Genomic DNA, 225,888 nt, shown 5'->3' on the forward strand with positions numbered 1-225,888 from the left:
CCGCCCAGCGCCACCGCGGCGCGCAGCGGGGTCGTCGCGGTCTCCGCCCAGGCCGGCACGGCGAGCACCCACAGCCAGCTGCCCGCCAGCACGTCGCCGCCAATGGTCACGGACAACACGGTCCACACCAGCGTCGCCGCGAGCGTCCACGCGACGCCGAACCGCACAGTAATATACAGCGCGGTCAGCGCGAGCGTACTCGTCGTGAGCAGTGCGATAGCGCTTCCAACCACACCAAAACCGCTGGTCAGTTCCCCGAACACCACCACGAGCGCGACCACTCCGCACGTCCACACCCGCAGCGCGGCGCCCACGTCCGGGTGCTCGACGCGCATGAGCTGCCACGCGGGCCGCAGCCTCGGCCACACCAGGGCAGGCAGCACCCCCGCGCCGACCGGCAGGATGAGGTAAGTCTCGAGCGCGCGTCGCACATCGACGGGGTAGCGCATCGCCACCAGCATCACCAGCGCGGTGAGCAGGAGCAGCACGCTTAGCGACGCCACCCGCCCCGCCCCGTACACACCCCGCAGCGCCGCAACGAATCCCACCCGCGCCGGGGGCGGCACCGCAGCCCCCGCCGCCCGCGGAGCGGCCACGACGTGTGCGGTCGTGCGACGCCGGCGCTCCCGGCGCGGCTCCGTCCACACCGCGCACGCCGCACCGAAGGCGGCAAGCAGGAGGCACAGCGCGAGTGGCGCCCAGGGCGACTGCCGGTCCAGGGCCGATCCGGGTTCCAACGGCAGCAGGTTGAATTGCAGCCCCATGAGCGGAAGCTCGAGACGCAGCGGCCAGGCGGCGGGGTTGGCCCACCACCAGACGCGGTCGCAGAAGTAGCCGAGCTCGACCTGGTACGCCATCGCCGCCACCAATGTGGGTAGCATCCCGCCCCGGCGCACCAACGCGGCGGCCACGCCCGCCACGCCGCACATGCCGACCCAGACGGCAGCGCCGGCAGCGAGCACCGCCCCCGCGCCGGAAAGCCCGACGGCGGAGGCCACCAGCCAGTTCACCCCGAAGTCCGCGAGGCAGAACACACCGAGTGCGGCCCACACCACGGCGAGGCGGGCAGCGCGCACGCGGCGGGGGTCCACCGGCCGCCAGTCGGTCCCGCCCGAACGTGACGAACGCTCGCGGGTCTCCGCCACGCCGGCGAACAGGGTCGCGACCGGCGCGGCGAGTGCGGTGACCAGGAGGCCTTGCCAGTTCATCAGGTCGCGTGCCGTCTCTACCCGGCCGACGAGCGAGAACGCCGCGAACACGCAGCCGAACAGCAGGCCCGCCCCGGCGAGCCACCACAGGGTCGAGCCGCGCGAGCGGATCCATTCAGCGTGCAGGTAATTCACTGCGCTCCCCCGTTCCCGCCGGTGGTGAGCCGGAAGAAGGACTCCTCCAGGTTCGGCCCCAGCTGCGCGAGCTGGCCGGCAAAGCGCACGCTACCGCCGGCGATGACGGTGGCGTCGTCAGCTATGTGCACGACCTCGCCGAGTTGGTGGGAGCTGACCAGCACGGTGCGCCCCGCGGCGGCGTATTCGCGCAGGTAGGCGCGCAGGTGGGCGATGCCCTCGGGGTCAAGTCCGTTCTGGGGTTCGTCGAGAATGAGCACCTCTGGCTCGCCGAGCAGGGCCTGCGCGAGCGCCAACCGGCCCTTCATGCCGGTGGAAAACGCGCCCGCTTTCTTCTTGCCCGCGTCCTGGAGCCCCACGAGTTGGAGGACACGATCCGCCTCCGAATCTGGCAGGCCGAGCAGCGTGGTGTGCACGCGCAGGTTGTTGCGGGCGCTTAGGTGGCTATAGAAGGCGGGGTCGTTGATAGAGGCGCCTACGTGGCGCAGATTCGCCCGCGCAAAGGGCTGACCCATGAGCGTGACCTCGCCGGCCTCTGGAACAAGGAGCCCGAGCAGGACCTTCATGAGTGTGGACTTGCCAGCCCCGTTGGGTCCGAGCAGCGCGTGGACGCGGCCGGGAGTGGTGTGCAGGGAGACGTCGGTAAGCACGCGGTGGGCGCCGTAGGACACGGTCACGCCCTCGCACGCTAGCTGTGGTGAAGTCATACCCCAATCCTCGCCATCTGCCTAGCGCACCACATCGCCCCGCGGGCGGAACTTCACTCCTCCCGTGGGAGGAGATCAGGAGATCCCGGCGCGCTGCGCGATGAGCACGAGCGCGATCCGGTCGCGCGCGCCCAGCTTGGACAGCAGGCTGGACACGTGCGTTTTCACGGTGGTTTCGGCGATGAAGAGCCGCTGCGCGATCTCGGCGTTGGTGGCCCCGCGGCCGACCTCGGCGAGCACGTCCAGCTCGCGCGCCGTGAGCCCCTCGAGCACCGACCGGTCCTGCGGGGTGCCGCCACGCACCCACTCCATGACGCGCCCCGTCACCCCGCTGGCCAGGACGGACTCGCCGCGCGCGACGGTGCGCACCGCGTCCGCGAGCACGTCCGGGTCCGCGTCTTTGAGCAGGAAGCCGTGGACGCCGGCGTCGATGGCGGACTGGATTAAGGCGTCGTCGTCAAACGTGGTGAGCATGATCACCCGCGCGCCGAGCGGGAGGATCTGCGCGGCGGCGGCGATGCCGTCGAGCACCGGCATGCGGATGTCCAGCACCGCCACGTCGATGCGGTGCGCCCGCGCCCGCTCCACCGCCTGCGCCCCGTCCTTCGCGGTGGCCACGACCTCCAAGTCCGGCTGCGCCGCGAGGATGGTGGACAGGGCGGAAAGGAGGAGCGGTTGGTCGTCGGCAAGCAAAATGCGAATCATCGGCCCAGCTCCGCGCGCACGATAAAGGTGTCCCCGCGCTGCTCGGTCGACAGCGTGCCGCCCGCGCTGGCGGCGCGCTCGCGACAGCCCTCCAGTCCGGTGCCCGCGCCGGGGCGGGGGCGGATCGGCCCGGTCGACGCGACGGTCACGGCGAGCCGGTCTGCCGCCTCCACCCGCACGCGCACGTCCGGGTCCTCCTGGTGGCGCGCGGCGTTGGCCACGGCCTCGGCGACGATGCGGTGGGCGGCCAGGCTGCTCACGGCGGGCACCTGCGGCAGCGCGCCGCCCTCGTAGCTGACGCGCACCCCCGCGTCCCGGAAGCGTTGCACCAGCTCAGGCAGCTCCTCCACACCGGCGGTTGGCTCCACCCCGCTGCCACCGTCGCGCAGGCCGCGCACAAGCCGGCGGATGTCCGTGAGCGCCTCGCCCGCCTCCGCGCTGATCTGTTTCAGCGCTGCGCGCTCGTCGCCGGCCGCGAGCCCCGCGTTCGCCTGCACCCGGATCAGCGTGAGCGTGTGCCCGAGGAGGTCGTGGATGTCGCCGGCGATGGCCAGCCGCTCCTGCTCGCGCGCCACGCGCAGCCGCTCGCGCCGCCCCGCTTCCTCCCGCGCCAGGTTCGCGCCCAGCAGGTACGCCACGGCGAGCACCGCCCAGTGCGCAGCGAGCGCGAGTACCGCGTCCACCCCTGAGCGGTAGAACAGAACGAAGCGCTCGTCCCACGCCCACATAAACGGCGAGGCCAGCGCCCACACCATCGCCGCGGCAAGCACGCCCGCGCCGAAGCGCCCGCCCACGAACCTGCGCGCCACGAACACCGCCACGGGCACCGCCAGCACCCAGAGGGTGTAGCCCAGGTTGATCGGCGCAAGGATCCACACCGCAGACCAGGCCACATTCAGGGCAATCATGCTTATCGACGCCCACTTCGCCCGCAAAGTCACCACCCCGAACGCCGCCACGAACCCCCAGGACAACAGGGCCTGCACCCACCCGAACGCGTCACTCGGGTCCGCGCACGCGCCGGCGGTGTACACCAGCGCCAGCACCGCAGCAAGGCCGGCGAGGACTAGGTCGACCGTACGCATCCTCACCGCCTACAGCCCCCGGACGAACTCGGCGAAGCCCGGCGCGGTGAACTCCAGGTAGCCGTGGCTGGAGGTGTCGATGAGCCCCTTGTCCAGCAGGGATCGCCGCGCCATGCTCAAGTCGTTGGAGTCGCGTCCCATGGCCTCGGCGATGGCGCTGCGCTTCACCGGGGCGTCGCCCTCGGGCTCGCCCGCTGCCGCCATCGCGCGCAGCATCCGTGCCTCCGCGGGCGTGGCTTTCTTCCACCGGGCGCGGAAGAAGGTCTGGCGCATCTGGTTGAAGCCCTCCCCGGCGGCCTCAACCTGCGGCACCTCCAGCACCGTGCCCGGTCCCGGGAAGCCAGCGGCACGCCACGTCTCGTCGCCGATCACCTGCATGAAGTAGGGGTAGCCGCCCGCGAACCCGAGCGCGGCCTCGAGCGCGTCGTCGGACCAGCGCACCCCCTTGGCGGCGGCGAGGCTGCGCAGCGCGTCCGCGGCCTGCGGGCGGGTGAGGTTGTGCAGGTGCTGGTAGGCGAAGCGCTCGGCGAAGCTCACCGCGTCCGTGACCACGTCCTGAGTGTGGCTGAGTCCTGCGGTGTAGGCGGCCATGGGCAGGTCGCGCTGCTCGGATTGCATGTGCTGCCAGGCGTAGGCGAGCGCCTTGATGCCGTCGGCGTCGGCGCTCTGGATCTCATCGATGAACAGGACGAGCCCTCGCGAGCGCTCCCGCGCCGCGCGCCCCGCTGCGGCGAGCAGCCGTTGGAGCCGGCGGCCCTGACTGCCCGCTTCTGTCCCCTTGCGTGGTGCCGCCCCGCTGACCGAGATGCCCGCGACCTCAACTTTTGCGGTGGAGATGAGGGAGCGGAGGGCGTCGACAAGCGAGCCCTGCCAGGTGCTGGAGACCTCCTCGAGCGCTTCGACGAGCGAGGCGAGCAGCGGACCGTCGCCCGCAGTGACCCAGAGGGTGTCGAATCCCTTGGCCGCGGCGTCGGTTTGCGCGGCGCGCAGCAGGCTCGTTTTGCCCACGCCGCGCGGGCCGGCGAAGACCTGGATGCGGCCGACAAAGCGCGGCTCGACGATGATGAAGGCGAGGTCGCGGCGGATGTCCTCGAGGATCTGCTCGCGGCCGAAGACTTCCGGCGCAATTTCGCCTGGGGTGTACGGGCTTGGCTGCATGCCCCCTTTATACCTGTTTATGAATCGCCGAATCATAAAGACTCATACGGCTTGCTAGGCTAGCTCCGTGAACAACCGCCTTGAGATCCTCCCCGTCGACCCCGCGAACCCGCTAGCCATCATGCCCGCGCTCGAGGAGGCGCTCACCGGCCAACGCGCCCTCCTGCCGGTGCCCACCAACGACCCGACCCGCGCCAACCTGCTCCGCAATACGCAGGGCGTCGGGCAGCTTATCGACACCAACGTCGCCCTCGTCGTCGCCACCTCCGGCTCCACGGGCCGCCCCAAGGGTGCGATGCTCACCGCCGCCAACCTCATCTCCAGCGCGGACGCGACCCACCAGGCGCTCGGCGGCCAGGGCCAGTGGCTGCTCGCCATGCCGGCCGCCTACATCGCGGGCATCCAGGTGCTGGTGCGCAGCATGGTCGCCGGCGTCGAGCCCGCCGCCCTGGACCTCTCCCACGGCTTCAGTATCAACGAGTTCGCCGAGCGCACCGAGGAACTCGCGGCCACCGGCGAGCGCTGCTACACCGCGCTCTCGCCCCACCAGCTGGCCAAGGCCACCTCCACGATGCAGGGCATCGATGCTTTACGACGCTTCACCGCCGTCCTCGTCGGCGGCGCCGCCACCAACCCCCGCCTCCTCGACTCAGCGAAGAAGCTGCGCATCAACGTCGTAACCACCTACGGTTCCTCCGAAACCTCCGGCGGCTGCGTCTACGACGGCGTACCCATCGCCGGCGCGCGCGTGCGCCTCGACGGCGGCCGCATCGTCCTCGGCGGCCCCATGGTGGCCGAAGGCTACCGCGGTGACGTGCAGCCCGACCCGTTCACCACCGACGCCGACGGCCAGCGCTGGTTCACCACCTCCGATGCCGGCCACATCACCGACGGCGTACTCACCGTCGAGGGCCGCCTGGACAACGTGATCTCCACCGGCGGCTTCAAGCTGCAGCCGGAAGTGCTCGAGCGCTTCCTACTCACCCAACCGGGCGTAACCGCCGCCTGCGTTGTCGGCGTTGCCGACGAGCGCTTCGGCCAGCGCATCTGCGCCGCCTACACCGGCTCCGCCGAGGTCGCCGAGCTGATGGACGCGCTCCAAGACCTGCCCCGCTGGCAGATCCCGAAGGAGTTGCGCCCCGTGCCCGCCCTCCCGCAGCTCGGCCCCGGCAAAGTCGACCGGGCTGCGGTGGCGGAAATGTTTGGCGGGAACTAGCCTTCAACGTTTACGCTCTCGCAACACGGTGTCCTTCACACTTTGGGTTGTACATACCCATCCCTCAAACAAGGAGGACACCATGCATCGTCTCACCGCTTGCGTCGCCGCAACCGCGATCGCGCTTTCCGCACTCGCCGCACCCGCCCACGCCGCAACCGTCGCCCAGAAGGACAAGGAAGGCACCTGTGCGGTCAGCCTCACTGCCGGCGAGAAGCAGTTCATCTCCACGCTTTTCGACGAGTCCAAGGCCATCGGTGAGCACGAGCAAGCCCGCGATTTCATCGCCGCAGTTGAGTCGGTCTACCCCGGCGTCATCGCGGAAAACGAGAAGACGCTCAAGGGCGAGGAGGCAGACCTGACCAAGGTGCTGCCCGCCCAGCTCGCCGGGCAGTACGCGAGCGCGCAGAAGACGCTGAAGGAGACCCACCCGACGACAGAGCGCACGCTCGAGGACATCAACACGGACTCCTGGCACGTCGGCTCCGACACGAAGCCCGTCGAGCTGCCATTCGCAGTCGCAAAGAGCGACGCCGCACTGTACGACGCCTGGTCCACCACGCCTGCCGGGAAGGTCGCTGTGAAGCAGGTGCAGCTTAGCGACGCCGACGTGGCCGCTGCCGCAGCCTGCGCCAAGGGCCCCCAGGCGAATGTGGATTACCCCACCGCGAAGCCAGATCTGAACGTTCCAGCCATCATCGGTGGGGTCGTCGCAGCGCTGTTGGCGCTGCTCGGGCTGCTTGCCCTGCCACAGCTCGGACTGAAGCTGCCGAAGCTGCCGATGGTGGGCAAGTAAGTAGCGCTTAGAGCTTGGCGATCGGGCCGAGCGCCTTATCTACCTGCTGCGGCAGCAGCAGGGCGATCAGGGACAGCAGGCCCGCCAGGCCCGCGATGGTCAGCACGGCGATCAGCCACGGAGACTCTGCAGAGGAGCCAGTGGTGGTACCCGGCTGCTCGTCGACCTGCTTCATCTTGTTCTCGAAGGTGAGGTCGTGGTTGATCGGGTCGATGCCGAGCGCGTTAAGGCTGGCGAAGAAGAGGTCAGTCTGGTCGATCTGGCCGGTCAGGTTGGCCGCACCCGGGCCGGAAGCTGCGACGCGCAGCTGGGCACCGGTGTGCTGCTGGCCGCCGAGGGCGTCCTCGTCCTCGTTGGTCTTAGAGGTGGCGAAGTTGACCGCCATGGTGGAGCCTTCGACCGTGGTCAGCTGGGTCACGCGGCCAGCGGTGTTGCTGTCCTCGTAGGTGATCTGCGCGGTGTGCGCGTGGTCCGCAGTAGCGACGATGAGGGTTTCCTCACCGGTCTTGTCCGCCCACTGCTGCACGGCCTGGACGGCCTCGTCGAGCTGGCCGACCTCGCCGATCAGGCCGCAGGCGTCTGCGTCGTGGTCGGCCTTATCCGGGGAGGCGGACTCCACCTGGAGAAGGAAGCCCTTGTCGTTTTGCAGCAGCTCAAGCGCCTTGGTGGTCATGTCCGCCAGACGCGGGGTCTCCGCGGTGAACTCCGGGTTAGCTACACACGTCGCCGGATCCATGTCGCCGCCGTCGATGGTGGGGATGGACTGGTTCAGCGTACGCGGCATGTTGCCCTCGGAGAACAGGCCCAGCACCGGCTTTTCTGCGTCCGCCTTGTCAACGGCGTTGAGCTCGGAAAGATTGGTCGCGACCTGGTAGCCGTTGTCCTTCGCGTTCTCCAGCACCGTCTTGCCTGCGGTCCAGGTATTGCCGTTCTCGCCCCACTGACCGCCCTGAACGACCTCGGTGTTGAAGTACTTCATGCCGCCGCCGAGGGTGACGTCGGCGCGCAGGTCGACGATCTGCTCCGAGATGGAGCCGAGGCCGCCGTTCTCGCGTAGCTGCTCGCCCTGCGCCGCCTTCTTATCGCCGGAAGGCGCGTAGTAGGAGCGGTCAAGCGCGTGTGCGGCAAAGGCCGCCGGGGTGGCGTCCTGGATCTCCGCAGTGGAGACGTTACCGATCTTCATGCCCTTCGCCTTGGCCAGCTCGCCGAGGGTGGCAACCGGCTTGCCCTTGCTATCGACGCCAATCGCGCCGTTGTAGGCCTTCACGCCAGAGTTCCAGGCGGTGCCGGTCGCGGCGGAATCCGGGACGTAGTTCGGCAGGCCGGTCTCCTTGTCCAGGGAGAAGGTGGTCAGGTAGCCGGTGTAGTCCAGGTTGTCCAGGCCGTCGAAGCGGCCCGCGGAGCCCTTCAGGTAGTTGCGGGCAGCGGTGATTTCGGAGTCGCCCGTGCCGTCGCCAATCAGCAGCACGACGTTCTTCGCCTTCGCGTTATCAATGCCCTGGCCGGCGGTGCCGAACTGGGCGCAGTCGCCGACCTTCGGAGCGGCACCTTCAGAGACGAGGTAGCACAGTTGGTCGCCCGGCTTCGCCTTGGAGCGGGTAGCCAGCGACATGACCTTGTTGCCCTTGTTGATCTCCCACGGATCCTGACCGCCCTCGGTGCCGCCGTTGAGGCCGAGCGCGTTCGCCATGACGTAGAAAGCGTCAGTCTGGTCGAGCTGACCGTTGACGTTCTCGGAGCCCGGGCCGAAGCCAGCGATGCGCACCTGGGTGCCGGTGTGCATCATCGACTTGGTTTCCAGCTCGCCACTTTCATTGATGGACCACGGCTGGGTGCCGAAGCCGACGGACATCACCGCGCCGCCGTCCTTCTGCGACTTCAGACGGGTCACTGCGGATACCGACGGACGGCCGTCCGGCACGATCTCTGCGGTGTGTGCGTGGTCAGCCGTGACCACGATGAGGGTGTCCTTGTCCTTCTTAGCAAAGTCGAGGGCTTCCTTGATGACCTCGTCGATCTGCTCGGTCTCACCGATCATGCCGCAGGCGTCAGCGGCGTGGTCCGCCTTGTCGATAGAGGCGGACTCCACCTGGAGGAAGAAGCCCTTGTCGGACGAGGGGTCGTCGAGAAGCTCGATTGCCTTCTTCGTCATCTCCGCCGCGGTCGGCTCGTTGCCGGTGTCCTGCGGGGTGCAGGTCTCCGGCTCCTTGTCGGTGGCGTTGCCCGGGACGGTCTGCTCGTAGCGGCGGGTCATGTTGCCGTCGTTGAACAGGCCGAGGACCGGCGCGTCCTGGTTAGCCACGGTGACCGCGTCGAGGCCAGCCTCGTCATCGACGATGGTGTAGCCCTTAGCCTCTGCGTTCTCGCGCACAGTCTTGCCGGCTTCCCACTCCGCGCCGCCGTCGTGCTTCTCGGTGAGGAATGGGTTACGGTTCTCGCCGCCCGCCTGCACCTCGGTGTCGAAGTACTTGCGGCCGCCACCAAGGGTGAGGTCCGCGCGGGTGTCGATGATCTGCTCGGAGATCGAGCCCAGGCCGCCGTTCTCACGCGCCTCCTTGCCCTGCACGACCTTCTTGTCGCCCGACGGCGCGTAGTAGCCGCGCTGAGAAATGTGCGAGTGCAGCGCGCCCGGGGTGGCGTCCTGGATCTCGGCGGTGGAGACGTTGCCGGTGCGCATGCCGGCGTTCTTCGCCATCTCGATCAGGTTCTCGTGCGGTGTGCCCGCCACGTCGACAGAGAGCGCACCGTTGTAGGTCTTCGTGCCGGTGGACCAGCCGGTGGCAGAAGCCGCCGAGTCGGTCACGTACTGGCGCTTGCCCTCCTGGGAGACGGCGAAGGTGGTGTAAGCACCTGAGGCCGTCAGCTCGTCCAGGCCCTCGAAGCGACCGTTCGCGCCCTTGAGGTAGTTACGCGCTGCGGTGATCTCCTGGTGGCCCATTCCATCGCCCAGGATGAAGATCACGTTGCGGGCCTGGGCGTCGGTGTTGCCCTGCCCGCCCTTGCCAAACTGGGTGCAATCCCCCGGCTGTGGGACGTTCACCAAGTTGCCTTCGGCGTCAAGGGTCACACAGGACTCTTTGCCGTTAAAGTTCTGCTCCGCCGGTGCGGCAGAGGCTGTGGGGAGACTCGCCAGGGCCAGCGCGGAAGCGCTGACCACGGCGGTCAGTGTTCTAAACGGAATACGCATGTGGGGTTCCTTCACATGAAAAGCCAAAAAAAGTGGATGGTTGTTCAACCGCCACACATCATAAATCCAGCAAATTTCCAATTCGGAAAACCCAAATGAACTTTAGGTGACTACAAAAATGCAGTTAAGGGCGCTGCCCGAGCACTTTAAGGAAGCTTAAAACACACGTTTAGATTGATGCTTCCTGCGGCGCATGTCAAACACCCCTGCTCACACCCGGGTTTCAGCTTCAACCAGATCTGCAGGTAGTTACGGTTGCGCACCGCTTCCGATACGCCGGGGATTACCGTGCTGGTTCGTTGAGGGACAGCGCGGCGTCGATAAGCATGCCCAGCTCTTCTTGCGCATAGGTGGCGCGCAGCTGGGCATCATTGCCCCCGCGGAGATTGCCGCGCACGAGCGCCACGCTTTGCGACGCCGGCACCATCGAGAACTCGCGCGGGTGCGGGAAGACCTGGCGCACGAAGTGGCCCGTGCGAAGTGCGCAACGGTTCAGCCAGATGTCGTCGGCGTGTGGGGCGCAGTCCTGGAACGCCTTGCCCTGCGCGGCAACTGCATCGACCATCGCCGGCGGGTACGCAACACCGGAGACGCCGGTGGCGAAGTGGCGCGGGTCCGGATCCGTATCCTGCACAGACTTCCACTGCTTGTACGGCGCCAACTTGCCGTCCTGGAGCACGATCTCGTGAGCGCGGTACGCCACCACGTTGTTCGGATCGGCGTCCGAGGCGTTGAGGAGCTTTTTGGCGAACCACTTGGGGTACATCATGTCGTCATCAACGGTGATGACGCGGGTGCCAGTACCGGCAAACCGTTGAAACGTGCCGTAATACTTGGTGTGCGGACCATAGTGGCCGTCCGAACAGCACACCTGCAGGCCGCGCTCCACAAGGGTGTGCAGACCTTTCGGCCACTCACCCTCGTAGTCCTCCTTATCCAGCCACAGATACACCGGCAGGCGTGTCGTGCCGACGAGCAGCGAGGAAATCGCCACCACCGCCGACTTTAGCCGGGGCCCATGGGAGGTCAGCGAAATAACGGTGTCGCCCTCCTGTGGGAACCTAGCCGGAGATTTCCGCGCCACCACCCGCAGCTGAGGCGCGCGCAAAAGTGCACCAGCCCCACCGAGTGCTTGCCGAAGCGCGTAGTCAATCCACATGAGCCAAAACTTTAGCCGACTTGACCAAATCGGGGCATGATGGGAGACATGACTGACACGAGCGGTAATGGAACTGACAACCAGCAGACAGCGAACACTACAGAACGGGCCGACACTGGCAGTTCGGCAACGTTCCACGACTGGTGGCAGGCGGCGCGACCGCACACGTGGCCGAACGCGTTCGCCCCAGTGATCGCCGGCACCGGCCTGGCTGCACACATTGGTGGCATGCACCTCGGCAAGGCGCTGCTCGCACTCGGCGTTGCGTGGGCACTGATTATCGGCGTGAATTTCGCCAACGACTACTCCGACGGTGTGCGCGGCACTGACGACGAACGGACAGGCCCTAGCCGCATCACCGCGTCCGGGCTGGCGCGGCCGCAGGATGTAAAGCTCGCAGCATTCGCGTCCTTCTTCGTCGCTGCCGTTCTTGGCGTGATCCTGGCGGTCACGAGTGCGTGGTGGCTCATCCTGGTCGGTGCGGCTTGCATCGCGGCAGCGTGGTTTTACACCGGCGGGACGAAGCCGTACGGCTACTACGGATTCGGCGAGCTGGCCGTGTTCATCTTCTTCGGGCTGGTCGCTGTGCTAGGTACGCAGTTCACACAGTCAGGATGGCTGACTGCCGAGGGGTGGTTGGTGGCCATCGGTGTGGGCGCGATTTCCGCGTCCGTGAACCTGGCAAACAACATCCGCGATATTGACACCGACGCCGCGGCCGGCAAACACACCCTTGCTGTGCGCATCGGCGAGGTGAGGGCCCGTCGCCTGTTTACTGTGCTGACGTTGACGCCATTTGTCGTCTCCCTGCTGCTTGGAAACTCGCTCACGCTCGTCGGTTTCGCTGCTTTGCCGTTTGCCGTTTCCTCCATTCTGAAAGTGCAGCGCGACCAGGCAAAGGGCAAAGACCTTATCCCCGTGCTGGCTATCAATGGTCGCGCCATGCTGATCTGGTCCGTGCTCACCGCCGTTGCGTTTACCGCCCTCGGGTTCCCAATTTGGGGTGGAGGTGAGGCGGTACCGTACACGGCAGTGCGGTAGTCGCGTGCTGAGTGAGCTGCACAGTGTTTGCCAGTTCCTTGTCTCGACCTGCCCCGAAACTCCTTGCTGCACAGGGACGCCGGGGCGGTTTTTCGTGTCTGCGCTATTGCGTGCCGCGCCCTGGTGGTGCTGAATCGGGTGCGGATCCGGCGTTCACGAACGAACGGTTCGCCCACAGATAGTTGTAAATGGGGCACTCAGTACACGGGTCATCATCAACGCGGGAAGCGCAGTCTGTGCAGCGCTCCGAGCATTCGCATGCGCACGAATCAGCGCTGTCGGTGTGATAAGTGAGTGGGTCCGGCTCGCGCACGGAGTGAGCGCGATTGTAGGCGGTATAGTGGGAACCGTCGGCAAAACGGTAGTGGATATGCCCGTTGCGTTCCCAGATCTTCGCAGAGCCATGGCTGACAAGGGAGTGGCAGGACGAGCACAGTGGCAAAAGGTTATCCACGTTCGTTTCCCCTCCTCGAGCCCAGTCTCTGAGATGGTGCATCTACAGAAAACGTGAATGCGTACGGCCAGGCATCGCACATTGGTGGCCCCAGGCGGGGAGCAGTGCAGCAACCTGCCCGTCCGTGGCAAGCCGCTGCTGCCGGCCCACATTCAACATCAGCCCCTTGGCGTCCGTCTCGTGCAGGCGCATCATCGCGTTTGCCACGCACTGCTCCACTTCCTCCGACTTCGCCTGCAAGTTGTTCGACATCCAGGCGCGACCGTCGTCGGTAACCATGATGCTCACCTGCGCACCCGAAGACCGTGCTACCGCCCTCCATCGCCTCAGCCGTGTCCTTGATCGCGTCCCGCATCGAGGCGCGTCTCGGCTTCGGCTCCGCGGTCTGGGTGGCGGGGCATGCCTCGTCGACGCCTGCGGCCTCCTCGAGCAGCGCATCGACCTTGTCGGGGTCGCGCAACTCCTCCTCGTCCACGCCGTCGAAGCCGTACTGCGACAACTGCGCGAGCTTCAGGGCCGCCATCAGCTCCTGGCCCGTCACCGCGGGGAGCAGCGCCTCGAAGCACATCATCCCGCCGTCCCTGGTGGTGATCTTCACGTACGGCTCGTTGTCCTCGGTGATGTAGCGGAGGAGAAAGCGAACCGTCGTATAGCTCACCGCCCCGCACTCGAATGCACCGTAGAGGGACCGATACTTACGAATTACCTTGGAAACAAATACATACTCGAATGCGGTCGCCTCGCTCACCCGCAACTCCCGTGCCAACCAGCTCGCCGTATGCTTCGCGCCAAGCCACTCGGCGCAGCCCCCCCTCATCAAACTCGCCGACCGCGTCGAGTATGCGCGCCCGAATCCTCGTGGACTGCCTATGGTGGTCGCGGATATTTCCGGCGAGGTCCGTCGCGCGCTTGCCCTGGCTCAAGTTCGGGTTCATCCCACCCCAGACGAAGCCGGGGCGGAGCTAGTGAGCAGTAAAGTAGTTCATTGCCATCAGCTATACCCACACTATTGTTCGACCGTAAGGAATGTGTCTATTTTGTTTGCACTGAGGCAAAACAGTACTCCTGTGACAGCGAGCGAAGCGATTTCTACTTTGCGGCCGCAGAGTAGACGGCAGCTACTCCCCGCACGCGGCGTCGAAATCCGCGGGGCTCCACGTGTCTGTCGAGCCGTCGTAGGGGTTCACGGACACAATCGTGCCGGCGGGCTGTTCCAGGATCTGCTGCTTGGCGGCGCTGGCGGGAGTGAAGGACCTCTCCTTGCTGAAGGGCCCCTGCCCGCCCCTGTCGTCCGGCGCCGGGTTAAGCAAGAGGGTGCGATCCTCGGGATAGGAGGCGTCGAGCGGTGCTTCCGCGGCCCACGTGCCAGAGCTCGGTCCATCAAGCGGCACCTGCACGTGGCCGGTCTGTGGTTCGGCGGCGGTGAACTTGGCCAGCACCCGGTTTTCCTCGTCTTCGGCGAGACCGATGCGGTCGGAGGCGACCTCGAGCTCGCTCATCTCCTCGCCGCAGGTGTTCACGTGCGCGATGATGTGGCCCTCCTCGTCGTGGGAAAACCCGGCGGCGCCGATGACGTCCACGTTGACGTAGTTGCCGCAGGCAGTCAGCGCCGCTGCGGAAGCGCACACCATTGCGATGACGGATGCGGTCCTGCTCACGTTGGGCCTTTCGTCGATAGGCTGCAATTGCCCGAACCAACGTAGGCGGCAACTATTACGTAGCGCTGGCCGCCCGCCTGGGAAAGTCCGTCAATTCCGCGCGCGGCCACCCAGGGTGCCGATGCCCGCGCCAACCAGCAGGAGCGCGACGAACGGGAGCGCGGATGCGTTCATGAGGACGAGCGCCTGCAGGGCTCCCGCCAGAGCGGGGACGGCGAACCACCACCAGGTCGCGCCGCGGCGGGCGGTGTCGCGCCACGCCAGCACCGCGACGAGCAGCGGGTTGAGCACCACGAGCGGAACAGCCCAGCCCATCGGCCCGAAGATCGACGAGACGAGGAGCAAGCCTGTCGACGCCACCACGTAGCCAACCAACATCCGCCACCGCAGTCCCATCACGATTCCTCCCAGGTGTCATACTTGGTGCCACTACCTGGATCAAGATTACAGAAGGAGGGAACCGCTGATGCTCGACGTCCTGACTGGTTTCGCCATCATCTTCACCGTCATCGCGGTGGGGTTCCTGCTGGCGCACAGAGGCGTGATCGGGCAGGGCGAGGCGCGCCTGCAGCTCAACCGCATCGCGTTCTGGGCGTGCACCCCGGCGCTCATCTTCTCCAGCGTGTCCACCTCGGACACGTCCGCGTTCCTGTCGCCGGTGGTGGGGGTGATCGCAGCGGCGTCGGTAGCCACCATGCTCCTGTACTGGCTGCTCAGCGCCCTGCTGTTCCGCCGCAGCTTCGCCGAGACGATGGCGGGCGCGGCCGCGTCAAGCTACTACAACTCGGTCAATATCGGGCTGCCCATCGCCACCTACGTGATCGGCGACGCCACCTACGTCGTGCCCGCGCTCGTGCTGCAAATGGCGGTGCTCTCCCCCGTCATCATCGCCGGCCTCAACGCGGGCGGGGCGAGCCTGCGCTCGATCGGCGGCTCCATCGTCGCGGGCATAACGGCGCCGGTCGTGCTCGCCGCCTTCGCTGGTTTCGCCGTCTCCGCTTCCGGCTGGGAAGTCCCCGAGCCCGTGCTCGCGCCGCTGGAGATCCTCGGCGGCGCTTCCATCCCGCTCATCCTTATGAGCTTCGGCGCCTCGCTGAAAGGGGATTCCGTGCTCACGCATGATCGCTTACCGACGCTCACCGCCACCCTCCTCAAGCTCGTCGGCATGCCCGCCATCGCCCTCGGCGTCGGGTACGCCCTGGGCCTCGACGGCACCGAGCTCTACGCGGCGCTCATCCTCGCGGCGCTGCCCACCGCGCAAAACGTGTACAACTACGCCGCCACCTACCAGGTCGGCCAGACGGTCTCGCGCGACACCGTCTTCCTCACCACGTTCCTCTCGCTGCCCGCTATGCTCGCCATCGCCGCCCTGTTCGGGTAGGCGCTAGCGCTCGCTCAGCTCGCTGGAGATCCACTCCTTGCGCAGCTTGCGCTGCTCGCGCCAGTGCGCAACGGCCTCGGTGGCCTCAATCCGCTGGCGCTTGAACACCAGCATGGACAGCGGGAACGCCACGATCAGGGCAAGGAGCGCGGAGATGATCAGCGGCACTGGGGCGCCGATGAGCATGGCCGCGCCCTGGATCACCACGGTGAGTGCGATGAACAGCACGAGCCTGCACAGCCCGTAGATCGCGGCGGCCTTATTGGCGCGCGAGCGGGCGGCGGGATCAACTTCCGGCGGTTGTTGTTGCATATGCCTAACCCTAGACGGCCACCAAGTATGTTGGAAGTCATGGGAAGGCTACTACTCCTCGTACTCATCGTCCTCGCCGTGTACCTGATGTGGCGCGCCTTCGGGCCCGGCTCGAACAAGCAGGTCGAGCAGGCGCCAGAGCGGCCGCAGATCAAGGGGCCCGACGATGATGAGGAGTTCCTCTGGAACATTGAGAAGAACCGCTTCAAGGAGCGGCGCGCCCGCGAGGAGGCGGAGCGAAAGCGGCGCGAAGAGGAGGAGCGCCGCAAGCGCCGCGACGGGGAGGGCAGCTAGCCGGAACTAGCGCTGTTCCAGCACCTCGGGCAGCTTCTCCGCCCAGGCCAGCGAGTGGCGCACGCCGTCCGCCACGGTGTACTCCGCGCGCCAGCCGAGCAACTGCTCGGCCTTCTCGGTGCGGGTGGCGCAGCCGACCACATCGCCATCGCGCGGCGGGGCGGTGCGCACCTCGAGGGGCTTGCCGGTGGCCTCGCCGACGGCGTCGGCCAGCTCGAAGACGGTGGTGCCCTGGCCGGTGCCCAGGTTGATCACCTCGTAGTCCGCCAGCGCTGACGCCTCGGCCTTCAGCGCGGCGACGTGCGCGCGGGCCAGGTCCCACACGTGGACGTAGTCGCGCAGGCCCGAGCCGTCGCGGGTGGGCCAGTCCACGCCGGTGACGGTGAACGGCTCGTCGGCCTGGTAGGCGGAGATCATCTTGCCCAGCGCGTGGGACGGGGCCGGGTTCTGCAGACCGGTGCGCAGCTGCGGGTCCGCCCCGATGGGGTTGAAGTAGCGCAGTGAGATGGCGCGGATGAGGCCGGCCGAGGCGGCGTCGGCAAGCACTCGCTCCAGCATCCACTTCGAGGCGGCGTAGGGGCTCGACGGGTCTGCCGTGCTCTGCTCGGTGACCATCAGGTCCTCACCGGGGACGTACATGGCGGCGGTGGAGCTGAGCAGGACGCGCTTCACACCACGCTCGGACAGGGTGCGCACGCAGGTCGTGGCCTTGCCCACGTTGTTCTCGTAGTAGTACAGCGGGCGCGAGACTGACTCCGGCACGACGATCTTCGCGGCGCAGTGGACGACCGCCTCGATGTCCGGGTGCTCGTCCAGGATGCGGTGCAGCAGCGCCACGTCGGCGATGTCGCCCTCGTAGTGGTCGAAACGCTCGGCGAAGGCGCGCAGGCCGGTAGAGTAATCGTCCAGAATCACCGGGGTAATTCCGTTGTCGGCGCAGCAGGAAGCGATCGTAGAGCCGATAAAGCCGGCCCCGCCAGTGATAAGAACCTTCATAACCTGTGAGTCTAACGCAGCTAGTTCAGGCCCGCGTACGAGTGCAGACCCGCAATCACCGTGTTCACGTACGTCATGTTGAAGATCGTCATCGCCAGGGCAAACACGTTAATCCAGGCCGCCTTGGAGTTCTTCCAGCCGGCGGTGGCGCGGGCGTGCAGGTAGGCGGCGTACAGGATCCAGGTGATCATGGACACGGTTTCCTTCGCGTCCCAGTTCCACGGGCGGCCCCACGCAACCTCGGCCCAGATCGCGCCGAACACGATGCCGATACCAAACAGCGGCAGCGTAATGATCGCCGTCTTGTAGGTGATCTGGTCCAGCGTCTTTGCCGACGGCAACGGGTGCACAATCTTGCCAATGAAGCCGTGCTCCTCACCCTTCGGCTGCCACATGCGCAGTAGGTACAGCATCGCGAACACACCGGAGACGATACCGACCGAGGCACCGATCGACACCGTGGAAACGTGCACCGGCATCCAGTAGGACTGCAGCGCCGGCACCACCGGGGCGGCTTGCATGTGGAACACCGTGGAGTTGAGGAACATCGCGATGACCATGGGGAACAGCAGCCACGGCCACACCGTGTGCCAGCCCTTCCGCCCGATCACGATCGCGGCGGCCACCATGATCACCGCGGTCATGAACAGGATGTACTCGTACAGGTTGCCCAGCGGGAAGCGCCGCGCCGCGATGCCGCGCGTGACAAACGCGACGATGTGCAGCGCCACGCCGACCCACACCAGGGCCTGCGTCATGCCCGCCCACTTGCGGGCGGCGGCCACCCGCTTCTCGTAGACGCCGTCAAGCTCGGGCTCCGGGGGCAGTTGCTTTTCGACGACCACCGGCCCCCCAGCCCCAACCGCCACCTTCTCCGCGGCGCGCTCTTGCTGCGCCGCGCGGCGCTCGCGCCGCACGTCCACGACCGCGAGGACGCGGCCGTAGTACACGCACGCCATGAGCAGCGCCACGATGTAGATGATGAACGCGGTGCGGAAGGTCAGATCGGACAACTCCGCCATGGTGGTGTTGACAAGCATGGTGCTCAATCTACTCCATCAGCGGGCCATTATCCAAGGTCATCCAGCTCGTCATCGTCCCCGTCATCATCCGGGTGCTCCCCCAGGATCTCCTCGACGAGCTCGGAAAACTCCGGGCCCCACCCGGCGCGGTCCGTGCGCGCCAGGCCCGCGATCTCCACCGCGGTCCCGCCGCCGACAACCGGGGCGAGGCGGACCCAGACGCGGCGGCGCTTGATGGTCAGCGAGCCGGCGAGCGCGGCGAGCATGATCACTGTGGTCACCAGTGCCCACACCTGCGTCGGGTCGCGGGAGATCTGGTAGTTGGCGTACTCGGCCGCGCCGTCGAAGCGCACCTTGATCCCGCCGTCCACGGTGATCTCCTCGCCCGGGGTGAGGTTGACGCGCTCCAGCTTCTGCAGCTGGCCTTCCGCGATGAGCATCTGGTCCAGCACGAAGATGTTCTGCGGACGGCCCGAGTCCAATCCAGCGTCGCCGCGGTAGATGTCCATGGACAGCGCCGGGTCATCCATCGACGGGAACGACGACTGCAGCGTCTCCCCGTCCTGGCCGCCCCACTGGGCCGTCGGCGCGAAGTTGCCCTCCAAGGCGATCTGGTTCTGGCGGCGGTCCGCCAGGTCCGGGAACATGCCGGCGGGCGGGTCGAAGCGCATCACGCCCGAGGACAGGAACGTCTGCGTGTCCGTGGGGCGGAACTGCATCATCTGGGTGCGGGTCTCGCCGTTGGGCCACGTCACCGTGACCTGCGGGGCGAACCCGTGGCCTTGCAGGTAGACGCGGTCGCCGTGGATGCGCAGCGGGTGGTTGACCGCCAGGGTGGTCTCCTGCCAGCTGTCCTTCGGCGCGGTCAGGTCGTCGGTGTAGGACACGTCGGACCAGAAGCCGTTCGCCTGGCCGCTGTTTAAGTATTCGGCGCGGAAGTTGTGTGCATCGATGCAGAAGGGGGTGAGCCCGGTGCCGTCGAAAAGCGGCCCCGCGCGGAACACGTCAAAGTTGGCGGGGGACGTATTGCAGAACTCGGTGGACTGCTCCACCGGCACGGCGTACTGGGACTCGGAGTTGGTCACTACGATGACCTGGCCCTCGTAGAAGACCATGCGGCCGGCGGCGAAGGCGACGATCATGCCGACGATGCCCACGTGGAAGAGCAGGTTCATCAGCTCGCGGGTGTAGCCGCGCTCGGCGGCCAGGGAGAATGTCCCGGCGCGGTCCTCCTCCGGCGAGTAGGCGGCCACGTGCCAGCGCTTGAGCAGGCGGCGGACCTTCGCCTCCACCTCGTCCTGACCGGTGTCCACCGTGGCTTGCGCGTGCATGGGCATGCGCGAGAGGTAGCGCGGCGCGCGCGTCGGGGTGGCACGGTAGGCGCGCCAGTGGTCCATGGAACGCGGGATGATGCAGCCGACCAGGGAGATCATCAGCAGGGTGACGATGGCGACGAACCAGGAGGAGCTGAAGACGTCGAAAAGCTGCAACCTGTCATAAATCGGACCCATCGTCGGGTTGGCGTCCAGGTAGTCCTGCACGAGCGACTCGCTCACGTTGCGCTGCGGGAGCAGGGCGCCCGGGATGGAGGCGAGCGAGAGGAGGAAGAGCAGGACGAGCGCGGTGCGCATGCTGGTCAGCCAGTGCCACGTCTTGCGCAGCCAGGTCGTTGCCGCCGATACGAGTTGCATCTCAGATCACCGTCGCTCCATATTGCAAGGTCCACTGTCGGATCCAGCCGACGAACACGTTCCACGCGCCGGTGACAAGGAGCACGCCGACGAGGATCATCAGCACGCCGCCGATCACCTTGATGGTGTGGGAGTGGCGGCGCAGGAACTCGACGCTGCGCACCGCCTGCGCGGACCCCAGCGCCACCACCACAAACGGCAGGCCGAGGCCCAGGCAGTACGCCACTACCAGCAGGACGCCGCGCGCCGCGGTCATCCCTTCGGTGCCGACGGAGACCGACATGATCGCCGCCAGCGTCGGCCCGAGGCAGGGCGTCCACCCCAGCGCGAACACGCCGCCGAGCAGCGGGGCGCCGAGCACGTTGGCCCAGCGCCGCGGCTGCAAGCGCCGGTCCTGCTGCAGCGCAGGCACCGCGCCCAGGAACACCACGCCCATCGCGATGGTGATCACGCCGCCGACGCGCATGAGCACCTCGGCGTTGAGGGTGATCAGGCTGATCGCGCCGAACACGGAGACGGTGGCCAGCAGGAACACCACGGTGAAGCCGGCCACGAACAGGCCGGCGGCACCGGCGACGGCCCAGCGGCGCGACTTCACGCGCACGCCGTCCTGGTCCACGGTCATCTCGCCGCCGACCACGCTGGTCAGGTACGACATGTAGCCGGGCACGAGCGGGACCACACAGGGGGAGGCGAAGGACACCAGGCCGGCCAGCGCGGCGGCCAACATGCCGAGCAGGAGCGGCCCGGTGGCCACGACCTCTGAGAACGCTTCGCCCACGCTAGCTCTGCCCCTCCTGCGCCAGCTTGTCGGTCACCTCGAGCACGTCCTGGGCGGTCACCTCGCGCAGGAACACCGCGGCCGGGCGGTGCTGCTTATCCAGCACGATCGTCGTGGGGATCACGGAGCTGGGCACGCCGCCGAGGAAGGAAGCGGTCTTGAACGGCGGGTCGTACAGCGACGGGTAGGTCACGCCGTTGTCGGCGACGAAGTCGCGGGCGATCTCCGGCTGCGGGTCGCGCACGTTGATGCCCAGGACCGTGCCGGTGCCGTCCGCGTCCAGGTGCTCCTGCACCTCCTGCAGGTCATCCACCTCCGCGCGGCAGGGCGCGCACCACTGGCCCCAGGCGTTGAGGACGACGATCTTGCCGTCAAAGTCGTGCAGGTCCACCGTGGTACCCGGCTCGGTGAGCGATTCTCCGCTGAAGTGCTCCACCGGCTTGCGCTCGGATTCCTCGTAGAAGATCTCGGTCTGCCCGCCCGGGGAATGGAACGAAAAGTTGTCTCCCCCACCAGAGCTGGCGCAGCCGGTGAGCAGGAGCAACGCGGCCATCGGCGCTGCAATCGCGCTCAGCGCGGTCCGTCGGGACATTGGCACCTCTCAAATCATCTGTTCAAAAACTCCGGCACGCTGGCCCAGCACAGCGGGCTAGATGCGTTCGGCCGGAGTGTCGTAGGACCAGTCAACAACAACGTCGCCGTCAAACACAAGTGACGTCACGCTGGCCAGGTCGCACTCGCGGCTCGCGTGCGCGAGGCGTTTGCCCTGCACGTAGCGCTGCACCATGACGATGGGCAGCTGGTGGCTCACCAGCACCGCCTCGTGGCCTTCCGCCTCGGCGCGGGCGCTGTCCACGGCGTCGCACATCCGCGCGCGGATCGCCTCGTAGGACTCGCCCCAGCTCGGCTCCAGCGGGTTCGTCATGTGCCGCCACCGGATCGGGTTGACCAGCTGGCTGCGCCAGCCCTTGGTGCGCAGCCCCTCAAAGGTGTTGCCGGCCTCGATGATGTCGGTGCGGGTGTGCACCTCGCAGCCGGTCACCTCCGCGATCGGCTCCGCCGTTTCCTGCGCGCGCTCGAGCGGGCTCGCCGCCAGGTACGTCACGTCGCGCCCCTCGAAGAACTGCGAGGTCACCGCCGCCATCGACCGGCCGCGGGAGCTCAGGTGGTAGCCGGGCATGCGCCCGTAGAGCACCTTCTTCGGGTTGTAGACCTCGCCGTGCCGCACGAGGTGCACCGTCGTGCGCGTCACTCGGGCGCCACCGCCTGCGCCGCAGCCTTCGCCGCGGGCACCAGGGCCTCCTCGATCCGGCCGAAGTCCTCGTCGGTGAGCGCGGTGGAGACGAACCAGGTCTCGAACGGGCTCGGCGGGGCGAACACGCCGTTATCCAGCAGCGCGTGGAAGAACGGCGCGTAGCGGAAGGTGTCCGCCGCCTTCATGTCAGCAAAGTTGTGGCCCTCGCCTTCGGCGAAGCGGAACGACAGCATCGTCGCGGCGCGCTGCACGTTGTGCGCCACGCCCTCGCGCTTCAGCGCGTCGGACACCAGTTTGGCCAGGGTGCTGGCGTTGCGCTCCAGCACCGGGTAGATGTCCTCTGAGGCCAAGCTTAACGACGCCATGCCCGCCGCCATCGCGACCGGATTGCCCGAAAGGGTACCCGCCTGGTACACCGGCCCAGTCGGCGCGAGACGCTCCATAATCTCCTTGCGTCCGCCGAAGGCCGCGGCCGGGAGGCCGCCGGAGATGACCTTGCCAAAAGTGGTCAGGTCTCCCGCCACGTGGTCCACGCCGTACCAGCCCGCATACGAGGTGCGGAAGCCCGTCATCACCTCGTCCAGGATCAGCAGCGCGCCGTTGGCGTGCGCGACCTCCTTGAGCTTGGCGTTGAAGTTGTCCTGCGGCGCGACCGTGCCCATGTTGCCGGCGGCTGCCTCGGCGATCACGGCGGCGATCTCGCCCTCGTTTTCCGCGAACGCGGCCTTCACGGCCTCGATGTCGTTATAGGGCACCACGATGGTGTCCGCCGCCTGCGCGCCCGTCACACCCGGCGAGTCCGGCAAGGAGAACGTGGCCAGCCCGGAGCCTGCTGCGGCGAGGAGCGCGTCGACGTGGCCGTGGTAGCAGCCGTCGAACTTGATGATCTTGGGGCGGCCGGTGTAGCCGCGCGCCAGGCGGACCGCGGACATCGTCGCCTCGGTGCCGGAGTTGACCATGCGCACCTCCTCCACCGAGGTACGGCCCACGATCATCTCCGCGATCTGCACCTCCGCCTCGGTGGGCGCGCCGAAGCTCAGGCCGTCACGCATCGCCTTCTGCACTGCCTCGAGGATCTCCGGGTGTGCGTTGCCGTGGATCATCGGGCCCCAGGAATTGATGAGGTCGACGTAGGCGTTCCCGTCGACGTCGATAAGCGTGCTCCCGTGCGCGCTCTCGATGAAGCGCGTCTGGCCGCCGACCGAGCCGAAGGCGCGCACCGGCGAGTTCACGCCGCCGGGCGTGGCCTGCTGCGCGCGCTGCCACAGCTCGGCGGAGCGGGACGTGTGTGCGGACGTTGGGTACTTGGCCGAAGTTGTCATAGTTGCCCATCCTAGGTGATGAGAAAACGCGGCCCTAGCTTTCCTGCTTCCCCTTCTTGCGAAATGCCCCGATGAAGATTACAACGAGCAGGCCGATCGCGATCCAGTTGGCCACGCGCGCGTACTGCTCCAGCACGTACACCACGGGCTCGCCGATCCACCAGCCGAGCGCGACGTAGCCCAGCGACCAGAGCGTCTTGGACACGAAGTCCAGGAGCATGAACTTCCACAGCGGCATCTCAGTCATGCCCATGAGCACGAAGACCACGAACGCGATCGGCAGCGGGATGGGCACGTACGCCAGGAAAATGCCCAGCCAGCCCAGCTTCATCCCCCACCGCTCCACGCGCGCGATGTTCTTCGCCGCGCGCTTGGAATTCTGCGCCTGCACGTCCAGGATGCCGCGCCCCCACAGCTTGCCGGCCCACCAGTACACCCAGTCGAACTTGATCGCCACGATCGAGCCGATGAGCAGGTACAGCAGCCAGTGCTGCGCCTCGCCCACCGAGGCCAGGGCGCCTGTCGACGCCGCGCCAATCCTCGAGCCCGTCAACGCCAGCATGATCGGCGGGTCCAGGCCCAGCAGCCAGGCGCGGAACGGAATGAGCGCGAGGCCGAAAATACCGATGAAGCCGAACCAGCCCAGGCACCAGTAGTCCGCCTTGGTGGGCTTTTCGTTCCAGGGCATGCCTGGCTGATCCCACCACTCCGGTTCCGATTCCGGGGTGTGCTGTTGGACCTGGCCTTCGTCCTCGCTCGACATAGACGTAAAGTCTACCGAGTTAGAACATATTCAGCAGCGCAGGGTTCGACGCCACCGCAATTCCCACAACCGCCAGCAGGCCGAGCACCACGGCGGCGATGATGCCGCCCGTCGACGAGCCTTCCTTCGGCTCACCGGCCACCGGCGCGCACTCCCCCTTCACGGGCTCGTACTCGGCCGTGGCCTCCGCGGCGTTCGCCCGGGCCTCCTTCACGGCCACCTGTGCAGCCTCGGCTGCCTGTGTCGCCTCGCCCAGCGAGCGCTTCGCAGCCGCCAGGGCCTCGTCGGCCGCAGCCTGGCGCGCCGACTGCTCCTGCTTCGCTGCCTCGAGTTCCTGCGCGCGCTTCGCCACGGCCTGTTCGGCGGCACGCAGCGCCCGCGCCGCCGTAAGCGTATCCTCCACTTGGGCCACGGCAGCCTCGCGCTGCTCGAGTGCTTCCTGCTTCTGCGCATCGCCCTCGTTCACGGCGCGGACGAGCTCGTCGTAGTAGGTGTTGAAGCGCTCGGTGTACTCCTCTACCGAATACGTCGGCCCCTCCACTGTGAGGTGAGCGAACGTCTGCGCGTGCGCGACGCGCCACGTAAAGCCGTGGTAGAGGAACTCCTCCGTGTTCACCGCGAAGCCGGTCGCGCGCATCTGCGGGTTCACCAAGGCCATGTAGTGGCCGGCGCCTGCGGCGAAGGGGTCGCGCCCCTGCTCCTTCGCCTCGAAGTACTTAGGGCGCTCCTCGCGGAACCACCCGTCGAACGGGTTCTCCGCGTTCCACGACAAGTTATCCCACCCGTTGCCGGAGTGCCCGCGCGGCAGCTGCTGCGACCAGTTGATGTTCACCTGCGCCTGCGCCATCAACGCATCCGTGACGGGCAGCGCGTCACGGCCCTCGCTTTCGCGGAGCTCGTTCGCCTCCGGCAACCATTCGATTGCCGCCTTCATGTTGTCCAGGTGCGTCGCGTCACCTTTGGCGCCGATGCGCGTGTCGTCCGCGATGCGGTACCCGGTCTGCCCGGTGACCTCATCTTCCTCGTCGTAGCGGTAGTCCGTGTTTAGCTCCGCGACGGCGTCGTCGGCCCCCATCGCTTCGAAGAATCCGAGCGAGCCCCGGTCGAACTGGGCCCGCGCCTCGGCCTTGCTCGCCTCCAGCGCAGCGCGGGCCTCCTCGGCGCGCGCCTTTGCCTGCGTGAGTGCCGCCTCGGCGGAGTCGACCGTCACGCCTCCCGGCACCGCGGTCTGCGCGGCGTCGCGGTCCTGGGTCGCGCTGTCGAGGGCACGCTGCGCATCCTTGACCAGGTTCGCGCTCGCCGTGCGCTCCTGCTCCGCAGCGTCGACATCGCGCTGCGCCGCGTCCAGCGCCTGCTGCGCCTCGCGGTCGCGCGCCTCGGCGGAGCGCAGCGCGTCGGTCGCGTCGTGTACAGCGGTGCGCAGCGCGACACAGCGCTCCTGCGACACCGACGCCGCGTCCTCAGCCAGCGCCGGAGGCGCAACAACCAACGCCGCCGAACAGCTCGCGGCCAGCACAAGTCCAAGAGTTTTCTGCATACCCAGCAGGTTAGCAGTCTTTCCCCAGACCTCGCGCAGTTTCGCGCGCGTTCGCGATCACGGCGGGCACGCCCACGCCGCCGACCCACGCGCCGGTGACGGCAATGCCGGAGCCGGATTCGTCGAGCTGCGCCAGCGCTTTCTCCACGGTGGCGAGGTGGTGCTCATCAAAGCGCGGCAGCCCGCCGAACCAGCGCTGGACAAAGATCTCCTCCAGGCCGGCCTCGCGGCCGTCGAAGCCGGTGACAGTCTGCAGGTCATCGAGCGCCCAGTCCACCAAGTCATCCTCGGAGGCCCGGATCGCCACATCGTCGCCGAAGCGGCCAAAGCTGGCACGCACGAGCGCCCCGCCGCGCTCGGCCAGGTGCGGCCATTTGCGCGAGGAGAGCGTGAACGCCTTCGCGTGCACATCCTCCGCGCCCGCGGCAACCAGGACGCCCGAATTTTGGGGCAGGCCGTCGTCGGTAGCAAAGCGCATGCCCACCACCGCCGAGTTGGCCAGCTTGATCGGCGCGAGCGTGGCCGCCACCTCAGGCTCGACCTGCTTCAGCAGCATCGCGGCCGTCGGCGCGGGCACGGCGAGCACCACGCGGTCGTACACCGCGTCCTCGCCGCCCTTGAGGCGGTAGCCCTCGCCCTCGCGCGTGATCGCGGAGATGAACGCGTCGATGTAGATCTTCGCGCCGGACTGCTCCGCCAGCGCCTCGTACGCCTCCTGGTAGCCCTCGCGGAACGCGCTGAAGACGGGACCCTGGCCGGTCGGCAGCTCCTTGCGCGCCTCCTCCAGGTTGCGCACGGCCTCCGACAGGTGCACCGGCCCCCGCTCCGCCAGGCGGTCCAGTTCCTCGGCCAGCTGCGGGATGGTCGCGCGCACGCCCAGGTCGTCGGCGCTGCACGAGTACACCCCGCCGAGCAGCGACGTCACGATGTGGTCCACCACCTCGTCGCCGTAGCGCTCGCGCACCAGCGCGCCCACGCTCACGTCGCCGCCGATCTCCCAGTCGAAGCCGGGGGCGTCGCCTTCGGCGTCGATACGCGCGGCGGTCTCCTCGCTCACAAGATGAGCAACGCTTGCCGACGCCGCCGGGATCCCCATCACACCGCCCCGCGGCAGCGGGCGCGCCTCGCCGTCCACGTACACCAGCGAACCGAGGCCGGACGGCGCGACGAGTGAGTCCCCCACCCCCAGCTCGGTGAAGAACTCGACCGCGTCGACCCGGCGCGACAGGAACGCCTCAGCGCCCATGTCGGTGGGGCCGCCCTCGAACGCGACGGTGTAGAGCTTGCCGCCGATGCGGTCGGTGGCCTCGTAGACGTCCACCTCGTACCCGCTGCCGCGCAGTTCGTAGGCGCAGGTCAGGCCGGCGAGTCCGGCGCCGATGATGGCGATGTGCATTTAAGCCTCCGTGCTGTGAGTGTCGTGAATAAGCCGTACGGCGTTGGTGATGGCGTCCGGGTCCGTGGTGGGCAGGACGCCGTGGCCGAGGTTGAAGATGTGGCCGGTAGCGTGGCCGTCGATAAGCGCCTGCTCCGCCTCGCCCTTAATGCGGGCGACCTCGCGGGCGACGACCTCCTCGCCGGCGAAGAGCATCGCCGGGTCCAAATTGCCCTGCAGGACGCGGGGGGAGGCGAAGCGCGTGGCGGCGCGGTCGAGGGGGACGCGCCAATCCACGCCCATAACCTCGCTGCCGGCCTCGCTCATCGCGCCGAGGAGCTCGCCGGTGGAGACGCCGAAGTGGATGCGCGGGATCTCCCCCGCGACTGATTCCAGGATCTCCGTGGAGTACGGCAGGACGAACTCGCGGTAGTCGCGCTCCGTGAGGAAGCCGGCCCACGAGTCGAACAGCTGCATGGCGTCGATCCCCGCCTCGACCTGGGTGCGCAGGAACGTGATGATGGTGGGCACCAGGCGGCGCATGAGCGCGTGCCACGTCTCCGGCTCGGCGTGCATCATCGCCTTCGTGGTCTCGTGGTTCTTGCTCGGTCCGCCCTCGATGAGGTAGCTGGCCAGGGTGAACGGTGCGCCGACGAAGCCAATGAGCGCCTGGGTATCGGTGAGCTCGTCCAGGATGATGCGGATGCCCTCGGCGACCTCGTCCACCGTGTGGTCAAGGATCGGCAGGTGCTGCACGTCCGCCAGCGAGCGCACCGGCGCGTCCATCACCGGGCCGCGGCCCGGGACGATCTCCACACCCACGCCCGCCGCCTTGAGCGGGACAACGATGTCGGAAAAGAGGATGGCCGCGTCCACGTCGTGGCGGCGCACCGGCTGGAGCGTGATCTCCGCGAGCAGCTCCGGCATAAAGCAGGAGTCCAGCATCGGGATACCCTCGCGCACCTTCCGGTACTCGGGCAGTGAACGGCCCGCCTGGCGCATAAACCACACCGGGGTGCGCGACGGGGTGCGGCCATTGGCGGCCTCGATGAGCGGAGCGGAGGAAAGGTCGCGTCTGGTCATGGTTTCCCAGCCTACGCGGTAGAAATCAGGCCGGGAAATGGCGCACGCGCACCGAGCGCAACTCGATGACCAGGGAGCTGCCCAGCATGAGCAGCGTGGCCCCGACCGGGGGCAGCACACCGGCGATGGCCAGCAGGATCGCGGCCGCGTTATAGGTCCAGGCGATCACCATGTTCGAGTCGATGGTGCGGCACACCCGGCGCGCAAGCTCCACCAGCTGCGGCACCGCCGTGACGTCCCGACGCAGGAGGAGCACGTTGCACTTCTCCTCCACCTTGCCCGTGTTCGCGCCCAGCAGGGCGTCGTCGGCGTACAGGATGCTCACGTCCGCGACGCGCAGGGTGCGCACCGCACTGTGGTCGCCCACCATGGCGACGGTCGCGCCCTTGGTGTGCAGCGCGCGCACCGCGTGCGGCTTGTCTGGGGCGGTGATGCCCGCGAGCACGCGGGACATGCCGAGGAAGTCGGCGAAGCGGCGCGCCACCGGGTACGTATCGCGCGTGAGCATGATGGTCTCCACGCCGATGGATTCCAGCCGGTCAATCGCGCTGGTAGCGTCCGCCTTCGGTGGGTCGTACAGGGTGATGACGCCGCGGTCGCGGCCCTTCCAGCGCACGACGACGGGGGTGCCGCCGGCCGTGGCGGCCAGGGAGAGTCGGCCTTGCAGCTGCGACAGGTTCGTGGGCCGCCACAAGATGGCGTCCAGGTTTTCTGTCCGCTGGTCCTCGTAGGTCAGCGTGACGCGGCCGCGCACCGAGCCGTCCGGGGTCGTGTCCTCGTTGGCCAGCTCGAACCAGGTCGGCCCGCCCGCGTCCTTGTCGCGCTTGTCGCGGGCCTCGCGCGCCGCCTTCACAATCGCACGCGACGCCGGGTGATCCGACTCCACCGACAGCGCGCCCGCGATCCCCAGCACCAAAGCCGGGTCCTCGCCGATCTCCGCGGTGACCGTCTCCACCTTCATCTTCGGCTCCACCAGGGTGCCCACCCGGTTGAACACGGCCACGTCGGTGGCCTCCAGGGTGCGGAAGGTGGAGCCGTCGCGGACCAGGATGCCGTTGCGCGCTGCTGACTCGATGCCCAGGCGGATGGCCAGCGCGGTCGAGATCGCCAGCGCCACCGGTGCGACCACCGCCAGGATCGCCAGCGCTGTGGAAAACGCCGCGTTGAGGTTCCCCGTGAACAGCAGCCACAGGCCGAAATCCAGCACCGCCAGCACGTACGCCACCGGGATGAGCATGCCCGCGGCGCGGGTGGACACCATCGTCGTCGCGTTCTGGTGCTCCGAGGCGCGCTCCAGCCAGCGGTTGACCGAGGCCAGCCGGGTCGCGTGGCCGACCCGGGAGACGCGGATCTTCACCTTCCCCTTGCGCAGCACCGACCCCGCGTAGACGTGGCTGCCCACTTTGAGGGTGGGGGACTCGTGGGCGTCGATAAGCTCCTGCTCGAGCGTGCCGCAACCGCCGACCACCTCGCCGTCGGCGGGGATGATCGCGCCCGGGAGGATGACAATGTCGTCGCCCCGGTTGATCTCGGCGGCGGGCAGCGGTTCCTCGATGACCTTGCCCGTGCGCGAGCGGCGGCGGACCATGTAGGTCGACTCCGCGTCGGGGACACGGCCGGAGAGGTCCTCCTGCAGGTGCGGGCGCACGCGCATGCTGAAGAAGCGGCCGACGAGGAGGAGCGAGGTGATGGTGCAGGCGACCTCGAAAAACAGGCCGGGCTCCTCCACCATGGTGAGCGGGACCCAGCTGCCGTAGTTGCGCCAGTTGAGCTCCCCCGCCGGCGTGAACAGCAGCACGGCGGCGGACCAGAAGTAGGCGGCGAGGATGGCGATGGAACTTGCTCCGTCCAGCGCCGAGATGCCGCGGCGCACGCCGCCCGCCATCGCGCGGTGGAAGGGGAACGCGCACCACAGTGCGACCGGGGTGGTCAGCGCGAAGCACGCCCACTGCCAGCCGTCAAACTGCAGGTCGGAGACGTACGTGAGGAGCAGCACCGGGAGCGTCAGCACGATTGCTAACCACATCCGCACCGGTGTGACTAGGTCGCGGGCGGTGAACAGGACGTCCTCGTTCTCCCGGGCGCGCGCGGCGCGCGACGCCGAGTCCACGAACCCCTGCGCGCGGGCGCGGCGCAGGCTGACCAGCTCGTCGTGGCGCAACTTTCGACGCCTCCCGCTCAGCCCCCGCACGCCCCGCCGCGGCACCGGACGCGCGGCCGCCGCCCGGCCGAGCACCCTGCGGCGCAGCGTGGAATCCGTAAGCCGGGCGCTCACACCGAAGCGCGCGAACACGGCCTCGAGGTCCGCGATCGGCGTGGTGCTCGGCGCGGTGATCCACGCCGTCTTGGAGGAGTACACCAGGCGCGCGGCGACGCCGTCCAGCTCCTCCAGCGCCGCCTCGATGTCTTTGAGCTGTGGTCCGTCCTCGAGCCCGTCGAGCTCGAAGGCGTAGGAGGTGTTCGGGTAGCGCGGGTTACCGTCCGCCCCGATCCGGGGCGAGTCCAGGTCCACGCCGCATTCCTTCGCCGCCTCGCGGGCGGCCACAATGGTCTGCTCGAGCGCAGCCGTCTGTTGCTGAGTCTGCTCTGACATGCTGAATCCCTCGCGCTAGTCCACGCACCGCCAGGGGGAGCCGCTGCGCTCGTCCACAAACGCGTTCGCGGCGGGGCGGAACGCGAAGAATAGGGCGGCGACCAGCAGGATCACTACCGCGAACACGCCCCAACCCGCCACGTTGAGGAAGAACCCGGCCAGGTTGAGGAAGATCGCCACGGCGGCGGCGATGGCAAACACGCGCCGCGCTGTCTTGGAGCCGCGCGCAAAGTAGGAGGCGCACCCCGCGATCACCAGGGCGAGGACGATGTTGCACCAGGCGACGATGCGCATGTTGCGCGCAAACGCGTCCGCGAACTCGGCGTCCGCGTCCTTCGGCGCGCCGCTGGCCAGCATGAGCATGCCGAACAACAGCAGCAGCACGGCGCCGGCCAGCGCTGCGTAGTACCCGGCGCGCAACTGGCCGGGCCAGGCCTCGCCGACCTTGCCGGTGTAGCGGCGGTTGGGGTCGTTCGGGTCTGCAACGAAGGTGGGAAACATTCCGGCCATCGGTTGCTCCTTTACTGTTTACCCGCGGGATCGTCGTGCTGTGGCTGTTGCGGAGATTGGTGCGCCGGCGGCTCTACCCAGTCCCCCGAGTCCTTCTGCGAAGCGTAGAACAGTCCCATCGCGCCCGCCACGCCGAGGATGATTTGCACGACGCCGTCCGCCCCGTACAGCGCGATCGGCACCGCCGTGGACCCCGGCGACATCATGTACAGCGTGACCATGCGCAGCGCGAAGAAGGTGGCAAAGATCTGCAGGAGGCGTCGCGCCGCCGCCGCGCGCTTCCCCCGGTTGGCCACCATGCGCAGCGCGACGGCAAACCCGGCCAGGATGAGTAGCTGGATCAGCGCCATGAGCACAACCGAGCCGTAGATGCCGAGGTTGAGCATGGCGTCGCTGAGATCCTGGCCCTTCGCCGCCTCCTTGGCGCTCTCGCGCAGCGGGGCGGGGTCCAGCACGGTCATGACGACGGTGAGGATCTGGTGGATCAGCTCGCCGCCGATCATCACCGCCCAGCACGCGAGCATGAGGCGCACGGCCTCGGGCATCGAAGTGCTTGACGACGCTCCTCCGCCCGGCATCGGGCGCTGCTCCGGTGCCCGCTGGGGCGTCGGGGGAAGGCTAACCATAAACGCTACTTCAGTTCCTTTGCTGCCTCGATGGCGTAGTAGGTCAGAATCTGGTCCGCGCCGGCGCGCTTGATGGACATTAGCGACTCCATCATCGTTTCCTCGAAGTCGATCCAGCCGTTGCGGCCGGCGGCGACCATCATCGCGTACTCGCCGGAGACCTGGTAGGCGGCCACCGGCACCGGGGAAATCTCGGCGACCTGGCTCAGTACGTCCAGGTACGGCAGGGCCGGCTTCACCATGACAAAGTCCGCGCCCTCGTCGAGGTCCAGCTCCGTCTCCAGCAGCGACTCGCGGATGTTGGCCGGGTCCTGCTGGTAGGTGCGGCGGTCGCCCTGGAGGGAGGAGCCGACGGCGTCGCGGAACGGGCCGAAGAACTTCGACGCGTATTTGGCGGAGTACGCCATGATGGCCACGTCCTGGTGGCCGGCCTGGTCGAGGGCCTCGCGGATAACGGCGATCTGGCCGTCCATCATGCCGGACGGGCTCACGATGTGCGCGCCCGCCTCCGCCTGGGAGACAGCCATCTGGGCGTAGAGCGGCAGCGTGGCGTCATTGTCCACGAACTGGTTGCCGTAGCGGTCAGTGCTCAGGGCGCCGCAGTGGCCGTGGTCGGTGAACTCGTCCAGGCAGGTATCCGCCATGATGAGCAGGTCGTTGCCAAACTCCTCGCGCAGCGCGCGAAGGTTGCGGTTGAGCACGCCCTCGGGGTCCCAGGCGACGGAGCCGGTGGCGTCCTTGTCCTCGTCCAGGGGAACGCCGAACAGGTCGATGCACTTCACGCCGGCCTCGAGCGCCTCGTGGCACAGTGCCTTGAGGGAGTCCGTGGTGTGCTGGTACACGCCCGGCATGGACGTGATCTCGCGCTTTTCCTCGATGCCGTCGGCCACAAACATCGGGAGAATGAAGTCCGCTGGGTGCAAGCGCGTCTCCGCAGTCAACGCGCGCATCGCGGCGTTTTGGCGGAGGCGGCGGGGACGGCGGGGCAAATCGTAGGTAGACATGGCCACCATCATAGGCCCCGTGGCCGTGCGTACCTACTCGCCGGACGCTTTGGCCACGGGCTTGCGGCGGGTGCGGCGCTTCTTCCGCGGGGGCGGGAGCTGGCCGGCGGCACGCAGGTTGGCAACGTGGTTCGCGAGGGCGTCGATAAGCGAAGGCACGTCCGCCACCTCGGGCACTACGTCCACGCGCAGCCCCTGCTCTTTCGCTTCGGCCGCGGTGCTCGGGCCGATGCAGGCGATGATGGTGCGCTGGTGCGGCTTGCCCGCAATGCCCACGAGGTTCTTCACCGTGGACGCGGAGGTGAAGCAGACGGCGTCGAAGCCGCCCGTCTTAATCATGTCGCGGGTCTCGGGCGCCGGCGGGGCGGCGCGCACCGTGCGGTACGCCACCACGTCGTCGACCTCCCAGCCCTTCTCCTTCAGGCCGTCGACGAGCAGGTCGGAGCCGAGGTCGGCGCGCGGCAGCAGCACGCGGCTGACGGGGTCGATGTCCTCGACGTACTCGGGGAAGATCTCCACCATCCCGGCCGCGTTCTGCTTCGTGCGGTGCGGCACCAGCTCGGGGAACATACCGCGGGCGCGCAGCGCGTCCGCCGTCTTCTGCCCCACCGCGCCCAGGTGGACGCCGGCGAAGGAGCGGGCGTCCAGGCCCAGCTGCGCAAACTTCTTCCACACCGCGTTCACAGCGTTGACGGAGGTGAAGAGGACCCACTGGTAGCGGCCCTCCACGATGCCCTTGATCGCGCGGTCCATCTGCGCCGGGTTGCGCGGCGGCTCCATAGAAATGGTGGGGACGGACTGCGGAATCGCGCCGTAGGAGCTCAGGCGGGCGTTCATCGGCCCGGCCTGCTCCTTCGCACGCGGCACGAGGACGCGCCAGCCGTAGAGGGGGCGGTTCTCCCACCACGAGTACTTCGAGCGGTCATCCGCCACCGCGCCGAGCGTGACCACGAGGGATCCCGGCAGGTCGGCGTCCAGCTTGCCCAGGGTTTCCAGGGTGGCGTCGACGGTGCGCTGCAGGCGCGTCGTGCCGTGGGTCGTCACCGCGACCGGCGTGGACGGTCCGAAGCCGCGTTCCATGAGCGCGTCGGCGATCTCGCCCAGCTGCTCCTGCTCCGCCTGCAGCACCAGCGGCTGCGGCGCGGACGCCAGCTGGTCAAAATCGATGCCTTCGATACCGGAGGTCAGGTCCGCCTCGGTGTAGGTGGAGCCGAGCGCGATGCCCGCAAACGACGGCACCGTGGACGGCAGGCTCATGCCCGGCACGACCTGGAACTCGATGCCCGCGGCGGCGACGGCGGAGATCTCCTCCATCACCGCGTCGCGGGTCAGCGGGTTGCCGCGGACCAGGCGGACCACGTCGCCGTCGCCGGCCTCGCCGCGCTCGATGGACGCTGCGGCCTCACCCAGGGCGCGCTGCACGGCCTCCACGATGGTGTCGGCGGACAGCGCGAGCTCCTCTACCTCGGCCGCGGTCGGATCGTCCGGGCGCGGCGGCTTTCGGCGCGCACCCGCTTCCTTCGCTTCCGCGACCATGCGCGCGTACGCCTCGTCGGCGGCCTGCATTTTAGCCTTGGGAACAGGCAGTTTAGCGGCGACGACGTCTCGGGCACCCTGAGCGACGTCCGGATCAACGAGGGCGATAGAATTAGCTTCCATCACCTCGCGTGCGCGGACGGTAAGCAGATCAGGGTTGCCCGGGCCTGCACCGACGAAGATGACCTTCCCCAGTGGGGGCGTAAGCGAGGGCAATGTCATAGAACGATCTTTTCTAAGGCGCAAAACAGTAGCCTCGGCACAACAGGACGCTCAGTGCGGGTTGCGCGCAGCAAGGCGCGCCCTCCCCACGGGACCCAGTTGCGCCGGGGCAATCCGACGTATGGTAGTTACACCTTAAGATGGAAGCGGCCCGAAAACCAAACCCGCGTCTTACTTGATGATGTCCGCGGCCCCGCGCTCGAGCAGCTTCTCGGCGGCCTCGCGCCCCAGCGCCGCGGCATCGGTGCCGGTCAACGTCTCCACCAGCTGCGCGGAGCCGTCCACGGCGAAGACGCCAGCGTGGAGCGTCAGCGCGCCGCGCTCCCCCAGTTCCGCGTACGCCGCGACCGGGGCGGTGCAGCCCGCCTCGAGCGTGGCCAGCACCTGGCGCTCGGCGGCGGCGCACGCGGTCGCCTCCGCGCTGACAAGCGCGTCGAGCGCCGCGCGCGTCGCCGCGTCGTCCGCCCGGCACTCCACGGCCAGCGCGCCCTGCGCCGGGGCGGGCATGAGCGTGGCCGGGTCGAACACCTCGGTGGCGCGCTCGGCGTACCCGCCGCGGCACAGCCCCGCGTAGGCGAGGATGATCGCGTCCAGCTCGCCGCGCTCGACGTAGCTCATGCGGGTCTCAATATTGCCGCGGAGCGGGCGAATGTCCAGGTCGGGGCGCAGCGCCCGCAGCTGCGAGACGCGCCGCGGCGCCGAAGTGCCCACCTTAGCGCCCTGCGGCAGCTGCGTAAGCGTCAGCCCATCGCGCGCGATGAGCGCTTCGCGGTTGTCCTCGCGCTCCGGGGTGACGAGGTGGAGGCGGGCGTCGCCAGCCGTGGGGAGGTCCTTGAACGAGTGGACGGCCACGTCGACTTCGCCGGACGCGAGGGCGTCGCGAAGCGCGGTGGTGAACACGCCGACGCCGATGCGCTCGACGGGCGACATATTCAGGTCGCCGGCGGTGGTCACGATGCGCAGTTCCGCCTCAGCGCCGCCCGCGATCAGCGCGTCGCGCACGTGGCCTGCCTGCGTGGTGGCCAGGTGGGACCCGCGTGTACCAATCTTGAGCATCAGTTCTCCTTCGCCTGCAGTTCGTCCGGCCGCGGCAGGCGCTGCGCGTCCACCGCCACCGAGGATCGCCCGAGCCCGAACAGCTCCTCGATCGCCATTTCCACACTCACCGTCTCCGAGGATGCGGCGAGCTCCTTAATCTTCACCGTCGGCGTGTGCAGAAGCTTATCGACGACACGCTTCACCGCCCTACCAACCTGGTCAAACTCCTCCTCGGAGAGGTTGGGCAGGCGCGTGCGCAGCCGTTCGAGCTCCTGCGCCTGCACCTCCGCGGCCGTCCTGCGCAGCCGCGTCACCGCCGGCGTGACGTCGCGGACGCGCTGCTCCGAGCTGAACTCCTCGACCTCCTCGCGCACGATGGCCTCCGCCTGCTGCAGCGCGCGGGAATCCTCGCTGTCGTTGTCGCGTAACGTCGCGTGCAGCGACTCGATGTTGATCAGGCGCACGCCATCGCGCTCGGTGACGGCGTCATCGATGTCGCGCGGCAGGGAAAGGTCCACCAGCACGGTCGGGCCGGACAGGTCCTCGGGGGTGATGGTGAAGTCGTCCGACGCCGTGGCGGAGACGGTGATGTCCGCCCGGCCGATCGCGCCGGCGCGGGCGTTGAAGTCCACGACCTCCGCGGCAACGCCCGCCTCCCGGGCGTGCTCGGCCACGCGCTCGGCGCGCGAGCGCGTCCGGTTCGCAATGATCAGCTTGTCCACGCCGCGCTTGCCCAGGTGGGTGGCGGCCAGCGAGCTCATCGCGCCCGCCCCCAGGACCAGCGCGGTGGTGCCGGAGAAGTCCTCTCTTTCCATCTCGCGCATGGCCTGGTCCAGGCCGAGCGTGACCATGGACGCGCCGGAATCATCAATCGCGGTCTCGCTGTGCACGCGCTTGCCGGTGTGCAGCGCGGTCTGCGCCAGCGAGTGCAGGGCCGGGCCGACGGTGCCGCGCTCGGCGGCGTCCGAGTAGGCGGAGCGCACCTGGCCGATGATCTGCTGCTCCCCCACCACCATGGAGTCCAGCCCCGCAGCCACGGTAAACATGTGCTCCGCGGCGGCGTCGGCGTAGCGCACATAGAGGTAGCCGCGCAGCTCCGCCTCGGGCACGCCTGAGACGTCCGCGAGCACGTGCAGCACGTCCTCGACCCCGGCGTGGAAGGCGGTCGCCACGGTGTAGACCTCGAGACGGTTGCAGGTGGAGATGATCATCGCTTCCGTCAGCGCGGGCCGGGACACCAGCGCCGTCGCCGTGTCGTGCTGCACCGTCTCGTCCATACTCAGCCGCTCCAGCAGCGCCACCGGCGCAGAACGGTGCGACATCCCTACGACGAGCACACTCACACAATCACTCCAGCAATCCAGCCAAATCCAGAAAAAATCAAACTAAAGGATACCCCGCTACGACCTGAGTTCCGCGACGAGGTCGTCCGAGTCTACCTCCCAGCAGGCGAACTCCTCGCCGTCGATCACCACGACGGGGACGCGGTCACCGTACTCGGCGGCGTTGTCGGGGTTGGCGTCGACGTCGATAAGCGAAAGCTCCGCGCCGCACTCTGCCACGAGCGGGCGGATTTGCGCGGCGACGCGGTCGCACGACCCGCAGCCCTCGCGCACCATGAGCTCGACCCTCTTCACGTTTGGTCACTCCCTCTCCACGGAAACCCAAGCGGTACGATATTCCAAAGTTCCAAGCTATCTCACGCGCACCCCCGACCGCGAAAGGCAGGACATGACCGAACACCGCGATCTGCTCGCGTACTGGTCCGTCTCCCACGGAAACTTCCGGCGCTTCCTGGAGGAACTCGCCCTGCCCCCGCTCGATGACTCCGCCCAACGCACTGCCGGCGAAGCCGCCGCGGCGGCCGCCATCGAGGAAACGTTCGGGCTGACTATCGACGATTTCTCGCTCGGCATCGACTCCGTCGGCGGCGCCTTCAACACCGCCGGCACCCCCACCATCACCCCGCCGGACCCGGACGTGCCGCAGGACACCGAGGCCGCCGCGTTCTTTGACGTGGACAACACCCTCATCCAGGGCTCTTCGCTCATCCTGCTCGCCGAGGGGCTGGCGAGACGGCGCTTCATCACCGCCGGCGAGCTGTTCCCGGCCCTGCTCAAGCAGATCCGGTACCGGCTGCGCGGTGCGGAGAGTCACTCGGACATCGCCGCGGGGCGCGAGCAGGCGCTGGGGATTGTGCAGGGCAAGCGTGTCGACGAGCTCAAGGCACTGTGCCAGGAGATCGTGGAGCGCCAGATGCTGGACAAGGCGTACCAGGACACGATCGAGCTGGCCAGCATGCACATCGCCGCGGGCCAGCAGGTGTGGCTGGTCTCCGCCACGCCCGTGCAAGTCGGCCAGGCGCTGGCGAAGCGGCTCGGCTTCACCGGCGCGCTGGGCACCGTCGCGGAGGAGCAGGACGGGGTGTTCACGGGGCGGCTGGTCGGCGACATCCTGCACGGCCCCGGCAAGAAGCACGCAGTGGCGGCGCTTGCCGCGATCCAGCGCCTTGACCTGGACAAATGCACGGCCTATTCGGACAGCATCAATGACCTGCCCATGCTCGGCATGGTCGGGGTGCCGGTGGCGGTGAACCCGGACCGGGCGCTGCGCCGCCACGCCCGCGCAGCCGGGTGGGCGGTGCGCGAGTACCGGCCGCTGCGCAAGCTGGCGCGCAGCCGCGTGGCGCTGGGCGTTGCGGGTGCGGTCGCGGTTGCCGGTGTGGCGGGTGTGGCCGCGGCGAGGCGGGGCGCCAACCATGCTGCCGCGGCTCCTGAAGGATGACGAGACGGCCATGACGAAGATGCGACTAACCTCTCGCATCTTCGTCATCCGGTCTTCGTCAGTTAGGCCGCACCCCACCCGGCACAGGTGCGCGGGCACGAAAAAGCACCCGCCCCAACGGGAACGGGTGCGGGCCGGCAGGGCCTACTTGCCCAGCTTACGACGCTGAACGCGGGTGCGGCGCAGCATCTTGCGGTGCTTCTTCTTGGACATGCGCTTGCGGCGCTTCTTGATCACAGAACCCATGGGGCTTCCTCGTTTCCTTGGTGTACGTACAGTGCCTGTCAGCGCGACCGCCACCCCGCCAAGCGGGGCGAACGGGCCGGCGTGAGGTGCACACTCCGCAGGGCGTGCGCCGACATCAATGGTTGACAGCATACAGCCCGCCGCGTGTCCAACCAAAAATCCGGCGCCGCCCGCCTTGACTGGAAGCGAGCGGCGCCGGTTGCAGCGCAAGGGCGTTATCCCACGTCGTAGACGGAGGACTCCAGGTACTCATTCACCGCGCCCTCGTTCACACGGAACGACCGGCCCACGCGCACGGCCGGCAGCTCGCCGGAGTGCACGAGGCGGTACACCGTCATCTTGGAGACGCGCATGATCTCTGCGACCTCTGCGACTGTCAGGAACTTACCTTTGTCTTCGTTTGCCATAAAATACTTAACCCTTCAGCACGGTCGCGCTGTAGGCTTCCCCTCCCACAGGACGAACACGCACGTGCCTGAACCAGACTATCGTGAAACCAGGGCCGAATGCGACCTGAGTGCCAAAATTTTTCTGTGAGTCCCCAGAGACGCCGCGTCATTGGTGTGAAGAGTGGGACGCAGGGTGCCTATCGACGCCACACCCACCCCCCCACACACCATCACCCGATCTCCGCGGAACGGTTCGCGCAGGCCTCCGTCGCCCGGTAGAACGCGCCGCGCAGCCCGGACTCCTCGAGCTCCCGGATGGCCGCCACCGTCGTCCCGGCCGGCGAGGACACCCCGGCCCGCAGCTCGGTCGGCGTCTGCTCCCCCTCCAGCATCGCGCCGGCGCCGGCGGCCGTGGCGGAGGCGAGCTCGGTGGCGAGGTCGCGGGGCAGGCCGAGGGACACGCCGGCGTCGACAAGCGCCTCTGCGACCAGGAAGAAATAGGCGGGGCCGGAGCCCGAGAGCGCGGTGACCGCATCCATCTGCTTCTCCTTGACCTCGACGAGCTTGCCGGCCGCGGAGAGCAGCTGGCTGATCGCGGCGTGCTGCTCGTCATCAACAAAGCGGCCGAACGCCGCGGCGAGCACGCCCTTGCCCACCAGCATCGGGGTGTTGGGCATCACGCGCACGATCGGGGTGCCCGCGGCCGAGACGGCCTCCTCCATCGCCTGCAGCGAGATGCCCGCGGCCATGGAGACCAGCACCGTAGCGGAGTCGGAATCGGCGATGTCGGTGCTGATGTCCTCGATGAGGCCGAGGATCTGGCCCGGCTTCACGCACAGGAACGCCACCTGCGATTCGGAGACGGCGCCGTTGTTGTCGTCGGTGACGTTGACGCCGTAGCGGTCGGCGAGCTCGTCGCGGCGCGCCGCCGTGCGGTTCGTGGCCGTGATCTGTTTGGGGTCGATGCCGCTGGCCACCAGGCCGGACAGCAGGGCCTCGCCGATGCTGCCGGCGCCGAGGATGGCAATCTTACCCTGGAACGTGGGTGCAGTCGTGGATTCCATGGTGGACAGACTAAACCCTCCACCGGCAATTGCGCTCAGTGGAGGGCTCAGTGGAGGGTTTGTACTGCGGGGGCGTCTAGATCAGCGCCGGGCCAAACGCCATGACCACGGCGGCGATGCCCGCCATCGTGACGGTCAGCGCGTCCTTGCCGGTGCGCATCGCGCGCACGCCGAAGATGACGGCGAGGACGGCGACCACACCCAGGATCGCGGCGACGATGGTGGACATGTGCGCCCAGACCCACTGGAAGGCGAGGAAGCCGAGCACGCCGAGCAGGACGCCGACGAACACCAGCAGGACCAGGACGATGGGGTTGACGCCCTCGTCAACCGGCTCGTCCACCTCCGCTGCCTCCGCTGCTTCCGGCGACTGGACAGGCGCTGCCGGCTCGACGGGGCGCTCCTCGCGCGGCTCGACGGGCGCGGTTGCCGACGGCTCCGGCGCGACGACCGGGATCTGCGACGTGTCTTCGGTACGCACCGGACGCGACGCGCCAGCAGTCTGAGACTCAGTTTTCGGCTCAGCCTTGGGCGCAGCCTTCGGGGCGGACGTGTCGGGGACCTTCCGCAGGACGGCGGTGTCGCCCGCGGACGGCGCCTTCGGCTCCGCGGGCTGCTTCGGCTGCGCAGGCTGATTCGGCTCCGCCGGCTCCGGCGAAACTTTCACCACCTCGACGGGAGCGGAAGCGCCGGTTGGCTTCGCGTCCTTGGGGGGCTGCGGGGGTGCGTCGATAGGCACGTTCGAGTGCTTCGACTCCGGCGGGCGCGCCTCGACCTTCTTCAGGGACCCGGTGAGCTCCGCGACAGACACGCCGCCGTCTTCCAAGCTGCGGCGACGCCGACGGCGCTTGCCTGCCTCGGGGTTGTCCTGCTGGGCCCGGGCAAGAAGCTCCGCAACGGTCAGCTGCCGTTCCTCAGACATTAGGCGTTGTCTCCTTCGTCATCTCCTGGGGCAAGTCCCTGGTCAATCCGCTTCAGAATGACGCCTTCGCGCAACGCCCAAGGACAGATCTCTAACTTATCAAGATTAAGTGCACGCATCGCGGCTTCGGCCACCAGGGCACCCGCGACAATCTGGTGGGAGCGGTCCGAGTTGATGCCCTCGAGCTCCGCGCGGTCCGCCGCGGTCATGCGGGAAATAAAGGCAATGAGCTGGCGCAGACCCGGGGCGGTGAGTGTGCGCTGCACGTACGGTCCGGCCGAGGAGGGCGCGGCGCCCGTGAGGCGGGCCAGGGAGCGGAACGTCTTGGAGGTGCCGACGGCGAGGCCGGCCTCGCCAAGCGCGCGGAACTCATCGGCCGGGCCGGCGAGCTCGGCGTCGATAAAATCGCGCAGCGCATTAATCTTCTTGCGCTCCGGCGGGTCGGTGTCGAACCACTCGTGGGTCAGGCGGCCGGCACCCAGGTTGAGCGACACGGCCAAGTCCGGCACCTCTTCGGTGCCGGTGGACAGTTCGAGGGAGCCGCCGCCGATGTCCAGGTTGGTGATGCGACCGGCGGACCAGCCGTACCAGCGGCGGACCGCTTGGAAGGTGGAGCGGGCTTCTTCCTCGCCGGAGATGACCCGCAGCTGCACGCCGGTCTTCTTCTCTACCTTCTTCAGCACCGCATCCGAGTTTGTCGCCGAACGCACCGCCGAGGTGGCAAACGCGAGCAACTCATCGCACTTGAGCTTGTCGGAGAGGTCCTTGGCCTCTTGCACGGCGTCGATAAGCTTGCTCACGCCCTTGTCCTCGATATTGCCGTCCGCGTCCAGCTGCTCCACAAGTCGCAGGGGCTGCTTCCAATCGCTCATCGGGGTCGGGCGGCCGCCGGAGTGGGCATCTACCGCCACGAGGTGGACGGTATTGCTGCCAACATCTAATACACCTAATCGCACACCACTAGGGTAATGGGTCTACCGTGTTGAGGTGTGAATCAGCCAGCTTCGAACCAAGTTTTTCTCGGTTTCCCCGCAGACTCGCCGGCCGGAAAGTCCATCCTGGCCGGGCGCGAAACCCGCCCAGACTTCCCGCACGAATGGTTCGAGTTCGTCCACCCCGATGACCCCACCCACTACTTCAGCCTCGACCTGACCTGGCTGGAATCCACCTGGTCGTGCCGGTTTGGCACGCCCGAGTGCCTGGGCATTGATGAGAGCTTCCCCGTGGTCGGCTGCTGCATCCACGGCGCGTACCTCTCGGACGAGTCGGACCGCGACGACCTCTACAACGCCGTTGCGGAAATGCCGGCGAAGTACTGGCAGCTGCGGCCCGCCGAGACCGACTCCTACATCGCCAACGCCGACCCGACCATCCTGGAGCCGTGGCTGGAGTGGGACGACACCGAGGAAGAGGACGACGGGCCGCACATTAAGACCCGCGTGGTCGACGGCGCGTGCATCTTTGCCAACCGTTCAAAGGAGGGGACGGGGCCGGGGTGCGCCCTGCACCAGTGGGCCATGGCGGAGGGCCGCAACATCATCGGCTCCAAGCCGGAAGTGTGCTGGCAGGTGCCGTTTTCGCGCGAGGACGAGTACGAAGAGCGCTCCGACGGCGAGGAGATTCTGCGCACCACCATCGGCGAGTACGACCGGCGCCAGTGGGGCGGGGGCGGCGAGGACTTCGACTGGTGGTGCACCAGCGCCCCCAGCTGCCACACCCCCACCGGCAGCGGCTCGGCGACGCCGGTGTGGCAGTCCATGAAGGACGAGCTCACCGCGCTGATCGGCGAGAAGCCCTACGAGATCGTGGCGGCGCACTGCGCGGCGCGCGCGGCGCTACCCGCCGAGGCGAAAGCGGTTCACCCGGCGGCCCGGAAGCAGGCTTAGCCCTCGAACTTGTAGCCCAGGCCGCGGACCGTGACCAGCAGCTTCGGCTTGGACGGCTCCGCCTCGATCTTGGTGCGCAGGCGTTTGACGTGGACGTCGAGCGTCTTCGTGTCGCCGACGTAGTCCGCGCCCCAGATCCGGTCGATGAGCTGGCCGCGGGTGAGGACGCGGCCAGCGTTGCGCATCAGGTACTCCAGGAGGTCGAACTCTTTGAGTGGCATGGGGACGGGCGTGCCGTCGATAAGCACTGTGTGCCGCTCAATGTCCATCTTGACGCGGCCGCCAACGAGGACCTCCTGCTCGGCCGGCTTCGCCTCCTCCGTCTCGCCACCGCGGCGCAGCACGGCGCGGATGCGGGCGATGAGCTCGCGGGTTGAGTACGGCTTGGTCACGTAGTCGTCGGCGCCGAGCTCCAGGCCCACGACCTTGTCAATCTCCGTGTCGCGGGCGGTGACCATGATGATCGGGACCGAGGAGACGGAGCGCAGCGACTTGCACACCTCGGTGCCGGACATGCCCGGCAGCATGAGGTCCAGGAGGACCAGGTCCACGTCGTTGTCGCCGAACTGGTCGAGTGCGCTGGGCCCGTCCTGTGCCACGAGCGTGTCAAAGCCTTCCTTTTGCAGGAGGTAGGCCAGGGGATCAGCCAAAGATTCTTCGTCTTCAACGATCAGGATGGTTGTCACAGGTCTTCCCTTTCCTACTTATTGGCTTTCACTCGACGCATGACGTTACGCACCGGGGTGTTCGTGCCCGACTTCGGCTGCCCCTTGGCCGTCACTGCTGGCTCGCCCGCCGCTTCCGATTCGGCGGCCGCGCGCTCGAGCTCCGCGCGCTCCGCGGCCTGCTCCGGGTCGAAGATCGGCAGCTCAATGGTGAACGTCGACCCCGTTCCGGGCCGGGACCATAGTTTGATGTTACCCCCGTGGTTTGCCACCACGTGCTTCACAATGGCCAAGCCCAGGCCGGTCCCGCCCGTGGAGCGCGAACGGGCCTTGTCCACCCGGTAAAAGCGCTCGAAGACGCGTTTCTGGTCCTCGGGGGCGATGCCGATACCGCGGTCGGTCACGCGCAGGTACAGGACGTTGCCGCGCACCACCTTCTGGGTGATGCTCACCGGCTTGCCGTCGGGCGAGTAGTTCACCGCGTTGGAAACGAGGTTGGACACGGCCGCGGTGAGCAGGGGGCGGTCCCCCATCACGCGCAGCCCGGTGCGTTCCCCGCGGATGAGCTCGATCGAGCGGTTTTCCGCGCCGACGTGGTTGCGCTCGATTGCGTCGTCAATAATCTCGTCCACCCGCACCGGGCTCATGTCCGGGAGCGCCTCCGCGCCCTGCAGCTTGGACAGGGAGATCAGGTCTGTGATCATCTCCCCCATCCGGTGGGCTTCCTTTTGCAGCTTCGCGCCAAAGTAGGTGACCATGTCCGCGTCCGTGGGGTCTTCCATGAGCGCCTCGGCAAGCAGCGCCATGCCGCCGACCGGCGTTTTCAGCTCGTGGGAGACGTTGGCCACGAAGTCGCGGCGCGCGTTTTCCATCCGCACGTTCTCGGATTCGTCGGTGACGTAGACCACGGCGTACGAGTTCTGGGTGAGCGTGAGCGGCTTAATCACGGCGCGCACGTTCCGAATCCGGCTGCCCGTTGCGCGCTGCGGGAGGGCGAGGGCGAGGATGTGCTCCTCTTGGTCGTCGAAGACCTCCTCGGCCACCGCCCACACCTCGGGGTTCACGGTACCGTCGTGCACGACGGACATGTCGTGGGCGCGAGCGTTGGAAAGCGTGACGCGCCCCGAGCGCTCCATGACGGCGATACCCGTGGGGGAGCCCTGAATAGCCAGGTGATACATCTGGCTGATCGAGCTTGCCTGCGGCTCCGACTCCGCCGTGTACTCCCGGTTGCGCTCGCGCCAACGCAGCGCCCGCCGCAGGAGTGGAGCGGCGAGCGCGGCGACTGCGATGCCCAGGAAAAAGGCGATAAGTGGGGTCATGCAGACAACTTTAGGGTCTTACTTCTGCCCCTGGTTTGCCACGGCAGCGGCGCCGGCAGCGGCGGCCTCCGGGTCCAGGTAGGTGCCGCCCGGGTTGAGGACCTTGCCGTCCGCGTCAATCTCGTAGACCAGTGGCATGCCGGTCGGGATGTTCAGCCCGGCAATGTCTTCGTCCGAAATGTTGTCCAGGTACTTGACCAGCGCGCGCAGGGAGTTGCCGTGCGCGGCGATCATCACGGTCTTGCCTTCGAGCACCTGCGGCAGGATGACGTCGACGTAGTACGGCAGGAAACGCTCGACAACATCCTTGAGGCACTCGGTGCGCGGCACCTCCGGGAGGAAGGCGTAGCGCGGGTCGTGGGTCTGGGAGTACTCGTTCTCCGGATCGATCTCCGGCGGCGGGGTGCCGTAGGAGCGGCGCCAGGTCATGAACTGCTCCTCGCCGTACTCGTCGCGGATCTCAGCCTTGTTCAGGCCCTGCAGCTTGCCGTAGTGGCGCTCGTTGAGGCGCCAGTTGCGCTCCACCGGGATCCAGTGACGGTCAGCCGCGTTGAGCGCCAGGTTTGCGGTGCGGATCGCGCGGCGCAACAGAGAGGTGAACACCATGTCGGGCAGCACGTTCTGCTCGGCCATGAGCTTGCCTGCGTTGATTGCTTCCTGCTCACCCTGCTCGGTCAAGTTCACGTCGACCCAGCCGGTGAATTGATTGGACTTGTTCCACTCGCTTTGCCCGTGACGGACAAGAATTAGCTTTCCGTTGCTCATGGTTCCCAGCATGCCACGATTCCGTTCAGCATGCGTTCACGTACTCTCATAGACAGACCTTTTAAACCACCATTCGAGGAGGACTTGTGAAGCTCGCCCGCACCCGTAAAGTCGTGGCCGTAGCGCTTTCCACCGCAGCACTCGCCGCAACTTTCGCCGCCCCCGCCACGGCGCAGGAGCCCGCACTGGTAGCCCCCGGCGGCGCGTTCCGCGTCTTCCCGCAGGAGCCGCAGACCGAGATGCCACTCGAGGGTGCGGCCAACGGGCACATCACCATCCCACCTGAGGCCAGCGTGGCGTCCTGCTCCCAGGGCCCGAGCGGCACGATCCGCGGCGAGCGCGTCCTCCTTATCGCCGGCCACTGCGTGCTCCAGGACAACGAAACCCCGACGTTTAGCACCGAGGCCACCGTCCCCGTCGCCGGCAAATACCCGCGCATCGGCGAGCGCAAAGCCGCCCACAAGCCCACCGAGTACGAGCACACCTTCTGGCCGCACGAGTTCTTCTGGGACACCGTCAACACCGACGACTGGGGCGTCGTGCTTATCGACGATTCCGTGCCCGCCACCAGCATCTCCCAGTCCAGCAACGCGGCCGGCGCCCCGGTGAGTGCCCCCGTGCAGCTGCGCAGCATCCGCGACTACCCCACCCTGCCGGTGAACCAGTTCAGCACGGACAACTTCGGCCAGCCCATCTGTAAGGACGGCGCGACGTCCGGCCGCTCCTGCGGAACGCAGATCGGCCGCAGCCGCAACGGCGTCTACTCCTGGGGCCTGAACTACCAGGGCGGCGACTCCGGCGGCATCAATTACGACCCGAACGACGGCGCCGTCATCGGCGTCACCTCCATGGGCATCGGCCCGCTGGGCAAGGCCCAGCCGGCGGACCGCATCATCGAGGACGCCTACGGCGTGCCCGACGGACACGTCAACGAGGAGTTCACGCTGGAGCAGTCGACGGCCCCGCACGCGGAGTACACCTCGCTGAACCAGGAGTTCGACCAGGTCATGAACACAATCCAGGAGGAGAACCCGGAGGTGGAGATCTCCACGCCGAAGGAGGCCTGGGACAAGTCGGTCGCCGTCGCGCAGCAGGACGCCAACACCCTGGCGCAGCGCGCGAGCCAGGTCAACTCCGTGGAGGGCGCGCAGGAAGTGGCAAACATGGCCGGCGCGGCGGCTGACCACCACTCCCAGCAGCTCGCGGTCACTGGGGCGAACTACCTGCTCAACGACGTCCTCGGGCAGGGCCGCCCGCACTAGCCCGCACTAGCCGCCGATGGCGCGGCGGTCGTCCAGCCCGGGCTCAAACTCGGCGATCGTCCGCTCGTAGACGCCGACCAGCGCCTTCGCGCTCTCCTGCCAGCTAAAAGTGGCGGCGTGCGCGACGGCGGCTTCGCCCATGGGGATGCGCAGGGGGTCGTCGTCAAGCAATGCCCCGAGCGCCTCGGCCCAGCTGGCGGGCTCGTGACCATCCACGAGCACCCCGGTCTCCCCCTCCGCCACCGCGAGCGGCAGCCCGCCCACGCGCGCGGCGACGACGGGGGTGCCGGTGGCCTGCGCCTCGACCGCGACCAGGCCGAACGACTCGTTGTAGCTGGGCACGGCGACGACGTCCGCCGCCTGGTAGATGGACACCAGCTCCTCCGGCGGGCGGGGGCCGAGGAAACGTACGAGGTGGCCGAGACCCTCCTCGCGCGCGAGTTCGCGGTAGCGCTCCACGCTCGTGCCGCTTCCCGACGCCCCGCCGCAGATAATCGCCCGCAGCGGCACCTCCGGGTGCGCCCGGTGCAGCTCGCCAAGCGCCCGAATGAGCACCTGCGGCCCCTTGAAATCCTGCAGACGCCCCACAAACGCGACGACCTTGGCGTGCAGCGGAATGCCCAGCTGGCGGCGCGCCAGCTCCGTGTTGCGGTTCGTGCCCGGCGTGAACAGCTCAGTGTCCGCGCCCGGGGTGACCACGCTGATCTTGCAGGGGTCCACGTCGTAGTGACGCGAGAGCTGGTCGATTTCGTCGCGGGTGTTCACCACGAGGGTGTCCGCGTTGTCCACAAGCTGCTGCTCGCAGATGCGCCGGGCCTCGCCTTCGGAGCTGCTACTCGACGCCGCGTTCTTCACCGCCGCCCACGTGTGCCCCGTGTGCACGAGCGGGATGCCCGCCAGGTCCGCGAGCAGCCAGCCAACCTGACCCGAGAGCCAGTAATGGGAATGAATGAGGTCGTAGCGCAGGTCGTGGGCGCGCGTGAACTGGACGACACCGCCCGCGAACGCGGCGAGCTGCGTGGGCAGTTCCTCCTTGTGCAACCCCTCGTAGGGGCCGGCGACGATGTTGATCACCCGGAAGTTCTCGCACACCTGCACCACCTCCCCCTGGCTGGGGCGGGTCGCGCGGGTGTACACGTCCACCTGGACTCTCTGGCGCGCGAGCCCCTTTGCCACGTTAAAGGTGTACACGTTCATGCCGCCGGCATCGCCCACGCCGGGCTGTTCCAGGGGCGAGGTGTGCATGGAGATCATTCCCACGCGCAGTGCATCTGCATCCATAGCGCCCCAGGGTAATGCAGCGCGACCTAGTAGGCGGCGTGCTTGTGCCAGGCGCTGAAGTCGCTGGCCACGTCGGCCGCGAGGTACTGGTAGGCGCGCTTGGTGAGCGCCGCCAGGCGGTCCAGGTCCACCACTGCCCCCTCGGCGAGGTGTCGGTCGTACGGGATTGCATGCACGGCGCGGGTGCGCGACGCGAAGTGCGCAGCGAGCTTGTCCGTGTCAATGGTGGGCTTGCCCGGCGCGGCCGCCGAGATGACCACGGTGGAGTTGGCCGCGAGTTGGTCGTAGCCGTGGAGGTTGAGCCAGTCGAGCGTGGCGGCGGCGGACTGGGCGCCGTCGAGCGCTGGCGAGGTCACCAGCACGAGCGAGTTGGCCAGGTCCAGCACGCCCGCCATGGCGGAGTGCATCAGTCCGGTGCCGCAGTCGGTGAGGATGACGTTGTAGTGGTGCTGCAGGATGTCGATGGAGCGGCGGTAGTCCAGCTCGGAGAACGCCTCGGAGACGGCGGGGTCGCGCTCGGAGCCGATCACCTCGAGCCGGGAGCTGGACTGGTTGGTGTAGGCGCGCACCTGCGGGTAGCGCGAGGTGTCCGGCGCGGCGAGCAGGTCGCGGATGGTCGCCGGGGTAGTCGCCGCGGCGCGCTGGGCGAGCGTGCCCAGGTCCGGGTTGGCGTCGATGGCAATGACGCGGTCGCCGCGGGTCTCGGCGAAGATGCCGCCAAGGGCCACGGTCGTCGTGGTCTTGCCCACGCCGCCCTTGAGGCTCATCACGGCGATGCGGTAGTCGCCGCGGAGGGGTGCGCGGATGGCGTCGATAAGCTGCTCGTGCTCGAGCTCCTTGCGCGAGCCGCCGGGGTTGATCCGGCCGCGCGTGGCGGTGTGGACGAGTTTGCGCCAGCCGCGTTTTGGCGGCGCTTTGACGGGATCGACCAGGTTGGAGTGGTCGAGCGCTTGTGGCGGGACGAGCTCGATTGGGCCGTCACTGAGCGTGGTCACAGAAATCCCCCTTGAATTGTTCCCCCTGAACGTGTGGGCACCAAGCCTAAGGCAGCTGGGGGAAGCGTGCAACGCGAATGCGTTTCGGAGGATGTTCCAAGCGCAAAACTTTCCAAAGTTACGGTTGCGTAGGTTATACTCACATCTACTTATTTCACTATAACTAAGGAGTGACGGTGAGCGCATCCGACGAGAAGGCCTGGATCCAGCAGTACGCGGAGTGGACGGACCCGCACCCTAGGCTGGGCAGCGACACCCTGGTCAGCATGTTCAATGCCAACGTGGCCGCCACCCCGCAGCGCGACGCCACGTGGTTCATGGGCAAGGCACTGACGTACGCGCAGCTCAACGAGAAGGTCACCCGGCTGGCCAACGCGCTTGCCGGGCTCGGCGTGCGCCGCGGCGACCGCGTCGCGCTCGCGCTGCCGAACTGCCCGCAGCACGTCGTGGCGCTGACCGCCGTACTACGGCTGGGCGCAACCGTGGTGGAACACAACCCGCTCTACACCGCCTACGAGCTGCGCGACCAGTTCATTGACCACGGGGCGAAGGTGGCCATCGTCTTTGACAAGCAGGCGGACACCTTCACCACACTCACCGAAGACACCCCGCTTGAGACCGTCGTCTCCGTGAACATGATCGACGAGATGCCCTGGGCCACGCGCGCCGCGCTCTCCGTGCCAGTCGGCCCAATCCGAGACAAGCGCGCGCAGCTCACCGGCCCGGCGCCCGGCACGATCGATATGAAGGACCTCCTGGAGGGGCGCGGCGGCGCGCACGTTGCCAGCCGCGGCGGGGTACCGGCCGGCGAGCCGCCGATCAGCGCCGACGACCCGGCGGTGATCCTGTACACCTCGGGCACGACCGGCGCGCCGAAGGGCGTGCCGCTCACCCACCGCAACATCACTTCCGTGCTCACCGCGGGCGTGTCCTGGCTGGAAAACTGGGGCGCGGTAGAGGAAAAAGTGCTGGGCATCCTGCCCATGTTCCACGTCTACGGCCTTACGCTGAATTACGCGCTGCCGCTCACCTGCGGCGCGCAGATGGTGCTGCTGCCGGCGCCCAAGCCGGAGCTGTACCAGAAGGCCATCCTGAAGACGCGGCCCACCGTCCTGCCGGGCGTGCCCACCCTGTACGACCGGATCATTGACTGGGCCGTCGAATCCCACGCGGACCTCTCCTCTATCCACACCTCCATCTCCGGCGCGTCCACCCTCCCGGCCCACACCATCGAACGGTGGGAGCAGGCCACCGGCGGCCGGCTCATCGAGGGCTACGGACTCACGGAGACCTCGCCAATCCTGGCGGGCAACACGCTCGACGGCACCCGTCGCCCCGGCTACATCGGCCTCCCCTTCCCCAACACGGAGATCCGCATTGCCAACCCGGATAACCCGGCGGAGACCGTGCCGGACGGCGAGCCCGGCGAGCTCCTCGCGCGCGGCCCCCAGGTGTTCTCCGGCTACCTCAACAACCCCGAGGCCACCGAGAAGACCTTCTACCTGGACTGGTTCCGCACCGGCGACATGGCCGTGATGGAGCCGGACGGGTGGATCAAGCTGGTCGCGCGCATCAAGGAGCTCATTATCACCGGCGGCTTCAACGTCTACCCCGACGAGGTCGAACAGGCGATCCGGCAGCACCCGGACGTCACCGACATCGCCGCGGTGGGCCGGCCCCGCGCGGACGGATCCGAGGACGTCGTCGCCTGCGTCACCCTTCGCGACGGCGCGGCGCTCGACCCGGAGGGGCTGAAAAAGTTCGCGCGCGAGCGCCTCACCCGGTACAAGGTGCCGCGCACCTTCTACCACTTCGAAGAGTTGGACCGAGACCAGACCGGCAAGATCCGGCGCCGGGACGTGCAGCGCACGCTCATCCGGATGTTGGAAGAGGACGGCGCATATCGGGCAGCAACGAGGCAGCAACGAGGCGCAGAAGTTCACAGAAGCCCCACATCGCCCGCTACGGTAGAGAAAGCTACGGAAGCGTAAGGTGTGGGGCATGTCTTCCACAGTGCATACCTCCGCCGCCGGCAACTCCGGTTCCGCCTTTGACCCGAACCAGGAAAAGCCCTGGCTGCAGTACTACCCGGAGTGGACCGACCACTCCCTGGAATACGGCACCACGACCCTGCCGGAGATGTACCTGCAGAACCTGGAGAAAAACGCGAACAAGCCGGCGGCCACCTTCTTCGGCCGCACGCTCACCTTCGCGGAGCTGGACCGCGACGTCCGCCGCGCCGCCGCCGGGCTCAAAGCCTTCGGCGTGCGCGAGGGCGACCGCGTGGCCATCATGCTGCCCAACTGCCCGCAGCACATCGTCGCCTTCTACGCGGTGCAGCTGCTTGGCGCGGTCGTCGTTGAGCACAACCCGCTCTACACCGCCAACGAGCTGCGCCCGCAGTTCGCCGACCACGGCGCGCGCATCGCCATCGTGTGGGACAAGACCGCGGACACGCTGGAGAAGCTTCGCCCGGACACGCCGCTGGAGACGGTGATCAGCGTGGACATGACGCGCGCGATGCCGCGCAAGACGCGCCTGGCGCTGCGCATCCCACTGCCCAAGGTGCGCGAGGCGCGCGCACAGCTCACCGGTCCGTGCACCAACACCGTCCCCTTCGAGGCGCTCACCGGCTCCGCCATCGGCGGCGAGGGCGCGGACATTGACATCCCGGAGGCACTCACCCCGGACTCGCCGGCCGTGATCCTCTACACCTCCGGCACCACCGGCGCGCCGAAGGGCGCGGTGCTCTCGCACGCCAACCTGCACGCCAACACGGTGCAGGGCCGCGCCTGGGTCAAGGAGCTGCAAGAGCCGGGCCAGCGCATGCTGGCCACCCTCCCCTTCTTCCACGCCTACGGCCTCACCTTCTCCCTCACCCTCATGATGCTGGTGGGCAGCGAGCTCAACCTGCTGCCGGCGCCGAAGATGAACCTGATCATGAACGCCCTGAAGAAGCGCCCGCCGACATTCATTCCGGGCGTGCCCACCGTCTTCGAGCGCATTGTGAAGACGGCCCGCGAAAAGCACGTCGACATGTCCAAGGTGCAGGTCGGCTTCTCTGGCGCATCCTCGCTGCCCGTCGAGGTCATCGAGGAGTGGGAGTCGCTCACCGGCGGCTACCTCGTCGAGGGGTACGGCCTGACCGAGACCTCCCCGATCATCGTGGGCAACCCCCAGTCCGCGGACCGCCGCCCTGGCTACATCGGCTTCCCCTTCCCGGATACGCAGATTCGCATCGCCAACGAGGACAACCTGGACGAGGACATGCCCTTCGGCGAGCCGGGCGAGATCCTGGTGAAGGGCCCGCAGGTCTTCGGCGGCTACTTCAACAACGAGGAAGCCACCGAGAAGGCCTTCCACAACGGTTGGTTCCGCACCGGCGACATGGGCGTGATGGAGGAAGACGGCTTTATCAAGCTCGTCTCCCGCATCAAGGAGCTCATCATCACCGGCGGCTTTAACGTCTACCCGGCCGAGGTCGAGGAGGTCATGCGCAAGCACCGCGACGTGATCGACGTGGCAGTGGTGGGCCGCCCCCGCGAGGACGGCTCCGAGGACGTCGTCGCTTGCGTCACGCTGCGCGACGGCGCCGCGCTCGACCCGGAGGGGCTCAAGGACTTCGCCCGCGAGAACCTCACCCGCTACAAGGTGCCGCGCACCTTCTACCACTTTGAGGAGCTCGCGCGCGATCAGATGGGCAAGATCCGCCGCCGCGAGGTACGCGACGACCTGCTCAACATGCTCAGCTAAGCGGTGGGAGCCCGACCCACACAGGCTCGGGCACCAGCGCCACGCCAAAGCGCTTCTCGACGCCACGCTGCACCCGCCGTGCCAACTCCGCAATATCGTCCGCGGTCGCCTGGCCGCGGTTTGTGAGGGCGAGCGTGTGCTTCGTGGACAAGCGGGCCGGCGCCTCCTCGCCCGGGAATCCGCGCGGGAACCCGGCGCGCTCGATGAGCCAGGCCGCCGACAGCTTCTCCTTGCCGTCCGGCTGCGGGAAGCGCGGCATGCCCTCCTCACCGACCTCGCGCTCGATCGTGTCCGCAACCGACGGGTCCACGACGGGGTTGGTGAAGAAGGAGCCGGCCGACCACGTGTCATGGTCCGCCGGGTCCAGCACCATGCCCTTCTTCCGGCGCGTGGCCAGCACCGAGGCGCGCGCCTGCGCCAGCGGGACCTGCTCGCCGCCCAGGTGGCGCAGCGGGGCGGAGAGCTCGCGGCGCTCCAGCTCGATCTCCAGCTCGAGCACGACCGCGCGATGCGTGAACTTCAGGTTGGAGTACCGGTACGCCAGGTCCAGGTCGCTTGCGGGCACCCACTCGTCGGTGTTGGTCTCACGGTTCCACAGGCGCACGCGGGTGAGCACCTCGGCAATCTCCGCGCCGTACGCACCAACGTTTTGCACCGGGGTGGCGCCCGCGGAGCCCGGGATCCCGGAAAGCGCCTCGATACCGCCCAGGCCGCGCTCAACCGCGTAGGCGACCACGTCGTCCCACACCGTGCCCGCGCCGATGCGCAGGGTGGTGCGGGAGGAGGGGGACGAGGGGGCGTCGACAAGCGTGATGCCCTCGTTTGCCGCGACGACCGCAACGAGGTCCAACTTCCCCTCGGCGACGAGCAGGTTCGAGCCGCCACCCACGACCAGCAGTGGCGTGCCCGCGGCGTCCAGGCGCGCGACGGTGGCCGCGAGCTCCTCGGCAGTGGTGCAACGGATCAGGTCAGCGGGGGTGCCGCCGACGCGCAGCGTGGTCAGGGAGGCGAAAGATGAATCAGACACCCCACCAACGGTAGTCTGTTGGGCATGACTGCACGTAGTGAAACCACCGTCACCATCAACCAGCCGGCCGAGAAGGTCGCCGAAGCCTACGCCACCCAGGCGTACTGGGAGTTCATCGCGGAGAAGCTCTCCCCGGAGCCGGGCCAGCTGCACGAGTTCACCGGTGAGACCGCCACCCTGTTTGAGGTGCTGCCCAAGTCCATCCTGCCCGAGGCGGCGCAGGCCATGATCAGCCAGGACCTCAAGCTCAAGCGCGTGGTCAACATCGGCAAGCTCGACGGCACCACCGCCAAGCACACCTTCACCGGCGACGTGAAGGGCACCCCGGTCGACTTCTCCGGCGAGATCACCATGACCGGCGAGGGCGACACCACTACCCTGGCCTACGACAACGAGGCGAAGGTTGACATCCCGTTCATGGGCGCCGCGCTCGAGCCGAAGGTGGCCGAGGCGCTCGAGGAGATCGTGGAGAACGAAGCCAAGCTCACCGAGCAGTGGATCGCGGAGAACCTGTAAATCTCCCCGCACCATCACAACCTCAGGGCGCAGGCCGGCCCCGGCAAACCGTACGGTGTGATCACCCGCGGTACCACCGGGTATAACCGCCTGCGCCGTTGTGATCGCTGGGCCTTTTACAACCCCGCGATCCGCTCCCTGTTACGCGGCGCCGCGGAACCGCTCGCGCTGGACGTGGGCTATGGCGCCTCGCACACCACCACCGTCGAGTGGTCCCGCTGGCTGCGGCGCGTCAACCCCTCCACCCAGGTCGTGGGCCTGGAAATCCACCCCGACCGGGTGCTGCCGCCGCGCGACGGCGTGCGCTTCGAGCTCGGCGGATTCGAGCTCGCCGGCTACCGCCCCCACCTCGTGCGCGCCTTCAACGTGCTGCGCCAATACGACGTCGCCGAGGTTGCTGAAGCCTGGCGCACCGTCTGCGAGCGCCTCGCCCCCGGCGGCATGTTCATCGAAGGTACCTGCGACGAGATCGGTCGCCGCGCCACCTGGGTGCTGCTCGACGCCACCGGCCCCCGCTCCCTCACCCTCGCCTGGGACCCTTTCGACGTCGCCGAACCGGGTGCCGTGGCCGAGCGCCTGCCCAAGGCCCTCATCCACCGCAATGTGCCGGGCGAGAAGATCCACGCGCTGCTTACCGACGCCAACGCGGCCTACGCCCACGCCGCACCCTTCGACCCCTACGGGCCCCGCGTGCGCTGGCGCGAGGCCCGCAAGGAGCTCGTTGTCAAGGGGTGGCCCATCCACCCGGTGCGGCGCCCCCTGCGCGACAACGTCCTCACCGTGGACTGGGCGGCAGTGGCCCCTGCCGTAGACTAGGCCGCATGAAAACCGCATGGAAAGTCATCGTTGGCATCCTTGCCGTGCTGCTTGTCCTGCTCCTTATCGCCGAGGGCGGGATCCGCATGTTCATGGCAAACCAGATCACCTCGGAGTTCAACAAGAACGCCGAGACCTCGTCCGCCCAGGGCGGCGGTGACGACGCGGAGCCCGATGTCTCTTTCGGCCCGCAACCGGTGATCTTCGGCCTGGTGTCTGGCAAGCTCCCCCACATCGACCTGGACACCCCGTCCACCTTGGTGGTCAACGGCGACCAGGTGACCGGCGACCCCGCCTCGCACATCGTCATGGACAACATCCGCTACGACTCCGGCGACCCCGTCGCTGAGTCCTTCCGCGTGGACACCGAGCTCACCAATGACCTCATCCGCGCGATGCTCAACCAGCAGCTGCAGCAGCAGATGGGCGAGGACTCCTTCCTCAGCGGCGTGATCAACGTCTCCGACGTGAGCACCGACCCCGACGCCGGCACCGTCCACATCGAGTTCACCGGCGGGGTGGCCGCGCTGGACCTCAAGCCCATCACCGAGCAGGGCCAGATGCGCTTCGAGGCCACCGGCACCCAGCTGTTCGGCATGGACCTGCCCGAGGAGGCCGCGAGCGCGCTGAGCGACGCCATGAGCCAGGGCATGGAGGAACAGAGCGCCGGCGGCATGAACATCCAGGAGTTCAGCGTCGTGCCCGGCGGCGTGCGCGTCACCATGACCGGTGAGAACGTGAACTTTGCGGAGATGCAGAACGCGCAGGGCCAGTACGGCGCCGCAGCCTAGTCCGACTGTGCTCCGGAGCGGGCGAAGACCCGGGTCGCGCCGGCTTCCAGCCACGTGATCGCGGCCTCCTCGCCCGGATCGGCGCCGTAGACGGCGACGTCGACAGGCGTGTCGGTCACCCCGGCGGAGGCCGGGACAGCCAGGCAGGACGCGCCGAGCTGCTCCGCGACCCGCAGCGCGGTATCCGTTGCGCCTGCGGGGCAGACGATGCCCACTGGGACGGTGAGTGACTGGTGGACCGCGATGGCGTCGGCAAGCGCGGCGCCCTGCTCGGCATCGGGGTCGAGCGCGAGCCAGATCTCGTCGGCGCCCGACTCGGCGGCCAGGCGCGCCTCCGCCGCCTTGATCACGCTGTGGTGGCGGCCGGTGGGCCAGCCCACGACGGCGATGGCGGGAAGACTGCGGCGGAGCACCTGCGGAATCTGGGTCGGCTCGACGACAAGGCCCGCGCTCCCCCGGTCATCCGGGGCAGCAAACGGGCCACCGGCCAGGAACGTGCCCCGGCGGGTGGCCAGCCACTCGTAGTCGTTCATGCGCCGCTAGTACCCGTAGTTGCCGCGCAGAATGTTATCCAGCTGGGGCTTCACGTCCAGCCAGTACACGCCGATCGCCACCGCGCCGAACCACATGATGAACGGCAGGTGGAGCAGGCAGACCAGGGCGGAGCCACCCAGGATGAGCGCCCACGTGTTCTTGTTCTGCCGGTCCGCCGCATCAAACGCATCCGCGCGGGTGGACAGCGCAAAGTACACCCCAGCGAAGCCCGCGATCGCCACCGCGAAGAAGAAGAGGGCGCTGAGCATCGTCGGGATGCTCATGATGATCGTGACGGTGCTCAGGTTCGCAAGAGTCGGGGTCATACGTTACTTATCCTCGTCGGCGACAATTTCGCCATCGATAATATCGGGGCGCTGGCTCGCGCCGCCAAACTGCTCCTGCACACGGGCAAACAGGGACTCGAGGCGCTCGCGCACATCATCGAGCACGCTGTCCGCGCCTTGGCCCGTGGCGGTGCCGGCACCGCCACCGCGCAGCTCACCGATCTTCTCGTTGAACAGGCCGCGCGCGTCATCCACGGCCTTCTGCAGCGCCCCCTTCACGTCGTCGGAGAACTCCAGGTCGCGCTGCTGAAACGCCTTAAACTGCTTCTCTGCCTCAGCGACGAAGTTGGAGGCCGCCGCGCGGATCTCGCCCTCGCTATCGGCCTGCTCCAGCCGCTCGCGGGCGCTGGCGGTAGCGGACTTCAGCTTCTCCGGCAGGTCCTCCGTGTACTTGCCGGCGTGCTTGCTGATCATCGCGCCGAGGGAGGAGCCGGCGGCAACGATTGCCTGGCCCGCGTCGCGCAGGCTGGCGCTCAGGTCGCCGGACTCGGAGGAGGTGGATGCGGAGTCGAAGGATTTGTCAGCCATGTCAGAAAACCTTTCAGTGTCTTGCTGGATGGTGGTTGCGTGAGCTAGTAGAAGAGCAGTTGAGACACAGTGTAAATAACCAGCCCGGCGAGTGCACCCACGATCGTGCCGTTGAGACGGATGAACTGCAGATCCTTGCCCACCATGAGCTCGATCTTGTCCGAGGCCTCCGCCCCGTCCCAGCGCTGGATGGTCTCCGCGATGATGCCCACGATCTGGTCGGCGCCGTTCTCGGCGGCGAAGTGCACCACCTTTTCCAGCTTCTGCTCCGCCGACGCTCGCACCTCCGGGTCGTTCGCCAGCTTCCCGCCCCACTCCGCGGCGGCGTCCGCCACCTTGCGGCGCAGCATGCTCTCCGGGTCGGTGGCGTTGGCTACGATCGTGTCCGCGAGCTGTGCCCACATGCTGCCGGCCGCGGAGGTGACGGCAGTGGAGCCCATCACGTCGCCCTTGAGCGCCTCGACGCGAGTAATCATCTGGCTATCAAACTGCAGGTCCTGCGCGAACTGGGACAGCTGCCGGCGGATGGCGCGGCGCGCCTCGTGGTTCGGGTCGCGGTCCACCTCCGCCATGAATTTCACCAGCTCGGTGTACACCTTCTCCCCCACCAGGTCCTTGGCAAATTTCGGTGCCCAGCGGGGCATGCGGTCGTCGATAAGCGTGACGATGCTCTGCTCCATCCCGTCCAGCTTCGCGCGCGACCAGGCGAGGATGTCCTCCACAATGGGCTCCGCTTTGCCGTCGGCGATGAAGCCTTCGAGCGCGCGGCCGACGGGCGGGCCCCACGTGGGCTCGGCGAGGCGGTCGATGAGCTGGGTGTTGATGAATGCCTCTGCGTCGGCAGGATCGATGCCGCGCACGACGCGGACCGTAAAGTCGCCGACTTCCTGGCTGACCCGTTCGGCGCTGGCGGGGCGGGTGAGCCACGTGCCGACGCGCTGCGGCAGGTTCGCCTCCATTACTTTCTGAGTAATGGTGCGGGCGTTGAGGAAGTTTTCGCTGACGAACTCGCTGAGCGCGTCGGCGACCTGGTCTTTCTTGTTGGGGATGATCGCCGTGTGCGGGATCGGCAGGCCCATGGGATAGCGGAACAGCGCGGTGACGGCGAACCAGTCCGCCAGCCCGCCCACCATGCCGGCTTCCGCCGCGGCGCGCACATAGCCCACCCAGGCGGGCGCGCCGTGCGACTGCCACCACGAGCAGGACAGGAAGATCACCGCCATGAGCCCGAGCAGGCTCGTGACAAAGATCTTGTAATTCCGGAGGATCCGCCGCCGCTCTGCCTCGTTCGAGGGCGCGGGCATCATCGCGTGCTGAGACATACCTTGATTATGGCAGCCCGGACCCGCGCAGTTCGAGTTGCTTAGCGACGCCCCCGTGCACCAAAAATCCCCCGCCCGCGGGAAAATTCCGCAGTCGGGGGAAGTGGCGCAGGGCGTGCGGCGCTAGTTCACGCGGCCGGTGGCCTTGCTGTACGCCTTGTAGTCCTTGCGGCCTACGGCGATCAGGATCGCGCCGAGGATCAGGGTGGCGGCGACGACGATCAGGCCGAGGATGAGCAGGATCTGGCTGTGGTCAGTCTCCTGTGCGCCGAAGCCGGCAATCATGGCGGAGCCGCCCCAGACGGCGAAGCCGAAGCCGGAGAGGGACGCCAGGATCAGGGCCATCGCGATCCAGGTGGAGAATCGGTTCAGCGAGGAGTGCGGAGCGCCCAGGGAAACCGGGTCGTAGCCCTCGATGTAGGTGTCCGCGAGTGCCGACTTGTACGCCGGGAAAGACTCGCTGCTGATGTCTGCAACTGCGTGCTCGGAAGCCATGATGACTCTTTTCTCTCGTCCTGCTTCAAATACTCGGTAGATAGTATACGGCGGCCTAGTCGTCGCCACCACGGAAGGCTGCACGTGCGCGCTCGGCGTTGATCGCACCGACCGCGTCCAGCGGGATACCCGCCGGGCAGACGTCCGCGCACTCGCCGTAGAGCGAGCAGTGGCCAAAGTTGGTCTCCAGCTCGTCGACCATGTTGCGGGCGCGGCGGCTGCGCTCCTGCTTGCCCAGCGGCAGCAGCTTCAAGTGCTTGAGCTTCGCGCCGGTGAACAGGTGCGCAGCACCGTTCGGGCAAGCGGCGACGCAGGCGCCGCAGCCGATGCAGGCCGCGTAGTCCAGCGCGGTCTCCGCGTCATGGTGGTTCACGGCGAGGGTGTCGGCGTCCGGTGCGGTACCGGCGTTGATGGAGACGTAGCCACCCTGCTGCATCACGCGGTCCAGCGCGGAGCGGTCCACGGCGAGGTCCTTGATCACCGGGAACGCGCCGGAGCGGAACGGCTCAATCTTCAGGGTGTCGCCGTCCTTGTAGTTGTACAGGCGCTGCAGGCAGGCGGTGGTGTTGGTGTCCGCGCCGTGCGGGCGGCCGTTCACGTTCAGACCACAGGTGCCGCAGATGCCCTCGCGGCAGTCGGAGGCGAAGACGAACGGCTCCTTGCCTTCCTCGACCAGGTTGTTGTTCACGTGGTCGAGGAGCTCCAGGATGGACATCTGCTCGACGGCGTCGTCCACCTGGATGGTCTCGAAGTGCCCTTCAGTGTCGGGTCCGGCCTGACGCCAGATCTCAAGTGTCAGTTTCATTACTTGTAGTTCCTTGTCATCAGCGGGATCGAATCAAAGTACAGGGGTTCTGCGTGGCGGATGAACTCGCCCTCGCCGGCCGGCTCCCACGCGGAGACGAAGCACCAGTTCTCGTCGTCTCGCTCTGCCTCGCCGTCCTCGGTGAGGTGGTCCATGCGGTAGTGCGCACCGCAGGACTCGTCGCGGTCCAGGGCGTCGATGCACATGAGCTCGCCGAGGTTGATGTAGTCGGCCAGGCGCAGTGCGGCCTCGAGGGTCTGGTTCATCTCGTTCGGGGAACCCGGGATGGAGATGTTGGCACGGAAATCGTCGCGAAGCGCGCGGATCTTCTGGATGCCTTCCGTCAAGCCCTCGACCGTGCGGGACACGCCGCAGTGCTCGTAGAGGATGTCGCCGAGCTGCTCGTGGTAGAACTCCGGGCCGTGCGGTTCGGTGCCGTTAACGGACATGATCTGCTCGATGGTGTCCTTGGCGCGGTTGACAGCCTCGGTGACCTCCGGCGCGTCCTCCGGCAGCACCTCCTCGCCGAGGTGGTTGGCCAGGTAGTTCGGCACGGTGAACGGGAGGGTGAACCAGCCGTCCACGGACGCGGAGAGCAGCGAGTTCGCACCCAGGCGGTTCGCGCCGTGGTAGGTCCAGGAGCACTCGCCGGCGGCGAAGAGGCCGTCGATGGAGGTCATCTCGTTGAAGTCGGTCCACAGGCCACCCATGGTGAAGTGGACGGTCGGGGCGATGCGCATCGGGACCTTGTACGGGTCATCGCCGATGGAATCCTCGTACATCTCGAACAGGTTGGAGTAGCGCTCGCGGATGGTGTCCTCGCCGAGGCGCTCGATGGCGTCGGTGAAGTCCAGGTACGCGGAGTTGTGCAGCGGGCCAACGCCGTAGCCGGCGTTGAGCTGCTGAGAGATGGCGCGGGAGGCCACGTCGCGCGGCACCAGGTTGCCAAACGCGGGGTAGCGGCGCTCGAGGAAGTAGTCGCGCTCCTCCTCCGGGATGTCCTTCGGGTCGCGGTCGTCGCCCTTTTCCTTCGGGGTCCAGATGCGGCCGTCGTTACGCAGCGACTCGGACATCAGCGTCGTTTTCGCCTGCCACTTCGCGTTGACCGGAAGGCCCGTCGGGTGGAACTGGATGAATGCAGGGGAGGCGAGGTACGCGCCGCGCTCGTACGCGCGCATCATGGCGGAGGAGTTGGAGTTCTTGGCCAGCGTCGTCTTGTGGTAGACGTTGCCGTAACCGCCGGTGGCCAGGATCACGGCGTGGCCGGTGAACGGCACGATCTCGCCGGTGATCAGGTTGCGGGTGACAATGCCCTCGCAGTGCTTCTTGCCATCCTTTTCCGTGATGACCAGGTCCATCAGGTCGTTGTGGGTGAAGATCTCCACGTTGCCCAGGTGGATCTGGCGCTGCAGCGCCGACGCGGTGGACAGCTGCAGCTGCTGGCCTGTTTGGCCACGGGTGTAGTAGGTGCGGGAGACCTGCACGCCACCGAAGGAGCGGGTGGCCAGGGTGCCGCCGTACTCGCGGGCGAACGGGGCGCCGATGGCGTTCATGTGGTCGATGACGCGGACGGACTCGATGGCCAGGCGCCAGCAGTCGGACTCGCGGCAGCGGTAGTCGCCGCCCTTGACGGTGTCCTTGGTGTGGCGGTACGCGCTGTCGTTGTCCACCTTCTTGCCGCGGGCGGAGTTCACGCCACCCTGCGCGGCGATGGAGTGCGCACGACGCGGTGCGTCGTGGTAGGTGAAGGCCTTCACGTTGTAGCCCAGCTCGCCCAGCGCCGCGGCGGCAGCGCCGCCGGACAGGCCGGTGCCCACCACGAGGACGGTGAACTTGCGGCGGTTCAGCGGGGAGACCAGGTTCATGTGGTCCTTCTGGTAGCCCCACATGTCCTTCATGCGGACCTCGTCGCGGTTGGGCTCCGCGGCGTCCAGAATGTGTCCCGGGGTCACGCCGGGAGCGGCGGACTCGGGCTGGCGGAAGCCGCCGGACGTCTCCTGGCCGGCGGCACCCTGGGCGCCCACTGCGCCGGTAGCGGTGGTGTCGGCTGCGCCGCCCTGAGCACCCTTATTGGGGTTGTATGCGGTAGTCATAGTGTGTTTCTCCTCTATCAGCCGTTACCGGGAAAAGTCGGGGACGAAGCCGCACGCGATGGCAATCGGCATCACGACGTTGCCGATGACCACGATGAACGGGAGGACGTACGCCAGCAGGACCATCAGGCCACGGCCGCGCTCGCCGAGCCAACCGAGGTCGGAAACAGCGAGGTAGATGCCGTGGGTCAGGTGCATCAGCAGCGCGAGGTTGGCCACAACGTAGATCAGGGTGACCCACCAGCGGCCCGGTGCGAAGGTGGCGAGCATGTTGTTGCGCACCTCGCCGTGGACGAATTGGTCCGAGGCGACGACCTGGCCCGTGGTCAGATCCAACAGGTGGAAGATGACGAAGAGCAGCAAGATCACGCCGGTGATGAGCATCCAGCGGGTCGCGGTGGACTGCCAGCCGCCCATCAGGCCCGTGCGCTTGAACTTGCCGCGCGACTGGGACGAGCGCGCCCTCAGCGTGAACGCGCCCCAGACGTGCAGCACCAGGCAGACGAGCAGCACGATGCGGGCGATCCAGAGGAAGCCCTCGTGCGGGAGCAGCGGCTCGCCGATCTCGCGCAGGAAGCGGCCGTATTCATCAATCGGCGCTTGCCCGTTGGCGTGGAGCGGCATAAAGATCTTCAGGTTGCCCACCATGTGGCCGAGCACAAAAAGACCGAAAATGAGGCCGGTGACGGCCATGGTCAGCTTCAAAGCCCACGTTGGGTAGGACGGCCGCTCGCGCAGCGGCTTTTCAGTGATTTTACCGTGACGAATGGCTTCACGGTCTGCGTTTTGTACAGTCATGGCACCTCCAGTGTCGCTACTACTGTAGGCAACCTTTAGGCACCCCACCTATTTATTCGCGCCACTTTCGCGCCCCCACACCCCCTCCCACCTCGAATAATGGGAGTACCTTTCTCGCCCGACCCCCGGAGCGCGCCCGCTCCCAGCAACTTTCAACGTTCCCAGCCCACCCTACGGTAATTTGTGACCTTGCACACTCTCTCCGCATTTTGTTCATAATCCCCCTGCCCGCACCCCTTAATGTGTCAACCTTTCGTTGGTAAGTTCGCCCTTTGTTTCAACTCCAGGTTGAGCCTTCGCTTTTCGACGCCCCCATGGCACGCAAAAAGCGCCCCGGCGATAACCGGGGCGCTTGGGGTGGGTCGACGGTGGCGTCGACAAGCAACTGCCTACAGGTTGATCATGTGCCCTTCGACGCCGTGGGCAACTTCCTTGAGCACCTCGGACAGCGTCGGGTGGATGTGGATGCTGCGGGCGATCTCACCGGCGGTGAGGTCGAAGCGCTGGGCCAGGGTGATCTCCGGCAGAAGCTCGGAGACGTGCGGGCCGACCAGGTGCGCGCCGAGGATCTCGCCGAACTCGGCATCGGCGATGAGCTTGCCAAAGCCGGCGGTCTCGGCCAGGCCGACAGCCTTGCCGTTTGCGGAGAACGGGAAGGTCGCAACCTTGATGTCGCGGTCCGGCCACTTCTCCTTCGCCTGTTCCTCGGTGTAACCCATGGACGCAACCTGCGGGTTACAGAAGGTCGCGCGCGGGGTCATCATGTAGTCCTCGATCTCGAGGGTCTCCGCGTCCGCGATCGTCTCCGCGGCGATGATGCCCTGAGCCTCCGCGACGTGGGCAAGCTGCAGCTTCGCGGTGACGTCGCCGATGGCGTAGATGTGCTCGACGTTGGTGCGCATGCGGTCGTCGATAGCAATGGCGCCACGCTCGGTCAGCTCGACACCCGTGTTCTCCAGGCCGTAGCCCTCGGTGCGCGGGGCAAAGCCGACGGAGATCATCACGCGATCCACGGTGAGCGTCTCAGTCTTGTCGGTGCCATTCTTCTGAATGTCCACCTCCACCTCGGAGCCGTTGTCGCGCACAGCGGTGGTGGCGTGGCCGGTCAGCAGCTTCACGCCGAGCTTCTTGTACTTCTTCGCAATCTCCTTGGACACGTCCTTGTCCTCGTTGGGCAGGACGCGGTCCATGTACTCCACAACCGTCACGTCGACGCCGTAGTTGGACAGCACGTAGGCGAACTCCATGCCGATCGCGCCGGCGCCCACGATGACCATCTTCTTCGGGGCCTCGGGGTTGAGGATCTGCTCCTCGTAGGAGACGACGTTCTCGGACAGCTCGATGCCCGGGAGCGTGCGCACGACGGAGCCGGTGGCGATAATGCAGTCGTCGAAGGTGACGGTCTTACCCTTGTCGTCACCCTCGGTGATCTCGATCGTGTTCGCGTCGGTGAAGGAACCGAGGCCGTTAATCTCGGCGATCTTGTTCTTCTTCATCAGGTAGTGCACGCCACCAACGATCTTCTTCGAGACCTGGCGGGAGCGCTTGTGGGCGTCCGAGTAATCGAACTCCACGTCACCCTTAATGCCGAACGTCTTGGCATCGTGGTTGAAAATCTCTGCAACCTCGGCGTTCTTAATCAACGCCTTGGACGGGATGCAGCCCACGTTGAGGCAGACACCGCCCCAGTACTGCTTCTCTACAACTGCAACCTTCTTACCCAGCTGAGCTGCACGGATGGCGGCAACGTACCCACCGGGGCCCGCGCCGAGGACAACAACGTCAAAATGTTCTTTACTCACGCCACACAGGATACGTGCATTCCCCAACTTTGGGTATGCATTCCCCCACATCGCGCTTCCGCGAGTGCCGTACAGCGCCCGAATGTGGGTACCGAGCACCCCGAAACAGCCTGTACTCCGGTTTCACTCCTGTAACGTGACGGCCGTCTGGCAATATATACGGAAGCAACGACGAGCCCTCCCGTTTGTTCACACCGTTTACACAGCTAACTAGGAAAGCGAGCCACCGTGAAGTTCACGCGCCCTGCACTCGCCGCCGTCGCCGCAGTTGCCGTCGCCGCAGCCGCAGTCCCGGCAGGTATCCATCTCAGCGCCGACAGCGAGGAGGGCACCCAGCCCGCGCAGATCGCCGCCGCACAGTCCACCACCTCCGCGACCGTGCCGGAGACGACGGAATCTACCGAATCTACTGCGCCGACAGAGACCACTGATTCCTCTGAATCTTCTGCGTCTTCTGCGTCTTCTGCGCCGAGCGAGCCGACTTCGGACGCCGAGCCGGACGCTAAGGAATCCGACAGCGAGCTCACCGACGCCAACGGCGGCGGCGCTTCCAACCCGACCGGGGACGAGGGCGAGGTCGGCGCGCTTATCGACGATGTCCTGTCCGGCCCCGAAACCGACCCCGACAAGTTGAACAACATGCAGGAGGAACGCGCCACCTCCGCGGGTACCGTCAAGCCGCTCACCCGCTCCCTGCCCGCCGCCACCGGCGGCACGCAGGAGTGGGTGGACAAGATCAAGCTTTTCGACGGCGGCGAGGCCGTCGAGGTCTACTCCCCCTCCATGGAGCGCGACATCCCGGTCGCGATCATCCGCGCGACCGACGACCAGGGCAACTACATCAAAGACGCGCCGACCTACTACCTGCTCAACGGCGCCGGCGGCTCCGAGCAGGACACGGACTGGATCGCCCAAGCCGGCGGCACCCTCGACCGCACCCTGGGCCACGAGCCCGTCAACGTGGTCATCCCGATGGAGGGCGCCTTCTCCTACTACGTGGACTGGCTCACCGAGCCGGACAAGAACCGCTACATGAACGGCAAGCAGCTGTGGTCCACCTTCCTGGCCAAGGAGCTGCCACAGTCCATCGAGCCGTACATGGACACCACCAACGACCGCCGCGCGGTCTCCGGTTTCTCTATGTCCGCCACCTCCTCGCTCCTGCTCGCGGAGCACAACCCGGGCTTCTACAAGGCGGTGGGCTCCTTCTCCGGCTGCGCCGCGACCTCCCGCCCGCTCCCCTGGTTCTTCGTCGGCCTGACGGTGAATCGCGGCGGCGGCCTGACCCCGGATCAGCTGTGGGGCCCGATGGGCTCCGAGTACAACCGCTACAACGACGCGCTCGTCATGGCGGAATACCTCAAGGGAACTGACCTGTACATTTCCAGCGGCACCGGCCTGGTCAGCGAGACCGACACCATCGGCTACCTGAAGAACCAGCGCAACCTGGAATCCAGCCGCGCCTTTTCTAACCACCTCACCCTCCTGGTCGAGGGCGGCGTGATCGAGGGCGCGATGAACGCCTGCACCCACGACCTGCGCGCCAAGCTGGACGCCAAGGGCATCCCGGCGCACTACAACTTCCGCGCGACCGGCACCCACTCCTGGCCGTCCTGGCTGGAGGACATGCGCGAGTCTTGGGCAACCGTAATCCGCCCGGCGCTGCTCCCGGACGAGCCGGAGACCACGACCGAGAAGGACACCCCGGCGGCCCCCGAGAAGCCGACCGAGCTGACCGCACCGACCTCAACTGAGCCGACTGAAACGACCACTGCCGCTGAGTCTTCCGAGTCCGCCGACGCCACCGCGACGGATGAGGCAACGGAAACCGCAGCACCGACGGAGACCACCACGGCCGACGCCACCTAGTTGTACTGACCGGACACGTTGATCAATCGTGAGAAAGGTGGCTGGTTCCCGCAGGCCGTGTGGGGCCGATGCTGGTTGTAGTAGTGCAGCCAGCCCTCGAGTTCGCCGCGACGCTCGGCTTCGGAGGAGTAGCAGCGGGCATAGGCCCAACCATCAGCCAGGGTCCGGTGGAATCTCTCGATCTTGCCGTTGGTCTGCGGCCGGTAGGGCCGCGTGCGCTTGTGCGTGATCCCGAGCTCGGCGCAGGTGTCTCGCCACAGGTGTGAGCGGTAGGTGCCGCCGTTGTCGGACAGGACCCTTTCAACGGTGACGCCGCGGGCGTTGAACCATTCGACGGCTCGGACCAGGACCGCCGTAGCGGTGCTTGCGGTTTCGTCGTCGTGGATCTCGGCATAGGCGACGCGGGAGTGGTCGTCGATGACGGTGTGGACGTAGGCCTTGCCCATCAACGGGTCCCGGTACTTGTTCCTGGGTTTGTCGGGGGTGGCGGCTCGGTTCTTCTCGCCTTGGCGACGGCCGACGTAGCGCCAGCCTCCGCCGTCGGGGGATGTTGCCGAGCTTCTTCACGTCGACGTGGAGCATGATGCCGGGGTGGTCGTGTTCGTAGCGGCGGACGGGGTCGCCGGTGGCACGATCGACATGCGTCAGGCGGTTGAGGTGCGAGTCGGACAGGATGCGGTGAACCGTTGACGGCGCGATCCCGAGCAGACAGGCCAACTGGATTGGGCCTTCTCGGAGGCGCAGGCGTAGTTGGATGCAGCGCTTCGTCGTCGCTTGGATCGTCTTGTTCGGTGAGTGGTGCGGGCGTGAGGAGCGGTCCTGCATGGGCTGGCCTGCGCGGTAGCGGTCGGCCCAGCGCTTCACGGTGGGCCAGGAGACCTGGAATCGGGCGGCGACCTCGCTGACAGGCCAGCTCTCGTCAACCACGAGCTGGGCAACCTTGAGGCGGTGACGTGGAGTAAGTGCTGCATTCGCATGAGTCATGGCGGCATTCCCTTCGGGTGCAGCGACCATCCCGAAGGGTTCTTGTCAGTAGCTCTGGGCGTAGTGGCGCAGCGCTTGGGCGGCGAAGCCGGCGGCTTTGGCACCACCGAAAGCGGGATGGAAGTCTAGGTTGGTGGCATAGACGTTGGCCATGCCGATGAGCATGGCGCGGGTCTTGTCCAGGTCGCCGGCATGCCCGGGCGTCCCGGGGATCTGGGGCGAACCAGGCGGCGTGGGCGGCTGCGTACTGTTGGGCCGGGTCGCCGAATGGGGAGACACCCGACTGGTGAAGTTCGCCCCACCGCGCCAAGAGTCGCTCGGCATCGGCTTGGAACTGGCGCTGCTGGGTGAGGCTCTTGGCATGCCACCACCGGTTAGACTGCTCGAAGACCACGCGTTTCCATCGTTGGGTCACCTCAGCCTCGTAGCGGTCGTTGAAGCCTTCGAGCATCATGTCCATCCGCGGCTGGCGCCCCTCGCGTCTCATCGCCACTGTGTGCTCGACGGACGCGATACGACGTCCCAGTGCTTCCCGCTCGTGCTCGAGGTATGTCAGGTGCGCCTCGAGGGCGGTGATCTCGTCTCCTGGGTTCGCGTCACTTGCCAGTGCTTCGCTGATCGCACTCAAAGCCAGGCCAGCTTCACGCAGGAGCAGGCTGCGTTGCAGTCGTGCCACGGCGACGGGTCCGTAGTAGCGGTAGCCGTTCGCGCCGATACGGTCCGGGACGAGCAGGCCGATCTGATGATAGTGACGCAATGTCCTGGCGCTGATGCCGGCGCGGTCAGCGAGTTCTTGGACGGTCGACTCCACCATCTCGGCCTCTCTCGTCAGCGGGCAGGCATTGTCAGACCCAACTGTGGCAGTGCCACGGCCAGGATCTCGGAGGCGGGCGTGGCCACAGCCCTGGCGGGTGACTGTCCTGTGGCCTCCAGAAAGGCGGACACGATGCGAGCCCCAGCAGCGTAACCAGCGCCGGTGGGCAGCCCGACCGGTGTCGCGCCGAACAGGCGAGCGCTCGGATCGCCCAACACCCAAGCCGCGAAATCCTGCATGCCAGTCACGTCCAAGCCCTCCACAACGCGGCGCAGCACCTCGTCACTGGTACGGGTCTGGTCGCTGACGAAGTGCGTGAATCCCTGCTCGCCCACCATGTCGGCGGCGAACAGGTCCGCGAGACCCTCAGCCACCACGTGCTCACCAACCGTCACCGTCTGCGGGTTCCACACCACATGTCCTGGCGAATACCGCACATTGTGGTGGAGCTCGTGCAGGGCGATGCCCTCCAATCGCGCCAGAACCTCGTAGGTGGGCCAGATCGTGATGGCGATGTACCCGCTGATCCCACCGAAGGCCGACAGGCCGCGGATCTCATCCATGAAGTGCTTGTTGGTGGGATCCCCGAGCATGAGCAACACCTTCAGGTCAGGCATCGCCACAGTCGGATCGGCGGCACTCAGCTCCCGCAGCCCCGTTTCGAGCGCTCGCTCGACACGGCCCCAAGCATCGGCGCGTTCCAAAGCGTCGACCGCGCCGAGGATCTTGTCTGCCGCTACGGAGGGTCCGAAACCGAAGTTCTGGCTGTGAACCGCGGCCAGATCAGGTCCACCGGGAATGAAGAAGTACATCCCCGCCATCGGCTCCCACAGTCTGCGAGCTGCGTCCTTCCACTGCTCCGGAGAACTGCTCACCATCGCCCGCATCCCAGCGGCACTATCAATCATCGTCACTGTCATGCTCGCGACACTAAACATTGACGCTGCGTCAAGGTCAAGCTCCTGACCGTCGATCAACGTGTCCGGTCAGTACAACTAGTCGCCCGCCGGAAACGATTTGAGGGCTGGCTTGCACCGAGTGCAAGCCAGCCCTCAAGCTATTGGGCCACAACCGTGCGGCTTAGAACAGCCCCAGGCCGTAGGCGATGGTGGAGGAGGTCGACGAGCCAAAGTTGAGGATCTGGCCAAGCGCCTCGTTGATCTGGACCTGGATGGTTTCCAATCCGTTCATGTGAAAAACCTCGTTTTCTGTCACCGCTGTTACAAACTGTGCGGCCTATTGTCGCACACTGTAACCTCAATTGCCCCATGAGTAACGTAAGATGAGCACTCGGCAATATCTGAAACAGTGGGCACTCCCGCTTCTCTCTGTTACTCCCAAGACAACCTGGAAAAGGAATGCTGGACTGATGAACTTGAAGGGAGCCGTGGTTGCCGCGGCGTCGACAATCGCTCTGGCCTGCGGAATGACTCCGGCGGCGGACGCTGCCACCGACACCGCCGCCCAGGTCGCGGGGCAGACCCCGGTGGGCACCGTGAAGGCGTGGGACGCGCGGTCCAACCCGCCGCTGGCGCTGAACACGAACCGCCCGCAGTCGTGGACTCAGCAGGTAGACCACAAGAACGTGCTGTCGTACCAGGTGTACTCGCCTTCCATGCGGCGTGACATCCCGGTCGCGGTGATCCCGGCAACCAATGCCGCCGGGCAGCGCGTGCCCAACGCACCGATCATTTACCTGCTCAACGGCGCAGGCGGCGCGGAGCAGGACCAGGATTGGTTGAAATCCTTTACCACCCGCGAGTTCTTTGCGGGCAAGGGCGTCAACGTGGTCATCCCGCAGGCGGGCGCGTTCTCGTACTACACCGACTGGGTAGACCAAAACCCGCAGGGGCGCTACGTCCGCGGGCCGCAGAAGTGGGAGACGTTCCTCACCCAGGAGCTGCCCGGCCCGATGGAGCGCACGCTCAACGCGGACAACCGCCGCGCCATCGTCGGCTTTTCCATGTCCGGCACGAGCGCGCTCGTGCTGCCGGAGCACCGCCCGGGCTTTTACGACGCCGCCGCCTCGTTCTCCGGCTGCGCCGCCACCGCCTCCCCGCACGGCTACAACTACGGGCGTGTGACCATCAACCGCGCGGCGAACATCCCGAACTACCAGGAGATTACCCCGGAGCAGATGTGGGGCCCGATGGGCAGCCCGAACAACGTGTGGAACGACGGGCTGGCCAACGCCGAGCGCCTGCGCGGCACGAAGCTCTACATCTCCTCCTCCACCGGCCTGGCTGGCCGGAAGGACCAGGTCAGCTACCTGGTGGGCGAGGCCGGCGTGCCGGAGATCGCGGCGGGCGTCGCCGCCACCACGCTGCAGGTCGAGGGTGGCGCGATCGAGGCCGCCATCAACCAGTGCAACCACGACCTGCGCGCAAAGCTCGACGGGCTGAACATCCCGGCGCACTACGAGTTCCGCAACGCGGGCACGCACTCCTGGGGGTACTGGCAGGACGACATCCAGCAGGCATGGTTCACCACCATCGCCCCTGCGTTTGGGATGTAGATGCATCCGCAGAGCAAACAGAGCAACCAGCCCCGCAGCAGAGCGATCGACCCGGCGCTGCTCAACCAGATCACCGGCGATGAGGCGCTGGCGTGGGCCAACGCGTGGTCCGCGGACACCGAGGCCTCACTGACCGGGCCTGATAGCCCGCGAGCGGAGGCGGCGGCGCAACTGCGCGGCGACATCCGCGCCGCCCTGGACACCGACGCCCGCATCCCCTACGTGCTGCGCCGCGGCGATTTCCTCTACAACTTCTGGCGCGACGCCTCGCGCCCCCGCGGCGTGTGGCGCCGCACCACCTTGCCAGAGTTCCTGGCTCCGGTCACGGAGTGGGAGGAACTGGTGAGTGTGGATACGCTTGCCCGCGCAGAGGGCGAGGACTGGGTGTGGAAGGGTGCGACCGTGCTGCCGCTGACGCAGGACCGGGCGCTGCTGCGCTTGTCACGCGGCGGCGCCGATGCGGTGACCATCCGCGAGTTTGACCTGCACACCCGCGCCTTTGTCGCCGACGGTTTCCGCATTGACGAGGCCAAGACCGATGTGAGCTGGGTCGACCGCAACACGCTCCTGGTGGGCACGGACCTGGGCGAGGACTCGCTCACCCACTCCGGCTACCCCGCGCAGGTTCGCCGCTGGCACCGCGGTACACCGCTCACGCAGGCGGAGGAGATCTTCCGCGGCGAGGCGAGCGACGTCGCCGTCGGCGCCTCCTACGACCCCACTCCCGACTACGAGCGCACCGTGATCACCCGCGCCCTGGATTTCTACACGTCCCGGACCTGGGTCGACGGCCACGAACTGGGCCTACCGCTGGACTGCAGCGCGGTGCCCTACAAGCAGTGGCTGTTCATCATCCCACGCACCGACTACCAGCCAGCAAGCGAAACAATCCCGGCCGGCGCGCTCGCCGTCACCGACCTGGAGCGCTTCCTCGCGGGCGAGCGCGACTTCCGCGTCCTGTCCGGCTCGGGCGCGGTTGAAGACCTCTCGCTGACCGCCAACTACGTCTTCGTCACCACGCTCGACAACGTGTCCACCCGCATCGAGCGCATCGCCCTCGGCACCTGGGAGCGCACGGACGTCCCGCTCCCGCCGGCCTCGGCTGCGCACATCGTGGCCACCAGCCCGCTCGACGGCGATGAGGTATGGCTCAACACCTCCAGCTTCACCACGCCGAGCACGCTTTCGCTTCTCGACGCCACCGCGCCCGATCACCCCAACGCGGCCAAACACGCCCCCGCCCTCTTTGACACCGCGGGGCTGGAAACCCGCCAGCACTGGGCGACCTCCGCCGACGGCACCCGGATCCCCTACTACATCACCGGCGACTTCTCGCGTGGCCCGCGCCCGACGCTGGTGGGCGGCTACGGCGGCTTTGAGGTCTCGCTCACGCCGTCGTTTTCCAACGTGCGCGGCATCGCCTGGCTGTCCAAGGGCTACTTCTCCGTGCAGCCCAACCTGCGCGGCGGCGGCGAGTTCGGCCCCCGCTGGCACTCGCAGGCCGTGAAGGCAAACCGCCACAAGGTGTGGGAGGACCACCGCGCCGTGCTGGAAGACATCGTCGCGCGCGGCTACGCCACGCCCGAGCGCATTGCCATCCGCGGCGGCTCCAATGGCGGGTTGCTCACCTCCGGTGCGCTCACCCAGTACCCGGACCGCTTCGGCGCCGCCGTGATACAGGTCCCGCTCACGGATATGCTGCGCTACCACACGCTGTCCGCCGGCGCGTCGTGGATGGCGGAGTACGGGGATCCGGACGACCCGGCCGAGCGCACCTTCATTGAGACGTGGTCGCCGCTGCACAACGTGGCCAGCGCCCCCGCCTACCCGCCGGCCCTGGTGACCACGTCCACCCGTGATGACCGCGTCCACCCCGCCCACGCGCGCACCTTCGCGCTCGCGCTGTGGGAAGCCGGCCAGCCGGTCGACTACTTTGAAAACACCGTCGGCGGGCACGCGGGCGCAGCCGACAACGAGCAGGTAGCGCGCGTGGAGGCCATGATTTATACCTGGCTCTACACCCAGCTCGAGCGCCAGATCGGCGACGCAACCACGGTGGAGCGCACGCAGTGAAGAACCTGACGCTGGCCACCATCTTCGCGGCCATCAGCGGCTTCGTCGTGCTCTGGGTCGCCGCCCGCGCCCTGGACCCGGAGACGGGCTACCGCTACTTCGCCGCGTTCTGGAGCGTCTTCTTCGCGGGTGCCGGGCTTGTCGACGGCATCACGCACGAAACCACCCGCGCCGTCGCCTCCGCCGCCGAGACCGGCAAGCGGGGCGCGGCCAACCCGTGGCGCATCGGTGCCCGGCTCGCGGCGGTGGTCCTCGTTGTCGTGGCGGTCGGCGGTGCCCTGCTCATGGGCACCGTCGTACCGCAGTCCCCGGGCACCGCTACCGCCCTGCTCACCATCGGCCTGATCAGCTACGTGTTCCAGGCGGTACTGGCGGGCGTCCTGTCCGGCTCGCACCTGTGGGACCGCTACGCCGCCCTCTTCGCCCTGGACTCGGGCGTGCGCCTGGCCCTCGCCGTAGTGGCGTGGGCCGCCGGGTGGGACCTGCCGGTCTTCCTGCTCATCACCGTGATCGGCGCGGCGAGCTGGCTCACCCTGCTGCGCCGGGAGCACCTGCAGGTGCCGGTGGACGTGGACCGCGGCCTGTTCGTGCGCCGCATGGTCACCGCTATGGTGGCCTCCGGGGCGTCGGCGGCATTGATCACCGGCTTCCCCGCCGTGATCAACGCGGCGTTTCCCGGCGCGCCGGTTGCGGCGGTGATCAACGCCGTGATCCTCACCAGGGCGCCCGTGCTCGTGCCGCTGCAGCGCTTCCAGTCGGCCCTGGTGGTCCGGTTTGTGGAGCACCGCGACCGGATCTACGCGGCGCTGGCCATGCCGATTGGCGCGGTCTTGGGGCTCGGCGCGGTGGGGTTCGTCGCCGCGTGGGCAGTCGGCCCGCTCATCCTGCGCGTCGCGTTCTCGCCGGAGTACGCGATGGGCGGGGTGTCGCTGGGCGTGCTCACCTTCGCGTCCGCGTTCATGGGCGCGCTCATGATCACCGGTGTTGCGGTGCTCGCCCTGGAGCGTCACGGCTGGTACGTCGCCGGGTGGCTCACGGCCACGGCGGTGGCGTTTGGGATTTTGTTCGCGGCGCCGGTGGGTGCTGAGGGTGGGGGCACAGTGGCGTCGATAAGCATTGCCCTCTTCGCAGGCCCCCTGGCTGGCGCGCTGGTGCATGTGGCGGGGCTGCGGCGCGCGCTAAGGTAGTTCCCTATGGGAACAATGCTGGTCACCGGCGGTGCCGGGTTCATCGGGTCCAACTTCGTGCGCATGGCGCTCAGCAGGGTGGACAAGATTGTGGTACTGGACAAGCTCACCTACGCGGGCAATCGGGACAGCCTCGCCGGGTGCGACGTGGAGCTCGTGCGTGGCGACGTCGCCGACGCCCCACTGGTCAACCGCCTCGTCGCTCGCGCCGACACCGTGGTGCACTTCGCGGCGGAATCGCACAACGACAACTCGCTGCGCGACCCCTCGGCGTTCATCCAGACCAACCTGGTGGGCACGTACACGCTGCTCGAGGCGGTGCGCGAGCACGGCGCGCGGCTGCACCACATTTCCACCGACGAGGTCTTCGGCGACCTCGCCCTCGGCGGCACGGACGCCTTCACTGAGACAACGCCGTACAACCCGTCCTCGCCCTACTCGGCGACGAAGGCGGGATCGGACCACCTGGTGCGCGCGTGGGTCCGCTCCTTTGGCATCCCGGCGACCATCTCCAACTGCTCTAACAATTACGGCCCCTACCAGCACGTGGAGAAGTTCATCCCCCGGCAAATCACCAACCTGCTGCGCGGCGAGCCCGCGAAACTGTACGGAACGGGCGCGCAGGTGCGCGACTGGATCCACGTGGACGACCACAACGACGCGGTGCTCACCATCCTGGAGCGCGGCGAGCTGGGCCAGACCTACAACATCGGGGCCGGCGGCGCGCACGTGACCAACAAGCAGGTCATCGAGGACATCTGCGAGCTGATGGGCGGCACCTACGAGCACGTCGCGGACCGCCCCGGCCACGACCAGCGCTACACCATGGACGCGACGAAGCTGCGCCGGGAGCTGGGCTGGCAGCCGCGCTACACGGATCTGCGCGCGGGCCTGGAGCAGACGATTGCCTGGTACCGCGACCACGAGTCCTGGTGGGCCGCGGGCAAGGACGCTGTCGAGGCGGGCTACGCGGCACGCGGCCAGTAGGCGGGCTCTAGACTGGCGAGCATGTGTGAGACCCCGATTCAAGGCCTGCAGGTTGAACGGCTGACCGTCCACAAGGACAATCGCGGCTGGTTCAAGGAGAACTGGGCCGGCCAGGCGCTCGTGCCCGCGCAGCAGAACGTGAGCTTCAACACCCGGCGCGGCGCCACCCGCGGGATGCACGCCGAGCCGTGGGACAAGTGGATCTCGGTGGCCACGGGCCGCGTCTACGCCGCGTGGGTGGACATGCGCGAGGGCTCGCCCACGTTTGGAGCGCGCTTTGGACTGGAGGTCACCCCGGACATCGCGGTGTTTGTGCCGCGGGGCGTAGCCAACGGCTTCCAGGCACTCGAGGACGCCACGACCTACATCTACCTGGTCAATCAGCGCTACAACCCGGACGGAGCATACGCGTTTTGCTCGTACAAGGAGGTCGAGTGGCCGCTCGAGCCCACCGAGCTTTCGGAGGCAGACACGAAGCACCCAATGCTTGCCGACGCCACGCCGGTCCCGCCCCGCAAAATCCTCGTCACCGGCGCGAACGGCCAGCTGGGCCGGGCACTCAGGCAGGTATACGGCGAGGATGAGGCCGACTTTTTCACCCACGACGAGTTCGACCTCACCGACATGCCCGACCTGGACTTCTCCCAGTACTGGGCCGTGATCAACTGCGCCGCGTACAACAACGTCAACGGTGCCGAGGACGACCGCGCCACCGCCTGGGCGGTCAACGCTGAGGCGCCGGCACAGTTGGCGCGGATAAGCAATGCCCACGATCTGACGCTGGTGCACGTGTCCAGCGACTACATCTTCGACGGCACCCGCGAGGTCCACGACGAGGCGGAGACCCCCTCTCCGCTGTCGGCCTACGGGGCGTCGAAGGCCGCGGGCGATACCGCGGCGCAGGTGGCGCGCAAGCACTACGTGGTGCGCACCGCCTGGGTCTTCGGCGACGGCAACAACTTCATGTCCACGATGGCCGGGCTGGCCGCGCGCGGGGTGGAGCCGAAGGTGATCATGGACCAGCGCGGCCGCCCCACGTACGCCGAGGACCTGGCCAAGGGCATCGCGCACCTGCTTCGCACCCGAGCTGAGTACGGGGTATACAACCTGACCTCGGACGGGGACGCGGTGGGCCGCGACGAGATCGCCATGGCCGTGTTCATCGGCGTCGGCCACGACCCCTCCGAGGTACACCCGGTGACCACGGCGCAGTACGCCGAGCTCAACGGACCGGAGGCACTGCGCCCGGCGGAGTCCACCCTGAGCTTGGACAAGATCAAGGCGACCGGATTCACGCCAACCAATTGGCGAGCAGCACTCGCCCTGTACCTTGCGATGCAGTAGGTTTAGACGCTGAACTTGCTTTGCCTGAGGAAACCGTAAAAGGAGCTCCACCATGTCTCGCACGCAGATGCCTCGCACGCAGATGTCTCGCACGCAGTCCGTCGCGTTGGCCACCGTCGCCGTCCTAGGCGCCGCGGGCCTTGTGGTCCCGGCGAATGCTGCGCAGACAGGGCAGACGGGGACGACGTCCGCCACTCCGACGGCCACGGCAACTGGGACCACCACCGCAACCGCAACGCCGACCGCCACCCCGAGTCCCACCACCGTGACCACCCCGACGGTCACGGTCACCACCACCCCCACGATCACGCCGGCCACCACCACGTCATCGGCCGCGCCCTCCGCCCCGGACATCCTGCAGGCGATGTCCAGCGGCGATTTCTCCAAGATCAGCAAGCCGCAGATCGCGCTGCTCGTGCTGGGCGTGCTCACCACGGTGCTGGGCCTGGCAGTGAAATTTGATGTGCGAGAGATCGCCGCCGGCCGCTACACCTTCGAAGACTTCATGAAGGAAATGACACAGGAGTAAGCGCGGGCGGACTTCGCGTGACCGGCTAGTCTGGGACGCATGCGAGGCATCATTCTGGCCGGCGGGTCCGGCACGCGCCTGTACCCGATCACGCAGGGCATTTCGAAGCAGCTCATGCCCATTTATGACAAGCCGATGATCTACTACCCGCTGACCACGCTGATCAGCGCAGGTATCCGCGACATCCTCATCATCACCACCCCGGAGGACGCGGGCGCGTTCAAGCGTTTGCTTGGCGACGGCTCACGCTTCGGAGTCATGCTCAACTACGCAGTCCAGCCCTCCCCGGATGGGCTCGCGCAGGCCTTCATCATCGGGGAGGATTTCATCGGCGACGACTCGGTCGCACTCGTGTTGGGGGACAACATCTTCGAGGGCACGCAGCTCACCCGGATTCTTGGCGAGACCCGCGACGTGGACGGCGGTGCCATCTTCGCCTACGAGGTCTCGGACCCGCAGCGCTACGGTGTCGTCGAGTTCGATGCGGCAGGCACCGCCCTGTCCATCGAGGAAAAGCCGGAAACACCCAAGTCCAACTTCGCCGTCGTGGGCCTGTACTTCTACGACAGCAAGGTGGTGGAGATTGCCAAACAGATCACCCCGAGCGCGCGCGGCGAGTTGGAAATCACCAGCGTGAACGAGGCCTACCTGCGCGAGGGCGCGCTGAAGGTCCACCGGCTGCACCGCGGGGACGTGTGGCTGGACACCGGCACGATCGATTCCATGAGCGAGGCCAGCGCGTATGTGGAGGTCATGCAGAAGCGCACCGGCACCATCATCGGCTCACCCGAGGTGGCCGCCTACCGTGAGGGCTTTATCTCCCGCGACGCGCTCGAAGCCCTCGGCCGCGCCACGCTGAAATCGGGTTACGGGCGTTACTTGTTGGACGCGGCGCGGGACTAGAAAAAGTTCTGACAAAGCACTTTTCCTCATCTACTTTTTGATACAATACTTTTACCCGGAAAACCACCGCGGTCCCCCCCTTCCCCCAACACCAAGGAGATGCCATGTTGGCAAAAATCACCGCAGCAGCAATGCTCGCACTTACCCTAGGCTTAACACCTCTCGCCCACGCGGATACCCAGGAGCTTGATACCGAAGGTTTTAGCAGCGTTGACCGAAGCCGAATCACTCCGACAGCAGAAGCTGATGCGAAAGCCTTCATCGAACAAAATCGCACTCTTTCCGAAGAGGAATTTTGGCAGGAATTCGACAACCTCAGTCTGGAAACCAAACTCGCAGTCACAGCGGAGCTTGAAGATGCAGCCGCCCTTGCGCACCCAAACGCACAAACGCGATCAGCCTACAGCCGAACCGTTTTAAGTGCTGCTGAGATTGCTCAATGCGGCATCACGCTAGGCGCGTCCAAATGCTACAAAGCAAAGCAACTCGCCGATCACGCTTCCGACGAAGCTATTCGCTTCTATCCGACTTCCTCACACAACGGAAGAGGAGACGCCTGGCGTCACTGCTGGTGGAGCGCATCAATGACAATCGATCTTGGAGAACCAGCAGCGAAGCTGATTGGGACTAATCACGAGAAGTTCACAACCGGTCCGCAAGCTGAGAAGGAAATGGACCTATACAACAATGCTCAAGGAAGGTGGGCAGCTGTCGCCGCAGGAAATGACTGGAGAAAAGCAGTCAACTTCTGCCACACATGGTCGGGGAATGGTATTTTAAAAACCTTGAACTAGCCAGATGCGAAATCTCAGGGCTTCAGAGAAATTTGCCCCGAGATCACACGTTCACAATTCGAAGAAAAGCAGGTCAAGTCATTGCGCGTAGGCGAAGTCACAGTACTCATGTCCGTATACGCAAATACGAAAGCTGAAGATCTCGCCTTCGCCCTGAAGAGCCTACAAGCACAGACTCGGCCGCCCGAACGCATTCTCGTAGTTCTCGACGGCCCAATCGCCCAGGACGTCCATTCGCTTCTCAACAACGTCGATACGCTACCGTTGGAAGAAAATGTTGGCCTCGGGAAAGCTCTGGCAGCTGGACTTCGTGCAGTCGACACCGAATTTGTCGCACGCCTTGACTCGGACGATGCCGCTTTCCCACACCGCATCGAGACTCAGCTCAGTTTCCTCAATAAGCACCCTGACATCTCGGTAGTCGGCTCCTCGATGAGGGAGTTCAACGAAGCGGGTCACGGCAATATTAGAAAACTGCCGGAATCTCCCTCGGCGATTGCAAAATACGTCCGACTCAACTCCCCAATGAACCACCCTTCGGTAATGTTTCGCACCGCCGACGTACTTGCCGTAGGAGGTTACCGCGATCTACGTGGCATGGAGGACTACGATTTATGGGCACGCATGATCTCGCAGGGGAAGAAACTTTATAATCTCCCAGAACCTCTAACATATTTTCGAGTGGATCAAGACCAGTTCAGACGCCGTTCCGCGAACAACGTACGCGAGGCTGAAAGAGAACTTCAAACCGCGCTGGTTCAGTATGGCCTAGTCTCGCCGGTGCGCGCGCGCCTCAACTTCGTCCTCCGAAACCTCTACCGCGCGCTCCCACTACACCTCATGCAGCGCGCATATGGCGTGCTGTTCCATCGAAGTAAGTGAACACCGTTTTCGCTGACTATTCCTCACAGACTGCTCACGCGCGTGTACGCCCTACTTTTCCATCGAGACCGGTAACGTATTGAGCGCTATGAACCAATCTCGCGGCGTCGATAAGCATTCGGCGCAATACCCAGGGCGCGAACAGGGCGCGCACGAGTCTTTCACCGACACCTGGCTCATCGTCCCCTGCTACAACGAGGGTCAGGTCATCCAAGACGTGTTGGAGCACGCGCGGGAAACGTTTCCCAACATCGTGGCGGTCAATGACGGCTCGCACGACAACTCCGCCGAGTCGATCCACGCCGCGGGCGCGCACCTGGTCAACCACCCCGTGAACCTTGGCCAGGGCGCCGCGATCCAGACGGGTGTTGAGTACGCGCGTACTCAGCCTGGCGCGAAGTACTTTGTTACCTTCGACGCCGACGGCCAGCACCAGGTCAAAGACGTGAAGCGCATGATCCAGCGACTGCGCACCGAGCCGATTGACATCGTCGTGGGCACCCGCTTCGCAGGCCAGGAGGAGACGCAGGTGCCGTGGATCAAGCGCCTCGTGCTGAGAACGGTGGTGCTCCTCTCTCCTCGCACCCGCAGACTTGGGCTGACCGACGCGCACAACGGCCTGCGCGCCTTCAATGCCAAAGTGGCACACGAGATGAACATCCGCATGAATGGGATGTCGCACGCCTCCGAAATTGTCAGCATGATTGATGCGCAGGGGTGGCGCGTGGCTGAGGAGCCGGTGGACATCCTGTACACCGAGTACTCCATGAGCAAGGGCCAGTCCCTGATCAACGGTGTGAACATCCTCGCCGACGGCATTGTGGCAAGGAGGCTCCCATGATCCAGCTGTTCCTCATCCTGGCGACCCTGGTGCTGGTCATCTACTTCTTCACGCACCGCAAGAAGGCGAACGCGAAGGCGTGGGTCAAGCTCGGTTTCGTGGTGCTCGTCTTCGCGGCAATCTGGGCGATCCTGCGCCCCGACGACGTCACGGTGCTGGCCAACTGGCTCGGGGTGTCTCGCGGCACAGATCTCATGCTGTACGCGCTCATCTTCGCGTTCTTCTTCACCACCATCTCCACGTGGACCCGGTTCCGCGAACAGGAGCTGCGTTATGCCCGCTTGGCCCGCGCGGTAGCCTTACAGAATGCGGTGCGCCCGGAAGATCCGTACGGCGCAGCGACTGAAGCATCGCAACCTGAATAGGAGCATTTTTACCGTGAGCGATACGAAGATCCCACCCCTGATGTGGGCCTTTACGGCCGTGCTCGCCATCGGCACCGGCGTGGGCGGATATCTCATTGGCAACCAGACCGCGACGCCGCCCGCCGCGACGGAGACCGCTCAGCAGTCTACCCAGGCAGAGGCCCCGAAGGTGGATGTTGCTCGCCGCGAGGCCGACGACGCCATGGCGCTTGGCGACGTCGACGCCCCCGTCGTCATCTCCGAGTTCTCCGACTGGGCCTGCCCCTACTGCATGCGCTTCGCCGCGCAAACGATGCCGGAGATTGTGAAGCAGTACGTGGACACCGGCAAGGTCCGCTTCGAGATGAACGACTTTGTCATCAACGGACAAGGCGCCCTCAACGGGGCGCGCGCCGGCCGCGCCGCTGCGGACCAGGGCAAGTTCTTCGAGTTCCAGGAAGCCTACGTCGCGGCCGCCTCCAAGGTAGAGGGCCACCCGGACTTCTCCCTCGACGAGCTCGCCGGCTTTGCCAAGGAGGCCGGCGTGCCGGACCTTGAGCAGTTCCGCTCGGACGCGGAAAGTGACAAGTACGACCAGGCGCTTTCGGAGGCGAACACGCTCGCCCAGCAGTCCGAGGTCACCGCCACCCCGACCTTTATCATCAACGGCCAGGTGCTCGAGGGCGCGCTACCTTTTGAGAAGTTCGCCGAGGTCATCGACGCCGAGCTGGAGAAGGCCGACGCCTAACCCGGGCTCGCCGGGCTAGAAGCCGCGGCGGATCCACTCCTCCAGGTGCGGGGCCTCCGCACCGATGGTGGTGTGGTCGCCGTGGCCGGTGCGCACCACCGTCTCCGCGGGCAGGTCCAGTACGGACGTCTGCAGGGAGTGGATGATGGTGTCAAAGGACGAGAACGAGCGACCTGTAGCGCCCGGGCCGCCCTGGAACAGGGTGTCGCCCGAGAACAGCTCGCCGGCCTCCTGCGCGTAGACGACCACGGAGCCGGGCGAGTGGCCCGGGGTGGACAGCACCTTGAGGTCGGTGCCGGCGATCTGGAACGTGGTGCCGTCGACAAGCTGCTCATACTGCGCGTTGGGGTTCTCGCGCTGCCACAGGAAACCGTCGGTGGGGTGCAGGTACACCGGCGCGTTGACCAGGCGAGAGAGCTCTGGTGCGGCGTCGATGTGGTCCGAGTGCCCGTGGGTGGCGATGATGCCCTTGACGCGGCGGTCGCCCACCGCGGCGGCGATGGCGTTGGCGTCGTGGGCGGCGTCGATGATGTAGACCTCGCTGTCGTCGCCGACGATCCAGACGTTGTTGTCCACCTCCCACTCGCCGCCGTCCAGCTTGAACAGGCCGGAGGTGACAACGTTTTCTACGCGGAATGTCATGGTGGTCCTTTCGGGCTCGGTCTGACTAGAACTCGACGACGCTGCGCAGCACGTCGCCACGCTTCATCTTGGCAAAGGCGTCCTCCACGTCGCCGACGCCGATGCGCTCGGAGACAAACTCGCCGAGCGGGAAGCGGCCCTGCAGGTGCAGGTCGACGTAGGTGGGGAAGTCGCGCTCCGGCAGGCAGTCGCCGTACCAGGCCGGCTTGATGGAGCCGCCGCGTCCGTAGACGTCGATAGCCGGTACGTCGATGTGGTCGGTCTGGTTAGGCACGCCCACCATGACCATGCGGCCGGCCAGGTCGCGCGAGTAGAAGGCCTGGCGCCAGGTGGGCTGGATACCCACGGCGTCGATGGCAACGTCGGTGCCGAAGCCGTCGGTGAGCTCGCGGACCTTATCAATGACCTCCTGCTCGCTGAGGTCCTTCGCGCACACGGCGTGGGTGGCGCCAAAAGTCTCGGTGGCGGCGTCGCACTTGCGCTGGTCAATGTCCACCGCGATGATCTTCGATGCGCCCGCGAGTGCAGCACCCGCCACTGCGGCCAGGCCAACGCCGCCCAGGCCAAAGACGGCGACGGAATCGCCGCGCTGGATGTCGCCGGTGTTCACGGCCGCACCGAGGCCGGCCATGATGCCGCAGCCGAGCAGGCCCGCGGCTGCCGGGTCCTCGTCCGGGTTTACCTTGGTGCACTGCAGCTCGTGGACCAGGGTCTTCTCCGCGAACGAGCCGATGCCCAGCGCCGGGGTGAGCTCGGTGCCGTCCTCCAAGGTCATGCCCTTGGAGGCGTTGTGGGTGTTAAAGCAGTTCTTCGTGTCGCCCTTGCGGCAGGCGCGGCACTCGCCGCAGACTGCGCGCCAGTTCAGCACGACAAAATCGCCGGGCGCCACGTGGGTGACGTCCTCGCCGACAGTGTCGACCACGCCAGCGGTCTCGTGGCCGAGGAGGAACGGGTAGGCGTCCTCGATGTCGCCGTCACGGTATGCCAGGTCGGTGTGGCACACACCGGTGGCCTGGACTTTCACCACGACATCGTTGGGGCCCGGCTCCGGGATGACGATGGTGGTGACTTCAACGTCTGCACCTTTTTCGCGGGCGATGACACCTTGGACCTTTTGAATACTCATAGGGCCCTACCGTACCGGATTTTGGAGATCTGTCACTTATCCGAGCATTACCCCCTCACACCAACCAAAATCTTGACACATACCTAGATACGTTTCATACTTAGGTACATGACATTCCCCCAACCTTGGATACGCGCGTTCATGCCGGCTGCGGTCCTCCGATGCCTCGCCGACGGGCCCGCGCACGGCTACGCCATCGCGCAATCGCTCGAGCCCCTCGGCTTCGGCAGACCAAAGGGCGGCTCCCTCTACCCCGTCCTGGGCAAGCTCGAGGACGCCGACCTCATCGAAGCCCACTGGGCCCCCAGCGAAAGCGGGCCCGGCCGCAAGACCTACTCCATCACCACCAAGGGGAAGGCCGAGCTCTTTGACTACGGCACCCAGCTCGATCAGCTCAGGGCGGCGCTTCGCGACGGCCCGCCGCGCACCGACCCCACCAATTCCGCGAACCCCACTACCACCCGAAAGGACACGAAATGAGCTTCTGGACCGACCGCGCAACCCTCGTCCTCACCCTCAACCACGGCTTTTCCCGCGACGCGGCCGAGCAAGCCGCCGCCGATGCCGCAGCGCACGCAGACGCCGACGGGCTCACGCCCGAGGCCGCTTTCGGCAAGGCCGACGAGTGGGCAGAATCCCACGCAGCCGAGGTCCGCGACGACCTGGCACACGGCGGCACAGACCCATTCATGAGTCAGGGACCGGCGCGCCCACCGCGCCTGGCCTGGATCTTCTTCGTCGCCACGGCAGGCTTCGCCATCGGGATTACCATCGCCACCTGGAACGAGGACGTCACCCTCGGCATGGCGATCACCCCGGCGGTCCTCGCGCTCGGGCTGAGCTTCACGCTCGCCACCTACTGGAGGCTCTACACCCGCATGGCGAAGTGGAAAGCTGCTGCCATCGCGACCGTCCCGCTCGTGGCGCTCAGCCTCCTCGGCGCGTGGGCCATCATGGCGCTGGACGCGATCTCGCTGCCGTTTGGCAACGGGTGGAGCCTGATCCTCGCGCTTATCATGTCGGCCGCGGCGTTCTTCTTGCCGTGGAAGAAGCAGACGCCCGACGACACCACATACACCACTCCTGCCGCCGGCGATTGGGACAGCACGGTCGCCGGGGAGTTACGCGCCCGTGGTGAGTACCGCGAGCGCGAGATCCGCGAAGTGCTTGCGGAGGCCCACGCGTTCGCCGAGGAAAACGGCACGACGGTGGAGGAAGAATTCGGTGACGCGAAGCGCTACGCGCACAGCCTCCCGTCGCGCCCGAAGCGCAAGCTGCAGCGCGCGGCCAACATCAACGCCGGCGCATTCTTGCTCACGCTCGCCAACATGGCACTCAACTACTTCAGCGAGGACGGGCCAAACATGGTCGGCGTCAGTTTGTTCGGATTTGCCGCGTTATGCTCCGGCGCCGCGGCGATCCAATTGTGGTTTAAGATGCGGCGATCCTAGCCGCGACGTGGGCGTGGCCGCGCTGGTTCACGTGGATGGGCAGGTTGCCCGGCCCGCCGTAGAAGTCCACCAGGCCGGCCCACATGCGCTGGTTATCCGGCGAGCACATGTTGTTGTTCCAGGTGGACGGCTTCATGTCCAGGAACTCCACACCGGTCGCGCGCGCAAGGTCAACCTGGGCCCACTGCGCGGAGTCCTCCCACTCCTGCACCGCCGCGAACGGGGTGTAGTCCGACACGTTCGGCGCGACATGGAAGAGGCAGACGCGGTCACCCTGCGTGATCTTGGGGTAGCCGACGATCTGGATGCGCGCGTTGGGGGCGGCGGCGCGAATGCGATTGATCTGCGGCACCATGGCGGCGACAAAGTCGCGTCGAAAAGCGGCTCGATCGCGCCCGTCGTTGTGGTAGGTGTCGTTGAAACCAGTGGAGATGATCACGCGGGCCGTGCTGGGGGTCAGGCCGCCCTCGTTGACGGCGCGGGTGACCTGGGAGGCGAACTGCGGCCCCTTCTGGATGGAAACCGTGCCCGTGCAGGAGTAGTCCCAGGCGGGCAGTCCGAGTCGGCCGGCCGCCTGCTTGCCCCAGCTGGTGGGAGAGGTCGGGCACCACGTGGTCACGGAAGAGGAGCCGCGCGGGTCCAGCCCGAGCTTGCCCGCCGCCCACTGCGGGCCGCTCGGGTCCGCGATAACGGAGTCGCCGAGGATGACCAGGTTTCGCTCCTGCGCCTGCGCGGCCGGTGCGACGGCCGTGCCGGCAACCCCGACGGAGCCGATGGTGGCCAGGACCGCTGCGCAGGTGGCGGCAACCTTGGTACGAAGTGAAGTGCGCGTCATGTTCCGTATGCTCCTTGTGGCGGCATTATGTACAGGATCTATATCCCCAAGTCGTAGACAAACGTTACCCGTGCCATACTTTCCCCACAACATAAGTCACATACGTTTACTGAATTAACACCCCAAATCATTTTTTACAACTAAGCAGATACACTGTGTCTGCCAGTTTTTCAGGGAAAGAAGGACCTCGCGTCATGCCGCACCCCGCACTCTCTCCCGTGGGCCGCGCCGCGTTCACCGCGCGCTCCGCGGTCCGCTTCCTCCGCGCTGCCACCCGCGCCGGCTTCATCAGCGCCGAAGGCGGGCCGAAAGCCCTGCTCACCCTCGCGCCCGCGCTCGCGCGCTACCACTTCACCACCGCACGCGAGGTCGAGCAGGGCGCCGCGGCAGTGCCCGAGCGCACCGCGCTTATCGACGACGACGGCCTCCTCACCTACCGCCAGCTCCGCGACCAATCGTGCACCCTCGGCCGCTGGATGCTTGACGTCCAGCGCACGCAGGCCCTCGACGCGCTGCGCATCGGCGTGATGGCGCGCAACGGCCGCGGTATCATCCTGCCCCTCGCGGCGAAGGGCTATACCGGCGGCACGATCTTCCTGCTCAACATCGGTTCCTCCCCCGAACAGCTCGCCGGCATCATCGCGGAAAACGACATCAACATCCTGTTCATCGACGACGAGTTCGCCGACCGCATCCCCGAGGGGATCGACCACGTCACCACGGTGTGGGCGCACACCTCCCGCGACCACGGCGCCGAGCTGACCCAGGCCGGCATCATCGCCCGCGGCACCCGCGACCTCCCCGCGCTGCCCGCCTTCCCCGCGCACGGCGACATGGTGCTCATGTCATCGGGCACCTCCGGCATCCCCAAAGGCATCCTCCGCCCCGAGCCGAAGCTGCCGATCGTAGTAGCCGGCTACCTCGAAGCCATGCCGTTCCGCTCCGGCCACACCATCCAGATGACGGCGTCCATCTTCCACACCTGGGGGTGGTCCGCGCTCAACATCACGCTCGGCGTGCGCGGCACCGTAGTGACCCAGCGCGTCTTCGATCCCGAGAACGTGTTCCGCCAGATCCAGAACTTCCGCTGCGACGGGCTCGTCTCCTCCCCCGTCTTCTTCAAACAGATGCTGGACGTCCCCGGCAACGAGCACTACGACACCTCGCACCTGAAGTTCATCGGCTCGGCCGGCAACGCGCTCACCCCCGCCATCATTGAGCGCATGCACGACCGCTTCGGCCCCATCCTGGCCAACATCTACGGCTCCACCGAACTCGCCCTCGCCGCGGCCGCCGACCCGGAACTGCTGGCCAGCGACTTCTCCGTCGCCGGCCGCGTCCCGCCGGGCACGGTGCTCAAGCTTTACGACGCCAACGACCAGGAAGTCCCCCAAGGCGAAGTCGGCCGCATCTTCCTCAACAACGAAACGGCCCTGCGCGGCTACACCAACCCGGACACCCCGCTGGTCACCATCGACGGCCTCGTCGAGATGGGCGACCTCGGCTACTTCGACGAGCACGGCTACCTCCACGTCTTAAGCCGCAACGACGACATGATCATCGTCGGCGGCGAGAACGTGCACCCGCAGTCCGTCACCGAGGTCCTGGAGAAGATGCCGGGGGTGGACGAGCTCCACTCCGGCGGCGTCGATGACCCCGACACCTTCAAGCGCATCGCCGTGTGGGTGGTGCGCGAACGCTCCGACGCCGGCGCTCGCCTAACTCCCCAGGCAATTCGCGACTGGGTCCGAGCCCATTTGGCTGACCACTCCATCCCCCGCGACGTAAACTTCGTGGACAAGCTTCCGCGCAACGCGACGGGCAAGGTTGTCCCCCGCCTGCTGCCGGAAAGCCACCGCGACACATAAGTCCCGAGGACCAGGGCGTCAGCTCTTATCCCCGGGAGGAAGGAGCCCCATGGAAGCCGCTGCACCGGGCCCGCGCGACAACGCCCGCGCGCCATTCCTACTCGCCCTCGCGTCCCTCATCACGGCCGGGTGGTCAGCGAACCACTTCGCCTCGGTGCTGGTACTGCTGCGCCGCGACCACGACATCTCCGAGGTCTTGGTCAACAGCGCCTACAGCATCTACGCGGTCGGGCTCTTCCCCAGCCTGCTCATCGGCGGGTGGGCCGCCGACCGGTTCGGGTCACGATCCGTGGTCATCATCGGCACTGCCATCGCGACCGCCGGCAACGTCTACCTCATGCTGGGCATCCCCGGCCACGGGTTGCTCGTCGGGCGATGCGTCGTCGGCCTCGGGGTGGGCCTGGTGGTCAGCGCCGGTACTACCTGGGCGGGTAGGCTCCGCGGCGCGGGCGGGTCCATGCTCGCGGGCATCGCGCTGACCACCGGGTTCATGCTCGGCCCGGTCTCTTCCGGGGTGGTCGCCCACCTGGCTGCGGACGCGGTGAAGGTGCCGTTCGTGGTGCCGATTGTGATGTCGGTGGGGGTGGTGGTGGCGTCGATAAGCATGCCCGAGCACGGTGTGACTGCAGTGACGCGAGAGGCGGCGGAGGCGCGCGCGGGCCACAGCGAGGTGAAGGCGCTGACTACGGCGGTGCCGATGGGGCTGTGGGTGTTTGCGTCGATGACGATGGCGATGATCGTGCTTGCCGGGCGGATCGACTTTGCCATCGGCGCGGCGTTCATGCCCGGTGTGGCCGCCGTTCTGGGGTTTACCGTGGCGCTGACGGCGCAGGCGCTCGCACGGCGCGGGCGGTGGGGGCCGCGCGCAGGTGTCGTGGGGGCGGTGAGCTCGGCTGGCGGGATGCTGCTCATCGCGCTCGGCGGGGCGCGGCCGTCCGCCTGGGCGTTTGTGGCGGCGACCGCGCTGCTCGGGCTCGCCTACGGGCTGTGCCTGCGCGAGGGGCTTCTCGACGTCGACGAGTACACCCCGCCCGACAAACGCGGCCGCGTCATCGGGCTGTACTACGTGGCCACCTACCTGGGGTTCGGGATCTCGCCGCTGATCGCGTGGGTGACACCGCGCTTCGGCCCCAGCCTGCCGTTCGTGGTGCTCGCCGCGCTGGCCGGGTGCTCCGCGCTCATCCGCGCCGCGCAGATTCGCCGCGGGTACCTGGTGCGCGGGGTTGTTGGGAGTTGAGGTTTCGTCGGTGTGGCGTCCTGGGCGTGACGTCCTAGATGGAGCTAGCTCCGTTTGGCCGATGTGGGCGACGGCGACCTGGGGTTTTGCGCCCGGTCCTGATGCAAATGGAGCTAGCTCCGTTCGGACAATGTAGTCCCAAGGGTTCGAGTGTGATGAATCGCGTCGCTGGTGCCGAGAATCATTACCCCTACTCATATCCGGATAGCTGAGCTGCGATAGATTAATCGCCGCATCCGGTTTTCAAAAACTCATTGCACTCGCTTGCGCATACCGAGAGTCGTATTGGGTAGTGGCCTACTGCGGATGCTCCTCGCTGTAACGCAGCAAGGTATCCGCAACAATCAGGACTCCAAGCTCAGCTTCGTCACGCAGCTGTGCTTCGGAGTACTCAACGCCCTTGATGATTCGATGCTCAGCGTGGATAACACTCGCAGTCTCCTGGTCTACGCGGAAGACAACCGGCCACAGCGCACGATTATTAAAGTCGCTGATCCAATTGAGGTCCTCCGCTTTAGACTGACGCGCCTGGATCATCCCACCAATACCAATGTTCGTGTCCTGATCAACGATGTAGATAGGAACCCCATTGACTTTAGTAAGCAACCCACCAGTCGACAGCTGCGAGCAGCTAAGCCCCTGAGAGGAGAGTGCCTCCCCAATAGATTCGACGGATGCTTCACGCAACGCCGGCTTCTTCTTTCCAAACAATCCCATGGCCTTACTCCGTTCCTTCAAAAAGAGCTTCGATCTTTCCCAGCGCGTCGAACCCGACCTGCAAGCTGGCGTCGATAAGCATGTCCAGCTGGAATTGGGACACGCCTTGGGTGAAGTTGAAGTGATTGCGAAAGACAACCGCCCTGCTTCCCTCGATGACATTAGGAACCACTTTGCCGAAAGCGAGGTTGTCGTTCGTCGCATTGATAGCGTTCATTGCCACGAGCTGCGCGTCTGACGGGATTGTTCCAAAAGACTCAATGCGGACACTGAAATATTCACCCTCGGGAACAAAGATGGCAACACCTTGCGGAAATTGGGCACCCCACTCGCCGTTCTCCTCTCCCGCAGAAATCTGCAACGTATTCAGAGACTTGACGAGCATGGGGGCAGAGAAGGTCGTGATGTCTTTATATGAACTCATTTTGCTCCTGCCGAGTTAGGCGTTGATGAGACGTTTGGGGTCAGGTGAGTCCACGACGCATTCAACCGAGACTGCCATGGCCGCATCGTAGCTCCGTGTATCCGGTACTGCAGGCGGTCTCTTGACATTGTTGAAGCTGGAAAAGAGGAAACGATCTCTTGCCCAGGAGTCGCTCCTATTCCCGCGCTTCACTGGAGCCATCCGCGATGATGCGCCCTAGAGATCCGATAACGACTGCGGTAACTAAGTAACCGCTGACCGCATAATTGGATAGGCCGCTACACATCTCATCGCTGAGTATGTCGTAGATCAGAAAAACCGGGGCTAGTAAAACCATCACGACTAAGAAACGGAATGGAGAAAGCACCTTTCGCTTCACTGAAAGGTGGACGAGGCACCCCATTGCCATGATGCATAAGGAGATGAATAGCGCGACCGCTGCGCCAAAGACCACATAGATCATATTTCTCCCTGAATTCATCTCGGGGGTGTCCATCATAACCTGGGACAACTCGGCGCGCCAGACCCACGCCGAAACCCCAGCTAAAACAGTGTTCTAGCTGGGGTTTTGGTGGAGCCGCCTGCGAGAATCGAACTCGCGACCTTTTCATTACGAGTGAAACGCTCTGCCGACTGAGCTAAGGCGGCCGGACAACGCACAAAGTGACGCTGTACCGGAAAGTGATTGTAATGCAGAAACCAGCAAATAATAAACCAGCAGGTCAGCGCACGCCGCAAGCGATGCGCAGGTGACCGATCATGCCGTTGAACGCCACGGTCGGCGTCACCGACTGGTGCAGGCGGGCGCGACACTGCGCGATCGCGTCCTGGCAGGCGACCAGGCCGGCGGCGGGTACGCGGTCCGCCACCTCGCGGGCGAGTGGCTCGAAGTCGGGGTGCGTCAGCGGGACGTCGGCACCCGACTGCACCACCAGCGCATCCCGGTACACGCCGGCGAGGTCCACCAGGACCAGGTCGAAGACGTCGCGCTTACGCCGGGTGCCACGCGCTTTCTGCCGCGACTCAAGTTCCTTGATAGAGCTGGCCGCCCCGCGCAGCGCCTTCGCCGCGCCCTTCCCCTTCGCGCCCATGCCCAGAGCCTGCTCGAGTTTGGCACGCTCGGCGGCATCTTCCTCTGCGTAGGCGTCGACGGCTTCCTTCTCAGTCGCCTTGACCAGCGAACCCACTGCTTGGAACGCCTGCGCGCCGTGGAAAATCAGCTCGGCCAGGTTGATCGCGCGGGCGCGGCGCTGCTGGATGTCCGGGTTGCGCACCAGCAGGCGCGCGCGGCCCACGTGGCGCAGCGAGGTCGCCGCGGCCAGGTGCGCGTCGTGCTCGCTCGCGCCCTCCTCGTCCATGAGGATGCGCACGAGCTCCGACTCGGACGGCGACGGGATATAGAGGTGCCTGCAGCGAGAGCGCAGAGTTTGCGAGAAGTCCTCGGGGTCCGTCGACGGCGCGAGCATGATGATCACGGTGCGCTCCGGCGGCTCCTCCACCGTCTTGAGCAGGGCGTCCGCGGCGGCCGGGTGGAGGCGATCCGCGTTCTCGATGATCAGGACGCGGTGCGCGGCCACCGTGGGCATCCGGGCCGCCTGCGCGACGATGTCCCGGATGTACTCGGTTTTGATGATCAGTTCCTTGGGCACCACGTGCACCACGTCGGCGTGCTGGTCCGCCAGCGCGTCGCGGCACCCGGCGCAGCGGCCGCAGCCTACCTCGTGCGGGTCCGTGCACACCAGCGCCGCGGCGAACGCCATCGCAGCCTGCGAGCGCCCTGAGCCCGGCGGGCCCGTGAACAGCCAGGAGTGGGTCATTGCGTATTGGTCCGCGGGGGCGTCGATAAGCAACTGCTCGCGCGCAGACGCCGCGGCGGACAAGATGACGTCGCGCACGTGGGGTGCGTCGGCGAGGCGCTCTGCGACACTGCGTGGATTGGCTGGCTGAGTCACGCTGCTCTAGCCTACTAGTTCGCCCCCACAACCACGATGAACGCTAAGGTGATAGGTCATGGAGAGATTCTGGCACGGACTGCGTTGGGTGTGGGGCACCTCATGGCCCCTGTACGCCGCAACCGTGCTTGGCACCAACGTGCTCGGCGCCGCCGCAATCATGCTGTTCATCAGGTACTTCATTCCCATGCCGGAGACCGATGAACTGGCGCTGCACAGCTCCAGGCTCGGCCTGATCGGGCTGGTGTACGTGGTGTTCGCCGTGATCGTGGGCATGGTGGTCACGTTCTTCCTCTTCCGGCCCGTGCTGGAGTGGCAGCGAAGCCCCGAGGACCACGACCCCAACATGGTGCGCCACCTGGTGCTTCGTCTGCCGGTGTTGCAGACGATGATCGTGGTGGTGGTGTGGCTCATCGGTATCGCCATCCTCGCCGTGATCACCGCGCGCACGAGTGGCCCGTTTGCGCTGGTCATTTTCATCGCGACCTCCATGGCCTGCTTCGTTACCGCCGTGCTCACCTACCTGCAGGCTGAGCGCCTCGTGCGGCCGATCGCCGCCACCGCGCTCGCGCGCCGCTTCGAGGACTCCACGCTGGAGCCGCCGATCAAGCAGCGCCTGTACATGACGTGGTTCACCACCTCCGCGGTGCCAATCCTGGGCATCGTGCTGCTCTTTGTCGCGCAGGCGCGCGGCTTCTTCACCGATACCCCGGGCGAGCTCGGGCCATCCGTCTTCGCGCTCGCCATCTCCGCCCTGGTCACGGGCGCGTTCGGCACCGCGTTTGTGATCATGAGCGTGGTCGACCCGATCAAGGAGCTGCAGGACGCCATCAACCGCGTGCGCCGCGGCGAGACGAATACGCAGGTGGACATTTACGACGGCTCCGAAATCGGCGTCCTCCAGGCCGGGTTCAACGAGATGATGCGCGGGCTGCGCGAACGCCAGCGCGTCCGCGACATCTTCGGCCGCTACGTGGGCAGCGAGGTCGCCCAGAAGGCGCTCGAGGAAAAGCCGGAACTGGGCGGCGAGGACCGCAAGGTTGCCGTCGTGTTTGTCGACGTCGTCGGCTCCACCACCTTCGCCGTCGACCACACCCCGGAGGAGGTCGTCGCGGCGCTGAACAAGTTCTTCGAAATCGTCGTCGAGGTCGTCCACCGCAACAAGGGCGTGATCAACAAGTTCCAGGGCGATGCGGCGCTCGCCGTCTTCGGGGCCCCAGTTTCGCTTCACGACGCCACCTCGCACGCCCTCCAAGCGGCCCGGGAACTCCGCCAGGAGCTCGGCGGGCTGGAGCTCGAAGCCGGCGTGGGCGTCGCCTCCGGGCACGTCGTGGCGGGCCACATCGGCGGCCACGACCGCTTCGAGTACACCGTGATCGGCGATGCCGTCAACGCCGCCGCCCGCCTCACCGAGCTGGCCAAGGGCGTCCAGGGCCGGGTGCTCACCAACGCATCGACCCTGCGCGCCGCCAACGAGGTCGAGCAGCAGCGCTGGACCCTCATGAAGTCGGTCGAGCTACGCGGCCGTAACAAGATGACGCAGCTGGCGCGCCCAGTGCGCTCCACCATGGCGGACCGGTACTAGGCAGGTTGTTGTTTGGGGCCTCCGTGGCTTCCTCAATGACGAGAGTGCGTGAGATTTCCCGCGCCCAACCTTATTCCCCCAGGTCGCGCCCTCCCGGCACCCCCGCGCCAAGGAATTCTGTCACTGTCGGTCCGGCGCAGTGAGCCCGTGGACGAGCAGCAGCTGGCCGATCGACCCCGCCCAGGAGACCGCGGCGCGCGTGCCGCGCTCGCCAAGCCACGCCGGGAGGCCCGCGGCGCGGCACACCCGGGCCGCCAGGCCGGAATTGGTGAGCAGGCGCAGCCCTTCGGCAGCAACGAGCAGGTTCGCGCCGTGGCTTAACCCCTCGCGGGCGGGGTCGATGGCGGTCGCGTTCGCATCGGCGCGGAAGGCGGGGTCGTTCGCCAGCGCGGCAGTCGCAGCCACCGCCGCGCCGCCGATCAGCGTGGCGGGCAGCAGGCGGCGGTCCGCCCGGGCCGCGACCACACCACCAGCGGCGACGACGCCAACGGCCGCCACGGCGCCGCGCTTCCCCACCGTCGCGCCGCGCTGCGCGAGCCGCGCGATATAGCCGGCCTGCGCGCCGACCAGGGCCGCAACGCCGAGCACCGACGGGCGCGTCGGGGTGCGGTGCTGCTCGAAAGCGTCGACGGCGGAGGCCAGGACGGCGCAGGTCACGACAGCGTCGGCGCCGGAGGCGGCGCCGTGTGCACCCTCCCGGCGCAGCGGGACCGCGGCGAGGACCACGCGAGAAGCTGGCTCGGCGACCAGTGCGGCCCTGCGCGAATCGGCGAGGTGGGCGATGCCGGCGGCGTCCGCGCACCCGGCCCACACGAGGCGGGCTGGGGTGGGGTTGGTGTGGGGCAAGAGGGCGTCGATAAGCGCCTCGGCGCCTCGGAGCGTGCGGGTGAGCATCTACTTCTTCCTGGAGCCGGCCTTGACCACGCGCTTGGTGGTCTGCGTGGGTTTCTTCACCGTCTTCTTCGCGCGCTTAGTCGCCTTCTTCTTGGTCGCCTTTTTCTTCGTGGCCTTCTTCTTGGTCGCCTTCTTCGGGCCCTCTTCCGCCTCGCGGGCGCGACGGGCGGAGAGCAGCTCGTTCGCGCGCTGGTCGGTGACCGTCTCCGGGGTGTCGCCGCGCTGCAGCGACGCGTTGGTCTCACCGTCGGTGACGTACGGGCCGAAGCGACCGTCCTTGATGGTCATCGGCTTGCCGGAGACATCGTTGTCGCCCAGCATCTTCAGCGGCGGCTTCGCGGCGGCGCGACCGCGGCGCTTCGGCTCCGCGTAGATGCGGCGGGCCTCGTCGAGCGTGATGTTGAAGATCTGTTCCTCGCTGGCCAGAGAGCGCGAGTCCGTGCCCTTCTTCAGGTACGGGCCGTAGCGGCCGTTCTGCGCGGTAATGACCTCGCCGTCTGCCGGGTCGGTGCCCACCTCGCGCGGGAGGCTGAGCAGGCGCAGCGCGTCCTCGAGCGTGACCGAGGCCGGCTCCATGTCCTGGAATAGGGACGCCGTGGCGGGCTTGAGCTGCTCGTCCACCAACTCGGCCAGGCGCTTTTCCTTCTGCTTCGCCGCCGTCTTGGTCTCCCAGTTCTTCTTGCGCTTGCCCTCCTCGGCGCGCTGGGCATCCTCCTCAGCGCGCTCGGCCGCGATGACCTCCTCGGCGTGGGCCTCGGCGGTGGCGCGTTCGTCATCACGCACGAGCTCGGTGACGTACGGGCCGTAGCGGCCCTCCTTGGCCACGACGGTGCGGCCGTTCGCCGGGTTCTCCCCCAGCTCGCGGCCGGACTGCGGGGTGGCGAAGAGCTTCTCCGCCATCTCCAAGGTGATGCCATCCGGGGTGGAGGCCTCTGGCAGGTTGGCGCGCTGGTAGTCCGGCTCGCCGTCGGCGGTCACGCCCACCTGGCGCTCAATGTAGGGGCCGTAGCGGCCGACGCGCACGTTGATGTCGCGGCCCTCGGCGTCCTCGAAGAGCTTGAGCGAGTTCACCTGGCGTGCGTCGATGCTTTCCAGATTGGCCTCGATGATGTGCTTAAGCCCGCCGCGACGCGCGACTGCCTCGGCCATATTCTCGTCCGCCTCGGCGTCGCCGAAGTAGAAGCCGGTGAGCCACTCGGTGCGGTCCTCGTTGCCGTGCGCGATCTCATCCAGCTCGTCCTCCATGGAGGAGGTGAAGTCGTAGTCCACCAGCGCGTCGAAGTTGTTCTCCATGAGCCCGATGACGGAGAACGCCACCCAGGTGGGCACGAGCGCGTTGCCGCGGGTAACCACGTAGCCGCGGTCCTGGATGGTCTTGATGATGCTGGCGTAGGTGGAGGGGCGGCCGATGCCCAGGTCCTCCATCTTTTTGACCAGGCTGGCCTCGTTGTAGCGCGACGGCGGGTTGGTGGTGTGCTCATCGGCGCTGAGCTTCGTCGCGTCCAGCGCGTCACCCTTGGCCAGCTGCGGCAGGTGCGTCTCCTTGTCGTTCGTATCGGAGTACGCGCGCAGCCAGCCCGGGAAGGTGATGGTGCGACCGGTGGCGGTGAACTCGGCGCGCTCGCCGCTTTCCGCCTCGCCGGCGACGGTGACCTTGGTGGAGTTGCCGCGCGCGTCCGCCATCTGCGAGGCCACGGTGCGCTGCCAGATCAGCTCGTAGAGCTTGAACTCCTCCGCGTCCAGCGACCCGCCGAGCTGGCCGGGGGTGGCGAAGCGCTCACCGGCGGGGCGGATCGCCTCGTGCGCCTCCTGCGAGTTCTTCACCTTGCGGTCGTAGGTGCGCGGGGACTTGGACACGAAGCTGTCGCCGTACAGTTCGGTGGCCGCGGAGCGCGCGGCCTGCAGGCCCTGCTTGGACAGGGAGGTCGAGTCCGTACGCATATACGTAATGTGGCCGTTTTCGTACAGGCGCTGCGCGATGCGCATCGTGCGCGCGGACGTGAAGTGCAGCTTGCGCCCCGCCTCTTGCTGCAGGGTCGAGGTCATAAACGGCGCGTGCGGGCGGCGGGTGTACGGCTTTTCCTCCACTGCGGTGACGCGCATGGGGCGGTCACGGAGGCCGTCGGCTAGCGAATTGGCCTTTTGCTTATCGACGACCACCGCCTCCCCCTTCAGCCGCCCCCGATCATCAAAGTCGCGGCCCTGCGCCACGCGCTGCCCGTCGAGCGTGGCCAGCTTCGCGTCGAACTCGGTCTTCTCGCCCTGCTGCGGCAGGAGCGACGCGGTGATGTCCCAGTACTCGGCGGCGATGAACGCCATGCGCTCGCGCTCCCGCTCCACGATGACGCGGGTGGCCACGGACTGGACTCGGCCGGCGGACAGGCGCGGCATGACCTTCTTCCACAGCACCGGCGAGACCTCGTAGCCGTACAGGCGGTCGAGGATGCGGCGGGTCTCCTGCGCCTCCACCAGGTCCATGTCCAGCTCGCGGGTGTTTTCGGCGGCCTCGCGGATCGCGGACTCGGTGATCTCGTTGAACACCATGCGCTCCACCGGGACCTTCGGCTTCAGCGTCTCCAGCAGGTGCCAGGCGATCGCTTCGCCCTCGCGGTCGGGGTCTGTGGCGAGCAGCAGCTTGTCCGACTCCTTGAGCTTGGCGCGCAGGTCAGCGACCTTCTTCTTCTTGTCCGGGCTGACCACGTAGATCGGCGAGAATCCCGCCTCCGGGTTCACGCCCAGCTTCGCCCACGGCTCCTTCTTGTACTTCGCGGGGATGTCGGCGGCGCGGCCCGGCAGGTCGCGGATGTGGCCGACGGACGCCTCGACGATGTAGTCGTTGCCCAGGTACTTCTGGATCTTCTTCGCCTTCGTCGCCGACTCCACGATGACCAGGGTTTTGCCGTTTCCCGCCACGCTTTGTGACACCTCGCTCTATTTACTCGATTCGCACCTATATATATGTACTGATGCGATACATGCGCTTTCTCGCAGTATATGCATACACCCGGCGGGCGCGCCTAAACGCCGAATCTCAAACACCAACATTTGTAGCAGACCCGAGATCTCGCAGTCCCCGGCGCATGCGCGTATCGTGGCGGGGAGCATACGGCAGCGCCGCGCCCATCGCACCGCTGCGGCAAGCCCGTGACCAGGCGTTTTGAGAGGAGGAACCCCATGGAGATGTTCGACCCGTTCATCAACTTCCTCCACATGCTCATGGGCACCCCATTGTTCTACCCCCTCGTCACGGTGCTCATCGTCGCCGACGCCCTCGCGCCGATCGTCCCGTCCGAGTCCGTGCTCAACCTGTCGGGCGCGTTCGCCGGCTCGCAAGGAGTGCCGGATGTAACGGCCGTGATCGTCGCCGCGATCATTGGCGGCATTATCGGCGACAACATCTGCTTCGCCCTCGGCGGCCGCCTCATCGGTTATGTCGAGCGGCTCGACGCGGAGTCCAAGGCCGGCCAGGCGATCCTCTGGGTGCGCCGCAACATGAACCGCGGCGCGGGCGCCACCATCATCGTCGCCCGCTTCATCCCCTGGGCCCGCTGGGTAGCCACGATCGTGCTCGGCTCGGTGCGCTTTAACTGGTTCGCCTTCGTCATCTACGACACGATCGGCGTCATCGTCTGGGCTATCCTCTCCGTGGGCATCGGCTACGCCGGCGGCGCGCTGTTCTCGGATGTCCCGCTGCTCGGCATGGTTGTGGGCGTGCTGCTCGGCTCGCTCGTCGGCTTTGGCATCCAGAAGCTGCAGGGCAAGCTGTTCGACTGGCGCGACGAGCGCCGCGGCGAGTCCTCGCTGTAGGGGTGTAGGGCTGTAGGGAGGGGCGCCCGCGCTCGCTCTCGTCGGGAAACAGGGCGGCCAGCCCGCGGCGACGGCGGCAACAGCGCTCTCGACGCCCAGATGACGAGACCTGGATGACGAGGATACGACGAAAATTCCGCGTCTTCGTCACCCTGCCCTCGTCAAACAGGCCAAACCCCACCCCACCCCACACATTTTGCCGTTTCACCCGCGCACCCCGCCCGCACACCCCACCAGACCGGGCAGCGGGCCCAAAAATACCCCGCTTCCGGGGTCACCGGCAGCGGGGTCTCTTTGGAATGCTGGCTTACAGCGCGCGCACCTGCTGGGCCTGCGGGCCCTTGGCGCCCTCGCCCACCTCGAACTCGACCTGCTGGTTCTCCTCCAGGGTGCGGAAGCCGGAGCCCTGGATCTCGGAGTAGTGCACGAAGACGTCGGAGGAGCCGTCGTCCGGTGCGATGAAGCCGAAGCCCTTTTCTGCGTTGAACCACTTAACAGTTCCGGTAGCCATGGTGAAACCTTTCACGTAAAACTTGAGTGAGATATGTTTGGTCGTCCACCAGGACCATCTCGGGGTTCCTGGCGCCCGCGTCAACGATCCTCGCGAGCACCTTTGGAGGGCGCACACAAAATCTGTGACCGTGCTCTAGTGTGCCACGAATCGCATACTTTGGCATAGCGAGTGGCATACTTCATATGGAATGACTCATACCCCCGCACCCCCACCGTCACTCGGCGCAGAACTCATCGAGCTCCTGCGTCGCCGTTTCGGCAGCTCCACCATCACGCACGTGGAAGACGTCCCCGCTTCGTCCGCGCAGTTCGCTCCGTGGCCAGCGTGGGTGCTCCCCGAGCTGAAGCAAGTGCTTATCGACGCCTCCGTCACCGCCCCCTACACCCACCAGGCCCAGTGCGCGCAGTCGGTGCGCGACGGCAACGACACCGTTATCGCCACGGGCACCTCCTCCGGAAAGTCGCTCGGTTACCAGCTGCCCATCCTCACCGCGCTTGCAGAGGACCCCAAGGCGTGCGCCCTCTACCTCACCCCCACCAAGGCGCTGGGATCGGACCAGCTCCAGGCAACGCTGCGGATGACGTCGCAGATTCCCCAGCTCTCCGGCGTCCACCCGGCCCCGTACGACGGCGACACCCCCACCGAGGCCCGGGCCGGAATCCGCGAGGCGTCCCGCTTCGTCTTCTCCAACCCCGACATGCTGCACGCTGGGCTGCTCGGCGCGCACCCCCGGTGGGCGCGCTTCCTGCGCCAGCTCCGCTTCGTGGTGGTGGACGAGTGCCACACCTACCGCGGCGTCTTCGGCGCCAACGTATCCCTCGTCCTGCGCCGCCTGTTGCGTATCGCCGCCGCGTACGGGTCGCACCCGGTCGTGGTGTTCGCCTCTGCAACCGCCGCGGACCCGGCCGGGCAGGCTTCTCGGCTCTGCGGCCGCAGCGTCACCGCCATCACCGAGGACACCGCGCCGACCGGTTCCCGCACGATCACGCTGTGGGAGCCCGGATTCATCGAGGGCGCGGAGGGCGAAAACGGTGCGCCCGTGCGCTACGCCGCCTCCACCGAAGCAGCGTCCATCATGTCGACGCTGATGCAGGAGGGCGCGCGCACGCTTACCTTCGTGCGCTCGCGCCGCGCCGCGGAGACGGTCGCGCTGCGTGCGCAGGAGGACCTGGTCGTGGCGGGCCGCGCCGACATGGCGGGCCGGGTGGCGTCCTACCGCGCTGGCTACCTGGCGGAGGATCGTCGCAAGCTGGAGCGTGCGCTGGACGAGGGCGACCTCCTCGGCCTCGCCACCACGAACGCGCTTGAGCTGGGCATTGACGTCGGGGGCCTCGACGCGGTGGTCATGGCCGGTTTCCCGGGCACGGTCGCCTCGTTCCGCCAGCAGGCGGGGCGCGCCGGCCGCCGCGGCCAGGCTTCCGTGGTGGTCATGGTCGCCCGCGACGAGCCGATGGACACCTACCTGGTCCACCATCCGGACGCGCTGCTGGGCCGCCCGGTGGAGTCTTCGGTGTTCAACCCACAGAACCCGTACATCCTGCGCGGACACGTCTATTGCGCCGCCGTCGAACGGCCGCTTTCGCACGCGGACGTGGACGCGTTTGGCGCGCACGAAGTCGTCGAGGAGCTCGAGCGGGAGGGCTATTTACGACGCCGCCCCCGCGGCTGGTTCGCCACCCCGCAACTGGAGGGTGAGCTCACCCCGGAGACCGCGCACTCCGTCGTGTCCCTGCGCGGCGGCACCGGGGAGGAGGTCCTCATCGTGGACGCGACGGACGGCCGGCTACTGGGCACCGTGGACGCCGCGCGGGCCGCCACGCAGGTCCACGACGGCGCCGTCTACCTGCACCAGGGCGAGTCCTTCGTGGTCCAGGAGTTGGACCTTGACGGCTACGTGGCGCTGGTGGCACCCGAGACGCCCGACTACTCCACGCAGGCGCGTTCCACCACGGACATCGCGATCCTGGGCGACGCCTCCGCGGGCGTCCACCCCTCCCCGGGCCTGTGGGTGGCCAACGTCGACGTCGAGGTCACCGACCGGGTCACCGGTTACGTCGTGCGGCTTGCCGACGGCACCGTGTCCGAGCACATCCCGCTCGACCTCCCCGAGCAGACGCTGATCACCCGGGCGGTGGCCTACACCATCGATCCGTTGGTCCTCGACGAGCTCGGGATCTCGGCGGGCGACGTCCCCGGCGCGCTGCACGCCGCAGAGCACGCAGCCATCGGGCTGTTGCCGCTGCTGGCCACCTGCGACAGGTGGGACATCGGCGGCGTGTCCACGGCGCTGCACCCGGACACCATGCTGCCCACGGTGTTTGTCTACGACGGCCACCCGGGCGGCGCGGGCTTCGCCGACGAGGGCTTCGCCCGCTTCCACGAGTGGATCACCGCGACGTTCGAGGCGGTGCGCGCCTGCCCCTGCGAGTCCGGGTGCCCGTCCTGCGTGCAGTCCCCGAAGTGCGGCAACGGGAACCAGCCGCTGAACAAGCACGCTGCGCTGAAGCTGCTGGGCGCGCTGGTCACCATGACCGCCGGGGACGTTCCTCCTCAGCCGGGCCAGCCCGGGCAGTAGCTTCCGCGCGCCCGATCCGGGCACGGACGGTGACGTCGCCGGTGTCCACCTCGCACAACTCTGCGGCCGCAGAGTTGAGCGTCGCGGTGCGCTCGGCGGCCTCGCAGGCGGGCGCACCCGTGTAGAGCGCCGTCGCCCCGGAAACGGCAGCGAGGTCGGCGGCAACCTGCGCGCGGTGGTGGTCCACGACGCGCGCGCCGACCGCAGCTACGGCGAGCGCCAGCGCGATCACAGCGGTGATGATGCCCGCCGAGGTGACCGTCGCCGAGCCTTCCTCGCTGCGAAGCCTCCGGAGCCAGCCCATCAGCGTTCCCCCGCGGTGTGCTCGACGGGGAACAGCGCGGTTGCCTGCAGCTGCCCCACCGCCGCCGGGACCCGCGCAGTCACCGTCACGACCCCGCCGGACTCGGCGACATCGACGCTGCCGCGCGGCGGGGCGAACTCCACCCCGATTGCGTGGGCGCGCGCCGCCGCGCCGGCCGTATCCACCGCCGTGATGTAGGCGGCGATGGTGGCGATGCCGGCAACGATTGCAGCCGCGACGGTGACGAGTGCGGACAGCGAGAGCGCTGTCTCGATCGTGGTCATTAGCCCGGGGTGTTCGTGAGTGCGTCGGTAATCACGCCCTCAATCGCAGAGGTCACACCGTCGCCGTTCACCACGAGGTAGAGCACTCCAGCGAGCGCGGCCGCCGCGAGTGACCCAAACGCATATTCGATGGTCGACATCCCCCGGTCGTCTTGCATCTTTGCAGCGAGTTTCCCAGCGTAACCACATAGCTTCTGGGCGCCCATGACAGTAGCAGTGTTGATCGTATTCATAGTAATTGTGTTCCCTTCATTGGTTGAGAATGATTGTTGATTTTCGGAGTGGACAGTTAGTGCAAGATCGCCGCCCCCAAGCTGAGCACCGCCGGTGCAAGCCCGAGGACGAAGAACGCCGGGAGGAAGCAGGCGGTAAGCGGGATCGCGATGAGGACGCCCGCCCGTTCCGCTTTGGCACTCGCCTCGTCGGCAGCTTCAGCCCGGAGTTTGGTGACGATGCGCTCGCAGCCCGCCACGATGGCGGACCCCGAGGAGTTGGAGAGGGCAACAAGCCCGGCGAGCTCCGCGCCACCCGGGACGCTATGGAGCTCCGACCAGGCGCGCTCGGGGCTCACCCCGAGCGCCGTCAGCGCAGCGACGGTATGCCAAGGACTCGCGCGTGCATTGCCTCCGCCGGTGTCGCCGTAAGTTTCAGCAACAGCGGCGGCGGCGCCGGCGAGCGGGAGTCCGGCCTCGCAGCATGCCGCGAAGAGCGTGATGTCGGCTGCGCTGCGGTGGGCGTCGATACCCGGTGCTTCCCCGCGGGGACCATCCCGCGGGGTCTTCGAACCCGCGCTAGGAGTAACGCGCAGCCGCTGCGCGGGCTGGCCCCGGGGCAGGGCGAGCGCGGCCGCGAGGAACAGTGATGCGAGAAGCAGGATCATTGCGCCGCCCTTTCTATAATCGCCCGGGACACGACCGTGCCCGCGCACACCAGGGCGGTGCCGACGACGAGGAGCACCCCGCCTATGCCTCCGGAGGTCAACAGCCCGACGGGGTTCGCCCCCATCGCGGCACCCATGAGCATCCCGGCGAGCGGCAGCGCGGCGAGCACCATGGCCGTGGTGCGCGGCCCGGCCAGCGCCGCATTGGTCGCGGCCCGGTGCCGCTCGGCGTGGTCGAGCTCGTCGCGCGCGGCGCGCAGCAGCTGGGCGACGGGGATCCCGCGCCCGGTTGCCAGCCGCCACAGCGTAACCATGCGCGCAAGCTCCGGCTGCGCCGTAGGTACCTCGATCTGCGCTGCGGAGTGCCCGAGCCGAATATGGTGGGCCAGCCGGTGGATGTCGCGCGCAAGTGGGGCCGGCGCGTTGTCGGGCAGGCGCTCGGCGGCGGTGACGCAGGCGCGCGGCAGCGGGGCCCCGGCGTCCAGGTTGGCCACCACGTGGCCGAGAAAGTCGGCGGTCACGGCCGCGCCTTTGGCGCGTTGCTGCTGCTCCCGGCGTCGGACGATGAGGTCGACGACGGTCGCCCCGGCCATAACTGCCGCGAGGACCACGCTGACCCGTTTGGCGGCAACGAGGCCGAGCACGAGCGCGATGCCGGCGATGCAGAGTGTGGAGTGGAAGCGTGGCGTCGAGAAGCGTTGCACGTTGCGCGTGAGTGCGCCGAGGCGGGCAGAGGGAGCGGGGGCGGTGAGCGCAGTGGCCGCGGCGGCGATGAGCAATGGGTTCATGATGCCAGCTCCTTGTAGCCCGCGGCGGGACCACGCTCGCTGTCCCACACCACGCGTGCGGTGACCGGCTGGCCTTCCAGCACGCCGATCTGGTGCACGTAGCGGGTGCCATCGGTGCCGCGGCGGACCACCACCACGGCGTCCACGGCGGCGGCGAGCTGCGAGTGCAGCCCGGCGCGGTCCAGACCACCGAGGGCAGCGAGCGCCTCCAGCCGGGCGGGGACCTCGTGGATGGAATTGGCGTGGAGGGTGCCCGCGCCGCCGTCGTGGCCTGTGTTGAGCGCGGCGAGGAGATCGACGACCTCGGCACCGCGGATCTCGCCAACCACGATGCGGTCCGGCCGCATGCGCAGAGCCTGGCGGACCAGGTCCGCGATGGTGATCGCACCGGCGCCCTCGGCGTTGGCGGCGCGCGTGGTCAGGTTAAGCACGTGCGGGTGGTGCGGGGTCAGCTCGAGCGTGTCCTCGATGGCGATGATGCGCTCGGTGGGGGCGGCCTCTGCAAGCAAGGCAGACAGGAGCGTCGTTTTGCCGGAGCCGGTGCCGCCCACCACCAGGATCGCCTTGCGCTGCGCTACCAGCGCGCGCAGCAGGTCGGCGCGCTCCTGATCGAGGGAGCCGCCCGCCACCAGGTCCGCGAGCGAGGCGGTGGCGGTGCGCAGCACGCGCAGCGACAAGCAGGTGCCCACCTGGGCCGTTGGGGCGAGGATCGCGTGGAAGCGCAAGAGCGTGCCGTCGTCGCGGGTGAGGTGCCCGTCGCAGTATGGCTGTGCGTCGTCGAGCCTGCGCCCGCAGCTCAGCGCGAGGCGCGTGGCCAGGGCGCGCACGTCCGCCTCCGAGTCGAAGGTGGTCTCCGCCAGCTCGAGGCCGCGGCCGCGGTCGATGTAGACCTCGGACGGGCCGTTGACGCAAATGTCCGTCACATCGCCGGCCGCCAGCAGCGGTTCGAGCGGGCCGGCGCCGGTGGTGTCGTCGCGGAGCTTGCGCATGAGCGCGAGCACGTCGAGGTCGCTAATCACCACCGCCTCGTCGCGGATGATGTCCACCAGCCGTGCTGGCGACGGGGGCGCAGGCTCGTCCGCAAGGCGGCGCTGCACGCGCGCGAGTACGTCGTTGGCATCCATCACGCCACCTCCGCGAGCACCGCGTCGGCCGCCTTGCGCAGGGGCTTGGGCAGGCGCGCCGGGAGCCCAGCGCTCTCGATCGAGCGCGGCAGCCGGTGCAGCGTGGGCAGGCGGTGGCAGATCCGCGAGCGGGTCACTGCGACAACGCCGTCGTCGTCGATGCCCTGCCAGGGGGAGTCGCGGAGGACCAGCACGTGCTCGACGCCGGCGGCGTTGCACTCCAGCGCGATCGTCTGCGCCGCGCAGACGGAGCGCACCGTCGGCGTCACGACGATGACGGCCAAGTCGCACGCCGCCGGGAGCAGGTCGATGGGAACGTCGAGGACGGTCAGGCCCTCGCCGCCCACAGCGCGGCAGAGCCTCTCCAGCTCCGCCGTGGTGACCCGGAACGGGTCCGCGACGGTGCTGCGCGCAAACGTGAGGACCGCGGTGCCGGAAGTGGTGGAGGGCAGAGCGCGACGCACGTCGGTGCGCGCTACGGCGCCATCGCCCAGCACGATCTCGCCCCAGCGCGCGCCGGGGCGCTCCTCGACGCCGAGGAGGAGGTCGAGTCCGCCGGAGAGCCGGTGTGCGTCGATGAGCGTGGCGTTCCCGCCCACCTCGGCGAGCGCACAGGCGAGGACGGATGCGCCGACGCCGCCGCCCGCGCCGAGCACGGCGACCGTGCGCCCGCCGCCGCTGTGCTGGCTCGCCTGTGCGCAACGGCCGAGCGCGACGAGGAGGTCGCCGGCCTGCGCCGGCAGGACGAAGGCGTCCGGGGACGCGGAGGCGTCGGCAAGGCTGCCGCTGACAATGAACACGTTGTCGGCTCGGGGTGGAGGGAGGTGTGAGGCCCAGGTGGCGTCGACAAGCACTGCGAACGCACGCGCCACGTATTGCGGCAGCGCGGTGGGGTCGGCAACGTCCACGATGGCGTGGCCAGCGGCTGCGGCGAGGTGGGTTACCTCCGGGTGGAGGAGCGGGTCGTCCACCGCGACGATGATGGGGCGGCCGGCGCGAGAATTCGGTACTTTTGTTTGCGTCATGCCGTAAGCATTTCAGGCGCAATATCAACGCGCAAGGGGTTGGATACATCTGTGGATAACCCAGGCCGCGATCGCATCCAAAACAAACAATCTGTGGATAACCCAGTCCCATCCCTCACACGCGCCTCAGCATTTACACGCCGGGCGCTGAGGTTAGCTCGTTAGAATGAAGCACATGGCAACTCGCGCGCCGGTGGCGGCATTCTTCGACCTGGACAAGACGATCATCGCGACCTCGTCTGCCTACGCCTTTGGCAAAGAGTTCCTCAACAACGGCCTGATCACCCGCCAAGAGGCGCTCGACCTCTACCTGTCCAAGGCCTCCTACATGCTCGTCGGCCACTCCAGCGAGCAGATGGACGCCTCCCGCGACCAACTCGCGCAGCTGGTCAAGGGCTGGGATGTGGACGAAGTGCGGCGCATCACCACCGAAACGATGCACAACGTGGTCACGCCTGCGATCTACCGCGAGGCGCGCGAGCTGATCGAGCAGCACCGCGCGGCGGGCCACGACGTCATCATCATCTCCGCCTCCGCGGACATCCTCGTCGAGCCGATCGCCGCCGAGCTCGGCGTGGACACCGTCGTGGCCACCGAGGTGGAGGTGGAAGACGGCAAGCTCACCGGCACAATCACCCAGTACCTCAAGGGCGAGGCCAAGGCGGCGGCCGTGGAAACATTCGCCCGCGAGCACGGCTACAAACTCGCGCACTGCTACGCCTACTCCGATTCCGCCACGGACATCCCGATGCTCGCGGCCGTGGGCAACCCCGTGGCCGTCAACCCGGACCGCGCCCTGCGCAAACACGCCATGTCCTCTGGCTGGGAGATCCGCACCTTCAAGAACCCGGAGCCGCTCATCCAGATGCCCAACGCGCGCGAGGTGGGCATCGGCGCGGGCGTCATCGCCGGAATCACGGCGCTCGCCGTCGTCGGCACGCTGGTCACCCGCGCGATCATGCGCGACGGCCGCTCCGCCTAGCCCCCGCCCGAGGAGCTCGAGTAGCTACTGCCTCCCGTGCCACTGGTCGAGGCGCTCCAGCAACACGGCCCGCGAGTCCTCGTACGCGGCGCGGTTGCCCTCCGGGGTACCCCCGAGCATGATCTGCCAGCCGTTCGGCAGCTCCTCCGCGTGCGCAAAGAAGACGTGCCCGGCGTCCGGGTACACGTGAGTCTCCACCTGCTCACCCTGCGTCTCGAGCTCGCGCGCCGCGTCCGCGGACTGCCACATCTGGTCGTCCTCACCGGCGAAGAGCAGCACGTTCCCGCCGAAGTGCGAGAGGTCAATGCGCGCCTCCTCCGGTGCCGCTTCCGCCGCCGACTCGTAGGTCGCGCGGTACGACACCGGGTAGCCGGTCACCATGTCCCACATCTGCTTCGCCCCGGCCGCCATGGACCCCGCGCGGAACGACGCGAACGGCACCGCCTCACCCTTGTAGGTAAACGACGGCAACTCCTCCGCCTGCTGGAACACCAGCCCCGGGTAGGAATAGCTCGCGGGCACGAACGCGACCACGTTGTCCACCCGGAAGCCCTTTGCCGCCAGCAACTCGACAAACTCCGCGCCCTTCGACGTCCCTACCACCGTCACTGGCCCGTCGCCGTCTACGGTGGCGTCGATAAGCGTGCTGACCTCATCAAACTGCTCCAGCGGCACCTCCGCGAGCCCCTGCTGCTGCCCCTCCTGCCCGAAGAAGTACATGCTGAGCACCTCGTAGCCCTCGCCCGCGAGCCACTCGGCACGAGTGCGGTCCGCACCGCCCTCGGAGCCGCCGTACACGACCACCACGCCCGGGTGCGTCTTCCGCTCGGGCGTGATGTGGAACCCTTCGATCTGGTCCCCATGGATCGGGGCAACGCTTAACGACGCCCCACCATCCCCCTCCCCCGCAACAGAAGACGACCCCACGCTCCCGAACGGGTAGGTGTGCCGGTTGTAAGCGCGCAACCCAACAATCACCACCGCGAGGAGCACGAGCACAACCAGGAGCGCGACCAGCGCCTTGCCAAGGACCTTAAGGACCTTAAGGACCTTAAGGACGTTGAGGGCCTTCACCGCATTCCTTCCCACGCAGCGCTCACACCCGTGAGAGAATCTGCGCATTTTGGACCATTTGCAGGATGTTTTAGGCTTAAATCCTAACTTGCGCGGCAGCGGTTTCGCCGACCTTCCGGCCCCAATACAGGCACGAAGGCTGGACTATAGCTAAAGTCGTGGAGGACAATGCATCACACGTGTACGTATACGCGCGAGAGCAGCAGTAGCCACACGCCTTGTAGGCGACTCGCAGGAAGGTTTGAAAAACAGTGAGCAAAGACGGTCTGTACACCAGCGGTTCCACGGCAGTGTCTGCCAAGGTGGACTCCATCCCGCTGCGCGACGCCGACACCACCCAGCCGGGTAAGGATTCCATTGGCACGCTGGTCTCCAACGCGACGGAGCAGATTTCCACCCTGGTCCGCGGCGAGATCGAGCTGGCCAAGACCGAGGTCATCGGCGAGGTCAAGAAGGGCGCCATGGGCGGCGGCCTCTTCGCCGTGGCCGGCGTCATCGCACTGTACTCCAGCTTCTTCGCTTTCTTCGCCCTGGCGGAGATGCTCGCGTCCTGGATGCACCGCGGCTGGGCCTTCCTCATCGTCTTCCTCATCATGATCGCCCTCGCCGGCATCCTGGCCTTCATGGGCCTGCAGAAGGTGAAGAAGATCAAGGCGCCGGAGAAGACCATTGAGTCCGTCGGCGAGCTGAAGCACCTGCGCCCGGGCCAGGCCCAGCAGAACCTGACCAAGGATTCCAGCGGCCTGTACTCTTCCGCCGCGCACACCACCGGCTCCACGGCAGTGACCAAGTAGTCGCTTTCACCTCCAGGGCCGCTCCGGGCATGCCCCGCCTGACCCCGACGTCACCCTCGGTCGTTGACCTGCCGGGGGAGTTTGCGCACCGCATGCTGCACACCCGCGGCGTGCGCCTGCACGCCGCCGTGGCCGGCGACCCCGCCGACCCCCTGGTCCTGCTCATCCACGGCGCGTACGGCGGCTGGTTCGACTTCCGCTACGCCCTCGCCCCGCTGGCCAGCCGCGGCTACCACGTTGCCGCGCTGGACCAGCGGGGCTTCGGCATGTCTGACAAGCCCGCCCACCGCGGCGGCAACCTGCTGCGCATCCTGCGCGGCGACCTCGGCGGGGTGATCCATACCCTGGGGCATGCGAACGCCGCCCTCGTCGCCGCCGATACCGGCGCCGTGATCGCCCGCGCCCTCGAGCAGGCCCAGCCCCAGCTCGTCCGCAGCGTGCTCACGCTCCCCAACGAGCCGCATCTCCCCGCTTGGCTCAGCCGCCTCCCCGTCCCCGTCGCGGCCGCCACCGCCACACGCCTGCCCGGCGCGCTGGACCGCGCGTGGCGCAGCGCGTTTCACGCCACCCTCGCGCGAGCAGCGGCCGACAGCGCCGCCAAGCACCCCGAACACCCAGCGGAAACGCTCGCGACCCGGCTTGCGGCGCTGCGCATCGATAACGCGCTGCCCCACATCCTCGCCACGCATCGCCTGCGGCGGCACGCGCCAGCAGACGGCGCCAACCACGTCCTCCACGCCCTGCCCTTCGCGGGGGATCCGGGGGCGTTTGTGCGGGGCGTCGAGAAGCACTTGGCGTCATAGCACTCCTGGTGCTTTAGACCGCGCAGGTTTGCGTGTCCACAGGGTCGGTGAGGCGCTCGACGTCGCCGATCACCTCGCGGAGCTGTGTGCCGGTCAGGGCGTAGCCAGTGTCCGCGACGTCCACGTCCGTGCCGAAAATCATGCCCGCGACCTGCCCCTCCGGGGTAAACATGGGCCCGCCGGAGTTGCCCTGGCGGATGTCGCCGCGGATCGTGTACGCGCCGCGCTCCACCCGGCCAGTGGCGTAAATGTCCGGGCCGCTGAGCTCCAACTGGGTCCGCACACGTACCGCGTCGGCCTCAAAGGGGCCGGACTCGGGGAAGCCCATCACCACGGCATCATCGCCGGACTTCAGCTCGCGCGGCGCCCACGTCAGCTCCGGCAGGCCCAGCTCGGGGGCGTGAAGGACGGCGATGTCCACCTCCGGGTCGTAGAGCACGACGTCCGCGTGCTTCACGCCCAGCACGGTGTCCAGGTTGACCAGCTGGGTGCCCGCCACCACGTGGGCGTTGGTCAGCACGTAGCCGTCCGCGATGACGAAGCCGCTGCCCATCAGGCGGTGGTGGCAGGTCTCCGAGTCGCCCACGACGTGGACGACGCTCGGGCGGACGCGGTCCACCAGCTCGCCGGTCACCACCGACTCGTCCGGCGCGTCCACCTCACGCTTCGCATCGGCGCTCAACGGCGAAACCAGCGGCGGCAGGCCGGTGTCGTGCAGCAACGCGGCCGCCTTGGCGGGCAGCTGCGCCCACGCGTCCGGTGTTGCGGTGTCGATCCCGCGCAGCACCCGCGAGTCCCGCAGCGCGGCGCCCTGCTGCTCCGGAAGCGCGCTGACCAGCGGGATCGACACCAGCCACAGCGCCAGGGACATGGCTAGCGCCTGCAGCAGCGCGCCCACGACGGAATCCAGCACGCGCATCGGGCGCCACCGCTGGGCGCCGCGCAGGGCGTCGCCAATCGCAGAGCCCGCCAAGTTCCCCAGCCCGACGAAGAACACCACGACCGCCAGGAAAATGATGACGCGCAGCCCGCGGCCGGAGAAGAAGTCGAGCGTGTACGCGGCAGCCAGCAGCCCCACAATCAGGCCGGCCACGCTGCCCACAGCGATGAACACGGATGCCAGCACGCCCCGTCGCCACCCCGCCGCGAAACTGCCCACCACCAGAATCGCCGCGACGAGGTCCACGATGGCTGATCCGGTCACTGTTTTGCTGTCTCCTGGTTCGTGTTGTGGGGCGTCATCGGGGCCGGTCCGCGGGGGTTACCGCGTGTACCGCGGCTCCCCATTGGCGGAGTTGGCGAGCACCTCGTCCAAATCGCGCAAAGTGCGGTCCCAGTCGCGGGCCCACGCGGCTTGCTCCAAAAGTATTGAGAGCAGAATAGCCGTAAAGCCCCACACAACGTAGCACCCGGCGCGGAAGGCGGGTCCGGCAAAATTGGCCAGCCCCACCTGCAGCCGGTTCGCGGGATCCACCAGGTCGCGCACGGCGATGAAGAAGACGTCGTCCGTTTCAAACGGGCTGGCCACGTAGGTCTCGCCCGGCTGCTCCGCGTACGCAATCACCGGCCGCACCCGGAGTCCGCTGCCGCCCGTGGTCACTGTGCGCAGCGTGGCCAGCGGCGTCACGCGCGAACGCTCCAGGCCGGTCTCCTCCCAGGCCTCGCGCAGCGCCGCGTCGACGGGCCCGCGGTCCCCGGCGTCGATATGCCCGCCGGGAAACGCCATCTGCCCCGAGTGGCTCCGCATCCGCGGCGTGCGGTGGGTGATGAGCACGTGCGCGTCGTCCGGGATGGTCGCCGACGCCGCGTTCCCGGTAAACAGGATCAGCACCGCGGCCTCGTCCGCCGCGTCCTCCGGCGCGGTGCGCCCGTGCAGGAGGGGGCGCACCGCCTCGCGGTAGGTGCCGCGTTGAATCCGGTCGATCAGCGGCGCGAGCCAGCGGGGTGCCTTGTGGGGCTGCAGTGGGACGTCGAGAAGCTGCCCTTCCTTGCGCTCGCTCATCGTCCGAGCACCCCGTCGATGGCGCTGGCCAGCGCTTCTTCCGACTCGAAGGCCTGCGCGAGCGTGCCCACCTGCTCGCCGTCGCGGAACACCACCGTGATGGGCACGACGCCGGGCAGACCCAGCTGCCCCGCGAAACTGTTGTCGGAGTCCTGGTAGCTGGACAGTTCCACGCCGAGCTCGTTGAGCAGGCCGGCCCCGGCCGCCGCCTGGCGGTCCGCGTGCACGCCCACGACCTCCACGTCCGGGTGGTCCGCGGCGTAGCGCTCGAGCACGGGCAGCTCAGTGCGGCACGGCTCGCACCACCAGGCCCACACGTTAACTACCGTCACGCCCGCGCGCTCCCCGGGCACATCGGCGCCGCCCAGGCACGGCAGCTCCACGCCACCGACCCCACCGGCCACACAGTCGGGCCGCTGGGCCACGGGCGCTTCCTTGCTTATCGACGCCCCCGTCTCCCCCTCCCCACGCACTTCATCACCCGATCCGCCGCCGCGCAGCAGCGCCACGGCGCCGGCGACGACGAAACAGGTGACCACCAGCGCGCCCACCACGCTGGCCACGACCGCGGTCTTGCCCGACCTCACTGCGCATCACCCAGCATGCCCAGGATGTGCTCGCGCTCTTCCCCGGTGACCAGGGCTGCCGCCTCCTCCGGGTCGGTTGGCCCCGCACCGAAGCCGGGGCAGTCGAACGCAATGGGGCACGCGCCGCACGCCGGCTTCTTCGCGTGGCAGACGCGCCGGCCGTGGAAGATGAGTCGGTGCGAGAACATCGTCCACTCGCTCGCGGGGATGATCTGGGCGATCTCCCGCTCGATCTTCACCGGGTCGCGCTGCGCACTCAGCGCTAGGCGCGCGACAAGCCGCTGGAAGTGCGTGTCCACGGTGAGCCCCGGCTTACCAAAGGCGTTGCCCCGCACCACGTGCGCGGTCTTGCGCCCCACTCCGGGGAGCGTGACCAGGTCTTCGAGCGCGACCGGGACCTCGCCGCCGAAGTCCGTGACCAGTTTCTGCCCCAGCCCGATCAAGTTGGCGGCCTTCGCGCGGTAGAACCCGGTGGGGCGGATCAGCGCCTCTACCTCCGCCTGGTTTGCCGCCGCGTAATCCTGCGCCGTGCGGTAGGTGGCAAACAGGGCCGGGGTGACCTGGTTGACGCGGACGTCGGTCGTCTGCGCCGACAGCACCGTGGCGACGAGCAGCTCGAGCGGGTTGGAAAAGTCCAGCTCAGCGTGGGCGTCCGGGAACGCCGCCGCCAAGGTGCGATTGATCCGCCGGGCGCGGCGGGTGCGGCCCAGCTCCGTCTCCTTCCCCTTCGCCGCCGGGTGGGATCCCGGTGCGCGGCGCCGCGGCGGCGTAAGCTTGCCGGCCAGCGGTTTCCCGGCGTCCGGTGCGGGGGGAAGCGAGACGTTGGACATGCTGCAATGCTATCGCACACGTACCATGGCCCCTATGACGGTAATTTTAGTTGCGATCCTGCCCCTCTTCCTCGGCCTGTTCACCCTGGGTATGGAACGCCTCGAAGCCGCATCGGTTGAGGCCCACTAACACGCACTAGTGCTGCAGACTGAACGTTTGCTAAACCTAAAATTGCCGGTAGGGAAACTTTTCCGGGATATGGCACCCATCACAACATGAACTGGTAGCATCTGCCATTGTGACCACGCCGTAAAAACAAAACTTAGGTGACCCAAACCACGCAGAGGATAACAGTCACCGCCGTTCCGAGGAGGTTCAATGGAAGGTATTCAGGACACGCTGGCCAAGGCCGGCATTTTCCAGGGCGTCGACGCCGACGCGGTGACCGCTCTGATCAAAGAGATGGAGACGCTGACGTTCTCCCGCGGTACCACCATTTTTGATGAGGGCGAACCGGGCGACCGGCTCTACATCATCGTAGACGGCAAGGTAAAGCTGGCTCGCCACGCCCCCGACGGACGCGAGAACCTGCTCTCCGTGATGGGACCGTCCGACATGTTCGGCGAGCTGTCCATCTTTGACCCGGGCCCGCGCACCTCCTCCGCCGTCTGCGTCACCGAGGTGACCGCGGCGATGATGGACTCGCAGATGCTCAAGCAGTGGATCACGGACCACCCGGAAATCTCCCAGCAGCTGCTGCGCGTGTTGGCCCGCCGCTTGCGCCGCACCAATGCGTCGCTGGCAGACCTCATCTTCACCGACGTGCCTGGACGCGTGGCCAAGACGCTGCTGCAGCTGGCCAACCGCTTCGGCACCCAAGAGGGCGGCGCGCTGCGTGTCAACCACGACCTCACGCAGGAAGAGATCGCCCAGCTGGTCGGCGCTTCCCGCGAGACCGTGAATAAGGCGCTCGCTACGTTTATGCACCGCGGCTGGATCAAGCTGGAGGGCAAGTCCGTCCTCATCGTGGACACCGAGCACCTGGCTCGCCGCGCCCGCTAGCCCGCGAGCACCCAAATACGAACACTGCCCCGGCACCTTGCCGGGGCAGTCGCTGTTGTACGGGGCGTTACTTCTGGTTGCGCAGGTAGCGCAGGCCCACGCGGGTGGACTGCTCGGCAGCGCCGCGGAGGACCGGATCGACATCGTCATAAATCGCGTCGACGAGGGTGTTGATGTCCGCGTCCTCGCCGTGCTCCTTGAGCGCCTGCTGGATCTGCTCGAGGCGCTGGTTGCGGCGGTCAATGTACTTGCGCGCGTACTTGGACAGGTCCTCGCCCTCGGGGCCGTGGCCCGGCAGCAGCATGATGTTTTCGCCGCGAGTCTCCAGCATCTCCAGGCTGTCCAGGTACTCGCCCACATCCCCATCGGTCTCGGAGATCATGGTGGTGTGGCGCCCCGCAATGGTGTCGCCGGTGATGATGCCCTCCAGCTGATCGTCCTCCACCTCGTGGGTGTAGACGAAGAAGCAGACGGAGTCCCGGGTGTGGCCGGGGGTGTGCGCAACCTGCAGCTTCGGCGTCACGCCGTCGAGGGAAATGATCTCGCCGTCCTGCAGCGCTTCCGCGTTGTGGCAGTACTGCGGGTCAAACGAACGAATCGGCGCGCCGGTGAGCTGGCGGAACCGCTCTGCACCGTCCGCGTGGTCGTGGTGGCGGTGGGTGATGAGGATGAGGGCGACCTTGCCTGCCTTGGCCTGCAGCACGTTGAGGTGGCCTTCATCCGCCGGGCCCGGGTCCACGACGATGCTGTACTCATCTTCCGGGTCGCGGATGACCCACGAGTTCGTGCCTTCCAGCGCCGCGTAGCTCGGGTTGGGCGCCAATACGACAGCGGCGGAGGTCGTCACAGGGCGCAACTGACTGTAAGCGGGGTGCTTCATGCCTCCAACCCTACCGCGTCCTGCACCATCAGCGCAGCACGGGGCATGCGCTTATCGACGCCCCTCCGCACCCTCCGCAACCTCAACCACGAGCTCGACTTCGACGGGTGCGTCCAGCGGCAGGACAGCAACGCCAACCGCGGAACGGGCGTGCTCACCGGCCTCGCCGAAGACCTCCTTCATCAGGTCGGAGGCGCCGTTGATCACGGCCGGCTGGCCGGTGAAGGCCGGGTCCGAGGCGACGAAGCCGACGACCTTGGAGATGCGGGTGACATTGTCCAGGCCCACGAGCGCGTCCACGGCGGCGAGCGCGTTCAGCGCGGCCTGGCGGGCGTACGTGTAGGCATCCTCCGCGTTGACCTCTGAGCCGACTTTGCCGGTGGCCGGCAGTGTGCCGTCGATAAGCGGCAACTGCCCCGACGTCCAGACCTGGTCGCCGACGCGCTTCGCGGGGACGTACGCCGCGACGGGCGCGGCGACCTGCGGGAGCTCAATGCCGAGCTCGGCGAGTGCTGCGGTCCACGATCCTGCCATGGCCTACTCCACCTCTCGCTTGAGGTACGCGACAACGTTATCCGGGTTGGGGCCCGGGGTGACGGAGACGAGCTCCCACCCGTCCTCGCCCCAGGTATCCAGGATCTGCTTCGTGGCGTGAGTAAGTAGCGGCACAGTGGCGTATTCCCATTTCTTCATGGCGACCACCCTACCGTGCCGCGCCACGCGACAGCGGGGCTTCTATTCTCGTGTCGGCTCAGGCACGACGAAGCGGTACCCCAGCCCCGGCTCAGTGAGGAGAAACTGCGGGTTCGTCGGGTCATCTTCCAGCTTGCGCCGCAGCTGGGAGGCATACACACGCAGGTAGTGACCCTGCCCTTCAAAACCCGGACCCCAGATCTCCTCTAGCAAATCCTCCTTGCGCACGAGTCCGCCGTGCGCGCGGAGCAGCGTGGTGAGCACACCCCACTCCGTCGGGGTCAGGTGGAGGACCTCACCGGCTTTGGTCACGCTGTGCTGCGGAATATCAATGCGCAGATCCCCCGCGCGAATGACCCCGGTGTTCTGGTGCACCGGGGACTGCTGCGGCGCACCGTGCCGCAACGCGACGCGGACACGGGCAAGCAACTCTTCCATGGAAAAGGGCTTGGTCACGTAATCATCGGCACCTTGGTCCAGCGCCGCGGCGCTTAAGAAGGGATCAGCGCGGGCCGTCAGGATCACCACGGGTACCGCGGACCAGCCGCGGATCCCGTCCAGCACCACGGAGCCGTCCATGTCGGGCAAGCCCATATCCAAGATGACCACGTCGGGCTCGTTGCGCGAGACGACCTGCAGCCCCTTTGCGCCAGTGCCCGCGACAAAGACCTCGTAGCCGCGCGCTTTAAAGTTGATCCGCAGCGCGTTGAGCAGACGCGGGTCATCGTCCACGATCGCAATACGCACTTTCCTATTCGTCATCGCTTTCTCCTTCCCGCTGCGGGAAACTTAGGGTAAACGTTGCCCCCGGGGTGGCTTCGACGGTGACCGTACCGCGCATTGCCTCGACAAACCCGCGAACTACTGACAAACCAAGACCTACGCCACTGTCGTTGTTGGTATCGCCGAGACGCTGGAACGCCGCGAACATGTCCTTTTGTTTCTCGGGCGGAATCCCCGGCCCCTCGTCCGACAAAGTCAGCTCTACTCGATCGTCCACAACTGCCGCGCTCAGGAGAATCTCCCCTGTTGGCGCGTAGCGCAGCGCGTTATCGAACAGGTTCGCCAGCACCCGCTCGAGCAGGGCGGCATCGGCGCAGCAGGTCATGCCCCGCAAGCTTTCATCGAGCACAAAGCGCTGCGTCTGCGCGCGCGAATGTCCAAACGCGCAAGAAGCAATCGCGCGGTGCGCCACCTCGTAGAGCTCCACCGCTTCACGACGAGCCGTCACCGCACCAGCACTCAGACGCGAGTGGTCCAACAGGTTCGTCACCAGAAGCGTGAGCTGGTCAATACTCGCAGCGGTTTCCGCCAACAGCTCCTCCCTATCCTCCGGGCTGAATTCCACCTCCGAGTTACGCAGCGAAGAGACCGCGAGCTTCGCCGTAGCCAGTGGGGTGCGTAGATCGTGGCTCACGCTCGACAACAGCGCGCGGCGCAGCTCATCTGCCGCCGCCACCGCGTTCACGCGCGCCGCCTCCTGGCTCAGCTGTTCCTCGCGCACCACACCCGCGAGATACCCAGCGACGACTGCGACCAGGGTCCGGTCGCGCGCCGACAACGCCGGGCCTTCCAGAGCCAGCTCGACAGTCTGGTCCTCACTGTGAACGACCGTCTCGATGTTTTTACCCGGGGCCGAACGCGGAATAGGGAGACGAGTGTGTTTTCGCTCCCCGCTGCCAGTGCTCTGAGATCCCCGTGCCGCAGACGAGGAGTACCACACAGCGAGGCTGTCGCCTGAGGCGTCAACAAGTTCGGCGCGGTGGCATCCAAACGCTTCGCCGACTTTCCGCACCACCGCGTCGATTGGTGCCACGTCGGCGTTGCGGTTGAGCACTGCGCGGGAGAAGACGGTGAGGAGCTCCGCGTCGCGGGCAGCTACGAGCGCATTGTGGCGCTCCCCCTTGGTCCTCCGAACCAAGATCCCCACGGCCACCGCGGTGGCAACCATGACAGCGGCGATCACCGCGTTCGCCGGATCTGCAATGTCAAAAGTATGTATGGGAGGGGTGAAGTACCAGTTCACCGCCAGTCCCGACGCCACCGCCACCAGCACTGCGGAGAGCAAGTCTGCAGCGAGGCTGACCAGGAGGATGAGTGCAAAATAGAACGCGGCGCAGGTGCCGGTGCCCAACGCCTGGCCATCTGCCGCGACAAGAAGCGCGGTCAACGCGACGAAGGCAAGAGCCGCCACCACCAACGACACCGCGCGGCGCGGAACCGAGCGCAGTGGGCGAAAGAGCTGAGTGACCCTGCGCGTTCGTTTGGGAGGCAGGTTCACAATGTGGCAGTCAATCTTGCCGGACTGGCGCACCACCGCATCCACCACAGAGCTGGGGCCGTGCAGCTCAAACCGTCCCCTGGAGGAGACCCCCAGCACCAGCTGCGTTGCATTGACACTCCGTGCAAAATTCAGCAAGGCTTCTGGCACCGAGTCGCCGGTGACCTGGTGCAATCGCGCGCCGACGTCCTGGGCCAGCGTTTGCAGCTTTGCCAGTTGCTGCGCCGACCCCGCTACGGACGAGGTACCGGATGCGAAAGAGTCCCCAAAGACCACGTGCACCACGTGTAGCTCCGCGGAAGACTTCGTGGCAATGCGACGCCCGCGCCGGATGAGCAGCTCGGCGTGCGCAACATTCTGCACAGCCACGACAACCCGCTCCCGCGCCTCCCACGTCTCCGTGATCTCCTGCTCGGCACGGTAGGCCGCCAGGGCTTCGTCGACCTGATCTGCCAGCCAAAGCAGGGCGAGCTCGCGGAGCGCGGTGAGGTTACCGACGCGAAAGTAGTTATTTAGCGCCGGTGCGATGCGCGCCTCGTGGTAGACCTGGCCGTCGCTCAAGCGCGTGCGCAACAGTTGCGGGGAGACGTCAATCAGCTCGATCTCGTCGGCGGCGCGAACCACCTCATCGGGCACCGTTTCCTGCGGCGCGATGCCTGTGATCTGCGTGATGACGTCGTTGAGGCTTTCTACGTGCTGGATGTTCAAGGTGGAAATAACGTCGATTCCCGCATCCAAGATCTCCTCTACATCCTCCCAGCGCTTCGCGTGCGTTTCGCCGCGAGGATTGGAGTGCGCGAACTCGTCGATAAGCACGATGCTCGGTCGCCTCCTAAGCACTGCCTCGGTATCCAACTCACCGGCGGCGATCGCGCCAACGTGCCGCCGCGGAATGACCTCGAGGCCCTCGCACAGCGACTTCGTGTAGGCACGGCCGTGATCTTCAACAATGCCGACGACTACATCAGTGCCGCCCCGCAGCAGTGTGTGCGCCTCACTCAGCATTGCGCAGGTCTTGCCCGAGCCGGGCGCAGCGCCAAGATAGATTTTGAGCCGACCCCGCTTAGAAGTCTGGGGTGTGGAGTGCGTGGACATAAGTCAATTCTCTTATGCGCAGGGCGGTGGCGTGGGCAACGCCATGTTCAGCGTGGTCACATTGACAGCGTCCTGGCCAAGAATCCCCAGGCTAGCGAGGTCAGTGTGGGTGGCAATCAGCTCCTCGACCTCCGCGACACTCATACCCTGCTCCCGCGCGACTCGAGGTGCTTGGAGTGCGGCGTACGCGGGGCTGATCCCAGGGTCGACGCCGGAACCAGAGCCGGTCACCGCGTCGCTCGGTACCTCGCCCTCCGCGACCCCTTCCCGCTGAGCAATTGCTTGCCGACGCTTGCCTATCTCCTCCTGCAGCACCGCACTACTCGCACCGTAGTTGCTCATGCCCTCGGCGCGAGGGAAGAAGTACGGGCCTTCGCTCATGCCATCTTGAATTTTGGCTGAGCCCGCCAGACATTCACCCTGGTAGAGCAGGCTCCCCTCCGCCGAATCCACCTTGATGCGGGAAATTCCCCACACCGCCGCCGGGTACGCCAAACCGAGGGCGAAGGTACACAGCAGTACTGCCACAAAACCGGCGATGAGGTTACGCATATAGATACGCATGACTATTCCTTTCCTACTGCAATCCCGGGAGGAGTGCGACGACCTGGTCAATGAGCCAGATCCCGATGAATGGTGTGAGCACGCCGCCCAGCCCCCAGATTCCGAGGTTGCGGCGAAGTAACGAGGACGCTGAAGCGGGGGTGTACGACACACCCTTCAAGGCGAGCGGGATCAGCGCGACGATAATCAGCGCGTTAAACACCACTGCAGAAACGATGGCCGACTGCGGTGAATGCAGGTGCATCACGTTGAGCTGTTCGAGGTGCGGCAGCTGCGCGGAGAACAACGCAGGCAGAATGGCGAAGTACTTCGCCAGGTCGTTGGCCAGAGAGAAGGTGGTCAGCGCGCCGCGGGTGATAAGCAGCTGCTTGCCGATACGCACGACGTCGATGAGCTTTGTCGGGTCCGAATCCAGATCGACCATGTTCGCGGCCTCCTTGGCCGCGGAGGTGCCAGTATTCATCGCCACGCCGACATCGGCCTGCGCGAGCGCCGGTGCGTCGTTCGTGCCATCGCCGGTCATCGCGACCATGCGCCCTTGTGCCTGCTCTTCCCGAATGCGGGCGAGTTTATCCTCTGGGGTAGCCTCGGCAATGTAGTCGTCCACGCCGGCCTCTTGTGCGATCGCGGCAGCCGTGAGCGGGTTATCGCCGGTGACCATCACCGTTTTAATGCCCATTGCGCGCAGTTCCGCGAAGCGCTCCGCCATGCCCGGCTTCACGACGTCGCTCAAGCGCACCACTGCCAGCACCCGCCGAGTCTCGTCCGCCTCTTCCACGGCAACAGGCAGCGGGGTCCCGCCTTCCTGCGCGATCTGGGTGATTGCCGCCTCAATCTCTTGCGGCCACTGGCCACCGGCCTCGGTGACCCAGCGGCGCACCGCGTCTCCTGCGCCCTTGCGCAGTTTGCGCCCGGCAAGGTCCAGGCCGGACATGCGAGTCGAAGCACTGAACGGGATGACCTCGGCGGTGCGTTCTTCCTCGCCTGCCCCGGAGGGCAGGTCGTAGTGCTCGGTCAGCCATGCGACAATCGAGCGCCCCTCGGGCGTTTCATCTGCGACCGAAGCCACGCGCGCGACGTTCGCTGCCTCGAGTTCATCGACGCCTTGCGCCACGATCAGGTCCGTTGCCTGACGGTTTCCGTAGGTGATGGTGCCCGTCTTATCTAGCAGCAGGGTCGCCACGTCACCGGCAGCTTCCACCGCGCGGCCAGAGGTGGCGAGCACGTTGTGGCGAACCAGGCGGTTCATCCCTGCGATGCCCACCGCAGAAAGCAGTGCCGCAATCGTCGTGGGGATCAGGCACACCAGCAGCGCGATCAGTGAGAGTGGGGACAGTTCAGCGCCAGTAAAAACACCCATTGGGGCAAGGGCGGTGACGGCGATGAGGAAAAGGATCGTCAGCGTAGACAACAGGATGCTCAACGCGATCTCGTTGGGTGTTTTCCTGCGCTCAGCCCCCTCCACCAGCGCGATCATGGTATCCACGAAGGTCGAGCCGGGCTCGGAGGTGATCGTGACAACGATGGAGTCGGACAACACGACGGTGCCGCCCGTCACTGCACAGCGATCGCCGCCCGCCTCGCGCACAACCGGGGCAGACTCACCAGTGATCGCAGATTCATCGACAGTGGCCGCGCCCTCGATCACATCACCGTCGCCGGGGATGGTCTCCCCCGCTTCAACCCGGACAATCGCGCCTCTTGTTAGCTCTGACGCCGGGACGACTTCGATGCCGTTGTCGGTCACGAGGTTCGCGGTGGCGTCGTCACGCACCGAGCGCAAACTGTCAGCCTGGGCCTTGCCGCGCCCCTCAGCGTAGGCTTCCGCAAACGCCGCGAACGCGATGGTAAACCACAGCCAAATCGTGATCACCCAGCCGTAGACACTCGGCGCAGCGATGGACCACATCGTGGTCAGCGCAGCGCCGACCCAGACGACGAACATCACAGGGTTCCGGGACTGCTCCAGCGGCGACATCTTCCGGGGCAGCGCCTGCAGCGCCGGGCCCACGAGACTGCTGCTGTCGTTGCGCTGCTTCTTTTGGGGTGTCAAAGTTTGGGTAGTCATGAGAGTGCCTCCGAAATGGGACCCAGGGTAAGAACGGGGAAGAACGTCAGTGCTGCGACCAGCACGATGACGCCAACCGTGAGCAAGGCGAAGGTGATGCCAGCCGTGGGCAAGCTCCCCGCGGTGGTTGCTTGGGCACGCTGCCCCGCAAGGCTGCCGGCCAGCGACAGCGCGAACACGATGGGCAAGAACCGGCCAAGCAGCATGACCACGCCAAGCGAGATCTGCCACCACGGTTCGGTCACCGTCAGCCCTGCGAAGGCGGAGCCGTTGTTGTTTGCCGCCGAGGTGAAGGCGTACAGCACTTCAGAGAGCGCGTGGGCGTTGTCAGGCGTGCCCGGCGCGCCAAAGTTCGTCGCGGACGCTTCAACCAGCGCACGCTGCGCAACCGACGCACCGACGCCGACCAGCACCAGTACCGGCATCGTCAGGATGTACAAGCTCACCGCGGAAATCTCCTGGCGGCCAATCTTGTTGCCCATGAACTCTGGAGTGCGACCGACCAGTAGCCCGCCGATGAACACTGCGAGCACAGCGACAATCACCAGGCCGTATAGACCGGTACCGACGCCACCCGGCGCGATTTCTCCCAACAGCATGTTGAGGATGAGCAGGCCGCCGCCGAGCGGCGAGTAACTGTCATGCATCGAGTCGACTGCACCCGTGGACGTCCCTGTCGTCGAGACCGCAAAGAGCGCGGACGCATCGATGCCGAGGCGCTGCTCAATGCCCTCCATGTTGCTTCCGGCCGCAGTGGCGGCACCTCCCACCACGGTGTGCTGCGCCCACGCCACCAGCATGACCATCACTGCCCACAGACCACCGGCCACCCCAAGGAGGGTATAGGCGTGCTTGTGGGATTTGAGCATGACACCGTAGGCGCGGATGAAGCTGAAGGAGATCACGAGCAGTGCGAAGATCTCCACCATGTTGGTAAAGCCCGTGGGGTTTTCAAACGGGTGCGCAGAGTTCGCACCAAAGATACCGCCGCCGTTAGTGCCGAGAAGCTTGATTGCTTCCTGGCTTGCCACCGGCGCACGCGAAATATCGACGCCGGACGCGCTCACCAGATTGGACCCGAAGGTTTGCATCGTGCCGCCCAGGATGAGCACAGTGGAAATGACCAGTGATAGCGGCAGCAGGATGCGGACAAGGCTGCGCGTTAAATCCACCCAGAAGTTTCCGATCAGCTGCTGGCCGGACTGCTCAGCCACCGTGTCGCGGCTATACCCGAGGTGGCCAATGCCGCGGATGAGCGCGGCAGCCACAGACATGCCAACGGCTGCGGAGGCGAAGTTCTGTACCGTCAGGCCAAGCATCTGCGTTGCGTTGGTCAGCGTGTCTTCGCCGGAGTAGGACTGCCAGTTCGTGTTTGACACAAACGACGCCGCGGTGTTGAAGGCCATCCACGGCTCGACCGCCGTGTCGCGAGCGTTGCCGAAACTCGGCAGCACCGTTTGCAACCGCTGGACTAAGTAGAGCGCGAGCACGGAAGCGAGGCTGAATCCGAGGAGTGCACGCGCATAGTTTTTACTGCTGTGCCCCCGGCTGGGGTCGACGCGCAGGATTGCGTAAATACCGCGCTCTACCGCCCAATCCCGCTCGGATGTGTAGCTGCGCGCCATCCAACTGCCCAGGGGAACGTACGCGAGCACCAGCAGCGCTATAAGGACGAGGAATTGCGGCAGTACCGCCGCTATTGCGTGCATCATGCGAATCGCTCCGGATCAATGAGCGAAATGACAAGGTAGACCACGAGGAGTGCGACAACGATGAGCCCGACTGTCGCGGTTACGGTACTCATCATTTTCCTCTCCTGATCTCATTAACCAGGGAGGGGCAGCCGAGCGTAAGGAACACGACCACAATGACGAAAAGGTCCAGCATCAGGAAGAGTCCTCCATGTGAACATGTGTTGAAGCGATTGCCCGATACGTGCTGCGAATCAGGCGCCGGTGCGATTGCACCTGCCACAACTCACGTTATGGCTAGTCAGCGTCGCTTCCGCATGTTCTTTGCGCGATATTTACACCCCACCTGCCAAACTTTTACGTTTTCTTTACGCGCCCACTTCCACCCGTCGGGAGAAGCCGTGAAAAGAGTGCGGCCCCGCTCAGAAAGTTGAGCGGGGCCGCAAGACGTACGTGTGTTAGAGCCCTTCGATTTCCTTTCCGGAGGACAGGTACTCGGCCCAGTCGGTCACATCGGGGTTCTTGCGCAGCACGGCGCGACGCTGGCGCTCGGTAAGGCCGCCCCAGACGCCGAACTCCACCTTGTTGTCCAGCGCATCCGCGCAGCATTCCATCTGCACCGGGCAGCGGCGGCAGATGGCCGCAGCCTTGCGCTGTTCCGCACCGCGGACAAACAGCGCGTCCGGATCGCCGTTGCGGCAATGCGCCCTGGTCACCCATTCCCCGCGATCAAACATGAGGTTGCCGTCTGCGTCACACTTTCGCGCGGTGGTAGAGGCTGCGCGCAGTCCGGCGTGCAGTTCGTTGCGTCCGAGTGTTGTGGTCATGGCGGGCTCCTTTCGGGAGGGCGTTCGTGCATAATTCACACCTTGACGCAATTTATACTACGTCAAGCCTGTGCGGCACCCACATCGGCCTACCGTTACCTTGCTGCAGGTTCCCAATCGCGGCCCCGCAACCTGGCAAATAAGCTTCAGGAATGCTGTATGCATTTTGCACCTGTAAGTGTATTCACATACCCCAACCCCTGTCGAATGGGTCACATTTTTGGGGGGAGATATGTATTCACCCGCGGCACGCCGATCATTTAAGGTAAAGGCGTGTCTGCACTGAGTTCCTTAGGAAAACTTCTCGCCGCGCTCCTCGCCGCCGGCGTCGCAATCGCGCTCTGCCTGGCCCCCGTCGCGGGCATCGGCGGCATGGCTATTGCCCGCACCGACGAGACGATGCAGTCAAACCTCTCCGACATGTCGGGCGGCGAGGTGCCCGGCGTGACCACGGTGACGGACGTCAACGGCACCCCCATCGCCTGGATCTACAACCAGCGCCGCTACGAGGTGCCCAGCGAGAAGATCTCGCAGTATGCAAAGGACGCCCTGGTCTCTACCGAGGATCGCCGCTTCTACCAGCACGAGGGCGTCGACATGCAGGGCTTTGCCCGCGCGATGGTCACCAACGTGCTTGCCGGCGGCGTGGAGCAGGGTGCCTCCACGATTAACCAGCAGTACGTGAAGAACTACCTCTGGCTCGTGGACGCAAAGGACGACGAGGAAGCGCAGGCCGCGACTGAGCAGTCGATCCCCCGCAAACTGCGCGAGATGCGCATGGCCTCGGACCTAGACAAGACGCTGAGCAAGGACGAGATCCTCACGCGCTACCTCAACCTCGTCTCCTTTGGTAACCACGCGTTTGGCATCGAGGCCGCCGCGCGCACCTACTTCGACACCTCGGCGAAGGAACTCACCCCGGACCAGGCCGCGCTGCTCATCGGCCTGCTCCAGTCCGTGGAATACCTCAACCCCTACACCAACCCAGACGGGGCGACCGAGCGCCGCAACGTGGTGCTGAACAACATGGCCGCGCAGGGCTTCCTGGACCAGCACGAGGCCGACGTGCTGGCGGGCAAGCCGCTGGGCATCGTGGATACGCCGCGCACCCTCCCCCAGGGCTGCCTCACCGCGGGCGACAGCGGCTTCATGTGCGACTACGCGCTGCGCTACCTCGCCGACAAGGGCCTGCCCCTGGAGCAGCTTGAGCGCGGTTCCTACACCATCACCACTACCCTGGACCCGCAGGTGCAGGAGTCCACGGTGCAGGCGGCGCGCAACAACGTCAGCCCGTACACCAACGGCGTGGCCGAGGTGGTCAACGTGATCAAGCCGGGCGCGGATTCCCGTGACATCCTGGCCATGGCCTCGTCGCGCTACTACGGCCTGGACCTGGAGCAGAGCCAGACCATCATGCCGCAGCCGACCTCCCTGGTAGGCAACGGCGCCGGCTCCGTGTTCAAGATCTTCACCGCCGCTGCCGCGCTGGAGCAGGGCTACGGTCTGGACACCATGCTGGAGACGCCCACCCGCGCCGTCGTCTACGGCATGGGCAAGGGCGGCGCCGCCAACTGCCCGCCCGACGCGTACTGCGTGGAGAACGCGGGCACGTACAAGCCGCGCCTTTCGCTTCGCGACGCCCTCGCGCAGTCCCCCAACACCACCTTCATCCAGCTCGTGCAGCAGGTCGGTGTGGCGCGCACCGTGGACATTGCCGTGCGCCTGGGGCTCCGCTCCTACCTGGACGAGGGCTCATTTGGCGACGACCGCTCCGTCGCCCAGGCCGCCAAGGACGAGAACATGGGCGCCTTCGTCCTCGGCCCCACCGCCGTGAACGCGCTGGAGCTGTCCAACGTGGGCGCGTCGCTAGCCTCCAACGGCCGCTGGTGCGAGCCAAACCCAATCAGGTCCGTGCGCGACAAGCACGGCCAGGAGGTCTTCATCGACCGCCCCGCCTGCGAGCAGGCGATCGAGCCCGACATCGCGAATGCGCTGGCGCAGGGCATGTCGGGCGACGCCGTGAACGGCACCGCGAAGGACGCCGCCGCCGCGTCCGGGTGGAACGCCCCGGTCGCCGCCAAGACCGGCACGACCGAGTCCCACCAGTCCTCCGCATTCCTCGGGTTCACCCGCGGGATGGCGGCGGCGACCTACATCTTCAACGACGGCACCCAGACCACCCCGCTGTGCACCGGCCCGGTCCGCCAGTGCTCCTACGGCGACCTGTACGGCGGCAATGAAGCCGCCCGCACCTGGTTCCAAACCGCCTACGGCGTGCCCGGCGCGGCAGCGGCCGGCATCCCGGCCGCCAGCGGCGCCTTTGACAAGGGCACGAGGCGCGGGCCGATTGATCAGGTCGTCGGCTTGGACGCGAACACCGCGCGCGCCCAGCTCCAGGGCCTGGGCTACACGGTGACCGTCAACATGGTCGCCGGAGGCGGCGCGCCGTTCAACAGCGTCGTCTCCGCCGTCCCCGCGGATCCGAACCTTGCCCCCGGCAGCCTGGTCACCATCAACGCCTCCGACGGCTCGGGCGGCTCCGGCGCGGGCGCGGTCGGCGCCGGAGGCGCAGGCGGTGCGGGCGCAGCGGCCCCGGCGAACCCGTCGCCGGCCGCCCCCTCCGCCCCCGCACCGTCGGGCCCGGCGGCGCCCCAGGCGCCGGAGGCACCGGTCAACCTGGATGATATTGGCCGCCAGCTTGGCGACGCCGCCGACAACATCGGCAACATCCTCGGCGGAAACGGCCAGCAGTAGGCGCGGTCGGCGCTTACTGGGAGAGGCGCGCCTTGACTGCCTCAGAGATGCGCTTGCCGTCGGCGCGGCCAGCGGCCTTGGCGGTCGCCTCCTTCATCACCTGGCCCATCTGGGCCATGGAGGTGGCGCCGGTGGCGGACACGGCGGCGTCGACAAGCTCCTTGAGCTCCGCATCATCCAGCTGCTTCGGCTGGTAGCCCTGCAGAATCTCCGCCTCGGCGAGCTCGGAATCCGCGAGATCCTCGCGGCCGTTCTGCGAGTAGATCTCCGCCGACTCGCGGCGCTTCTTCACCTCGCGGGCGATGATCTTCTGGATGTCCTCGTCGGTGACCTCGTGCTTGGAGCCCTCGGTCTCCGCGGCCTGAATGGAGGCCAGCAGCATGCGGATCGTGCCGGTGCGCTCCTTCTCCTTCGCCTTCATGGCTTCCTTGAGGTCTGCGCGGATCTGATCTTTCAATGCACTCATAGGGCAAACGATACGCGACGCACCCCCACGACGGCGGGGGCACACTAAGGTTGGGCGGGTGAGCAAGCTGAAAACTATCGCAACGACCATCGGCGGCCTCGGCGCGGCCGGCATGGGCGCGCTGGCGTACGGCGCGAGCCAGACCACCAACTTCCAGCTCAAGGAATACGAGCTGCCGCTGCTCGCGCCCGGCACGCTGCGCGGGCAGGACTCCTTCGACGTCCTCCACATCGCGGACCTGCACATGATCCCGGGGGCGAAGCGCAAAGTGGAGTTCGTCTCCTCCCTCGACGCGCTCGAGCCCGACCTGGTGATCAACACCGGCGACAACCTGTCGGACCTGCGCGGCGTGCCATGGGTCCTCGACGCGCTCGGGCCGCTGCTCGACCGCCCCGGTGCGTTCGTCTTTGGCACCAACGACTACTGGGCGCCCAAGCCCGTGAACCCGTTCAAGTACCTGCTGAACCAGAAGCGCGAGCCGTCGTACGTGGACCTGCCGTGGGAGGGGATGCGCGCCGCGTTCATCGAGCGCGGCTGGTGCGACGCCACCCACCACCGCCTCGAATTCAAGGTCGGCGACGTCCGACTCGCGCTCGCCGGTGTGGACGACCCGCACCACGACCTGGACCGTTACGAGGAGATCGCGGGAGCACCCAATGCGGACGCGGACCTGTCGATCGGCCTGTTGCACGCGCCTTATCGACGCGTCCTCGACCAATTCGAAACAGACGGCTACGACCTCGCGCTCGCCGGACACACGCACGGCGGGCAGATCTGCTTGCCGGGCGAGCGCGCCATCGTCACGAATGCGGACATCGACCGCGAGCGCGCCTCCGGCCTGCACCGCTACGGGAAGATGTGGATGGAGGTCTCCAACGGGCTCGGCACCTCCAAGTACGCGCCGGTGCGACTGTTCTGCCCGCCGTCGGCCGCGCTACTGCGCATCACCGAACGAGCCGAGTAGGCGCTTGACCTGCCGTTTTGGCCAAACAGCGACGCTAGACTAAAGTATCCCAAGTACCGCTCAGCAGAGCAGTTACAACCGGGATATGGCGCAGCTTGGTAGCGCGCCTCGTTCGGGACGAGGAGGTCGCAGGTTCAAATCCTGTTATCCCGACAGTTACTGAAACCCCGCCCAGCAGGGCGGGGTTTTTGCTTTGCCTTGTTGGCGGGGTTGCGGTGTATGGGGGGCTGGGGCCGGCCTGGGCTCCGCTGGGGCTCGGCCGGGGCGTGTTTGACGAGAACACGATGACGAACACGCAGACTTTACTCGCATCCTCGTCATCCTGTGCTCGTCATCTAGCCGCATAGCATCAGACCCCCACACCCCGGCAGGCAACAGCCCCGTCCGGCCAAGCCCCATCGCTAGCGCTCGCCGTACAAAAAGAGGACCCCGCCGGCCGCGCGAAGCGTCCTGGCGGGGTCCATCCCATCCCTAACCCATTTCACCCCAGTGGGGCGAAAGGAGACCACTCATTTCCAAGCCCCTATTACTTGGAATGAGCCAGCAAAGCGTAACACACGGTATGCACCTTTGCTTATCCGCGCCCCTTTGCGCCGGCGAACGACACCACAGCAAGGACGAGACCAGCGCACGTGCCGGCCCAGAGCGCTGTGGTAGAGCCCCCGTTGCCGGCGGCAGACAGGCTCGCCGTCGTCCAGTGCATCGGGGTTGCGCCGGCGGCGTACTCCCAGACCTTGCCAACCGGTGCGGTGGATGCGGTCCTCCACAGCCAGCCGACCAGGCCGACTTGCGCCACGGCGAGGACGCCCGCGATGGGCAGGCCGACACGGGTACCGAGGGCAGCGCTCAGCACGTCGGTAAGCCCGGCGCTCGCGGCCACACCGACGACCAGGCCAAGCGCGAGCAGCCCGGCGGTCGCGGCGGTGAGCCCGCTGCCCAGGACTGCGACGAGGGCGCCGCCGGCCGCGGCGACGAACAGGCCGCCGAACCCGAGGATCCACCAGCGGCGGGCTGGGGCGAGGCGCGCGGCCGCGCCCGTGGCGGTGCCACCGAGCATGACCAGCGCCGCGATCAGCATCGCCGCGACCGGTGCGAGCGTGGACCGCGGCGCCGGAGCCTCGGAGGCACCAGCACCAGCACTAGAGCCAGCACCAGCACCAGCACCAGCCGCAGCCGGCATCGCCTTGCGGACGGCGGCGATCTGGTCTGAGGTCTTGTTGGCCATGTCGTCGATCTTGGCCGCGCCCTCCTGCAGCTGCGTCACGCCGTCGGTGGCGCCGGAGGCTTGGTCGTTGAGCGTGGTCAGGCCGTTGGCAAGCTCGGCGGCTCCGTTGGTGGCCGAGTAGATGCCGTCGTGGTAGGCGTACCCGGGCACGGAGAGCTGGTTGGCCACGTCGCGCGATCCCTTGCGCAACTCCTCGAGCTGGCCCAGCATCTCGGGCGGCAGCTGGGCGGTCTCCGCCTGTCCCCGCAGCCCCTCGAGCGCTGTCCGGGCCTCCTTCACGTCCGGGTCCTTCGCGTCCTTGGTGGACTCCAGGGTGCGGTCGATGGTGGCCACGACCTGGCCGCGTACCGCGTCGAAGCCGGCGACCTGGTCGGCCACTCCCCCGATGGCGTCGGCGACCTGGGTGGCGCCGCCCGCCAGTTGGCCGGTGCCCGCCTGCAGTTGGACCATGCCGTTGGACAGCTCCTGCGAGCCGGTTTGGGCGGCGGCGATCGCGTTGATCAATTCCTGCGAGGAGGTGTCGAGTTGGGACACTCCGTCGACAAGCTGCCCGGTGCCCTGCGTGAGGAAACCGGCCTGCGCGCTGGCCTCGCCGGCCGCCTTGCGAGCCTCCACCAACCCGTCCTGCCCGGGCGCCACGGCCGGGGCACCGGTGGTGTCGTCGCCGGAGCGGGTCCACGTGCTCGCGGGGCTTAAGGGCAGGAACACGCCGACGATGAGGACAAGGACGGCACAACAGAATCGCCATTTCATGCAACTCAATGTAACCCGAGTTGCTGGCGTGACTGGGTGCGGCGCACCGAAACGCGCTTATCGACGCCAACGCGCAGCAGCACCATTAATAAGGTGCGATTCAGCGCTGTTGCAGGTTCATCAAAACTGCCTGGTACCGTTTCAGGTGTTGTCGCCACGGCTGGGTGGCTCTGTGCGCGTGTGCGCTGCCCGGATCGGCTCACCGTGGCAGGCGCACACGAATTGGCCACCTATGTTTTGGAGAGGGTTCACCATGACACTCCCTGTCGTGCTCGCATTAGTTGCGGCGACAGTGATCCTGTCACCCATTCTCGTGCGCGCGATGGACCGCAAAGCCGGTTACCCGATCGCGCTGATCCTCGCGGCCGCCGCCGTCGTCCTTGGGCGAGAGTTCCCGGGCGTCGCCGACGGCCAGCCCCTTGAGTGGGAGGTGACTTGGGCCCGCGACATCCTCGGGGAAGGCAGCGCCGTATCGTTTGCGCTGCGCGCCGACGGGTTGAGCATCTTCTTCGCGCTGCTCGCCCTGGTCATCGGCACGGTCGTGATGACGTACTCGGCCGCCTACCTGCCAAAGCGGGACGGCAACACGAGCTTCTACACCATCATGACGGCGTTTACGCTTTCGGTCCTGCTGCTCGTGCTGGCCAATGACACGGTGGTGCTCTTCATCGGCTGGGAGCTGGTGTCCATCGCCTCCTTCCTGCTCATCGCGCGCTCCGGGTCCGGCGGCGAGGCCGGGTCCTACCGCACGCTGATGCTCACGTTCTTTGGTGGGTTGACGCTGCTGGCGGCGTTGGCGGTGGCGTCGATAAGCACTGGCACCACGCGCCTGACGGAGGTGCTCGCGTCGGATGTGTGGCGCGAGAACCCGGGCCTGACCACCACCGTTGCCATCCTGGTGGCGGTGTCCGGCTTTACCAAGGCCGCGCAGTTCCCCTTCCACTTCTGGCTGCCGGAGGCGATGGCCGCAGCCACGCCGGTCTCCGCGTTCCTGCACGCCGCGGCCGTGGTGAAGGCCGGCATCTACCTGCTGCTGCGCTTCTCCACCATCTTTTCCGACGTCGCCGCGTGGAACTGGCTGCTGCTCGTAGTCGGCCTGGGCACCGCGATCATGAGCGCGCTGTTTGCCATCACCAAGACGGACCTCAAGCACCTGACCGCCTACTCGACCGTGTCCCACCTGGGCTGGATCGTCGCCGCCATCGGCGTGGGCACCCCGATCGCGCTGGCCGCGGCGCTCACGCACACGCTCGCGCACGCGCTGTTTAAGTCCTCCCTCTTCATGCTCATCGGCGTGGTGGACCACGAGGCGGGCTCGCGCGACATGCGCCGCCTGGGCAAGCTGTGGGACAAGATGCCGTTCACCTTCGCCTCCACCGTCATCGCGGCCGCCTCCATGGCCGCGATCCCGCCGCTGTTCGGCTTCATCTCCAAGGAGTCCATCCTCGCCGCGTTCGAGGACACCGAGTACGGCATGGCGCTGCTGCTCATCGCCGGTTTCGCCGCGCTGCTCACCTTCATCTACTCCGCCAAGATCGTGTTCGGGGCGTTTTTCGACGGCCCGAAGGACATGAGCGGCGTCCACGAAGCGCCCGTCAGCCTCTGGCTGCCCGCCGCGCTGCCCGGCGCGATGTCGCTGGTCGTTCCCTTCCTGCTCGGTTGGGTCGACGGCCCGCTCGACGCCGCGGTCCACACGATTACGGGCAACACCGAGTACCACTCCCACCTGGCGCTGTGGCACGGCGTGAACGCCCCGTTCATCGTCTCCATGGCCGTGCTGGTCATCGGCGTCGCGCTCGTCGCGTTCGCCCGCCGCAGCATGTTCGCCTCGGTGGAGAACAAGCAGCTGCTGCCCACCAGCGGCAACGACCTCCTCGCCGCCACCGTCTCCGGACTGGGCGCCGTGGGCAGGGGCCTGGGGCAGATGGCCAACGGCTTCAACCCGTCGCGCCACCTGCTGCCCATCCTCATCCTGGTGGTCCTGCTGGGGCTTACTACCCTCCTGGGCACCGACGGCGTCGACGGCATGCCGCTCGCACCGCGCGCCGAGGGCATCGACGTGTGGTGGGACCTCATCCCGTTCTCCATCATCGCCCTGTCCGTGGTGGGCATGGTACTCACCCGCTCCCGTCTCGCGTCCGCGGTCCTGCTGGGCACTGCGGGCGTGGGCATGTCGCTGCAGATGCTCATGCTGGGGGCGCCCGACGTGGCGCTCACCCAGTTCCTGGTGGAGTCGCTCACCGTCATCGTCATCATGGTGGTGCTGCGCTACCAGCCGCGCATGTTCCCGCAGACCAACAACCGGCGCAAGCTGTTCGCCGCCATCTTCGCGGTCATCGCCGGCGTGGTCGCCTTCTTCGGCGTCTACGGGCTGCTCGGCCGCCACGACCGCTCGGACCTGGCGCTCTGGTACCTCACCGAGGGCGGCGAGGTCACCGGGGCGGACAACATCGTCGCGGTGATCATCGTGGAGTTCCGTGGCTTTGATACCCTCGGCGAGCTTTCCGTGCTGGGCATGGCCGCCGTGGTCATCGCCGCGGTAACCCAGTCCATGCCGCGCCACATGTTCGAGGCGGGCACCCGCCCGCGCCCGTTCGGCCAGTCGCAGTTCAACTCGCTGCCCGTGCGCAAGGGCGCGGCGCTGGTCGTGCCGATCCTCGTCGTCCTGTCCGTGCTCATCTTCTTCCGCGGCCACACCGCGCCCGGCGGCGGCTTCGTCGCCGCCCTGGTACTGGCCACGGCGTTCGGCCTGAACTACCTGTCGCGCGGCGCGGACACCGAGGTGGTCAAGCCGTTCACCCCGATCGCGCTGACCGGCTGGGGCATCATCATCGCCATCAGCTCCGGCTTCCTCGGCTTCCTCGAGGGCGGCTTCATGTACGCCATCCACGGCGAGATCGCCGGGGAGCACATGACGACGTCGCTGATCTTCGACTTCGGCATCTACCTCGCCGTGCTCGGCATGGTCACCCAGGCCATCAACGCGCTGGGCGGCTACCTCCGCCCGGGCACCGAGCGCGACAACCTGGACTACACGCGAGACGAGCCAGAAAACCCGCTCCCGGACGTGCCAGCGCCGGAGGAGCCGGAGGACGCGGTGGACGCACACCCGGCCCCGCTCAACCCCGCCGACAACCCCAAACCTATGCAGACAAAGGAGCTATAAACCATGGTCATGGCACTTTCTGTCGCAGTCCTCGTGGCCGGCGCCGTCTACCTCGTGATGCAGCGCGGCATGGTCCGCGTCGTCTTCGGGATGTCGCTGCTGGGCCACGCCTCCAACCTCACCCTGCTGGCCACGGGGGTCGGCGCCTGGCGCGGCGAGGCGTTCCCGTCGCGCACCGCGTTCGACGACCTTTCTGACCCGTTGCCGCAGGCGTTCGTCCTCACCGCCATCGTCATCGCGATGGCCACCACGACGATCATGCTCATGCTCGCGTCGCTGGGCAAGAACGATGACACCTTCGACGTGCCCAAGACGGTGGGCAAGTCCCGCGAGGGCGAGCAGTTCGACCCGAACCAGCTCTCCCCGTCCGCCCTGTCCACCGCCGGCCGCAACTCGCGCCTCAACCCGAAGAAGCTGGAGGCAAACAACTGATGTCAGTCGACGCGATCCTCCCCGTCTTTGTCGCCCTGCCCCTCATCGTCGCGGCCGTCACCGCGCTGAGCCCGAGCAAGACGCTTAACGACGCCCTCTCGCTCCTCATCCCAGCCATCAACCTGGGACTCGGCGTGTGGCTCTACACCTACACCGCCTCCCACGGCACGATCTCCCACGTCATCGGCCTCTACCAAGGCGGCGTGGGTATCTCCTTCGCCGCCGACCAGTTCTCGGCCGTGATGATCGTGACCACCATGATCGTGGCGCTGACCGCCAACTGGTTCGCCATCGCCGCGGGCGAGACGCAGGCCCGGTTCTACACGCCGCTCACCCTCGTGCTGGTCACCGGCGTCTCCGGCGCGCTGCTCACCGCTGACCTGTTCAACTTCTTCGTCATGATCGAGGTCATGCTGCTGCCCTCCTACGGCCTGATCGCCATGACGGGTACGCGCAGCCGCCTGCTCTCCGCGCGCGCCTTCGTGCTGGTCAACCTGGCCGCATCCACGATGCTCGTGATGGGCGTTGGCTACCTCTACGGCGTCGCGGGCGCGGTGAACATCGCCGCCCTGCGCGGCGCCGCGGCCGGCAACGGCCCGGTCACCGTGGCGATGGGCCTGGTGGTCATCGCCATCGCCGCCAAGGCGGGTGTCTTCCCGGTCCACACGTGGCTGCCCAGGACGTATCCGTCGTCAAGCGCTGCGGTGATGGGCCTCTTCTCGGGGCTGCACACCAAGGTGGCCGTGTACATGCTCTTCCGCATCTGGGTCGTCATCTTTGACATGGACCCGCGCTGGAACACCCTGATCATCGTGGTCATGGTGATCTCCATGCTCATCGGCGGCTTCGCGGGCCTGGGCGAGCACACGATCCGCCGCGTGCTGGCCTACCAGATGGTCAACGGTATGCCGTTCATCCTCATCATGCTGGCGTTTACCAGCGCGGGTGCGGACGCACGCTACGCTCTGGCCGCCGGCCTGATCTACACGCTGCACCACATGATCACCGTCGCCTCGCTCGTGCTCAACTCGGGCGCGATCGAGGAGACCTACGGCACCGGCGCTATCGGCAAGCTCTCCGGCCTGGCCCGGCGCGACCCCTTCACCGCGACCGTCTTCGCGGCCGGCGCTTTCTCCATCGTCGGCTTCCCACCGTTCTCGGGCCTGTTTGGCAAGGTGACCATCACCATGGCCGCCGCCAGCGCGCACGACTGGCGCACCTGGGTGGTCATCGCCGCCATCATCATCGCCTCCTTCGGCGCGCTGCTGTCCATGATGCGCGTGTGGAAGGAAGTGTTCTGGGGCCGCCCGATGCAGCAGTACCCGGACGCGCTCAACGTGCGCTGGAAGTTCCTGCTTCCGTCGCTCGCGCTGATCGTGCTCTCGCTGGTGATGTTCATCGGCGCGGGCCAGCTGTGGGGCGTCACCACCTCGGCTGTCGACGACCTCCTGGACGTCGACGCCTACTCCACCGCCGTTCTGGGCACCGACCCGATCGGCATCCCCGACCTCGACTCGCTGCAGGGAGGCCAGCACTAACATGGCACAGCAATCTGCACTGAAACGCGTCGGCCACGCGATCGGATACGGCGCCTGGCTGATCAAGGAAATCTACGCCGCGGGCATCGACGCCACCGTCGCCGCCTTCAAACCAGACTCCGGCCTGCGCCCCTGCGTGATCTTCTACCCCATGCGGGTGCGCACCGACTGGGAGCGCTTCTGGTTCTCCACGTCCATCACCGCCACCCCGGGCACGCTCTCGCTGGGGTTCCGCCACGCGGCGTCTGAGGGCGGGAGCGACCTGCTCATCGTGCAGGCCGCGTTTGGCGACGACCCCCTCGGCGTCATCGAGGACCTCGCCGACATGGAGGAACACCTCAAACCCTCGCTCAAGGACACGCCTCTCGACGCCTCCAAGGTCCTCTGGAAGCCCTACAAGCACTTGGGGCCCGACCTGGACCACGAGCACGCAGAGAACCTGCCCGCCGCAGAAAGGATGGACTAACCCATGTTCCAGACCATCATGACCGTCTGCATCGTCATCATGGCGCTGAGCCTCCTCGCGGGCCTGGCCAAGATCATCGTCACCACGGACGAGCTCTCCCGCTCGGTGCTGGCGGACCTTGTGTTCTACGCTATGGTCGCCATCTACCTGGTGTGGACCCTGTTCAACCAGAGCATGATCACCTACGAGATCGCCGTCTTGGCCGCCCTGGTCTGCGGCGTGATCCCCACCATCTCCATGGCCCGCATCATCTCGAGAGGACGCCGCTAGTGAGCATCATCGAAATCATCGTCGCTGTCCTGGTCATCATCTCCACCATCTTCGTGGTGGCCACCGCCTCCCTGCAGCTGCGCGCCCCCGACGCGCTCACCCGCGCGAACTTGCTCGGCCCCCTCGTCTGCCTCGCCTTCCCGCTGCTGATCGTGGCGAACCTGCTGATGAGCTGGTCCACCGAGGGCTTCAGCATCAACGCCTTCATCCGCGCGATCCTGGCCATCGCCGGCGTGTGGATCATCGGCTCCGTCGGCTCCTTCGTCATCGGCCGCGCCATCCACGGCGTCACCGTAGTGGACCCGAAGGACAAGACCTCGCGCAACGTGCCGCAGTAGGCGCTACAGCCAGCCGCGTTCGCGGGCGATGGTGTACGCCTCGAAGCGGTTTTCCGCCCCGGTTTTCGCAATCGCGGAGGAGATATAGTTCCGCGTTGTGCCGGTGGCCAGGTGCGCTGCGCTGGCGATCGCCTCGATAGCCCCGCCCTGGCCCGCCAGTTCGAGTACCTCGGCTTCCCGCGCAGTCAGCGGCGATTCCCCGGCAGCAATCGTGGCGGCTGCCAGCTCCGGGTCAATGTAGCGTTTGCCTGCGTGCGCCGCACGGACCGCCGCAGCGAGCTCGCCGGCCGCGGCCGTTTTGGGCAAGATGCCGAGCACTTTCGAGTCCAGAGCCCGCCGGACAACGCTTGGCCGCGCGTGGCTGGTGACGACGACCACGTGGGCGTCGATAAGCGAGGCGACCTCAATGCCATCCGCCCCACCTTGCCCAAGCTGCAGGTCGGTGACCACAACATCCGGGCGCGCGGCGGCGGGCAGCGACCGCCACCACTCGAGGAATCCCGCGCCCGAGTAAGCGACATGCAGCACGTCAATGTCCTCCTCCAAGCCGATGAGCATGGCGAGGGAATCGGCCACCAGCGTCTCATCATCAATCAGCGCGACCCTGATCATGCGCCCACCTCCAGTCGCACGCGGAAGCATTCAGCTGTTCGCTCCACGCTTATCGACGCCCCATGCGCCGCCGCCCGCCGACGCAGCCCCTCCAAGCCCGTACCGCTCCCCTCTCCAGGGCGCGGATGGTTGTTCACCACAGTGATCGCGTCCGGCTGCAACTCAATCGACACCGCCGTGGCCTGGGAATGGCGCAAGATGTTGGTCGTGGTCTCGCGCACGAACCACGCGGCGGTCACCCGCAGGTCCGGACGCACGTCGTCGCTGGTTCCGGCCATGGAAACCTCGGCGCCGGCGCCGCCGAGCACCTGCTTCGCGCTTTCGAGCTCGGTGGCGAGGTCCGGGGTCCGATAGTTGTTCACCACGCTGCGCATATCGGCGGCTGCGCGCTGCGTGAGCTGGTGCAGCTCACGCAGTTCCTGGGGCACGCGCGGATCATCGCGCTCGGCGAGCGCGAGCGCAAGCTGCGACTTGATCGTCAGCGCCGCAAGATGTTGCCCCATGGTGTCGTGGAGATCCTGCGACATGCGCAGACGCTCCTCCGCGGCGGCGAGTTGCGACTCCAGACGGCGGGCTCGCTCCGTTTCAATGATCGCGCGGGAAAACCACGTGGTGAAGGGGACCGTGACCACGCACGCGATGCTGTACACCAATACGATCGCGGCGATCTCCACCGAGCCGAACAGGAATACGCTCGCGAGCGCGCACGCGAGGGGAAGCGTCGTCCACATCCGCTGCTTGGCCATGAAGGGCAGAAAGGCAAGCTGGATGCTAAAGAACGCCGCCCCGACCGCGATCGCTGAGGCCGCCTTCCACTCCGCCGGGCCGAAGAGGAGCACCACCGCGCACACCGCCAAGACAATAAGGTGGGCGAGCATCCCCCACCGCAGCCAGCCGCTGCTGTGCTCGCGCGTCTCCAGACGCAACTCTGGCCTGGTTTCCAGCACCACCGTCCCGACAAGACTCGCCAGCACCGCAATGCCCACGCCAACGAACGTCTCGGCGTGGGTTGCCCCCGAGCGCTTCACAATGACCGAGGAAAAGGTCCCGACGAACAGCCACAGCGTCCCAATGAGCGACCAGCGGTTGAGCGTGAGGAACCGCGACGAGTGCTTCGGTTCTGGTTGCTTCGCCGAGGTGCGGGGCGGTGTTTGCGTCATAGTGTGCTCCGAGCGTAACAGTGGTCTCACACCTCGCGGTGCGTTTCCCAGCGCATGCGCCGATACCCCACCGAGATCAGCACCGCGGCCCACACCGCGAGCAGGAGCATCGGCGTTGCCGCGCCTGCCAGCAGCGAAGCGAACGAGCCTTCGCCGACCCAACCATCGCGAAAGACGTCGCTTGCCAGCACAAAGGGTGTCCGGTTGATGACGTTGGCAAGGGACTCCGGAAGGTGCTCACGTATACCGGTCTGCGAGAAAAACACGAGCATCAGTACCGGCATCGACGTGATCTGCGCGCCTTCCGCGTTCTGGGTAAAACGACTGGTCAGCATGGCCAACCCGTGGGAGACCGCAACGCCGAGCAGCATCGCAATCACCATGATCAACGGGTTTTTCGGCCACACGTGGGGTACCGGCGGGTCAATCGGCAGCACCATGGACATGCTCGAAAACGCGACTACCACGATGACCGCCAGCACGAGGGTGAGCGCAGCAAGCGGGAGACAAATGGCAGTCAGAAGCTCCCAGTCGCGGGACTCGCCCGTGCGCAGACGCTTGAGCACCCCCTCGTCGCGCCTGGTCACCGCCATGGAAAGCGCGGGATAGAACACGCCGAAGCTCAGCGCGAACAACACGAACACCTCAGATGCCGCCGCGGTCGACCCCACCGACTGGTCCCCGACCAGCCACAGGAAGAGTGGCAACAGTAGCGGGAAAACGAGGCCGGCGAAGACAAGCAGCCGGTTGCGGGTGAACTGCAGCCACTCGGCGCGGCCGAGGGCCCGCAGCCTGCGCGCGGCGTGGTTCGTGGGGTTCATCGTGGTCGTGCTCATGCTTCTTCGTCCTTTCGGGTGGTGTGGGTACGTTGCGTTGCTGCGACGCCGTGGAAGACTCGTTCCAAGTTCGCGGGCTGCGCTACAAATTGGGCCAGTTCGAGGTTCCTCTCGCGCGCCCACTGCAGGATTGCGGAGGCGTCGTCCTGCAGCCTGGAGGTGTGCACCGATACTTTCGTGCCCTCGGAAATGTCGGTGCTGTGCACCAGCGCCCCGGGAAGGTTTGGCAGCGCAGGGGCTGATGTGCTGTGCAGTACGAACTCGATGGTGGAGGGCACCGTGCTCGCTAACTCCGTGGTCGTGCCCTCGACCTCGATGCGGCCGCCGTGCATAATCGCGATGCGGTCGCAGAGGAACTCGGCCTCTTCGAGGTAGTGCGTGGTCATCACAATCGTCACCCCACGGTCCTTCAGTCCGCGCAGCAGCTCCCACACGCGGCGGCGGGACTCAGGGTCGAGTCCGGTCGTCGGCTCATCTAAGAACACCACGTCCGGATTTCCCAGCAGCGCGCAGGCAAGGTCAAGGCGCCGCTGCTCGCCGCCTGACAGCGCCCCGACTGTCACCTCACGTTTATGCGTCAGCTGGACGTCTGCCAGCACGTCGTCGATTGGCAGCGGGGCGGTACACGTGCCCGCCCACATGGTCAACGTTTCCTCCACGGAAAGGGCGCGCGGCAGCCCACCGGACTGCAGCATGATGCCGGTGTACGGGCGGAGGCGTACCCGATCCGCCACCGGGTCCATCCCCAAGACGCGCACCTCGCCCGCGCTCGGTGCGGCGAGCCCCTCCAGGATTTCCAGCGTGGACGTCTTGCCCGCGCCGTTGGTGCCCAACAGGCCGTACACCTCGCCGCGGGCGACATGGAGGCTGAGGCCGTCGACGGCGGTGAACTCGCCGTACCGGCGTTGCAAATTATCTACTTCGATGACGTTTTCCATGACTTCTACCCTGCCGAGAATGCATCCCGGCTGGTAGAAGCGTTTGTCACCAATTGCGCATGACAAAAGTCATGCCCGTTAGGGTCCGCGGCCGCGGACCCTAACGGGCATTGGCTTACGCAGCGAGAGAGGAACTACTTCTCCTGCTCGGCGCGCTTCTTGGCCAGGGACTCGCGGACCTTGGTCTCCAGGTCTGCGTCGACCTTGCCCCAGTAGGCGTAGACGCGCTCTTCCACGTCCTTGTTCTTGATGGCCATCATCTTGTTGATGATGTTGTGCACGAAGCGCTCCTTGGCCGCGTCGTCGAAGACGTCGCGGTAGAGCGTGGTGGCCTGGCCGAAGTCGTCGTCCTCGGCGTGCTTGACGTAGGCGTCACGCACCAGGTCGGTGCCCTCCGGGTCCGGGTTAACGTAGAGGTTCTCCGCTTGGCCGTAGTCGGTGAAGTTGGAGGAAGAATCCTCGTTGTTGTCCAGGTAGCCGGCGCCCTTGTCGGTGCGGTTGGGCACGTAGTTCGGCTCGTTCTCCTCGTTGAAGAAGTACGCCATGCTGCCGCGCTCGGAGTAGGTGTTCACCTCGTTGAGCGGGCGGTTGACCGGCAGGTCCTTGTAGTTCGCGCCGATGCGGTAGCGCTGCTGGTCGGAGTATGCGAACACGCGGGCCTGCAGCATGCGGTCCGGGGACAGGCCAACACCCGGGACCAGGTTGGCCGGGTCGAGCGCGAGCTGCTCAATCTGGGCGTGGAAGTTCTTCGGGTTGCGGTTAAGCACGAAGTAGCCGACCGGGATCAGCGGGTAGTCCTTCTGCGACCAGGTCTTGGTCAGGTCGAAGGGGTTGAAGCGGTAGTCCTTTGCCTCCTCGAACGGCATGATCTGGACCTTCACGTCCCAGATCGGGTAGTCGCCGTCTGCGATGGCGTTGAAGAGGTCCTCGCGCTGGAAGTCCGGGTCGGTGCCAGCCTTCTCGGTGGCCTCCTCGTCGGTGAAGCACTCCCAGCCCTGGCGGGTCTTGAAGTGGTACTTCACCCACACCGGGGTGCCTTCCTCGTTGATCCACTGGAAGGTGTGGGAGCCGAAGCCGTCCTGGTGACGCGAGGTCTTCGGGGTGCCGCGGTCGCCCAGCAGGTAGGTCACCTGGTGCGCGGACTCAGGCGTGCGGGTCCAGAAGTCCCACTGCATCTCGTCGTCGCGCAGGCCGGAGTTGGGCTGACGCTTCTGAGAGTGGATGAAGTCGGCGAATTTTAGCCCATCGCGCATGAAGAACGTCGGGGTGTTGTTGCCCACGATGTCGTAGTTGCCGTCCTCGGTGTAGAAGCGCAGCGCGAAGCCGTGGACGTCGCGCCAGGTGTCCGGGGAGCCGGCCTCACCGGCGACGGTGGAGAAGCGCGCCGCCATCGGGGTCACGGTGCCGGGCTGGAACAGCTTGGCCTTGGTGTACTTGGACACGTCCTCGGTGATGTGCAGCTCACCGAAGGCGCCGTGGCCCTTCGCGTGCGGGATGCGCTCCGGCACGTTTTCCCGGTTGAAGTGGGCCAGCTTTTCAATCAGGTGGACGTCGTTAAGCACATTGGCCCCACGACGACCCTGGACGATCGACAGGTGCTCCGAGGCGACCGGCTGCCCACTCAACTCGGTGGTGCGGCTGTTGCCCGCGGGGCGCTCGCCCTTTGCAACGATGTCTTCTGCCTTGCTCTTCTCAGCCATTGGTGGCTCCTCCTTGACTGTCGCTAGCACGTACCCCGCCAAGCCTAGGGAATTTCGCGCGCGCTGGTAGCCTAAGCATTCGTGAGCAGCACAGACGACGACTACGTCACCGAACTCGCGCTGAAAGCCGGGCGCGGTGACAAGGCCGCGCTGACGCAATTTATCGCCGCCACACAAGACGACGTCTGGCGGCTGCTCGCCCACCTCGCCGGTGCCGAGCACGCCGACGACCTCGCGCAGGAAACCTATCTGCGCGTCCTCGGCTCGCTCCCCCGGTTCAAGGCGCGCTCGTCGGCACGCACCTGGCTGCTCTCGCTCGCGCGTCGCGCGTGGGTCGACTCGGTGCGCCACGACATGGCGCGGCCCCGCAAATCGGCCGCCGAGTACGACGAAGTGGCCGCGCAGGAAGCCAGCCCCGATGACGCGAACGCCTGGTCAGAGGCTATCGACGCCCGCCTCCTCCTCGACAGCCTCCGCCCCGAGCGCCGCGAGGCCCTCGTGCTGACCCAAGTCCTGGGCTACACCTACGAGGAAGCGGCGGAGATCACCGGCGTGCGCGTTGGCACGATCCGCTCCCGCGTCGCGCGCGCGAGGCGTGACCTCATTCACCACACCGAGGCGGAATAAGCACGGTCACACACGGTGAGCTAGGTCACGCTACACTTGTGGGCGGAAATCATACGAACATTCTTGAAAGTAGTGAGCCTCCCATGCTCAAAAACGCCATTGGCATTGCCTTCGCGTTCATCGGCGTCCTCGTCGGCGCCGGTTTTGCCTCCGGGCAAGAGACAATGCAGTACTTCATCGCGTTCGGCACCCAGGGCATCTGGGGCGCGGCCTTAAGCTCCGCGCTCATGCTCATCGCCGGCGTCTCCATCCTCCAGCTTGGCTCGTACTTCCAGGCCAACGAGCACATGGAGGTGCTGGGCAGCGTGTCCAGCAAGGTCATGTCCTGGATCCTGGACATCGCCACCATCACCACCCTGTTCTCCATCGGCTTCGTCATGTACGCCGGCGCGGGCGCCAACCTGAACCAGCAGTTCGGCTGGCCGGTGTGGATCGGCGCGACACTCATGCTCGCGCTCGTGCTGGTCATCGGCATGATGGACGTGGATAAGGTCACCGCCGCTGTCGGCGCAGTGACCCCGCTGCTGCTGTTCTTTGTCATCTTCGGCTGCATCTGGACCCTGTGCACCAGCGACCTCGACTGGTCCAACCTCAACGTGCAGGCCCAGGAGGTTTCCACCACGCTGCCCAACTGGTGGATCTCCTCCCTGAACTACACGGGGCTCAACGCCATCTGCGTTGCCTCCATGGCCCTGGTTATTGGCGGCAACTACCTGGACACGCGCGCCGCGGGCCTGGGCGGATTCCTCGGCGGCATGGGCTACCTCGTCATGCTGCTCCTGCTGTCCTGCGGTCTGCTCGCCGCGGTGGGCAGCATCGCGGGCGATGACATGCCGATGCTCACCCTCATCACCAACATCCACCCGGTCCTCGGCTTCATCATGTCCCTGGTCATCTTCGGCATGATCTTCGCCACCGCACTCGGCATGTTCTTCGCGCTGGGCAAGCGCCTGGCCCGCGGCCGCCAGGAGCGGTTCCGCCCCATCTTCATCACCACCTGCCTGATCGGCTTTGCGCTCTCCTTCGTCGGCTTCAAGACGCTCGTGTCCGTGGTCTACCCGATCCTGGGCTACCTGGGCATCCTGCTCGTCGCTGTCCTCGCCGCCGCGTGGCTGCGCAGCTCGCAGAAGCTCCGCAAGGAAGGGAATCGCCGCCGCCGCGCCCTCGAGCTGACCCGCCTCAAGCTGGATCCGCGCGAGCGTTTTACCAAAAACGATGAGAAGGAACTGGACTACATCATCCAGGCTTCCATCGTGGACAACGAGGAGCTCGAGGCCGCTCTCGAGGATGAGGTGGGCCAAGAGCTTATCGACGACAACGAGGTCGAATACGACCCCGAGGACCGAGACGGCGACGTGGTCTACGTCACCTACACGGACCCGCAGTCCAAGGAGGACTACGCCAAGCACCCGGACGAGCCGTGGAAGGGCAACCCGAGCGAGGAGGACCTCGCGGCTCAGTGGGCCGACGACGAGGCGGAGCGGGAGGACGGCGGCAGCACCGTCGTCAGCGAGCGGTAGCTCCGGACAGCGTGGCGTCGCAAAGCATGCTCCCCGCTTAACTGCCATTGAGAGCAAATGACGATACTATTGCAAAGGTTTACCCGAACATCCCTGATTTCTTACGGAAAGATTTCATGCTTAAAAACGCAATAGGTATCTCCTTCGCCTTTATCGGCGTGGTTGTTGGCGCGGGTTTCGCATCCGGCCAAGAGGCAATGCAGTACTTCTCGGCGTTCGGCACTGACGGCATTTACGGCGCCATCCTCGGTTCCGTGCTCATGCTCATCGCCGGCGTGTCCATCCTCCAGCTCGGGTCGTACTTCCAGGCCAACGAGCACATGGAAGTGCTGGGAAATATTTCCAGCAAGGTGATGTCCTGGATTCTGGACATCGCTACCATCACCACCCTGTTCTCCATCGGCTTCGTCATGTTCGCCGGTGCGGGGTCGAACCTGAACCAGCAGTTTGGCATCCCCGTCTGGATCGGCGCGGTGCTCATGCTCGCGCTCGTGCTCGGCGTGGGCATGCTCGACGTGGATAAGGTGACGGCCGCGATCGGCTCGCTCACCCCGTTCCTGCTGGCCTTTGTCATCTTCGGCTGCTCGTACACCCTCATCACCACCGACATTGACTGGCACAGCATCAACATGTCCGCAGAGCAGGTCAACACCACCCTGCCGAACTGGTGGATGGCGGCGCTGAATTACACGGGCCTCAACGTGATGTGCGTGGTCTCGATGGCCCTCGTGATCGGCGGCAATTACCTGGACACCCGCGCCGCGGGCCTGGGCGGCTTCATTGGCGGCATGGGCTACCTGGTCATGCTCATGCTGCTGGCCACCGCGCTGATGGTCAAGATTGACACGGTCTCCGGCGAGGACATGCCGATGCTGACCCTGATCAATGACATCAACCCGATCCTGGGCACCATCATGGCGCTTGTGGTCTTCGGCATGATCTTCGCCACCGCGATGGGCATGTTCTACGCGCTGGGCAAGCGCCTCTCGCGCGGCCGCGAGGACAAGTACCCGATCATCTTCAGCGTGACCTGCCTGGTCGGTTTCGCGCTCTCCTTCGTCGGCTTTAAGACGCTGGTTGCGTACGTCTACCCGGTCCTCGGCTACATTGGCATCCTGCTCATCGTCGTCGTCGCTGCGGCATGGTTGCGCGGCGCCCAGAAGCTGCGCAAGGAGGGCAACCGCCGCCGTCGCGCCCTCGAGCTGACCCGCCTCAAGCTGGATCCGCGCGAGCGCTTTACCAAGAACGATGAGAAGGAGCTGGAATACCTGACCAGCAAGTCCGTCATCGAGGAGGAGGAGTTCACCGAGGCCCTCGAGGACGAGGTGAGCCAGGAGCTTATCGACGACGACGAGGTCGAATACGACCCCGAGGACCCCGACGGCGACGTGGTCTACGTGTCCTACACGGAGCCGCAGTCCAAGGAGGAGTACGCCAAAAACCCGGACGAGCCGTGGAACGACACCACCGTGGACGACATGATTGCCAAGGAGGAGGCCGAGGAGGCCGAGTCCGGCGACGACGCCGACACGGGCAACGGGAACGGCAGCACCCGCCTGTAGCGGCCGCCTAGCCGCCGAAAAGGTTGTTCACGCGGGACACGATCCCGCTGAACCAGCCCCCAGATGCCGCGCCGGACTCGGACCCCGGCAGCGCGGCGGGCAGTACCGCCGTCTCGCTGGTCGGCTCAGCCGAGGTCGTGGGCGCCTCCGAGGTCGCCACCACCGCGACGGGCTGCGCAGCCACGGGGGTCGGGGTCGGACGCTCCCCCGCGCTTGTCGCGGGGGCTTTTTCGTCCTGTTCTTGCTTGCGTTCGCTGGTTTCCGGCGCGGGCGCCAGCGTGGACGTGACGGTGGCTCGGGCGCGCTTGCCGGTGCCGCTGGTGTCCAGGCGCACCTTGAACTCATCAACCACGGCGCCGCCCTCCGTCACCTGGACCGTAGCGTAATCGCTGCCATTGGCGGACTGCGGCGCGGTAAGGCGCAGCCCGTTCGGACGGGAAATGGCGCTCCAGCCCGCGGGCAGCGTGCTTGGGTCTTCAGAATTCATGCGCAGCGACGCCCCGCTCTCCTTCGCCGTTACCAAGAACAGCGTTTGGCCGGGTTTGATCGTGGTATTAGACCACTTGCCCGTCTCCGCCGCCAGCGCGCCAGGCGCTGGCGTGACGGCCCCCATAGCCCCCAGGAGCAGAGCGCCGACTGCTGCGTGTGCCGCGAATTGGGCACGGTGGCGTCGGCGTCGAATACTCATAGCCACTATTTTTGGCGAAATCTCAGCTACGGGCAACTCACTTTATGGAATTGCAACCGTTTGTCGGCCTGCTCGTGACCTATCGCAGGACGACCGTATTGCTACACCAGCAGCTCGGCGATCTGGATCGTGTTCAGCGCCGCGCCCTTGCGCAGGTTATCGCCGGAAACGACGAAGATCAGGCCACGGTTTCCCTCAACTGTCTGATCCTGACGGATGCGCCCAACCAGGGACTCGTCCTTGCCCGCGGCGGCGAGCGGCGTGGGCACGTCCACAACGGAGACGCCCGGCGCGTCCGCAAGCACGGCCCGTGCCTCGTCGGGCGTGATCGCCTTGGCAAACTCGGCGTGGACCACCATTGTGTGGCCGGTGAAGACCGGGATGCGGACGCAGGTGCCGGCGACGTTGAGCTCGGGGATCCCCAGGATCTTGCGGGACTCGTTGCGCAGCTTCTGCTCCTCGTCGGTTTCCTCGGTGCCGTCGTCAACAAGGTTGCCCGCCAGCGGGACCGCGTTGTAGGCGATCGGGGCGGCGTAGGGGCCGAGGTCCTCAGGGGCGAGCACGGAGCCGTCCAGGGTGAGCTCGGTGTTCCGGTCGCCGATCTCCGCGACCTGGTCCGCCAGAGCCTTCACGCCCGCCAGGCCAGAGCCGGAAACGGCCTGGTAGGAGGCGACGCGCATGGTGGTAAGCGAGGCTGCGTCATGCAGCGCCTTCGCCACCGGCATGATCGCCATGGTCGTGCAGTTGGGGTTGGCAATGATGCCCTTGGGCAGGGCCTTCGCGTCGTCCGGGTTGACCTCGGAGACAATGAGCGGAACCTCGGGGTCCTTGCGCCACGCGGAGGAGTTGTCCACGACCTTCACACCAGCCGCGGCGAAGACCGGGGCCCACTCCTTGGAGGTGGAGCCTCCCGCGGAGAACAGGGCGATGTCGATGTCCTTGACGGAGTCCTCGGTGACCTGGGTCAGGTCCTCCACGACCACCTGGGTGCCGCGGTAGTCCAGCTTCTTGCCCGCAGAACGCGGGGAGGCGAAGAAGCGGACGGTGTCTGCCGGGAAATCGCGCTCCGCGAGGATGGTGCGCATAACGCGCCCGACCTGCCCGGTTGCTCCGACGACGGCGATGGTGGTCATGGGGAAAACAGCTCCTTGAAAGCGTTGCGGTTATATACGGTGTGGCGTGAGCTTAGCGGCCGGTGCCGGCGTAGACCACGGCCGGCTCGTCGCCGCCGAGGTCGAAGCGATCGTGGATGGCGCGGCACGCGTTGTCTAGCTCGGACTCGCGGATCACGGCGGTGATGCGGATCTCTGAGGTGTTGATCATCTCGATGTTCACGCCGGCGTCGCGAAGCGCCTCGGCAAAGTCAGCGGTGACTCCAGGGTGCGACTTCATGCCCGCGCCGACAAGGGAGACCTTGCCAATCTCATCGTTGTGGGTCACATCGGTCCACCCCTCGTCCTGCTGCAGCTTGGTCAGCAGGGTCATGGCGCGCGGGCGGTCCGCCACCGGGAGGGTGAAGGTGATGTCCGTCTTCTTCTCCTCGCGGGTGGAGATGTTCTGCAGCACGGTATCAATGTTGATCTCCGCGTCCGCGAGCGTGCGGAAGATCTTCGCGGCCTCGCCCGGGGTATCCGGGATGCCGAGCACCGTGATCTTTGCCTCCGACTTATCGGTGGCGACGCCGGACAGGACTGCTTCTTCCATGGGAATATCCTCCAATGCTCCGGCGACGAGAGTGCCGGTGTCGTTACTGTAAGACGAGCGGACTCGCATGGGCACGTTAAACGCGCGCGCGTACTCGACGCTGCGCAGCACCAAAATCTTCGACCCGGACGCGGCCAGCTCAAGCATCTCCTCAAAGCAGAGCTTGTCCAGCTTGCGGGCGTCCGAGACAATGCGCGGGTCCGCGGTGTACACGCCGTCCACATCCGAGTAGATCTCGCACTCGTCCGCGTTCATCGCCGCGGCGAGCGCCACCGCGGTGGTGTCGGACCCGCCGCGGCCCAGGGTGGTGATGTCGCGCGTATCGCGGTTCACGCCCTGGAAGCCAGCAACGATGGCGACCTTGCCCTCGTCCACCGCTTCCTGCACGCGGCCCGGGGTGACCTCTATAATGCGCGCGTTACCGTAACGCTCGGTGGTGATCACGCCGGCCTGGGAGCCGGTGAAGGAGCGCACGTCCACGCCGAACGAGGCCACCGCCATGGCCACCAGCGAGTTGGAGATGCGCTCGCCCGCGGTGAGCAGCATGTCCATCTCGCGCGCGGGCGGGGTCGGGTTGACCTCCGCAGCAAGGTCCAGGAGCTCATCGGTGGTGTCGCCCATTGCGGAGCACACCACGACGACGTCATGCCCGGCCTTCTTCGTGGCAACGATTCGCTCAGCGACGGCGCGGATCCGCTCCGCGCTTTCGAGGGATGAGCCTCCGTACTTCTGGACGATCAGTGCCATTGGTGTTGTACGCCTTCCGTTCAGGTGACAATTCTGGGGCCGCGCAAACGTTGCAAACCCGTCATCCAACCTTAGCGGGCGAAAACTCACGATTCGAGGTATCGCACTAATATAATTCTGCGTGCACAACAACTATCTTGCGGTCGGCTTCGCATTCACGTCCGCGCTCCTGATCGCGGTGGGCACCGTCTGGCGCCACCAAATCTTGCGCGCCGGACGCGACCAAGGGGAGGTCAATGACTCCCCGCTCAGCGCCCTCAAGCGCCCCGCCTGGTGGTTCTCCCTCGCGCTCGCGCTCGCGGCGTACGGCTTCCAAGCGGTCGCGCTCGCCTTCGGCTCCCTGCTCGTCGTGCAGCCCGTCCTCGTGCTCTCCCTCATGCTCACGCTGTTGCTCTCCGCGCGCGTCGAGCGCCGCCGCATGTCCGCCGCCACCTCGTTCTGGGCCATCCTGCTCACCGTGTTCGTCGGCGTCGTGGTCGTCGTCGGCCGCCCGCTGCCCGGCGAGCGCGCGCCGCACACCTGGGAGTGGCTCACTGCCGTCGGCATCGGGCTCGTGGGGCTCTTTTCGACGTTCGCGTTCGCCCGCGCCCACTCCGCGGCCGTCCAAAGCCTCGCCTTTGGCATCCTCTGCGGTGCCATCTTCGGCTACCTGGCCGTGTTTTCCAAGGTGGCCGTGGACGCCTACGTCCACGGCGGCGTCCTGGGCATCCTCACATCCTGGCAGTTCTGGGCCATGCTCGCCTGTGCCGTAATCGGCACCGTCGTGCAGCAGTTCGCCTTCGGCGCGGGCAAGCTCGCGACTACGCTGCCGGCGATGAAGGTCGTCGAGCCACTCGTGGCCCTGACCTTGGGACTTGTACTTTTGGGCGAAAAGTTCTCGCTGTCCGGGGCCCTCGGCTGGACAGCGATGGCGCTGCTCATCGCGGGCATGCTGTTCAGCGCGGCGATGGTGACGCGCGTGAGTATTCGGTAGCGGTGGCGTCGATAAGCACTCCCTGCATATAAATATGTGATCCGCGTGACACAGTGGCTGGGCTATGTAAGATGTCTGGCATGTCACACAGGCAGCTACTCCTTCTACGCCGCGGCGGGAATCAGGCCTTTTACTAACACGGCCGGCACCCCGTCGCGGAGTTCGTGTTTGCCGGCCGTGAATAGTGCAAACGCCCACCCGTGGAAGGAATACCAATGAGCAACGCCAACGACTTTTACGTACCCCGCGAGATCCAGACCCCGAATGGCCCCAAGAATGAGGGCCAGCCGGCATGGAACAAGCAGCGCGGGTCCCAGATGCCAGCGGACCGGTACCTGACGTTCGCCGAAGAAGTTGAGGACATTTCCCTGCCGGACCGTACCTGGCCGGACAAGAAGATCACGGTCGCGCCGCAGTGGTGCGCCGTGGACCTGCGCGACGGCAACCAGGCGCTGATTGACCCGATGAGCCCCGAGCGCAAGCGCCGCATGTTCAACCTGCTGGTGGAGATGGGCTACAAGGAGATCGAGGTAGGCTTCCCGTCGGCCTCGCAGACCGACTTCGACTTCGTGCGCGAGATCATTGAGAAGAACATGATCCCGGAGGACGTGACCATCCAGGTCCTGGTGCAGGCGCGCGAGCACCTGATCCGCCGCACCTTCGAGGCCTGCGAGGGCGCGAAGAACGTCATCGTCCACTTTTACAACTCCACCTCCAGGCTGCAGCGCGAGGTGGTCTTCCGCAAGGACCGCCCGGCGATTAAGAAGCTGGCCACCGACGCGGCCGAGCTGATCAAGTCCATCGCGGAGGACTACCCGGATACGCGCTGGCGCTGGGAGTACTCACCGGAGTCCTACACGGGTACCGAACTGGACTTTGCCAAGGAGGTCTGCGACGCGGTCGTGGACGTCATGGAGCCGACGCCGGCGGACCCGATGATCATCAACCTGCCGTCCACGGTGGAGATGATCAGCCCGAACGTGTACGCGGACTCGATTGAGTGGATGCACCGGAACCTGGCGCACCGCGAGTCCATCATCCTGTCGCTGCACCCGCACAATGACCGCGGCGAGGGCGTCGCCGCCGCCGAGCTGGGCTACCTGGCCGGAGCCGACCGCATCGAGGGCTGCCTGTTTGGCAACGGCGAGCGTACCGGCAACGTGGACCTGGTCACCCTGGGCCTGAACATGCTTACGCAGGGTGTGGACCCGCAGATCGATTTCTCGGACATCAACAAGATCCGCCAGACGGTGGAGTATTGCAACCAGCTGCGCGTTCCGGAGCGCCACCCGTACGGCGGCGACCTGGTCTTCACCGCCTTCTCCGGCTCGCACCAGGACGCGATTAATAAGGGCCTGGACGCGCTGGCGCAGCGCGTGCACCCGACCGCTTCCTCCAACGATGTCACCTGGGAGGAGCTGCGCGACACGGTGTGGGAGGTGCCGTACCTGCCCATCGATCCAAAGGACGTGGGCCGTACCTACGAGGCTGTGATCCGCGTGAACTCGCAGTCCGGCAAGGGCGGCGTGGCCTACATTATGAAGACGGACCACGGCATCAACATGCCGAAGGCGATGCAGCCCGAGTTCTCCGCGGTGGTGCAGAACATCACCGACAGCGAGGGCGGCGAGGTCAACTCCAAGAACATGTGGGACATCTTCGCCGGCGCCTACCTGGACCTGGACTCCCCGCTGGAGCTGGTGGACTACGAGGTCACCGGCGCGGTCGCGGAGGACGACGACTCCGCGGTCCAGGTGACGGTGGACTACAAGGGCGAGCGCCACGAGCTGCGCGGCACCGGCAACGGCCCGATCGCCGCGTTTGCAAACGCGCTCGAGTCCCTGGGCATCGACTTTGAGGTGCAGGACTACTCGCAGCGCTCGCGCACGGCGGGCGACGACGCCGACGCGGTCTGCTACATTTACGCCGACGTCGACGGAGCTACAGCCTGGGGTGTTGGCATCGCCGCGTCCACGACGCGCGCGTCGCTCAAGGCAATCACCTCAGCCGTGAACCGCGGCCTGACCGCGGGAAAAGCTGGCGGGGTGTAGCCAATCACCATCGCAAGTCCAACGTTTTGCCACCCCGCTTCGGGGGAGACGGGGTGGCTCGGGGATCCTGAGTATGTGCCCAAGTCTCTTAAGTGGTTCACGCACGTCGGACCACTCGCCTCCCGACGCTCTCTCAGTCGATTTCTAACAGAACGCGCGTTATTGCACGTAAACCCCGTAAATTACACGATTGTTCAACAGGCACACTTCGTCCCGATTACGACGACACATATACTTGATCTAGAACCGCCAGTTGCAGCGCAGCGCAAGTTCTGAACCGGGAAGACACCCGGCGCGTCGAATATCACCGCACTCTGAGATAGGCTGCCAACAAAGAGCAACGTGACACAACAACATCCCGTCCATATTCCCAATCCGAACAGTAAGGTGGAGAAGGATCATGCAAAGCCCGAACTACGTGGTTCCCGACCACGGGATCGGCGCCGTCCGAAGCATTCCTACCTGCGATGTGGATCAGGCACTTGTGCGCAATTACCTGGCGAATGCCCGCGACGGGCACGCCGACTTCCAGGTCACGCTGCTGCAGCGCGGCGAGGACGCAGGCTTTTACATCACCGCTGACGGCAACATTCTGGGCACGATGGCCGAGCACGACGCGCTGGAGTACCAGGAGCTCGCCCACATCACCGAGGCGGGCCTGACCCCGGAGGTCACCGCCAGGGCCGAGTCGCTTGCCGACGGCACCGTGAACCTCACCCTCCGCCTCCCCCGCCCGGGCCTGTGCATCCCTGCCAACGAGCCCCCGACCGAGCCCTGGGCACTGCTGGACGGTACCGGCCCCCGCGTCGTGTCCTACCTGCCGGACGCTGCGGAGCGCGACATGGATGACCGGATGAGCTTGCTTGTCCGCCTCGGCTTCGACGAGGCCGGTGACGTCATCGCCTGCCTGGGCAAGGGCGGCGTGGGCACGCTGGACCCGCGTACCGCGTCCGAAATCACCCCGACGCTGCGCAACCTTGAGCAGCGCGGCCTGATCGTGGTCGTGCGCGGCTACCACGCCCCCACCGCCAACGGCGTCGAGCTCACCGTCAACCTCAGCGGGGTGGACGAGACCGGTCCCCCGAGCGAAGTTTCGCCGGTGCCGTTCCTCCCGCTGCCGGAGGCGCAGCGAATTCCGGAGTTCGCCACCGTCGGCGCCCCGAACGGGGCATCCTGCGGGCGCCCCTCCCTCGCGTCGGGCGAGCTCACCGGCGGCTCGACCCCACTGGCTCCCTCCCCGCTGCTGGACGAGCCGGCGCCGGCGGAGCCCGAGGTGGACCCGGCGTCGCGCGAGGTCGCCGCAGCGACGGTGGCAAAGGACACTCAGGACGCTGACGAACCTGCGGGTGTCGTGGCCGCGCCCACCACGCTCATCGGCGAACCCGAGGAGAGCGTCACGGAACCCGATCAGCCTCGGCACCGCTTCCCGCACTTCCGCGCCGACGACGACGCCGAAGCTGCCGCGCTCGCCGCGGAGCAAACCACGGACATGCCAGTCACAGCGGTCACGGAGGACACCGTGAAGAAGCCGGCGGCGGCGAACCGCCTCCACCCGGCTTGCATCGCCGCGGGCACGCTGCTGATCCTGCTCACCATCGCGGGCGTCATTGCCATCAGCACCCAGTGGAACGGCGGCAACAGCGCCGCGGCGCGCACCTCGCCGGCGAGCTACGACGACACCGTCGTTGCCTCCGCGGAGGACCCGCAGGATCCGGCTGTGCTGGACCAGTAAGCCAGGGCTCGGGCCGCACCGCCCGGGGCCCGACTACTATGTGAACAATGACATCGAACGAGTCCTACCCCTATGTTGCGCTCTCCGCGCAGACGACGGGCATCCACCCGTCCACCGGGCGGATCCTCACCGTCGATGCCGTGACCTTTGATGACGGTGGCCGCGTCGGCGAGGAGTTCCACGCCGTCATCAACCCCGGTTGCGACCCAGGCCCCCGCCACACCCACGGCCTGAGCACCCACGAGGTCGCCCAGGCCCCGCGCTTTACCCGCTTCCTCAAGTCGCTGGACAAGCTTCTCGACGACCGCGTGCTCGTCACCTTCGACACCCCCACTACCTGGGGCTTCATCGTCAGCGAGGCGCGCCGCGCCATGAGCGCCGCCGCCCGCGCCAACCGCTCGCGCAAGAAACGCAACGGGCGCCGCCGCCAGCGCGTGGGCCACGTCCCGCACCCCACCCAGATCGTAGACCTGTTGGCCGCAGCGCGTCGGCAAGGCGTGGTGCCCACGGACCTGCGCATCGGGGCCGTCGCGGACCTGATTGGTGTGGCCTCCGAGTCGCCGGTGGCCAATGCGGAGCGCGCCGCCCGCCCCGAGGCGGAGATCTCGCGCGAGCAGACCCTCAAGCTGGTGGCCATGTACATGCAGTTGCGCGAGCACGGCGAGGTGCCTGGCCGCGCGCCAGACGAGCTCGCCGCGGACCGCTTCGGCTTGCAGCGCTCCACCGTGCGCGTCGACGCGGAGAAGGCCGGCGCCGCGGCGGATAACCCCGGAAAGTATTCCCCGGAGACCGGCCTGCGCAAGGGCATGGAGGTCGTGGTCACCGACGACATCGCGCTCGAGCCCGACACGCTTATCGACGCCGCCGTCCGCGCCGGCCTGACCTACACCGAAAAGCTCACCCGCGAGAGCTCCGTGGTGGTCACGGACGCCCTGGCGAGGGGCGCGTCGCCGGACGAACTCCGCGGGAAGGCGATGCACGGGCACCGCAAGGACATCCCGCTACTGACCGGGGAGGAGTTCCTCACCGCCGTGGAGCAGATGGGTTCTGCAGAGCGCGTGCACTAACGTAGAGCGCATGAATCCGAGAGGACGCCTTGCACGCATCCGCACGAACGCCGCGCTCACAGCGGCGAAGCTCGCCACCACCGCCTCCCGCGCCACCGGTCGCGGCGCAGGCGGCATGATCGGCGGCCTGGTCGCGGGCGCGATCGACCCGAACATTATGGACGGCCTGGGCCGCGGGCGGCCCACGGTGCTGGTCACCGGCACAAACGGCAAATCCACCACGACCCGCATGCTGGCCCAGGCGCTGCGCACGACGTACACGGTGGCCACGAACGAGGGCGGCGACAACATGGACGCCGGCATCATCTCCGCCCTCATGGCGGGCGGCGACGCCGCCAACATCGTCCTCGAGGTGGACGAGCTCCACGTCCCCCACGTGGCGGAGAGCCTGGACGCGGACGCGCTCGTGCTGCTCAACCTGTCGCGCGACCAGCTGGACCGCGTGGGCGAGATCAATAAGATCGAGCGGGCGTTGCGCGCGTGTGTGGAAAAGCGCCCCGAGATGACGGTGGTGTCCAACTGCGACGACGTCCTCATGACGTCGGTGGCGTGGGACCACCCCAACGTGGTGTGGGTGTCCGCGGGCGCGGGCTGGGTCAATGACTCGGTGACCAACCCGCGCGGACCCGGCTACGTCGTGCGCACCCCGGAGGGCGACTGGTACGCCACCGAGAAGCTCGCGGACGGCACCGAGTTCCGCCGCCCCTCCCCCACCTACACGGTCGATGCGCAGGGCCTGACCACCCCGTCCGGCCAGGTGCCCATGCACCTGACGCTGCCCGGCCGCGCGAACCGCGGCAACGCCGCCCAGGCCGTCGCCGCGGCCGTCGAGGCCTACGACGTCCCGCTGGGCAAGGCCGTGGGCGCCGTCGAGGGCGTGGACAATGTGGCCGGCCGCTACGCCACGGTCACGCTCGACGAGCACGAGGTGCGCCTGCTGCTGGCCAAGAACCCGGCCGGCTGGCAGGAGGCCCTGACCATGCTGGACCGCGACGCGGACGGCGTGGTCATCGCCGTCAACGCCCAGCAGGGCGACGGCGCGGACGTGTCCTGGCTGTGGGACGTGAAGTTTGAGGACTTCGACGGCATCGCGGTGAAATCCGCCGGCGAGCGCGGCACGGACCTGGCGGTGCGCCTGCTGTACGCGGGCATCGAGCACGAGGTGGTCCATGACGTGGTTGAGGCGATCCGCGCGTGCCCGCCGGGGCGCGTCGAGGTGCTGGCAAACTACACCGCGTTCCGCGACCTGAAGCGGGACCTGGCAAAGCAGGAGGATTACCGTGGCTAAGCAACTGACAATCGGCCTGATTCTGCCCGACGTCCTGGGCACCTACGGCGACGACGGCAACGCGCTCGTCCTGCGCCAGCGCGCCCGCATGCGCGGCCTCGACGCGGAGATCCGCCCCTTCCTGCTCACCGACGAGATCACCGCCGACTGCGACGTCTACACGCTCGGCGGCGGCGAGGACTCGGCACAGGTACTCGCCGCGGAGCGCCTCAAGGCGTCGCCAGGCCTGCAGCGCGCCGCCGACAACGGCACCCCGATCCTGGCCATTTGCGCAGGCCTGCAGGTCCTCGGCCGCTCCTTCAACGCTGCCGGTCGCTCGGTCGAGGGCATCTCGCTTATCGACGCCACCACCACCCCCCTTTCCACCCGCGCCATCGGCGAAGTCACCACTACCCCGGCGACCGAGCTCCTCACCGAGCCCCTCACCGGCTTTGAGAATCACATGGGCGGCACCGTCCTCGGCCCGGACGCCCAGCCGCTCGGCCGGGTCACGCGTGGCGTGGGCAACCTGGACAGCACCGTCGAGGGCGCGGTTCAGGGCAGCGTGATCGCCACCTACATGCACGGCCCGGTCCTGGCTCGGAACCCGCAGCTTGCGGACCTCCTCCTCGCCCGCGCCCTCGGCGTGGACACCGCGGAGCTCGCCCCGCTGGAGCTGAACGTGGTGGACGCGCTGCGCGCCGAGCGGCTGAAGTAACGAGTCCCGCTTACAGCTTCAACCGGCCGCTAAGCGCGCGCGACAGCGTGAGCTCGTCCACGAACTCCAAGTCGCCGCCCAACGGCATACCCGACGCCAGGCGGGAGATGGTCAGCTCCGGGAAGTCCTTGAGCAAGCGCACCAAATAGGACGCGGTCGCCTCGCCTTCGGTGTCTGGGTCGGTGGCCAGGATCACCTCGCTGACCTGCGGCGAATCCTCGCCGTCGCGGTCCGGCAGCACCCCACCGATGCGCTTGAGCAGTGGGGCGATGGCGAGATCCTTCGGTCCAACGTTGGCCAGCGGGTCCAGCGCCCCGCCGAGCACGTGGTAGCGCCCGCTGTACTCGCCGGTGCGCTCGATGACCTGGATGTCCTTGGCGTCCTCCACCACGCATACCGTGGTGGCATCCCTGCCGGAGTCGGCGCAGATACGGCACACCTCGTCGCGGGAGACGTTGTTGCAGATCCGGCAGAACGTCACGCCGTCGCGCACCGCAGCCAGCGCGGAGCGCAGCCGGTCAATGTCCTCCGGCTCCGTCTTCAGCAGGTGGAAGGCGATGCGCTGGGCGGATTTGGGGCCGACGCCGGGTAAGCGCGAGAACTCGTCGATCAGGTCCTGCAGCGGGCCTTCAAACATGGCATTGCCTCCTTGGTTTGCTCTGGTTTGCGGGGGTACTACACGCCAAAGCGCCCGGCCCCACGGCCAGGCGCTACAGACGTAAAAACGGTGCGGTGCTTAGATGATGCCGCCGAACGGGATCTCACCGTCACCAGCGGACTGGCCGCCGGTCGGGCCGCCCTGCTGGCCCAGGCCGGAGCCGCCGGTCAGCGGGCCGATCTTCTCCTGCGCGAGCTCGCCGGCCTTCGTGTGCGCATCGCGGTACGCAGCGAGGATAAGGTCCTGCAGGGACTCGACGTCCTCCGGGTCCACCGCTTCCTTCTTGATCTCCAGGTTGGTGATCTCAGCGCCGCCGGTCATGGTGACCTTCACCAGCTCGCCCCCGGCGGTACCGGTGACCTCAGTAGCCAGCAGCTCTTGCTGGGCCTGCTGCAGCTGCGCCTGCACCTCCGCCGCCTGGCGGATGAGGTCCTGCATATCGTTCGGCATGTTCGGCTCGGTCATGGTGTGCAACCTTTCTCAGTATTGTTTCCCCGACTGGGGCGGTGAGTTCCCGGCCTAGTGTACCCGTTCCCGCGCGGGCTTCCGCGCCTGCTTGCTACCAGCGAACGGCTACATCGGCTTCGCGCCGAGTTCCTTACTCAACAGCTCCATGGCCACCTCGGTGGCGTCGCGGTGATCGATCGTGCCCTCCTCCGAGAACGCCTGTTCAGCCATGTCGCGCTCCTCGTCCTCGCGCGTGTACGCAGGGGCCGGCTGCGGTGCCGGCTCTGGCTGCTGCGGTGCCGGTGCCGCCTGTGGCTGTGACTGTGACTGTGCCGGAGCCTGCGCCGGGTCCTGCGGCAATCCGTCGCCGTCGGCGTACGGGTCGTAGTCGGGCTCGTCGTCCATCGGCTCGGGCGGCAGCGGGATCTCGTCGCGCTCGCGCTGCGCCTTTTCCGCAGCCTTCCGGCTCGCCGCCTGCGCGGCAGCCTTCCAGTCGTTGGCTGCGTTCTTTTGGTTCTTTTGGTTCTTCTGGTTCTTCTGGCTCGTCTGTGCTGTGGGCGCCCCCGCAGGTTCCTCAGGCGCCGGCTCGTTCGAGGGGGTCCCCTTGTTCGGGTTCCACACCTGCTCCACACGCTGCGTCGCCCCCGGTCGCACGTTCGCCGCGGCCGGGTCGGTGCCCACCACGCAGCGCACCTGCACGCGGCGTCCGAGTTTCTCCTCAAACACAGCGACGATGTCGGCGTTGTTGCGGTCCGCGTTGATGCGCTCTGCAAGCGCGCCCGTGTTGTGGCCGATCACGAGGGTCTGACCATCCATGCCAAGGGGCTTCGCCTCCGTGAGCATGATTTCCGCGACCTTGTTGCGCTCGCCAACGGACTGGCGCAGCCGCGTCCAATCGCGGTGGACGCGCTCGAACAGCTCGTCAGGGTCCTGGGAATCCTGGGCCTGAGCAGCCGCAGGCTCTTGCGGCGCGGGCTCCTGCTGTTTCGGCTCCTGCGGCGCGGGCTCGGCTGGCGCAGCCGGCCTGGCGGGTTCCGCGGGCGGGGTGGGCTGCGGCTTTTCCTGCGGCGGAGTTTCCTGCGGCGCCTCCGCGCGCTGCTGCGACTCCGGCCGCGGAGCGCGCTGCGGCGGCGGGGTGGACTTGCTGCGTACCTGGCCTCGCCCACCGGCAGCCGCCGCTGCTGCCGCGGCCGCGGCAGCAGCGCCGCCACCAGCACTGCCGCCAGCAGGGCCGCCGGACGCTGGCTGCTGCGCCGGGGCCGCAGAACCGGGAGCGGGAGCTCCGGCCCCAGCATCGATGGTGAGCAGGTGCGCCATCATGACCTCAAGCAGCAGGCGCGGAGAGGTCGCGCCGCGGAGGTCCTGGATGCGGTGGTTGACCTCTGTGGCCAAGGCTGAGAGCTGCGCGGGGGTGAACTGCTCGGCTTCTGCGCGGAGGATGTCGGCGCGGTCCACGGGGGCGTCGACAAGCCCCTGCCCAAACGCGTCAGGGACGGTGCGGACCACGAGCAGATCGCGCAGCCGATCGAGGAGGTCGAGGGCGAAGCGGCGCGGCTCGTGGCCGGACTCGATGACGTTGTCGATGGTGTGGAAGATGGCGGAGGCATCGCGGGAGGCGAGGGCGTCCACGGCGGCGTCGAGAAGCGAAAGGTCCGTCACGCCAAGCAGCGGCAGCGCCAGGTCGTAGGTCAGGCCGTCGGGGCCGGCACCGGCAAGCAGCTGGTCCAGCACAGACAGGGTGTCGCGGGGCGAGCCGCCGCCCGCGCGGATGACCAGCGGATAGACAGCATCGTCGACCTGCGCGCCCTCCTCGGCCACGACGTGCTCGAGCAGCTCGCGCATCGCCTGCGGGGTGAGCAGGCGGAACGGGTAGTTGTGGGTGCGGGAGCGGATCGTGCCCAGCATCTTCTCCGGCTCGGTGGTAGCGAAGATGAAGATGAGGTGCTCCGGCGGCTCCTCCACGATCTTCAGCAGCGCATTGTTACCGGACTGGGAAATCATGTGCGCCTCATCGATGATGAAAACGCGGTAGCGCGACTCCGCCGGCGCGAACATGGCGCGCTCGCGCAGGTCGCGCATGTCGTCGACGCCGCCGTGCGAGGCCGCGTCCAGCTCCATCACGTCCAGGTTGCCGGACCCGCCCGGCGCGAGCGACCGGCACGAGTCGCACACCCCGCACGGGGTGGACGTCGGCCCCTCCACGCAGTTCAGGGAGCGCGCGAGGATGCGCGCCGACGAGGTCTTGCCGCAGCCGCGCGGGCCTGAAAACAGGTAGGCGTGGTTGATGCGCCCGTTGTCCAGGGCGGTCGACAGCGGGACTGTCACCTGCTCTTGGCCAATTACTTCACCAAAGGTCGCGGGACGATATTTCCGGTAGAGAGCCACGCCGCCCAAGTTTAGGCATCACGGTGCCAGTCGGCCATTGCGGCCCCGCGCCGCCGCATCCGCCGCTCGAGCACGGCCCCGCCTTGCTCCGAGGCAATGGCGAACTCGTCGTCCGTAAGCAGCACCAGCTCCAGCAGAAGCGTCAGGCGCCCGGGCTCGCGCACCAGCGGCGTGCCCTGCTCGAACAGGCGCGGCTCGCGCAGCCACCCGTGCCGCACACTCACCCCAGCCGGCAGGTCCACCCGGTCAAGCAGGTGCTCCAGCAGCACCCCGGGCTGCGCGGGCACGCCCAGCTCCAGGACCATCGTCGCGGCGGCACCCAGTGCGGCACCGAGCAGTTGCTTATCGACGCCCGCGTGCACCACCATCTCGCACCGCACATCCGTACCCGTCTCCGATTCGAGCGCGAGCCCGGTATCTACCTCGGAGAACCCGCAGGTGGCGGCGATCCCCTCGGCGGCGAGGGCTGGGAAGGGGGCGGGTGGGGCGTCGATAAGCATGGGCTCGGGAGGTAGCAACGACCCGAGCCACTCGGCAGCCTGGTTAGGCCTCACGCTGCTCGATGGCGGCGAGGAGGACGCACAGCGCGACGCCGTCCATCGCCTCGACGACCTCATCGAGCGGCGGCAGCGACGGCGCGAGGCGCAGGGTGCGGTCGTGCGGGTCATCGTGCAGCGGGAACGGGGAGCCCGCCTGCGTGAGCTTGATGCCGGCCTCCTTGGCCAGCTGCCACACGCGGGTCGCGGTGCCGTCCGGCACGTCCAGGGACACGAAGTAACCGCCCTCCGGCCTGGTCCACTGCGCAATGCCGTAGCCGCCCAGGCGCTCCTCCAGCGCGCGCTCGACCGCCTCAAACTTCGGGGCGAGCGAACCGGCGTGCTTGCGCATCACCACGCGCACGCCCTCCGCGTCGTGGAAGTACATGGCGTGCGCGAGCTGGTTCCGCTTGTTGGGACCGATGCCGCGCACTCCCGCGATCTTGGTGTACCAGGCCAGGTTCTCCTCCGAGGAGGCGAAGAAGGCCACGCCCGAGCCCGCGTGGGTGATCTTGGACGTGGAGCTCATGTACCAGAAGCGGTTCGGGTTGCCCGCCTGTGCGGCGATCTCCAGCACGTTCGGGTTCTCCGGGAACTCGTCGGTGAGCGTGTGGACGGCGTAGGCGTTGTCCCACACGATGCGGAAATCGGGCGCGGCCGTCTCCATCGCGGCGAGGCGGTCGATCACCTCGCGCGAGTAGACCGTGCCGGTGGGGTTGCTGAAGATGGGCACGGTCCACATACCCTTGACCTGCGGGTCCTTGGCAAGCTCCTCCACCTTGTCCATGTCGGGGCCGCCGTCACGCATCGGCACGGTGACCATCTCGAAGCCGAACAGCTCGGTGATGGAGAAGTGGCGGTCGTACCCCGGCACCGGGCAGATCCACTTGACGTGCTCCTCGTCCTTCCACGGGCGCGCGGAGTCATTGTTGCCAAACATGTAGGAGAAGGACACCAGGTCAAACATGATGTTCAGCGAGGAGGAATCGCCGGCGATGACCAGCTTCGGGTCCACGCCGAGCACCTCCGCCCACAGGTTGCGGATGTCCGGGATGCCCACGCCGCCGCCGTAATTGCGCACGTCGCCGCCGCAGCTGTCCGTGAAGTGGTCCTTGCCCGGCAGCTCCAGGAGCTCGTTACCAAAGTCCAGCTGCTCGGACGACGGCTTGCCGCGCGTCAGATCCAGCTTCAGGCCCTTCGCCTGCAGGTCGGCGTACTGCGCGCGGACGTCTTTTGCCAGTTCAGCAAGCTGCTCCTGGGAGAGCTCGGACAGCGGCGTGTGTGCCATGTGCAATTCACGCATCCAATCGTGGGTAGGCGATAACGTTTTGCCACGATCTTACAACGGGGCTGCGATCGCCCAGCAACGCAAAACCGGCACCTCGCGTGATTGCGGGGTGCCGGTGAGTTGGCGGAGGATGTGGGATTTGAACCCACGAGGGTATTGCTACCCGCACGCGTTCCAGGCGTGTGACATAGGCCGCTAGTCGAATCCTCCAATGAGTAACGCTCACAGCGTCGTGGCAATACTTTAGCGCATGCGCCTACCCGGTCCAAAACCGCTGGGCAAGGGGTGTGACGGGGCGTCGATAGGCATTGGGCTCTGGCGGGGTTTGGAGCTCGCGGGAATTGTTGGCTACAGTGTGGGGCAGGATCCCACGCGGTGCTTATCTTGTGAACTCCCCCAGGGCGGGAACGCAGCAAGGGTCAGCGAGCTCTGGCAGGTGCGTGGGGTCCCCTTATTTTTGCCGCGGGGCTGTGCGCCTGGCGGGGCGCCGGGGCGAGTTCTGGCCTGTTTGACGAGAACCCCTTGACAAAGATGCGAGACGTTGTCCGCATCCTCGTCATCCTGCGCTCGTCATCTAGCCAAAAACACCGGAAGCCCCCACACCCCGGCAGGCAACAGCCCCGTTTGATGAAGACGCCGGGGGTCTTCGAGAGGTGGCGTAGCGGCACAGCACTCGTACGCCGTTTTCGGCTAGGCTGGGCCACACGACATCAGCCCCGCAGAAGGAAGGCCCGATCACCATGGACGCAAAGCTTTACGACGTCATGAACGCCCAGGTCACCGAGGAGTACCTCGCCGCGTACCTGTACCGCCACCTGGCCAACGAGATGACAGAGCTCGGTTTCGACGGCGCTGCCACCTGGTTTATTGCGCAGGCGCAGGAAGAAGTGGAGCACGCCGCCAAGTTCACCAAGCACCTCCAGGACCGCGGGCAGCGCGTGGTGCTCGCCAGCATCGAGCTCGACGCGCCAAAGATCGCGAGCCTGCTCGAAGCCTTCAAGGCTTCGCTTGAGCACGAGCAGAAGGTGACGGCGGAGATTCGCCACATCGCCCGCGTCGCCGACGAGGTGGGGGATCTGGAGTCCCGCGACACCATTAACTGGTTCCTCTCCGAGCAGGTTGAAGAGGAGTCGAGCGCGCAGGGCATCATCGACAAGCTGGAGCTCGTTGGCAATGACGGCGCGGGGCTGCTGCGCATCGACGAGCAGCTCGCACAGCGCGGCGACAAATAAGGCGAGGAGTAGTCAGCCCCTCCAGACCCAGGGTTTGCGCGGCAGCGCCCCTGGGTCGAACTGTGTCAGCAGCTCCCCGACGCTGTCCACGCCGGGGCAGCCTATCGACGCCGCAATCTCCCCCACCACCGCCTCCACCGGCCGCTCGCACGTCATCTCCCGCAGCGTCACCGCCCCGTCACGCTTTGCCAACCTGCGCCCCTCCCCGTTGACCACCAGCGGCACGTGCACGTACTCGGGCTGCTCGTAGCCCAGCAGGTGGGCCAGGTAGGCCTGCGCGGGCGCAGAAAACGCGAGGTCATCGCCGCGCACGACCTGGTCGATGCCCTGCTCGCCGTCGTCCACAACCACGGCGAGGTTGTACGCCCAATCCCCCGCCTGGGCCTGGTTGAGGTTGCCGCCGCGGCGCAGGATGACGTCATCGACCGGCCCGACGACCTCGCCGGCATAGAAGTCGCGCACAGCCCACTCGGTGACCCCGGCGCGCAGCCGCAGCGCCGGCATCCGCCCCTGCTGCGCAAGTTCGGCCCGCTTCGCCTCGCGCTCCGCCTCGGCGAGGTCGCGGCACGTGCCCGGGTAGAGGCCGGGGCGGGCGTGCGGAGCGCTGGCGGCCTCGCGGATGTCGCGGCGCGTGCAGTAGCACTCGTAGGTGTCCAGCGTGGCCAGCGCGGCGGCGTAGCGCTCCCCGTTGTCGGACTGGTAGGTCACCGGCGGGTCGAAGTCCAGGCCCAGCGCCTCGAGGTCCTCGATCTGCCGCGCGGCCGATTCCGCGCTGGAACGCTCCGAGTCAATGTCCTCGATGCGCAGGTAGAAGTCACGGCCGGTGCGGCGAGCGAAGAGCCACGCCAGCACGGCGGTGCGCAGGTTGCCAAAGTGCAGGTCCCCGCTCGGCGAGGGCGCGTATCTCCCAGCAGACATGCCCCGAGCCTACTTATGGTTGAATACTCATTCGTGACAACCCCAAATACCCCAGTTTCCCGCTCCCCGTACCCGATCCTGCTCGCCGTCTTCTGCGCAGTGTTCCTCATCTCCAACATCACCGCGCAGAAGGGCGTGGCGCTGGGGCCGTTGCTTACCGACGGCGCGTTCTTCCTCTTCCCACTCTCCTACGTCATCGGCGACGTCCTCGCCGAGGTCTACGGCTTCAAGGCGGCCCGCCGCGCCGTGTTCACCGGCTTTGGCATTGCCATCCTCGCGGTCGTCTCCTTCTACATCGCCATCTGGCTCCCCGCCGCGGACTTCTACGACGCCCAGGACACGTTTGCCTCCGTGCTGGGTCTGGTGCCGCAGATCGTGGCGGCGTCGCTGGCCGGCTACGTGGTGGGCCAGCTCTCCAACGCTTGGGTCCTGCAGAAGATGAAGGACCGCTTTGGCACGGGCAACCTGTGGGCGCGCCTGATCGGCTCCACCGTCGTGGGCGAGTTTGTGGACACGCTCCTGTTCTGCGCGATCGCGGCGAGCGTGATCGGCATCAGCACGGCGGGCGACTTCATCAACTACGTCCTGGTCGGCTTCCTGTGGAAGACGCTGCTGGAGGTCGTACTGTTGCCCATTACCTACCCGACGATTGCGTGGGTGCGTGGCGTCGAGAAGCGCAATGCTGGCCACGCAGACCTCACGGCGAAGTAACAATTCTCTTAAAATCCGCCAGATTGGTCGACGCGTCCGCAATTGGTCGCTACGTTGGGTGCCACTGGTTCCGAGAGGGGCCACGGATTAGCAAATACCCGAACGAAAGGATCTAGCACAATGGGCGTTTTTGACAAGGCAAAGGATGCACTGAACTCCGAGGAAGCTACCGACAAGGGCCTGGACAAGGCTGCGGACGCTGCCAAGGGCAAGCTCGGCGAGGATAAGGCCGACAAGGTCGACCAGGCTCGCGATGCCATCGACGGCAAGCTCGGCTCCGAGTAACCCTCGGTTCCCGTATTGACGGGCCGTACCCCCTCCCGGGTGCGGCCCGTTTTTTCTATGCAAAAACTTTAGTTACCCAAGCTACGCATAAGTTGTGCATAAACGCTGAATAAGAAGCGGCGGTTTGGTGGGACAGGTGTCGAAGACGAGGTACACTGGTGAGGGTGAATGCAGAACAACGCCCCGCCTCGACCACAGGCCTCACAGGTTCCGTCGAGCTGCACCTGTTGGACCAAGCCACCCGCCTCCTCGGCCGCGGGGGCCGCGACGCGCTGACCGTCCCGGCAGCCGCTGACCTGGCAGGCATCACTGTCGATGAAGCGAAGACACTCTTCAGCTCCGACGAGGATCTGTATAGCGAGGTCAGCGCGTTCCTTGACGAGCGCCTCCGTGGCTTCGTCGACCAAGAGCTGACAAAGCTGCCCGCTGACGCGTCGGTGACGCAGAAGCTGCGCGCCAACGCCACCGGTTACTTCAACCAGGCTCTGGACAACCCCACCTACTTCGCCGCGTACAGCCGCTCGAAGGTGGCGCACCAGTTCCCCAGCTTTGAGGCGCAGGTCGACAACGCCCCGGACCTGGGCGCCTTCCCGCCGGCGACGACGCGCATTATCCAGCTGCTGGTGGAGCTCACCGAGGAGATGGGCATGCCGGTGGACAAAGCCCTCATCCTCCGCGAGACCATGGCGGTCCTCTCGGAGATACACGGCCTCGCCCACCTGGCCACGTTTGGCATCATGCGCCACCTCTCCCCCACTGCGAAGCGGCAGACCTTCCAGGCGGCGCTGCAGACTCTGCTGTCCGGCCTCGTTGACACGATCAAGGAGGGCCACATCCTGGCCTTCGAGCCGGAGCACATCAAGGGCGAGCTCCTCGAGCCGTTTACCACCAAGGCCAAGGACATGCCACGTGACACCAGAGACGAGGCGCGCGAGGCCCTGTTCCGCGGCGCCGCCGAGGTCGTCATCGCCCGCAGCGTCGACGGGATGACCCTGGAGGCCGCCGCCGAGCAAGCCGACCTCCCAGTGAGTACCGCGCGCCAGCTTTTCGACGGCGACGCGGCCCTCCTTCGCGAACTTGAGGTCCACCTCGACGAGGCCAACACCCAGACGATCCTGCGCCAGAGCAGCTTCGTCTCCGAAGGCTCGCCGGGCCTGACCTACATCAAGGCCACCGGCTTCGGCTACCTGCAGTACGCGCTGACCGACCCGGTCGGATTCGTCGCCCTCATCGAGATTGCCAGCCGCTCCATCGTCCCCGTCTCCTTCGACGACGAGGGCGGCACCGCCCAGCCCTTCGACATGGGCAAGGCGTTCACCTTCCTGATGAACATCGTGCGCGACGCGATCTCGCAGTCCGACGGACCGCGCTCCACCTGGGTGCTCTACACCCAGATGATGGCGCTGTGGGCGTCCATCCACGGCGTCTCCCAGCTCGCCACCATCGGCGTCCTCACCTACGACAACCAGGACTTCTGCTACCGCATTACCTCCCGAGTAATGGACATCCTGCTCCGCGGCATGATCAACGTCCTCGAGCTGCGCCCGCAGTAGCACCGGCGTAATACCGTGGCCACATCGCCAGCAGCGCGCGCCGTCGACCTGGTCAAAACCTACGGCCAGGGGGAGGCGCAGGTGACCGCCCTCGACGGCGTCAACGTGGAGTTCCGTCGCGACGAGTTCACCGCCATCATGGGCCCCTCCGGCTCCGGCAAGTCCACCCTCATGCACGTCATGGCCGGCCTGGACACCGCCACCTCCGGCTCCGCCTACATCGGCAAGACCGACCTCTCCGCCCTGGGCGACAAGGCACTCACCGCTTTACGACGCGACCGCCTCGGGTTCATCTTCCAATCCTTCAACCTCGTGCCCACCCTCACCGCGGCGGAGAACATCACGCTGCCTACCAACATCGCGGGCCGCACCATCGACCGCGCGTGGTTCGACGAGATCACCCAGCGCCTCGGGCTGACCAAACGCCTCACGCATCGTCCCGCCGAACTTTCCGGCGGCCAGCAGCAGCGCGTCGCCTGTGCCCGCGCGCTCGTCTCCCGGCCCGACATCATCTTCGGCGACGAGCCCACCGGCAACCTGGACTCCAACTCCTCCGCCGAGGTCCTGGACATCCTGCGCACCTCCGTAGACCGCGACGGCCAAACCGTGGTGATTGTCACCCACGACGCCCGGGCCGCCTCCTACGCCGACCGCGTGATTTTCCTGCGCGACGGCAACATCGTCGACTCGCTGGCGCGCCCAGACATGGACACGATCCTGCGGGTCATGTCCGCCATGGAGGGATAGATGGCCTCCCCGATGGCAACGGTGTCGCTGCGCAACGTGGCGGCCCACAAGCTACGTCTCGCGCTCACGGTACTTTCCGTTGTGCTGGGCACCGCGTTTCTCTCCGGCGCGTTGATGTTTACCTCCATGCTCTCCTCCACCTTCGACTTAGCGGTGGGCACGGTCCTTGACGGCACGGACGCGGTGGTGCGCCCCGGCGAGGGCCAGGGCTCCATCTCGCGGGAGGAGGCCGACGAGATTGCAGCGCACCCGGACGTAGCGCGCACCAATATTTTCGCCGAAAAGTCCATCGTTGCAGCACATGAGGATGAAACGGCTATCCAGATGCGGATGGGTGCGTCCCGCCTGGGGCTCTATTACGGGCCAGAAGACGCGGTCGGTGCACCCACCGAGCTCACCGAAGGCCGCGCCCCTGAGACGATCGGCGAGGTCGTGCTCAACGCCAACGGTGCCGAAAACTACGGCATCGAACTCGGCGAGCGCCTCATTGCCGTCGACCGTGACGGGCGCAACGAGCTCACCGTCACCGGCTTCTACGACAACGAGCTCGCGCAGCAATCCTCCCTCCTCTTCCGCGTGAGCCCGGAGACGTACACCGAGTTCTACACGCGCGGCGACACGGTGCCCGCGCTCACGGTTGCCGCTGCGGACGGTGTTGGGGATGACGCGATCGTCGAGAAGCTGCATGCGGCGCACCCCGAGCTGGAAATCGCCACGGGCCAATCGGTGGCGGACGACACGAGCGCGAAAATCCGCGAAGCCTTAAGCTTTGTCAGCTACTTCCTCATCGCGTTCGCGCTGGTCGGACTGCTGGTGGGCACGTTCCTCATCGCCAACACGTTCTCGATGATCGTGGCGCAGCGCACCAAGGAGTTCGCGCTCCTGCGCGCGCTCGGCGCAACCAAGGGCCAAATCACCCGCTCGGTCGCACTGGAGTCCGCGCTGGTAGGCGTGATTGGCTCCGCACTCGGCGTCGCAGGCGGGGTAGGACTCGTCGCTGCGATCAAGGTCGCCATGCGCGCCTACGGCATGGAGCTGCCCGATTCCGGTGTGGGGCTTACCTGGCAGGCCGTCGCCGTCCCGCTCGTCGTGGGCACCATCGTGACGGTCCTCTCCGCGCTCGCGCCGGCACGACGCGCCGGACAGGTCCGCCCGGTCGAGGCGATGCGCGCGAGCGAGTCCGCCACGCCGCAGCCGCTGAAGTGGCGCACCATCGGCGGCATGCTGCTCATCGTCGTCGGCGTGAGCGCGGCCGCCGCGGGCATGGCGTGGGACGACGGCTCGACGGGGCGGCGTGCCGCGCTGGTAGGCGCAGCCGCGCTCGCCGCGATCACCGGCCTGTTCCTCGCCGGCCCGGCGCTCAGCCTGCCTGTCGTGCCGCCATTTGGCCGGGCCATTGGGCTCCCCTTCGGTGCCGTCGGCAAGCTTGCGTCCACGAACACGCACCGCAACCCGCGACGCACCGCCACCACCGCCTTCGCGCTCATGCTGGGCATCGCCCTGGTCACGGTGATTGGCATGCTCGGCGCGACGATGAAGCACTCCGTCGACGACGTAGCCAAGAGCGAGGTCAGCGCAGACTACGTCCTCTACGGCCCGGAGCTCGGCTCCTTCCCCGTCCCCAGTGACCTGCCGGAACGCATCTGCAACACCCCCGGAGTCGGCACCGTGACCAGCTACAGCCAGGCCCCAGTCACCGTCGACGGCGAATACGGCCATCAGCTCGGCCCCGCAGGTGCCACCGACGTGATCGACGGCAACACCGCCGACCTGCTGCAGCTCAACATGGTGGAAGGGTCCGCCGACCTGTCCGGCAACACGCTCATCGCGCCTACCGAAATCGCCGCGCAGCGCGGCTGGCACGTCGGCGACCCCCTCGAGCTCGCAGCACCCGGGGTGTCCACCGACACCGTCGAAGTCACCGTGGGCGGCCTGTTCGAGGACTCCAACATTCTGCAAACCTTCGTCGTCTCCGGCGAGGCGGCCGCCCAGGTGGCCACGTGGAAGGCGGAAACCATCCTCATGGTGGGCGTAAGCGGCGACGGCACCGTGGACCAGACGCAACTGCGCTCGAACCTGGAGGACGCAGTGCGCCACGACATCGTAGTGCAGGTCCGCTCCGCCGAGGACGTCGCGGGCGAGGCCGCCACGCTGATCGATCAGATGCTGTTCATCCTCTACGCGCTGCTCTCCCTGGCGGTAATCATCGCCGTCCTCGGCATCATCAACACGCTCACGCTCTCGGTCATCGAGCGCCGCCAGGAGATCGGCATGCTCCGCGCGGTAGGCACCCAGCGGCGCCAGATCCGCACCATGATCACGCTCGAGTCGGTGCAAATGTCCGTCTTCGGTGCCGCCCTCGGCGTCCTGTGTTCAGACCACCGATTTAGTAACGCCATGGTGAGAATCGAGTAACGCCCGGGTGAGTATCCAGTAACACCCGTGGACGTCCCCAGTGGGGTCGAACAAGCGCATCTTCGTTCCTGCCCAGTCCACCTGCATAGTGTGAGCTGGTGCGTGCACGATCCGGGCGGTTACCCCGGTGACATCTACGTGCTGTGCTACAAGCTGGCGAAACCGCTCGTGGCTGTAGTATCGCTGCCCCTGCCCCGGCAGCGCTGGCGTTGAGGTGTACTTCCCTCACAGGATCTGCGGCGTGGTCTTGTCTCTTCCGGTCCGTGCTTTCGCCACGGAATCGAAATCGATCGGGACGAACACACCCTGACCTGTGGATCTTCCGTCATGAAACAGCACAGCTACGGCTTCATCATTAATCCCAGCAATCTGGGCCGTGGTCGTGATCTGCTCTGCTTGCAGCACTTTACGAACTTTTTGCACGGTGGAATGCGAGCATCCCATCGTCGCTGTGATCTGGCGAACGGACCAGCCTTTGAGCGCAAGGTCCATCACCGCCCTGTAGTCAGTCACAATCGGACTCCTTTGGCAATGCCGCGTGCCCTGAAGTCACGCGGTCACCAAAAAGTTTCGCCGAAAACTGCAGTGTTACTCGATACTCGCCATCGCGTTACCCGATACTCACCACGGTGTTACTAAATGCACGCGCGCAACATCCTGCTCGGGCTGGGGCTCGACTGGGCGTTCCTGACCGTGCTGGAGAGCCAAGGCTTATCGACGATCATCATCCCCGGCCGTCTCATCGCCACCGTCTTGGGCGGCTCCGTGATCGTTGGCGCGCTGGCTGCGCTTTGGCCAGCCCGGCGCGCCGCCTCCACCCCGCCGCTGGACGCGATCGCCGACTAACTTTTCAGCGAAAAGTTTATTTCCCCTGGTTATAGACAGAGACGGAGGACGACTCCAGGGTCATTTGCAAGTCCAGCGTGGTGAGAATCTTAAGCAGAGTATCAACCGTGGGGTTCCCTAGCCCGTTTTCGTTCCGGCTGAACTCGGCTTGCGGAATCCCGGCACCGTCGGCCACCGCTTGCTGGGAAAGACGCCTGTTTTGACGCGCGGCAGCTAGCGTCGCGCCGATCGCGTCACGCGCTGCGATCTCCGGCCGCCTCGTGCACACGCCTCGCTTCAACCGAAGCTTGCTCTTTGTACGGCTTCATGAATTCTTCGTACTTCGTTGTGGGCATTACCCGCACCTCCCCTGCAGCTATGAAAATCCACAGGTCTATGTGTTTTTAACACATATCGTCAACGTCGCCTTTCCACCCGCCAATGGTTCCGTGCAGCTCGAAATCTGTGGCGTACTAATATTTTCATTTTCCCAGAATAGTTGGAGCTTTGTTCTCCTATTAGTAACTTTAGCCATTCACGGACTGCGCTCCTACCAGCTTATCGATGGTCTGCAAAACGCATTGTAAGTCGTGGAAAATGAAGAATAAATAGTGCGAACAGAGAGATAGCCAAATTCTCGGGCCGCAGAAGTTGGGGTTGAATTAGACTTCCTACTCGCCGTGTTTCATTAATGCCAGCACATCACATGTAACTCTGGGGCGTACCCTAATTGAAAGGGAACGTGAGTGAAGTGTGTTGGCCACAAGAGGTTGCGCTGGATATAACGTGGCACCACCATCCCCATTCCTTTAACTTGGAACGGTGCCAGGGAGACTTTACAGGGGAGTCAAATTAAGGAGGCTCTAATGAAATTGTTAAAAACCCCACTCTGGAACCTAGAGGGTGGCGAACCGGTAGACGTTGACCATCATGTTGTTCGGATTAAGCTGTACAAAGATGAAGTCGTTGCGGAGTTTACGATTTCAGAGCTATGCAGCTTTTTTGGCCTTAAGGATCTGCATTGTATGCGGCTACAATTTGAGGTCTGGCATGAATTGGCATCGTTCGAATGGGACTCTGAGGAATGTGTGCATCTTGAGCAAAAGCCGTTCACGGACTACTTTCACGCTTCAAAGATTTCCCATTGCTACGCTCCCCCCTCTCCTGATGCTGATCGTGGGGGACGGGAATGGGGGATGAAAAAGCTGTGAACATTAGGCTCGTATAGTCCATGTCCAACGTTTCCCCCACTCTCCCGCACAAATATCAATACCTTTTCGCCTCAAAACATGCTCGATCGCGGCCTGTACGACTGCGCGTTCTGCATCCCCTATGCGGTCGAAAACCTGGAAAAATTTCCACCGTCGTAGATCTCAATTTTCCACTGCCGTGTGCTCTCCCACATCGCCCCCCCCGCGAAATTGTCTTGGTCTATCGCTGCTTGGCGTAGTAGCGCCCCATGAACTCGTCGCGGTACGCCTCGTACTCACCGGCGTCGATGGCGGCGCGGATGTTGTCCACCAGCCGGATCATGAACTCCAGGTTGTGCATGGTGCACAGCGTGCCAGCGAGGAACTCCTTCGCCTTGAGCAGGTGGTGGATGTACGCACGGGAGTAGTTCTGAGAGACGTAGCCGCCGAACTCCTCGTCCACACCGGCGAAGTCGCGCTTGAACCGGGCCGCGGTGAGGTTCATGCGCCCGTCCAGGGTGTACACGCCGCCGCGGCGCCCCAGGCGGGTCGGCGCGACGCAGTCGAAGGTGTCCGCGCCCGCCTCCACGGCGGTGAAGATGTCGTCCGGCTCGGAGATGCCAAGCAGGTGGCGGGGCTTGTCGGCGGGTAACTCGTCGGTGACCCAGCCGACGATAGTGCCCAGGTTCTCCTTTTCCAGCGCACCGCCGATGCCGAATCCGCCGAACCCGCGCTTACCCTCCTCTCGGGCCTCACGGTCCAGGTCTAGCAGGCCGCGCACCGCGGAGCGGCGCAGGTCCTCGTACTGCGCGCCCTGCACCACGCCCCACAGGGACTGCAGGGGCTTGCCGTCGCGCGCCAAAGTGAGGCGGTCGTGCTCGTCCAAGCAGCGCTTCGCCCAGCGGCGGGTGCGCTCCACGGAGTGCTCCTGGTAGTCGCGGGTGTCCACCAGGGTGGTCAGCTCGTCGAAGGCGAACATGATGTCCGCGCCCAGCTGGTGCTGGATCTGCATGCTCACCTCAGGGGTGAAGCGGTGCGAGGAGCCGTCGATGACGGACTTAAAGTCGACGCCGTCGTCGTCGACACGCGCCATGCGGTCCTTGTTGGCTGCGCGGATGTCGCTCTCGTCCAGGTCCGCGATGTCCATCGCCAGCACCTTCTTGAAGCCGACGCCCAGGCTCATCACCTGGAAGCCGCCGGAGTCCGTGTAGGTCGGCCCGTCCCAGTGCTCAAACGCGGCCACGCCGCCCGCCTCGTCGACGATGTCCGGGCCCGGCTGCAGGTATAGGTGGTAGGCGTTGGACAGGATGGCCTGGGCGCCGGTCTGGTGGATCTGCTCCGGGGTCAGCGTCTTCACCGTCGCCTTCGTGGCCACGGGGATGAACGCGGGCGTCTGAATGTCGCCGTGCGGAGTGTGGATCGTGCCCGTGCGGCCGTGGCGGCCCGGCGCGGGCTCGAGCTCAGTGCCGACGGTGTAGGAAAGATCGGTGTGTGCGGGGTTCATCGGGAGGGCTCCAGTTCTGCAGTGTCAAGGTTGGTGTCGGTGTGGGTGTCGGGGTGGGTATTGGGGTGAAACTCGCGCTCCAGGCCGGTGCCCTCCACGTCCACGTGCGGCAAGATCCGGTCGAGCCAGCGGGGCATCCACCAGGTCGAACGACCGAGGATGAACATGGTGGCCGGGACGAGTGCCATCCGGACGAAGAAAGCGTCGAAAAGCACTGCGACGCCGAGCGCAAAGCCGAAGATCTGGATGAATGGGAGCGGCTGGTTGATGAAGGCCACGAAGACGGCAATCATGATGATCGCGGCGGCCGTGACCACGCGCGCGCCCTGCGCGAAGCCGTCGACGGTGGAGTGCTGGACGGCGTGGATTTCCGCGTCGGGGTCGCCCTCGCGGCGCAGCTTGAGGTAGTGCTCGCGGATGCGCGTGACCAGGAAGACCTGGTAGTCCATGGCCAGGCCGAAGGTGACGCCGATGAGGAAGATGGGCAGGAAGGACAGAATCGGGGTCGGCGTGTTGACCAGGCCCAGGAAGCCCTCCTGCCAGAACAGGACCGTGACGCCGAAGGCCGCGCCGACCGAGAGCAGGAAGCCCAGGCCCGCGACCACGGGCACGAGGATCGAGCGGAAGACGATCATGAGCAGCAGGATCGCCAGCCCAACCACGATCGCCAGGTAGAGCGGCATCGCGCCGCTGAGCTCCTCGGTGATGTCCATCTGCACCGCCGTGAGCCCCGTCAGGCCAATGGTCACGCCGGTGGCGTCCTCGACCTGGTGCAGGGTCTCGCGCAGGCCGTGCGCGACCTCGAGCGTGTACTCCTCCTCCGGACCGCCCTGCGGGTAGGCCACCATCTGCGCCGCGGTCATGTCGTCGTTGACACCGATGAGCTGCGCGTGCTGGATGCCGCTGACCGTGCCGGCCTCGCCGACGGCGTAGAGGAAGGAAGCAAGCGCCGCCTTCTCAGCGTCGCCGCCCTGCTCGTCCGGGATCGCGTCCATGTACGGCCGCAAGATCTCCGAGTCCGAGTTCGCCGCATGCGCGTCCACCACGACGAGGAACGGCGCGTTCACGCCAGGTCCGAAGCCTTCCGCCATGAGCTCCGCCGACTTGCGCTGGGTGGTGTCGAGGTTCGAGGTGCTATCCGACGGCAGCGCCATTTCCAAGTCCAGCACCGGTGCAGCCAGCGCGCCCAGGCCCAGGACCACGCACGCCATGACCACGGCCGGGAACTTCCGCACGAAGTTGACCCAGGTGCGGCCCATGGACTTTTGGTCCAAATCTTTCGCGGGGCGCTTCCCTGGGCCGGGCTGGCCGGCAACGCCCGGGATGCGGCCCGCGAACGCACGGTCGCCCCACAGGCCGAGCAGCGCGGGCAGGAGCGTGAGCGCCACGAGCACGGAGACCAGCACCGTCAGCGCGGCGGCGAGACCCATCCAGGAGAGGAACTCGATACCCGCCAACACCAGCGCGACCAGGGCGACGAACACGGTCGTGCCCGCGAACACGACGGAGGACCCGGCGGTGCCCACCGCCATGCCGGCCGCATCGGGGCCGGGCAGCGTCCTGCGCTCCTGGCGGTAGCGGGACAGGATGAACAGGGCGTAGTCAATCCCCACCGCCAGGCCGATCATCACGGCGAGCACCGGGGTGACGTTGTTCAGGTCCACCCAGTGCGTGGTCAGCACGATGGCGAGCGCGCCGATGCCCACGCCCACCACCGCAGTGATGAGCGGGATCGTGGAAGCTGCGAGGGAGCCGAACGTGATGAGCAGGACCAGGAAGGCGACGCCGAGGCCGATGAGCTCGGAGGTGGTGTTGATCTCGATCGGATCGCCGAAGCCGGCGCCGCCGGCCTCCACCTCCAGGCCGGCGTCGCGGCCGATCTGCATCGCCTGGTTCACCACGTCGCGGTCTACCTGCTCCACCGTCATGGAGGACTCGGCCCCGAACTCGAAGGTGGTGTAGCCGATCCGGCCGTCGTCCGAGACCGTGCGCAGGTTGTGCGCGTCCGCCTTCGCCGTCTCTTCCGGCAGGCCCATGTCCGTCATCTGGGTGACGATCATGTCCTGCAGCTCGCGGTTGACCTCGACCGGGTTGCCAAAGCGGTCAGTGCCGCTCAGCCCCTCGAGGTTGTCCTCGATGTAGCCGACCGTGTCGTCCATCGCCCGCATGTATTCCGGGCTGTCCAGCGACTGGCCGTCGGGCGCGGCGAACACCAGGTTGACGCCCGGCGCGGTGGCCACGTTGCCCTCCCCGGGGAAGTTCTCCTCCAACGTGTCCAGCGCGGAGATGGCGGGTGTGCCGGAGATGGAAAACTCAGAGGTAAACGGCCGCATCAGCGAGAGTGCGCCCGCCGCGGTCGCGCCGAGGATGAGCAGCCACGCCACGATCACCCGCCATTTGCGCAGGTAGGACCATCGTCCTAGCCGGAAGAGGAGCTTCGCCACAGATCACACGGCCCTTCGGGTGTTGGGAAAGAGAGGTCTTGCGTACGTTTCAAGTACTCGGCCAATCATAGTGGTCGGGCCCGCTGGGCCAAAGGGGTCACAACTCAGTTGACGAGGACTGGTTGACGAAGATGCGGGAAAACCGCAAGGATCTCGTCACGGGGATCTCGTCAAACAGGCTCTTTTGTTTGTACAGGTAGTGGCAATGGACCGCCATCTCTTTGAGCTCGGCAGAATACTCTCTGGGTATAGTGCCAATCCTTCCTTAGCAGAGGTAGGAACTAAACCCAGGACGCTTCAGGCGCCACCAATGAATGTCATGCGCAGGCTAAAAACGGTGGTCTGATCAAGATAAACTGATTGGTAAGGAATTTGTTGTGAAAGAAAGAACGATCATTCCGGAAGTGCTTTTTGGAATTGTCTTGGGCTTCGCAACCCTTTATGGCGGAGTGCTCCTGTCCACATGGCTTCCAATACCTTTCGTTTTCTATGGGCTACCTCTACCTTCATTGGTGGTGTTGGGCGTATTAGCCATGTCTGTCTACATGTTGAAAAAGGATCGGCTTAGCGACCGATCATGGCGTGCTTTTGCCTTCACATTCGCCGCGTTTTTCGTCGTATCAGCGTTCTTATGGGTGAGCACAATTTCTGGCTATGGAAACTTCGCATAGTCTATAGATATGGAACCGCTGTAAGGCCAATATAGTTAGCCTCTCTAGATTGAAGTCTAGAGGCTCAAACAGGTACGAACGCAAAAAGTGGCGCACCCCCAACATCCGGGGATGCGCCACGTTTCTTTGGCGGTAGCGGCGGGATTTGAACCCGCGGAGGTTTGACCCTCACTCGCTTTCGAGGCGAGCACCTTCGGCCGCTCGGACACGCTACCGTGAAACAGAATAACGGTAGGGTGCGCCGGGAACCAAATCCGCCCGCGGCTTACTTCTCGCCGTCGACGCGGTCCTGGACCTTGCCAGCGACCTCGTTGAACTTGTCCTTCACTGCGTCGCCAGCATCCTCGAGCTTCTCGCGCACGCCGCCCTTGAGCTGGTCGGCCTTGCCCTCGTTCTCCAGGCTTTCGTTGTCCGTAACCTCGCCGGCTGCCTCCTTGGCCTTGCCCTTGAGCTGGTCTGCCTTGTCCTCAAAACCCATGACGGTCTCCTTCTCGGTCGAGTCTGTTGCTAACGCAGCCCAGCTTACCGAAGGTCCCGGAAGAATGTCCCCAGCAGCGCCGCGTTTTCCTCCGCCAGCACCCCCGCGCGCACCTCGACGGTGTGCAGGTGGTGGGGGTCGCGGAGGGCGTCGAAAAGCGAGCCCACCGCCCCGGTCTTGGGTTCCCACGCGCCGAAGACCAGGGAGGCGACGCGTGCGCCGAGGATGGCGCCGGCGCACATCGTGCACGGCTCCAGCGTGACCACCAACTCGCAGCCGTCCAGGCGCCACGTGCCCAGCTCACGGGCGGCGGCGCGGATCGCCTCCACCTCGGCGTGCGCGGTCGGGTCGCCGTCCGCCTCCCTGCGGTTGACTCCCCTGCCCACGACGCGCCCCGCCGCGTCAAAGACGAGCGCGCCAACCGGCACGTCGCCGGCCGGGGTCGTGCGCGCCAGGTCCAGCGCCTCGCGCATGCGGGCCTCGGCGCGGCGCTGCGGTGCGCTAGTCCGCATCCCCGAGCGCGTCCGCGAGCTCGTCGCCGAAGCCGAGCTCGTCGGCGAGCATGAAGGCGAGGTCTTCGGGGTCCGCGTCTTCGTCGATAAGCACACTGATCTGCTCGCTGGAAACCCCGAGGTCCGCAAAGATGTCAAAGTCGCCGTCGCCCCATGCGTCGACCATGTCCAGCTCATCGGGGTCGATGTCGGGCGCGTCGATCCCCGCCTCGGCGAGCACGGACTCCGCAAACTCGTCATCCACGGCCATCGTCGCGTCCGACAGCAGCACCCGCGCGCGCACCGGCCCGGGCCGCACGACCACCAGGTAATCGTCCTCAACGTTGAGCATCGCAAACGCCGGCCCCTCGTTGCGCAGCGCGCACACCGCGCTTATCGACGCCCCCATGTCCCCAAAATCATCCGCGTACCCACGGACATTCCACACCCCGTTGTGCTGCGCCACCGTCACGGCCCAGCCGCCCGTGTAATCCTCGCTCATGTTCGCCCACAGTAGTCGGCACGGCGGGCCGTTGTCATTAGAATGAGGGACGTGAATCTCAGCGACGCATCCCGGATCCCCAGCACCCGCCTCAAGCCCGTCTGCATCGTCGGCCTCGGGCTCATCGGCGGCTCCCTCCTCCGCGACCTCGTAGCCCAGGGACACACCGCTTACGGCTACACCCACTCCCGCAATGGCACCCGCGCCGCGCAGCGCGACGGGTTCGACGCAACCAATTCGCTTATCGACGTCCTCCAGCGCGCCCAGCGCGATGACGCCCTCATCGTCATTGCCGTCCCCTTCGAGGCAGTAGCCGACGTGCTGGACGCCATCGGCCAATACGCCCCGAGCTGCGGCTTTACGGACGTCGTCTCAGTGAAGAAGCCGGTGTACGACCTCGTCCTCGCGCGCGGGATGGGCGAGCGCTACGTGGGCGGCCACCCCATGGCGGGCACCGAGCACTCCGGCTGGGTGGCGTCCCAGGAGGGCCTGTTCTCCCGCGCCGCCTGGGTGGTCACCTACGACTACGCCCTGGAAGTGGACCGCGTGCCGGAGTGCTGGTCGCAGCTGTTCGCCCAGGTGTGCAAGCTGGCGGCCGCCGCCGGCGCCGAGGCAGTGCCGGTGCGGGTGAACCCGCACGACGAGGCGGTCGCCCGAGTGTCCCACCTGCCGCACGTGCTCGCGGAGGCGCTCGCCCTGGTGGGCGACAAGGGCGGGACCCTCGCGCAGTCGCTGGCCGCCGGTTCCTACAAGGGCGGCACGCGCGTGGCGGGCACCGACCCGGTCCTGGTGCGCAACATGTGCGAGACGAACGCGGAATCCCTGGTCCGCGTGCTTGACGAGTACATCGAGGTCCTCCACACCGCACGCGCTGACCTCGCCGGCGCCACGCCGTCGATGAAGCAGCTGGCCGAGTCCGGCCACCGCGCCTACACCCGGATGAGCGCCCGCTCCGGCGCCCGCCGCGAGTCTGTCTCCCCGGTGAAGATCTCCTCGCGGCCCGTCATGCGCCTGCACCCGGGTGCGCCGGGGTGGGTGCGCCAGCTCCAGCAGATCGAGTCCCTGGGCGGGCGCGTCGAGGTGTTCTAGCACTGCCCTGAGACACGAAGAACCCCCAGACACGGTGTCTGGGGGTTCGCCTCTGCGTCCGGTGCTACTCGCCCTCGCGGCGGCGGCCCATGTACATGTAGGCGCCACCGGCCAGGAGCAGCAGAAGGCCGAGGGTGATAACGGTGGTCATCGGCGTACCGGTCTCCGCCAGGTCACCGTCGCGGCTGGAGGACTTGGTCGTCTCGTCCGAATCGTCCTTGGAGGAGCCGGACTTCTTGTTGCTCACCGTGCGCTTCACCACGGACTGCTTCTGCTCCACGCTGGTGGTGCGCCCGGTGGACACGCCGCCGGTGAGGTTCGCGCGGGAGTAGCTGGTGCTCTCCGTGGACGTACCGGTGGTGGAAGTGGAGGTGGACTTGGTGCCCGTCGTCTTGCTTCCGGCCTTGCCGCCACCCAGCGCGCCGGCCGCGGCGCCCACCGGGCCGAGGATGCCGGCAAGCAGCGGCTTGACCTCATCCATAACCTCCAGGATCTCCTTCGGCTTGGACTTGGTGGAGGTGGTGCTCCCCTTCTTCTTCAGCACGATCTCGCCGGAGTTGTTTTCGCGGCTGAACACGAGCTCCTTGTTGCTGTAGCCGTCCGGGACCTCGTCCAGGGTGATGCGCACGAAGCGCTCGTCGCCGGACGGGATCACCACGTCGGCCACGCCGTTGGCGTTGGTGACGCCGAGGATCGACTCACCCGACACCAGGACGGCGCTCTCTACGGGGTTGTCGTCCTCGTCCACGACGGAGATGCGCGCGTTCTTCTCCGGGTACTTGCCATCACCAGAGGCGGAGTCCTTCTTCAGGACGATTTCATCCCCATCCATGTCGCGGTCGACGGTGAAGTAGGAGTTCTTGTAGCCCTTCGGGACGTCGTCTTCCTCCAACCGAACGCGGACGCTCTTCTTACCGGCGGGAATCGTGACAGTGAACTCGCCGTCTTTGTTCGTACGCCCTGCCTCGTCGCCGTTGCGGTCCTCCAGATGCACACGCTTCACCGGCTTGTCGTCCTTGTCCAGCAGTGTGAGCTTCACCTTCGCCGCCTCGAGGTCAGCCCCGGTCGTCGTGGTTGTGCTGGTCTGGCTCTCGTCGCCCTCGGTCGTGGTCACCGGGGCGGTCTCCGAAGTGGTGCCAGTCGCGGTCCCATCTGCCTCGCCAGCGTTGAACTGCACGCGCAGCGAGGTCTCGCCCGCAGCGACGGGGAACAGCTCGTCACCAGCCGCGACCTTCACGTCGCCCATGCCCTCGGGCAGCGACAGGCGCGCCTGACCCTCGCGGTCCGTCTTGGCGTAGATCGAGGGGTCCTCGTCCACAATCACTTCGTAGTCATCCACCGCGTGCGCGTTCTCGTCCATCACGGTCACCAGCACGTCGCGCGCCTCGGCCGCGGTGGGCGCCGGGGCTTGAGTGCTTACCGACGAGCTCGGCTCCGACACTTCCGCCACCTCCGTAGGCACGGCCGGGGCCGGCGCCGGAGCGGGCTCCTTCGCGCTCGGGGATGGCTGCTCGGCGGCCTTCACGGTCGGCTCGGTGGGGGCACCGGTAGCGACGCGGGGCACCGCCGGCTCGGCGGACGGCTTCTGCGGCTCCGTCACCGGCTTGTACCAGGCGCCGGCACGCAGGCTGGCCAGGTTGAGGAAGTTGTCGGTGATGCGGGTGCCCTCGGTGGTCGCGGCGATGAGCAGCGGCTTGGTTGCCGCGTCCTTCACCTCGACGGTGGAGGCCTTGTCGTCCGCGAAGACCAGGTTGCCGCCACGGTTGGTGTAGGCGTAGTTCAGGTCGCCCACCTTGGCAGCGTCGACGCCCCTCGCCACGGCGAGCGGCTCGGCGCTGACGGTGGCCTCGCGGACGTCAAGCGTCCACAGGAAGGGGACGTCCTTCTTCGTCTTGGGGTCCTTGCCGGTAGAAACGGCGTAGAGGGTGTTGGCATCTGCGTCGCCCCCGAGGGAGCCCCACGCGTGCGGTGCCTTCACGTCGGTCTCGCCGCGCTGCTCCAGTGCGTGGAAGTCAAAGGTGAGGGCGCCTTCGTGGGGGCTGCCTGCCGCATCCTGTGAGAGGTCCAGGGTGTGGATGGCGTCGCCGGTGTTGAGCACGAGGTCACCGGCGCGGGTGAAGGCGGCGGAGGTGATGGTGGGGGTCGACGTGGCGTCGTCAAGCGCCAAAGGCCCCATGTCGAGCACCTCACCGGTGACGGGGTGGATACGCAGGAGGTGGTTGGCCGGCTTGCCCTGCTCGGCCTTCGACACCGCGTAAACCCGGTCATTGAACGGGTTGAGTGCGAGTGCGGTGTAAGCCCAGCCGCCGGAGGTGAAGTGCGCCTGGTAGGAGCCCGTGCCGGCGGGTGCTTCCTGCGCGGAGGGGAGCGCCTCGTTCGCCTTCGAAGCGAGGTCTGCCAGACCCGCAGCGAGCGACGGGTCCTGCGCGCTCGCGACGGGCGCGAGGGCAACCGTGCCCGCGACCGCCGCCGCGAGCGCGACGCAGCTCAGTTTGCCGGTGTGCTTCTTCAAATTCATGTGGTACCTCTCAGCGTTATTGCGGGCGCACTCAGCCCAAAAACCATTACTAATGTATCCGTGTTGGCAGGCGTTCTCAATACGCAGCGCCGCGCAATTTCTTAGCTGTATATAAGCGTAAAGCCCGCCGCGTTTCCGCGACGGGCTTTCGCCTCAGTAGTGCCTGGCGTTAGGCGTTGACCTTGGTCGGCTCAGCGGCCGTGGTGAGGGTCTTCGCTTCCTTCTTGGAGGAGGAGCCCTTCGCGTCACCCGTGCTGCTGCCCATCTCTCCGCCGGACTGGCAGGAGGCGTAGGTCAGGCCGAGGGCGAGCGCGCCCAGGCCGATGATGCCTGCCGCGAGGACGCCCGCCGGGACGGCCGGGTCGATCTGCGACAGCTGGCGGGAGATCTCGTTCATCCACTCCGGGCGCTGGATGTTCAGGCTCGGCATGGCCTGGTTGAACTGCGCCGCTGCGGCGTTGAACTCGTCCTCGAACAGGACCGCCGCACCGCCCATGGCCGCGATCAGGATGCCGATCGGGATCAGCCAGGTGGCCGGGTTGGAGACCGAGGAGGTGTCCGCGAGGCACTTGCCCAGCGAGCTGCCCTTCGGCTCCGGTGCCGGGGTGGTCGTCTCGGTGTACTCGATCGGGCGGTCGAGGAGTCGGACGTCAACGTTCATCTTCTCCTCGTCGCCGGTGATCTCGAACTCCTTCGACTCCAGCGCAGCGCCGATGCCGTTCTCGTTCTTGTCCGGGTCCAGCGGGTCGGCGAGCACGACACCGCCCGGGTTGCGCATCTGCAGCGTGTACTTGCCAGCAGGCGCGGCGGCGAAGTTGAACGTGCCGTCGCTGTCGCTGGTGGTCTTCACGTCCGGCAGACCGTCGAGGGAGTGCAGCGTGATGTCCATGCCACCGAAGTTGGTGTCCTTGGCATCGCGCTTGCCATCCTCGTTCATGTCAACCCAAACGTTGCCATCAACGTTGGTCACGGCCGGCAGCGCTGCGCCTTCCTCGACCACAATGTGGGCGTTGCCCTCCGCGTTCTCCTTCGGCGTGATCACCAGGAGACCGGAGACGTCCTCGCCGTAGTCCGGCTCGCCGTCGACAGGCTTCGCGCGCTTCGGCGGCTCGGGGGCCTGGCCCGCGGCTTCTGCCGCGTTGTGGTGGCGCTTGCCCTTGGCCAGCGGAGGCAGCACGCCCTTAAACACGACGCGCTCGCCCGGCATCAGGGTGCCGTTGAAGCCCTTCGGCGGGATGATCTCCATCGGCGTGCCCTTGCCCGGGTGCTTCGGGTCGAAGCTCTCCTCATCACCTTCGTAGATGGTGTCGTTCACGGTCACGTTCTCCATACGGATGGAACCGGTGTTGACCACTTCGTAGGTGAAGTAGAGGTCTTCGTCCGCGGCCATGTGGACCGGGTCATCCGCGTTGGTAGCAAAGCGGGCGTTGACCTTCTTCTGCATGTTCATGTCCATGAACTTCACGTAGGCCTCGTTCGGCGTGGAGGCGACCATCTTGTCGTGGTCGTCCTTACCGCGCGCGACCGCGATGTTGGCAAACGCGCCCTTGTCCACCGGCGGTGCCATGACCGCGGAGAACACCTTGTACTCGCCCGGCTTCAGGGTGCCGTCCCAGCCCTTCGGTGCCTTGATGGCACCCTGCGCGAACGGGTCCTCGATCTCAATATCGTGGACCGTCACGTCGGACTCGTTGGTGACGATGAAGCCGTAGATAAGGTCCTCGTCGTTGGGCAGGCCCGGAGCGTCGTCAGGCGTGTTGGCGTCGTAGCCGCGCACGCGCTTCTCCAGCTTCAGTACCTTCTTGGTCAGGTTGACCGTCGGCAGCTCGACGTCCTTGCCCGGGCGGACCGGGATGTACATCGGGTCGACCTTCTGCACGCCCTCCGGCGTGAAGATTTCCACGATGGTGTCGCCCGGCACCACATCCGTGGTGTAGTTGCCGTTCTTGTCCACCGGAACTTCCTTGGTGTCGCCGTGGGAGTCGGTGACTGTGACCAGCACGCCGTCGATCGGCTTGCCGTCGCCGTCGACAACCTGGCCCTTGATCTCAGAGCGCGGTGCCTTGACGTTGACAATGCCCTGGTGCGCCGGCTTGTCGTCGGTGACCTTGACCGTCTTCGGCCAGTCCTTCGGCTTGGTCCAGCCCTCCGGCAGCTCGAGGTCAACCTCGTAGTCGCCAGCCGGCAGCTTGTCGGTGGTGAAATGGCCGTCCTTGTCCACGGTCACCGCCGGGAAGGTCTCGGTCGGGTTGCCGTCAGCATCCGTGCCCTTGCCCTTCACGATGACCTTGGCACCCGGGATCTGCTCGTTCAGGTCATCAACGAGCCAGCCGTTGATGGTGCCGGGCTCGCCCTTGTCCACCTTGATCGGTTTCTTGGTCGTCGGGGTGATGATGCGCGGCACCGTCACCTTCTCGCCGTCCTTGACCGTCACCTCGGTGTAGCGCGGGGTGCGGTGGCCGTCGGCAGGATCCACAACGACAACGTAGTCGCCCGGCTCCAGGTCGTCCGACGTGAAGTCACCGGTCGCGGGGTCAATCTCCAGCTCCGAGGTGGAACCGTCCGGGTGACGGACCGTAGCCGTGGTGCCCGGGACGGGCTTGCCCTCCTGATCACGCACGCCACCCTCGAAGTTACCTGTGTTGTTCGGGTGATCGCTCGGCTTGGAGTCGAGCACGACGTTGAAGGAGTGACCGTCGGCGTCAGTAACGTCCCACTTCAGGCCGCTCTTGGCAACGTAGTTGCCGTCGTCCTTGGACACGGTCGCGGTGTAGGCGCCCAGGGCAGCTTCACCGGAGAACTCACCCTTCTCGTTGGTGACAAACACCACGAACTTCTCCGGGTCGTTGTCATCAACCATCTCCACGACAGCGCCATCGATCGGGTCGCCGGCCGTGTTGGTGACCTTGCCGGACACCTTGGCGTCCTTGGCGGCGACCTTCGCCATCTCGATCGCCTGGACCGAACTGGTCTTGCCAACGTTGACGGTCACGCTCGGCGCGCTGGTCGGGCGGTACCCGTTCGCGCTCGCTTTCGCCCTGTAGTTACCGGCCGGTACGTCAGCCGCAGCGTAGTCGCCGTTGGCGTCAACCGTCGCCGGGATGACGTCGCCGGTGTCCACGTTCTCCAGCACGACAGCGACCTCGCCGTCAATTGCGTTGCCGTCGGCGTCACGCACGGAGCCCTTGACGGTACCCGTCTGCGGGGTGTCCGGCGTCTTCTCCAGCTGGAAGTCCTTCTGTACGTTCGCGCTCGGCGCGACGTCCACTACCTGCGCCTCGGGCGACTCGTAGTCCGCCGCGCGGACCTCGATGCGGTACTGACCAACAGACAGGTCGCCGCGCGAGTATTTGCCTTCCTTGTCGGTGGTGGATTCGTAGCTTGCGCCGTTCTCAACGTTTGTGATGGTCACGGTCGCGCCCTCAATCGGCGCGTTCTTCGCGCCCGTGACTACGCCGTGCACGGAGCCGATTGTCGACGTCAACGTGATGTCCTCAGTGACCTTCCCGTTGGCCGGGACGTTCACTACGATGTTGGAGACCTTCTTGTAGGTCTTCGGCGCGTCAACGCTGAGCATCCACTGACCTGCAGGGATGCCATCGAAGTTGAATGAGCCGTTCTTCGCGGTTGCCGCGTTGCGCTCTTCATCGCCACGGGTCAGCGTCAGGCTGATGTTTTCCAGCGGCTGGCCAGTGGAGTCCTTCACGGAGCCATCGACCGAACCAGGGTTACGCTGCACCTCGATCTCAACCGGGTCGGTGTGGGTACCGGCGACAACGGTGAAGGCGGTCTTGCCTTCCTTGTATTCGTCGGTGCCCGCAACGACCGCGGTGTAGTCGCCCGGCGTCGCGGAATCCATGGAGAACAGGCCATCGCTATCGGCCTTGACGGTGTCGACGGTCTGCCCGCCGCGTTGGATCACAACGTCCACATCCGCGATCGGCTTGCCGCTATCATCCTTCACGAAGCCATTGACGGTGTCCGTCGCACGGTTCACCGTCAGGGCGACGTTGGTCTTCACACCTGGGTTAACTTCGAAGCCCCTGACGTAACCGCCGTACTCGTCAGTCTTTGCAACGGTCGCCTCGTGCGGGCCCGGGTTCAACTTGTCCGTGGTGAACTTCCCGTCCGCGTCGGTGGTGTAGGTGTCAGCGCCGTCAATGGTGACGGTTGCGCCTTCAACCGGTGCACCGGTTTCGTCCACTACAGTGCCCTCGGCCCAGCCGTTGGTGCGCTTGACCTGGACATCAGCAACTTCAGTGTTCGCAGGGGTAATGGTCGCGTCCACGGAGTTTGCCTCGTGAGCGGTACCCGCCTCCACGGTAACCGTGTACGAGCCAGCCTTCTGCTCGTTGAACTGGTACTTGCCGTTGGCGTCCGTCTGTGCGGTGGCCACCTCGTTGCCGTCGGCGTCCTTGAGGATCACCTTAGCGTCGTTGACAGATTCGCCAGCATCGTTGGTGACTACACCCTCGAGGTTGCCCGGCGCCCGGGTGAGCTGAATGTCTGCGGTCGACGGACGGTTGGGGCGCACCGTGACTTCCTTGGGTTCGCCGCTGCGTGCGTTGGTAGGCACCACCGAAACGCTGAACTCACCTGCGGGAACGCTTGCGAACTTGTAGGTACCGTCCTGGCCAGTCGTGGTCGAGGTCTTGAATTCGGCGTCAGGCGCGTCCTTGGCGCGACGCTCACCGTCGATGACAACCGTTGCTCCCGTGACCGGGTTACCCGCGTCATCGGTGATCGTGCCGGTAACGGACCCGGGCTGCGGTGCCACGCTGATCTTCCAGGTGACATTGGCGTCCTGCACCAGGTCGGGCAGCTTGTTGTCCTTGACGTTTACATAGTCCTCGCCTGGAACAACGTCGACAGCGTAGCCGGCTCCGGGGGCCTGGTTCAGGAATTCAACCTTGCCATCCGCGTCTGCCGGTTTGCGCTCGAGCTCCCGGCCGTCGCGAGAAAGGATTACTTCGGCATTTTCCACGGTTTCGCCGAGATCATTGAGCACGGTGACCGTGTATCCAGGGTTAAACCGCTCAACCGTGATCGTGGGCGTAGCCGTCTTGTTCGGCTCTACAGTCACCGCTTCGGTGTGCGGCTTCGTCAGTTTCGTCTTACCGACTTGAATCTCGTACTGACCCGGCTTCTGATCCTTGAGCTCGAACTCGCCGTTTACCACCGATACGGGGGCCTTCGTTCCATCCGGTCGCGTCACAGTGACGTTATCCGGGGAGACGGGGTTACCGGCGTCGTCGACAATCTTGCCCACAATGGAGCCGTTTGCTCGGGTCACCGTGATGTCTTTTGCCGTGGCGGTTTCATTCGGCTTCACGGTGACGTCGGTGGAGTTACCAGTGAAGTTGTCGCCGTCGGTGACGGTCACGGTCTTCTTTCCAGGGACTACGCCGGGGATGGTGTACTTGCCGTCGGCGTCCGTCGTGGCCTTCTTGCCACCCGCGGAAACCTCGGCGCCTTCAACTGGCTTACCCGCGTCATCAACAACCGTGCCGGTGATGGTGCCGGGCAGGGAAACCGCGCTGAGGTTCAAATCAAGAGTCTTGCCCGGGCCTGCGTACTCCGGACCGACGGTAATACCTTTGTAGGTATTGTTCCCCGCGATCGAGGCTTTGTAGTCGCCGTGTTTCAGATCCGGCAAATTGTAGAAACCTCGAGCATCGGTCTTCGTCGTGAAAGTTTCGCCGTTACCTTCGACAGTCACCTCGACGTCACGAAGGGGAAGGCCGTCCAAATTGACCTGACCACCAATCGTTGTTGGCTTGTACGGAATAGTCGCATTGACATTCTTTCCGCCGCCTGCGGGAATGGTCAGGTGTCCCCTACCCGTGCTCTTCGTGGACGTGGTTGCTTCAAACTCAATGTCATAATCTCCCGCGTCCAAGCCCGAGAGATTGAAGGTACCGTCCGCACCAGTGCTGGTGCGCTTCACGACGTCAGCACCCCGGTAAAGCACGACTGGGATGTCAGAGGCAGTTTCGTTGGTTCCTTCGTATTTTGCGGTGCCGGAGACGGACCCCTTGTTTCGCGAGACCTCAATGTTTGCTTCGAATTCCTGGTTCGGGCTCACTACAGCGCTGGTACCGCCCTCCCCGTTCTTCGCCGTCTTTCCGACGCGAACGTCGTATTTACCCGGAGTTACGTCGTCGAAGGTGTAGTTACCATCAGCGTCTGTGGACGTGACTCTCTCTTCCTGACCAGCACCGGAAAGGCGTACCTCCGCATTGTCGACGGCTTCCCCAGCCTCATTGGTGACTCGACCGAAGACCGAGCCCTTACGCAGTTCGACCTGAATTTCTCCGGCGTTCGTCGGCTTACCGACGTTCACGGTGACCGTCTTCGTAGCCGCTTCGGTCTTCTCAGTTTGTCCGACCTCAAGCGTGTACTCGCCGCTCGCAGTGTCGAGATCCGTGATTTCCGACAGCGTGAACAGACCGTCGCTGCCAGTGGTGTCTTCGTGGTTGGTCCCGCGAAGCTTCACTGTCGCATTATTAACAGTGTTTCCATTTTCATCGACGACCTTGCCCTGAATCGTGGCGGCATTCGCCTTGATGGTCAGGTCACGCGTTTCGTTCGAGTTGTGCCCAAGGTTGAATGGGCCCCGCTTTTCGCCGTAAAACCCGTCAACCTGCGTGGAGACCTGCACGGAGTACTCGCCCACCGGCACGTCTTTGAACTCGTAATCAAACTTCCCGCGACCAACAGTCTGCGGTTGCCCCACCGGGTTATCGTCCTGGTCCAGGAGCTCGACCTTTGCGGTATCGGTAAAGCTCTTCGGCGCGGTCACCGAACCCGAAACGGTGCCGGTCTTCGCGTTGACGGTGAACGACTCGTTGATCGGCTGGCCCGCCGTCACGGTCACAGTCTTCGTCAGCGCCTCGGTCGAATTGGTCTCTCCGACCGTGATTTCATGATCGCCAGCGGGCAGCTTATCGACACTAAACGACCCGTTCGCATCCGTCTTCCCAACAATCTCACCGTCGACGGAAATGTCCGCACCAGAAACAACGTCGCCATTCTTCTGCTTGACAGTGCCGTTGACTGAGCCCTCTTGCTTAGGCGCATAGCCAAACTTGATCTCAGCGTAATCGCCGCTATTGGCGATCGGCCCCGTCATCCCAGGCCCGTAGATAACAAGAGTTGTTGGTCGGTCAATATCTGCGGCCAAGTGCATTGGGTTCTGTAGCGTAAAGACTGGCTGCGTCTCAGTACCACCGGCGCGGACCTTTTCCACCCTGCGGTCCAGAACCTCAAGTCCGTTCTGGCCCACTCGCTGGGTCCAGATGTAATAATATTCGCCCGGGCGGAACTTATTTGCGTCGGATTTGTCGCTGCCGCCTTCCTTATCCTTAGGCCAGATCAGTTCTACAGTATCAAAATCAATATCTTTATCATGGGCGCTAACCGCGGTGATGTAGTTGCCCTTTACGTTCTGATTCTTAAAATCCTGAAGCACACCGGGAGCATTCGCAATACTCTCTGCGGACCACCCCTTGGCCAACGGAGTGACCTCGTTGACCGATCGATACGTCTCACCACTCACATTCGGCAAAGTCTCGTCAAAGGCCGCAGCGGAAGCCACGGGCAGCGAACCACCGAGGTTCGGCACGGCCATGCCGCCAACCGCTAGCGATAACGCGGTCGCCGAAGCGATCACGGTCCTTCTCATTCCGGAAAACAGCCCGCGTGAAGGCTTGGGGTTTCCGCGCATAGTTTTCTCCAATACTTGGGGTTGTGCGTAAGGGCCTTTTGTGGAGCTGGGAAAAGTCTCCAATTTTTCTCCATTGACAATAATGCCGTAGACAGGCGTATGCCAACTTTTACGCCTAAGGATACACTTAAGATTCACTCATGCAATATTTACTGGGCCTTGATCTGCATAAGTGCGAGCCCCCACCCTTTAACACCCCGCGTGTCCACCCGCCTGACCGGGCAGAAGAAAACCCCGCCGGAGCGGGGTTCCAACTTGTGCGCCCGGAGGTGTCCGAAGTCACGACATAGTTGACACGGCGTGCCTGGGGGAACCTTCCTGATGGTTGACAGGTCAGCCGCGACATGGTTGACACTTAGCCCAAGAAAACCACCTAGGGTGATGGTTGACACCTCAGTCGCGACATAGTTGACACCGACCAGCAACCGCGTGGCGTGAAGCCACACGGGGATCAGTCGGGACATTGTTGACAAAATGAACAGCCCCAACCGCAACCTCGCGATCGTTAAGGCCGTACGAGACCAAGGCGAACCAGCTGCCAAAGTCGCCAAACGATTCGGGATCTCCCGCCAACGCGTCTACAAAATCCTCGCCGACTTCGACGCCGGCGGGCCTGAAGCGATCGCCCCGAAATCCCGTGCACCACACACCCACCCCCAAGCCATCCCCGAAAACCTGCGTAAACACATCATCGAAATGCGCAAAGAGTTGACCAGGGCCGGTTTCGACGCAGGCCCAGACACCATCGCCTTCCACCTTCAACGACAGGGTCAGCGAGTCCCATCAACTTCCACCATCCGCCGCATCATCACCAACGCGGGCCTGGTTACCCCACAGCCCCAGAAGAAGCCACGAAGCTCCTACATCCGCTTCGAAGCCGAAATGCCCAATGAGTGCTGGCAAGCCGACATTACCCACCTTTTCCTCGCCGACGGCATTCGTGTAGAAGTCCTCGACTTCCTCGACGACCATTCCCGCTACCTGCTGTCAATTACCGCCCAGCACGCGTTTACGGGCACTGCAGTGGCAGAACAGCTCCAGCACCTCATCGACACCTATGGGCCGCCAGCATCCACGCTTACCGACAACGGATTGGTTTTTACAGCACGACTCGCCGGCCGGAAAGGAGGTCGCAACGCCTTCGAGAAAACCCTTAATCACCACCGCATTCAACAGAAAAATGGCCGACCTGGGCACCCACAGACTCAAGGCAAGATCGAACGATTCCACCAGACGCTCAAACGCTGGATCAAAGCACGACCACCAGCAGAAACAATCTCCCAGCTGCAACAACAACTCGACGAATTCGCTGGGTACTACAACACAGAAAGGCCTCATCGAGCACTCGGACGCCGCACACCGGAACAGGCCTACACCGCCGGAGCCAAAGCTCAACCCACGGACACCCCTAATGACGAATGGCGCACCCGCAACGACATCGTCGGTGTCAACGGCAAAGTCACCATCCGCTATGCCGGAAAGCTCTACCACCTAGGCATCGGACGCGCCTACGGCGGCAAGCCCATCCTGATGGTCATCACCGACAACCACGTCACCACATCGTTAAAAGAGACCGGCGAAATCATCGCCGAGCACTACATCGACACATCCCGCAACTACCAAAAACCATACTGGCGAAAAGGCCAACCCCCGTCGAACATCCAGGTGCGGTAACGCTCCAGGTCGCCGTCTTTAAGCTCGTAGCCCGCCCACTCGGCCACCACGCTCAAGGTGTTGGGGAAGCTGCCGCCGATGGTTCTAGCGCGCACCTCCGGGGTGAGCGGGCGGCCTAGCAGCTCGCCGAGCTCGAAGGTGGCCTTACCCCACAGCGGTTCGGTGTCGATGAGGGTGCCGTCCATGTCCCAGAGGACGGCCTTCGGCCTACTCAAGTTCCGGAAGCTCGTTGAGAGCCTCGTCCGTGGCGCCGGTGGCGGCCGCCGCACGGAACACCAAGGTCTCGATGTCGGCCTTCTCCTCCGGTTCAAGCACCGCGTTGGCGTGCTTTTCGTTGAACTCCTCGAGGTTCTCGTAGAACGGCGCCACGACCTTCACCAGCGCGTCGCCCTCAGGGTCGTCGCCAAGCAGATCGAGGGCGTCAAGGAACATCTCAAGCCGCTTCTTCAAATCCGGCAGCACCGCCGGGTCGAAAGGCTCTTCCCACAGGTCCTTGTCCTCGTCCTGCAGGTAGGAACCGGTGGCGAAGGTGTTCAGGTCGTCGATGAATTCGTCTACCTCGGGCTGAAACTGGGCCCGAATCGAGTTGTCCGCAGCTGCGCTCATGGGCCCATTGTGCGTGAGGCGCGCTAAATGCGCACCCCGAGCAGCCCGTCGAGGGCGGTGGCGATGATCTGGTTGCAGTCGCCGGCTGCGCCGTCGAGAAGCGAAAGTGCCTCCGGGGTGTTCAGATCGTCCGCAAGAATCGCGCGAAGCTTATCGACGACTTCCGTCGCCTCCGCCTCAGAAACCTCGCCGGCGAGCTGCTCGCGCCAACGCGTAAGGCGCTCCTCGGCCTCGGCCAGGATCGCGTCGGAGAAGTCCCGGTCCTCGCGGTAGTGGCCCGCAAAGACAGCCAGGCGGATCGCCGACGGGTCGTGGCCTGCCTCCGAGAGCTTGTGCACGAACACGAGGTTGCCCAGGGACTTGGACATCTTCACACCGTCGAGGGCGATCATGCCGGCGTGGACGTAGTGCCCGGCCATGCGCTCGACCTTTAGCGCGGCCTCAGCGTGGGCCGCGGAGAACTCGTGGTGCGGAAACGCCAGGTCAGACCCGCCGCCCTGGATGGCGAAGTGGCTGCCCAGGCGGTTGGTGGCAATCGCGGAGCACTCGACGTGCCAGCCCGGACGGCCCGGGCCGAACGGTGAGTCCCAGGCGGGCTCGCCCTCGCGGTGGCCGCGCCAGATCAGCGCGTCCAGCGGATCGCGCTTGCCCTCTCGATCCGGGTCGCCGCCACGTTCCGCGAAGTACTCCTCCATGGTGGCGCGGTCCAGGTTGGACTCGTAGCCGAACTGCTCGGTGGCGTCGATGGAGGCGTAAATGTCGCCCTGGTCGAGCTCGTAGGCGGCGCCGGCGTCGAGAAGCTGCTGCACCATCGCGATCACCTCGTCGACTGACTCCATCGCGCCGATGTAGTCGCGCGGCGGGATCACGGACAGGATCTCCATGTCGCTGCGGAACAGGTTGATCTGGCTGGTGCCGAGTTCGCGCCAGTCCACGCCGTCGCGCTCGGCGCGCTCGAACAGCGGGTCGTCCACGTCGGTGATGTTCTGCGCGTAGTGGACCTTGTGGCCGTTGGCGAGCAGCTGGCGCTGCGCCAGGTCGAAGGTGAGGTAGGTCGCGGCGTGGCCGAGGTGGGTGGAGTCGTACGGGGTAATGCCGCAGACGTACATCCCCACCTCCCCGTTCGCATCCGGGGTGGTGTCTACTTCTTTGACGCGCTGATCGGCGGTGTCGAAGAGCTTCAGCGGCACCGGGGTGCCGGCGACTACGGGTACGGACGGGTCGGGCCATGCATGCATGCGGACAACCCTACAACTAGGCGGCCATCACGCCAGTGCCGAGCAGCGCCATGACCAAAAGGCCCAGCGGAATGCGGTAGGCGGCGAACCACGCGAACGAGTGGTTGGACACGAACTTCAGCAGCCACGCAATGGAGATGTAGCCGACCACAAAGCCGATGCCGGAGCCGACGAGCAGCTGCAAACCGCTCGCCGCCTGGCCCGCCTGGGGGTCGAAGGCATCAGGCAGGGAGAACAGCCCGGAGGCCAGCACTGCCGGAATGGCTAGCAGGAAGGAGAAACGGGTGGCAACCTCGCGGTCGAGGTTGAGGAACAGACCGCCGGAAATGGTGCCGCCGGAGCGCGACACACCGGGGATGAGCGCCAGGCACTGCCACAGGCCCATCAGAACCGCGTCCTTCATGGTCAGTTCCTCGAAGCCGCGGGTCTTCTTGCCGCGGCGCTCGGCCAGGATGAACACCAGCGAGAACAGGATTAGCACGGTGGCGGTGATCCAGAGGTTGCGGAAGTTCTCGCGGATTAAGTCCTTGAGCAGCACGCCTGCAAGACCGACCGGGATGGTGCCGGCGATGACCATCCAGCCCATGCGGTAGTCGAAGTTCCGCTTGGATTTGTCCGCGAGGCCGGCGAACCAGGCGGTGAGAATGCGCCAGATGTCTTTGGCAAAGAAGACCAGCACGGCAAGCTCCGTTCCCAGCTGGATCACGGCGGTGAAGCTGGCGCCGGCGTCTTCGCCCCAAAACAGTTGGGAGACGATGCGCAGGTGGCCCGAGGAAGACACTGGCAGAAACTCGGTGAGGCCCTGGACAACAGACAGGACGATCACCTGGACCCAGGACATTGTGGTGGCGGGATCAGTCATGGCGAAAGACACTACCCCGCCCGCTTAGCCATCGCGGTACGCGACGGGCGCGTTGCTAGGCTTTAACCTTGTGAATGCTCGTTTGTTTGCCCCCAGTTCCCGCCTCCGCTTTGTCGCAGTTTCCGGTGCAGTCGCGGCTGCCCTGGCGTTGAGCGCCTGCGGCGCGTCTCCCTCTGCCAAGATCGAGGAAGCCGGCGGAGAGGCAGCTGCGAACATGGGCAGCGCTGAGCCGGTGCAGTCCCCGCAGTCGTCGGACCCGGCGGGCGACCTGGTCGACTTCGAGCCGGTGAGCGATGTGGACGAAACGAACGGCCGCATCGGCGTTCGCACTTCAAGCGCGCTGACTATCGGCACCCTCGAGGAGATTCAGCAGGGCAAGGCCGCCCGCCACGAGCTGGACCAATCCTGCGGCGAGGCTTCCGCCAACGCCGGCACCTTCGCGCTCGCCTGCGCAGGCGAGATCAAGCTCTTCGGAGACCGGGAGGAGACTATCGCCACGGATAAGCCGGTCACGGCGGCCACGGTGGCGTCGACAGGCGAGGTGCTCGCAGGCAGCGACTCGGAGCGCAAGATCTGGGTCTTCGACGGCGGCGAGCTCAAAGACACCATCGACGTCGCACGCGAAACCGACCAGTTGCAGGCGGTGCAGGTGGACGGCCAGCGCGACTCGGTGGTGCGCACCAACCGCTTCGACACCACCATCCAGGACATCGACTGGAACGGCGCGCGCCAAGGCGGCACCCTGCGCGTCGGCCTGGGCGTGGGCAAGGTGCGCGGCGGCGAGCACGGCCTGGTGCTGGCCGCGGATTCCACCGGTAGTCAGCTCCACGTCTACACCACCGACGACATCATCCGCCTCCAGCAGTCCGCGCCCGTGCCGGAAGGACCCTGGGATGCCGCGTGGGACCCCGCGCAGCGCCTCGCCTGGGTCAGCTCGCTGGCCAGCAACACCGCCACCGGCTACGACATCTCCCAGGGCATTCCGGTGAAGCGCAAGCATTTCGCCACCGTCGCAGATGCCCAGAGCATCATTACGCTTGACGACGGCACCGTGGTCGCCGCCTCCGCATCCGGCGACGGCATCCAGATCGTCTCCCCCGCCGACCAAACCGAGAGCAACTAGGAGAAAACCCATGACGCTCTACGACCGCGCACTCAAGCTCATGTTCCTGCTGCCGCCGGAGCGCATCCACGGCATCATCAGCGGCGCGTTGCAGACGCTGCACTTGGTCACCCCGGTCAACCGCGTGATGGAAAAGGCCGTGCGCGTGCACGACCCGGTGCTGCACCAAACTGTTTTCGGCGTGGATTTTCCCGCCCCGCTGGGGCTGGCGGCCGGCTTTGACAAGAACGCCGAGGCGATCGACTCCTGGGGCGCGATCGGCTTCGGCTACGCCGAGATGGGCACCGTGACCCCGAAGTCCCAGCCGGGCAACCCCACGCCGCGTCTGTTCCGCCTGCCGGAGGACAAGGCGATTTTGAACCGCATGGGCTTCAACAACAAGGGCGCGCTCGTGGTCGCCGACAACCTCCGCGCGCGGCGCTCCCGCGACGTGGTGGGCATCAACATCGGCAAGAACAAGACCTCCGAAGATGCCGTGGCGGACTACCGCGCCACCTCGACGCTTCTGGGCCAGCTTGCGGACTACCTGGTGGTCAACGTCTCATCCCCCAACACGCCGGGTCTGCGCGACCTGCAGGCGGTGGAGGAACTCCGCCCGATCCTGGAGGTGGTGAAGAAGTCCACCACCACCACCCCGGTGCTGGTGAAGATCGCGCCGGACCTTTCCGACGACGACATCGACGCCGTCGCCGACCTCGCCGTCGAGCTGGGCCTGGCCGGCATCGTGGCCACCAACACCACCATTTCCCGCGACGGTCTGAAAACGCCCGCTGCCAAGGTGGAGAAGATGGGCGCGGGCGGCATCAGCGGAGCCCCGTTGGAGAACCGCTCGCTTGAGGTGCTCAAGCGCCTCCACGAACGAGTCGGCGACAAGCTGGTGTTCGTCAGCGTCGGCGGTATCTCCACGCCCGAGCAGGCGTGGGAGCGCATCGCCGCGGGCGCGAGCCTGCTGCAGGGCTACACGCCGTTCATCTACGGCGGGTTGGGCTGGATCCGCGGCATCCACCGCGGGATCGCCACGCAGATCAAAGCCCATGGTCTGGACTCGATTGAGCAGGCCGTGGGCAGCGGGCTGGAGTGGAAAGCGCTCTAAGCGTGTCCGGCTGCGCTGCGGCGCAGCACCACCGCGCAGAGTCCGGCGGCGAGCGCCCAGCCGATCAGCCAGAACGGCGTGGTGGCCATGAGTTCGGTGTCGGGCGCGATGAAGCCGAGCCCGATGAGCACCACGGCCGCGAGCAGCGAGCCCACCTGGGTGCGTGAGCCTTCCTGCTTGGTGTTGTAGGTGGCGAAGGCGCCGACGATGGCCACCGCCACGATGATGGAGAGCACCTGCGGGGTGACGGGGAACGCGGCGTCGCCTCGAAGCAGCGCCAGCACGGCGTAGAGCACGAGCACGAGTGCGATGCCCATGAACGCGCCGCCGACGCGGAGTTGCACTGGAACCATTCGGCGAATCTTACTGGTTTTCGTACCAGCCCCAGATGATTGCTCGGCCGAGCGAGTGGAAGTTCAGGTTGAAGCCGAGCTGGGTGGGGTTGGCAATCTCGTCTGCGGGCAGCTCCGTGTCCACCGCGTGGACGGCGAACAGGTAGCGGTGCGGGCCGTGGCCGGCCGGCGGGTTCGCACCGTAGTAGCCCTTAACCCCGCTGTCGCCGGTGAGCACCACCGCGCCGACACCGAGGTCGTCCTTCGCGCCCGCGCCGGCGGGCAGCTCGGTAACGTCCGCGGGGATGTTGAACGCGGACCAGTGCCAAAAGCCAGAGGCGGTCGGCGCGTCCGGGTCGAAGCAGGTCACAGCGTACGTCTTGGTGCCCTCCGGGGCGCCGGACCAGGACAGCTGCGGGCTGGTGGCGTTGTCGCCGGCCAGCGTATCGGCGAGGCGCTCGCCGTCGACGATGTCCTCGGAGGCGATGTCGAAGGACGGCACGTCCGCAAGCGGGGCGTACGGGTCGGGGCCGGGGAAACGGTCGGAAACATAGTTAGCAGTCATGTCCCCATTCCTACCGGAGAGTTAGTGACCGCCGCCACTCCATGCGGCGAACAGTTGCGCGTATCTCCCGTCGGCGGCGACGAGTTCGGTGTGGGTGCCGTCCTCGATGATGCGCCCGGCGTCCATGACCAGGATTCGGTCCGCGGCCGCCGCCTGGTCTAGGCGGTGCGCCACCACCAGTGCCGTGGTGTCTGCGGTGATCCGCGCGGCGGCGTCTTCCAGCGCGTTGGTGGCATCGCTGCCGGCTTCCGCTGTGGCCTCGTCCAGGATGAGCACCTTCGGGCCCGACAGCGCCACGCGCGCGAGTGCGAGCTGTTGCTCCACCTCCGGGGGTATGTCCTCCGCGCCCGCGCCGACGGCGGTGTCCAGTCCTTTCGGGAACAGGCGCGCGAACTGGGTGCCATCGGGGTCGAGCCCGACGCTTGCCAGCGCACGCAGCAGGTCCGCGTCGGTCGCGTCCTGCGCAGCCATCGAGAGGTCCTCGCGCAGGGTGCCGGCGAACAGGTGGACATCCTGGGTGAGCAGGGTGACGTTCTTGGCGGTCCACGTATCGCTGACCTGCGAGGTATCCACCTCGCCCACCCGGATGCACCCGGAAGTGGGCTCCACTAGCCCCGCAATGAGCGCGGCAAGCGTGGACTTGCCGGCGCCCGACGTGCCCACCAGCGCCGTGGTTGTTCCCGCCGCGAGCGTGACAGAGAGGTCCTCCAGCACGTTGGCGCCGCCCGGGTAGGCAAACGAGACGTGGTCGACTTCCACGTCCACCGGCTCCGCCAGATCCTCCGGAACGGCCGTAGCTTCACGCCCGTCCGCGAGCTTGGCCAGGCTCACCGCGCGGCCCACTGCGGTGGCCGCGCTCTGCAGCTCGCCGACGAAGAACAGGGCGTTGAACACCGTGACCTCGGCGCGGATGACCATGAACACGGCGGCACTCGCCTGGCCCGGGCTGACGGCACCGGCCGTCGCGAGCCACGCGCCGACGCCAAGCGTGAGCAGCACCCACGCGGCGAAGGCGACCTGGCCGATTCCCGTGAGGCGGATGAACCACGGCACGCGGTCCATTTCCGCCTCCACCGCACCCCAGGAGGTCCGCCGCATCCGGGCCAACGCCCAGCGCTCCAAGTCGAAGGCGCGCAGCGTGGGCAGGCCCCGGACGGTGTCCAGCAGCACCGCGTTGCGACGCGCCTCCGCCACGCTCACCGCGTTGGAGGCATCCGGGATGGCGCGGACCACCGCGCGGGCGAACGGGTAGGTGCATATGCAGATCAGAAGCAGGATCAGGGCGAAGCGGACGTCGATAAGCAAAAGCCCGATGAACGTGATCGGGAAGACGAACACGGTGGTGAGCACGCGCGAGCCGATGGCGGTGATGGTTTGGACGACGTCGTCGATGTCCTTGGTCATGCGTGTGATGACGTTGCCGGTGCCGAGCTCCATCACCCGCGGCACTGGTGCGCGCAGGATCGCGTCGAGGCAGCGGCGGCGCAGGTCGATGGACGCGCGGGCGACTTTGAGGCCCACTACGTAGTTGCCGAGGGCACGCAAGAATATCTCGACGAGCATGCAGACCAGCGCCAGGCCGACGGTCAAAACGAAGGCGCGGGTGCCGGTTCCCAGCAGTGGCACTGATCCGCCGGTGAGCGGGTCGACGCTGCGGCCGAACAGGTTCGACTGCGTGGTGTAGACAGCGACAATCAGCGCCTGGATGATCAGCAAACCCGCCCACCAGCGCTTGTCCAGAGCGTTGGGTAGCGCAGACAGGTAAGCGAAGGTCTCCTTCACGCTCGCGGGGGCGACCGCGTCTGTGCGTTCGTACTCGCGCGCCATCTACGCCACCTCCAATGCGGTGCCGGCGTGCTGCCACGCCGCGTTTCCGGTGATGACCACGGTGGTCTTGTCTGCCCTCAGCGCGGCGACGGCCTCCACGACGTCCGCCTGTGTCACGGAATCGAGCCCCGTGGTTGGGTCGTCCAGGATGAGCACGTCCGGGTCAGCGGCGAGCGCCCTGGCAAGCGCGACGCGCTGACGCTGCCCGCCGGAGAGGTTCAGGCCGGTCTCGCCCAGCGGCGCGTTCGGCAACTCGCCTGCTTCGTTGATACCGCCGAGCCTGCGGAGGATGTCTTGGCAGTGGGCGGCGGCGAGCGCTTGCTTGACGACGTCCTCCGGCACATCCCCGCGCGGGTTCACGTTGTCTGCGATGGTGCCCTCAAACACGTTGACGGTGTGCGGCGGGAACAGCACGTCTGCGCGCTGCGCCCACGCGGCGGCGGTGGCGTAGGAACGCTCCTCCGGCTCGAGGATCCACAGCCCCGCGCCTGGGACCGGTGTGTCTGTTAGCTCGGGCCCCGCGGTGTCGTCGCCCGCGTGGTGCAGCTGCTCGATGCGCTGGCCACTCGCGACGGCCCTGCCCCACCCGCTGGCCAGGTCGCCGAACGCTAAGCCCGCCATGGTCAACGCAGGCTGCACCAACAGTGCCACGGATGTCAGCTGCCCCGGGGTGATCTCCCCGCGCAGCGTCATCCACGCGCTCAAGCCCACGATGCCAAGGTTGCACAGCCACGCCACGCAGAACCTGGCGAAACCGAGCCACACCTCCACACGCAGGTGCGTGAGCATCAAGCGCTTCGCCTTCGCCGTTTCGGCGTGAAAACGTGTTGCCACGGTTGCACCCGCGCCTAGGCCTTTGACGGTGCGAATGCCTTGCGACGCATCCGTGGCCAAGCCAGCGACATCCGCCTCCGCGGCGCGACGCTTCAACGACACCCGCGTCACCGGCCCCGCGGTCCACGCGGCGAACAGAGCGATGATCAGCGCGCTGGCCGGGATGGCCAGTGAGATCCACGGGGAGACCGACCACATCGCCACCATCGCGCAGACCGCGTAGCCGATGGCCATGAGCGGAAACGACAGCAGCTCGCGGTAGCGGCCGACGGTGTTCGCGTCCGCGTCGATGGTGTTGAGTACGGTGCCGGGGCTCATCGCTCCCGCCCCGCGGCGCAGCACGCCCGAGGACAGGTGCTGCTGCGCGTTGTGGGTCACGCGGCGCACCGAGGCTGTGGCCAGGCCGTCGCCGGTGGCCTCGCCGATGAATTGGATGATGAAGATGCCGACCAATACTGCGAAGAGCCACCATGCGTTGAACTTTTCTTCCCCCACCAGGCCGTCCACGATCATGCCCACCACCACCGGCACAAACGCGGCGATGCCGGAGCCGATGAGGTAGCTCAGAATGTGCAGCACTAGCACGCCCGGGTATGCGCCTACCATGTCCCTGACCACGCGGTTCCCGCTGCTCCAGCGTGCTGGGTGGAGCCGCGCCGGATCGTCCGCTGGCGGCGCGGGCGGGACGAACCAGCTGTACGTCTTCATTCTGCGCGGCGGTGGCATCATTCTGGAAAATCTAGCACCCCACTGACCTAAAACACAAAACCGGTGCCTCGGAAAAATAAAAACCGAGGCACCGGTTTGTCCACCATGTCGCGACTGAGTTGTCAACTATGTCGCGACTGAGGACACTTGTGCGCCCGGAGGGATTCGAACCCCCAACCTTCTGATCCGTAGTCAGATGCTCTATCCGTTGAGCTACGGGCGCGTCCTGCCAGATTCTCTCTGACAACGAAGAGATACGTTACACCGTTGCCCGCAAAGCACCAAAACACCAGGTGAATGAGGGGTTGATGGAACGTGACGGGCGGTGGGGCGTCGATAAGCAATAGCCCCCGAATGTATGTAGAAGGTCGACGCGAATGCGCGAATCGCTATACGCGCAGACAGTAAGGTGCTAGAAATATTAAGGTACTTGCAACTCTGTCCAACTCTTGCCAGCTCAGGGCGCGCACGTGCCCACCCAACCGTAAAGGAACCTCCATGGCCCACACTCCGCGCCGCCGCGCGCTCGTCGCCGCGAGCGCCCTGTCCCTCGCGCTGACCGCGCCATCCATCGTCGTGCCGAACGGCTACGCGCAGGACACCACGACCACCGAAACGACTGCGACCTCCGCCACGAGCGTTCCGGACAACGCCGTGGATTGGGAGAAGGAATACGACGCGAACTTTGCCGGCAATGAGCCCGCGACCGTCGAGGGTCTTGTGCTGCCGGAGGGCTCGACAATCGAGGCCGCGGCGGCGACACTGTTCAACTGGAAACTGGCTGCAAACGACGACGGCTCCGTTGAGCTGACCCGCCCGCAGAGCGACGTCGCGTTCAGGGACGGACTGCAGAGCATCCCCGCGAAGGTGACGCTGCCGGGCGAGGAGCCGCAGAACGTGACGCTCAAGGTCAACGTGTCCAAAAACGATGCGGCGTGGGTTGCGGACCTGCCGGACCTGGACAGCCCCTACGACGTGGACTTTGAGGGCAAACTTTCCAAGACTGTCGACGAGATCACACTGCCCGAGGGCGTGACCGTGAAGAAGGGTACGGGCAAGCCGTTGTGGGGCGTGTCCACCAAGGACGGAAAGGTCCTGATCACCGCGCCAGGCAACTTCGTTGCGGGCACGCAAGACCTGCCGGTCGAGTTCTCCGACGTCACCACTACCGTGAAGCGCACGCTGAAGATCAACGCGTCCAACCCGCAGACCTCGAGTGGCGAGGTCGCCGGCATCGCCGGTGATGTGCTTGGCAAGATCCTCGGCGGCATCGTTGGCGGCGCAACCGGTGGCGGGCTGCTCGGCGGCCTGACCGGTGGCGGCTCGGGTTCTGGCACGGGCTCTGGCTCCGGGGACGGCAAGGGCGGCGGTGTGAACATCAACATCGCGTCCAACAACGGCAACCCGAGCGTAGTCATCACGGACAACGCGAAGGCTGAGATCAAGGACAACCTGGCCAATAACGGCAACCCGGTGATCACGGACAACGCCAAGGCTGAGATCAAGGACAACCTGTCTAACAATGGCAACCCGGACGTGAAGATCTCCGACAACGCCAAGGCGACCGTGGTGATCACGGACAACGCCAACCCGCACGACAACCTGTCCAACAACGGCAACCCGGATGTCAAGATCTCCGACAACGCCAAGGCGACCGTGGTGATCACGGACAACGCCAACCCGCACGACAACCTGTCCAACAACGGCAACCCGGACGTGAAAATCTCCGACAACGCCAAGGCGGACATCAAGGACAACGCCAAGGCGACCGTGGTGATCACGGACAACGCCAACCCGCACGACAACCTGTCCAACAACGGCAACCCAGACGTGAAGATCTCCGACAACGCCAAGGCGGACGTGAAGGTCACCGACAACGCCAAGGCAGAGATCAAGGACAACGCCAACAACAACGGCAACCCAGACGTGAAAATCTCCGACAACGCCAAGGCGGACGTGAAGGTCACCGACAACGCCAAAGCGGAGATCAAGGACAACGCCAACAACAACGGCAACCCGGAAGTGAAGATCTCCGACAACGCCAAGGCGGACGTGAAGGTCACCGACAACGCCAAGGCGGACGTCAATGTCACGGACAACGGCAACCCCGATGTGAAGGTCACGGACAACGGCAAGGTGGACGGCATTCCGGCGTCTTCCGGCGGCGGCTCCTCCGCGTTCGGCCAGGAGGGCGAGGGCCCGGAGGTTGGCGCAAACGTGGGCGTCGAGGGCGGCTCCTCCGACCCGCGCTGCGCGGCGACCCTCGCCGGCCTGGCGGTGCCGATCCTGGCGATCATCCCGCTCGCGCTGGCAACCCAGCTGACGGTGCCCGGCCTCGAGTCCGTCGGCGCCCAGCTGACCCGCACGCTCAATGACGCCGCACGTAACTTCGGCGTCCAGCCCGAGGCGCTCACCGCCGCCGGCGCTGGCGTGATCGGCCTGGCTACCGCCGTCCTCGCCATCGTCGGCGCGCGCACCTGCGTCCCGAGCGTCCGCGATGTGGACATCACCGTCGGTTCCTCCGGCTCCGGCGAAACCCCGTCCACGACCTCCACGGTCGCACCGGTGGTGAAGACCGACTAGGAGCGGAAAGCACGAAACCCCAGCTCTCTGAGCTGGGGTTTTTCTTGGTGCGCCCGGAGGGATTCGAACCCCCAACCTTCTGATCCGTAGTCAGATGCTCTATCCGTTGAGCTACGGGCGCGGTGGCGGAGACGACAGGATTTGAACCTGCGGCCCTCCGCAAAGAGGGCAACTCCTTAGCAGGGAGCCCCATTCGGCCGCTCTGGCACGTCTCCAGGCCTTTGCCCATCCTACCCACACGCAGCCACACAACCAAATGCGCTGCCTAACCGCGCCGCCAATCCGTATAGTGGTGCGCATGAAACTCAACTCGGACCTTCTCGCCGGCGTCGCCACCCGCGGTGACCTCGGCCCCGCCGCCGCCAACCGCTCCGACTGGATCGTCTGGGCCATCACGGACATCGACGCCGTTTCGGAGCAGATGCTTATCGACGCCCCCTTGTTCCTCTCCCCCAAACACGCCACCCCCGAGCGCCTCTCCACCTCCACCGTCCTCCTCGGCGTCCCGCTCGGTGAAATCGCGGGCGCGGAACTTGCGGACGTGGACCCGCGCCACCCGGGCGACGCCTCCGTTGCCCCCTCCGCCGCGCTCTCGCTGAAGGACGTCGCCGTCATCGCCGGTGCGGACCGCGCGACCGTAAAGCGCGCGAAAGACTTGCTCGGCGCGGACCGAATCCAGTTCCACACCACCCCGGAGCTTTTCCCGGAGACCTAGACCCAAAACGGGTATCCCACGACACACTTCCGGCTACGCTGTGGGGCATGACTCAACTTCCTCGCCCCGACATCGACGCTGACGGCCTGCTCGAGTACTCGGTCGTCTTCACCGACCGCTCCCTGAACCACATGTCGCAGAAGTTCATCTCCGCTGCGCAGGAGATGCTCACGCTGCTGACCTCCACCTACGGCGCCGACTCCGCCGCACTCATTCCCGGCGGCGGCACTGCCGCGATGGAGGCGGTGGCGCGACAACTGTTCACGGGCAAGAAGGTGCTCATCCTGCGCTCCGGCCTCTTTACGTACCGCTGGAGCCAGATCATCGAGTCCGGCCAGATCACGGATTCGGTGCACGTACTGAACGCGCAGCCGACCGGCCAGGAGCCGCAGCCCTCATTCGCGCCGCCGGCGTTAGAGGAGGTGCGGGGAATCGTCGAGAAGCACCAGCCCGACGTCATCGTGACCGCCCACACCGAGACCGCGGCGGGGCTGACCCTGCCGGACGACTACATCGCGGGCCTGGGCGAAATTGCCAAGGACAACGGCGCGCTGTTCGTGCTGGACTGCATCGCTGCGGGCGCCTCGTTCCCCAACATGGAGTCTCAGGGCATCGACGTGCTGGTCTCGGCGCCGCAAAAGTCCTGGTCGGGCTCGCCGTCGACGGGCTACGTCCTGCTCTCGCCGAAGGGCCGCGAGGCGGTGCTGGCCAGCGAGTCCACCTCGTTCACCCTGGACCTGAAGAAATGGCTGGGCATCTTCGACGGCTACCGCGACGGCAAGGCCGGCTACCACTCCACCCTGCCCACAGACACGATCCTGCACAACCTGGAGATCATGCGCGAATCCGCCAAGGTGGGACTGGGCGTGCTGGCGCAGCACCAGGAAACGCTCGGCCGCCTCGTGCGCGAGGCCGCCTACCAGCGCGGGTTCCGCTCCGTGGCCGCAGACGGCTTCGAGTCCAACGGCGTGGTCGTGCTGTACGCGCAGAACCCGGAGCAGCAGTCCGGCGCCGCGTTTACACCGCACGGGCTGCAGATCGCCTCGGGCGTGCCGCTGCAGATCGGTGAGGGCGACGGGTTTTCCACCTTCCGCATCGGCCTCTTCGGCCTGGACAAGTGGGCGGACCCGCAGGCCGCGGCGCAGCGCTTCATCGACGTGTTGGACGCGCTGTAGAAGTTTTGGCGGAGACGAGGGGATTTGAACCCCTGGAGGTGTGACCCTCGCCGGTTTTCAAGACCGGTGCATTCGGCCGCTCTGCCACGTCTCCAACGGGTGAAAAGTTTACAGTATGGCCCCACCCACTCCGTTATCCTGGGTGGGCATGAAAGCAATCACACTCACTGACCCCGACAATCCCCGCTCCCTCGCTCTTGCCGACGCGCCCGAGCCCGCACTCGATCACGACTGCGTGCTCGTCCGCGTCACCGCCGCCGGCGTCAACCGCGCCGACCTCGTCCAGGCGCAGGGCAAGTACCCGCCGCCGAAGGGCGAACCGGACACCATCGGTCTGGAGTGCGCCGGCGTGATCGTGGACCCCGGCACCACCGGCCGCACGAAGGGTGAGGAGGTCGGCTGCCTGCTCGCCGGGGGTGGCTACGCCGAGTACGTCGCGGTGCCGGAGGGGCAGCTCACGCCCAAGCCAGCCAACCTGAGCCTGGTGGAAACCGCCGCCGTGGTGGAGGCGGCCTGCACCGCGTGGTCCAACCTGGGCATGGTCGCCGGCCTACAAGCGGGCGACAAGGTGCTCATCCACGGCGGCGCCGGCGGCATCGGCTCCTTTGCCATCCAGCTGTGCAAGGCGCTTGGTGCGGAGGTCGCCGTCACCGCCGGGTCCGACGAGAAGCTCGCCTACTGCCGCGAGCTGGGGGCCGACATTTGCATTAATTACCGCACCCAGAACTTCGAAGAGGAGCTCAAGGGCTGGGCCGACATCATTTTGGACGTGGTGGGCGGCAAGTACCTGGAGCCGAACATCAAGTCCCTGGCTGTCGACGGCCGCCTGGTCGTCATCGCGCTGCAGGGCGGCGCGAAGGGCACGCTGTCGCTGGGACGGATGATGCCGCGGCGCCAGTCGGTGCACGCCACCACGCTGCGCGCGCGCCCGCGCCCGATGAAGGCACGGATTGTGGAAGACACCGTAAAGCACGTGTGGCCGCTCATCGAGTCCGGCCAGATCGCCCCCAACGTGACCAAGACGTTTCCGCTTGCCCGCGCCGCCGCCGCGCACGAGTACCTCGATTCCGGCGCTCACACCGGAAAGGTCGTGCTCACGGTGGGTGAGTAGCTTTTCGACGAAAAGTTACGCCAGCGACGCGACGGTGCGGATGAGCTGCTCGATGTCGGTCTCAGTGTTGAAGGGCGCGAGTCCGACGGTGACGGCACCGCCCATCTCGGCGACGCCCATGTCGCTGATAAGCTGGCTCGGCCGCGCCAAGGTGGAGACGATACCGTGGGCGAAGAGACGCTGGTGCACCATTGTCGACGGCACGCCCCGCACCCCAAACATCAGCCGGGGAATGCGCTCAATCGCCGCGTCCTCCGCCGCCTCGCCTGAGACGCCGACGATGTGGACTGCGGGCAGCGTCCCCAGGAACGTGTCCAGGTCATCGCGCAGCCGGTTGAAGTAGGTGGCGGTCTCCCCCATCGAGTGCGTGAGCCGGTTGCGGCGGGTCGGGCGGCCCTGCGCGCCCTCCACGAGGGAGGCGTAGTGCTCCACCACCGCGGGCACGCCGCCGGCGAGCCCCGTGGACACCTGCATGTCCAGCGCGGGCGCATCGAGGCGGCCGAACATGGCCTCGTCGCGGAAGACCAGGGCGCCCAGCTGCGGCCCGCCGAGCTCGGCGAGGTCGATCGCCAGGATGTCCGCGCCCCACGCGTCGAAGGTGATCGGTTTGTAGGGGGCGTAGGCGGAGACGTCGACAAGCACCCAAGCCCTCGAGCGCTCCCGCACCCGCTCGACGACGTCGCCGACGCCGATGATGGTGCCCAGCTCCGCGTGCGCCGCGGGGACGGAGACGAGGCGGGTCGCGCCGTCCACCAGGTCGTCGAACTGCCAGGCGGGCAGGTCGCCCGTGGCCAGGTCTGCCTGCGCGTACTTCGTGGGGGCGTCGATGCGAGCCAGGGCTCCGGTGAGCTCGGGGCGGTCCACCCCATTGAGCACCAGGGAGGAATCGCGGCGGAACAGCGGCTTCAGCGCCACCACCAGCGACGCGTAGAGCGCGGGCAGGCTCGGGCCGAGCACCACGCGGCCGGGGGCAGCGCCGACCAGGTCCGCCACCGCGGAACGCGCCTGCTGCACGTACGACTCGCCTTCCGGGCGGCCCAGCTGCTCGCGCGAGTGGGTGCCCGCCCCCGGCTCCGGCAAGGCCACCGACGCGGAGAGGCGGAACGAGCGCGACACCGCCGCGGAAACACGCTCCGGGATTTGGGGCGTGTCGTGGGCGTTGAGGTACGTCCATCCGTCGCCAAGCGAGGTGTACAGGCCACGAATACTGGCGACATCGAACGCCATGCCACACCCCTTACTTCGCTCCAGTGGTTGAGATCGGAACCAATTATGCCCGTTCCACCCCTACCGCGCACACTGCCTGCTCCGGGGCAAAATCCTGCAATGCGCGCTCTTAACGCTAGGGTGAGTATGGTGCAGGACTTTGAACAACTCCGCGCGGACGTCACGCGCATGACCAGCGACGCAGACCACGAAACCCCGCCGTCCAAGTCCAAGACGATGGGGATGTCCTTCCGCGACCTCGTGCGCGGCTGGAGCCAATACGAGCTCTGGCTGCAGCTCGGGTGGCAGGACATCAAGCAGCGGTACCGACGCTCCACGCTCGGCCCGCTATGGATCACCATCGCCACCGGCGTCATGGCACTCGCCCTCGGCCTGCTGTACTCCATGCTGTTTCAAATCGACGTGCGCGAGTTCCTCCCGCACGTCACCGTCGGCTTCATCGTCTGGGGGTTCATCTCCGGCTGCATTAAGGACGGCGCCAACGTCTTCATTGAGAACGAGGGCCTGATCAAGCAGCTGCCCTCCGCCCTGTCGGTGCACGTGTACCGCCTGGTGTGGCGCCAGCTGCTCTTCTTCGCGCACAACATTGTCATCTGGGTGCTGCTGGTGATCATCTTCCGCATTCCGTTGACCTGGCAGACGCTGCTCGCGGTGCCCGCGCTGCTCCTGCTCGTGCTCAACGGCGTGTGGGTGACCATGCTCTTCGGCATCATCGCCACCCGCTTCCGCGACGTCGCCCCGCTGCTCGAGGCGCTCGTGCAGCTGCTCTTCTACGTCACCCCGATCGTGTGGACCACGCAGACGCTCAAGGAACAGGGTGGCGAGGTGGCCCAGCGCGCACTGCTCGCGGAGATCAACCCGCTCTACCACTACCTGGAGATCGTCCGCGCCCCCATGATCAACCAGCCTGTCGCCGCCTACCACTGGGGCATCGTGGCCGTCTGCACCGTTGTCGGCCTGCTGATCACGCTGCTAGCCATGCGCCAGATGCGCTTCCGCGTGCCGTACTGGGTCTAACTCGGGTTTAAGTAAGGAGTCTCCCCATGGTTTCTATCGACACCTACAACGCCTGCGTCGACTTCCCCATCTTCGACGCCAAGTCCCGCTCGCTGAAGAAGGCCGTCATGTCCTCGGCCGGCGGCAAGATTGGCAAGAACGCCTCCAACACCGTCGTCGTCGAGGCGCTCAAAGACATCAACCTGCACCTGCGCGAGGGCGACCGCGTCGGCCTGGTGGGCCATAACGGCGCCGGCAAGTCCACGCTGTTGCGCCTGCTGTCCGGCATCTACGAGCCCACCCGCGGCGTCGCCGACGTCCGCGGCCGCGTCGCGCCCGTTTTCGACCTCGGCGTGGGCATGGACCCGGAGATCTCCGGCTACGAAAACATCATCATCCGCGGCCTCTTCCTCGGTCAGACTCGCAAACAGATGAAGGCGAAGATGGACGAGATCGCGGAGTTCTCGGAGCTCGGCGACTACCTCAACATGCCGCTGCGCACCTACTCCACCGGCATGCGCGTCCGCCTCGCCCTCGGCGTGGTCACCTCGATCGAGCCGGAGATTTTGCTTCTCGACGAAGGCATCGGCGCAGTCGACGCCGCCTTCATGGCCAAGGCGCGCGTCCGGCTGGCCGAGATGGTGGAGCGCTCCGGCATCCTCGTGTTCGCCTCGCACTCCAACGACTTCCTCGCCCAGCTGTGCAACACCGCGCTATGGGTGGACAAGGGCGAAATCAGGCAAGCAGGCCTGGTCTCCGACGTGGTGACCGCCTACGAGGGCCCCGAGGCCGGCGAGTACGTAGCCGACCTGGTGGAGCGTTTCCACGGGGAAGAAGCCTAGACGCTGCCCTCTGCGTCATTGCCATAGTGTGCGTCGATCATCCACGTTCCACGCTGTCGGAATGCCGGGATGGTGCCCCTCGCCGCCTTATTGGCGGCGACAGACCCAGAAACACCGTTAACCTTTGCCCACTCCGATAGGCGAATCACCTTCGGCGCGGTGATGAGCGTAATACGTTTGTTCAGTGACTCAATGAGTTGCCGCGCGATGAGCGTGCTCAGCGCTGAATAATCACCACTTACTGGATAGCCGCGGAACACTGGGTAGTAGTGGCGCTCTTTTCCTTTGTTCGGAATGATGATGGGCGGTGCCCCTAACTCCAAGAGTTGTTGGTTGATAATGACGCGCCCTACGCGTCCATTGCCGTCTGAGAATGGGTGGATGGTTTCAAATTCTGCGTGGAACCGCGCGACGCGATCGATGAAATAGTTCTCATCCTCGTAGTACTCAGTGATGATGGTCTCTACCAGCCGGTCTACGTACTCAGGATTAGCACCCATATGTGCCCCTACTCGTACCCATTCTCCCCGCCGACGGAACCGGCCAGCCCAGTCATCGTTGATACCGCGAAGCAACATGCCATGCAGTCGCAGAATGAGGTTTGCATCGAGCTTACCGACGCCTCGAATTAGCTCCTCAGTCACCTCAGCCAGGTTCTTAGCCTCAAAGACTTCCCGCACATCGTGCGCTCTAGCAGTGAACCCCGCCAGGATGTTCTCGGTGTCTTCCAAAGTCAAAGTGGAATTCTCAATGGCGTTCGAGTTATACACCGCCTCCGCCACCTCTGCGCGCGCAATCTCCGCGATGGCCTCGGGGTTGTCCTCCCGCAACGCTGCATACGTATCAAGAAGAGCGTCGATTTTTGAGGTGGTCCGCGCGTTCAGCATGCCAATATTCTACAAGTTTCCGTGAAAAGTCATGGAACATAAACTGTTTTCACGGAACCTTTTGCGATCAACCGGCGCTGACTAACTCTCACCGCCGGAGTTATTTTTAGAATTCATACATAAATGCGGCCACATTCCCGGCGCACAGCACCACATTATGCGGTAAAAATTCTCCCACTGCTGCTGAGAAGGGGCCTTCAGAGGTCTCCGAAGCTGAGGTGTCCTGCTACATCGTGAAGCAAGGGGCCAAGGATGTTTTCGGCGGCGACGGCTTCGCATCCTCCGTGGACTACGGCATTAAGAAGGGCATCGAGAGCGACTCCAGCAAGGAAGGCCAGCAAAAGGAGAAGAGCTCCGTTGAGGATTTTGAGAGGGACCTTGAGACTGCTGATTCCGTCAAGGACTTTCGCTATGTCCTCGTTGAGGAATGACACTGCCAAAGAGTACCCGCTGAGATCCTCGCTGGTACCACCATCGCTGCTGCTGTGTTCGACCTCATTGCCGCTGTGGTCAACCGCGTGAACTCCGGTTTCCTCAAGATTCCAGGCTTCACCGCCTAAACCTTCGCCACCTCCATGTCACACGCCTCAGTTCGGTGGTTGAGTGGCAGAATGGAAGGCATGACTGCCACCCTGTCCCCGGCCGGAGAAACGGCCGCTGTGATCGTCACCCACCAGCGCGTGGAACTTTTGCGCGCTTCCCTGGAACAGGTGGTGAACCAGACCCACCCGGTGCAGTGGGTGATTGTGGTGGACAACGGCGCGGAGGACCAGGTCAGGGACCTGCTCGAAGAGCTTGCGGGCGACCGCGCTGTCTACCTCCCCAGCCGCACCAACCTGGGCGGCGCGGGCGGGTTCGCCTACGGCTTCCTGCACGCGCTTGCCCTCGGCGCGGACGCGATCTGGTGCGCGGACGATGACGGCCGCCCCGCCGACGAGCACGTGCTGGCCGAGCTGTACCGAGTTGCAGAGGCGAAGGACTTGCACGAGGTCAGCCCGATCGTGGCGAATATCAGCGACCCCGCCCAGCTCGCGTTTCCACTGCGCCAGGGCACGGTGTGGCATCGGCGCGTCGACGAGCTGGAGGGCAACTTCCTGCCCCAGTACGCGTCCCTGTTTAATGGGGCGCTGATCTCTGCGCAGGCAATGGAGCGCATCGGCGTGCCCGACTACCGCCTGTTCATCCGCGGCGACGAGGTGGAGTACCACCGCCGCCTGGCCCAGTCCGGCCTGCAGTACGGCACAGCGCTGACCACCAGCTACCTGCACCCAGACGGGTCGAGCGAGTTCCACCCCATCATGGGCGGTCGCGCGCACGCGCAATGGCCGGATAACCCCACGAAGCGCTACTTCACGTACCGCAACCGCGGCTACATCATTAACCAGCGCGGGATGAAAAAGATGCAGCTGCAGGAAGTGGTGCGCTTCGGCTGGTTCTTCCTGCTCGAGCGCAAGAGCCCCCGCGAGTTCTTCCAGTGGCTGAAGCTGCTGCGACGCGGCGCGCGCGAGGACTTCCGCCGGCCCTAAATCGGGTCCTGCTGCGCGATGATCTTTGTCTCCTCCCGGAAGATCACGCGGCGCTGCAGCACGAAGTTGGTCACGGTGGCCACGCCCTGGGCGATGACGAAGGAGACGCCGTCCTTCCACGGGTTGACCAGACCCATCGAGATGAGCGGACCCTCGGTCCAGCGGTAGAGCAGGATCTGCACCACGAACGTCACGGCGTAGAGGACGAACACCGCGCCGGCCTTCTTCGCGTTCACCTCGGCCTGAAACGCAAACTTGGAGTTGAGTAGGTACGCAATGAGCGTGCCGAAGACCCAGCCGACGGCCTTGGCCAGGTCGCGCTGGGTGCCTACGAGCTCGAGCGGGTAGGTGATGCCGAAGTCGATGACCGCGCAGCCGATCCCGATGATGACAAATGGGACCAACTGTTTGAAAAATGTGGAAGACACGGCGGACCAGTCTACCCGTGAAGCAGCTCGCGCAGTATTTCCAGCCTCTCCACGGCGGAGAGAGCACCCACGAACGCCTCCCCCGCCCGGCTCAGCGTAAACACCTCGTCGGCGTCCGTGTCCTCCCAGCCGAGTGCGCACATGAGCCCGAGCGCCAGCTTTCGAGTCGTCGGCGCATCGGCAAAACACGCCATCACCAGCACGTGGACCCAGAAGGCGTCGCTCGTCTTACCCACCGATTCCGGGAGCAGGGATGCAAGCCTCGCACGCTCCTGCGCCGGCAAGGAGGGCTCCCCGTCGGCGATCACCTGGAGGAGCGGCACGAAGTCGAAGGACTCGGCGCGGTGGATCACCTCGCGCACCTCGGGACGCAGCTGACTCGCTGCCAGCTGCTGGCGCACAGCGTCGAGGTCCAGGTCGGCGCCACCGAACGCGCCCTCGCCCGCCACGCAGACTGGCCCGTCGCTGGTGCCGGGGTAGATGTCGGCGAGCTGCATGGTGAACCGCCACAGGCCCCAGGTAAAGGTGGCGGTGTCTCCGGGGGACGAGAGGACGTCGATAAGCATGCCCTGCTCTGGCGTGCCGACCTTTTCCTCGATGCCAAAGAGCGCGGCGATGATTTCCCGGCACTCATCGATCGTGGTGGTGGAGTCCAGGCCGACCCAGCGGTAGACCTCTTCATCCGAGGCGAGTGCCACGCGCACCATGAACGTGGCGCCGGGGGAAAGTTGGATCACCGGCGCCAGGTGTTCGGAGTACAGCGTGCTGCCCATGGCGCCCACAATAGAGGGTTTTGCCACCCGCTAGGGTGAATGTCATGAGGAAGCATTACAAGGGCGACGACCCGAACGCGATCCATGAGGCGGCACAGCGTGTCGACGTCCCCCTGTCAGACTTCATGGTCCGCGTCTTCGCGGAAGAACTACCTTTTGTGGACTCCGTGGGCCGCGGGCGCATCTACGAGCTCCTCCGAGAGCACAAAGCAGCAGGTAAACCGACTATCACGTCGCAGGAGGAACTGCCGCAGGAGATCCGCGAGATCATGGACCTCTAAGACACGAGAAATAGATCACACCTTTCAATGAGGGAAGTTCGGCCTGTTGTGAGTAGGCTCGAAGAACGCAAGCTTTTCCACCTTTAGTTGTATGAAGAGAAGCGGAGACATGGAACTTCACACCGAACTGAAATCCCTCTACGGCTGGGGTCGCACCGCGCCGTCCACGGCGCACGTGCTGTCCACCCCGGACGTGGACACCATCGCCAAAGCCGTCCAGGTGGCAGCCGAGAGCGGCCGCGGCATCATCGCCCGCGGCATGGGGCGCTCCTACGGCGACCCCGCCCAAAACGGTGGCGGTCTGGTCATCGACATGCAGGAGCTCAACCAGATCCACTCCATCGACCCGGACACCGGCATCGTGGACGTGGACGCTGGCGTGACCCTGGACCAGCTGATGAAGGCTGCTCTGCCCTACGGCCTGTGGGTCCCCGTCCTGCCCGGCACCCGCCAGGTCACCATCGGCGGCGCCATCGGCCCGGACATCCACGGCAAGAACCACCACTCCGCAGGCTCCTTCGGCGACCACGTCGTGTCCATGGAGCTGCTCGTTGCCGACGGCCGCGTCCTGCACCTCGAGCCGGAGGGCGAGACCAGCGAGCTGTTCTGGGCCACCGTCGGTGGCATGGGCCTGACCGGCATCATCCTGCGCGCCCGCATCAAGATGACCAAGACGGAGACCGCCTACTTCATCTCCGACACGGTGCGCACGAGCAACCTCGACGAGACGATCGAGGAGCACTCCCACGGCCAGGAGGAGGGCTACACCTACTCCTCCGCGTGGTTCGACGCGATCTCCGCCCCGCCGAAGACCGGCCGTTCCACCATCTCCCGCGGCTCGCTGGCCACCCTGGACCAGCTCAAGGAGTTCGCACCGAAGCTGGCGAAGGATCCGCTGAAGTTCAAGGCACCGCAGCTGATGACGGTGCCGGACATCTTCCCGTCCTGGACCATGAACAAGCTGACCCTGTCCGCGATCGGCGAGGCCTACTACATGATGGGCGCGCCGTCGAAGAACGACATCAAGAACCTCACGCAGTTCTACCAGCCGCTCGACCTGATCGGCGAGTGGAACCGCGGCTACGGATCGAAGGGCTTCCTGCAGTACCAGTTCGTGGTGCCCACGGACGCGGTCGAGCCGTTCAAGGACATCATCTACCAGATCCAGTCCTCCGGCCACTACACGGCGCTGAACGTGTTTAAGCTGTTCGGCGAGGGCAACCGCGCGCCGCTGTCCTACCCCATGAAGGGCTGGAACGTGTGCGTCGACTTCCCGATCCGTCCGGGCCTCAACGAGTTCCTCGACCGCCTGGACGACCAGGTCATGGAGTTTGGCGGCCGCCTCTACCTGGCCAAGGAGTCCCGCACCAGCGCGGAGAAGTTCCACAAGATGTACCCGGAGCTTCCCGGCTGGCTGAAGACCCGCCACGACATCGACCCGACCGGTGTCTTCGCCTCCGACATGTCCCGCCGCCTCGAGCTGCACTAGAAAGGAATCCCCAATGCTGAATGCAGTAGGCCAAGCCCAGAACATCTTGCTGCTCGGTGGCACCTCGGAGATCGGTCTCGCGATCGTCTCCGAGCTCGCCTCCCGCGGCGGCAACCCCACCGTCACCCTCGCCGCGCGCAAGGGCTCTTCGCGTATCGACGCCGCGGTGCAGGAAGTCTCCGCCGCCGGCGCCTCCAAGGTGCGCCTCATCGACTTCGACGCCACCGACTTCGCCTCCCACCCCGGCGTGATCGACGCCGCCTTCGAGGACGGCGACGTTGACGTGGCGGTTGTCGCGTTCGGCACCCTAGGTGACCAGGAGCAGCTCTGGCAGGACCAGGCTGCGGCCGTCGCCTCCGCCGAGACGAACTACACCGCCCCGATCTCAGTCGGCGTACTTTTGGGACAAAAGTTCAAAGCCCAAGGTCACGGCCACATCATCGCCATGAGCTCGGTCGCGGGCCAGAAGGTGCGCCGCTCCAACTTCGTCTACGGCGCTTCCAAGGCCGGCATGGACGGCTTCTACACCCAGCTCGGTGAGGCACTGCGCGACAGCGGTGTGAAGGTTACCGTGGTCCGCCCGGGCCAGGTCCGCACCAAGATGACCGAGGGCCTCGACGAGGCGCCGCTGACCGTGAACAAGGAGGACGTTGCTGAGGCTGCCGTCGAGGCTGCGCTGGGCGGCAAGTCCAACGTGTTCGTGCACAAGCTGTTCGGCCCGATCTCCATGGTGCTCAAGGCCATCCCGGCCCCGATCATGCGCAAGCTGAACTTCTAACTTTTCGGCGAAAAGTAGCAAAGTCCTGCCCCAGGTCACTCGGGGCAGGACTTTTTGTTATTTCTTGTCCGGTAGGCCAGCCGCGTGCAGCGCACCGGCAATGAGCGCGGGCTGGAAGAACAGGCGCGCCAGGCGCTTGCCGTCGGTGTCCAGCCCGAACCCGTCGTGACGCTCGGCGTACTGGCCGATGTTGCCCGGGAAGATCGCCGCATAGAACGCAGCGAGCGCGATGCCGACCTCGCGGCGCCGCTTCTTCCACGCGAGCAGCCCGGCGCCGAGGGCGATCTCTGCCACGCCCGAGCCCAGGACCACGGCGTCCTTGTCCATGGGGAACCAGTTGGGCACCTGCGCCTGGAACTCTTCGCGATTGAAGGTGAGGTGGGAGATTCCCGCGAACGTCATGGCGGACCCGAGGGCAATGGCAGTAAGGTTTTGGCTTTGCTTACTCATACGTGCCGATACTAGTCCGTTGCCCTGCCGGTTTCAGCGAGCACCTTTGCGCGGAGGCGGCCGGTGGCGACCACAGCGCCGACGCAACCGATCAGAGCGAGCGCGATGAGCGCGCCGAAAAACAGTACGGTTGCGATCCCGTCGGGCGTTGCCCCGACCATGACCAGGCCGACGAGCACGCCTTGGCCAAATCCCAGCAGCGCGGCGACCACCATTGGCACCCCAATTTCGCGCACCGCAACTTTTGTGTGAAAAGTTGGTGCCGCACCGATGAAGTGGAGCGACTTGGTCAGCTGCTTCTGCTCCACCACTGCGAGCGTCTGCGTCAGCAGGGTGAACAGCACCAGCAAGATCGCGCCGAAGAGCACCGTGATGGCGATGCCCTTGGGCATGTCTTGCACGATGAGCGCCTCCTCGGGGGCCACCTCACTTTCCGCGATGCCTTGGAACGCCCCGGCCACCCCGGCAGTGAACGCGACGAAGAACAGCGCACTGCACCTGCGCCATGTGTTCTTTGCGCCGCGGCCCACTCGGCGCGTCGCTACGTAGTTGTACGCGCCTGGGATTCGGTAGCTTAAGCGCGCCACAATCTGGATCACTCCGACGGCGATCAGCGTATTCACCACCAAGAACCCGATGAAGACGACGAGTGCCACCAGGATGTCCGCGAAATCGGCCTCCGGCGCGACCGGGTGCCGAGCAAGCCAGATGTACAGCGCGATTGCTGCGGCGACAGCGCACACCGTGGTGATTACCTTCTGCCCGGGGTGCGGCACGCGCTTGGTCACGCCGAGCGGCGTCACCGCCACCTGCTGCAGCGCGCGCCACACGGAACCCGCGGCGAGCAGCGCGATGGCCGTCCACGCGATCGGCACGACCCACCAGGTGAACATTTCCCAGGTGCCGATCTGTGCTCCTTGAAAGGAAAGCGCTGACCAGGCTGGCACGCTCGCTACGTAGGCCGCCGTGCCGATGCTCAACCCGACGAAAGCCCTGCGTAGCGCCTCCAGGATCATCATGCTTCGCACCTCACCTGCGGTCGCGCCGATAAGCCTTAACACCGCTAGCTGTTGCTCGCGCCCGCTCAGGTCTGCCCGCGCCGCCTGCGTGAGCAGGGTGAGCAGGGTGGGGACGAGCAGCGCGCACGCGAAGAGTGCGAGCCCGATGTAGAGCAGCGGTATGTCGATGTCGCCGCCGATGTCCGGGTATTGCCTGTCGCGCTCCACAAACATCCACGTGCCGCCGGCGAGTGTGCACAGCATCCACGTCGCCACCGCCAGCGCAACTACGGAAAGTGTCCGCACCCAACGCTCGCCGGAATGCTTCTGGGCCAGCGCGTCCTTCGACTGCACGTTGGTCGCCTTGAGAAGTGTGGTCGCGCTCATGCCGTCACCTCCGAGTGAATGAGACCGTCGCGGATCTCGATGCGCCGGTTGCACCAAGCCGCGATCTTCGGGTCGTGCGTGACCAGCACCAGCGTGACGCCGAATTTCTGCGACACCGCCACGATCTCCTGCATCACCTCATGCCCGGTGGCCTGGTCCAGCGCCGCGGTCGGCTCGTCGGCGAAGACCACCTTCGGCGGGCCAGCGAGCGCCCTCGCGATCGCGACCCTTTGCGCCTGCCCGCCGGAGAGCTGGCCTGGGAACCTTGACGTGAAGTTCCCCAAGCCCAGCCGCGTGAGCATGTCGTCCGCCTGCGCGTGGGCCTCTTTTCTGGAGGTGCCCCGCATGATCTGGGGCAGCGCCACGTTCTCGGTGGCGGTGAGTTCCGGCAGCAGCTGACCATCCTGGAAGATGAAGCCGAAGTGGTTGAGGCGAAGTTTGGACCGCGCGGCGTCGTCAAGCGCTGCGATGTTGGTGCCCTCGAAGATCACCTCGCCGGAGTCCGGGGTGAGCACGCCGGACATGCAGTGGAGCAAGGTGGATTTGCCGGAGCCGGATGGTCCCATGATGGCGAGCGATTCGCCGGCTTGGACCTGAAGGCTCACGCCCTCGAGGACGCGTTGCCTGGTGAATGATTTTGTGATGTCTGTGAGAGTGAGCATGCTTCCATTCAACTTTTGGCCGAAAAGTTTCACCATGGTGCTCGCGCCCAAAATTCGGGTAGTGCTAGCACTACCTCGCTACTGTATGCAGGTATGAGGTGGAGGAAACGAGCGAGCAACGAGGAGTCAGCGGCGCATCGCGTGCACCAGCTCACGGCGTCTCGGCGCAGGATCGCCGAGGCCTACGAGGTGGAGCGGCTGCGCATCGAGCGCGACCTACACGACGGCGCGCAGCAGCACTTCGTCGCCGCCGCGATGAAGGTGGGCGAGGCCAAGCTCGACACCGACGGGAGCACCCGAGCGCTTCTCGACGCCGCCTCGTCCGACCTCAAGCGCGGCCTGGAGACCCTGCGACGCACCGTCCGCGGCATCCACCCGAGCGAGCTGACAGACCGCGGCCTCGTCGCCGCGGTGGAGAATGCGGCTTCCCAGTACGGCCCCCACGTGCGGGTCCGCGCGCCGCACCCGCTGCCTGCGATCGACGCATCCGTGCTCGCCGCCGCCTACTTCTTCGCCACCGAGGCGCTCACGAACGCGACAAAATATGCGGAAGGGCGCCCCGTCCACGTGCTCATCACCTGCGACGACACACTTAACGTCGTGGTCACGGACCAGGGCGACGGCGGCGCACACTTCCTTCCCGGCGGCGGCCTCGACGGGATGCGCGAGCGCGTCGCCGCGTTCGGTGGGGACCTCGAGCTGCACTCGCCGGACGGCGGCCCGACGACGGTAGCGGCGCGCATCCCGCTTTTGCTCTTCCGCGGCGAAAGCGGGGTGGCGCTGTGAAGATTGTGGTTGCAGACGACTCCGCACTGCTGCGCGAGGGCGTGGCCGGCCTGCTCACCCGGCGCGGCCACGACATCGTCGGCGAGGCCTGCGACGCCGAGGAGCTCACCTCGCTTATCGACGCCGCGCCCCTGCCCGACCTCCTCATCACCGATGTCCGGATGCCACCGAACATGCGCGACGACGGACTCACCACCGCACTGGAACTCCGCGAGCGCCACCCGGGCCTGAACGTGCTGGTCCTGTCCCAATACGTCGCCGCGCCGTACGCCCGCGAACTTTTCGGCCAAAAGTTCGGCGGCGGCACGGGGTACCTGCTCAAGGACCGGGTGGCCGAGGTGGCAGACTTCATCACCACCTGCGAGACCGTCGCCGGCGGCGGCGTGGTCATCGACCCGGAGGTGGCCAGCTCCCTCATGCACGCCAGCGCCCCGTGGCTGCGCGCGCTGACCCCGCGCGAGCTGGAAGTCCTCGAGCTGATGGCGGAGGGGCTGTCCAACGCCGAAATTTCGGCCAAACTTTTCCTCTCGTCGGCGGCGGTGGCGAAGCACGTCTCCAGCATCTTTTCCAAGCTGGGCCTCTCCCCGGACGAGGATAATCGGCGGGTGCGCGCCATCTTGATGTTCCTGTCTGAGCGAGGTGTCGAGTAGCACCCGCCAGGTTTGTGCGAAACTAGAGGGCATGAGCACGACAGTTGCACCTGAAACTTCGGTAGATCCCACGTTTGGGCTGCGCACCACCGGCTATGAACCCGACGCAATTTCCGCACGGAAGACGCTCATCCTCACCCTCGCCGCCGCGTTCGCAGCCGCCGTGGTGACCACACTCGCCTGGTTTGTGCTCCACTCCATCTCCCTGCCGGCGTTCAACCGGTCCATGTCCACGCGCGCGCTGTCCACGGCGGGCTCGTTTGTCATCCTCGGCGTCACCCTGGTCTGCTGCATCGGCTGGCTGCGCGGCAAGCGCTACTGGCCGAAGGCGGTGATGATGTATATCACTGCCCCCGCGCTGGTGATCACCTCGCTGGCCATCCCACTGGCGGCGACCCGCCTGTGGCTGGACGGCATCCAGGTGGACCAGGGCTTCCGCACCCAGTTCCTATCGCGCATGACGGAGACCGCGGCGAACGCGGACATGAGCTACAAGGACCTGCCCACCTTCTACCCAATGGGCTGGTTCTGGGCCGGCGGGCGCGTGGCGGACCTGCTGGGCATCCCGGGCTGGGAGGTCTTCCAGCCTTGGGCGCTGATCACCCTGGCGGCGGGCGCGGCCATGCTCACCCCGATCTGGCAAAAAATCACCGGCTCACTGCCGGTGGCGTGCACCATCGCCACCGTCACCACCGCGATCGTCCTGACGGAGACGCCGGACGAGCCGTACGCTGCCATCGTCGCCATGTTCTTCCCCGCGGCCGCCATCATCGCCCGCCGCGCGCTCCTCGGCTCCCGCAACGCCATCATCTTCATGGTGCTCTACCTGGGCCTTTCCGCCTGCTTCTACACCCTGTTCACCGCGGTCGCCGCGCTGCTGGTGGTCGCGCTCGCGGGGGTGGAGTGCGTCATGCAGGACCGCAACTTCAGGGTGGTCGGCCGGCTGTGCGTCATCGGCGTGTGCTCCATGGTCATCGCGCTGCTGAGCTGGGCACCGTACCTCTACAACGTACTGTTCGGCGACTACGAGGTGAAGTCCACCGCCAACCACTTCCTGCCGGAGGAGGGCACGGCCTACCCGCTGCCGTTCCTCTCCTTCTCCTGCATCGGCATCCTCTCCTTCATCGGTCTGATCTTTCTGGTAGTGCGCGCGGTGGACAAAGAGGTGGCGTCGTTAGGCATTGCCGCAATTGTTTGCTACGCCTGGTCCCTCGCGTCCATGTCTGCCACCCTGGTGGGCACCTCCCTGCTCGGGTTCCGCATCGAGGTGCTGGTGATCGAGGTGTTCGCGACCGCGGGCGTGATCGGTGTGATGGACGCCTGCCTGGTCGGGCTGGACTACTTCTACCCGGCGCGGTTCTCCCCGGAGTCCATCCGCGGCATCATGGCCATCGTCATGGTCTTGCTCGCTGGCGCGTGCCTGGCGTACGTGCAGCAGATCCCGGCCGAGAACGAGTCGCACATCGACCAGGCCTACGCGGATACTGACGGCTTCGGCGAGCGAGCCGACCGCTTCCCGCCCAACGCGGCGAAGTACTACGGCGAGATCGCGGAGCTGATCGAGTCGCACGGGCACGCCCCCAACCAGGCGGTGGTCTACACCGATGAGATCAACTTCATGGCGTTCCACCCCTTCTTCGGCTTCAACGCGTTTACCAGCCACTACGCCAACCCGCTCGGCGAGTACGACCAGCGCAACGACGCCCTGGCCGCCTGGTCGCAGCTGTCCTGGGACCACCCCGAGGAGCTCACCGCGGCCATCGACGGCGCGAAGTGGGAGCCGCCCGCCGCCTTCATCTTCCGCGGCGACGTGGACGACCCGGAGGCCGGGTTCAAAACGCACATCGCGCACGACATTTTCCCCAACGAGCCGAACGTCCGCTACGAGGGCATCTTCTTCAACCCGAAGGCGTTCGAGGGCGGCGACTGGGACGTGGAGCAGATCGGCCCGTTCGCGGTAGTGGTGCGTACATAGCGCGTCAGTCACAGTAAGGTGACTGTTCGTGGCAACCGTTTCAAATGTTCAACCAAAAGCTCCGAAGTCGCTGGTCTACACCGCGATCGTTTCCGGTCTGATCGCCTTCGTCCTGCTGATCCTCACCCCCTTCCTGCCCGTCAACCAGGTGCAGTCGAAGATTTCCTGGCCGCAGCAGGGCAGCGTCGCCTCCGTCAACGCGCCGCTGATCTCGCTCGCGCCGCAGGACGTGTCGCTGACCATCCCGCTCAGCGCAGTCGACGAACTGCGCGATGACCAGACCACGATCCTGTCCACCCTCCCGGAATCCTCCAAGGAGGCGACGGACCGCGGCCTGTTCATCAGCGCCCCCGAGGGCGGCCTGGTGGTCTCCTCGCTCAATGACGTCGTCTTCGAGCTGACCCCCGACGAGGTCCGCTCCCTGCCCGCCGACGCGCGCCTGGAGATCCGCCAGACCGACGAGGGCATGACCGCCGCCATCCCCGGCACCACCTTCGTGGAGGAGTCGGACGATGACTACCGGCCCCAGCTCACCGGTCTGTACACCGAGCTCAAGCCCGAGGCTTCGCAGAAGCTTATCGACGCCGGCCTTACCGCCACCGTCGACGTGAACTCTCGCTTCACCTCCTCCCCCACCACCGTCAAGCTGCTCAGCATGGTCGGCGGCCTCATCGCCGCCCTGATCGGCCTGTGGGCCCTGCGCCGCCTGGACCGCTACGACGGGAAGCGCCTGCCCGCCTTCGGCCCCCGCTGGCGCACCTTCACGCTTCTCGACGCCGTCGTGCTCGCTATCCTCGCGTTCTGGCACGTCTTCGGCGCGAACACCTCCGACGACGGCTTCCTGCTCACCATGGCCCGCGTGTCCAACGACTCGGACTACATGGCGAACTACTACCGCTGGTACGGCGTGCCCGAGGCCCCGTTCGGCTCCCCGTTCTACGACGTCCTCGCCCTGCTGTCCAAGGTGACCACCGCGTCCATGTGGATGCGCCTGCCTACGCTGCTCGCCGCGATCCTCACCTGGTGGATCCTCTCGCGCGAGATCCTGCCGCGCCTCGGCTCGGTGGTGGCGGACCGCAAGGTGGCCCACTGGACCGCCGCCTTCGTCTTCCTGGCGTTCTGGCTGCCGTACAACAACGGGCTGCGCCCGGAGCCGATCATCGCGCTCGGCGTGATTGCCACCTGGGCCATGTTCGAGCGCTCCATCGCCTCCGACCGGCTCGCCCCCGCCGCGTGGGGCACCGTGACCGCCGCGATCACCCTGGCCTGCGGCCCGACCGGCCTCGCCGCCGTGGGCATCTTCCTGGTCAGCCTGCCGGCCGTGTTCCGCATCATGAACCGGCGCCGCCACATCGCCCCCGGCCTGGCCTACGTGGCCGTGTTCCTGGGCGCCGGCCTGGCGGTGTTCGTGCCCATCTTCAAGGACCAGACGCTGGCCACGGTGCTCGAGTCCACGTCGGTGCGCAGCGAGGTCGGCCCGGCCCTCGAGTGGTTCTCCGAGTGGGTCCGCTACGGCACGCTCTTCCAGCAGTCCGTGGACGGCGCGATGTCGCGCCGCTTCCCCATGTTCGTGTTCTTCTTCTGCCTCATCCTTATCTCCTGGGCGGTCGCCCGCTTTGGCAAGGTGCCCGGGGTAGCCAAGGACGTGACGCTACGGATGCTGCTGATAGTGGGCCTGTCCACGTTCTTCCTTATGTTCACGCCGACGAAGTGGACCCACCACTTTGGCATCTACGCGGGCCTGGGCGGCGCTGTCGCCGCGCTCGGCGCCGTGGTACTTTCCCACATCGCGCTGCAGTCCAAGCGCAACCGCACCTTCGCCATCGCCGCGGTCCTGTTCCTCATGGCGCTCACCCTCGCCGGCTGGAACGCCTGGTGGTACGTCTCCTCCTTCGGCGTCCCGTGGTGGGATAAGACGGTCCAGCTCAAGGCGGTCGAGGCGAATAAGGTCGTGCTCATCCTCGCCCTGCTCGTTGCCCTGGTGGGCGTGGTCCAGTCCTTCCGCAAGGACCAGACCGAGAAGCGCGTCGGCGGGGCCTGGACCGGCATCATGGCCGCCCCCATCGCCGTGATGGCGGTGGCGATGGTCGCCTTCTCCTGCCTCACCTTTGCTAAGGCGTTCGCGTCCCAGGCCCCCGCGTACTCGGTGGGCATGGGCAACGTGAAGTCGTTCGCCGGCGACACCTGCGCGCTTGCAAACGATGTCCTGCTGGAGGACGACACCAACGATTCCTTCCTCACCCCGGCCGACGGCGTCCCACTGGGCAAGTCGCTCGACTCCGGCGACGAGAACCGCGGGTTCACGCCCGACGGCGTGCCGGCCTTCATCGTCAGCGAGAACGCGAACTCCTCCGATACGCAGCAGGAATCGCGCTCGGAGGCGTCGGCGGTGGAGAAGGACGCGTCGTCGACAAGCGCTGGCACCGACGGCACGGAGACGGAGGAGGACGCGCCGGACTCCAAGGACCTGACCGAGGAGGCGCAATCCACCACCACGACGCACACGCAGGGCAACCGCCCGAAGTCCATGCGCGGCATCAACGGCTCCACCGTCCGCCTGCCGTTCAACCTGGACTACACGCGCGTGCCGGTGCTGGGCACCTTCGAGGACGAGCCGAAGGCATCCGCCAAGATCAAGACCTCCTGGTACGAGCTGCCGGAGCTTCACGACGATTCCCCGCTCCTCGTCACTTCCGTCGCCGGCCGCATCAAGCACCACGACATCAACGGCGTCGAGCAGGAAGGCACCGAGCTGGTCCTGGAGTACGGCAAGCGCGCCGACGACGGCAGCATCGCCAAGCTGGGCGAGAAGGAGATGCTGGACCAGGGCCCGACCCCGCTGTGGCGCAACCTGCGCCTGCCGCTGGCGGACCTGCCGGAGGACGCGGACGTGGCGCGCCTGGTGGCCGAGGACGCCTCGCTGGCCGAGGAGGACTGGCTGGCCATCACCCCGCTGCGCAACCCGCACCTGTCCCCGCTCAACGAGCGCTTCGACGGCAACACCCCCGGCCTGCTCGACTGGTCCGTCGCCTTCCAGTACCCGTGCCAGCGCACGTTCAGCCACTACGCCGGCGTGACCGAGATCCCGGAGTACCGCATCATGCCGGACGCCCCGGGCAAACAGCAGCTGTCCGGCTTCATGGACTTCTTGGGCGGCGGCGCGCTGTCCACCGCGGAGGCCGTGAACTACTCCTACGAGATCCCCGGCTACCTGCGCAACGACTGGCAGCGCGACTGGGGCTCCGCCGCGAAATACGAGCGCAGGACAAACTCCGTCGGCGATGTCCCGGAGGACGCGCAGATAGATTACGATGAGACCGTCCGATCGGGCTGGTGGACTCCGGGCCCGATGAAGATCCGTGACCCGGAAGAGTAAGACGAATGCGCCGTTCCCGTCTCGCTGCCGCAGTTGCCACTGCCCTCATCGCCCTGGCGCCGACCGCCGCCGCGGCCGATGAGCAAGCGGTCCCCGCGCCCATCCAGCCGTCCGACAACGCTGGCCAGCTGGTGGAGCAGCAGGGCTGCACCGACCAGTACCTCATTGCCATCCCGGGCGGTGCCAACACCGCCCCCGGCATCCCCAACGCGGTGCCACACGGCGGCAACGTGTTCCTCACCGGCATCTTCACCCAGCTGGGGACGGGCGGAACCGTCCAGCCGCTGTGGGTGTCCTACAGCGCCACCCCGTTTGCGGCGAACAACTACTACGCGTCCTCCGCGGACGGGTACAACGAGACGGTGCGCACCGTGAAGCGCCTCTCCGCCTCTTGCCCGGGAGCCACCTTTAGCTTCACCGGCTACTCGCTCGGCGCGGACATTGCGTCGCGCCTCATGCGCGACATCGCCCACGGCAACGGCCCAATTACCCCGGACCGGGTCGACTCCGCCGCCCTGTTTGCCAACCCGTACCAGGGCGGCAACGGCGCGGTGCTCTCCCGCATCACGGCCCCCGAGTCCCGCGGCGCGCTCGGCGAGCTCAAGGGCGGCTACGGCGAGCTCGGCGAGCGGGTCCTGGAGATCTGCAACCCGCGCGACATCGTCTGCTCCACCGACGCCCAGTACCGCCCGCTTGTCGAGCCCGCACTGGCCACCGACCTGCGCGCCGGCAAACTTCCGCTGAAAAAGTTCAACGTCCTGCTGAGCAACCTGGGCATCGGCGCGCTGGGCGTGTTCACCGGCATGGGCGCCCACGGCCAGTACACGCTGGCGGACCAGCAGGAAGCGTCGAACTGGATCATCTCACACGCCTAAACCCGTTACAGTGGGGGCATGCATGACCTATTTGAGCTAGTCAACGGGGACTGGGTGCGCGAGCACGAGATCCCCGCCGACCGCGGCATCGACGGATCCTTCTACGCGCTGCGCGACAAGTCGGAGGAGGACGTCCACGCGCTGCTGCAGGAGGGCGCGGGCCGCGGGGGCGACCTGTACACCTCCTTCATGGACACCGACGCCATCAACGCCGCTGGCACGGCCCCGCTCCAGGAGGACCTGGACGCGCTGTCCGTGACCACCGTCGAGGAGTTCGTCGCTGCACTCGGCGCCCTCGAGCGCAGCGGCGTCGGCGGCCCGCTGACCTACTGGGTAGCGAAGGACTCGCAGGGCGAGGACTCCGTGCCGTACCTCATCCAGTCCGGCCTGGGACTGCCCGATGAGGCCTACTACCGCTCCGAGGAACACGCCGAAACGCTCGCCGCGTACAAGGAGCACGTGGCGCGTATGCTCGGCGTGCTGGACCCGAAGTACCTGCTCGGCCTGACGCCGGAGCTGGCGGCCGAGCGCATCCTCAACCTGGAAACGCAGCTGGCGGGCAGCCACTGGGATGTGGTGCGCTCCCGCGACGCCATGGCCACCTACAACCCGACCACGCTCGACGCCTTGCCCGCCAACGTGCAGGCGCTGCTGCGCGCCTCCGGGCTTCCCGACGGCACCGTGATCAACATGATGCCGTCCTACACCGAGGACCTCGAGGGCATGCTGCGCCCGGAAACGCTCGCCGATTGGCAGCTGTGGGCTGTCTGGAACATCCTGCGCACCCGCGCTGGCCTCCTCACTGAGGAGATCGGCGCCGCGAACTTCGAGTTCTACGGCACCACGCTGTCCGGCGCGACCGAGCAGCGGGACCGCTGGAAGCGCGCCGTCGGCCTGGCCGAGTCCCTCGTGGGCGAGGAGATTGGGCAGCGCTACGTGGAGAAGCACTTCCCTCCCTCCAGCAAGGAGCACATGCTCAAGCTGGTGGACTACCTGGTCGCCGCGTACCGCGAGCGGATCTCGGCGCTGGATTGGATGACGGACGGCACCCGCGAGCGCGCGCTGGAAAAGCTGGACCAGTTCACCGCCAA

At 66.3% G+C, this 225,888-nt stretch carries 207 protein-coding genes, 8 tRNA genes, 1 other RNA gene and 4 pseudogenes (1 of these 220 only partly in view); 87 read left to right on the plus strand and 133 right to left on the minus strand.

The window, feature by feature from the left end:
* The 5 genes from FPH17_RS04610 to FPH17_RS04630 form a co-directional block, all read right to left on the minus strand.
* Positions 1–1,343: ABC-2 family transporter permease (locus tag FPH17_RS04610; protein WP_154878865.1), on the minus strand; the 1,343-nt coding region annotated here is incomplete at its 3' end.
* Positions 1,340–2,050, minus strand: a complete 711-nt coding sequence (locus FPH17_RS04615; protein ID WP_154878866.1) for an ATP-binding cassette domain-containing protein — start codon at positions 2,048–2,050, stop codon at positions 1,340–1,342. The genes FPH17_RS04610 and FPH17_RS04615, both read right to left, overlap by 4 nt.
* A gap of 75 nt (positions 2,051–2,125) precedes the next feature.
* Positions 2,126–2,755 carry a response regulator gene (locus tag FPH17_RS04620; protein WP_095275108.1) on the minus strand — a complete coding sequence of 210 codons (630 nt, stop codon included), beginning with the start codon at positions 2,753–2,755 and terminating at the stop codon, positions 2,126–2,128.
* A complete protein-coding gene (locus FPH17_RS04625; RefSeq protein ID WP_154878867.1) occupies positions 2,752–3,840 on the minus strand; it encodes a sensor histidine kinase in 1,089 nt (362 codons plus the stop codon). Before FPH17_RS04625 ends, FPH17_RS04620 begins: the two co-directional genes overlap by 4 nt.
* A 9-nt stretch (positions 3,841–3,849) precedes the next feature.
* Positions 3,850–4,998: an ATP-binding protein gene (locus FPH17_RS04630; protein WP_167496778.1), complete on the minus strand. Its 1,149-nt coding sequence runs from the start codon at positions 4,996–4,998 to the stop codon at positions 3,850–3,852.
* A gap of 67 nt (positions 4,999–5,065) precedes the next feature.
* On the opposite strand from FPH17_RS04630, the gene menE reads away from it, so the two are divergent.
* Both menE and FPH17_RS04640 read left to right on the plus strand, forming a co-directional pair.
* Positions 5,066–6,214, plus strand: a complete 1,149-nt coding sequence (menE, locus tag FPH17_RS04635; RefSeq protein WP_154878869.1) for an o-succinylbenzoate--CoA ligase — start codon at positions 5,066–5,068, stop codon at positions 6,212–6,214.
* An 82-nt stretch (positions 6,215–6,296) separates the two neighbouring features.
* Complete coding sequence (locus FPH17_RS04640; RefSeq protein ID WP_095553335.1) at positions 6,297–7,010, plus strand: hypothetical protein; 714 nt, start codon at positions 6,297–6,299, stop codon at positions 7,008–7,010.
* A gap of 7 nt (positions 7,011–7,017) precedes the next feature.
* Here the strand turns inward: FPH17_RS04640 and FPH17_RS04645 are convergent, their stop codons facing one another.
* Both FPH17_RS04645 and FPH17_RS04650 read right to left on the minus strand, forming a co-directional pair.
* On the minus strand, positions 7,018–10,197 hold the full coding sequence (locus tag FPH17_RS04645; protein ID WP_095547034.1) for an alkaline phosphatase: 3,180 nt from the start codon (positions 10,195–10,197) through the stop codon (positions 7,018–7,020).
* Positions 10,198–10,480: 283 nt separating this feature from the next.
* Positions 10,481–11,191, minus strand: coding sequence for a glycosyltransferase (locus tag FPH17_RS04650; protein ID WP_244288065.1), 711 nt, complete (start codon positions 11,189–11,191; stop codon positions 10,481–10,483).
* Positions 11,192–11,404: 213 nt separating this feature from the next.
* Here FPH17_RS04650 and FPH17_RS04655 point away from each other — a divergent pair, with 213 nt between their 5' ends.
* Positions 11,405–12,397: a 1,4-dihydroxy-2-naphthoate polyprenyltransferase gene (locus FPH17_RS04655; protein WP_154878871.1), complete on the plus strand. Its 993-nt coding sequence runs from the start codon at positions 11,405–11,407 to the stop codon at positions 12,395–12,397.
* Between the two features lie 103 nt (positions 12,398–12,500).
* Here FPH17_RS04655 and FPH17_RS12205 read toward each other — a convergent pair whose 3' ends face one another.
* Together FPH17_RS12205 and FPH17_RS04665 are read right to left on the minus strand one after the other, a co-directional pair.
* On the minus strand, positions 12,501–12,893 hold the full coding sequence (locus FPH17_RS12205) for an HNH endonuclease signature motif containing protein (protein WP_154878872.1): 393 nt from the start codon (positions 12,891–12,893) through the stop codon (positions 12,501–12,503).
* Positions 12,894–13,130: a hypothetical protein gene (locus FPH17_RS04665; protein WP_154878873.1), complete on the minus strand. Its 237-nt coding sequence runs from the start codon at positions 13,128–13,130 to the stop codon at positions 12,894–12,896.
* Between the two features lie 53 nt (positions 13,131–13,183).
* Here FPH17_RS04665 and FPH17_RS04670 point away from each other — a divergent pair, with 53 nt between their 5' ends.
* A complete protein-coding gene (locus tag FPH17_RS04670; protein WP_154878874.1) occupies positions 13,184–13,477 on the plus strand; it encodes a hypothetical protein in 294 nt (97 codons plus the stop codon).
* A 492-nt stretch (positions 13,478–13,969) separates the two neighbouring features.
* On the opposite strand, the gene FPH17_RS04675 is transcribed toward FPH17_RS04670, so the two are convergent.
* Positions 13,970–14,509, minus strand: coding sequence for a hypothetical protein (locus FPH17_RS04675; protein WP_154878875.1), 540 nt, complete (start codon positions 14,507–14,509; stop codon positions 13,970–13,972).
* 90 nt (positions 14,510–14,599) lie between these two features.
* A complete protein-coding gene (locus FPH17_RS04680; protein WP_154878876.1) occupies positions 14,600–14,908 on the minus strand; it encodes a hypothetical protein in 309 nt (102 codons plus the stop codon).
* 67 nt (positions 14,909–14,975) lie between these two features.
* Here FPH17_RS04680 and FPH17_RS04685 point away from each other — a divergent pair, with 67 nt between their 5' ends.
* Positions 14,976–15,890, plus strand: coding sequence for an AEC family transporter (locus tag FPH17_RS04685; protein WP_154878877.1), 915 nt, complete (start codon positions 14,976–14,978; stop codon positions 15,888–15,890).
* 3 nt (positions 15,891–15,893) lie between these two features.
* On the opposite strand, the gene FPH17_RS04690 is transcribed toward FPH17_RS04685, so the two are convergent.
* On the minus strand, positions 15,894–16,202 hold the full coding sequence (locus FPH17_RS04690; protein ID WP_095535242.1) for a DUF4229 domain-containing protein: 309 nt from the start codon (positions 16,200–16,202) through the stop codon (positions 15,894–15,896).
* A 39-nt stretch (positions 16,203–16,241) separates the two neighbouring features.
* On the opposite strand from FPH17_RS04690, the gene FPH17_RS04695 reads away from it, so the two are divergent.
* Positions 16,242–16,496, plus strand: a complete 255-nt coding sequence (locus FPH17_RS04695; RefSeq protein ID WP_095535241.1) for a hypothetical protein — start codon at positions 16,242–16,244, stop codon at positions 16,494–16,496.
* Positions 16,497–16,502: 6 nt separating this feature from the next.
* Here FPH17_RS04695 and galE read toward each other — a convergent pair whose 3' ends face one another.
* The 19 genes from galE to FPH17_RS04790 all read right to left on the minus strand — a co-directional run bounded on the left by galE (position 16,503) and on the right by FPH17_RS04790 (position 37,469).
* Entirely contained in the window at positions 16,503–17,492 is a 990-nt protein-coding gene (gene galE, locus FPH17_RS04700) for a UDP-glucose 4-epimerase GalE (protein WP_095547038.1), read from the minus strand.
* Positions 17,493–17,512: 20 nt separating this feature from the next.
* On the minus strand, positions 17,513–18,532 hold the full coding sequence (ccsB, locus tag FPH17_RS04705) for a c-type cytochrome biogenesis protein CcsB (protein ID WP_095547684.1): 1,020 nt from the start codon (positions 18,530–18,532) through the stop codon (positions 17,513–17,515).
* A gap of 29 nt (positions 18,533–18,561) precedes the next feature.
* Complete coding sequence (locus tag FPH17_RS04710) at positions 18,562–20,205, minus strand: cytochrome c biogenesis protein ResB (protein WP_154878878.1); 1,644 nt, start codon at positions 20,203–20,205, stop codon at positions 18,562–18,564.
* A 1-nt stretch (position 20,206) separates the two neighbouring features.
* Positions 20,207–20,935, minus strand: coding sequence for a cytochrome c biogenesis CcdA family protein (locus FPH17_RS04715; protein WP_095275326.1), 729 nt, complete (start codon positions 20,933–20,935; stop codon positions 20,207–20,209).
* A gap of 52 nt (positions 20,936–20,987) precedes the next feature.
* Positions 20,988–21,578 carry a TlpA disulfide reductase family protein gene (locus tag FPH17_RS04720; protein WP_154878879.1) on the minus strand — a complete coding sequence of 197 codons (591 nt, stop codon included), beginning with the start codon at positions 21,576–21,578 and terminating at the stop codon, positions 20,988–20,990.
* Positions 21,579–21,635: 57 nt separating this feature from the next.
* On the minus strand, positions 21,636–22,238 hold the full coding sequence (locus tag FPH17_RS04725; RefSeq protein ID WP_095547042.1) for a histidine phosphatase family protein: 603 nt from the start codon (positions 22,236–22,238) through the stop codon (positions 21,636–21,638).
* Positions 22,235–23,563, minus strand: a complete 1,329-nt coding sequence (gene hemL, locus FPH17_RS04730) for a glutamate-1-semialdehyde 2,1-aminomutase (protein WP_095547043.1) — start codon at positions 23,561–23,563, stop codon at positions 22,235–22,237. Before hemL ends, FPH17_RS04725 begins: the two co-directional genes overlap by 4 nt.
* 34 nt (positions 23,564–23,597) lie before the next feature.
* Positions 23,598–24,326 carry a DedA family protein gene (locus FPH17_RS04735; RefSeq protein ID WP_154878880.1) on the minus strand — a complete coding sequence of 243 codons (729 nt, stop codon included), beginning with the start codon at positions 24,324–24,326 and terminating at the stop codon, positions 23,598–23,600.
* 19 nt (positions 24,327–24,345) lie between these two features.
* Positions 24,346–25,863 carry a CAP domain-containing protein gene (locus tag FPH17_RS04740; protein ID WP_154878881.1) on the minus strand — a complete coding sequence of 506 codons (1,518 nt, stop codon included), beginning with the start codon at positions 25,861–25,863 and terminating at the stop codon, positions 24,346–24,348.
* A 10-nt stretch (positions 25,864–25,873) separates the two neighbouring features.
* Positions 25,874–27,259 carry a protoporphyrinogen oxidase gene (locus FPH17_RS04745; protein ID WP_154878882.1) on the minus strand — a complete coding sequence of 462 codons (1,386 nt, stop codon included), beginning with the start codon at positions 27,257–27,259 and terminating at the stop codon, positions 25,874–25,876.
* A complete protein-coding gene (gene hemE / locus FPH17_RS04750) occupies positions 27,260–28,321 on the minus strand; it encodes a uroporphyrinogen decarboxylase (RefSeq protein ID WP_095547047.1) in 1,062 nt (353 codons plus the stop codon).
* Positions 28,322–28,346: 25 nt separating this feature from the next.
* Positions 28,347–30,914, minus strand: coding sequence for a heavy metal translocating P-type ATPase (locus tag FPH17_RS04755; RefSeq protein ID WP_122084633.1), 2,568 nt, complete (start codon positions 30,912–30,914; stop codon positions 28,347–28,349).
* A gap of 15 nt (positions 30,915–30,929) precedes the next feature.
* Complete coding sequence (locus FPH17_RS04760) at positions 30,930–31,424, minus strand: hypothetical protein (RefSeq protein ID WP_154878883.1); 495 nt, start codon at positions 31,422–31,424, stop codon at positions 30,930–30,932.
* Between the two features lie 11 nt (positions 31,425–31,435).
* On the minus strand, positions 31,436–32,050 hold the full coding sequence (locus tag FPH17_RS04765; RefSeq protein ID WP_133064814.1) for a hypothetical protein: 615 nt from the start codon (positions 32,048–32,050) through the stop codon (positions 31,436–31,438).
* 5 nt (positions 32,051–32,055) lie between these two features.
* A complete protein-coding gene (gene hemB, locus FPH17_RS04770) occupies positions 32,056–33,054 on the minus strand; it encodes a porphobilinogen synthase (protein WP_165765491.1) in 999 nt (332 codons plus the stop codon).
* 33 nt (positions 33,055–33,087) lie between these two features.
* Complete coding sequence (locus FPH17_RS04775; RefSeq protein WP_154878884.1) at positions 33,088–34,812, minus strand: bifunctional uroporphyrinogen-III C-methyltransferase/uroporphyrinogen-III synthase; 1,725 nt, start codon at positions 34,810–34,812, stop codon at positions 33,088–33,090.
* Positions 34,813–34,983: 171 nt separating this feature from the next.
* Positions 34,984–35,868 (minus strand): hydroxymethylbilane synthase, encoded by an 885-nt coding sequence (hemC, locus tag FPH17_RS04780; protein ID WP_154878885.1) that lies wholly within the window; start codon positions 35,866–35,868, stop codon positions 34,984–34,986.
* Positions 35,868–37,193: a glutamyl-tRNA reductase gene (locus tag FPH17_RS04785; protein ID WP_122084627.1), complete on the minus strand. Its 1,326-nt coding sequence runs from the start codon at positions 37,191–37,193 to the stop codon at positions 35,868–35,870. Before FPH17_RS04785 ends, hemC begins: the two co-directional genes overlap by 1 nt.
* Before the next feature lie 57 nt (positions 37,194–37,250).
* Positions 37,251–37,469: a glutaredoxin family protein gene (locus FPH17_RS04790; RefSeq protein ID WP_095275327.1), complete on the minus strand. Its 219-nt coding sequence runs from the start codon at positions 37,467–37,469 to the stop codon at positions 37,251–37,253.
* A gap of 112 nt (positions 37,470–37,581) precedes the next feature.
* On the opposite strand from FPH17_RS04790, the gene FPH17_RS04795 reads away from it, so the two are divergent.
* Complete coding sequence (locus FPH17_RS04795) at positions 37,582–38,634, plus strand: HAD-IB family hydrolase (RefSeq protein WP_154878886.1); 1,053 nt, start codon at positions 37,582–37,584, stop codon at positions 38,632–38,634.
* A gap of 144 nt (positions 38,635–38,778) precedes the next feature.
* Here the strand turns inward: FPH17_RS04795 and FPH17_RS04800 are convergent, their stop codons facing one another.
* The 5 genes from FPH17_RS04800 to FPH17_RS04820 form a co-directional block, all read right to left on the minus strand.
* The gene (locus FPH17_RS04800; RefSeq protein ID WP_003855542.1) at positions 38,779–38,880 is read right to left on the minus strand and encodes a 30S ribosomal protein bS22; all 102 of its coding nucleotides are present in this window, start codon (positions 38,878–38,880) and stop codon (positions 38,779–38,781) included.
* A 215-nt stretch (positions 38,881–39,095) separates the two neighbouring features.
* Positions 39,096–39,287 carry a helix-turn-helix domain-containing protein gene (locus FPH17_RS04805; RefSeq protein WP_095275138.1) on the minus strand — a complete coding sequence of 64 codons (192 nt, stop codon included), beginning with the start codon at positions 39,285–39,287 and terminating at the stop codon, positions 39,096–39,098.
* A gap of 212 nt (positions 39,288–39,499) precedes the next feature.
* Entirely contained in the window at positions 39,500–40,333 is an 834-nt protein-coding gene (proC, locus tag FPH17_RS04810) for a pyrroline-5-carboxylate reductase (RefSeq protein WP_095275139.1), read from the minus strand.
* Positions 40,334–40,409: 76 nt separating this feature from the next.
* Positions 40,410–41,255, minus strand: coding sequence for a hypothetical protein (locus FPH17_RS12035; protein WP_203085453.1), 846 nt, complete (start codon positions 41,253–41,255; stop codon positions 40,410–40,412).
* The gene (locus FPH17_RS04820; RefSeq protein ID WP_095537627.1) at positions 41,255–42,211 is read right to left on the minus strand and encodes a Ppx/GppA family phosphatase; all 957 of its coding nucleotides are present in this window, start codon (positions 42,209–42,211) and stop codon (positions 41,255–41,257) included. Before FPH17_RS04820 ends, FPH17_RS12035 begins: the two co-directional genes overlap by 1 nt.
* Before the next feature lie 33 nt (positions 42,212–42,244).
* Here FPH17_RS04820 and FPH17_RS04825 point away from each other — a divergent pair, with 33 nt between their 5' ends.
* Positions 42,245–43,141 (plus strand): DUF3109 family protein, encoded by an 897-nt coding sequence (locus FPH17_RS04825; protein WP_095275142.1) that lies wholly within the window; start codon positions 42,245–42,247, stop codon positions 43,139–43,141.
* Here FPH17_RS04825 and FPH17_RS04830 read toward each other — a convergent pair.
* Genes FPH17_RS04830 through FPH17_RS04840 form a run of 3 tightly spaced genes read right to left on the minus strand, consistent with a single transcriptional unit; the run spans position 43,138 to position 45,893 of the window.
* Positions 43,138–43,827, minus strand: coding sequence for a response regulator (locus tag FPH17_RS04830; RefSeq protein WP_095275143.1), 690 nt, complete (start codon positions 43,825–43,827; stop codon positions 43,138–43,140). The two genes, FPH17_RS04825 and FPH17_RS04830, sit on opposite strands and share 4 nt — an antisense overlap.
* Before the next feature lie 14 nt (positions 43,828–43,841).
* On the minus strand, positions 43,842–45,128 hold the full coding sequence (locus tag FPH17_RS04835) for a sensor histidine kinase (protein WP_095553316.1): 1,287 nt from the start codon (positions 45,126–45,128) through the stop codon (positions 43,842–43,844).
* 18 nt (positions 45,129–45,146) lie between these two features.
* The gene (locus FPH17_RS04840; RefSeq protein WP_173783189.1) at positions 45,147–45,893 is read right to left on the minus strand and encodes a phosphoglyceromutase; all 747 of its coding nucleotides are present in this window, start codon (positions 45,891–45,893) and stop codon (positions 45,147–45,149) included.
* An 86-nt stretch (positions 45,894–45,979) separates the two neighbouring features.
* On the opposite strand from FPH17_RS04840, the gene FPH17_RS04845 reads away from it, so the two are divergent.
* On the plus strand, positions 45,980–47,155 hold the full coding sequence (locus FPH17_RS04845) for a hypothetical protein (protein WP_154878887.1): 1,176 nt from the start codon (positions 45,980–45,982) through the stop codon (positions 47,153–47,155).
* A 6-nt stretch (positions 47,156–47,161) separates the two neighbouring features.
* Here the strand turns inward: FPH17_RS04845 and mshA are convergent, their stop codons facing one another.
* Both mshA and FPH17_RS04855 read right to left on the minus strand, forming a co-directional pair.
* The gene (gene mshA / locus FPH17_RS04850; protein WP_154879140.1) at positions 47,162–48,421 is read right to left on the minus strand and encodes a D-inositol-3-phosphate glycosyltransferase; all 1,260 of its coding nucleotides are present in this window, start codon (positions 48,419–48,421) and stop codon (positions 47,162–47,164) included.
* Positions 48,422–48,462: 41 nt separating this feature from the next.
* Positions 48,463–49,431, minus strand: coding sequence for a MinD/ParA family ATP-binding protein (locus FPH17_RS04855; RefSeq protein WP_154878888.1), 969 nt, complete (start codon positions 49,429–49,431; stop codon positions 48,463–48,465).
* A 176-nt stretch (positions 49,432–49,607) separates the two neighbouring features.
* On the opposite strand from FPH17_RS04855, the gene FPH17_RS04860 reads away from it, so the two are divergent.
* On the plus strand, positions 49,608–51,422 hold the full coding sequence (locus FPH17_RS04860; protein WP_095546985.1) for a long-chain-fatty-acid--CoA ligase: 1,815 nt from the start codon (positions 49,608–49,610) through the stop codon (positions 51,420–51,422).
* A 10-nt stretch (positions 51,423–51,432) separates the two neighbouring features.
* Entirely contained in the window at positions 51,433–53,184 is a 1,752-nt protein-coding gene (locus FPH17_RS04865) for a long-chain-fatty-acid--CoA ligase (RefSeq protein WP_154878889.1), read from the plus strand.
* On the opposite strand, the gene FPH17_RS04870 is transcribed toward FPH17_RS04865, so the two are convergent.
* On the minus strand, positions 53,177–54,274 hold the full coding sequence (locus tag FPH17_RS04870) for a UDP-N-acetylmuramate dehydrogenase (RefSeq protein ID WP_154879142.1): 1,098 nt from the start codon (positions 54,272–54,274) through the stop codon (positions 53,177–53,179). The genes FPH17_RS04865 and FPH17_RS04870 overlap by 8 nt on opposite strands.
* On the opposite strand from FPH17_RS04870, the gene FPH17_RS12100 reads away from it, so the two are divergent.
* The 3 genes from FPH17_RS12100 to FPH17_RS04885 are packed head-to-tail and all read left to right on the plus strand — an operon-like array spanning position 54,236 to position 56,334.
* Positions 54,236–54,727, plus strand: coding sequence for a DUF2505 domain-containing protein (locus tag FPH17_RS12100; RefSeq protein ID WP_154878890.1), 492 nt, complete (start codon positions 54,236–54,238; stop codon positions 54,725–54,727). The two genes, FPH17_RS04870 and FPH17_RS12100, sit on opposite strands and share 39 nt — an antisense overlap.
* A complete protein-coding gene (locus tag FPH17_RS04880; RefSeq protein WP_154878891.1) occupies positions 54,728–55,543 on the plus strand; it encodes a class I SAM-dependent methyltransferase in 816 nt (271 codons plus the stop codon).
* Positions 55,544–55,548: 5 nt separating this feature from the next.
* Positions 55,549–56,334, plus strand: coding sequence for an LmeA family phospholipid-binding protein (locus FPH17_RS04885; protein ID WP_154878892.1), 786 nt, complete (start codon positions 55,549–55,551; stop codon positions 56,332–56,334).
* On the opposite strand, the gene FPH17_RS04890 is transcribed toward FPH17_RS04885, so the two are convergent.
* From FPH17_RS04890 to lpdA, 9 genes are all read right to left on the minus strand, one after another.
* The gene (locus FPH17_RS04890) at positions 56,331–56,867 is read right to left on the minus strand and encodes a hypothetical protein (protein ID WP_154878893.1); all 537 of its coding nucleotides are present in this window, start codon (positions 56,865–56,867) and stop codon (positions 56,331–56,333) included. The genes FPH17_RS04885 and FPH17_RS04890 overlap by 4 nt on opposite strands.
* 6 nt (positions 56,868–56,873) lie before the next feature.
* Positions 56,874–57,194 carry a DUF2516 family protein gene (locus FPH17_RS04895; RefSeq protein WP_233125689.1) on the minus strand — a complete coding sequence of 107 codons (321 nt, stop codon included), beginning with the start codon at positions 57,192–57,194 and terminating at the stop codon, positions 56,874–56,876.
* Between the two features lie 3 nt (positions 57,195–57,197).
* Positions 57,198–57,743 carry a CGLAU_01105 family protein gene (locus tag FPH17_RS04900; RefSeq protein WP_154878894.1) on the minus strand — a complete coding sequence of 182 codons (546 nt, stop codon included), beginning with the start codon at positions 57,741–57,743 and terminating at the stop codon, positions 57,198–57,200.
* Positions 57,744–57,787: 44 nt separating this feature from the next.
* Positions 57,788–59,065: a DUF445 domain-containing protein gene (locus FPH17_RS04905; protein ID WP_154878895.1), complete on the minus strand. Its 1,278-nt coding sequence runs from the start codon at positions 59,063–59,065 to the stop codon at positions 57,788–57,790.
* A 123-nt stretch (positions 59,066–59,188) separates the two neighbouring features.
* Positions 59,189–59,560 carry a hypothetical protein gene (locus FPH17_RS04910; RefSeq protein ID WP_154878896.1) on the minus strand — a complete coding sequence of 124 codons (372 nt, stop codon included), beginning with the start codon at positions 59,558–59,560 and terminating at the stop codon, positions 59,189–59,191.
* Positions 59,561–59,615: 55 nt separating this feature from the next.
* Positions 59,616–60,365 (minus strand): succinate dehydrogenase/fumarate reductase iron-sulfur subunit, encoded by a 750-nt coding sequence (locus FPH17_RS04915; RefSeq protein WP_154878897.1) that lies wholly within the window; start codon positions 60,363–60,365, stop codon positions 59,616–59,618.
* Positions 60,365–62,458 carry a fumarate reductase/succinate dehydrogenase flavoprotein subunit gene (locus tag FPH17_RS04920; RefSeq protein WP_154878898.1) on the minus strand — a complete coding sequence of 698 codons (2,094 nt, stop codon included), beginning with the start codon at positions 62,456–62,458 and terminating at the stop codon, positions 60,365–60,367. Before FPH17_RS04920 ends, FPH17_RS04915 begins: the two co-directional genes overlap by 1 nt.
* Before the next feature lie 24 nt (positions 62,459–62,482).
* Positions 62,483–63,256, minus strand: a complete 774-nt coding sequence (locus tag FPH17_RS04925; RefSeq protein WP_154878899.1) for a succinate dehydrogenase cytochrome b subunit — start codon at positions 63,254–63,256, stop codon at positions 62,483–62,485.
* A gap of 389 nt (positions 63,257–63,645) precedes the next feature.
* On the minus strand, positions 63,646–65,109 hold the full coding sequence (gene lpdA, locus FPH17_RS04930) for a dihydrolipoyl dehydrogenase (protein WP_154878900.1): 1,464 nt from the start codon (positions 65,107–65,109) through the stop codon (positions 63,646–63,648).
* Between the two features lie 177 nt (positions 65,110–65,286).
* Here lpdA and FPH17_RS04935 point away from each other — a divergent pair, with 177 nt between their 5' ends.
* Complete coding sequence (locus FPH17_RS04935) at positions 65,287–66,927, plus strand: alpha/beta hydrolase (protein WP_244288067.1); 1,641 nt, start codon at positions 65,287–65,289, stop codon at positions 66,925–66,927.
* On the opposite strand, the pseudogene FPH17_RS04940 reads toward FPH17_RS04935, so the two are convergent.
* The 3 genes and pseudogenes from FPH17_RS04940 to FPH17_RS04950 form a co-directional block, all read right to left on the minus strand.
* A pseudogene (locus tag FPH17_RS04940) lies at positions 66,924–67,911 on the minus strand (IS481 family transposase). The gene FPH17_RS04935 and the pseudogene FPH17_RS04940 sit on opposite strands and share 4 nt — an antisense overlap.
* Positions 67,912–68,188: 277 nt before the next feature.
* Positions 68,189–68,725, minus strand: a pseudogene (locus tag FPH17_RS12210) (MerR family transcriptional regulator); the annotation flags it as partial.
* A gap of 14 nt (positions 68,726–68,739) precedes the next feature.
* On the minus strand, positions 68,740–69,645 hold the full coding sequence (locus tag FPH17_RS04950; RefSeq protein ID WP_238397046.1) for a DUF2268 domain-containing putative Zn-dependent protease: 906 nt from the start codon (positions 69,643–69,645) through the stop codon (positions 68,740–68,742).
* 449 nt (positions 69,646–70,094) lie between these two features.
* Here FPH17_RS04950 and FPH17_RS04955 point away from each other — a divergent pair, with 449 nt between their 5' ends.
* The 12 genes from FPH17_RS04955 (at position 70,095) to FPH17_RS05010 (ending at position 81,872) form a co-directional block, all read left to right on the plus strand.
* Positions 70,095–71,240, plus strand: a complete 1,146-nt coding sequence (locus tag FPH17_RS04955; RefSeq protein WP_154878901.1) for an alpha/beta hydrolase — start codon at positions 70,095–70,097, stop codon at positions 71,238–71,240.
* On the plus strand, positions 71,241–73,313 hold the full coding sequence (locus FPH17_RS04960; protein ID WP_154878902.1) for a prolyl oligopeptidase family serine peptidase: 2,073 nt from the start codon (positions 71,241–71,243) through the stop codon (positions 73,311–73,313). It begins immediately after the preceding gene.
* Positions 73,310–74,500 carry a hypothetical protein gene (locus tag FPH17_RS04965; RefSeq protein WP_154878903.1) on the plus strand — a complete coding sequence of 397 codons (1,191 nt, stop codon included), beginning with the start codon at positions 73,310–73,312 and terminating at the stop codon, positions 74,498–74,500. The genes FPH17_RS04960 and FPH17_RS04965 overlap by 4 nt, the downstream gene beginning before the upstream one ends.
* Positions 74,501–74,506: 6 nt before the next feature.
* A complete protein-coding gene (rfbB, locus tag FPH17_RS04970) occupies positions 74,507–75,487 on the plus strand; it encodes a dTDP-glucose 4,6-dehydratase (protein ID WP_154878904.1) in 981 nt (326 codons plus the stop codon).
* A 21-nt stretch (positions 75,488–75,508) separates the two neighbouring features.
* Positions 75,509–76,831, plus strand: coding sequence for a sugar nucleotide-binding protein (locus tag FPH17_RS04975; RefSeq protein ID WP_154878905.1), 1,323 nt, complete (start codon positions 75,509–75,511; stop codon positions 76,829–76,831).
* A gap of 52 nt (positions 76,832–76,883) precedes the next feature.
* A complete protein-coding gene (locus FPH17_RS12040; RefSeq protein WP_203085451.1) occupies positions 76,884–77,360 on the plus strand; it encodes a hypothetical protein in 477 nt (158 codons plus the stop codon).
* A gap of 39 nt (positions 77,361–77,399) precedes the next feature.
* Positions 77,400–78,263, plus strand: coding sequence for a glucose-1-phosphate thymidylyltransferase RfbA (rfbA, locus tag FPH17_RS04985; protein ID WP_095275165.1), 864 nt, complete (start codon positions 77,400–77,402; stop codon positions 78,261–78,263).
* Between the two features lie 104 nt (positions 78,264–78,367).
* Positions 78,368–79,057, plus strand: a complete 690-nt coding sequence (locus FPH17_RS04990; RefSeq protein WP_154878906.1) for a DUF6973 domain-containing protein — start codon at positions 78,368–78,370, stop codon at positions 79,055–79,057.
* A gap of 108 nt (positions 79,058–79,165) precedes the next feature.
* A complete protein-coding gene (locus tag FPH17_RS04995) occupies positions 79,166–79,939 on the plus strand; it encodes a glycosyltransferase (protein ID WP_095275166.1) in 774 nt (257 codons plus the stop codon).
* 88 nt (positions 79,940–80,027) lie between these two features.
* Positions 80,028–80,780: a polyprenyl-phospho-N-acetylgalactosaminyl synthase PpgS gene (locus tag FPH17_RS05000; RefSeq protein WP_154878907.1), complete on the plus strand. Its 753-nt coding sequence runs from the start codon at positions 80,028–80,030 to the stop codon at positions 80,778–80,780.
* The gene (locus FPH17_RS05005; protein ID WP_154878908.1) at positions 80,777–81,145 is read left to right on the plus strand and encodes a DUF2304 domain-containing protein; all 369 of its coding nucleotides are present in this window, start codon (positions 80,777–80,779) and stop codon (positions 81,143–81,145) included. Before FPH17_RS05000 ends, FPH17_RS05005 begins: the two co-directional genes overlap by 4 nt.
* Positions 81,146–81,158: 13 nt before the next feature.
* On the plus strand, positions 81,159–81,872 hold the full coding sequence (locus tag FPH17_RS05010) for a DsbA family protein (protein ID WP_240510519.1): 714 nt from the start codon (positions 81,159–81,161) through the stop codon (positions 81,870–81,872).
* Positions 81,873–81,887: 15 nt separating this feature from the next.
* Here the strand turns inward: FPH17_RS05010 and FPH17_RS05015 are convergent, their stop codons facing one another.
* Entirely contained in the window at positions 81,888–82,514 is a 627-nt protein-coding gene (locus tag FPH17_RS05015; protein ID WP_095275169.1) for an MBL fold metallo-hydrolase, read from the minus strand.
* Between the two features lie 25 nt (positions 82,515–82,539).
* Positions 82,540–83,640, minus strand: coding sequence for an S-(hydroxymethyl)mycothiol dehydrogenase (locus FPH17_RS05020; RefSeq protein WP_122084587.1), 1,101 nt, complete (start codon positions 83,638–83,640; stop codon positions 82,540–82,542).
* Positions 83,641–83,748: 108 nt separating this feature from the next.
* On the opposite strand from FPH17_RS05020, the gene FPH17_RS05025 reads away from it, so the two are divergent.
* Both FPH17_RS05025 and FPH17_RS05030 read left to right on the plus strand, forming a co-directional pair.
* Entirely contained in the window at positions 83,749–84,120 is a 372-nt protein-coding gene (locus FPH17_RS05025) for a PadR family transcriptional regulator (protein ID WP_154878909.1), read from the plus strand.
* A complete protein-coding gene (locus FPH17_RS05030) occupies positions 84,117–85,091 on the plus strand; it encodes a hypothetical protein (RefSeq protein WP_154878910.1) in 975 nt (324 codons plus the stop codon). The genes FPH17_RS05025 and FPH17_RS05030 overlap by 4 nt, the downstream gene beginning before the upstream one ends.
* Here the strand turns inward: FPH17_RS05030 and FPH17_RS05035 are convergent.
* Positions 85,072–85,926 (minus strand): GDSL-type esterase/lipase family protein, encoded by an 855-nt coding sequence (locus FPH17_RS05035; RefSeq protein WP_095275173.1) that lies wholly within the window; start codon positions 85,924–85,926, stop codon positions 85,072–85,074. The two genes, FPH17_RS05030 and FPH17_RS05035, sit on opposite strands and share 20 nt — an antisense overlap.
* 194 nt (positions 85,927–86,120) lie before the next feature.
* On the opposite strand from FPH17_RS05035, the gene FPH17_RS05040 reads away from it, so the two are divergent.
* Both FPH17_RS05040 and FPH17_RS05045 read left to right on the plus strand, forming a co-directional pair.
* Positions 86,121–87,794, plus strand: a complete 1,674-nt coding sequence (locus FPH17_RS05040) for an AMP-binding protein (protein ID WP_154878911.1) — start codon at positions 86,121–86,123, stop codon at positions 87,792–87,794.
* A 49-nt stretch (positions 87,795–87,843) separates the two neighbouring features.
* Positions 87,844–89,031, plus strand: a complete 1,188-nt coding sequence (locus FPH17_RS05045) for an MFS transporter (RefSeq protein ID WP_154878913.1) — start codon at positions 87,844–87,846, stop codon at positions 89,029–89,031.
* 297 nt (positions 89,032–89,328) lie between these two features.
* On the opposite strand, the gene FPH17_RS05050 is transcribed toward FPH17_RS05045, so the two are convergent.
* From FPH17_RS05050 to FPH17_RS05070, 5 genes are all read right to left on the minus strand, one after another.
* Positions 89,329–89,748: a hypothetical protein gene (locus FPH17_RS05050; protein ID WP_154878915.1), complete on the minus strand. Its 420-nt coding sequence runs from the start codon at positions 89,746–89,748 to the stop codon at positions 89,329–89,331.
* A gap of 4 nt (positions 89,749–89,752) precedes the next feature.
* A complete protein-coding gene (locus tag FPH17_RS05055) occupies positions 89,753–90,172 on the minus strand; it encodes a hypothetical protein (protein ID WP_154878917.1) in 420 nt (139 codons plus the stop codon).
* 175 nt (positions 90,173–90,347) lie between these two features.
* Positions 90,348–90,635, minus strand: a complete 288-nt coding sequence (locus FPH17_RS05060) for a hypothetical protein (RefSeq protein ID WP_154878919.1) — start codon at positions 90,633–90,635, stop codon at positions 90,348–90,350.
* Between the two features lie 109 nt (positions 90,636–90,744).
* Positions 90,745–90,820: transfer RNA gene (locus tag FPH17_RS05065), tRNA-Thr, on the minus strand.
* Positions 90,821–90,894: 74 nt separating this feature from the next.
* The gene (locus tag FPH17_RS05070) at positions 90,895–92,124 is read right to left on the minus strand and encodes a DNA polymerase III subunit delta' (RefSeq protein WP_154878920.1); all 1,230 of its coding nucleotides are present in this window, start codon (positions 92,122–92,124) and stop codon (positions 90,895–90,897) included.
* 58 nt (positions 92,125–92,182) lie between these two features.
* Here FPH17_RS05070 and FPH17_RS05075 point away from each other — a divergent pair, with 58 nt between their 5' ends.
* Complete coding sequence (locus FPH17_RS05075; RefSeq protein ID WP_154878922.1) at positions 92,183–93,709, plus strand: adenylate/guanylate cyclase domain-containing protein; 1,527 nt, start codon at positions 92,183–92,185, stop codon at positions 93,707–93,709.
* Positions 93,710–93,829: 120 nt separating this feature from the next.
* Here the strand turns inward: FPH17_RS05075 and FPH17_RS11890 are convergent, their stop codons facing one another.
* Positions 93,830–94,603: a hypothetical protein gene (locus FPH17_RS11890; protein WP_167496779.1), complete on the minus strand. Its 774-nt coding sequence runs from the start codon at positions 94,601–94,603 to the stop codon at positions 93,830–93,832.
* Positions 94,604–97,516 carry a type I DNA topoisomerase gene (gene topA / locus FPH17_RS05085; protein ID WP_167496783.1) on the minus strand — a complete coding sequence of 971 codons (2,913 nt, stop codon included), beginning with the start codon at positions 97,514–97,516 and terminating at the stop codon, positions 94,604–94,606. It abuts the gene before it with no gap.
* Between the two features lie 261 nt (positions 97,517–97,777).
* On the opposite strand from topA, the gene FPH17_RS05090 reads away from it, so the two are divergent.
* Positions 97,778–98,410, plus strand: coding sequence for a DedA family protein (locus FPH17_RS05090; RefSeq protein ID WP_331252951.1), 633 nt, complete (start codon positions 97,778–97,780; stop codon positions 98,408–98,410).
* A 307-nt stretch (positions 98,411–98,717) separates the two neighbouring features.
* Here FPH17_RS05090 and FPH17_RS05095 read toward each other — a convergent pair whose 3' ends face one another.
* Positions 98,718–98,921 (minus strand): cold-shock protein, encoded by a 204-nt coding sequence (locus tag FPH17_RS05095; protein ID WP_034996968.1) that lies wholly within the window; start codon positions 98,919–98,921, stop codon positions 98,718–98,720.
* 190 nt (positions 98,922–99,111) lie between these two features.
* Here FPH17_RS05095 and FPH17_RS05100 point away from each other — a divergent pair, with 190 nt between their 5' ends.
* Positions 99,112–101,499 (plus strand): DNA 3'-5' helicase SftH, encoded by a 2,388-nt coding sequence (locus FPH17_RS05100; protein WP_154878927.1) that lies wholly within the window; start codon positions 99,112–99,114, stop codon positions 101,497–101,499.
* Here the strand turns inward: FPH17_RS05100 and FPH17_RS05105 are convergent.
* The 7 genes from FPH17_RS05105 to ssd form a co-directional block, all read right to left on the minus strand.
* A complete protein-coding gene (locus FPH17_RS05105) occupies positions 101,447–101,803 on the minus strand; it encodes an Rv3654c family TadE-like protein (RefSeq protein WP_095275185.1) in 357 nt (118 codons plus the stop codon). The two genes, FPH17_RS05100 and FPH17_RS05105, sit on opposite strands and share 53 nt — an antisense overlap.
* Positions 101,803–102,087, minus strand: a complete 285-nt coding sequence (locus FPH17_RS05110) for a hypothetical protein (RefSeq protein ID WP_154878929.1) — start codon at positions 102,085–102,087, stop codon at positions 101,803–101,805. Before FPH17_RS05110 ends, FPH17_RS05105 begins: the two co-directional genes overlap by 1 nt.
* Positions 102,087–102,293 carry a DUF4244 domain-containing protein gene (locus tag FPH17_RS05115; RefSeq protein ID WP_154879147.1) on the minus strand — a complete coding sequence of 69 codons (207 nt, stop codon included), beginning with the start codon at positions 102,291–102,293 and terminating at the stop codon, positions 102,087–102,089. The genes FPH17_RS05110 and FPH17_RS05115 overlap by 1 nt, the downstream gene beginning before the upstream one ends.
* A gap of 83 nt (positions 102,294–102,376) precedes the next feature.
* On the minus strand, positions 102,377–102,967 hold the full coding sequence (locus tag FPH17_RS05120; protein WP_154878931.1) for a type II secretion system F family protein: 591 nt from the start codon (positions 102,965–102,967) through the stop codon (positions 102,377–102,379).
* On the minus strand, positions 102,964–103,755 hold the full coding sequence (locus FPH17_RS05125; RefSeq protein WP_154878933.1) for a type II secretion system F family protein: 792 nt from the start codon (positions 103,753–103,755) through the stop codon (positions 102,964–102,966). The genes FPH17_RS05120 and FPH17_RS05125 overlap by 4 nt, the downstream gene beginning before the upstream one ends.
* Positions 103,752–104,879, minus strand: coding sequence for a TadA family conjugal transfer-associated ATPase (locus tag FPH17_RS05130; RefSeq protein WP_154878935.1), 1,128 nt, complete (start codon positions 104,877–104,879; stop codon positions 103,752–103,754). Before FPH17_RS05130 ends, FPH17_RS05125 begins: the two co-directional genes overlap by 4 nt.
* Positions 104,879–105,904, minus strand: a complete 1,026-nt coding sequence (gene ssd / locus FPH17_RS05135) for a septum site-determining protein Ssd (protein ID WP_154878937.1) — start codon at positions 105,902–105,904, stop codon at positions 104,879–104,881. The genes FPH17_RS05130 and ssd overlap by 1 nt, the downstream gene beginning before the upstream one ends.
* A gap of 175 nt (positions 105,905–106,079) precedes the next feature.
* Between ssd and FPH17_RS05140 the strand changes: the two genes are divergently transcribed.
* Positions 106,080–106,886, plus strand: a complete 807-nt coding sequence (locus tag FPH17_RS05140) for an HAD family hydrolase (protein ID WP_238397045.1) — start codon at positions 106,080–106,082, stop codon at positions 106,884–106,886.
* A 24-nt stretch (positions 106,887–106,910) separates the two neighbouring features.
* On the opposite strand, the gene FPH17_RS05145 is transcribed toward FPH17_RS05140, so the two are convergent.
* A complete protein-coding gene (locus tag FPH17_RS05145) occupies positions 106,911–107,960 on the minus strand; it encodes a dienelactone hydrolase family protein (protein WP_203085450.1) in 1,050 nt (349 codons plus the stop codon).
* 251 nt (positions 107,961–108,211) lie between these two features.
* Between FPH17_RS05145 and FPH17_RS05150 the strand changes: the two genes are divergently transcribed.
* Both FPH17_RS05150 and FPH17_RS05155 read left to right on the plus strand, forming a co-directional pair.
* A complete protein-coding gene (locus FPH17_RS05150) occupies positions 108,212–108,754 on the plus strand; it encodes a phage holin family protein (RefSeq protein WP_154878942.1) in 543 nt (180 codons plus the stop codon).
* A gap of 29 nt (positions 108,755–108,783) precedes the next feature.
* Entirely contained in the window at positions 108,784–109,557 is a 774-nt protein-coding gene (locus FPH17_RS05155; RefSeq protein ID WP_154878944.1) for an alpha/beta fold hydrolase, read from the plus strand.
* 13 nt (positions 109,558–109,570) lie between these two features.
* Here FPH17_RS05155 and FPH17_RS05160 read toward each other — a convergent pair whose 3' ends face one another.
* Genes FPH17_RS05160 through nth form a run of 4 tightly spaced genes read right to left on the minus strand, consistent with a single transcriptional unit; the run spans position 109,571 to position 112,976 of the window.
* A complete protein-coding gene (locus FPH17_RS05160; protein ID WP_154878946.1) occupies positions 109,571–110,761 on the minus strand; it encodes a MarP family serine protease in 1,191 nt (396 codons plus the stop codon).
* A 57-nt stretch (positions 110,762–110,818) separates the two neighbouring features.
* The gene (locus FPH17_RS05165; protein WP_095275196.1) at positions 110,819–111,559 is read right to left on the minus strand and encodes an NUDIX hydrolase; all 741 of its coding nucleotides are present in this window, start codon (positions 111,557–111,559) and stop codon (positions 110,819–110,821) included.
* Positions 111,556–112,146, minus strand: a complete 591-nt coding sequence (locus FPH17_RS05170) for a TlpA family protein disulfide reductase (RefSeq protein ID WP_154878948.1) — start codon at positions 112,144–112,146, stop codon at positions 111,556–111,558. Before FPH17_RS05170 ends, FPH17_RS05165 begins: the two co-directional genes overlap by 4 nt.
* The gene (gene nth / locus FPH17_RS05175) at positions 112,143–112,976 is read right to left on the minus strand and encodes an endonuclease III (RefSeq protein ID WP_154878950.1); all 834 of its coding nucleotides are present in this window, start codon (positions 112,974–112,976) and stop codon (positions 112,143–112,145) included. The genes FPH17_RS05170 and nth overlap by 4 nt, the downstream gene beginning before the upstream one ends.
* A 319-nt stretch (positions 112,977–113,295) precedes the next feature.
* Between nth and glxR the strand changes: the two genes are divergently transcribed.
* Positions 113,296–113,979 (plus strand): CRP-like cAMP-activated global transcriptional regulator GlxR, encoded by a 684-nt coding sequence (glxR, locus tag FPH17_RS05180; RefSeq protein ID WP_095275199.1) that lies wholly within the window; start codon positions 113,296–113,298, stop codon positions 113,977–113,979.
* Between the two features lie 67 nt (positions 113,980–114,046).
* On the opposite strand, the gene FPH17_RS05185 is transcribed toward glxR, so the two are convergent.
* The 10 genes from FPH17_RS05185 to FPH17_RS05230 form a co-directional block, all read right to left on the minus strand.
* Positions 114,047–114,859 (minus strand): MBL fold metallo-hydrolase, encoded by an 813-nt coding sequence (locus FPH17_RS05185; protein WP_095275200.1) that lies wholly within the window; start codon positions 114,857–114,859, stop codon positions 114,047–114,049.
* Between the two features lie 51 nt (positions 114,860–114,910).
* Positions 114,911–115,393: a RidA family protein gene (locus FPH17_RS05190; RefSeq protein ID WP_154878952.1), complete on the minus strand. Its 483-nt coding sequence runs from the start codon at positions 115,391–115,393 to the stop codon at positions 114,911–114,913.
* A 3-nt stretch (positions 115,394–115,396) separates the two neighbouring features.
* Positions 115,397–115,552, minus strand: coding sequence for a Sp36 family protein (gene sp36, locus FPH17_RS05195; RefSeq protein WP_095066741.1), 156 nt, complete (start codon positions 115,550–115,552; stop codon positions 115,397–115,399).
* Between the two features lie 42 nt (positions 115,553–115,594).
* The gene (locus FPH17_RS05200; RefSeq protein WP_095535931.1) at positions 115,595–116,314 is read right to left on the minus strand and encodes a response regulator; all 720 of its coding nucleotides are present in this window, start codon (positions 116,312–116,314) and stop codon (positions 115,595–115,597) included.
* Positions 116,304–118,928 carry an ATP-binding protein gene (locus tag FPH17_RS05205; protein WP_154878954.1) on the minus strand — a complete coding sequence of 875 codons (2,625 nt, stop codon included), beginning with the start codon at positions 118,926–118,928 and terminating at the stop codon, positions 116,304–116,306. Before FPH17_RS05205 ends, FPH17_RS05200 begins: the two co-directional genes overlap by 11 nt.
* A 12-nt stretch (positions 118,929–118,940) precedes the next feature.
* Positions 118,941–119,492, minus strand: a complete 552-nt coding sequence (locus FPH17_RS05210; RefSeq protein WP_154878956.1) for a potassium-transporting ATPase subunit C — start codon at positions 119,490–119,492, stop codon at positions 118,941–118,943.
* Between the two features lie 13 nt (positions 119,493–119,505).
* Positions 119,506–121,560: a potassium-transporting ATPase subunit KdpB gene (gene kdpB / locus FPH17_RS05215; protein WP_154878958.1), complete on the minus strand. Its 2,055-nt coding sequence runs from the start codon at positions 121,558–121,560 to the stop codon at positions 119,506–119,508.
* Positions 121,557–123,272, minus strand: coding sequence for a potassium-transporting ATPase subunit KdpA (gene kdpA / locus FPH17_RS05220; RefSeq protein WP_095535927.1), 1,716 nt, complete (start codon positions 123,270–123,272; stop codon positions 121,557–121,559). Before kdpA ends, kdpB begins: the two co-directional genes overlap by 4 nt.
* Entirely contained in the window at positions 123,269–123,367 is a 99-nt protein-coding gene (gene kdpF, locus FPH17_RS05225) for a K(+)-transporting ATPase subunit F (protein WP_095275207.1), read from the minus strand. Before kdpF ends, kdpA begins: the two co-directional genes overlap by 4 nt.
* A 342-nt stretch (positions 123,368–123,709) precedes the next feature.
* Positions 123,710–123,988: a WhiB family transcriptional regulator gene (locus FPH17_RS05230; protein WP_095275337.1), complete on the minus strand. Its 279-nt coding sequence runs from the start codon at positions 123,986–123,988 to the stop codon at positions 123,710–123,712.
* A gap of 363 nt (positions 123,989–124,351) precedes the next feature.
* On the opposite strand from FPH17_RS05230, the gene FPH17_RS05235 reads away from it, so the two are divergent.
* On the plus strand, positions 124,352–126,832 hold the full coding sequence (locus tag FPH17_RS05235; protein ID WP_154878960.1) for a transglycosylase domain-containing protein: 2,481 nt from the start codon (positions 124,352–124,354) through the stop codon (positions 126,830–126,832).
* 13 nt (positions 126,833–126,845) lie between these two features.
* Here FPH17_RS05235 and FPH17_RS05240 read toward each other — a convergent pair whose 3' ends face one another.
* Positions 126,846–127,298, minus strand: coding sequence for a GatB/YqeY domain-containing protein (locus FPH17_RS05240; RefSeq protein WP_095275209.1), 453 nt, complete (start codon positions 127,296–127,298; stop codon positions 126,846–126,848).
* A gap of 112 nt (positions 127,299–127,410) precedes the next feature.
* Here FPH17_RS05240 and FPH17_RS05245 point away from each other — a divergent pair, with 112 nt between their 5' ends.
* Positions 127,411–128,262, plus strand: coding sequence for a metallophosphoesterase (locus FPH17_RS05245; RefSeq protein WP_238397150.1), 852 nt, complete (start codon positions 127,411–127,413; stop codon positions 128,260–128,262).
* 79 nt (positions 128,263–128,341) lie between these two features.
* A tRNA-Pro gene (locus FPH17_RS05250) sits at positions 128,342–128,415 on the plus strand.
* Positions 128,416–128,836: 421 nt separating this feature from the next.
* Here the strand turns inward: FPH17_RS05250 and FPH17_RS05255 are convergent.
* Positions 128,837–130,240: a hypothetical protein gene (locus FPH17_RS05255; RefSeq protein WP_154878962.1), complete on the minus strand. Its 1,404-nt coding sequence runs from the start codon at positions 130,238–130,240 to the stop codon at positions 128,837–128,839.
* 253 nt (positions 130,241–130,493) lie between these two features.
* Between FPH17_RS05255 and FPH17_RS05260 the strand changes: the two genes are divergently transcribed.
* From FPH17_RS05260 to FPH17_RS05285, 6 genes are read left to right on the plus strand one after another with little or no spacing between them, the layout of a single operon-like run.
* Positions 130,494–133,406, plus strand: a complete 2,913-nt coding sequence (locus FPH17_RS05260) for a DUF4040 family protein (protein WP_154878964.1) — start codon at positions 130,494–130,496, stop codon at positions 133,404–133,406.
* A gap of 3 nt (positions 133,407–133,409) precedes the next feature.
* The gene (locus tag FPH17_RS05265) at positions 133,410–133,838 is read left to right on the plus strand and encodes a cation:proton antiporter subunit C (RefSeq protein WP_095275212.1); all 429 of its coding nucleotides are present in this window, start codon (positions 133,410–133,412) and stop codon (positions 133,836–133,838) included.
* Positions 133,838–135,376 (plus strand): monovalent cation/H+ antiporter subunit D family protein, encoded by a 1,539-nt coding sequence (locus FPH17_RS05270; RefSeq protein ID WP_154878965.1) that lies wholly within the window; start codon positions 133,838–133,840, stop codon positions 135,374–135,376. Before FPH17_RS05265 ends, FPH17_RS05270 begins: the two co-directional genes overlap by 1 nt.
* A 1-nt stretch (position 135,377) precedes the next feature.
* Positions 135,378–135,842, plus strand: a complete 465-nt coding sequence (locus FPH17_RS05275; RefSeq protein ID WP_095275214.1) for a monovalent cation/H+ antiporter subunit E — start codon at positions 135,378–135,380, stop codon at positions 135,840–135,842.
* A gap of 3 nt (positions 135,843–135,845) precedes the next feature.
* A complete protein-coding gene (locus tag FPH17_RS05280) occupies positions 135,846–136,112 on the plus strand; it encodes a cation:proton antiporter (protein ID WP_095554533.1) in 267 nt (88 codons plus the stop codon).
* Complete coding sequence (locus FPH17_RS05285; protein ID WP_095275216.1) at positions 136,112–136,450, plus strand: Na+/H+ antiporter subunit G; 339 nt, start codon at positions 136,112–136,114, stop codon at positions 136,448–136,450. Before FPH17_RS05280 ends, FPH17_RS05285 begins: the two co-directional genes overlap by 1 nt.
* Positions 136,451–136,453: 3 nt before the next feature.
* On the opposite strand, the gene FPH17_RS05290 is transcribed toward FPH17_RS05285, so the two are convergent.
* From FPH17_RS05290 to FPH17_RS05310, 5 genes are all read right to left on the minus strand, one after another.
* Complete coding sequence (locus FPH17_RS05290; protein ID WP_154878967.1) at positions 136,454–137,062, minus strand: response regulator transcription factor; 609 nt, start codon at positions 137,060–137,062, stop codon at positions 136,454–136,456.
* A complete protein-coding gene (locus FPH17_RS05295; RefSeq protein ID WP_154878970.1) occupies positions 137,059–138,222 on the minus strand; it encodes a sensor histidine kinase in 1,164 nt (387 codons plus the stop codon). Before FPH17_RS05295 ends, FPH17_RS05290 begins: the two co-directional genes overlap by 4 nt.
* A gap of 26 nt (positions 138,223–138,248) precedes the next feature.
* On the minus strand, positions 138,249–139,058 hold the full coding sequence (locus FPH17_RS05300; RefSeq protein WP_154878972.1) for an ABC transporter permease: 810 nt from the start codon (positions 139,056–139,058) through the stop codon (positions 138,249–138,251).
* Positions 139,055–139,996: an ABC transporter ATP-binding protein gene (locus FPH17_RS05305; RefSeq protein WP_154878974.1), complete on the minus strand. Its 942-nt coding sequence runs from the start codon at positions 139,994–139,996 to the stop codon at positions 139,055–139,057. Before FPH17_RS05305 ends, FPH17_RS05300 begins: the two co-directional genes overlap by 4 nt.
* A gap of 134 nt (positions 139,997–140,130) precedes the next feature.
* The gene (locus tag FPH17_RS05310; protein WP_154878976.1) at positions 140,131–141,696 is read right to left on the minus strand and encodes a catalase; all 1,566 of its coding nucleotides are present in this window, start codon (positions 141,694–141,696) and stop codon (positions 140,131–140,133) included.
* A gap of 81 nt (positions 141,697–141,777) precedes the next feature.
* Between FPH17_RS05310 and FPH17_RS05315 the strand changes: the two genes are divergently transcribed.
* The 3 genes from FPH17_RS05315 to FPH17_RS05325 all read left to right on the plus strand — a co-directional run bounded on the left by FPH17_RS05315 (position 141,778) and on the right by FPH17_RS05325 (position 145,405).
* The gene (locus tag FPH17_RS05315; protein WP_154878978.1) at positions 141,778–142,323 is read left to right on the plus strand and encodes an RNA polymerase sigma factor; all 546 of its coding nucleotides are present in this window, start codon (positions 141,778–141,780) and stop codon (positions 142,321–142,323) included.
* Between the two features lie 83 nt (positions 142,324–142,406).
* Complete coding sequence (locus tag FPH17_RS05320) at positions 142,407–143,843, plus strand: YkvI family membrane protein (protein ID WP_203085448.1); 1,437 nt, start codon at positions 142,407–142,409, stop codon at positions 143,841–143,843.
* 116 nt (positions 143,844–143,959) lie between these two features.
* The gene (locus FPH17_RS05325) at positions 143,960–145,405 is read left to right on the plus strand and encodes a YkvI family membrane protein (RefSeq protein WP_154878979.1); all 1,446 of its coding nucleotides are present in this window, start codon (positions 143,960–143,962) and stop codon (positions 145,403–145,405) included.
* A gap of 7 nt (positions 145,406–145,412) precedes the next feature.
* Here FPH17_RS05325 and FPH17_RS05330 read toward each other — a convergent pair whose 3' ends face one another.
* From FPH17_RS05330 to FPH17_RS05340, 3 genes are all read right to left on the minus strand, one after another.
* A complete protein-coding gene (locus tag FPH17_RS05330) occupies positions 145,413–146,093 on the minus strand; it encodes a hypothetical protein (protein WP_154878981.1) in 681 nt (226 codons plus the stop codon).
* Between the two features lie 101 nt (positions 146,094–146,194).
* Entirely contained in the window at positions 146,195–147,226 is a 1,032-nt protein-coding gene (locus FPH17_RS05335; protein ID WP_154878983.1) for an aspartate-semialdehyde dehydrogenase, read from the minus strand.
* Positions 147,227–147,278: 52 nt separating this feature from the next.
* A complete protein-coding gene (locus FPH17_RS05340; RefSeq protein ID WP_095275226.1) occupies positions 147,279–148,544 on the minus strand; it encodes an aspartate kinase in 1,266 nt (421 codons plus the stop codon).
* Between the two features lie 121 nt (positions 148,545–148,665).
* On the opposite strand from FPH17_RS05340, the gene FPH17_RS05345 reads away from it, so the two are divergent.
* The 6 genes from FPH17_RS05345 (at position 148,666) to FPH17_RS05370 (ending at position 156,352) form a co-directional block, all read left to right on the plus strand.
* Positions 148,666–149,517 carry a DMT family transporter gene (locus FPH17_RS05345; RefSeq protein WP_154878985.1) on the plus strand — a complete coding sequence of 284 codons (852 nt, stop codon included), beginning with the start codon at positions 148,666–148,668 and terminating at the stop codon, positions 149,515–149,517.
* Between the two features lie 215 nt (positions 149,518–149,732).
* Positions 149,733–151,568, plus strand: a complete 1,836-nt coding sequence (gene leuA, locus FPH17_RS05350) for a 2-isopropylmalate synthase (protein ID WP_154878987.1) — start codon at positions 149,733–149,735, stop codon at positions 151,566–151,568.
* Between the two features lie 400 nt (positions 151,569–151,968).
* Positions 151,969–153,300, plus strand: coding sequence for a hypothetical protein (locus FPH17_RS05355; protein WP_154878989.1), 1,332 nt, complete (start codon positions 151,969–151,971; stop codon positions 153,298–153,300).
* 47 nt (positions 153,301–153,347) lie between these two features.
* Positions 153,348–154,367: a DNA polymerase III subunit epsilon gene (locus FPH17_RS05360; protein WP_154878991.1), complete on the plus strand. Its 1,020-nt coding sequence runs from the start codon at positions 153,348–153,350 to the stop codon at positions 154,365–154,367.
* Between the two features lie 10 nt (positions 154,368–154,377).
* Entirely contained in the window at positions 154,378–155,655 is a 1,278-nt protein-coding gene (locus FPH17_RS05365) for a Mur ligase family protein (RefSeq protein WP_154878993.1), read from the plus strand.
* Entirely contained in the window at positions 155,648–156,352 is a 705-nt protein-coding gene (locus FPH17_RS05370) for a type 1 glutamine amidotransferase (protein ID WP_154878995.1), read from the plus strand. Before FPH17_RS05365 ends, FPH17_RS05370 begins: the two co-directional genes overlap by 8 nt.
* A gap of 10 nt (positions 156,353–156,362) precedes the next feature.
* Here FPH17_RS05370 and recR read toward each other — a convergent pair whose 3' ends face one another.
* The 6 genes from recR to FPH17_RS05400 all read right to left on the minus strand — a co-directional run bounded on the left by recR (position 156,363) and on the right by FPH17_RS05400 (position 161,876).
* Complete coding sequence (recR, locus tag FPH17_RS05375; RefSeq protein WP_095275233.1) at positions 156,363–156,989, minus strand: recombination mediator RecR; 627 nt, start codon at positions 156,987–156,989, stop codon at positions 156,363–156,365.
* A 99-nt stretch (positions 156,990–157,088) separates the two neighbouring features.
* Entirely contained in the window at positions 157,089–157,475 is a 387-nt protein-coding gene (locus FPH17_RS05380; RefSeq protein ID WP_095275234.1) for a YbaB/EbfC family nucleoid-associated protein, read from the minus strand.
* Positions 157,476–157,583: 108 nt separating this feature from the next.
* A complete protein-coding gene (locus FPH17_RS05385; protein ID WP_154878997.1) occupies positions 157,584–159,842 on the minus strand; it encodes a DNA polymerase III subunit gamma and tau in 2,259 nt (752 codons plus the stop codon).
* A gap of 11 nt (positions 159,843–159,853) precedes the next feature.
* Positions 159,854–160,396 (minus strand): hypothetical protein, encoded by a 543-nt coding sequence (locus tag FPH17_RS05390; RefSeq protein WP_239215284.1) that lies wholly within the window; start codon positions 160,394–160,396, stop codon positions 159,854–159,856.
* Entirely contained in the window at positions 160,386–161,666 is a 1,281-nt protein-coding gene (locus FPH17_RS05395; RefSeq protein WP_154879151.1) for an aspartate aminotransferase type Ic, read from the minus strand. The genes FPH17_RS05390 and FPH17_RS05395 overlap by 11 nt, the downstream gene beginning before the upstream one ends.
* A 121-nt stretch (positions 161,667–161,787) precedes the next feature.
* Positions 161,788–161,876: transfer RNA gene (locus tag FPH17_RS05400), tRNA-Ser, on the minus strand.
* A 149-nt stretch (positions 161,877–162,025) separates the two neighbouring features.
* Between FPH17_RS05400 and ffs the strand changes: the two genes are divergently transcribed.
* Together ffs and FPH17_RS05410 are read left to right on the plus strand one after the other, a co-directional pair.
* An RNA gene (ffs, locus tag FPH17_RS05405) (signal recognition particle sRNA small type) lies at positions 162,026–162,124 on the plus strand.
* 282 nt (positions 162,125–162,406) lie between these two features.
* A complete protein-coding gene (locus tag FPH17_RS05410; protein WP_154878999.1) occupies positions 162,407–162,898 on the plus strand; it encodes a ferritin in 492 nt (163 codons plus the stop codon).
* A 12-nt stretch (positions 162,899–162,910) separates the two neighbouring features.
* Here FPH17_RS05410 and gluQRS read toward each other — a convergent pair whose 3' ends face one another.
* Positions 162,911–163,816: a tRNA glutamyl-Q(34) synthetase GluQRS gene (gene gluQRS / locus FPH17_RS05415; RefSeq protein WP_154879000.1), complete on the minus strand. Its 906-nt coding sequence runs from the start codon at positions 163,814–163,816 to the stop codon at positions 162,911–162,913.
* A gap of 15 nt (positions 163,817–163,831) precedes the next feature.
* On the opposite strand from gluQRS, the gene FPH17_RS05420 reads away from it, so the two are divergent.
* The 5 genes and pseudogenes from FPH17_RS05420 to FPH17_RS05440 form a co-directional block, all read left to right on the plus strand.
* Complete coding sequence (locus FPH17_RS05420) at positions 163,832–164,527, plus strand: queuosine precursor transporter (protein ID WP_095538127.1); 696 nt, start codon at positions 163,832–163,834, stop codon at positions 164,525–164,527.
* 120 nt (positions 164,528–164,647) lie between these two features.
* Positions 164,648–164,812, plus strand: coding sequence for an antitoxin (locus FPH17_RS05425; RefSeq protein WP_095275241.1), 165 nt, complete (start codon positions 164,648–164,650; stop codon positions 164,810–164,812).
* A gap of 164 nt (positions 164,813–164,976) precedes the next feature.
* The gene (locus FPH17_RS05430) at positions 164,977–166,365 is read left to right on the plus strand and encodes a TetR/AcrR family transcriptional regulator (RefSeq protein WP_154879002.1); all 1,389 of its coding nucleotides are present in this window, start codon (positions 164,977–164,979) and stop codon (positions 166,363–166,365) included.
* A gap of 15 nt (positions 166,366–166,380) precedes the next feature.
* Positions 166,381–167,112 carry an ABC transporter ATP-binding protein gene (locus tag FPH17_RS05435; RefSeq protein WP_154879004.1) on the plus strand — a complete coding sequence of 244 codons (732 nt, stop codon included), beginning with the start codon at positions 166,381–166,383 and terminating at the stop codon, positions 167,110–167,112.
* Positions 167,113–169,482: pseudogene (locus tag FPH17_RS05440) on the plus strand (ABC transporter permease); the annotation flags it as partial.
* 270 nt (positions 169,483–169,752) lie between these two features.
* Here the strand turns inward: FPH17_RS05440 and FPH17_RS05445 are convergent.
* Positions 169,753–170,040, minus strand: a complete 288-nt coding sequence (locus FPH17_RS05445; RefSeq protein ID WP_154879008.1) for a helix-turn-helix domain-containing protein — start codon at positions 170,038–170,040, stop codon at positions 169,753–169,755.
* Positions 170,041–170,181: 141 nt separating this feature from the next.
* Here FPH17_RS05445 and FPH17_RS05450 point away from each other — a divergent pair.
* Positions 170,182–170,373, plus strand: a pseudogene (locus FPH17_RS05450) (hypothetical protein); the annotation flags it as partial.
* 16 nt (positions 170,374–170,389) lie between these two features.
* On the opposite strand, the gene FPH17_RS12215 reads toward FPH17_RS05450, so the two are convergent.
* On the minus strand, positions 170,390–170,641 hold the full coding sequence (locus FPH17_RS12215; RefSeq protein ID WP_369801183.1) for a type II toxin-antitoxin system RelB family anti-toxin: 252 nt from the start codon (positions 170,639–170,641) through the stop codon (positions 170,390–170,392).
* A 577-nt stretch (positions 170,642–171,218) separates the two neighbouring features.
* Here FPH17_RS12215 and FPH17_RS05460 point away from each other — a divergent pair.
* On the plus strand, positions 171,219–171,563 hold the full coding sequence (locus FPH17_RS05460) for a hypothetical protein (RefSeq protein WP_095546871.1): 345 nt from the start codon (positions 171,219–171,221) through the stop codon (positions 171,561–171,563).
* A 220-nt stretch (positions 171,564–171,783) separates the two neighbouring features.
* On the opposite strand, the gene tgt is transcribed toward FPH17_RS05460, so the two are convergent.
* A complete protein-coding gene (tgt, locus tag FPH17_RS05465; RefSeq protein ID WP_154879012.1) occupies positions 171,784–173,046 on the minus strand; it encodes a tRNA guanosine(34) transglycosylase Tgt in 1,263 nt (420 codons plus the stop codon).
* Positions 173,043–175,490, minus strand: a complete 2,448-nt coding sequence (locus FPH17_RS05470; RefSeq protein ID WP_154879014.1) for an MMPL family transporter — start codon at positions 175,488–175,490, stop codon at positions 173,043–173,045. Before FPH17_RS05470 ends, tgt begins: the two co-directional genes overlap by 4 nt.
* A gap of 377 nt (positions 175,491–175,867) precedes the next feature.
* Here FPH17_RS05470 and FPH17_RS05475 point away from each other — a divergent pair, with 377 nt between their 5' ends.
* Positions 175,868–176,161: a hypothetical protein gene (locus FPH17_RS05475; RefSeq protein WP_109561210.1), complete on the plus strand. Its 294-nt coding sequence runs from the start codon at positions 175,868–175,870 to the stop codon at positions 176,159–176,161.
* Between the two features lie 127 nt (positions 176,162–176,288).
* Here FPH17_RS05475 and FPH17_RS05480 read toward each other — a convergent pair.
* The 4 genes from FPH17_RS05480 to FPH17_RS05495 form a co-directional block, all read right to left on the minus strand.
* Positions 176,289–176,376, minus strand: a tRNA-Ser gene (locus FPH17_RS05480).
* 50 nt (positions 176,377–176,426) lie between these two features.
* Positions 176,427–176,639 carry a CsbD family protein gene (locus tag FPH17_RS05485; RefSeq protein WP_095275245.1) on the minus strand — a complete coding sequence of 71 codons (213 nt, stop codon included), beginning with the start codon at positions 176,637–176,639 and terminating at the stop codon, positions 176,427–176,429.
* Positions 176,640–176,683: 44 nt separating this feature from the next.
* Positions 176,684–177,151, minus strand: a complete 468-nt coding sequence (locus FPH17_RS05490) for a nucleoside deaminase (protein WP_238397043.1) — start codon at positions 177,149–177,151, stop codon at positions 176,684–176,686.
* The gene (locus tag FPH17_RS05495; protein WP_154879016.1) at positions 177,141–177,632 is read right to left on the minus strand and encodes a tRNA adenosine deaminase-associated protein; all 492 of its coding nucleotides are present in this window, start codon (positions 177,630–177,632) and stop codon (positions 177,141–177,143) included. The genes FPH17_RS05490 and FPH17_RS05495 overlap by 11 nt, the downstream gene beginning before the upstream one ends.
* Positions 177,633–177,683: 51 nt before the next feature.
* On the opposite strand from FPH17_RS05495, the gene FPH17_RS05500 reads away from it, so the two are divergent.
* Positions 177,684–178,721, plus strand: a complete 1,038-nt coding sequence (locus tag FPH17_RS05500; protein ID WP_233125668.1) for a prephenate dehydrogenase — start codon at positions 177,684–177,686, stop codon at positions 178,719–178,721.
* A gap of 64 nt (positions 178,722–178,785) precedes the next feature.
* Here the strand turns inward: FPH17_RS05500 and FPH17_RS05505 are convergent, their stop codons facing one another.
* Both FPH17_RS05505 and FPH17_RS05510 read right to left on the minus strand, forming a co-directional pair.
* Positions 178,786–181,239 carry an LPXTG cell wall anchor domain-containing protein gene (locus tag FPH17_RS05505; protein ID WP_154879020.1) on the minus strand — a complete coding sequence of 818 codons (2,454 nt, stop codon included), beginning with the start codon at positions 181,237–181,239 and terminating at the stop codon, positions 178,786–178,788.
* Positions 181,240–181,408: 169 nt separating this feature from the next.
* Positions 181,409–188,428: a carboxypeptidase regulatory-like domain-containing protein gene (locus FPH17_RS05510; protein WP_167496780.1), complete on the minus strand. Its 7,020-nt coding sequence runs from the start codon at positions 188,426–188,428 to the stop codon at positions 181,409–181,411.
* 1,011 nt (positions 188,429–189,439) lie between these two features.
* Here FPH17_RS05510 and FPH17_RS05515 point away from each other — a divergent pair.
* Positions 189,440–190,639, plus strand: a complete 1,200-nt coding sequence (locus tag FPH17_RS05515; protein ID WP_154879024.1) for an IS481 family transposase — start codon at positions 189,440–189,442, stop codon at positions 190,637–190,639.
* Here FPH17_RS05515 and FPH17_RS05520 read toward each other — a convergent pair.
* The 4 genes from FPH17_RS05520 to FPH17_RS05535 are packed head-to-tail and all read right to left on the minus strand — an operon-like array spanning position 190,582 to position 193,345.
* Positions 190,582–190,854, minus strand: a complete 273-nt coding sequence (locus FPH17_RS05520; protein WP_238397042.1) for an HAD family hydrolase — start codon at positions 190,852–190,854, stop codon at positions 190,582–190,584. The two genes, FPH17_RS05515 and FPH17_RS05520, sit on opposite strands and share 58 nt — an antisense overlap.
* Complete coding sequence (locus FPH17_RS05525; RefSeq protein WP_005296305.1) at positions 190,847–191,245, minus strand: hypothetical protein; 399 nt, start codon at positions 191,243–191,245, stop codon at positions 190,847–190,849. The genes FPH17_RS05520 and FPH17_RS05525 overlap by 8 nt, the downstream gene beginning before the upstream one ends.
* Positions 191,246–191,268: 23 nt before the next feature.
* Positions 191,269–192,483, minus strand: a complete 1,215-nt coding sequence (mshC, locus tag FPH17_RS05530; protein ID WP_005296309.1) for a cysteine--1-D-myo-inosityl 2-amino-2-deoxy-alpha-D-glucopyranoside ligase — start codon at positions 192,481–192,483, stop codon at positions 191,269–191,271.
* A 16-nt stretch (positions 192,484–192,499) separates the two neighbouring features.
* Positions 192,500–193,345 carry an undecaprenyl-diphosphate phosphatase gene (locus FPH17_RS05535; protein ID WP_005296312.1) on the minus strand — a complete coding sequence of 282 codons (846 nt, stop codon included), beginning with the start codon at positions 193,343–193,345 and terminating at the stop codon, positions 192,500–192,502.
* 70 nt (positions 193,346–193,415) lie between these two features.
* Between FPH17_RS05535 and FPH17_RS05540 the strand changes: the two genes are divergently transcribed.
* Together FPH17_RS05540 and FPH17_RS05545 are read left to right on the plus strand one after the other, a co-directional pair.
* Complete coding sequence (locus FPH17_RS05540; RefSeq protein WP_011273072.1) at positions 193,416–194,468, plus strand: YncE family protein; 1,053 nt, start codon at positions 193,416–193,418, stop codon at positions 194,466–194,468.
* A gap of 10 nt (positions 194,469–194,478) precedes the next feature.
* Entirely contained in the window at positions 194,479–195,561 is a 1,083-nt protein-coding gene (locus tag FPH17_RS05545) for a quinone-dependent dihydroorotate dehydrogenase (protein ID WP_154879026.1), read from the plus strand.
* Here FPH17_RS05545 and FPH17_RS05550 read toward each other — a convergent pair.
* The 5 genes from FPH17_RS05550 to FPH17_RS05570 form a co-directional block, all read right to left on the minus strand.
* Entirely contained in the window at positions 195,558–195,914 is a 357-nt protein-coding gene (locus FPH17_RS05550; protein WP_154879028.1) for a hypothetical protein, read from the minus strand. The two genes, FPH17_RS05545 and FPH17_RS05550, sit on opposite strands and share 4 nt — an antisense overlap.
* Positions 195,915–195,924: 10 nt before the next feature.
* The gene (locus FPH17_RS05555; protein WP_102234700.1) at positions 195,925–196,458 is read right to left on the minus strand and encodes a YbhB/YbcL family Raf kinase inhibitor-like protein; all 534 of its coding nucleotides are present in this window, start codon (positions 196,456–196,458) and stop codon (positions 195,925–195,927) included.
* A 21-nt stretch (positions 196,459–196,479) separates the two neighbouring features.
* The gene (locus FPH17_RS05560) at positions 196,480–198,285 is read right to left on the minus strand and encodes an ABC transporter ATP-binding protein (RefSeq protein WP_154879030.1); all 1,806 of its coding nucleotides are present in this window, start codon (positions 198,283–198,285) and stop codon (positions 196,480–196,482) included.
* Positions 198,286–199,848, minus strand: coding sequence for a tetracycline efflux ABC transporter TetAB subunit A (tetA, locus tag FPH17_RS05565; protein ID WP_420869350.1), 1,563 nt, complete (start codon positions 199,846–199,848; stop codon positions 198,286–198,288). It lies immediately after the preceding gene.
* A 129-nt stretch (positions 199,849–199,977) separates the two neighbouring features.
* Positions 199,978–200,050: transfer RNA gene (locus tag FPH17_RS05570), tRNA-Arg, on the minus strand.
* A gap of 275 nt (positions 200,051–200,325) precedes the next feature.
* On the opposite strand from FPH17_RS05570, the gene FPH17_RS05575 reads away from it, so the two are divergent.
* Positions 200,326–202,410 (plus strand): hypothetical protein, encoded by a 2,085-nt coding sequence (locus tag FPH17_RS05575; protein WP_154879032.1) that lies wholly within the window; start codon positions 200,326–200,328, stop codon positions 202,408–202,410.
* Between the two features lie 45 nt (positions 202,411–202,455).
* On the opposite strand, the gene FPH17_RS05580 is transcribed toward FPH17_RS05575, so the two are convergent.
* Together FPH17_RS05580 and FPH17_RS05585 are read right to left on the minus strand one after the other, a co-directional pair.
* A tRNA-Arg gene (locus FPH17_RS05580) sits at positions 202,456–202,531 on the minus strand.
* Between the two features lie 2 nt (positions 202,532–202,533).
* Positions 202,534–202,625: transfer RNA gene (locus FPH17_RS05585), tRNA-Ser, on the minus strand.
* An 83-nt stretch (positions 202,626–202,708) separates the two neighbouring features.
* On the opposite strand from FPH17_RS05585, the gene FPH17_RS05590 reads away from it, so the two are divergent.
* Positions 202,709–203,125: a hypothetical protein gene (locus FPH17_RS05590; protein ID WP_095275251.1), complete on the plus strand. Its 417-nt coding sequence runs from the start codon at positions 202,709–202,711 to the stop codon at positions 203,123–203,125.
* Positions 203,126–203,172: 47 nt separating this feature from the next.
* Complete coding sequence (locus FPH17_RS05595; protein WP_154879034.1) at positions 203,173–204,300, plus strand: aminotransferase class V-fold PLP-dependent enzyme; 1,128 nt, start codon at positions 203,173–203,175, stop codon at positions 204,298–204,300.
* 6 nt (positions 204,301–204,306) lie between these two features.
* On the opposite strand, the gene FPH17_RS05600 is transcribed toward FPH17_RS05595, so the two are convergent.
* Positions 204,307–204,394: transfer RNA gene (locus FPH17_RS05600), tRNA-Ser, on the minus strand.
* A 54-nt stretch (positions 204,395–204,448) separates the two neighbouring features.
* On the opposite strand from FPH17_RS05600, the gene FPH17_RS05605 reads away from it, so the two are divergent.
* Positions 204,449–205,411, plus strand: a complete 963-nt coding sequence (locus tag FPH17_RS05605; RefSeq protein ID WP_154879036.1) for an NAD(P)H-quinone oxidoreductase — start codon at positions 204,449–204,451, stop codon at positions 205,409–205,411.
* 15 nt (positions 205,412–205,426) lie between these two features.
* On the opposite strand, the gene FPH17_RS05610 is transcribed toward FPH17_RS05605, so the two are convergent.
* Positions 205,427–206,638, minus strand: a complete 1,212-nt coding sequence (locus FPH17_RS05610) for an aminotransferase class V-fold PLP-dependent enzyme (RefSeq protein WP_154879038.1) — start codon at positions 206,636–206,638, stop codon at positions 205,427–205,429.
* 126 nt (positions 206,639–206,764) lie between these two features.
* Between FPH17_RS05610 and wzm the strand changes: the two genes are divergently transcribed.
* Together wzm and wzt are read left to right on the plus strand one after the other, a co-directional pair.
* A complete protein-coding gene (gene wzm / locus FPH17_RS05615; protein WP_238397041.1) occupies positions 206,765–207,655 on the plus strand; it encodes a galactan export ABC transporter permease subunit Wzm/RfbD in 891 nt (296 codons plus the stop codon).
* A gap of 26 nt (positions 207,656–207,681) precedes the next feature.
* Complete coding sequence (wzt, locus tag FPH17_RS05620) at positions 207,682–208,476, plus strand: galactan export ABC transporter ATP-binding subunit Wzt/RfbE (protein ID WP_154879042.1); 795 nt, start codon at positions 207,682–207,684, stop codon at positions 208,474–208,476.
* Here the strand turns inward: wzt and FPH17_RS05625 are convergent.
* The gene (locus FPH17_RS05625; RefSeq protein WP_154879044.1) at positions 208,473–209,363 is read right to left on the minus strand and encodes a Fic family protein; all 891 of its coding nucleotides are present in this window, start codon (positions 209,361–209,363) and stop codon (positions 208,473–208,475) included. The two genes, wzt and FPH17_RS05625, sit on opposite strands and share 4 nt — an antisense overlap.
* Before the next feature lie 233 nt (positions 209,364–209,596).
* On the opposite strand from FPH17_RS05625, the gene FPH17_RS05630 reads away from it, so the two are divergent.
* Together FPH17_RS05630 and glfT1 are read left to right on the plus strand one after the other, a co-directional pair.
* Entirely contained in the window at positions 209,597–209,794 is a 198-nt protein-coding gene (locus FPH17_RS05630) for a hypothetical protein (protein WP_154879046.1), read from the plus strand.
* A gap of 180 nt (positions 209,795–209,974) precedes the next feature.
* Positions 209,975–210,889, plus strand: coding sequence for a galactofuranosyltransferase GlfT1 (glfT1, locus tag FPH17_RS05635; protein WP_414437217.1), 915 nt, complete (start codon positions 209,975–209,977; stop codon positions 210,887–210,889).
* On the opposite strand, the gene FPH17_RS05640 is transcribed toward glfT1, so the two are convergent.
* Positions 210,886–211,317 (minus strand): GtrA family protein, encoded by a 432-nt coding sequence (locus tag FPH17_RS05640; RefSeq protein ID WP_203085446.1) that lies wholly within the window; start codon positions 211,315–211,317, stop codon positions 210,886–210,888. The genes glfT1 and FPH17_RS05640 overlap by 4 nt on opposite strands.
* An 11-nt stretch (positions 211,318–211,328) precedes the next feature.
* Positions 211,329–212,090, minus strand: a complete 762-nt coding sequence (locus FPH17_RS05645) for a hypothetical protein (RefSeq protein WP_154879050.1) — start codon at positions 212,088–212,090, stop codon at positions 211,329–211,331.
* Positions 212,091–212,134: 44 nt separating this feature from the next.
* Between FPH17_RS05645 and FPH17_RS05650 the strand changes: the two genes are divergently transcribed.
* The 3 genes from FPH17_RS05650 (at position 212,135) to dprE2 (ending at position 214,638) form a co-directional block, all read left to right on the plus strand.
* A complete protein-coding gene (locus FPH17_RS05650) occupies positions 212,135–212,371 on the plus strand; it encodes a hypothetical protein (protein WP_095275261.1) in 237 nt (78 codons plus the stop codon).
* Positions 212,372–212,480: 109 nt separating this feature from the next.
* Positions 212,481–213,860, plus strand: a complete 1,380-nt coding sequence (gene dprE1, locus FPH17_RS05655; RefSeq protein ID WP_154879052.1) for a decaprenylphosphoryl-beta-D-ribose oxidase — start codon at positions 212,481–212,483, stop codon at positions 213,858–213,860.
* Between the two features lie 13 nt (positions 213,861–213,873).
* Positions 213,874–214,638 (plus strand): decaprenylphospho-beta-D-erythro-pentofuranosid-2-ulose 2-reductase, encoded by a 765-nt coding sequence (gene dprE2 / locus FPH17_RS05660; RefSeq protein WP_154879053.1) that lies wholly within the window; start codon positions 213,874–213,876, stop codon positions 214,636–214,638.
* A gap of 57 nt (positions 214,639–214,695) precedes the next feature.
* Here dprE2 and FPH17_RS05665 read toward each other — a convergent pair whose 3' ends face one another.
* The 3 genes from FPH17_RS05665 to FPH17_RS05675 are packed head-to-tail and all read right to left on the minus strand — an operon-like array spanning position 214,696 to position 217,135.
* Positions 214,696–215,088, minus strand: coding sequence for a DoxX family protein (locus FPH17_RS05665; RefSeq protein WP_154879055.1), 393 nt, complete (start codon positions 215,086–215,088; stop codon positions 214,696–214,698).
* An 11-nt stretch (positions 215,089–215,099) separates the two neighbouring features.
* Entirely contained in the window at positions 215,100–216,473 is a 1,374-nt protein-coding gene (locus FPH17_RS05670; protein WP_154879057.1) for an FtsX-like permease family protein, read from the minus strand.
* On the minus strand, positions 216,470–217,135 hold the full coding sequence (locus FPH17_RS05675) for an ABC transporter ATP-binding protein (protein WP_238397040.1): 666 nt from the start codon (positions 217,133–217,135) through the stop codon (positions 216,470–216,472). Before FPH17_RS05675 ends, FPH17_RS05670 begins: the two co-directional genes overlap by 4 nt.
* A 93-nt stretch (positions 217,136–217,228) precedes the next feature.
* Here FPH17_RS05675 and FPH17_RS05680 point away from each other — a divergent pair, with 93 nt between their 5' ends.
* The 6 genes in view from FPH17_RS05680 to FPH17_RS05705 are tightly spaced (at most 31 nt apart) and all read left to right on the plus strand, a layout consistent with a single transcriptional unit that may run on beyond the window.
* Positions 217,229–217,921 (plus strand): sensor histidine kinase, encoded by a 693-nt coding sequence (locus tag FPH17_RS05680; protein WP_154879061.1) that lies wholly within the window; start codon positions 217,229–217,231, stop codon positions 217,919–217,921.
* Complete coding sequence (locus FPH17_RS05685) at positions 217,918–218,571, plus strand: response regulator transcription factor (protein ID WP_154879063.1); 654 nt, start codon at positions 217,918–217,920, stop codon at positions 218,569–218,571. The genes FPH17_RS05680 and FPH17_RS05685 overlap by 4 nt, the downstream gene beginning before the upstream one ends.
* Positions 218,572–218,602: 31 nt before the next feature.
* Positions 218,603–220,546: a galactan 5-O-arabinofuranosyltransferase gene (locus FPH17_RS05690; RefSeq protein WP_154879064.1), complete on the plus strand. Its 1,944-nt coding sequence runs from the start codon at positions 218,603–218,605 to the stop codon at positions 220,544–220,546.
* Between the two features lie 28 nt (positions 220,547–220,574).
* A complete protein-coding gene (locus FPH17_RS05695; protein ID WP_154879066.1) occupies positions 220,575–223,922 on the plus strand; it encodes an arabinosyltransferase domain-containing protein in 3,348 nt (1,115 codons plus the stop codon).
* A 5-nt stretch (positions 223,923–223,927) separates the two neighbouring features.
* On the plus strand, positions 223,928–224,797 hold the full coding sequence (locus FPH17_RS05700) for a cutinase family protein (protein ID WP_154879068.1): 870 nt from the start codon (positions 223,928–223,930) through the stop codon (positions 224,795–224,797).
* A gap of 18 nt (positions 224,798–224,815) precedes the next feature.
* Positions 224,816–225,888, plus strand: the 5' portion of a protein-coding gene (locus FPH17_RS05705) for a M13 family metallopeptidase (RefSeq protein WP_154879070.1). Its footprint extends 775 nt past the window's final position; only the first 1,073 of its 1,848 coding nucleotides appear in the window; the start codon lies at positions 224,816–224,818; its stop codon lies beyond the right edge, outside the window.

Origin of the sequence: Corynebacterium gottingense, assembly GCF_007559235.1 — a bacterium.
In the GTDB taxonomy this organism is placed as follows: Bacteria; Actinomycetota; Actinomycetes; order Mycobacteriales; family Mycobacteriaceae; genus Corynebacterium; species Corynebacterium gottingense.

What these genes read in the sequence shown, in the direction of transcription:
- FPH17_RS04615 (WP_154878866.1), bottom strand. Translation starts at nt 2,050, where the DNA reads ATGACTTCACCACAGCTAGCGTGCGAGGGCGTGACCGTGTCCTACGGC.
- FPH17_RS04620 (WP_095275108.1), bottom strand. Translation starts at nt 2,755, where the DNA reads ATGATTCGCATTTTGCTTGCCGACGACCAACCGCTCCTCCTTTCCGCC.
- FPH17_RS04625 (WP_154878867.1), bottom strand. Translation starts at nt 3,840, where the DNA reads ATGCGTACGGTCGACCTAGTCCTCGCCGGCCTTGCTGCGGTGCTGGCG.
- FPH17_RS04630 (WP_167496778.1), bottom strand. Translation starts at nt 4,998, where the DNA reads ATGCAGCCAAGCCCGTACACCCCAGGCGAAATTGCGCCGGAAGTCTTC.
- FPH17_RS04640 (WP_095553335.1), top strand. Translation starts at nt 6,297, where the DNA reads ATGCATCGTCTCACCGCTTGCGTCGCCGCAACCGCGATCGCGCTTTCC.
- FPH17_RS04645 (WP_095547034.1), bottom strand. Translation starts at nt 10,197, where the DNA reads ATGCGTATTCCGTTTAGAACACTGACCGCCGTGGTCAGCGCTTCCGCG.
- FPH17_RS04655 (WP_154878871.1), top strand. Translation starts at nt 11,405, where the DNA reads ATGACTGACACGAGCGGTAATGGAACTGACAACCAGCAGACAGCGAAC.
- FPH17_RS12205 (WP_154878872.1), bottom strand. Translation starts at nt 12,893, where the DNA reads ATGCACCATCTCAGAGACTGGGCTCGAGGAGGGGAAACGAACGTGGAT.
- FPH17_RS04665 (WP_154878873.1), bottom strand. Translation starts at nt 13,130, where the DNA reads ATGGTTACCGACGACGGTCGCGCCTGGATGTCGAACAACTTGCAGGCG.
- FPH17_RS04685 (WP_154878877.1), top strand. Translation starts at nt 14,976, where the DNA reads ATGCTCGACGTCCTGACTGGTTTCGCCATCATCTTCACCGTCATCGCG.
- FPH17_RS04690 (WP_095535242.1), bottom strand. Translation starts at nt 16,202, where the DNA reads ATGCAACAACAACCGCCGGAAGTTGATCCCGCCGCCCGCTCGCGCGCC.
- FPH17_RS04695 (WP_095535241.1), top strand. Translation starts at nt 16,242, where the DNA reads ATGGGAAGGCTACTACTCCTCGTACTCATCGTCCTCGCCGTGTACCTG.
- galE (WP_095547038.1), bottom strand. Translation starts at nt 17,492, where the DNA reads ATGAAGGTTCTTATCACTGGCGGGGCCGGCTTTATCGGCTCTACGATC.
- ccsB (WP_095547684.1), bottom strand. Translation starts at nt 18,532, where the DNA reads ATGCTTGTCAACACCACCATGGCGGAGTTGTCCGATCTGACCTTCCGC.
- FPH17_RS04710 (WP_154878878.1), bottom strand. Translation starts at nt 20,205, where the DNA reads ATGCAACTCGTATCGGCGGCAACGACCTGGCTGCGCAAGACGTGGCAC.
- FPH17_RS04715 (WP_095275326.1), bottom strand. Translation starts at nt 20,935, where the DNA reads ATGTTGGCCGCCGCGCTGGCCGGCCTGGTGTCCTTCGCCTCCCCCTGT.
- FPH17_RS04720 (WP_154878879.1), bottom strand. Translation starts at nt 21,578, where the DNA reads ATGTCCCGACGGACCGCGCTGAGCGCGATTGCAGCGCCGATGGCCGCG.
- hemL (WP_095547043.1), bottom strand. Translation starts at nt 23,563, where the DNA reads ATGACAACTTCGGCCAAGTACCCAACGTCCGCACACACGTCCCGCTCC.
- FPH17_RS04735 (WP_154878880.1), bottom strand. Translation starts at nt 24,326, where the DNA reads ATGTCGAGCGAGGACGAAGGCCAGGTCCAACAGCACACCCCGGAATCG.
- FPH17_RS04740 (WP_154878881.1), bottom strand. Translation starts at nt 25,863, where the DNA reads ATGCAGAAAACTCTTGGACTTGTGCTGGCCGCGAGCTGTTCGGCGGCG.
- FPH17_RS04745 (WP_154878882.1), bottom strand. Translation starts at nt 27,259, where the DNA reads ATGCACATCGCCATCATCGGCGCCGGACTCGCCGGCCTGACCTGCGCC.
- hemE (WP_095547047.1), bottom strand. Translation starts at nt 28,321, where the DNA reads ATGACCAGACGCGACCTTTCCTCCGCTCCGCTCATCGAGGCCGCCAAT.
- FPH17_RS04755 (WP_122084633.1), bottom strand. Translation starts at nt 30,914, where the DNA reads ATGTCAGAGCAGACTCAGCAACAGACGGCTGCGCTCGAGCAGACCATT.
- FPH17_RS04760 (WP_154878883.1), bottom strand. Translation starts at nt 31,424, where the DNA reads ATGGCCGGAATGTTTCCCACCTTCGTTGCAGACCCGAACGACCCCAAC.
- FPH17_RS04765 (WP_133064814.1), bottom strand. Translation starts at nt 32,050, where the DNA reads ATGGTTAGCCTTCCCCCGACGCCCCAGCGGGCACCGGAGCAGCGCCCG.
- hemB (WP_165765491.1), bottom strand. Translation starts at nt 33,054, where the DNA reads ATGTCTACCTACGATTTGCCCCGCCGTCCCCGCCGCCTCCGCCAAAAC.
- FPH17_RS04775 (WP_154878884.1), bottom strand. Translation starts at nt 34,812, where the DNA reads ATGACATTGCCCTCGCTTACGCCCCCACTGGGGAAGGTCATCTTCGTC.
- hemC (WP_154878885.1), bottom strand. Translation starts at nt 35,868, where the DNA reads ATGCTCAAGATTGGTACACGCGGGTCCCACCTGGCCACCACGCAGGCA.
- FPH17_RS04790 (WP_095275327.1), bottom strand. Translation starts at nt 37,469, where the DNA reads ATGGTGCGCGAGGGCTGCGGGTCGTGCGACCGCGTCGCCGCGCAAATC.
- FPH17_RS04795 (WP_154878886.1), top strand. Translation starts at nt 37,582, where the DNA reads ATGACCGAACACCGCGATCTGCTCGCGTACTGGTCCGTCTCCCACGGA.
- FPH17_RS04800 (WP_003855542.1), bottom strand. Translation starts at nt 38,880, where the DNA reads ATGGGTTCTGTGATCAAGAAGCGCCGCAAGCGCATGTCCAAGAAGAAG.
- FPH17_RS04805 (WP_095275138.1), bottom strand. Translation starts at nt 39,287, where the DNA reads ATGGCAAACGAAGACAAAGGTAAGTTCCTGACAGTCGCAGAGGTCGCA.
- proC (WP_095275139.1), bottom strand. Translation starts at nt 40,333, where the DNA reads ATGGAATCCACGACTGCACCCACGTTCCAGGGTAAGATTGCCATCCTC.
- FPH17_RS12035 (WP_203085453.1), bottom strand. Translation starts at nt 41,255, where the DNA reads ATGTCTGAGGAACGGCAGCTGACCGTTGCGGAGCTTCTTGCCCGGGCC.
- FPH17_RS04835 (WP_095553316.1), bottom strand. Translation starts at nt 45,128, where the DNA reads ATGACCCCACTTATCGCCTTTTTCCTGGGCATCGCAGTCGCCGCGCTC.
- FPH17_RS04840 (WP_173783189.1), bottom strand. Translation starts at nt 45,893, where the DNA reads ATGAGCAACGGAAAGCTAATTCTTGTCCGTCACGGGCAAAGCGAGTGG.
- FPH17_RS04865 (WP_154878889.1), top strand. Translation starts at nt 51,433, where the DNA reads ATGTCTTCCACAGTGCATACCTCCGCCGCCGGCAACTCCGGTTCCGCC.
- FPH17_RS12100 (WP_154878890.1), top strand. Translation starts at nt 54,236, where the DNA reads ATGACTGCACGTAGTGAAACCACCGTCACCATCAACCAGCCGGCCGAG.
- FPH17_RS04885 (WP_154878892.1), top strand. Translation starts at nt 55,549, where the DNA reads ATGAAAACCGCATGGAAAGTCATCGTTGGCATCCTTGCCGTGCTGCTT.
- FPH17_RS04890 (WP_154878893.1), bottom strand. Translation starts at nt 56,867, where the DNA reads ATGAACGACTACGAGTGGCTGGCCACCCGCCGGGGCACGTTCCTGGCC.
- FPH17_RS04895 (WP_233125689.1), bottom strand. Translation starts at nt 57,194, where the DNA reads ATGACCCCGACTCTTGCGAACCTGAGCACCGTCACGATCATCATGAGC.
- FPH17_RS04900 (WP_154878894.1), bottom strand. Translation starts at nt 57,743, where the DNA reads ATGGCTGACAAATCCTTCGACTCCGCATCCACCTCCTCCGAGTCCGGC.
- FPH17_RS04905 (WP_154878895.1), bottom strand. Translation starts at nt 59,065, where the DNA reads ATGTCTCAGCACGCGATGATGCCCGCGCCCTCGAACGAGGCAGAGCGG.
- FPH17_RS04910 (WP_154878896.1), bottom strand. Translation starts at nt 59,560, where the DNA reads ATGGCTTCCGAGCACGCAGTTGCAGACATCAGCAGCGAGTCTTTCCCG.
- FPH17_RS04915 (WP_154878897.1), bottom strand. Translation starts at nt 60,365, where the DNA reads ATGAAACTGACACTTGAGATCTGGCGTCAGGCCGGACCCGACACTGAA.
- FPH17_RS04920 (WP_154878898.1), bottom strand. Translation starts at nt 62,458, where the DNA reads ATGACTACCGCATACAACCCCAATAAGGGTGCTCAGGGCGGCGCAGCC.
- FPH17_RS04925 (WP_154878899.1), bottom strand. Translation starts at nt 63,256, where the DNA reads ATGACTGTACAAAACGCAGACCGTGAAGCCATTCGTCACGGTAAAATC.
- lpdA (WP_154878900.1), bottom strand. Translation starts at nt 65,109, where the DNA reads ATGTGGGGGAATGCATACCCAAAGTTGGGGAATGCACGTATCCTGTGT.
- FPH17_RS04950 (WP_238397046.1), bottom strand. Translation starts at nt 69,645, where the DNA reads ATGACAGTGACGATGATTGATAGTGCCGCTGGGATGCGGGCGATGGTG.
- FPH17_RS04955 (WP_154878901.1), top strand. Translation starts at nt 70,095, where the DNA reads ATGAACTTGAAGGGAGCCGTGGTTGCCGCGGCGTCGACAATCGCTCTG.
- FPH17_RS04960 (WP_154878902.1), top strand. Translation starts at nt 71,241, where the DNA reads ATGCATCCGCAGAGCAAACAGAGCAACCAGCCCCGCAGCAGAGCGATC.
- rfbB (WP_154878904.1), top strand. Translation starts at nt 74,507, where the DNA reads ATGGGAACAATGCTGGTCACCGGCGGTGCCGGGTTCATCGGGTCCAAC.
- FPH17_RS04975 (WP_154878905.1), top strand. Translation starts at nt 75,509, where the DNA reads ATGTGTGAGACCCCGATTCAAGGCCTGCAGGTTGAACGGCTGACCGTC.
- FPH17_RS12040 (WP_203085451.1), top strand. Translation starts at nt 76,884, where the DNA reads ATGTCTCGCACGCAGATGCCTCGCACGCAGATGTCTCGCACGCAGTCC.
- rfbA (WP_095275165.1), top strand. Translation starts at nt 77,400, where the DNA reads ATGCGAGGCATCATTCTGGCCGGCGGGTCCGGCACGCGCCTGTACCCG.
- FPH17_RS04990 (WP_154878906.1), top strand. Translation starts at nt 78,368, where the DNA reads ATGTTGGCAAAAATCACCGCAGCAGCAATGCTCGCACTTACCCTAGGC.
- FPH17_RS04995 (WP_095275166.1), top strand. Translation starts at nt 79,166, where the DNA reads ATGTCCGTATACGCAAATACGAAAGCTGAAGATCTCGCCTTCGCCCTG.
- FPH17_RS05000 (WP_154878907.1), top strand. Translation starts at nt 80,028, where the DNA reads ATGAACCAATCTCGCGGCGTCGATAAGCATTCGGCGCAATACCCAGGG.
- FPH17_RS05005 (WP_154878908.1), top strand. Translation starts at nt 80,777, where the DNA reads ATGATCCAGCTGTTCCTCATCCTGGCGACCCTGGTGCTGGTCATCTAC.
- FPH17_RS05015 (WP_095275169.1), bottom strand. Translation starts at nt 82,514, where the DNA reads ATGACATTCCGCGTAGAAAACGTTGTCACCTCCGGCCTGTTCAAGCTG.
- FPH17_RS05020 (WP_122084587.1), bottom strand. Translation starts at nt 83,640, where the DNA reads ATGAGTATTCAAAAGGTCCAAGGTGTCATCGCCCGCGAAAAAGGTGCA.
- FPH17_RS05025 (WP_154878909.1), top strand. Translation starts at nt 83,749, where the DNA reads ATGACATTCCCCCAACCTTGGATACGCGCGTTCATGCCGGCTGCGGTC.
- FPH17_RS05030 (WP_154878910.1), top strand. Translation starts at nt 84,117, where the DNA reads ATGAGCTTCTGGACCGACCGCGCAACCCTCGTCCTCACCCTCAACCAC.
- FPH17_RS05035 (WP_095275173.1), bottom strand. Translation starts at nt 85,926, where the DNA reads ATGACGCGCACTTCACTTCGTACCAAGGTTGCCGCCACCTGCGCAGCG.
- FPH17_RS05040 (WP_154878911.1), top strand. Translation starts at nt 86,121, where the DNA reads ATGCCGCACCCCGCACTCTCTCCCGTGGGCCGCGCCGCGTTCACCGCG.
- FPH17_RS05045 (WP_154878913.1), top strand. Translation starts at nt 87,844, where the DNA reads ATGGAAGCCGCTGCACCGGGCCCGCGCGACAACGCCCGCGCGCCATTC.
- FPH17_RS05050 (WP_154878915.1), bottom strand. Translation starts at nt 89,748, where the DNA reads ATGGGATTGTTTGGAAAGAAGAAGCCGGCGTTGCGTGAAGCATCCGTC.
- FPH17_RS05055 (WP_154878917.1), bottom strand. Translation starts at nt 90,172, where the DNA reads ATGAGTTCATATAAAGACATCACGACCTTCTCTGCCCCCATGCTCGTC.
- FPH17_RS05060 (WP_154878919.1), bottom strand. Translation starts at nt 90,635, where the DNA reads ATGATCTATGTGGTCTTTGGCGCAGCGGTCGCGCTATTCATCTCCTTA.
- FPH17_RS05075 (WP_154878922.1), top strand. Translation starts at nt 92,183, where the DNA reads ATGGAGAGATTCTGGCACGGACTGCGTTGGGTGTGGGGCACCTCATGG.
- FPH17_RS11890 (WP_167496779.1), bottom strand. Translation starts at nt 94,603, where the DNA reads ATGCTCACCCGCACGCTCCGAGGCGCCGAGGCGCTTATCGACGCCCTC.
- FPH17_RS05090 (WP_331252951.1), top strand. Translation starts at nt 97,778, where the DNA reads ATGGAGATGTTCGACCCGTTCATCAACTTCCTCCACATGCTCATGGGC.
- FPH17_RS05095 (WP_034996968.1), bottom strand. Translation starts at nt 98,921, where the DNA reads ATGGCTACCGGAACTGTTAAGTGGTTCAACGCAGAAAAGGGCTTCGGC.
- FPH17_RS05100 (WP_154878927.1), top strand. Translation starts at nt 99,112, where the DNA reads ATGACTCATACCCCCGCACCCCCACCGTCACTCGGCGCAGAACTCATC.
- FPH17_RS05105 (WP_095275185.1), bottom strand. Translation starts at nt 101,803, where the DNA reads ATGGGCTGGCTCCGGAGGCTTCGCAGCGAGGAAGGCTCGGCGACGGTC.
- FPH17_RS05110 (WP_154878929.1), bottom strand. Translation starts at nt 102,087, where the DNA reads ATGACCACGATCGAGACAGCGCTCTCGCTGTCCGCACTCGTCACCGTC.
- FPH17_RS05115 (WP_154879147.1), bottom strand. Translation starts at nt 102,293, where the DNA reads ATGGGCGCCCAGAAGCTATGTGGTTACGCTGGGAAACTCGCTGCAAAG.
- FPH17_RS05120 (WP_154878931.1), bottom strand. Translation starts at nt 102,967, where the DNA reads ATGATCCTGCTTCTCGCATCACTGTTCCTCGCGGCCGCGCTCGCCCTG.
- FPH17_RS05125 (WP_154878933.1), bottom strand. Translation starts at nt 103,755, where the DNA reads ATGAACCCATTGCTCATCGCCGCCGCGGCCACTGCGCTCACCGCCCCC.
- FPH17_RS05130 (WP_154878935.1), bottom strand. Translation starts at nt 104,879, where the DNA reads ATGGATGCCAACGACGTACTCGCGCGCGTGCAGCGCCGCCTTGCGGAC.
- ssd (WP_154878937.1), bottom strand. Translation starts at nt 105,904, where the DNA reads ATGACGCAAACAAAAGTACCGAATTCTCGCGCCGGCCGCCCCATCATC.
- FPH17_RS05140 (WP_238397045.1), top strand. Translation starts at nt 106,080, where the DNA reads ATGGCAACTCGCGCGCCGGTGGCGGCATTCTTCGACCTGGACAAGACG.
- FPH17_RS05155 (WP_154878944.1), top strand. Translation starts at nt 108,784, where the DNA reads ATGCCCCGCCTGACCCCGACGTCACCCTCGGTCGTTGACCTGCCGGGG.
- FPH17_RS05165 (WP_095275196.1), bottom strand. Translation starts at nt 111,559, where the DNA reads ATGAGCGAGCGCAAGGAAGGGCAGCTTCTCGACGTCCCACTGCAGCCC.
- nth (WP_154878950.1), bottom strand. Translation starts at nt 112,976, where the DNA reads ATGTCCAACGTCTCGCTTCCCCCCGCACCGGACGCCGGGAAACCGCTG.
- glxR (WP_095275199.1), top strand. Translation starts at nt 113,296, where the DNA reads ATGGAAGGTATTCAGGACACGCTGGCCAAGGCCGGCATTTTCCAGGGC.
- FPH17_RS05185 (WP_095275200.1), bottom strand. Translation starts at nt 114,859, where the DNA reads ATGAAGCACCCCGCTTACAGTCAGTTGCGCCCTGTGACGACCTCCGCC.
- FPH17_RS05190 (WP_154878952.1), bottom strand. Translation starts at nt 115,393, where the DNA reads ATGGCAGGATCGTGGACCGCAGCACTCGCCGAGCTCGGCATTGAGCTC.
- sp36 (WP_095066741.1), bottom strand. Translation starts at nt 115,552, where the DNA reads ATGAAGAAATGGGAATACGCCACTGTGCCGCTACTTACTCACGCCACG.
- FPH17_RS05200 (WP_095535931.1), bottom strand. Translation starts at nt 116,314, where the DNA reads ATGACGAATAGGAAAGTGCGTATTGCGATCGTGGACGATGACCCGCGT.
- FPH17_RS05205 (WP_154878954.1), bottom strand. Translation starts at nt 118,928, where the DNA reads ATGTCCACGCACTCCACACCCCAGACTTCTAAGCGGGGTCGGCTCAAA.
- FPH17_RS05210 (WP_154878956.1), bottom strand. Translation starts at nt 119,492, where the DNA reads ATGCGTATCTATATGCGTAACCTCATCGCCGGTTTTGTGGCAGTACTG.
- kdpB (WP_154878958.1), bottom strand. Translation starts at nt 121,560, where the DNA reads ATGACTACCCAAACTTTGACACCCCAAAAGAAGCAGCGCAACGACAGC.
- kdpA (WP_095535927.1), bottom strand. Translation starts at nt 123,272, where the DNA reads ATGATGCACGCAATAGCGGCGGTACTGCCGCAATTCCTCGTCCTTATA.
- kdpF (WP_095275207.1), bottom strand. Translation starts at nt 123,367, where the DNA reads ATGATGAGTACCGTAACCGCGACAGTCGGGCTCATCGTTGTCGCACTC.
- FPH17_RS05230 (WP_095275337.1), bottom strand. Translation starts at nt 123,988, where the DNA reads ATGTTTGATCGCGGGGAATGGGTGACCAGGGCGCATTGCCGCAACGGC.
- FPH17_RS05240 (WP_095275209.1), bottom strand. Translation starts at nt 127,298, where the DNA reads ATGAGTGCATTGAAAGATCAGATCCGCGCAGACCTCAAGGAAGCCATG.
- FPH17_RS05245 (WP_238397150.1), top strand. Translation starts at nt 127,411, where the DNA reads ATGGGCGCGCTGGCGTACGGCGCGAGCCAGACCACCAACTTCCAGCTC.
- FPH17_RS05255 (WP_154878962.1), bottom strand. Translation starts at nt 130,240, where the DNA reads ATGAAATGGCGATTCTGTTGTGCCGTCCTTGTCCTCATCGTCGGCGTG.
- FPH17_RS05260 (WP_154878964.1), top strand. Translation starts at nt 130,494, where the DNA reads ATGACACTCCCTGTCGTGCTCGCATTAGTTGCGGCGACAGTGATCCTG.
- FPH17_RS05265 (WP_095275212.1), top strand. Translation starts at nt 133,410, where the DNA reads ATGGTCATGGCACTTTCTGTCGCAGTCCTCGTGGCCGGCGCCGTCTAC.
- FPH17_RS05270 (WP_154878965.1), top strand. Translation starts at nt 133,838, where the DNA reads ATGTCAGTCGACGCGATCCTCCCCGTCTTTGTCGCCCTGCCCCTCATC.
- FPH17_RS05275 (WP_095275214.1), top strand. Translation starts at nt 135,378, where the DNA reads ATGGCACAGCAATCTGCACTGAAACGCGTCGGCCACGCGATCGGATAC.
- FPH17_RS05280 (WP_095554533.1), top strand. Translation starts at nt 135,846, where the DNA reads ATGTTCCAGACCATCATGACCGTCTGCATCGTCATCATGGCGCTGAGC.
- FPH17_RS05290 (WP_154878967.1), bottom strand. Translation starts at nt 137,062, where the DNA reads ATGATCAGGGTCGCGCTGATTGATGATGAGACGCTGGTGGCCGATTCC.
- FPH17_RS05295 (WP_154878970.1), bottom strand. Translation starts at nt 138,222, where the DNA reads ATGACGCAAACACCGCCCCGCACCTCGGCGAAGCAACCAGAACCGAAG.
- FPH17_RS05300 (WP_154878972.1), bottom strand. Translation starts at nt 139,058, where the DNA reads ATGAGCACGACCACGATGAACCCCACGAACCACGCCGCGCGCAGGCTG.
- FPH17_RS05305 (WP_154878974.1), bottom strand. Translation starts at nt 139,996, where the DNA reads ATGGAAAACGTCATCGAAGTAGATAATTTGCAACGCCGGTACGGCGAG.
- FPH17_RS05310 (WP_154878976.1), bottom strand. Translation starts at nt 141,696, where the DNA reads ATGGCTGAGAAGAGCAAGGCAGAAGACATCGTTGCAAAGGGCGAGCGC.
- FPH17_RS05320 (WP_203085448.1), top strand. Translation starts at nt 142,407, where the DNA reads ATGCTCAAAAACGCCATTGGCATTGCCTTCGCGTTCATCGGCGTCCTC.
- FPH17_RS05325 (WP_154878979.1), top strand. Translation starts at nt 143,960, where the DNA reads ATGCTTAAAAACGCAATAGGTATCTCCTTCGCCTTTATCGGCGTGGTT.
- FPH17_RS05330 (WP_154878981.1), bottom strand. Translation starts at nt 146,093, where the DNA reads ATGAGTATTCGACGCCGACGCCACCGTGCCCAATTCGCGGCACACGCA.
- FPH17_RS05335 (WP_154878983.1), bottom strand. Translation starts at nt 147,226, where the DNA reads ATGACCACCATCGCCGTCGTCGGAGCAACCGGGCAGGTCGGGCGCGTT.
- FPH17_RS05340 (WP_095275226.1), bottom strand. Translation starts at nt 148,544, where the DNA reads ATGGCACTGATCGTCCAGAAGTACGGAGGCTCATCCCTCGAAAGCGCG.
- leuA (WP_154878987.1), top strand. Translation starts at nt 149,733, where the DNA reads ATGAGCAACGCCAACGACTTTTACGTACCCCGCGAGATCCAGACCCCG.
- FPH17_RS05355 (WP_154878989.1), top strand. Translation starts at nt 151,969, where the DNA reads ATGCAAAGCCCGAACTACGTGGTTCCCGACCACGGGATCGGCGCCGTC.
- FPH17_RS05360 (WP_154878991.1), top strand. Translation starts at nt 153,348, where the DNA reads ATGACATCGAACGAGTCCTACCCCTATGTTGCGCTCTCCGCGCAGACG.
- FPH17_RS05365 (WP_154878993.1), top strand. Translation starts at nt 154,378, where the DNA reads ATGAATCCGAGAGGACGCCTTGCACGCATCCGCACGAACGCCGCGCTC.
- recR (WP_095275233.1), bottom strand. Translation starts at nt 156,989, where the DNA reads ATGTTTGAAGGCCCGCTGCAGGACCTGATCGACGAGTTCTCGCGCTTA.
- FPH17_RS05380 (WP_095275234.1), bottom strand. Translation starts at nt 157,475, where the DNA reads ATGACCGAGCCGAACATGCCGAACGATATGCAGGACCTCATCCGCCAG.
- FPH17_RS05395 (WP_154879151.1), bottom strand. Translation starts at nt 161,666, where the DNA reads ATGGCACACACGCCGCTGTCCGAGCTCTCCCAGGAGCAGCTTGCTGAA.
- FPH17_RS05410 (WP_154878999.1), top strand. Translation starts at nt 162,407, where the DNA reads ATGGACGCAAAGCTTTACGACGTCATGAACGCCCAGGTCACCGAGGAG.
- gluQRS (WP_154879000.1), bottom strand. Translation starts at nt 163,816, where the DNA reads ATGTCTGCTGGGAGATACGCGCCCTCGCCGAGCGGGGACCTGCACTTT.
- FPH17_RS05420 (WP_095538127.1), top strand. Translation starts at nt 163,832, where the DNA reads ATGGTTGAATACTCATTCGTGACAACCCCAAATACCCCAGTTTCCCGC.
- FPH17_RS05425 (WP_095275241.1), top strand. Translation starts at nt 164,648, where the DNA reads ATGGGCGTTTTTGACAAGGCAAAGGATGCACTGAACTCCGAGGAAGCT.
- FPH17_RS05460 (WP_095546871.1), top strand. Translation starts at nt 171,219, where the DNA reads ATGAAATTGTTAAAAACCCCACTCTGGAACCTAGAGGGTGGCGAACCG.
- tgt (WP_154879012.1), bottom strand. Translation starts at nt 173,046, where the DNA reads ATGAACCCCGCACACACCGATCTTTCCTACACCGTCGGCACTGAGCTC.
- FPH17_RS05485 (WP_095275245.1), bottom strand. Translation starts at nt 176,639, where the DNA reads ATGGGTTTTGAGGACAAGGCAGACCAGCTCAAGGGCAAGGCCAAGGAG.
- FPH17_RS05490 (WP_238397043.1), bottom strand. Translation starts at nt 177,151, where the DNA reads ATGCGGACTAGCGCACCGCAGCGCCGCGCCGAGGCCCGCATGCGCGAG.
- FPH17_RS05495 (WP_154879016.1), bottom strand. Translation starts at nt 177,632, where the DNA reads ATGAGCGAGGATTACACGGGCGGCTGGGCCGTGACGGTGGCGCAGCAC.
- FPH17_RS05505 (WP_154879020.1), bottom strand. Translation starts at nt 181,239, where the DNA reads ATGAATTTGAAGAAGCACACCGGCAAACTGAGCTGCGTCGCGCTCGCG.
- FPH17_RS05510 (WP_167496780.1), bottom strand. Translation starts at nt 188,428, where the DNA reads ATGCACTTGGCCGCAGATATTGACCGACCAACAACTCTTGTTATCTAC.
- FPH17_RS05515 (WP_154879024.1), top strand. Translation starts at nt 189,440, where the DNA reads ATGAACAGCCCCAACCGCAACCTCGCGATCGTTAAGGCCGTACGAGAC.
- FPH17_RS05525 (WP_005296305.1), bottom strand. Translation starts at nt 191,245, where the DNA reads ATGAGCGCAGCTGCGGACAACTCGATTCGGGCCCAGTTTCAGCCCGAG.
- mshC (WP_005296309.1), bottom strand. Translation starts at nt 192,483, where the DNA reads ATGCATGCATGGCCCGACCCGTCCGTACCCGTAGTCGCCGGCACCCCG.
- FPH17_RS05535 (WP_005296312.1), bottom strand. Translation starts at nt 193,345, where the DNA reads ATGACTGATCCCGCCACCACAATGTCCTGGGTCCAGGTGATCGTCCTG.
- FPH17_RS05545 (WP_154879026.1), top strand. Translation starts at nt 194,479, where the DNA reads ATGACGCTCTACGACCGCGCACTCAAGCTCATGTTCCTGCTGCCGCCG.
- FPH17_RS05550 (WP_154879028.1), bottom strand. Translation starts at nt 195,914, where the DNA reads ATGGTTCCAGTGCAACTCCGCGTCGGCGGCGCGTTCATGGGCATCGCA.
- FPH17_RS05555 (WP_102234700.1), bottom strand. Translation starts at nt 196,458, where the DNA reads ATGACTGCTAACTATGTTTCCGACCGTTTCCCCGGCCCCGACCCGTAC.
- FPH17_RS05560 (WP_154879030.1), bottom strand. Translation starts at nt 198,285, where the DNA reads ATGGCGCGCGAGTACGAACGCACAGACGCGGTCGCCCCCGCGAGCGTG.
- tetA (WP_420869350.1), bottom strand. Translation starts at nt 199,848, where the DNA reads ATGATGCCACCGCCGCGCAGAATGAAGACGTACAGCTGGTTCGTCCCG.
- FPH17_RS05575 (WP_154879032.1), top strand. Translation starts at nt 200,326, where the DNA reads ATGGCCCACACTCCGCGCCGCCGCGCGCTCGTCGCCGCGAGCGCCCTG.
- FPH17_RS05590 (WP_095275251.1), top strand. Translation starts at nt 202,709, where the DNA reads ATGAAACTCAACTCGGACCTTCTCGCCGGCGTCGCCACCCGCGGTGAC.
- FPH17_RS05595 (WP_154879034.1), top strand. Translation starts at nt 203,173, where the DNA reads ATGACTCAACTTCCTCGCCCCGACATCGACGCTGACGGCCTGCTCGAG.
- FPH17_RS05605 (WP_154879036.1), top strand. Translation starts at nt 204,449, where the DNA reads ATGAAAGCAATCACACTCACTGACCCCGACAATCCCCGCTCCCTCGCT.
- FPH17_RS05610 (WP_154879038.1), bottom strand. Translation starts at nt 206,638, where the DNA reads ATGGCGTTCGATGTCGCCAGTATTCGTGGCCTGTACACCTCGCTTGGC.
- wzm (WP_238397041.1), top strand. Translation starts at nt 206,765, where the DNA reads ATGGTGCAGGACTTTGAACAACTCCGCGCGGACGTCACGCGCATGACC.
- wzt (WP_154879042.1), top strand. Translation starts at nt 207,682, where the DNA reads ATGGTTTCTATCGACACCTACAACGCCTGCGTCGACTTCCCCATCTTC.
- FPH17_RS05625 (WP_154879044.1), bottom strand. Translation starts at nt 209,363, where the DNA reads ATGCTGAACGCGCGGACCACCTCAAAAATCGACGCTCTTCTTGATACG.
- glfT1 (WP_414437217.1), top strand. Translation starts at nt 209,975, where the DNA reads ATGGAAGGCATGACTGCCACCCTGTCCCCGGCCGGAGAAACGGCCGCT.
- FPH17_RS05645 (WP_154879050.1), bottom strand. Translation starts at nt 212,090, where the DNA reads ATGGGCAGCACGCTGTACTCCGAACACCTGGCGCCGGTGATCCAACTT.
- FPH17_RS05650 (WP_095275261.1), top strand. Translation starts at nt 212,135, where the DNA reads ATGAGGAAGCATTACAAGGGCGACGACCCGAACGCGATCCATGAGGCG.
- dprE1 (WP_154879052.1), top strand. Translation starts at nt 212,481, where the DNA reads ATGGAACTTCACACCGAACTGAAATCCCTCTACGGCTGGGGTCGCACC.
- dprE2 (WP_154879053.1), top strand. Translation starts at nt 213,874, where the DNA reads ATGCTGAATGCAGTAGGCCAAGCCCAGAACATCTTGCTGCTCGGTGGC.
- FPH17_RS05665 (WP_154879055.1), bottom strand. Translation starts at nt 215,088, where the DNA reads ATGAGTAAGCAAAGCCAAAACCTTACTGCCATTGCCCTCGGGTCCGCC.
- FPH17_RS05670 (WP_154879057.1), bottom strand. Translation starts at nt 216,473, where the DNA reads ATGAGCGCGACCACACTTCTCAAGGCGACCAACGTGCAGTCGAAGGAC.
- FPH17_RS05675 (WP_238397040.1), bottom strand. Translation starts at nt 217,135, where the DNA reads ATGCTCACTCTCACAGACATCACAAAATCATTCACCAGGCAACGCGTC.
- FPH17_RS05680 (WP_154879061.1), top strand. Translation starts at nt 217,229, where the DNA reads ATGAGGTGGAGGAAACGAGCGAGCAACGAGGAGTCAGCGGCGCATCGC.
- FPH17_RS05690 (WP_154879064.1), top strand. Translation starts at nt 218,603, where the DNA reads ATGAGCACGACAGTTGCACCTGAAACTTCGGTAGATCCCACGTTTGGG.
- FPH17_RS05700 (WP_154879068.1), top strand. Translation starts at nt 223,928, where the DNA reads ATGCGCCGTTCCCGTCTCGCTGCCGCAGTTGCCACTGCCCTCATCGCC.